This is a genomic window from Paraburkholderia sp. (assembly GCF_050742655.1).
In the GTDB taxonomy this organism is placed as follows: domain Bacteria; phylum Pseudomonadota; class Gammaproteobacteria; order Burkholderiales; family Burkholderiaceae; genus Paraburkholderia.
The window spans coordinates 1-228,503 of sequence record NZ_JBOIGG010000005.1 but is presented as its reverse complement, the minus strand read 5'-3'; the positions used below and the strand labels follow the sequence as shown (position 1 = coordinate 228,503).

200 protein-coding genes, 4 tRNA genes, 1 pseudogene and 1 riboswitch (1 of these 206 running past the window's edge) are annotated in these 228,503 nt (G+C 64.6%); of the genes and pseudogenes, 103 read left to right on the top strand and 102 right to left on the bottom strand.

What is annotated here, in order from left to right; all coding sequences use genetic code 11:
* A protein-coding gene (gene uvrA / locus ACREXZ_RS09905) for an excinuclease ABC subunit UvrA (RefSeq protein WP_431763874.1) crosses the window boundary here: on the top strand, positions 1–2,922 show its end. 2,976 nt of this gene lie to the left of the window's left edge; only the last 2,922 of its 5,898 coding nucleotides appear in the window; its start codon lies beyond the left edge, outside the window; its stop codon occupies positions 2,920–2,922.
* A gap of 95 nt (positions 2,923–3,017) precedes the next feature.
* On the opposite strand, the gene ACREXZ_RS09900 is transcribed toward uvrA, so the two are convergent.
* A complete protein-coding gene (locus ACREXZ_RS09900; RefSeq protein ID WP_431763873.1) occupies positions 3,018–3,791 on the bottom strand; it encodes an SDR family oxidoreductase in 774 nt (257 codons plus the stop codon).
* Positions 3,792–3,946: 155 nt separating this feature from the next.
* Here ACREXZ_RS09900 and ACREXZ_RS09895 point away from each other — a divergent pair, with 155 nt between their 5' ends.
* Positions 3,947–4,861, top strand: a complete 915-nt coding sequence (locus tag ACREXZ_RS09895; RefSeq protein ID WP_431763872.1) for a LysR substrate-binding domain-containing protein — start codon at positions 3,947–3,949, stop codon at positions 4,859–4,861.
* Between the two features lie 166 nt (positions 4,862–5,027).
* On the opposite strand, the gene ACREXZ_RS09890 is transcribed toward ACREXZ_RS09895, so the two are convergent.
* From ACREXZ_RS09890 to ACREXZ_RS09865, 6 genes are all read right to left on the bottom strand, one after another.
* Positions 5,028–7,154 carry a phosphocholine-specific phospholipase C gene (locus ACREXZ_RS09890; protein WP_431763871.1) on the bottom strand — a complete coding sequence of 709 codons (2,127 nt, stop codon included), beginning with the start codon at positions 7,152–7,154 and terminating at the stop codon, positions 5,028–5,030.
* 79 nt (positions 7,155–7,233) lie between these two features.
* A complete protein-coding gene (locus ACREXZ_RS09885; RefSeq protein WP_431763870.1) occupies positions 7,234–7,749 on the bottom strand; it encodes a hypothetical protein in 516 nt (171 codons plus the stop codon).
* 183 nt (positions 7,750–7,932) lie between these two features.
* Positions 7,933–8,769: an alpha/beta fold hydrolase gene (locus tag ACREXZ_RS09880; RefSeq protein ID WP_431763869.1), complete on the bottom strand. Its 837-nt coding sequence runs from the start codon at positions 8,767–8,769 to the stop codon at positions 7,933–7,935.
* 17 nt (positions 8,770–8,786) lie between these two features.
* Complete coding sequence (locus tag ACREXZ_RS09875) at positions 8,787–10,391, bottom strand: benzoate-CoA ligase family protein (protein ID WP_431763868.1); 1,605 nt, start codon at positions 10,389–10,391, stop codon at positions 8,787–8,789.
* A gap of 110 nt (positions 10,392–10,501) precedes the next feature.
* Positions 10,502–12,097 (bottom strand): 3,4-dehydroadipyl-CoA semialdehyde dehydrogenase, encoded by a 1,596-nt coding sequence (locus tag ACREXZ_RS09870; RefSeq protein ID WP_431763867.1) that lies wholly within the window; start codon positions 12,095–12,097, stop codon positions 10,502–10,504.
* Positions 12,098–12,110: 13 nt separating this feature from the next.
* Entirely contained in the window at positions 12,111–12,578 is a 468-nt protein-coding gene (locus tag ACREXZ_RS09865) for a DUF4863 family protein (RefSeq protein ID WP_431763866.1), read from the bottom strand.
* 202 nt (positions 12,579–12,780) lie between these two features.
* Between ACREXZ_RS09865 and ACREXZ_RS09860 the strand changes: the two genes are divergently transcribed.
* From ACREXZ_RS09860 to ACREXZ_RS09830, 7 genes are all read left to right on the top strand, one after another.
* The gene (locus tag ACREXZ_RS09860) at positions 12,781–13,725 is read left to right on the top strand and encodes a helix-turn-helix transcriptional regulator (RefSeq protein ID WP_431763865.1); all 945 of its coding nucleotides are present in this window, start codon (positions 12,781–12,783) and stop codon (positions 13,723–13,725) included.
* A gap of 128 nt (positions 13,726–13,853) precedes the next feature.
* A complete protein-coding gene (gene boxC, locus ACREXZ_RS09855) occupies positions 13,854–15,533 on the top strand; it encodes a 2,3-epoxybenzoyl-CoA dihydrolase (RefSeq protein WP_431763864.1) in 1,680 nt (559 codons plus the stop codon).
* Between the two features lie 52 nt (positions 15,534–15,585).
* Positions 15,586–17,013, top strand: coding sequence for a benzoyl-CoA 2,3-epoxidase subunit BoxB (boxB, locus tag ACREXZ_RS09850; RefSeq protein WP_431763863.1), 1,428 nt, complete (start codon positions 15,586–15,588; stop codon positions 17,011–17,013).
* A gap of 12 nt (positions 17,014–17,025) precedes the next feature.
* Complete coding sequence (boxA, locus tag ACREXZ_RS09845; protein ID WP_431763862.1) at positions 17,026–18,276, top strand: benzoyl-CoA 2,3-epoxidase subunit BoxA; 1,251 nt, start codon at positions 17,026–17,028, stop codon at positions 18,274–18,276.
* Positions 18,277–18,555: 279 nt separating this feature from the next.
* Positions 18,556–19,335 carry an amino acid ABC transporter substrate-binding protein gene (locus ACREXZ_RS09840; RefSeq protein WP_431763861.1) on the top strand — a complete coding sequence of 260 codons (780 nt, stop codon included), beginning with the start codon at positions 18,556–18,558 and terminating at the stop codon, positions 19,333–19,335.
* 20 nt (positions 19,336–19,355) lie between these two features.
* On the top strand, positions 19,356–20,036 hold the full coding sequence (locus ACREXZ_RS09835) for an amino acid ABC transporter permease (protein WP_431763969.1): 681 nt from the start codon (positions 19,356–19,358) through the stop codon (positions 20,034–20,036).
* Entirely contained in the window at positions 20,033–20,800 is a 768-nt protein-coding gene (locus tag ACREXZ_RS09830; RefSeq protein WP_431763860.1) for an amino acid ABC transporter ATP-binding protein, read from the top strand. Before ACREXZ_RS09835 ends, ACREXZ_RS09830 begins: the two co-directional genes overlap by 4 nt.
* 19 nt (positions 20,801–20,819) lie before the next feature.
* Here the strand turns inward: ACREXZ_RS09830 and ACREXZ_RS09825 are convergent, their stop codons facing one another.
* Positions 20,820–21,680 carry a class I SAM-dependent methyltransferase gene (locus tag ACREXZ_RS09825; protein WP_431763859.1) on the bottom strand — a complete coding sequence of 287 codons (861 nt, stop codon included), beginning with the start codon at positions 21,678–21,680 and terminating at the stop codon, positions 20,820–20,822.
* Between the two features lie 136 nt (positions 21,681–21,816).
* Positions 21,817–22,494: a cadmium resistance transporter gene (locus ACREXZ_RS09820; RefSeq protein WP_431763858.1), complete on the bottom strand. Its 678-nt coding sequence runs from the start codon at positions 22,492–22,494 to the stop codon at positions 21,817–21,819.
* Between the two features lie 152 nt (positions 22,495–22,646).
* On the opposite strand from ACREXZ_RS09820, the gene ACREXZ_RS09815 reads away from it, so the two are divergent.
* A complete protein-coding gene (locus ACREXZ_RS09815; protein WP_431763857.1) occupies positions 22,647–23,162 on the top strand; it encodes a hypothetical protein in 516 nt (171 codons plus the stop codon).
* Between the two features lie 116 nt (positions 23,163–23,278).
* The gene (gene bamC / locus ACREXZ_RS09810; RefSeq protein WP_431763856.1) at positions 23,279–24,511 is read left to right on the top strand and encodes an outer membrane protein assembly factor BamC; all 1,233 of its coding nucleotides are present in this window, start codon (positions 23,279–23,281) and stop codon (positions 24,509–24,511) included.
* Positions 24,512–25,102: 591 nt separating this feature from the next.
* Here bamC and ACREXZ_RS09805 read toward each other — a convergent pair.
* The 4 genes from ACREXZ_RS09805 to ACREXZ_RS09790 form a co-directional block, all read right to left on the bottom strand.
* Entirely contained in the window at positions 25,103–26,032 is a 930-nt protein-coding gene (locus tag ACREXZ_RS09805) for a DMT family transporter (RefSeq protein WP_431763855.1), read from the bottom strand.
* A 325-nt stretch (positions 26,033–26,357) separates the two neighbouring features.
* Complete coding sequence (locus ACREXZ_RS09800) at positions 26,358–27,956, bottom strand: L-lactate permease (RefSeq protein ID WP_431763854.1); 1,599 nt, start codon at positions 27,954–27,956, stop codon at positions 26,358–26,360.
* Between the two features lie 499 nt (positions 27,957–28,455).
* Complete coding sequence (locus ACREXZ_RS09795) at positions 28,456–28,899, bottom strand: hypothetical protein (RefSeq protein WP_431763853.1); 444 nt, start codon at positions 28,897–28,899, stop codon at positions 28,456–28,458.
* A gap of 242 nt (positions 28,900–29,141) precedes the next feature.
* Entirely contained in the window at positions 29,142–29,354 is a 213-nt protein-coding gene (locus tag ACREXZ_RS09790; RefSeq protein WP_431763852.1) for a glycine zipper 2TM domain-containing protein, read from the bottom strand.
* A 311-nt stretch (positions 29,355–29,665) separates the two neighbouring features.
* Between ACREXZ_RS09790 and ACREXZ_RS09785 the strand changes: the two genes are divergently transcribed.
* A complete protein-coding gene (locus tag ACREXZ_RS09785; RefSeq protein ID WP_431763851.1) occupies positions 29,666–31,027 on the top strand; it encodes an MFS transporter in 1,362 nt (453 codons plus the stop codon).
* Positions 31,028–31,088: 61 nt separating this feature from the next.
* Here the strand turns inward: ACREXZ_RS09785 and thiC are convergent, their stop codons facing one another.
* Positions 31,089–33,020, bottom strand: a complete 1,932-nt coding sequence (gene thiC / locus ACREXZ_RS09780) for a phosphomethylpyrimidine synthase ThiC (RefSeq protein WP_431763850.1) — start codon at positions 33,018–33,020, stop codon at positions 31,089–31,091.
* 90 nt (positions 33,021–33,110) lie between these two features.
* Positions 33,111–33,228, bottom strand: a riboswitch (TPP riboswitch).
* A gap of 235 nt (positions 33,229–33,463) precedes the next feature.
* On the opposite strand from thiC, the gene ACREXZ_RS09775 reads away from it, so the two are divergent.
* The 6 genes from ACREXZ_RS09775 to ACREXZ_RS09750 all read left to right on the top strand — a co-directional run bounded on the left by ACREXZ_RS09775 (position 33,464) and on the right by ACREXZ_RS09750 (position 37,982).
* The gene (locus ACREXZ_RS09775; RefSeq protein ID WP_431763849.1) at positions 33,464–34,333 is read left to right on the top strand and encodes a DUF1223 domain-containing protein; all 870 of its coding nucleotides are present in this window, start codon (positions 33,464–33,466) and stop codon (positions 34,331–34,333) included.
* A 43-nt stretch (positions 34,334–34,376) separates the two neighbouring features.
* Positions 34,377–35,012, top strand: coding sequence for a cytochrome b/b6 domain-containing protein (locus tag ACREXZ_RS09770; protein ID WP_431763968.1), 636 nt, complete (start codon positions 34,377–34,379; stop codon positions 35,010–35,012).
* A 24-nt stretch (positions 35,013–35,036) separates the two neighbouring features.
* Positions 35,037–35,816 (top strand): molybdopterin-dependent oxidoreductase, encoded by a 780-nt coding sequence (locus ACREXZ_RS09765; RefSeq protein WP_431763848.1) that lies wholly within the window; start codon positions 35,037–35,039, stop codon positions 35,814–35,816.
* 120 nt (positions 35,817–35,936) lie between these two features.
* Positions 35,937–36,191 (top strand): pentapeptide MXKDX repeat protein, encoded by a 255-nt coding sequence (locus ACREXZ_RS09760; protein WP_431763847.1) that lies wholly within the window; start codon positions 35,937–35,939, stop codon positions 36,189–36,191.
* 147 nt (positions 36,192–36,338) lie between these two features.
* Complete coding sequence (locus ACREXZ_RS09755; RefSeq protein WP_431763846.1) at positions 36,339–36,722, top strand: hypothetical protein; 384 nt, start codon at positions 36,339–36,341, stop codon at positions 36,720–36,722.
* 333 nt (positions 36,723–37,055) lie between these two features.
* A complete protein-coding gene (locus ACREXZ_RS09750; protein WP_431763845.1) occupies positions 37,056–37,982 on the top strand; it encodes an EamA family transporter in 927 nt (308 codons plus the stop codon).
* A gap of 16 nt (positions 37,983–37,998) precedes the next feature.
* On the opposite strand, the gene ppk1 is transcribed toward ACREXZ_RS09750, so the two are convergent.
* On the bottom strand, positions 37,999–40,062 hold the full coding sequence (ppk1, locus tag ACREXZ_RS09745) for a polyphosphate kinase 1 (RefSeq protein ID WP_431763844.1): 2,064 nt from the start codon (positions 40,060–40,062) through the stop codon (positions 37,999–38,001).
* Between the two features lie 200 nt (positions 40,063–40,262).
* Here ppk1 and ppx point away from each other — a divergent pair, with 200 nt between their 5' ends.
* The gene (gene ppx, locus ACREXZ_RS09740) at positions 40,263–41,849 is read left to right on the top strand and encodes an exopolyphosphatase (protein WP_431763843.1); all 1,587 of its coding nucleotides are present in this window, start codon (positions 40,263–40,265) and stop codon (positions 41,847–41,849) included.
* A gap of 138 nt (positions 41,850–41,987) precedes the next feature.
* Here the strand turns inward: ppx and ACREXZ_RS09735 are convergent, their stop codons facing one another.
* Both ACREXZ_RS09735 and ACREXZ_RS09730 read right to left on the bottom strand, forming a co-directional pair.
* Complete coding sequence (locus tag ACREXZ_RS09735) at positions 41,988–42,809, bottom strand: GNAT family N-acetyltransferase (RefSeq protein ID WP_431763842.1); 822 nt, start codon at positions 42,807–42,809, stop codon at positions 41,988–41,990.
* A gap of 183 nt (positions 42,810–42,992) precedes the next feature.
* Positions 42,993–43,451: a SixA phosphatase family protein gene (locus ACREXZ_RS09730; protein ID WP_431763841.1), complete on the bottom strand. Its 459-nt coding sequence runs from the start codon at positions 43,449–43,451 to the stop codon at positions 42,993–42,995.
* Between the two features lie 181 nt (positions 43,452–43,632).
* On the opposite strand from ACREXZ_RS09730, the gene ACREXZ_RS09725 reads away from it, so the two are divergent.
* The 12 genes from ACREXZ_RS09725 (at position 43,633) to ACREXZ_RS09670 (ending at position 58,217) form a co-directional block, all read left to right on the top strand.
* Positions 43,633–43,709: transfer RNA gene (locus ACREXZ_RS09725), tRNA-Pro, on the top strand.
* Between the two features lie 1,033 nt (positions 43,710–44,742).
* On the top strand, positions 44,743–45,441 hold the full coding sequence (locus ACREXZ_RS09720; protein ID WP_431763840.1) for an energy transducer TonB: 699 nt from the start codon (positions 44,743–44,745) through the stop codon (positions 45,439–45,441).
* A gap of 75 nt (positions 45,442–45,516) precedes the next feature.
* Complete coding sequence (locus tag ACREXZ_RS09715) at positions 45,517–46,425, top strand: MotA/TolQ/ExbB proton channel family protein (RefSeq protein ID WP_431763839.1); 909 nt, start codon at positions 45,517–45,519, stop codon at positions 46,423–46,425.
* 12 nt (positions 46,426–46,437) lie between these two features.
* Positions 46,438–46,863, top strand: a complete 426-nt coding sequence (locus ACREXZ_RS09710) for an ExbD/TolR family protein (RefSeq protein ID WP_431763838.1) — start codon at positions 46,438–46,440, stop codon at positions 46,861–46,863.
* 58 nt (positions 46,864–46,921) lie between these two features.
* A complete protein-coding gene (locus tag ACREXZ_RS09705) occupies positions 46,922–47,353 on the top strand; it encodes an ExbD/TolR family protein (protein ID WP_431763837.1) in 432 nt (143 codons plus the stop codon).
* A gap of 10 nt (positions 47,354–47,363) precedes the next feature.
* Positions 47,364–48,569 (top strand): tetratricopeptide repeat protein, encoded by a 1,206-nt coding sequence (locus ACREXZ_RS09700; RefSeq protein ID WP_431763836.1) that lies wholly within the window; start codon positions 47,364–47,366, stop codon positions 48,567–48,569.
* Positions 48,570–48,780: 211 nt separating this feature from the next.
* Complete coding sequence (locus tag ACREXZ_RS09695) at positions 48,781–49,356, top strand: helix-turn-helix domain-containing protein (protein ID WP_431763835.1); 576 nt, start codon at positions 48,781–48,783, stop codon at positions 49,354–49,356.
* A gap of 322 nt (positions 49,357–49,678) precedes the next feature.
* Positions 49,679–52,426, top strand: coding sequence for a TonB-dependent receptor (locus tag ACREXZ_RS09690; RefSeq protein ID WP_431763834.1), 2,748 nt, complete (start codon positions 49,679–49,681; stop codon positions 52,424–52,426).
* Between the two features lie 157 nt (positions 52,427–52,583).
* Entirely contained in the window at positions 52,584–54,443 is a 1,860-nt protein-coding gene (locus tag ACREXZ_RS09685) for an extracellular solute-binding protein (RefSeq protein ID WP_431763967.1), read from the top strand.
* 9 nt (positions 54,444–54,452) lie between these two features.
* Positions 54,453–55,505, top strand: a complete 1,053-nt coding sequence (locus ACREXZ_RS09680; protein WP_431763833.1) for a microcin C ABC transporter permease YejB — start codon at positions 54,453–54,455, stop codon at positions 55,503–55,505.
* Complete coding sequence (locus ACREXZ_RS09675; protein ID WP_431763832.1) at positions 55,459–56,574, top strand: ABC transporter permease; 1,116 nt, start codon at positions 55,459–55,461, stop codon at positions 56,572–56,574. Before ACREXZ_RS09680 ends, ACREXZ_RS09675 begins: the two co-directional genes overlap by 47 nt.
* The gene (locus tag ACREXZ_RS09670) at positions 56,571–58,217 is read left to right on the top strand and encodes an ABC transporter ATP-binding protein (RefSeq protein WP_431763831.1); all 1,647 of its coding nucleotides are present in this window, start codon (positions 56,571–56,573) and stop codon (positions 58,215–58,217) included. The genes ACREXZ_RS09675 and ACREXZ_RS09670 overlap by 4 nt, the downstream gene beginning before the upstream one ends.
* A 43-nt stretch (positions 58,218–58,260) precedes the next feature.
* Here the strand turns inward: ACREXZ_RS09670 and ACREXZ_RS09665 are convergent, their stop codons facing one another.
* The 10 genes from ACREXZ_RS09665 to ACREXZ_RS09620 all read right to left on the bottom strand — a co-directional run bounded on the left by ACREXZ_RS09665 (position 58,261) and on the right by ACREXZ_RS09620 (position 70,162).
* The gene (locus ACREXZ_RS09665; protein ID WP_431763830.1) at positions 58,261–60,432 is read right to left on the bottom strand and encodes an alpha-galactosidase; all 2,172 of its coding nucleotides are present in this window, start codon (positions 60,430–60,432) and stop codon (positions 58,261–58,263) included.
* A gap of 7 nt (positions 60,433–60,439) precedes the next feature.
* Positions 60,440–61,291 (bottom strand): carbohydrate ABC transporter permease, encoded by an 852-nt coding sequence (locus tag ACREXZ_RS09660; RefSeq protein ID WP_431763829.1) that lies wholly within the window; start codon positions 61,289–61,291, stop codon positions 60,440–60,442.
* On the bottom strand, positions 61,291–62,253 hold the full coding sequence (locus tag ACREXZ_RS09655; protein WP_431763828.1) for a carbohydrate ABC transporter permease: 963 nt from the start codon (positions 62,251–62,253) through the stop codon (positions 61,291–61,293). The genes ACREXZ_RS09660 and ACREXZ_RS09655 overlap by 1 nt, the downstream gene beginning before the upstream one ends.
* The gene (locus ACREXZ_RS09650; RefSeq protein ID WP_431763827.1) at positions 62,253–63,491 is read right to left on the bottom strand and encodes an ABC transporter substrate-binding protein; all 1,239 of its coding nucleotides are present in this window, start codon (positions 63,489–63,491) and stop codon (positions 62,253–62,255) included. The genes ACREXZ_RS09655 and ACREXZ_RS09650 overlap by 1 nt, the downstream gene beginning before the upstream one ends.
* Positions 63,488–64,669, bottom strand: coding sequence for an ABC transporter ATP-binding protein (locus ACREXZ_RS09645; RefSeq protein ID WP_431763826.1), 1,182 nt, complete (start codon positions 64,667–64,669; stop codon positions 63,488–63,490). Before ACREXZ_RS09645 ends, ACREXZ_RS09650 begins: the two co-directional genes overlap by 4 nt.
* 15 nt (positions 64,670–64,684) lie before the next feature.
* Positions 64,685–66,142, bottom strand: a complete 1,458-nt coding sequence (locus ACREXZ_RS09640) for a hypothetical protein (RefSeq protein ID WP_431763825.1) — start codon at positions 66,140–66,142, stop codon at positions 64,685–64,687.
* Positions 66,143–66,787: a hypothetical protein gene (locus ACREXZ_RS09635; protein ID WP_431763824.1), complete on the bottom strand. Its 645-nt coding sequence runs from the start codon at positions 66,785–66,787 to the stop codon at positions 66,143–66,145. It abuts the gene before it with no gap.
* Positions 66,788–66,905: 118 nt separating this feature from the next.
* The gene (locus tag ACREXZ_RS09630) at positions 66,906–67,946 is read right to left on the bottom strand and encodes a LacI family DNA-binding transcriptional regulator (protein WP_431763823.1); all 1,041 of its coding nucleotides are present in this window, start codon (positions 67,944–67,946) and stop codon (positions 66,906–66,908) included.
* Positions 67,947–68,318: 372 nt separating this feature from the next.
* Positions 68,319–69,416 carry an S-adenosylmethionine:tRNA ribosyltransferase-isomerase gene (locus tag ACREXZ_RS09625; protein WP_431763822.1) on the bottom strand — a complete coding sequence of 366 codons (1,098 nt, stop codon included), beginning with the start codon at positions 69,414–69,416 and terminating at the stop codon, positions 68,319–68,321.
* Positions 69,413–70,162 (bottom strand): SDR family oxidoreductase, encoded by a 750-nt coding sequence (locus ACREXZ_RS09620; protein ID WP_431763821.1) that lies wholly within the window; start codon positions 70,160–70,162, stop codon positions 69,413–69,415. The genes ACREXZ_RS09625 and ACREXZ_RS09620 overlap by 4 nt, the downstream gene beginning before the upstream one ends.
* A gap of 142 nt (positions 70,163–70,304) precedes the next feature.
* Between ACREXZ_RS09620 and ACREXZ_RS09615 the strand changes: the two genes are divergently transcribed.
* Positions 70,305–70,922 (top strand): helix-turn-helix domain-containing protein, encoded by a 618-nt coding sequence (locus ACREXZ_RS09615; RefSeq protein WP_431763820.1) that lies wholly within the window; start codon positions 70,305–70,307, stop codon positions 70,920–70,922.
* Positions 70,923–71,075: 153 nt separating this feature from the next.
* Here ACREXZ_RS09615 and ACREXZ_RS09610 read toward each other — a convergent pair whose 3' ends face one another.
* The 7 genes from ACREXZ_RS09610 to ACREXZ_RS09580 form a co-directional block, all read right to left on the bottom strand.
* Positions 71,076–71,249, bottom strand: a complete 174-nt coding sequence (locus ACREXZ_RS09610; protein ID WP_431763819.1) for a hypothetical protein — start codon at positions 71,247–71,249, stop codon at positions 71,076–71,078.
* Positions 71,250–71,871: 622 nt separating this feature from the next.
* Entirely contained in the window at positions 71,872–73,215 is a 1,344-nt protein-coding gene (locus ACREXZ_RS09605) for an MATE family efflux transporter (RefSeq protein ID WP_431763818.1), read from the bottom strand.
* Complete coding sequence (locus ACREXZ_RS09600; protein WP_431763817.1) at positions 73,212–73,526, bottom strand: DUF2288 domain-containing protein; 315 nt, start codon at positions 73,524–73,526, stop codon at positions 73,212–73,214. Before ACREXZ_RS09600 ends, ACREXZ_RS09605 begins: the two co-directional genes overlap by 4 nt.
* Positions 73,527–74,193: 667 nt before the next feature.
* Complete coding sequence (locus tag ACREXZ_RS09595; protein ID WP_431763816.1) at positions 74,194–74,532, bottom strand: hypothetical protein; 339 nt, start codon at positions 74,530–74,532, stop codon at positions 74,194–74,196.
* A 121-nt stretch (positions 74,533–74,653) separates the two neighbouring features.
* On the bottom strand, positions 74,654–75,391 hold the full coding sequence (locus ACREXZ_RS09590; RefSeq protein WP_431763815.1) for a peptidoglycan DD-metalloendopeptidase family protein: 738 nt from the start codon (positions 75,389–75,391) through the stop codon (positions 74,654–74,656).
* Positions 75,392–75,507: 116 nt separating this feature from the next.
* Positions 75,508–76,431, bottom strand: coding sequence for an aldose epimerase (locus ACREXZ_RS09585; RefSeq protein WP_431763814.1), 924 nt, complete (start codon positions 76,429–76,431; stop codon positions 75,508–75,510).
* A gap of 395 nt (positions 76,432–76,826) precedes the next feature.
* Positions 76,827–76,964, bottom strand: a complete 138-nt coding sequence (locus ACREXZ_RS09580) for a hypothetical protein (RefSeq protein WP_431763813.1) — start codon at positions 76,962–76,964, stop codon at positions 76,827–76,829.
* A gap of 94 nt (positions 76,965–77,058) precedes the next feature.
* Between ACREXZ_RS09580 and ACREXZ_RS09575 the strand changes: the two genes are divergently transcribed.
* From ACREXZ_RS09575 to ACREXZ_RS09565, 3 genes are all read left to right on the top strand, one after another.
* Positions 77,059–77,889 carry an undecaprenyl-diphosphate phosphatase gene (locus tag ACREXZ_RS09575; protein WP_431763812.1) on the top strand — a complete coding sequence of 277 codons (831 nt, stop codon included), beginning with the start codon at positions 77,059–77,061 and terminating at the stop codon, positions 77,887–77,889.
* Positions 77,890–78,024: 135 nt separating this feature from the next.
* Positions 78,025–78,101 (top strand) — tRNA-Arg (locus ACREXZ_RS09570).
* 169 nt (positions 78,102–78,270) lie between these two features.
* A complete protein-coding gene (locus tag ACREXZ_RS09565) occupies positions 78,271–79,068 on the top strand; it encodes a hypothetical protein (RefSeq protein ID WP_431763811.1) in 798 nt (265 codons plus the stop codon).
* Positions 79,069–79,819: 751 nt separating this feature from the next.
* Here the strand turns inward: ACREXZ_RS09565 and ACREXZ_RS09560 are convergent.
* Entirely contained in the window at positions 79,820–80,218 is a 399-nt protein-coding gene (locus tag ACREXZ_RS09560; RefSeq protein ID WP_431763810.1) for a DUF995 domain-containing protein, read from the bottom strand.
* 157 nt (positions 80,219–80,375) lie between these two features.
* Positions 80,376–81,581, bottom strand: a complete 1,206-nt coding sequence (locus ACREXZ_RS09555) for a hypothetical protein (protein ID WP_431763809.1) — start codon at positions 81,579–81,581, stop codon at positions 80,376–80,378.
* 187 nt (positions 81,582–81,768) lie between these two features.
* On the opposite strand from ACREXZ_RS09555, the gene ACREXZ_RS09550 reads away from it, so the two are divergent.
* The 3 genes from ACREXZ_RS09550 to ACREXZ_RS09540 all read left to right on the top strand — a co-directional run bounded on the left by ACREXZ_RS09550 (position 81,769) and on the right by ACREXZ_RS09540 (position 85,814).
* Entirely contained in the window at positions 81,769–82,926 is a 1,158-nt protein-coding gene (locus ACREXZ_RS09550) for a helix-turn-helix transcriptional regulator (RefSeq protein WP_431763808.1), read from the top strand.
* Between the two features lie 214 nt (positions 82,927–83,140).
* Positions 83,141–83,695 carry a dicarboxylate/amino acid:cation symporter gene (locus ACREXZ_RS09545; RefSeq protein ID WP_431763966.1) on the top strand — a complete coding sequence of 185 codons (555 nt, stop codon included), beginning with the start codon at positions 83,141–83,143 and terminating at the stop codon, positions 83,693–83,695.
* Between the two features lie 178 nt (positions 83,696–83,873).
* On the top strand, positions 83,874–85,814 hold the full coding sequence (locus ACREXZ_RS09540; RefSeq protein WP_431763807.1) for an SPFH domain-containing protein: 1,941 nt from the start codon (positions 83,874–83,876) through the stop codon (positions 85,812–85,814).
* A 111-nt stretch (positions 85,815–85,925) separates the two neighbouring features.
* On the opposite strand, the gene ACREXZ_RS09535 is transcribed toward ACREXZ_RS09540, so the two are convergent.
* The 4 genes from ACREXZ_RS09535 to ACREXZ_RS09520 all read right to left on the bottom strand — a co-directional run bounded on the left by ACREXZ_RS09535 (position 85,926) and on the right by ACREXZ_RS09520 (position 90,454).
* The gene (locus ACREXZ_RS09535) at positions 85,926–87,101 is read right to left on the bottom strand and encodes a porin (RefSeq protein WP_431763806.1); all 1,176 of its coding nucleotides are present in this window, start codon (positions 87,099–87,101) and stop codon (positions 85,926–85,928) included.
* 418 nt (positions 87,102–87,519) lie between these two features.
* Positions 87,520–88,485 carry a hypothetical protein gene (locus ACREXZ_RS09530; protein WP_431763805.1) on the bottom strand — a complete coding sequence of 322 codons (966 nt, stop codon included), beginning with the start codon at positions 88,483–88,485 and terminating at the stop codon, positions 87,520–87,522.
* 62 nt (positions 88,486–88,547) lie between these two features.
* Positions 88,548–89,888 carry a flavin monoamine oxidase family protein gene (locus ACREXZ_RS09525; RefSeq protein WP_431763804.1) on the bottom strand — a complete coding sequence of 447 codons (1,341 nt, stop codon included), beginning with the start codon at positions 89,886–89,888 and terminating at the stop codon, positions 88,548–88,550.
* Between the two features lie 41 nt (positions 89,889–89,929).
* Positions 89,930–90,454 (bottom strand): phage tail protein, encoded by a 525-nt coding sequence (locus ACREXZ_RS09520; RefSeq protein ID WP_431763803.1) that lies wholly within the window; start codon positions 90,452–90,454, stop codon positions 89,930–89,932.
* Between the two features lie 638 nt (positions 90,455–91,092).
* Between ACREXZ_RS09520 and ACREXZ_RS09515 the strand changes: the two genes are divergently transcribed.
* From ACREXZ_RS09515 to ACREXZ_RS09485, 7 genes are all read left to right on the top strand, one after another.
* The gene (locus tag ACREXZ_RS09515) at positions 91,093–92,106 is read left to right on the top strand and encodes an FHA domain-containing protein (RefSeq protein WP_431763802.1); all 1,014 of its coding nucleotides are present in this window, start codon (positions 91,093–91,095) and stop codon (positions 92,104–92,106) included.
* A gap of 44 nt (positions 92,107–92,150) precedes the next feature.
* Complete coding sequence (locus ACREXZ_RS09510) at positions 92,151–96,206, top strand: TOMM system kinase/cyclase fusion protein (protein ID WP_431763965.1); 4,056 nt, start codon at positions 92,151–92,153, stop codon at positions 96,204–96,206.
* Positions 96,199–96,552, top strand: a complete 354-nt coding sequence (locus ACREXZ_RS09505) for a BMA_0021/BMA_0022 family TOMM bacteriocin (protein WP_431763801.1) — start codon at positions 96,199–96,201, stop codon at positions 96,550–96,552. The genes ACREXZ_RS09510 and ACREXZ_RS09505 overlap by 8 nt, the downstream gene beginning before the upstream one ends.
* A 7-nt stretch (positions 96,553–96,559) precedes the next feature.
* The gene (locus ACREXZ_RS09500; protein ID WP_431763800.1) at positions 96,560–96,913 is read left to right on the top strand and encodes a BMA_0021/BMA_0022 family TOMM bacteriocin; all 354 of its coding nucleotides are present in this window, start codon (positions 96,560–96,562) and stop codon (positions 96,911–96,913) included.
* A 122-nt stretch (positions 96,914–97,035) separates the two neighbouring features.
* A complete protein-coding gene (locus ACREXZ_RS09495) occupies positions 97,036–99,249 on the top strand; it encodes a TOMM precursor leader peptide-binding protein (RefSeq protein ID WP_431763799.1) in 2,214 nt (737 codons plus the stop codon).
* 168 nt (positions 99,250–99,417) lie between these two features.
* Positions 99,418–99,783, top strand: coding sequence for a tlde1 domain-containing protein (locus tag ACREXZ_RS09490; RefSeq protein WP_431763798.1), 366 nt, complete (start codon positions 99,418–99,420; stop codon positions 99,781–99,783).
* A complete protein-coding gene (locus tag ACREXZ_RS09485) occupies positions 99,780–100,265 on the top strand; it encodes a hypothetical protein (RefSeq protein ID WP_431763797.1) in 486 nt (161 codons plus the stop codon). Before ACREXZ_RS09490 ends, ACREXZ_RS09485 begins: the two co-directional genes overlap by 4 nt.
* 182 nt (positions 100,266–100,447) lie before the next feature.
* Here the strand turns inward: ACREXZ_RS09485 and ACREXZ_RS09480 are convergent, their stop codons facing one another.
* Complete coding sequence (locus ACREXZ_RS09480) at positions 100,448–102,028, bottom strand: acid phosphatase (protein ID WP_431763796.1); 1,581 nt, start codon at positions 102,026–102,028, stop codon at positions 100,448–100,450.
* Between the two features lie 306 nt (positions 102,029–102,334).
* Between ACREXZ_RS09480 and ACREXZ_RS09475 the strand changes: the two genes are divergently transcribed.
* Complete coding sequence (locus tag ACREXZ_RS09475; protein WP_431763795.1) at positions 102,335–103,624, top strand: cytochrome-c peroxidase; 1,290 nt, start codon at positions 102,335–102,337, stop codon at positions 103,622–103,624.
* Between the two features lie 163 nt (positions 103,625–103,787).
* Positions 103,788–104,237 carry an NUDIX hydrolase gene (locus ACREXZ_RS09470; RefSeq protein ID WP_431763794.1) on the top strand — a complete coding sequence of 150 codons (450 nt, stop codon included), beginning with the start codon at positions 103,788–103,790 and terminating at the stop codon, positions 104,235–104,237.
* Between the two features lie 30 nt (positions 104,238–104,267).
* Here the strand turns inward: ACREXZ_RS09470 and ACREXZ_RS09465 are convergent, their stop codons facing one another.
* Positions 104,268–105,167: a transporter substrate-binding domain-containing protein gene (locus tag ACREXZ_RS09465; RefSeq protein WP_431763793.1), complete on the bottom strand. Its 900-nt coding sequence runs from the start codon at positions 105,165–105,167 to the stop codon at positions 104,268–104,270.
* A gap of 174 nt (positions 105,168–105,341) precedes the next feature.
* Entirely contained in the window at positions 105,342–107,069 is a 1,728-nt protein-coding gene (locus ACREXZ_RS09460) for a glutamine--tRNA ligase/YqeY domain fusion protein (protein WP_431763792.1), read from the bottom strand.
* A gap of 335 nt (positions 107,070–107,404) precedes the next feature.
* Here ACREXZ_RS09460 and ACREXZ_RS09455 point away from each other — a divergent pair, with 335 nt between their 5' ends.
* The 3 genes from ACREXZ_RS09455 (at position 107,405) to ACREXZ_RS09445 (ending at position 110,106) form a co-directional block, all read left to right on the top strand.
* Complete coding sequence (locus ACREXZ_RS09455) at positions 107,405–107,614, top strand: ornithine carbamoyltransferase (RefSeq protein WP_431763964.1); 210 nt, start codon at positions 107,405–107,407, stop codon at positions 107,612–107,614.
* Positions 107,615–107,825: 211 nt separating this feature from the next.
* Complete coding sequence (gene ggt, locus ACREXZ_RS09450) at positions 107,826–109,529, top strand: gamma-glutamyltransferase (RefSeq protein ID WP_431763963.1); 1,704 nt, start codon at positions 107,826–107,828, stop codon at positions 109,527–109,529.
* Between the two features lie 22 nt (positions 109,530–109,551).
* Positions 109,552–110,106 carry an RBBP9/YdeN family alpha/beta hydrolase gene (locus tag ACREXZ_RS09445; RefSeq protein ID WP_431763791.1) on the top strand — a complete coding sequence of 185 codons (555 nt, stop codon included), beginning with the start codon at positions 109,552–109,554 and terminating at the stop codon, positions 110,104–110,106.
* Between the two features lie 22 nt (positions 110,107–110,128).
* On the opposite strand, the gene ACREXZ_RS09440 is transcribed toward ACREXZ_RS09445, so the two are convergent.
* Complete coding sequence (locus ACREXZ_RS09440; protein WP_431763790.1) at positions 110,129–111,349, bottom strand: CaiB/BaiF CoA transferase family protein; 1,221 nt, start codon at positions 111,347–111,349, stop codon at positions 110,129–110,131.
* 346 nt (positions 111,350–111,695) lie between these two features.
* Between ACREXZ_RS09440 and alaS the strand changes: the two genes are divergently transcribed.
* Positions 111,696–114,320: an alanine--tRNA ligase gene (gene alaS, locus ACREXZ_RS09435; RefSeq protein ID WP_431763789.1), complete on the top strand. Its 2,625-nt coding sequence runs from the start codon at positions 111,696–111,698 to the stop codon at positions 114,318–114,320.
* A 90-nt stretch (positions 114,321–114,410) separates the two neighbouring features.
* Here the strand turns inward: alaS and ACREXZ_RS09430 are convergent, their stop codons facing one another.
* A complete protein-coding gene (locus tag ACREXZ_RS09430) occupies positions 114,411–115,331 on the bottom strand; it encodes a LysR family transcriptional regulator (protein WP_431763788.1) in 921 nt (306 codons plus the stop codon).
* A gap of 129 nt (positions 115,332–115,460) precedes the next feature.
* On the opposite strand from ACREXZ_RS09430, the gene ACREXZ_RS09425 reads away from it, so the two are divergent.
* From ACREXZ_RS09425 to ACREXZ_RS09390, 8 genes are all read left to right on the top strand, one after another.
* Positions 115,461–116,729: a YbfB/YjiJ family MFS transporter gene (locus ACREXZ_RS09425; protein WP_431763787.1), complete on the top strand. Its 1,269-nt coding sequence runs from the start codon at positions 115,461–115,463 to the stop codon at positions 116,727–116,729.
* Between the two features lie 287 nt (positions 116,730–117,016).
* Complete coding sequence (locus ACREXZ_RS09420) at positions 117,017–117,547, top strand: NUDIX domain-containing protein (protein ID WP_431763786.1); 531 nt, start codon at positions 117,017–117,019, stop codon at positions 117,545–117,547.
* A 71-nt stretch (positions 117,548–117,618) separates the two neighbouring features.
* Positions 117,619–118,767 carry an iron-containing alcohol dehydrogenase gene (locus tag ACREXZ_RS09415; RefSeq protein ID WP_431763785.1) on the top strand — a complete coding sequence of 383 codons (1,149 nt, stop codon included), beginning with the start codon at positions 117,619–117,621 and terminating at the stop codon, positions 118,765–118,767.
* 20 nt (positions 118,768–118,787) lie between these two features.
* A complete protein-coding gene (locus tag ACREXZ_RS09410; RefSeq protein ID WP_431763784.1) occupies positions 118,788–119,231 on the top strand; it encodes an acyl-CoA thioesterase in 444 nt (147 codons plus the stop codon).
* Between the two features lie 3 nt (positions 119,232–119,234).
* Positions 119,235–120,173 carry a branched-chain amino acid ABC transporter permease gene (locus ACREXZ_RS09405; protein WP_431763783.1) on the top strand — a complete coding sequence of 313 codons (939 nt, stop codon included), beginning with the start codon at positions 119,235–119,237 and terminating at the stop codon, positions 120,171–120,173.
* A 124-nt stretch (positions 120,174–120,297) separates the two neighbouring features.
* On the top strand, positions 120,298–121,653 hold the full coding sequence (locus tag ACREXZ_RS09400) for a branched-chain amino acid ABC transporter permease (protein ID WP_431763962.1): 1,356 nt from the start codon (positions 120,298–120,300) through the stop codon (positions 121,651–121,653).
* Positions 121,650–122,426 (top strand): ABC transporter ATP-binding protein, encoded by a 777-nt coding sequence (locus ACREXZ_RS09395; protein ID WP_431763782.1) that lies wholly within the window; start codon positions 121,650–121,652, stop codon positions 122,424–122,426. The genes ACREXZ_RS09400 and ACREXZ_RS09395 overlap by 4 nt, the downstream gene beginning before the upstream one ends.
* Positions 122,423–123,130 (top strand): ABC transporter ATP-binding protein, encoded by a 708-nt coding sequence (locus ACREXZ_RS09390; RefSeq protein ID WP_431763781.1) that lies wholly within the window; start codon positions 122,423–122,425, stop codon positions 123,128–123,130. Before ACREXZ_RS09395 ends, ACREXZ_RS09390 begins: the two co-directional genes overlap by 4 nt.
* 174 nt (positions 123,131–123,304) lie before the next feature.
* Here ACREXZ_RS09390 and ACREXZ_RS09385 read toward each other — a convergent pair whose 3' ends face one another.
* Positions 123,305–124,390, bottom strand: a complete 1,086-nt coding sequence (locus tag ACREXZ_RS09385) for a hypothetical protein (protein WP_431763780.1) — start codon at positions 124,388–124,390, stop codon at positions 123,305–123,307.
* A 173-nt stretch (positions 124,391–124,563) separates the two neighbouring features.
* Positions 124,564–125,535, bottom strand: a complete 972-nt coding sequence (locus ACREXZ_RS09380) for a LysR family transcriptional regulator (protein ID WP_431763779.1) — start codon at positions 125,533–125,535, stop codon at positions 124,564–124,566.
* Between the two features lie 85 nt (positions 125,536–125,620).
* Between ACREXZ_RS09380 and ACREXZ_RS09375 the strand changes: the two genes are divergently transcribed.
* From ACREXZ_RS09375 to ACREXZ_RS09365, 3 genes are all read left to right on the top strand, one after another.
* On the top strand, positions 125,621–126,487 hold the full coding sequence (locus ACREXZ_RS09375; RefSeq protein ID WP_431763778.1) for a class I SAM-dependent methyltransferase: 867 nt from the start codon (positions 125,621–125,623) through the stop codon (positions 126,485–126,487).
* 54 nt (positions 126,488–126,541) lie between these two features.
* Positions 126,542–127,078 carry a hypothetical protein gene (locus ACREXZ_RS09370; RefSeq protein ID WP_431763777.1) on the top strand — a complete coding sequence of 179 codons (537 nt, stop codon included), beginning with the start codon at positions 126,542–126,544 and terminating at the stop codon, positions 127,076–127,078.
* Between the two features lie 408 nt (positions 127,079–127,486).
* Positions 127,487–129,796: a hypothetical protein gene (locus ACREXZ_RS09365; protein WP_431763776.1), complete on the top strand. Its 2,310-nt coding sequence runs from the start codon at positions 127,487–127,489 to the stop codon at positions 129,794–129,796.
* A 15-nt stretch (positions 129,797–129,811) separates the two neighbouring features.
* Here the strand turns inward: ACREXZ_RS09365 and iolB are convergent, their stop codons facing one another.
* The 7 genes from iolB to ACREXZ_RS09330 form a co-directional block, all read right to left on the bottom strand.
* A complete protein-coding gene (iolB, locus tag ACREXZ_RS09360; protein ID WP_431763775.1) occupies positions 129,812–130,618 on the bottom strand; it encodes a 5-deoxy-glucuronate isomerase in 807 nt (268 codons plus the stop codon).
* Positions 130,615–131,529, bottom strand: a complete 915-nt coding sequence (gene iolE / locus ACREXZ_RS09355) for a myo-inosose-2 dehydratase (protein WP_431763774.1) — start codon at positions 131,527–131,529, stop codon at positions 130,615–130,617. The genes iolB and iolE overlap by 4 nt, the downstream gene beginning before the upstream one ends.
* Positions 131,530–131,543: 14 nt before the next feature.
* Entirely contained in the window at positions 131,544–133,484 is a 1,941-nt protein-coding gene (iolD, locus tag ACREXZ_RS09350) for a 3D-(3,5/4)-trihydroxycyclohexane-1,2-dione acylhydrolase (decyclizing) (RefSeq protein WP_431763773.1), read from the bottom strand.
* On the bottom strand, positions 133,481–135,496 hold the full coding sequence (locus ACREXZ_RS09345) for a bifunctional 5-dehydro-2-deoxygluconokinase/5-dehydro-2-deoxyphosphogluconate aldolase (RefSeq protein ID WP_431763772.1): 2,016 nt from the start codon (positions 135,494–135,496) through the stop codon (positions 133,481–133,483). The genes iolD and ACREXZ_RS09345 overlap by 4 nt, the downstream gene beginning before the upstream one ends.
* A gap of 37 nt (positions 135,497–135,533) precedes the next feature.
* Entirely contained in the window at positions 135,534–136,364 is an 831-nt protein-coding gene (locus ACREXZ_RS09340) for an ATP-binding cassette domain-containing protein (RefSeq protein WP_431763771.1), read from the bottom strand.
* 19 nt (positions 136,365–136,383) lie between these two features.
* Positions 136,384–137,565 (bottom strand): ABC transporter permease, encoded by a 1,182-nt coding sequence (locus ACREXZ_RS09335; protein WP_431763770.1) that lies wholly within the window; start codon positions 137,563–137,565, stop codon positions 136,384–136,386.
* Positions 137,566–137,726: 161 nt separating this feature from the next.
* Positions 137,727–138,773 (bottom strand): sugar ABC transporter substrate-binding protein, encoded by a 1,047-nt coding sequence (locus tag ACREXZ_RS09330; protein ID WP_431763769.1) that lies wholly within the window; start codon positions 138,771–138,773, stop codon positions 137,727–137,729.
* 261 nt (positions 138,774–139,034) lie between these two features.
* On the opposite strand from ACREXZ_RS09330, the gene ACREXZ_RS09325 reads away from it, so the two are divergent.
* The 4 genes from ACREXZ_RS09325 (at position 139,035) to ACREXZ_RS09310 (ending at position 142,303) form a co-directional block, all read left to right on the top strand.
* Positions 139,035–139,919 carry a MurR/RpiR family transcriptional regulator gene (locus ACREXZ_RS09325; RefSeq protein WP_431763768.1) on the top strand — a complete coding sequence of 295 codons (885 nt, stop codon included), beginning with the start codon at positions 139,035–139,037 and terminating at the stop codon, positions 139,917–139,919.
* The gene (iolG, locus tag ACREXZ_RS09320) at positions 139,912–140,940 is read left to right on the top strand and encodes an inositol 2-dehydrogenase (RefSeq protein WP_431763767.1); all 1,029 of its coding nucleotides are present in this window, start codon (positions 139,912–139,914) and stop codon (positions 140,938–140,940) included. The genes ACREXZ_RS09325 and iolG overlap by 8 nt, the downstream gene beginning before the upstream one ends.
* Positions 140,937–141,995: a Gfo/Idh/MocA family oxidoreductase gene (locus ACREXZ_RS09315; protein ID WP_431763766.1), complete on the top strand. Its 1,059-nt coding sequence runs from the start codon at positions 140,937–140,939 to the stop codon at positions 141,993–141,995. Before iolG ends, ACREXZ_RS09315 begins: the two co-directional genes overlap by 4 nt.
* Before the next feature lie 80 nt (positions 141,996–142,075).
* Positions 142,076–142,303 (top strand): sulfurtransferase TusA family protein, encoded by a 228-nt coding sequence (locus tag ACREXZ_RS09310; RefSeq protein ID WP_431763961.1) that lies wholly within the window; start codon positions 142,076–142,078, stop codon positions 142,301–142,303.
* Positions 142,304–142,318: 15 nt separating this feature from the next.
* Here the strand turns inward: ACREXZ_RS09310 and ACREXZ_RS09305 are convergent, their stop codons facing one another.
* The 9 genes from ACREXZ_RS09305 to ACREXZ_RS09265 form a co-directional block, all read right to left on the bottom strand.
* Positions 142,319–143,296: a glycosyltransferase family 9 protein gene (locus tag ACREXZ_RS09305; RefSeq protein WP_431763765.1), complete on the bottom strand. Its 978-nt coding sequence runs from the start codon at positions 143,294–143,296 to the stop codon at positions 142,319–142,321.
* Positions 143,293–144,180: a glycosyltransferase family 9 protein gene (locus ACREXZ_RS09300; protein WP_431763960.1), complete on the bottom strand. Its 888-nt coding sequence runs from the start codon at positions 144,178–144,180 to the stop codon at positions 143,293–143,295. The genes ACREXZ_RS09305 and ACREXZ_RS09300 overlap by 4 nt, the downstream gene beginning before the upstream one ends.
* A 326-nt stretch (positions 144,181–144,506) precedes the next feature.
* A complete protein-coding gene (locus tag ACREXZ_RS09295; protein ID WP_431763764.1) occupies positions 144,507–145,712 on the bottom strand; it encodes an MFS transporter in 1,206 nt (401 codons plus the stop codon).
* A 138-nt stretch (positions 145,713–145,850) separates the two neighbouring features.
* Positions 145,851–146,684 (bottom strand): phosphodiesterase, encoded by an 834-nt coding sequence (locus tag ACREXZ_RS09290; RefSeq protein WP_431763763.1) that lies wholly within the window; start codon positions 146,682–146,684, stop codon positions 145,851–145,853.
* Positions 146,685–146,754: 70 nt separating this feature from the next.
* Positions 146,755–147,801 carry an ABC transporter ATP-binding protein gene (locus tag ACREXZ_RS09285; protein ID WP_431763762.1) on the bottom strand — a complete coding sequence of 349 codons (1,047 nt, stop codon included), beginning with the start codon at positions 147,799–147,801 and terminating at the stop codon, positions 146,755–146,757.
* Complete coding sequence (locus ACREXZ_RS09280) at positions 147,798–148,730, bottom strand: ABC transporter permease (protein ID WP_431763761.1); 933 nt, start codon at positions 148,728–148,730, stop codon at positions 147,798–147,800. The genes ACREXZ_RS09285 and ACREXZ_RS09280 overlap by 4 nt, the downstream gene beginning before the upstream one ends.
* A gap of 25 nt (positions 148,731–148,755) precedes the next feature.
* Positions 148,756–149,580: an ABC transporter permease gene (locus ACREXZ_RS09275; protein WP_431763760.1), complete on the bottom strand. Its 825-nt coding sequence runs from the start codon at positions 149,578–149,580 to the stop codon at positions 148,756–148,758.
* The gene (locus ACREXZ_RS09270; RefSeq protein WP_431763959.1) at positions 149,577–150,635 is read right to left on the bottom strand and encodes an ABC transporter substrate-binding protein; all 1,059 of its coding nucleotides are present in this window, start codon (positions 150,633–150,635) and stop codon (positions 149,577–149,579) included. Before ACREXZ_RS09270 ends, ACREXZ_RS09275 begins: the two co-directional genes overlap by 4 nt.
* 40 nt (positions 150,636–150,675) lie before the next feature.
* The gene (locus tag ACREXZ_RS09265; RefSeq protein WP_431763759.1) at positions 150,676–151,725 is read right to left on the bottom strand and encodes a substrate-binding domain-containing protein; all 1,050 of its coding nucleotides are present in this window, start codon (positions 151,723–151,725) and stop codon (positions 150,676–150,678) included.
* A 422-nt stretch (positions 151,726–152,147) separates the two neighbouring features.
* Here ACREXZ_RS09265 and ACREXZ_RS09260 point away from each other — a divergent pair.
* Together ACREXZ_RS09260 and ACREXZ_RS09255 are read left to right on the top strand one after the other, a co-directional pair.
* Positions 152,148–152,224 (top strand) — tRNA-Gln (locus ACREXZ_RS09260).
* A gap of 160 nt (positions 152,225–152,384) precedes the next feature.
* Complete coding sequence (locus tag ACREXZ_RS09255) at positions 152,385–153,011, top strand: hypothetical protein (protein WP_431763758.1); 627 nt, start codon at positions 152,385–152,387, stop codon at positions 153,009–153,011.
* 39 nt (positions 153,012–153,050) lie between these two features.
* Here the strand turns inward: ACREXZ_RS09255 and ACREXZ_RS09250 are convergent, their stop codons facing one another.
* On the bottom strand, positions 153,051–154,085 hold the full coding sequence (locus tag ACREXZ_RS09250; protein WP_431763757.1) for a LacI family DNA-binding transcriptional regulator: 1,035 nt from the start codon (positions 154,083–154,085) through the stop codon (positions 153,051–153,053).
* Positions 154,086–154,200: 115 nt separating this feature from the next.
* On the opposite strand from ACREXZ_RS09250, the gene ACREXZ_RS09245 reads away from it, so the two are divergent.
* Complete coding sequence (locus tag ACREXZ_RS09245; RefSeq protein WP_431763756.1) at positions 154,201–155,403, top strand: phytanoyl-CoA dioxygenase family protein; 1,203 nt, start codon at positions 154,201–154,203, stop codon at positions 155,401–155,403.
* Positions 155,404–155,472: 69 nt separating this feature from the next.
* Positions 155,473–156,228 (top strand): class I SAM-dependent methyltransferase, encoded by a 756-nt coding sequence (locus ACREXZ_RS09240; protein WP_431763755.1) that lies wholly within the window; start codon positions 155,473–155,475, stop codon positions 156,226–156,228.
* Between the two features lie 109 nt (positions 156,229–156,337).
* Here ACREXZ_RS09240 and ACREXZ_RS09235 read toward each other — a convergent pair whose 3' ends face one another.
* Together ACREXZ_RS09235 and ACREXZ_RS09230 are read right to left on the bottom strand one after the other, a co-directional pair.
* Entirely contained in the window at positions 156,338–157,447 is a 1,110-nt protein-coding gene (locus ACREXZ_RS09235) for a hypothetical protein (RefSeq protein WP_431763754.1), read from the bottom strand.
* Between the two features lie 150 nt (positions 157,448–157,597).
* Positions 157,598–158,491, bottom strand: coding sequence for a LysR family transcriptional regulator (locus ACREXZ_RS09230; protein WP_431763753.1), 894 nt, complete (start codon positions 158,489–158,491; stop codon positions 157,598–157,600).
* An 89-nt stretch (positions 158,492–158,580) separates the two neighbouring features.
* Between ACREXZ_RS09230 and ACREXZ_RS09225 the strand changes: the two genes are divergently transcribed.
* Positions 158,581–159,360 (top strand): NAD(P)H-dependent oxidoreductase, encoded by a 780-nt coding sequence (locus ACREXZ_RS09225; protein WP_431763752.1) that lies wholly within the window; start codon positions 158,581–158,583, stop codon positions 159,358–159,360.
* A 25-nt stretch (positions 159,361–159,385) separates the two neighbouring features.
* On the opposite strand, the gene ACREXZ_RS09220 is transcribed toward ACREXZ_RS09225, so the two are convergent.
* Positions 159,386–159,562 carry a hypothetical protein gene (locus tag ACREXZ_RS09220; protein WP_431763751.1) on the bottom strand — a complete coding sequence of 59 codons (177 nt, stop codon included), beginning with the start codon at positions 159,560–159,562 and terminating at the stop codon, positions 159,386–159,388.
* Positions 159,563–159,726: 164 nt separating this feature from the next.
* On the opposite strand from ACREXZ_RS09220, the gene ACREXZ_RS09215 reads away from it, so the two are divergent.
* The 3 genes from ACREXZ_RS09215 (at position 159,727) to ACREXZ_RS09205 (ending at position 162,501) form a co-directional block, all read left to right on the top strand.
* The gene (locus ACREXZ_RS09215; protein ID WP_431763750.1) at positions 159,727–160,110 is read left to right on the top strand and encodes a DUF488 domain-containing protein; all 384 of its coding nucleotides are present in this window, start codon (positions 159,727–159,729) and stop codon (positions 160,108–160,110) included.
* A 99-nt stretch (positions 160,111–160,209) separates the two neighbouring features.
* The gene (locus ACREXZ_RS09210; protein WP_431763749.1) at positions 160,210–160,857 is read left to right on the top strand and encodes a TetR/AcrR family transcriptional regulator; all 648 of its coding nucleotides are present in this window, start codon (positions 160,210–160,212) and stop codon (positions 160,855–160,857) included.
* A 42-nt stretch (positions 160,858–160,899) separates the two neighbouring features.
* Positions 160,900–162,501, top strand: coding sequence for a Na+/H+ antiporter (locus ACREXZ_RS09205; protein ID WP_431763748.1), 1,602 nt, complete (start codon positions 160,900–160,902; stop codon positions 162,499–162,501).
* A gap of 15 nt (positions 162,502–162,516) precedes the next feature.
* Here the strand turns inward: ACREXZ_RS09205 and ACREXZ_RS09200 are convergent, their stop codons facing one another.
* The 8 genes from ACREXZ_RS09200 to ACREXZ_RS09165 all read right to left on the bottom strand — a co-directional run bounded on the left by ACREXZ_RS09200 (position 162,517) and on the right by ACREXZ_RS09165 (position 168,607).
* Positions 162,517–163,278, bottom strand: a complete 762-nt coding sequence (locus tag ACREXZ_RS09200) for an IclR family transcriptional regulator (protein ID WP_431763747.1) — start codon at positions 163,276–163,278, stop codon at positions 162,517–162,519.
* A gap of 97 nt (positions 163,279–163,375) precedes the next feature.
* Positions 163,376–164,128 carry an amino acid ABC transporter ATP-binding protein gene (locus ACREXZ_RS09195; protein ID WP_431763746.1) on the bottom strand — a complete coding sequence of 251 codons (753 nt, stop codon included), beginning with the start codon at positions 164,126–164,128 and terminating at the stop codon, positions 163,376–163,378.
* A complete protein-coding gene (locus ACREXZ_RS09190) occupies positions 164,125–164,775 on the bottom strand; it encodes an amino acid ABC transporter permease (RefSeq protein WP_431763745.1) in 651 nt (216 codons plus the stop codon). The genes ACREXZ_RS09195 and ACREXZ_RS09190 overlap by 4 nt, the downstream gene beginning before the upstream one ends.
* Before the next feature lie 22 nt (positions 164,776–164,797).
* Positions 164,798–165,514: an amino acid ABC transporter permease gene (locus ACREXZ_RS09185; protein ID WP_431763744.1), complete on the bottom strand. Its 717-nt coding sequence runs from the start codon at positions 165,512–165,514 to the stop codon at positions 164,798–164,800.
* Between the two features lie 37 nt (positions 165,515–165,551).
* Positions 165,552–166,385 carry a transporter substrate-binding domain-containing protein gene (locus ACREXZ_RS09180; RefSeq protein WP_431763743.1) on the bottom strand — a complete coding sequence of 278 codons (834 nt, stop codon included), beginning with the start codon at positions 166,383–166,385 and terminating at the stop codon, positions 165,552–165,554.
* A gap of 439 nt (positions 166,386–166,824) precedes the next feature.
* On the bottom strand, positions 166,825–167,517 hold the full coding sequence (locus ACREXZ_RS09175) for an aspartyl/asparaginyl beta-hydroxylase domain-containing protein (protein ID WP_431763958.1): 693 nt from the start codon (positions 167,515–167,517) through the stop codon (positions 166,825–166,827).
* A 77-nt stretch (positions 167,518–167,594) separates the two neighbouring features.
* Positions 167,595–167,774: a hypothetical protein gene (locus ACREXZ_RS09170; protein WP_431763742.1), complete on the bottom strand. Its 180-nt coding sequence runs from the start codon at positions 167,772–167,774 to the stop codon at positions 167,595–167,597.
* 206 nt (positions 167,775–167,980) lie between these two features.
* Complete coding sequence (locus ACREXZ_RS09165) at positions 167,981–168,607, bottom strand: VC0807 family protein (RefSeq protein WP_431763741.1); 627 nt, start codon at positions 168,605–168,607, stop codon at positions 167,981–167,983.
* Positions 168,608–168,765: 158 nt separating this feature from the next.
* Here ACREXZ_RS09165 and ACREXZ_RS09160 point away from each other — a divergent pair, with 158 nt between their 5' ends.
* Positions 168,766–170,670 carry an alpha/beta fold hydrolase gene (locus ACREXZ_RS09160; protein ID WP_431763740.1) on the top strand — a complete coding sequence of 635 codons (1,905 nt, stop codon included), beginning with the start codon at positions 168,766–168,768 and terminating at the stop codon, positions 170,668–170,670.
* An 84-nt stretch (positions 170,671–170,754) separates the two neighbouring features.
* On the opposite strand, the gene ACREXZ_RS09155 is transcribed toward ACREXZ_RS09160, so the two are convergent.
* The 3 genes from ACREXZ_RS09155 to ACREXZ_RS09145 are packed head-to-tail and all read right to left on the bottom strand — an operon-like array spanning position 170,755 to position 172,798.
* Positions 170,755–171,153, bottom strand: coding sequence for a VOC family protein (locus ACREXZ_RS09155; protein ID WP_431763739.1), 399 nt, complete (start codon positions 171,151–171,153; stop codon positions 170,755–170,757).
* Positions 171,154–171,187: 34 nt separating this feature from the next.
* Complete coding sequence (locus ACREXZ_RS09150) at positions 171,188–172,051, bottom strand: hypothetical protein (RefSeq protein ID WP_431763738.1); 864 nt, start codon at positions 172,049–172,051, stop codon at positions 171,188–171,190.
* A 42-nt stretch (positions 172,052–172,093) separates the two neighbouring features.
* The gene (locus ACREXZ_RS09145) at positions 172,094–172,798 is read right to left on the bottom strand and encodes a TetR family transcriptional regulator C-terminal domain-containing protein (RefSeq protein ID WP_431763737.1); all 705 of its coding nucleotides are present in this window, start codon (positions 172,796–172,798) and stop codon (positions 172,094–172,096) included.
* 430 nt (positions 172,799–173,228) lie between these two features.
* On the opposite strand from ACREXZ_RS09145, the gene ACREXZ_RS09140 reads away from it, so the two are divergent.
* The 5 genes from ACREXZ_RS09140 (at position 173,229) to hydA (ending at position 180,522) form a co-directional block, all read left to right on the top strand.
* Positions 173,229–174,497 (top strand): Zn-dependent hydrolase, encoded by a 1,269-nt coding sequence (locus ACREXZ_RS09140; RefSeq protein ID WP_431763736.1) that lies wholly within the window; start codon positions 173,229–173,231, stop codon positions 174,495–174,497.
* A gap of 134 nt (positions 174,498–174,631) precedes the next feature.
* Complete coding sequence (locus ACREXZ_RS09135) at positions 174,632–175,978, top strand: NAD(P)-dependent oxidoreductase (protein ID WP_431763735.1); 1,347 nt, start codon at positions 174,632–174,634, stop codon at positions 175,976–175,978.
* Between the two features lie 58 nt (positions 175,979–176,036).
* Positions 176,037–177,338, top strand: a complete 1,302-nt coding sequence (gene preA, locus ACREXZ_RS09130) for an NAD-dependent dihydropyrimidine dehydrogenase subunit PreA (protein ID WP_431763734.1) — start codon at positions 176,037–176,039, stop codon at positions 177,336–177,338.
* A gap of 128 nt (positions 177,339–177,466) precedes the next feature.
* A complete protein-coding gene (locus ACREXZ_RS09125) occupies positions 177,467–178,984 on the top strand; it encodes an NCS1 family nucleobase:cation symporter-1 (RefSeq protein ID WP_431763733.1) in 1,518 nt (505 codons plus the stop codon).
* A 71-nt stretch (positions 178,985–179,055) separates the two neighbouring features.
* A complete protein-coding gene (hydA, locus tag ACREXZ_RS09120) occupies positions 179,056–180,522 on the top strand; it encodes a dihydropyrimidinase (RefSeq protein WP_431763732.1) in 1,467 nt (488 codons plus the stop codon).
* Positions 180,523–180,654: 132 nt separating this feature from the next.
* Here the strand turns inward: hydA and ACREXZ_RS09115 are convergent, their stop codons facing one another.
* Positions 180,655–181,158, bottom strand: coding sequence for an N-acetyltransferase family protein (locus tag ACREXZ_RS09115; protein WP_431763731.1), 504 nt, complete (start codon positions 181,156–181,158; stop codon positions 180,655–180,657).
* Positions 181,159–181,536: 378 nt separating this feature from the next.
* Between ACREXZ_RS09115 and ACREXZ_RS09110 the strand changes: the two genes are divergently transcribed.
* Entirely contained in the window at positions 181,537–182,757 is a 1,221-nt protein-coding gene (locus ACREXZ_RS09110; RefSeq protein ID WP_431763730.1) for a Rieske 2Fe-2S domain-containing protein, read from the top strand.
* A gap of 72 nt (positions 182,758–182,829) precedes the next feature.
* Here ACREXZ_RS09110 and ACREXZ_RS09105 read toward each other — a convergent pair whose 3' ends face one another.
* From ACREXZ_RS09105 to ACREXZ_RS09075, 7 genes are all read right to left on the bottom strand, one after another.
* Positions 182,830–184,416, bottom strand: a complete 1,587-nt coding sequence (locus tag ACREXZ_RS09105) for a carboxylesterase/lipase family protein (RefSeq protein ID WP_431763729.1) — start codon at positions 184,414–184,416, stop codon at positions 182,830–182,832.
* 57 nt (positions 184,417–184,473) lie between these two features.
* On the bottom strand, positions 184,474–185,586 hold the full coding sequence (locus ACREXZ_RS09100; protein WP_431763728.1) for a porin: 1,113 nt from the start codon (positions 185,584–185,586) through the stop codon (positions 184,474–184,476).
* 148 nt (positions 185,587–185,734) lie between these two features.
* Positions 185,735–186,862 (bottom strand): hypothetical protein, encoded by a 1,128-nt coding sequence (locus ACREXZ_RS09095; RefSeq protein WP_431763727.1) that lies wholly within the window; start codon positions 186,860–186,862, stop codon positions 185,735–185,737.
* Positions 186,849–188,204 (bottom strand): MFS transporter, encoded by a 1,356-nt coding sequence (locus ACREXZ_RS09090; protein WP_431763726.1) that lies wholly within the window; start codon positions 188,202–188,204, stop codon positions 186,849–186,851. Before ACREXZ_RS09090 ends, ACREXZ_RS09095 begins: the two co-directional genes overlap by 14 nt.
* Before the next feature lie 103 nt (positions 188,205–188,307).
* Complete coding sequence (locus ACREXZ_RS09085) at positions 188,308–189,483, bottom strand: DUF5624 domain-containing protein (RefSeq protein ID WP_431763725.1); 1,176 nt, start codon at positions 189,481–189,483, stop codon at positions 188,308–188,310.
* A gap of 30 nt (positions 189,484–189,513) precedes the next feature.
* The gene (locus tag ACREXZ_RS09080) at positions 189,514–190,392 is read right to left on the bottom strand and encodes an amidohydrolase family protein (RefSeq protein ID WP_431763724.1); all 879 of its coding nucleotides are present in this window, start codon (positions 190,390–190,392) and stop codon (positions 189,514–189,516) included.
* 41 nt (positions 190,393–190,433) lie between these two features.
* Positions 190,434–191,216: an HpcH/HpaI aldolase family protein gene (locus tag ACREXZ_RS09075; RefSeq protein ID WP_431763723.1), complete on the bottom strand. Its 783-nt coding sequence runs from the start codon at positions 191,214–191,216 to the stop codon at positions 190,434–190,436.
* A gap of 97 nt (positions 191,217–191,313) precedes the next feature.
* Here ACREXZ_RS09075 and ACREXZ_RS09070 point away from each other — a divergent pair, with 97 nt between their 5' ends.
* Positions 191,314–192,207 (top strand): LysR family transcriptional regulator, encoded by an 894-nt coding sequence (locus ACREXZ_RS09070; protein ID WP_431763722.1) that lies wholly within the window; start codon positions 191,314–191,316, stop codon positions 192,205–192,207.
* A 14-nt stretch (positions 192,208–192,221) separates the two neighbouring features.
* Here ACREXZ_RS09070 and ACREXZ_RS09065 read toward each other — a convergent pair whose 3' ends face one another.
* Entirely contained in the window at positions 192,222–192,698 is a 477-nt protein-coding gene (locus tag ACREXZ_RS09065; RefSeq protein WP_431763721.1) for a MerR family transcriptional regulator, read from the bottom strand.
* A 69-nt stretch (positions 192,699–192,767) separates the two neighbouring features.
* Between ACREXZ_RS09065 and ACREXZ_RS09060 the strand changes: the two genes are divergently transcribed.
* Complete coding sequence (locus ACREXZ_RS09060; protein ID WP_431763720.1) at positions 192,768–194,021, top strand: NADH:flavin oxidoreductase/NADH oxidase family protein; 1,254 nt, start codon at positions 192,768–192,770, stop codon at positions 194,019–194,021.
* A gap of 72 nt (positions 194,022–194,093) precedes the next feature.
* On the opposite strand, the gene ACREXZ_RS09055 is transcribed toward ACREXZ_RS09060, so the two are convergent.
* Positions 194,094–194,522: a hypothetical protein gene (locus ACREXZ_RS09055; RefSeq protein WP_431763719.1), complete on the bottom strand. Its 429-nt coding sequence runs from the start codon at positions 194,520–194,522 to the stop codon at positions 194,094–194,096.
* A 531-nt stretch (positions 194,523–195,053) separates the two neighbouring features.
* Complete coding sequence (locus ACREXZ_RS09050; protein WP_431763718.1) at positions 195,054–195,635, bottom strand: hydrolase; 582 nt, start codon at positions 195,633–195,635, stop codon at positions 195,054–195,056.
* Positions 195,636–195,712: 77 nt separating this feature from the next.
* Here ACREXZ_RS09050 and ACREXZ_RS09045 point away from each other — a divergent pair, with 77 nt between their 5' ends.
* Positions 195,713–196,360, top strand: a complete 648-nt coding sequence (locus tag ACREXZ_RS09045; protein ID WP_431763717.1) for a TetR/AcrR family transcriptional regulator — start codon at positions 195,713–195,715, stop codon at positions 196,358–196,360.
* 19 nt (positions 196,361–196,379) lie between these two features.
* Here the strand turns inward: ACREXZ_RS09045 and ACREXZ_RS09040 are convergent, their stop codons facing one another.
* The 3 genes from ACREXZ_RS09040 to ACREXZ_RS09030 form a co-directional block, all read right to left on the bottom strand.
* The gene (locus ACREXZ_RS09040; protein ID WP_431763716.1) at positions 196,380–196,751 is read right to left on the bottom strand and encodes a hypothetical protein; all 372 of its coding nucleotides are present in this window, start codon (positions 196,749–196,751) and stop codon (positions 196,380–196,382) included.
* Between the two features lie 109 nt (positions 196,752–196,860).
* Positions 196,861–198,195, bottom strand: coding sequence for an APC family permease (locus ACREXZ_RS09035; RefSeq protein WP_431763715.1), 1,335 nt, complete (start codon positions 198,193–198,195; stop codon positions 196,861–196,863).
* A 165-nt stretch (positions 198,196–198,360) separates the two neighbouring features.
* Positions 198,361–199,203, bottom strand: coding sequence for a carbon-nitrogen hydrolase family protein (locus ACREXZ_RS09030; RefSeq protein ID WP_431763714.1), 843 nt, complete (start codon positions 199,201–199,203; stop codon positions 198,361–198,363).
* Positions 199,204–199,295: 92 nt separating this feature from the next.
* On the opposite strand from ACREXZ_RS09030, the gene ACREXZ_RS09025 reads away from it, so the two are divergent.
* Positions 199,296–200,177: a response regulator transcription factor gene (locus ACREXZ_RS09025; RefSeq protein WP_431763713.1), complete on the top strand. Its 882-nt coding sequence runs from the start codon at positions 199,296–199,298 to the stop codon at positions 200,175–200,177.
* Between the two features lie 36 nt (positions 200,178–200,213).
* Here the strand turns inward: ACREXZ_RS09025 and ACREXZ_RS09020 are convergent, their stop codons facing one another.
* Complete coding sequence (locus ACREXZ_RS09020; RefSeq protein ID WP_431763957.1) at positions 200,214–201,089, bottom strand: LysR family transcriptional regulator; 876 nt, start codon at positions 201,087–201,089, stop codon at positions 200,214–200,216.
* A 105-nt stretch (positions 201,090–201,194) separates the two neighbouring features.
* Here ACREXZ_RS09020 and ACREXZ_RS09015 point away from each other — a divergent pair, with 105 nt between their 5' ends.
* The 8 genes from ACREXZ_RS09015 (at position 201,195) to ACREXZ_RS08980 (ending at position 207,129) form a co-directional block, all read left to right on the top strand.
* The gene (locus tag ACREXZ_RS09015) at positions 201,195–201,827 is read left to right on the top strand and encodes a LysE family translocator (protein ID WP_431763712.1); all 633 of its coding nucleotides are present in this window, start codon (positions 201,195–201,197) and stop codon (positions 201,825–201,827) included.
* 8 nt (positions 201,828–201,835) lie between these two features.
* Positions 201,836–202,225, top strand: a complete 390-nt coding sequence (locus ACREXZ_RS09010; RefSeq protein ID WP_431763956.1) for a cupin domain-containing protein — start codon at positions 201,836–201,838, stop codon at positions 202,223–202,225.
* 310 nt (positions 202,226–202,535) lie between these two features.
* Entirely contained in the window at positions 202,536–203,150 is a 615-nt protein-coding gene (locus ACREXZ_RS09005) for a glutathione S-transferase family protein (RefSeq protein WP_431763711.1), read from the top strand.
* Between the two features lie 185 nt (positions 203,151–203,335).
* Positions 203,336–203,533 (top strand): hypothetical protein, encoded by a 198-nt coding sequence (locus ACREXZ_RS09000; RefSeq protein WP_133648306.1) that lies wholly within the window; start codon positions 203,336–203,338, stop codon positions 203,531–203,533.
* 128 nt (positions 203,534–203,661) lie between these two features.
* Entirely contained in the window at positions 203,662–205,062 is a 1,401-nt protein-coding gene (locus ACREXZ_RS08995) for an FAD-containing oxidoreductase (protein WP_431763710.1), read from the top strand.
* A 141-nt stretch (positions 205,063–205,203) separates the two neighbouring features.
* Positions 205,204–205,779 (top strand): TMEM175 family protein, encoded by a 576-nt coding sequence (locus ACREXZ_RS08990; protein ID WP_431763709.1) that lies wholly within the window; start codon positions 205,204–205,206, stop codon positions 205,777–205,779.
* 1 nt (position 205,780) lies between these two features.
* Positions 205,781–206,560, top strand: a complete 780-nt coding sequence (locus tag ACREXZ_RS08985) for a hypothetical protein (RefSeq protein WP_431763708.1) — start codon at positions 205,781–205,783, stop codon at positions 206,558–206,560.
* Between the two features lie 89 nt (positions 206,561–206,649).
* The gene (locus ACREXZ_RS08980; RefSeq protein ID WP_431763707.1) at positions 206,650–207,129 is read left to right on the top strand and encodes a metallophosphoesterase family protein; all 480 of its coding nucleotides are present in this window, start codon (positions 206,650–206,652) and stop codon (positions 207,127–207,129) included.
* Positions 207,130–207,228: 99 nt separating this feature from the next.
* Here ACREXZ_RS08980 and proP read toward each other — a convergent pair whose 3' ends face one another.
* Positions 207,229–208,704 carry a glycine betaine/L-proline transporter ProP gene (gene proP / locus ACREXZ_RS08975; RefSeq protein ID WP_431763706.1) on the bottom strand — a complete coding sequence of 492 codons (1,476 nt, stop codon included), beginning with the start codon at positions 208,702–208,704 and terminating at the stop codon, positions 207,229–207,231.
* A 219-nt stretch (positions 208,705–208,923) separates the two neighbouring features.
* Here proP and ACREXZ_RS08970 point away from each other — a divergent pair, with 219 nt between their 5' ends.
* Positions 208,924–209,121, top strand: a complete 198-nt coding sequence (locus ACREXZ_RS08970; RefSeq protein ID WP_431763705.1) for a hypothetical protein — start codon at positions 208,924–208,926, stop codon at positions 209,119–209,121.
* 272 nt (positions 209,122–209,393) lie between these two features.
* Here ACREXZ_RS08970 and ACREXZ_RS08965 read toward each other — a convergent pair whose 3' ends face one another.
* Positions 209,394–209,669 carry an oxidative damage protection protein gene (locus ACREXZ_RS08965; protein ID WP_431763704.1) on the bottom strand — a complete coding sequence of 92 codons (276 nt, stop codon included), beginning with the start codon at positions 209,667–209,669 and terminating at the stop codon, positions 209,394–209,396.
* A 50-nt stretch (positions 209,670–209,719) separates the two neighbouring features.
* Complete coding sequence (argA, locus tag ACREXZ_RS08960; protein WP_431763703.1) at positions 209,720–211,108, bottom strand: amino-acid N-acetyltransferase; 1,389 nt, start codon at positions 211,106–211,108, stop codon at positions 209,720–209,722.
* A gap of 23 nt (positions 211,109–211,131) precedes the next feature.
* Between argA and hrpA the strand changes: the two genes are divergently transcribed.
* The 5 genes from hrpA (at position 211,132) to ACREXZ_RS08935 (ending at position 219,392) form a co-directional block, all read left to right on the top strand.
* Positions 211,132–215,328: an ATP-dependent RNA helicase HrpA gene (gene hrpA / locus ACREXZ_RS08955; protein WP_431763702.1), complete on the top strand. Its 4,197-nt coding sequence runs from the start codon at positions 211,132–211,134 to the stop codon at positions 215,326–215,328.
* An 88-nt stretch (positions 215,329–215,416) separates the two neighbouring features.
* Positions 215,417–216,439 carry a beta-propeller fold lactonase family protein gene (locus ACREXZ_RS08950; RefSeq protein WP_431763701.1) on the top strand — a complete coding sequence of 341 codons (1,023 nt, stop codon included), beginning with the start codon at positions 215,417–215,419 and terminating at the stop codon, positions 216,437–216,439.
* A 70-nt stretch (positions 216,440–216,509) separates the two neighbouring features.
* Entirely contained in the window at positions 216,510–217,517 is a 1,008-nt protein-coding gene (locus ACREXZ_RS08945; RefSeq protein ID WP_431763955.1) for a sterol desaturase family protein, read from the top strand.
* A gap of 182 nt (positions 217,518–217,699) precedes the next feature.
* On the top strand, positions 217,700–218,527 hold the full coding sequence (locus ACREXZ_RS08940) for an EI24 domain-containing protein (RefSeq protein WP_431763700.1): 828 nt from the start codon (positions 217,700–217,702) through the stop codon (positions 218,525–218,527).
* A 19-nt stretch (positions 218,528–218,546) separates the two neighbouring features.
* Entirely contained in the window at positions 218,547–219,392 is an 846-nt protein-coding gene (locus tag ACREXZ_RS08935; RefSeq protein ID WP_431763699.1) for a competence/damage-inducible protein A, read from the top strand.
* A 112-nt stretch (positions 219,393–219,504) separates the two neighbouring features.
* Here ACREXZ_RS08935 and ACREXZ_RS08930 read toward each other — a convergent pair whose 3' ends face one another.
* Positions 219,505–219,969, bottom strand: coding sequence for a rhodanese-like domain-containing protein (locus ACREXZ_RS08930; RefSeq protein WP_431763698.1), 465 nt, complete (start codon positions 219,967–219,969; stop codon positions 219,505–219,507).
* Positions 219,970–220,438: 469 nt separating this feature from the next.
* Between ACREXZ_RS08930 and glnA the strand changes: the two genes are divergently transcribed.
* From glnA to ntrC, 3 genes are all read left to right on the top strand, one after another.
* Positions 220,439–221,854 (top strand): type I glutamate--ammonia ligase, encoded by a 1,416-nt coding sequence (gene glnA / locus ACREXZ_RS08925; RefSeq protein ID WP_431763697.1) that lies wholly within the window; start codon positions 220,439–220,441, stop codon positions 221,852–221,854.
* 163 nt (positions 221,855–222,017) lie between these two features.
* Positions 222,018–223,160 (top strand): nitrogen regulation protein NR(II), encoded by a 1,143-nt coding sequence (gene glnL / locus ACREXZ_RS08920; protein ID WP_431763696.1) that lies wholly within the window; start codon positions 222,018–222,020, stop codon positions 223,158–223,160.
* A gap of 33 nt (positions 223,161–223,193) precedes the next feature.
* Positions 223,194–224,726, top strand: a complete 1,533-nt coding sequence (gene ntrC, locus ACREXZ_RS08915; protein ID WP_431763695.1) for a nitrogen regulation protein NR(I) — start codon at positions 223,194–223,196, stop codon at positions 224,724–224,726.
* A 52-nt stretch (positions 224,727–224,778) separates the two neighbouring features.
* Here the strand turns inward: ntrC and xth are convergent, their stop codons facing one another.
* A complete protein-coding gene (gene xth, locus ACREXZ_RS08910; protein ID WP_431763694.1) occupies positions 224,779–225,555 on the bottom strand; it encodes an exodeoxyribonuclease III in 777 nt (258 codons plus the stop codon).
* Between the two features lie 181 nt (positions 225,556–225,736).
* Between xth and ACREXZ_RS08905 the strand changes: the two genes are divergently transcribed.
* Positions 225,737–225,813, top strand: a tRNA-Met gene (locus tag ACREXZ_RS08905).
* A gap of 61 nt (positions 225,814–225,874) precedes the next feature.
* On the opposite strand, the pseudogene ACREXZ_RS08900 reads toward ACREXZ_RS08905, so the two are convergent.
* The 4 genes and pseudogenes from ACREXZ_RS08900 to ACREXZ_RS08885 all read right to left on the bottom strand — a co-directional run.
* A pseudogene (locus ACREXZ_RS08900) lies at positions 225,875–226,063 on the bottom strand (aspartate/glutamate racemase family protein); the annotation flags it as partial.
* Positions 226,064–226,209: 146 nt separating this feature from the next.
* Complete coding sequence (locus tag ACREXZ_RS08895) at positions 226,210–227,277, bottom strand: hypothetical protein (RefSeq protein ID WP_431763693.1); 1,068 nt, start codon at positions 227,275–227,277, stop codon at positions 226,210–226,212.
* A gap of 234 nt (positions 227,278–227,511) precedes the next feature.
* A complete protein-coding gene (locus ACREXZ_RS08890; RefSeq protein WP_431763692.1) occupies positions 227,512–228,228 on the bottom strand; it encodes an aspartate/glutamate racemase family protein in 717 nt (238 codons plus the stop codon).
* 4 nt (positions 228,229–228,232) lie between these two features.
* On the bottom strand, positions 228,233–228,503 hold a 271-nt coding region (locus ACREXZ_RS08885; protein WP_431763691.1), incomplete at its 5' end, for a hypothetical protein.

The following is a 228,503-nucleotide window of genomic DNA, read 5'->3' as shown; positions in this document are numbered from 1 at the left end:
GTCGCGCAAACGGACACAGCAGCGTCGGGCCTGCCGCTGCAAACCGCACTCGCGGCGGCGCGGGCGCGTCGCGCGGTCGAAGGCGAGGGTGTCGTGCGCATCGTCAACGCGCGCGAGCACAACCTGAAGGCGCTCGACGTCGATATCCCGCACGGCAAGTTCAACGTGATCACCGGCGTGTCCGGCTCGGGCAAGTCCACGCTCGCATTCGACATCCTGTTCCACGAAGGCCAGCGCCGCTACCTCGAATCGCTGAACGCGTATGCGCGCTCGATCGTGCAGCCAGCCGGCCGGCCCGAGGTCGACGCGGTGTACGGCATTCCACCCACGGTCGCGATCGAGCAGCGGCTGTCGCGCGGCGGTCGCAAGAGTACCGTCGCGACCACGTCCGAGGTCTGGCACTTCCTGCGTCTCTTGTACGTGAAGCTCGGCATCCAGCATTGCATTCACGACGGCACGCCGGTCGCCGCGCAGAGCGTCGAGTCGATCGCGGCGCAATTGCTGCGCGATCATCGCGGCCAGCACGTCGGGCTGCTCGCGCCGCTCGTCGTGAACCGCAAGGGCGTGTACACCGATCTCGCGAAGTGGGCGAAGGCGCGCGGCAATACGCATCTGCGCGTCGATGGCGAGTTCGTGCCGGTCGATCCGTGGCCGAAGCTCGATCGCTTCCGCGAACACACGATCGAACTGCCGGTGGCCGACCTCGTCGTATCGGCCGACGACGAAGCGGAACTGCGTCGCCGGCTCGATGAAACGCTCGAGATCGGCAAGGGCGTGATGCATCTGCTCGCACCGCTCGACGGCCTGCATGACGCGCTGGGCAAAAGCCGCGGCACCGCGCGGATCGGCGAAGTCAAAGTGCTGTCGACGAAGCGCGCGTGCCCGGTGTGCGGCACCAGCTATCCGGAACTCGATCCGCGGATGTTCTCGTACAACAGCAAGCATGGCTGGTGCACGACCTGCGTCGGCACGGGCCTCGCGCTCACGCGCGAACAGCGTGCCGCATACGACGACACGGTACTCGCCGAAGACGGCCGCGGCCGCGAACAAAGCCTGCCGTCCGAAGAACAGGAACCGGAAGGCGTCGGCGACGAACCGTGTCCGGATTGCGGCGGCACGCGATTGAATCCGGTCGCGGGCGCGGTGACGTTCGAAGGCGAGGCGATCGTCGCCGTCGCGCAATGGACGGTGACCGACACGCGCCAGTGGATCGACGGGCTCGAGCTGACGGGGCGCGACGCGGACATCGCACGCGACGTCGTCAGCGAGATCGGTAGCCGGCTGCAGTTCCTCGAGGAAGTCGGGCTCGGCTACCTGAGTCTCGATCGCGCGGCGCCGAGTCTGTCCGGTGGCGAAGCGCAACGCATCCGGCTCGCGGCGCAGCTCGGCAGCAATCTGCAGGGCGTCTGTTACGTGCTCGACGAACCGACCATCGGCCTGCATCCGCGCGACAACCGGATCCTGCTCAACGCGCTGCGCAAACTCGGCGACAAGGGCAACACGCTGGTCGTCGTCGAGCATGACGAAGATACGATTCGCCGTGCCGATCACATCATCGATATCGGACCGGGCGCGGGCAAGCGCGGCGGCACGCTGATCGCGCAAGGCAGCGTCGCCGATCTGGCCGCGCAGCCCGGGTCGTTGACCGGGCAGTTTCTCGCGCGGCCGATCGCGCATCCGCTGCAGGCGCGGCGCACGGTCGAACCGCCGCGCAAGAACCGGCCAGCAGTGCCGGAGCAATGGTTGACCGTGCACGGCGCGAAGCTGCACAACCTGCGCGACGTCACCGTCGGCATTCCGCTCGGGCGGCTCGTCGCGGTAACGGGCGTGTCCGGCTCGGGCAAGTCCACCCTGGCGCGCGACGTGCTGATGACCAATCTGCTCGACGCGGTCGGCCGGTCGGTGCTGTCGTCGCCGGCGACGCGGCGTGCGCGCAAAGCCGTGCAGCAGGATGAGCCGCGCACGAACCGCCGTTCGAGCGTGCTCGCGCGTTGCGCACCGCGGCCCGCGTTCACGGTAAGCCACGCGTGGCACGGCTGCGAGTCGATCACCGGTTGGGAAGCGATCGACCGAGTCCTCGAAGTCGACCAGACGCCGATCGGCAAGACGCCGCGCTCGTGCCCGGCTACCTACATCGGCCTGTGGGACACGATCCGCAAGCTGTTCGCCGAAACGCTCGAAGCACGGGCGCGCGGCTACAGCGCGTCGCGCTTCTCGTTCAACACCGGCGATGGTCGCTGCCCCGCATGCGAAGGGCAGGGCGTGCGCACGATCGGCATGAGCTTCCTGCCGGACGTGAAGGTGCCGTGCGACGTGTGCCACGGCCAGCGCTTCAATCCGGAAACGCTCGCGGTCACGTGGCGCGGCAAAAACATCGGCGACGTGCTGACGATGGAAATCGACGAGGCCGTCGAGTTCTTCGCGTCGATGACGAACATCTCGCATCCGCTGCAGTTGATGAAGGACGTCGGGCTCGGCTATCTGACGCTCGGCCAGCCGTCGCCGACGCTGTCGGGTGGCGAGGCGCAGCGCATCAAGCTCGTCACGGAGTTGAGCAAGGTGCGCGACGACATCACGCGGCGTGGGCAGAAGGCGCCGCACACGCTGTACGTGCTCGACGAACCGACGGTCGGGCTGCACATGGCCGACGTCGCGAAGCTGATCCGCGTGCTGCACCGGCTCGCCAACGCGGGGCACAGCGTCGTCGTGATCGAGCACGATCTCGACGTGATCGCCGAGGCGGACTGGATCATCGACCTCGGTCCCGAAGGCGGCGCGAGCGGCAGCACGATCGTCGCGTCGGCGGCACCGGAGCAACTGGTGCGCGTTGCGCGCAGTCATACGGGCGAGGCGCTCGCGCCGGTGCTGGCGCGCGGCGGTGAGCGGCCGGAGGATGAAGCGGCACGGGTGAGTGTGGGGTAACGTTTGTCCCGTGTCCGATGCAATGCGACACGCGCAGCGTAGCAACAGGAAACGCCGGCGGAGAATATAGTCCGCCGGCGTTTTTTCTTATCGCTCTACTTCGTCGTATACCCGCCGTTGATCAACAACGTCTGCCCCGTAATCCACCACCCATCAGTCACGAGATGGCGGATCAGCGGCACGACGTCCTCGATATCGGTCAACCCCGTCTTGCTGAACGACGACAGCGATGCCGCGGTCTTGTGATACGCGACCGCGTCGGCGCCCTCGGCGGGATAGAAGAACGGCGTGTCCATCGGGCCAGGCCCGACCGCGGTCACCGAGATGCCGCGCGTGCCGAACTCCTTCGATGCCGCGCGCGTGAAGTGCTCGACCGGCGCCTTGCCGCCCGCATACGCCGCGTAGAACGGCGTGAACGCGCCGAGCAGCGACGTGACCAGCGTAACGACTTTACCGTTGTCTTCGAGATGTTTGCCCGCTTCCTTGATGAAGAAGAACGCACTCTTCGAATTGACCGCGAACATCTCGTCGTACTCGGCCTCGCTGATCTCGACGAACGGTTTCTTCAACACCTTGCCGACGGTGTTGATCGCGATGTCGATCCGGCCGAATGCGCTCTTCGCATCGTCGAACAGTTTCTCGCACGCGGCGGCCGTCGTCAGGTTTGCCTGGAACGCGCGCGCATCGGCGCCGCTTTGTTTGATCGCGGCGACGGTTGCTTCGGCCGCATCGGCGGTTGAAGCGCTGTTGTAGTGGACCGCGACCGCCTTCGCGCCATGCGAAGCGAGATCGCGTGCGATCAGGCCGCCCAGATTCTTTGCGCCGCCCGCGATCAGCGCGACCTTGCCGTTGAGCGAATGATCTGCCATGAAAACCTCCTCGTTCAGGTTGGGCGTTCAGTCTAGGCAAAACATTGTTAAAGATAAGCCTGCGAATGCTGGATTAATTATCCCGATTGCTGAACAATCTTTGCGGTCGCGGACCGTTATGCACAACGCGCGTGCGGAGTTTTCCAAGGGAGACGATGGACCGGCTCGATCAACTGAAGGTATTCGTGCACATCGCGGAGATGGGCAGCTTCATCAAGGCGGCGAACCTGCTCGAACTGCCGCGCGCGACGGTGTCCGCGGCGATCCAGCAACTCGAGGCCGCGATGGGCACGCGGCTGCTGCACCGGACGACGCGTCGCGTGCAGCCGACCGCCGATGGTCTGCTGCTGATGGACCGTGCGCGCGAACTGCTCGCGCAGGCCGAGGATATCGACCGGCTGTTTCGCGCACGTCTCGACGTCGCGGGTCGCCTGACCGTCGACGTGCCGAGCCGCATCGCGCGACGGCTCGTCACGCCGTCACTGCCGGGACTGCTGCGGCGTCATCCGAAGCTGCAGCTCGCGCTGCGTTCCGCGGATCGTTCGATCGATCTGATTCAGGAGGGCGTCGACTGCGTGATCCGTGTCGGCGAGCGGGTGGACAGCAGTCTCGTCGTGAGGCCGCTCGGTCGCATCGCGCTGATCAACTGCGCGAGCCCTGCGTATCTGAACGAGCACGGTGTGCCGACGCATCCGCAGCAGTTAGCGGACGGGCACTGGATGATCGGCTACGCATCGCCGACGACCGGTCGCGAGTTGCCGTGGGAATACGTCGACCCGCACGCGGACGAAGAACGCGTGCTGCATCTGCCGGTGCCGAGCCGCGTGATCGTCAACAACGCGGAGACCTACATCGCGTGCTGTATCGCGGGCATCGGGCTGATCCAGATTCCGCGCTTCGACGTGCAACACCTGATTGATGAAGGGCGGCTCGTCGAGGTGATGCCCGCACAGCGCGCGCCGTCGATGGATGTATCAGCGCTCTATCCGCACAGGAGACAGCGCTCGCGTCGGCTCAACGCGTTCGTCGACTGGTTCGAGGATCTGATCCAGCCGCATCTGGAGCGCTGAACGCAAGCGGCGCATCTCGCGTGCACGCACGGGGCATGGCTCATGAAGTGAGGCCGGCGGCACCGCATCGCACGCGGTACTTCGTGCACGATACGGCACCGCCGGCCTCCAGATAGATTGCGAACCCGGCACGAGGCCGGCCCGCAACCGGGCAACTACCCGGCTACTACGATTGACCGCCAAGCGCCGGATCGCTTCTGCTGCTGCGCCCCGTTTCGACGTGACCGCTGAAGCGTCGCACGAACGTCGGATCGGTATCGACCGTGACGGTCAGGTCGTACCAGCCGTACACGCGGCGCAGGTCGAAGTACAGCGACTCGTTATCGCCGCCGCGCACCTTCTTGTGGGTCACGTGGCTCGGATCGTACGCATTGGCGATCGTGAACGTGCATGCCGCGGTGCCGGTATTGCGCAGGCGCAGTTGCAGGTTGCCGTTCACGATGTCGTAGCCTTCGGTGACTTCCGGAATCGCTTGCGGAGCGGTGCCGCTCGGGTCCATCGCCGCGAGCGAGCCCGCGATGCGACGCAGGAAGCTGTTCGGACCGGACACCGTATAGTCGAACGCGCCTTCGTGCTGGAACGGCAGCAGGTAATCGACGAGCCGCTTGCCCGCTTCGATCGTGTAGGTGCGCGGCCCGTAAATGCTGCCCGCCGAATAGACGAGCAGCGACACGGCGGCACGGCCCGTGTTGATGAAGCGCAGCGTCAGCCGGCTGCTACCCGATTCGTGCGCGACCCGGACAAATGTTTCGTAAGGCAGCGCGCGCAGCGGACGCACACCCGGTTCCTGTTTCGGCAAGGCCTGCGCCGCGGGCGGCAGCGGCACGTAGTCGGGATGGCGCAACTGGTCGGGCGGTGCATAGCCGCTCGTGTCCGGCAACGTCGGGAACGCGTCGTTCGGGTTGATGAAGTTGAACGCCGACGTCAGGTCGCCGGACACCGCGCGACGCCACGACGTGATGTTCGCTTCGGGGATGTTGTACTGGCGGCCGAAGCGCGCCTCGATAAACTGGATCACCGACGTGTGGTCGAACACTTCCGAGCACACCCAGCCGCCCTTCGACCACGGCGACACGACGATCATCGGCACACGCGGCCCCATTCCAAAAGGACCCGCGCCGTACGAGCTGTTGCCCGCGAAGTTTTCGTTCGAGGTATCGACGGTCGACAGGCCGTTGGCGTTGTCGGTGGTCGGCGCGAACGGCGGCGGCACGTGATCGAAGAAGCCGTCGTTCTCGTCGTAGTTGATGAGCAGCACCGTCTTGCTCCACACCTCCGGGTTCGACGTCAGTACCTGCAGCACCTGATCGATGTACCACGCGCCGTAGTTGACCGGCCAGTTCGGGTGCTCGGAATACGCTTCCGGTGCGACGATCCACGATACCTGCGGCAGCGTGTTGGCCTGCACGTCCTGGCGCAGAACGTCGAAGAAGGTGCCGCTCGCCGACACGTTGGTGCCGGTGCGGGCCCTGTCGTACAGCGGGTTGCCCGGCTGCGCATTGCGATACTGGTTGAAGTACAGCAGCGAGTTGTCGCCGTAGTTGCCGATGTACGGGTTCTGCGTCCAGCCCCACGAGCCGTTCGCGTCGAGCCCCGTGCCTTGATCCTGATAGATCTTCCACGACACGCCCGCGTTCTGCAGCACTTCCGGGAACGTCGACCAGCCGTAGCCAGCCTCGGCATTGTCGACCACCGGGCCGCCGCCGCTGCCGTCGTTGCCGACCCAGCCGGTCCACATGTAGTAGCGGTTCGGATCGGTCGGGCCCATCAGCGAGCAGTGGTACGCGTCGCAGATCGTGAATGCGTCGGCGAGCGCGTAGTGGAACGGCATGTCGTCGCGCGTCAGGTACGCCATCGTGGTCGTGCCTTTCGACGGCACCCACTGGTCGTAGCGGCCGCCGTTCCACGCGGCGTGCGTCGAACCCCAGTCGTGCGCCAGATCCTGCAGGAACTGCAGGCCGAGGTTCGGCGCAGTCGGATGGAATGGCAGCACCGAGCCGATGTCTCCCGGGAGGAGCGGCTGGTTGAATACGGACTGGCCGGTCGGCAGATTGATCGCGCGGGTGTCGCCGAAGCCACGGACGCCGCGCAGCGTGCCGAAGTAATGGTCGAACGAACGGTTCTCCTGCATCAGCACGACGATGTGCTCGACATCGCGGATGCTGCGCGTCGTATTGTTGGCGGGAATTGCCAGCGCGTTACGGATGCCGAGCGGCAGCATCGATAACGCGGTGGCGGAGCCGGCAGCCTGGGCGGCTGCGCGCAGAAAGTCTCGACGGTTTTTTGAGGTCATGTTGAGCTTCGATCTTCAGGTTGGATGTGAGCCACGGTGCAAGACAACTCGGCACGGCACCGTTCCGGGTGCAGCAACTTCAGTCGACGGTATGAATGACGGGGGGAGCGAGGGGGCCGGACGCCGCCGCGTCGGCTTCAGCCGGCGTCTGCGCGGGCGTCTCGACGATCGAGGACGGTGGAATCTGGACTGCGGGAGCGGCGTTGGTGCCTTCCGTGAACTGCGAGGTGAGTGGCGTATTGAACGACGAAGCAGCCGACGACTGCGTTTGGGATGACTGAACAGTTTGCGGCGGGTCGGACGCGTCAGCGTGCGCACCGTCGTCGTTGCCGCACGCAGCGAGCGCGCCGGCGCAGAGACTCGCGATCAAAACGGGCAGCACGCACGCGGTGTTGCGCTGCAGCGCGTAAGTCAAACGTTTGTAGCGGCGCGCGCAAAAAACGGCGGCACCCCGAGCGGCGCCGAAGGTGGCGCGACAGGCAGCGCTACGAAATCTTGTGGGGAATGCGGGCGACATGGGCGTCCTCCAGCGACGACGCGACAGGCCGGGAGACGCATCGTTGCTTTGCACGTCCGCCCAGCGACGCGCCAGCATACTCTGCGGCGTATTTAAAAAATATGAATTGGGGGGTCGAAAAAAAATGGCTCGGCGAGCTAAAAAAAATAACTCGGCGCGTTAAAAAATAAGCGTGAAGCGATAAGGAAACAAATTGTAGGAACGCTTAGTACGGACACATTTTTATGCCTGCTGCGTGCGCCGGCCTGGCGACCTGACACCTCAGCGGCTGCGCACCGTCTCGACGAACGACGCGATCGCGTCGGTGAGCGCGCGCGGCGCGTCGCGATGCGGCGAGTGTCCGCAGCTTTCGAGTTTCGCGAGCCGCGCATGCTGCACCTGCGCGGCGATCGTGTCGATCTGCGCCATCGTCCCGTAATGGTCGTCGTAGCCCTGCACGGCGAGCAGCGGACAGCGGATCGACGGCAGCCTGCCGACGATATTCCACGCGCGGAAGGCCGGGTCGAGCCAGATGTCGTTCCAGCCATAGAACGCGGAATCGACGTCCGCGTGATAGCGCGCGAGCCGGTCGCGTAGCTCGCCGGTTTCGTACGCGAGTTTCGCCTCCGCGATACTGTCCACCGACACGTCCTCGACGAACACGTGCGGCGCGATCGCCACCGCACCGGCGAGCGCGTCGGGGAACGCGGCCGCGTACAGCAGCGCGATCGAGCCGCCGTCGCTGTGGCCGATCACCCACATCCGCGCGCGCGTCGCGGCGTCGATGCCGAGCACGTTGAGCAGCGCGGGCAGCACGTCGAGCGCCTGGTCGCGCATGAATTCGACCGGCCAGCGCTCGCCGGGCGGACGCGGCGTCGAGTGGCCGTAGCCCGGCCGCGAATAGACGAGCCCGCGCAGGCCGAGCCGCTCGCACAGCGCCTGCGGCCAGTCGCGCCACATGGCGATCGAGCCGAGGCCTTCGTGCAGAAATACCGCAAGCGGTGCGTCAGGTAGCCCGGCATCGAGCCAGCGATATTCGAGCCGCAGCGCACCGCGTTCGGCCGTGGCGGGCAGTGCGGCGAATGCGCTTCCGGTAGGGGCGGCAGTAAAACCATGCATCGAAATAAATCCCCGGTTCAGAGCAGTTCCCGCAGCTTGAAGCGCTGGATCTTGCCGGTTGCGGTTTTCGGCAGATCGTCGACGAAGACGATGTCGCGCGGGTATTTGTGCGGGGCGAGCCGCGCCTTCACGAACGTCTTCAGTTCGTCGGTGAGTGCATCGGACGCGTCGGCACTGTGTTTCAGCACGACGAATGCGCGGGTTTTCACCAGGCCGCCATGATCGACGCCGACCACCGCCGCCTCGAGCACCGCGTCGTGCTGCACGAGCACCATCTCGACCTCGACCGGCGATACATATTGTCCGCTGACCTTCAGCATGTCGTCGCTGCGTCCCGCGTACACGTAGCAGCCGTTTTCGAGTCGGCGGTACTTGTCGCCGCTGCGGATCCATTCGCCGAGAAACGTCGCGCGGGTTTTTTCGCGGTTGCTCCAGTACATCATCGCGGCGCTCGGCCCCTTGATGAACAGGTCGCCGACTTCGCCGTCCGCGACCGGCTGGCCCGCGTCGTCGCGCAGCTCGACGTCGTAGCCCGGTACCGGACGGCCGGTCGTGCCGTAGTGGACGTCGCCCGCGCGGTTCGACAGGAAGATGTGCAGCATCTCGGTCGAACCGATGCCGTCGAGAATCTCGCAGCCGAAATGCGCGGTGAAGCGCTCGCCGATCTCGCGCGGCAGCGCTTCGCCCGCCGACGTGCAGACGCGTAGCGCGACGTCTGTACGTGCGGGCAGGTTCGGGCACACGAGCATGTTCGCGTAGAGCGTCGGCACGCCGTAGAAGATGGTCGGGCGATGGCGGACGAGGCGTGTGAACACGGCGTCGGCGGTGGGACGCTCGGCCATCAGCACGGCGGTTGCACCGACGGACAGCGGAAACGTGAGCCCGTTGCCAAGGCCGTACGCAAAGAACAGCTTCGCCGCCGAAAACACCACGTCGTGCTCGCCGATGCCGAGCACCGGCTTTGCGTACAGCTCGGCGGTCCAGTAGAGGTTCGCGTGCGTGTGGACGGTGCCCTTCGGCTTGCCGGTCGAGCCCGACGAATACAGCCAGAATGCGATGTCGTCGGCACCGCTCGACGCCGCGCGCACGGCCGGCGGCGATCGGTCGATCAGCGGCGCGAGCACGTACGCGCAGGGCAGGTCGGTGGGGCCGGGCTGCGACGCAATCAGCAGGCAGCCGTCGTGTTCCGCGTCGCCGAGCGCTTGAGCGACGACCGGCAGCAGCGCGCCCGATGCGATCACCGCGCGCGCGTGGCTGTGCGTCAGCATGTAGACGTAGTCGGCCGACGTGAGCAGCGTGTTCGCGACGACCGGCACGACGCCCGCATACAGCGCGCCGAGAAACGCGACCGGCAACTCGACGGTGTCGAGCATCACGAGCAGGATGCGTTCTTCCGCGTGGATGCCGAGCTCGCGCAATGCAGTGGCGAAGCGGTGTGCGCGGTCCTCGAGTTCGCCGTACGTAGTGGAACCTGTGTCGTCGATGTACGCGACTTTCGCCGCACGCGACCGGTTGAGGTCGAACAGGTGCGCCGCGAAATTGAAGCGGGCGGGCGGCGGCGCGGGCTCGAGTGCGGGCGCGCGGGTAGGTGGATCGGCCGGCGTGTCCAGCAGGGCTTCCATGTTTCCTCCAACGGTGGGGCGGCGTGTGCTCGATCTGTGTCGATGGGGCGTCGATGGTGCGTAATCAGTCGAACTGCGACGTCGTTATTGATGTGGTGAAGGCCGGTGCGTCATGCGTTGGGCAGCACGGTCGTCTGCGCCAGTGCGTCGAGCGCTGCGGCTGGTGCCTGTACCGCGCTGCGCCGGTGATAGAAGCCGAGCGCGCGCAGACCGCCGAGTTCCTCGCCACCGCCTGCGCGTCCCGGTCCGCCGTGCAGCGACATCGGCATCACGTTGCCATGGCCGGTGTGACTGCGCGCGACCGCAGGCGATACCGCATGCACGCGACCGTGCGAATCGGCGAGTTCGAGCGCGACGCGTGCGAGATGTGCATCGTCGTTCGCGTACACCGATGCAACCAGCGATCCTTCGCCGCGCCTTGCGAGCGCGACCGCATGCGCTTCGGGCAATTCATCCGCCGCACTCGACACCCGATACGGCGCTAGCGTCGCGACCGGGCCGAACACTTCGACGTCATGCAATCGCGCAGCACGATCCGGATCGTGCGCGACGAACAGATGTGGCGCGACGCATGCGGCGATGGTGGGATCGGCATCGACTGGTTGTGCACCTGAACCGTCGAACACGAGTTCCGCTTCTTCGCGCAGCGTCGCGATGCCGGCGCGTACCGCGTCGTACTGCGCACGGCTCACGAGCGAGCCCATCGTCACCGCTTCGTTGCGCGGGTTGCCGGTTACGACATTTGAGAGCCGCTGCCGCAGTGCATCGGCGGCTGCATCGAGAAACGCGGACGGCACGAACGCGCGACGGATTGCCGTGCATTTCTGCCCGGACTTCACGGTCATCTCGCGAGCGACTTCCGTGACGAACAGATCGAATGCCGCGCTGCCGGGCGCGGCGTCGGCACACAGGATCGCGCTGTTCAGGCTGTCGGCCTCGACGTTCAGCCGCGCGCCGCGTCGCACGAACGCAGGATGCGCGCGCAGCGTCGCGGCCGTTTCCGCGGAGCCGGTGAACGACACGACGTCGAACGCTCGGACCGGATCGAGCAGCCCCGCCGAGCGCCCACAGATAACAGACAGCGCACCCGGCGGCAGGATGCCCGCATCGACGACATCGGCGACCATCCGCTGCGTGAGCCAGGCGGTCGCGGTGGCGGGTTTGACGATCACCGGCACGCCGGACAGCAGCGCGGGCGCGGCCTTTTCCCACAACCCCCACGACGGAAAGTTGAACGCGTTGATGAACAGCGCGACGCCATGTGTCGGCACGAGCAGATGCTGCGCGGCAAACGATCCATCCTTGCTGAGCGACACTGAAGGGCCGTCGCGCAGTGCGTGCACGTCACCAAGCGTGGCGCCCAGCTTCGCGTAGTACGACAGCGTGAAGAGGCCACCGTCGATGTCGATCGCGGAATCGCTGCGCGTCGTGCCGGAATTCGCTAGCGCGATTGCGTAGTAGTCGTCGCGCTTGCCCTGCAGCAGCTTGCCGATTTCCGCGAGCTTCGCCGCGCGGGCTGCGTAAGTGAGTGCACGCAGTGCGGCGCCGCCTTGTTCGCGTGCGAACGCGAATGCGTTGGCGAGGTCGATCCCGTCGCCCGACACGCGCACGAGTGACGCGCCGGTGACGGGATCGGTCAGCGTGATGCCGGGGCCGCCGCCGGCGACCCAGCGGCCCGCGACATGGTTGAGCAGGAGTTCGGTCATCGTGGGGTTCCGGTCATGAAGGAGTGAATTCGATTGCGCCTTGCGGCAGCAGATACAGCACGAGCGCTTCGCCGCCCGCGACGGTCGGACGATGCGCGCTGCCCGGGCCGTACACGCACCAGCCGGCCGGATGGCCGTCGAACGTCGCGCCTTCGGTGAGCGGCATGATCAGATCGATCTCGCCGTGCGGATGCACGTGATGCGGGCCGGCGATGTCCTTCATGTCGACGACGTCGACCGAAAAATCGTGCGTGTCCGGCAGCGCCTTGAAGATGCGTCCATAGCGCAGGCCGCCGGCTTCGCGGTTGCACAGCCAGCCTTGCGCGACGCCTTCACGGCACGCGTCGGCGAGTTCGCGGAATACATCGCTGTGCGCGGGCCACGTGTCGTTGAGCCAGTCCGCGAGCGCGGCGTCGATGGGACGGCCGGCCAGTTGCGACGTGACGCCTGCAACCAGGCGCTGAAAATCGGGAGGGGACATGCGAATCTCCTGGGCCGTTCGCGCGCACTGTATTGCATGCGCGACGGGGCAGCTGTCTCCGGGCACTGCCGTTACGCGGCAGCGGGCGAAACATGTTTGTTGGCGAATTTGTAATTCAGCCAGCTTTTGGCGAAAATTAACCGCTTGCCTGATGCATGTCAAGCACTATAGTACATATCGACGCGCAAACGGAATCCATCATATGAAGCAAACTTACTCTGTCGATCCGGTCGCCGACGTCGCGGAATCCGATGCGCCGAAGGGCGAGCGCGAAGAGCGCGATCCGTTTCTCACGGCGATGGGCGAGCGCGTGCGGCTGCTGCGCGCGCGTCGCGGGATGACCCGCAAGGCGCTTGCGCAGGAGACTGGTTTGTCCGAGCGGCATCTGGCGAATCTCGAGTCGGGGGTCGGCAATGCGTCGGTGCTGGTGCTGCGGCAGATCGCGACGACGCTGAACTGTCCGCTCGCGGAAGTGATCGGCGACGAGACGACGGCGTCGGCGGAATGGCTGCTGATCCGCGAGCTGTTGCAGGGTCGCGACCAGGCCGCGCTGCAGCGCGCACGGGTGGCGCTCGGGGAGTTGTTCGCGCAGGCGCCGCGCGACCCGCATCGCAAGGACCGGATCGCGCTGATCGGCCTGCGCGGTGCCGGCAAGTCGACGCTCGGGCGGATGCTCGCGCAGGAGCTGAAAGTGCCGTTCGTCGAGCTGAATCGGGTGGTCGAGCAGCTAGCCGGTTGCCCGCCGTCGGAGATTCATTCGCTGTACGGGGCGAGTGCGTATCGCCGCTACGAGCATCGCGCGCTCGAGGCGGTGATCGGCGAACACGAGCGGGCGGTGATCGCGTCGCCGGGCGGGCTCGTGTCGGAGGCCGGCACCTTCAATGCGCTGCTCACGCACTGCTACACGATATGGCTGCAGGCGACGCCCGAGGAGCACATGCGCCGCGTCGTCGCGCAGGGCGATCTGCGACCGATGTCCGGCAACGCCGAAGCGATGGACGACCTGAAGCGGATTCTCGCGGGACGCAGCGAGCTGTACGGCCGCGCCGACATGACGTTCGACACCAGCGAGAAGACGCTTGCCGATGCCTACCTGCAGCTGCGCGACCGGCTGGCCGCGCGTCTGGCGGCGGAAACCGCGGACTGACCTTCCGCGCCCTGATCACCAGGGTTTCTCCTTAAAATGCATTAAAGTGCTTTACGCGTGCAGATTAGTGCATTATTGTTCGATCAAGCTTGTATCGAACAGCGTGCATTCATTAGGAGAGACGCTCCATGTCCACAGCAGAATCCGTCGCGACCGCCGTCCGGCCGGTCGACTATCGGACCAACCCCTCGCAGTACCGGCACTGGAAGCTGTCGTTCGACGGCCCGGTCGCGACACTCGGCATCGACATCGCCGAAGACGGCGGCATTCGCGACGGCTACAAGCTGAAGCTCAATTCCTACGACCTCGGCGTCGACATCGAACTGCACGACGCGCTCCAGCGCATCCGCTTCGAGCACCCCGAAGTGCGCACCGTCGTGATGACGAGCCTGAAGGACCGCGTGTTCTGCTCGGGCGCGAACATCTTCATGCTGGGGCTGTCGTCGCATGCGTGGAAGGTCAACTTCTGCAAGTTCACTAACGAGACGCGCAACAGCATCGAGGATTCGTCGCGTCATTCAGGGCTCAAGTTTGTCGCCGCGGTGAACGGCGCGTGCGCGGGCGGCGGCTACGAACTGGCGATGGCCTGCGACGAAATCTGGCTGGTCGACGATCGCTCGTCGTCGGTTGCGCTGCCGGAAGTGCCGTTGCTCGGCGTGCTGCCGGGTACCGGCGGTCTCACGCGGCTCACTGACAAACGCAAGGTCCGGCACGACCGCGCGGATATTTTCTGCACGGTGGTCGAAGGGATTCGCGGCGAGCGCGCGAAGGAGTGGCGGCTCGTCGACGAGGTCGTGAAGCCGAACCAGTTCGATCACGCGATCAACGCACGCGCACTCGAACTCGCTGAACAGAGCGACCGTCCCGCCGGTGCGCGCGGCATCGCGCTCACCTATATCGAACGCACTGAACGCGACGACGGCCTCGGCTACGCGACCGTCGACATCGCGATCGATCGCGCGAAGCGCACGGCGACCTTCACCGCGAAAGCGCCCACCGCGCCGCAACCCACCGATATCGACAGCATCGTCGCCGCCGGTGCGCAGTGGTGGCCGCTGCGCTTCGCGCGCGAACTCGACGACGCGATCCTGTCGATGCGCACCAACGAACTCGACATCGGTACGTGGATCTTCCGCACCGAAGGCGATGCACGCGCAGTGCTCGCGGCCGACGCATCGCTGATGCAGCATCGCGATCACTGGTTCGTGCGCGAAACCATCGGCCTGCTGCGCCGGACGCTTGCGCGGATCGACGTGTCGTCGCGTTCGCTGTTCGCGCTCATCGAGCCGGGTTCGTGTTTCGCCGGTACGTTCGCGGAATTCGCCTTCGCCGCCGACCGCTCGTACATGGAGTCGCTGCCGAGCAACGAGGATGAAGAGCCGCTGCTCACGCTGTCCGAAGTCAACTTCGGTTTGTACCCGATGGTCACGCAGCAGTCGCGGCTCGCGCGGCGTTTCTACGACGACGCGCAGCAGCTCGACGCAGTGCGCGCGCAGATCGGTACCGCGTTGCGGCCGCTCGACGCCGAACGTCTCGGCCTCGTCACCGCCGCGCCCGACGATATCGACTGGGCCGACGAAATCCGCATCGCGCTCGAGGAACGTGCCGCGATGTCGCCGGATGCGTTGACGGGCCTCGAAGCGAATCTGCGCTTCAACGGTCCGGAGACGATGGAGACGCGCATCTTCGGCCGGCTCACCGCGTGGCAAAACTGGATCTTCAACCGGCCGAACGCCGTGGGCGAGAAGGGCGCGCTCAAGGTGTACGGCAAGGGCAGCAAGGCGCAATTCGACACCGCGCGGGTTTGAACGTTTCGCGCACTGCGCGACCACTGCGCCTCTCTCCGCACAAGGAACCGACATGTCCACGATCAACTACAGCGAAAAGATCCCGAACAACGTGAACCTCGCCGACGACCGCACGTTGCAGCGCGCGCTCGAGCAATGGCAGCCGAACTTCCTCGCCTGGTGGGGCGACATGGGCCCCGACGGCTCGCACGGTTACGACGTCTATCTGCGCACCGCGACCAGCGTCGACGCGGGCGGCTGGGCGCATTTCGATCACGTGAAGATGCCGGACTATCGCTGGGGCATTTTTCTCGCGCCGGGCGACGCGGATCGCAAGATCCATTTCGGCGAGCACAAGGGCGAAGCGGCATGGCAGGACGTGCCGGGCGAGCATCGCGCGAACCTGCGCCGCATCATCGTCACGCAGGGCGACACGGAGCCGGCTTCGGTCGAGCAGCAGCGTCATCTCGGACTCACCGCGCCGTCGATGTACGACCTGCGCAATCTCTTTCAGGTGAACGTCGAGGAAGGACGCCATCTGTGGGCGATGGTCTACCTGCTGCATCGCTACTTCGGTCGCGACGGTCGCGAGGAAGCGGAAGCGCTGCTCGGCCGCCGCTCGGGCGACGACGACAACCCGCGCATTCTCGGCGCGTTCAACGAGAAAACGCCGGACTGGCTCGCGTTCTACATGTTCACGTACTTCACCGACCGCGATGGCAAGTTCCAGCTGTCCGCGCTCGCGGAGTCGGGCTTCGATCCGCTCGCGCGCACGACGAAGTTCATGCTGACCGAAGAAGCGCATCACATGTTCGTCGGCGAATCGGGCGTGTCGCGCGTCGTGCAGCGCACCGCGCAGGTCATGAACGAACTGCAGACCGACGACGTCGCGCGTTTGCGTGCGGCCGGCGTGATCGATCTGCCGACGATCCAGCGCTATCTGAACTTCCATTACTCGGTGACGATCGATCTGTTCGGCGCGGATCATTCGTCGAATGCGGCGACGTTCTACAGCTCGGGGCTCAAGGGCCGCTATGAAGAAACGAAGCGCGACGACGATCATCAACTGAATGGCCAGAGCTACCGGCTGCTCGACGTGCAGGACGGCAAGCTCGTCGAGCGCGAGGTGCCGATGCTGAACGCGATGAACGAAGTGCTGCGCGACGATTACATCAAGGATTCGGTGGCGGGGGTAGGGCGCTGGAACAAGGTGCTCGAAAAGGCCGGCATCGAGTTTCGCCTGACCGTGCCGCACAAGGCGTTCAACCGGCAGATCGGCACATTCGCCGGCGTACGGCTCACGCCGGACGGTCGCGTGATCGACGCAAGCGAGTGGGCCGCGAACGAAGCGAAGTGGCTGCCGACGCCGGAAGACCGCGCGTACGTCGCGTCGCTGATGGGCCGCGTGACCGAGCCCGGCAAGTTCGCGAACTGGATCGCGCCGCCGGCGATGGGGGTGAATCGTCAGCCGGTTGATTTTGAGTATGTGCGGTTTAACTGAAGAGATAGACACATGAGCGCCCCAGTATCGATCGACATCCTGAAGCAGCATCTGATCGATCCGGAAATCTGCATTCGCTGCAACACATGCGAAGAGACGTGTCCGATCGATGCGATCACGCACGACGCGAATAACTACGTCGTGAAGGCCGACGTCTGCAACGGCTGCATGGCATGCGTGCCGCCGTGCCCGACCGGCGCGATCGATAACTGGCGCACGGTGCGACGCGAAGACGCGTACGCGATCGACGCGCAGTTCACGTGGGACGTGCTGCCTGAAGAGCGTGCGTTGCCGGTGTCCGAGGCAGGCAGCGACACGGTACCCGTAGTGGCCGGTGAAACCGATAAAGCCATACCCGTACCCGGCCCTGCAACCGACACAGTACGCGGCTCGATCGTCCCGCCATGGTCCGCGGCCAAGCCGTACGTGAATCTGTACACGCACAAGGCGCCGACACGCGCGACGGTGGTCGGCAACTATCGCCTCACCGACGCCACGACCGACAGCGCAATCCATCACATCGTGCTCGATTTCGGCGCGACGCCGTTCCCGGTACTCGAAGGGCAATCGATCGGCATCCTGCCGCCGGGCGCGACCGCCGACGGCCGTGTGCATCACGCGCGGCAGTATTCGATCGCGAGCCCGCGCGACGGCGAGCGGCCTGGCTACAACAACGTGTCGCTGACGGTGAAGCGCGTGCTGCAGGATCATGCGGGCAATCCGACGGCCGGCGTCTGCTCGAACTACCTGTGCGATCTGAAGAAGGGCGACGTGGTCAGCGTGATCGGTCCGTTCGGCGGCACATTCCTGATGCCGAACCATCCGAATTCGCATCTGCTGATGATCTGCACCGGCACCGGCTCCGCACCGATGCGCGCGATGACCGAGTATCGCCGGCGGCGTCGTCTGAAGGGGGCGACCGGCAAGCTGATGCTGTTCTTCGGCGCGCGCACGAAAGAAGAGCTGCCGTACTTCGGGCCGCTCACGAACCTGCCGAAAGATTTCATCGACACGAACCTCGCGTTTTCGCGCACGCCGAAGCAGCCGAAGCGCTATGTGCAGGACGCCATGCGCGAACGCGCGCCCGACGTCGCGCAGTTGCTGAAGGACGACAACACGCACATCTATGTGTGCGGGCTCAAGGGAATGGAAGACGGCGTGCTGCAGGCACTGAAGGAGATCGCCGAAGCTCAGGGGATGCCCTGGGATCCACTATGGGAACGACTCAGGATGGAAGGCCGGCTGCACCTCGAAACCTACTGATCCGCTTTAGATCCGATCCCCGCTTCATTTGCCACATCAGTTACCACATCGCTTACCACATCATTCCGCGCCGCCCACCCCGGCGGCGCGCGCCTCAGGATTGCCGAGCCTTGCCAACGCATCGCGATCGGTCTTATTCTCCCCTGGTATATTCTTCAAGCGCAAAATGCGTTGTGGAAATAAGGACCGTTTGCTACAGTCCGGCCACTCCGCCGGACCGGCGTTTGAGCCGGCCTGGCACCGCAAAACCGACACCCCATACCTACGGAGCTCATTCTGATGAAGTCGATTCGATCCATCCTGTTGATTGGTCTGCTGCAGGTCGCAACGGCGACCTCGGCGTTCGCGGCCGACGGCCTCGCACAGATCAAGGCGGCCGGCGAGTTCAAGATCGGCACCGAGGGTACCTACGCGCCGTTTACCTTTCACGATGCTTCGGGTCAGCTGACCGGCTTCGACGTTGAAATCGGCCGCGCGATCGCGCAGCGGCTCGGCGTGAAGGCCGTGTTCATCGAAGGCAAATGGGACGGCCTGATCGCCGGTCTCGACGTGAACCGCTATGACGCCGTGATCAACGAAGTCGCGGTGACCGACGCGCGCAAGGTCAAGTACGACTTCTCCTCGCCGTACATCGTGTCGCACGCAGCACTGATCGTGCGGTCCGACAACACCACCATCAAGACCTTCGACGACCTGAAGGGCAAGAAGTCCGCCAACACGCTGACCAGCAACTTCGGCAAGATCGCGGCCGCGCACGGCGCGGATGTGATTGCGGTGCAGGGCTTCAACGAATCGGTCGATCTGCTCACGTCGGGCCGCGTCGACGCAACGGTCAACGACTCGCTGTCGTACCTCGACTTCAAGAAGCACCGCCCCGACGCGAAGGTGAAGATCGTCGCGCTCGACGACTCCGGCGACGCCGACAAGTCCGCCGTGCTGCTCCGCAAGGGCAACCCGGAACTGGTCGCCGCGATCGACAAGGCGCTCGCCGACATGAAGGCCGACGGCACCTACGCAAAGATCTCGGACAAGTACTTCGGCAAGGACGTATCCAGGTAAGCGCACGGAGCGTCTGAATGATGCCGGCATGGTTGCAATTGATGGGGCAGTCGCTGTGGCCGCTGCTTTATGCAGGGCTGCTGTTCACGGTGCCCCTCACGCTCGTTTCGTTTGCGCTCGGGCTCGCGCTCGCGTTCGGCGCCGCGCTGATCCGCCTGTTCGGGCCCAAGTGGGCGGTGGCGATCGTCCGCTTCTATGTGTGGCTGATTCGCGGTTCGCCGCTGCTCGTGCAGCTGTTCGTGATCTTCTACGGGTTGCCTAACGTCGGCATCGTGCTCGATCCACTGACGGCGGCGATCATCGGTTTCTCGCTGAACGTCGGCGCGTACAACTCGGAAGTGATCCGCGGCGTGATCGAGTCGATTCCGAAAGGGCAGTGGGAAGCCGCGTACTCGATGGGGATGACGCGCGGCCAGGCATTGCGCCGCGCGATCCTGCCGCAGGCGGCGCGCGTCGCGTTGCCGCCGCTGTCGAACTCGTTTATCTCGCTCGTCAAGGACACGTCGCTCGCGGCGGTGCTGACCGTGCCGGAAATTTTCCAGGCCGCGCAGCGCATCGCATCGGTGACCTACGAGCCGCTGATTCTTTATACCGAGGCCGCGCTGATCTATCTAGTGTTCAGCTCGATCCTGTCGTCGGCCCAGGTGCGGCTCGAGCGCAAGTTCGGCCGGCACGCGCTTTTCCAGTCGGGGAACGGATGATCCGCCTCTCCAGTATCGACAAGTATTTTGGCGAACACCGCGTGCTTTCCGCGGTGGATCTCGCGCTCGAACCGGGTAACGTGACCGCGCTGATCGGACCGTCCGGCAGCGGCAAGAGCACGCTGCTGCGCTGCGTGAACCTGCTCGAGATTCCCGAGGCGGGCACGCTCGAACTCGGCGATCAGCGACTCGAATTCAGCCGCACGGAAAAGCCTTCACGTGATGCGGTGCTCGCTGTGCGCCGGCGCACCGGCATGGTGTTCCAGAACTTTCAGCTGTTCCCGCATCGCACGGTGATCGAGAACGTGATGGAAGGTCTGCTGACCGTGCAGAAGTGGGATCGCGAGCGGGCCCGTGTACGGGCGCACGAACTGCTGACCAAGGTCGGCATCGCGCACAAGGCGGACGCGTGGCCTGTGACGTTGTCGGGTGGACAGCAGCAGCGCGTCGCGATTGCGCGTGCGCTCGCGCCGTCGCCGGAGGTACTGCTGTGCGACGAGCCGACGTCCGCGCTCGATCCGGGCCTCGCGGCCGAAGTGGTCGAAGTGCTGAAGCAGCTCGCAAAAGAGGGGATGACGATGCTGATGGCGACGCACGACCTGCGGCTCGCCGCATCGATTGCGCGCGACGTCGTGTTCCTGAGCGACGGCGTGATCGTCGAATCGGGCAGTTCGCGCGATGTGTTCACGCGCCCGCGTCAGCCTGAAACTGCAAGCTTCGTGTCGACGCTTACGCAGACTCTGCCGGACGCGTGGGCGGAGTAAGTCTTTTTGCCGCCGCGGTTCAATGCGCGGCCGGCTTGATGAACGTCAGCGTCATCCGGTCGGATTCGCCGATCGCCGCGTAACGCGCGCGATCAGTCGCGCCACCCTGATAGGTCGGCGGCAGCGACCACACGCCGTGCGGGTAATCCTTCGTGTCGCGCGGATTCGCGTTGATCTCGCTGCGCGCGAGCAGTTCGAAACCGGCCGCGCGCGCATGCGCGATCACGTAGTCTTCGGTCACATAGCCGCTATCGATGATCTGCTGCAGCGATGTGCCCGGCGTCGCGCGATGTTCCTCCACACCGAGTTCGCCGCCCTGTTTCAGCGCCGCGTAGAACGCGCGCAGGTTCGCGTCGATCTGGCCGTCCTTGATCCAGTTATGGATGTTGCGGAAGGTCAGTACGCGGTCGATCGTGCCGTCCACCGGAAAGCTGAACCGGCCGTTCTGCAGCGTCCCGACGATCACATTCGAATACAGCGCCGGCGTGCCCGCGAGCTTGCGTGCCAACACGGCGTTCACCGTATGTTCTTCCGCTGCGGAATCGGCCGACGGGCTCGCGTATTCCGCTTCGTAGAGCGTGCCGCGATCATGCAGATAGGGTGCCAGGATTTCCGTGTACCAGCCGCCGCCAGGCGCGATTTCGAGCACGCGCTGGGTCGACGCGACCGTGAAGAACTGCAGCGTTTCCTTCGGATGGCGGTAGACGTCGCGTGCTTTCGCGGCGTCGCTGCGCTGCGGACCGGCGAGCGCGGCATCGAGCGATGCGTTGTCCGCATGCGGCGTGGCGCAGGCGGCGAGCAGCAGGGCCGACGCTGCGATGCATAGCGTGGTGCGCAGGGTGTTGAGCGGAGCGATGAGCGGGTGACGGAGCGTGCGCATGGTGGCGAGCGTGTGAAAGAGGGTGGGCAATGGCGCCATTATCGGACGTGAACGCGTGGCGCGTATCCGGCAATCGATATAACCATATCGGCAAGGCGGGGTTGCCTGCGTGTGCTTGCGTTTGCTTGCGTTTCCACTAACCCGTCAGCAGCCGCCACGTGCCGTGCTCGACGATCACCGAGCAGCCGACGACCAGCAGTACCAGCGGCAGCAGTGCCGCACCGTAGCGCCGCAACGGCGCGCCGAGCAGCGGATGGCGCACGAGCCACACGGCACCCGCGCACCACAGCGCGGTCATCGCGCCGAAGACCACCGTGATCGATGTCGTGTCGATCGCATTGCGGCCCGCGTAGAGCGCGACGTAGACGGCGAGGTTGTCCGAGCCGTTGGCGATCGCGACACCCGCGACGGTCCACGCGGATGCGCTTTGTTCGGTCAACTGGCGTTGCATCGGTTGCGCGGTTTTTTGTGAGGCGGGTGACCCGTACAAGCGCAGCGAACGCAGCCACGTCCAACCCTTGCCGAGACCGACTGCGACCGGCAGCAAGCCGAGGAGGCCGATCATGCGATCGGGCACGGATGCGAGCAGCGCGGCAATCGCGAGCGACGCGACGACCAGCGCGGCGGACCCGATGCACTGTCCGATGACGATGCGGCGCGTCTCATCTCGCGTGTCGCCGCGCTTGCCGCCGCGCACGTCGGCGAGAAACGCGAGCAGCACGAACAGGTTGTCGATGTTGGTCGCGACGTAGGCAGCGACCGCGAGCACAGCGACGGCGGTGAACGACGGCAACGAGGCGAGCGGCAGGATCATCTGAAATGGAGGAGGTGCGGGAGGTTCCGGCGAGTACGACAGCGCCTTGCGATACGTCGGCCGCCCGTATTCTGCCAGCCGACGCCGCGCGACGGGCAATCACGTGCGGTCGCTACGCTACAATTGGCGTCGCACTGAACTACGGAAGCTCGATGAAGACCCGCACCTTGATTCTCGCAGGCCTCGCGGCGGCGGCCGCACTGTCGGCCGGATGCGCCGCCGTGTATCGCAACGGGAACGCCTGCGAACAGACGATGCGCGACGCGCTCGCCGCCGAATCGTCCGATCCGCTGAAGGTCTCGCATACGGGCGTTGCGATCTACGGGTCGCGGGTGGTCGTCGAAGGCGAGATCACGCGGGTGGCGTCGGCGGTCGCGGCGGCTTCTGCTCCATCGGCTGCATCGGCGGTGGCGGTGGCTTCGGAAGATGAGGGTGGGTCGGAGGCGTCAGCCGCTTCGGCCCCGCTCGCGGCGTCGGCCGCGGGCGCATCCGTACCCGCCGCATCGAAGGGCATCGCGAAACTGCTGAAGGTGAAGGTCAAGCCGAAGCCCGTCAAAACTCCCGCGGCCGCCGAATGCACGTACGACCGTAGCGGCCTTACCGCGTTTCGCTGGCTCGCGCCGGCGGAGCTCGTAAAGACCACTGCACACACCGATTCCACCGACTGACGCACTTCGCGTCTGTCTCCCTCCACGCCGCTTTTTGCACATCCTCTCGCTGGATCGGTAAAATGTCGGGTTGATCCACGGAAACTTGCCGTGGCGTTGCAAAGGATTCCCCGAACATGACTGATCTTCGTCTTACCAAGCGGTTCGCAGCATTGCTGATGGCAGGCGGACTGGTCGCTGGTTGCGGCACCTCGTCGCCGACCAAAATCGACTACAAGAGCGACTCCAGATCGAAGCAGGTGTCGCTTGCCGTCCCGCCGAACATGATCGACGAAACGCCCGATCAGCGTTCGCTGCCGCCGCAGGGCGGCGAAACGTCGCTTTCTTCGCTGCAGCAGGTCCAGAAGGCCGCGCCGCCGACCAACGAGGTCGTGCCGCCCGTCAGCAACATGCACATCCAGCGCGATGGCACCGAGAGCTGGCTAGTCATCGACAACAAGACTCCCGATCAGGCCTGGACGCAGATTCGCCGCTTCTGGCAGGAGCAGGGCTTCCTGCTCGTCGTCGATCAGCGCGACAAGGGCGTGATGGAAACCGACTGGAACGAAACCCACCCATCGGTCAACGACGGACTGATCCGCAACACGCTGTCGAAGGCGCTGGGCAACTCCTACGTCACATCCGAGCGCAACAAGTACCGCACGCGTCTCGACTCGGCACCGAACGGCGGCACCTACGTGTTCATCAGCCAGAAGGGTATGCGCGAAGCGCTGAGCGGCGCGAACAACGACAGCAGCAAGTGGGAACCGAAGCCGAACGATCCGGCGCTCGAAACCGAATACCTGAAGCGGCTGATGGCATCGCTGGCACTCGTCGATGAGCGCAGCAGCGCCGGCGGTTCGCAGAACGCTTCGCTGTCGCCGGCAGGCTCGCAGACCGCACCGGGCGCCGCCACCGCGGGCGCGAAATCGGCGGCGGCCGCCGCTGCCGCGCAGAACGTCGCGCTGGCTGCGCAGACGCCCACGCCTGGGTCGTCCGACAACAGCAGCGACTCGTCCGCGCAGTACACGTCGACCGAACTCACGCTCGGCGAGCCGTACGACCGCGCATGGCTGCGCGTGGGCCTCGCGCTCGACCGCAGCAACTTCACGGTCGACGATCGTGACCGCGCACATGGCCTGTACTACATCCGCTACGTCGATCCGCGCGATCTGACCTCTGCGGAGCAGGGTTTCTGGAGCCAGGTGTTCCATGGCAAGAAAGAGAAGGTCGCGAAGCAGTATCTCGTCAACGTCCGCGCGGTGACGCCGGAGCAGACGCGCGTGGCCGTCGTCGACGGGAAGGGGGACATCGATGCGTCGCCGCAGGCGAAGCAGATCATGTCGCTGATGGTCGATCAGTTGCGCTGACCCATCGAGCCGGGGTTGAGCGGCCTCCGCGGCCGCGACCCCGGGGCTCGACTACCGGCTCGATTCCCGGCTTGACTCCGGATCTCAAGCCTCCAAAACCCGCCCCGGCGCCAGCCGCGGCGGGTTTTTTCATGTCTGAAGAACCTCTGCCACGTAACGTGACGTTACGCCGTAACGCCGCGGGCGCCCGCCCTCCGTTTTTTGCCGCAGCGCACCCACACCCATAACAATCAAGGAGTTGCGCTGGTCGATCCATGACATCGACTGCTGGCACGTAAGCTGCTTTTATCCCCCTGACGCGGGACGTAAGCCTTATGTAGCAAGGGTTTGAGCGTTTTCCCGCAGTGTCACCGAACTCGCGCACCGGACGACGAACCGGTGCGACCTCCGACGACGGCTCGCGTGCCTTGCACGCGAGCCCCGGTGGCCCCGTCGCCTATCCTCGTAGGGCGACGGTTTCGCCCGCGCTCCTTTGGAGTGCGGGCTATTTTTTTGGTGACGACGGAAAGCGCTGAAGAAACGGCGCGGCCCCGGAAATACCGGGGCCGCGCCGTCATGTCGGAGAGGGGTGGAGGCGTTCGGCCAAGCGTGCTAAGCGTGTTTTTCGCCGCGACGTCCGAAACCCGGGACGCGCTTGACGGCGCCGGTCGCGAGTGCGGTGCCGACCAGAATTACCGCGCAGCCTTCGACCATGCCTATCGACACGCTCTCGTGCAGAAACAGCGTGCCCCACAGGATGCCGAAGATCGGGATCACGAACGTGACGGTGATCGCGCGGGCCGGTCCGATGACCGCAATCAAGTGGAAGAACAGCATGTACGCAACGCCCGTGCACGCGAGCCCGAGCCCGAGCACCGCGCCCCATGCTCCGGGCGAGACCGGTGTGGCCGGCCACCAGATTACCGCGAGCGGCAGCAGGACGATCGTCGCGCCGGTCATCGTGCCGGCCGCGACCGTCAACGCGTCGACGCCGGTCAGGTAGCGCTTCGTGGCGTTCGCGGCGATGCCGTACAGCAGTGTCGCGCCGAGCGCCGCGCCGGCCGCGAGTGCGGTGGTCGCCGGCGTGGCCGACGCACCGTGCGGCGTCGCGATCTGATCCCACACGAGCATCAGCACGCCCGCGAAGCCGACGACGAGCCCCAGCACGCGCAGCGCGGTCAACCGGTCGCGCAGCCACAGATACGCAACCAGTGCGCCCCACAGCGGCGTGGTCGCGTTGATCACCGACGTCACGCCCGCCGACAGCGTCAGCTCCGCATACGCGAACAGACAGAACGGTGCGGCCGAATTGAGAATCCCGACGATGAGCAGCGGCCACACATGCGTGCGCAGCGTGTCGAGCGATTCGCGCAGCGGACGGCGCGCGACCATCAGGATCAGCAGGAACAGCGCGCCGATGCCGACACGCACCGCCATCAGCGGCGCCACACCGAAATCGGCGACGCCGACGCGGATGAACAGGAACGAGGCGCCCCACAGGGCGGCGAGAACGAGAAGCTGGGCGATGTTGGCTGGATTCATGAGGTCGGCGTTGCGCGCGGTTGGGACGCAATGTGCACGCATCGTAGCAGCGCGGTCGCGCGAGAAGCTTCACGCCGCAATGAAATGGCAAGAAACCGGAGACCTGCGCGGAGACCCGTGCGGAGACCGGCGCCGCCCGAGGCTGCGCATTCGATGGCTGTCATCCTAAACGCGCGCGATGCGGCGTTCAAAACGATCAATTCTCACGCGTATGTGAGAAAAATTGCGAGTGAGGGCGGGGAGGGCAATGCAGGGCAATGGGATGAGGTAAAGCGCTGCGCCGCAGAGCAATATGCGGCGCAGCGTAACCCTGATACGTCGCGCGTCAGTGCGGAATCATCCCCGTCAGCACGTTCTGCTGTAGCCACACGAGGATACCGAGCGCCACCGTCAGGATGATCGAGTGCTTGAAGGTCTTCGCGAACACGACGCCTTCCTTGCCCTTGAGGTCGGTGGTGGCGACGCCGGTCGCGATGTTCTGCGGCGAGATCATCTTGCCCATCACGCCGCCCGACGAATTGGTCGCTGCCATCAGCACGGGGTTCAGGTTCAGCTGGTTCGCCGCGACGACCTGCAGGTTGCCGAACAGCGCATTGCCCGACGTATCGCTGCCGGACAGGAACACCGCGACCCAGCCGAGGAACGCGGACACCAGCGGGAAGAACGCGCCCACCGATGCGGCGCCGAGCCCGAGCGTGTAGGTGAGTCCCGAGTAGTTCATCAGATACGCGAGGCCGACGATCGTCGCGACGGTCAGGATTGCGATGCGCGTCTGCACCCACGTATCGACGATCGCACAGCCGAACTCGCGCACACCGAGGCGGACCACCAGCGCGGTGATGATCGCGGCGACGAGGATCGCGGTGCCGGTCGCGAGTGGCTGGAAGTCCCACACTGCGCCGTAAGGCGTGTTGTACAGCGTGATGAAGACGGCCTTGTTGAGGCCGGGCCACGGGATCTTCACGTCGCCGATCAGGAACACCTTCGCGATGGTCCAGACGATCACCACGGCCGCGACGATCAGCCACGGATACCAGCCCTGCGCACCGCTCACCTTGCCGCGCACCTCGTTCACGCGATCGACGTTGACCGCGAACGCGGGGTCGGCCGCGGGTTTCCATACGCGCAGGAACGCGATCGTGAGAATCAGCGACACCAGCGACGACAGCACGTCGGTCAGGCTGTAGTTGATGTAGTTCGACGTGACGAACTGCGTGAGCGCGAAGCTCGCGCCCGACACCAGCAGTACGGGCCACACACGCAGCATGTTGCGAAAGCCCGCGTAGACGCCGATCACATAGAACGGCAGCAGCAGCGCGAAGAACGGCAACTGGCGGCCGACCATTTTCGCGAGCGAGTCAGTCGGCAGATGGGTCACTGCGCCGAGCACGGTGATCGGCACGCCGAGCGCGCCGAACGCAACCGGTGCGGTGTTGAAGATCAGCGTGAACGTGAGCGCCTCGAGCGTCGGGAAGCCGAGCAGGATCAGCAACGAACTGGTGATCGCGATCGGCGTGCCGAAACCCGAGATGCCTTCGAACAGCGCGCCGAACGAGAAGCCGATCACGACGAGCACGATACGCCGGTCGTTCGGCAGGTTGTCGATCATCCACATGCGGAACGCCGCGAAGCGCCCCGAGCGCTGCGCGATGTTGTACAGCAGGATCGCGGAGAAGACGATCCACATTACCGGCCAGCACGCGAACACCGCGCCCGCGACGACTGAATTCACTGCAAGCCCGGCCGGAAACTGCCAGCCGAAAATCGCGACGATCAATCCCACGACGAGCCCGGCCAGCGATGCCTGCCACGCGGGACGGCGGGCCCAGCCGAGCAGGATCAACACCACGACGATCGGTAGCGCGGCGACGACGAACGATGGCAACAGCGAGTTGCCGATGGGGGTTAACAATTGGTGGAACATCACGTCTCCTGTGGATTGGAATTCGCGCTGTCGACCAGAGTTGGCGCTTTAGCGCTTACTGTGGTCCCAGGCGCTTACTCCAATCCCATGCAAAGCTTCGTTGTTGTTCGAATCGACGTTTTGTTTTCGACTGCGGCGCGTCGGTCGGCGTGGGGTCGCGTATTAAGCAGATAGTGCGGTGTGGCACCTGCCAGCATAGAACCCCCGCCGGTTACGTCAAGGCGGGAAACTACGCGGACGCGGTGCGGGAAGAAACGGGTGTCGCGGATCGTTGCGTGTCGTTGCGCGCGGTCTGCGAAGGCGGGGGAGAGGACGAAGGCGCGTGTGGACGCGTCCACGGTTGCCCGATGGGACCGCGGATCGATGAAGGCAAGGAAGAAAGCGGGGAGCGCGCCGCACTCTCCGTGCAGCGCTCAGGCGGACGAGTCAGACCCGCACCGCGCGATGACCGATAAGGTAGCGCGGCGGCGGTCATGCCGGTGTACTCCGGCGCAGGATGTCAGTGACGCCATCCGCGGCCGCCCCAGCCTCGACCGCCCCATCCACGGCCGCCCCAGCCGAAGCCGAGCGAGATCGACGGACCACCCCAAACGGGGCCGCCGTACCACCCGGGATACGCCGGATAGTAGTCGGGGTAATACGCGGGATAGGCGGGTGGGACATACACCGGCGGTTGCGCGACCGCATAGGTGGGCGCGTACTGCGCGTCGGGTGTCGCGACGGGGGGCGGTGCCGCCCTCGACGATACCGAAGGCGGCGGCGGGGCCGGCGTGGCCTGCTGCGTGGCGCTGCCCGGCACCGTCGGGTAGTAGCTCGCGTAGCCGGGCGCGTAGTAGCCCCCCGGATAGTAGCCGTACGGGTAATAGCAGCCGGCGAGCGAACTGGCCAGCACCAGCAGGCCGGCTGTGCCGACGAGCCGTGATGTGGCGAAGCGGATGTTCATGACGGGTCTCCTTCAATCGGCGCGCGGCGCTTCGAGATTCTTCGAGCTTACGCCCGGTGCGCGCAGGCCGGGTTGCGAAGCGGTAACCGCATATTTCACGCCGTTGCAAAGACAGACGCGGCACATCCTTCGATGCGCCGCGCCGTTCTTTTCTTCATTCTCTCTACCGAGGTTGAGGTCGTTGCGCAGCGCTCTCCCTGATTCTGCCTGGCCCCTGTGTAGCCGTTTCCTGATCCCCGCGCTTACTTGCCGACCTGGTTACCGATGAGGCCGCCGGCCGCCGCGCCGCCAAGCGTCGACAGCGCGTTGCCGCCGAGCGCCGCGCCCGCTACGCCACCGACGCCCGCGCCGATGGCCGTATCGCGTTGACGTGTGGTCATGCCGTCGCACGCGGCCAGACCGGTGATGACCATTGCGACCGCCGCTAGCGTACTGATTCGACGAATCGTCTTCATGATGGAGCCTCCTTGAATGGTTCTGGACTGCAGGGCGCAGCACGCCCCTGTTAAGCCCATCGTAGCCGTGCCGGCGGCGTCGAGCGGTTTCCAGTTGTGTGCGCTTGTCAGGAAAATGTTGGTTTGGTAAGGGGATGTTTCCAGGCGGAACCCGGACTGCCGAAGCCGCGTAAACCCGCGGGTAACCCCGCGTTGACCCGTGGCTTACGCGTTCGCTACAGTGGCGCACTATGTTCGTTATATGAATCGTTGTTCTTATATAGAACTTTGAGCGGTGCCTTCGCACACCGTCAGAACGAAGTGGAGGAGACGTGAACCAGCGCCCAGTCGTCGACGTGCAGACGTTCATCAACGAGCATCCATTCTCGGGATTCCAGTGGCTCATCTTCGCGATGTGTTTCGCGATCGTTCTGCTCGACGGTTTCGATACCGCCGCGATCGGTTTCATCGCGCCGTCGCTGATCACCGAGTGGGGCATCGGCAAGCCCGCGCTCGCGCCGGTGCTGAGCGCCGCGCTGTTCGGCCTCGCATGCGGCGCACTGGTGTCCGGTCCGCTGTCTGACCGGCTCGGCCGGCGCGCGCTGCTGACCGGGTCGGTCGGCCTGTTCGGTGTCGCGTGCCTCGCGTCGTCCTTTGCGGGCGACCTGTCCGAACTGACCGCGCTGCGCTTCGTCACCGGCGTCGGGCTCGGCGCAGCGATGCCGAACGCGGTGACGATGATCGGCGAGTTCTGTCCGGATCGCCGCCGCGCGACGCTGATCAATCTGATGTTCTGCGGCTTTCCGCTCGGCGCCGCACTCGGCGGTTTTCTCGCCGCATGGATGATTCCGCACTGGGGCTGGCGCAGCGTGCTGCAACTGGGCGGTGCGGTGCCGCTCGCGCTGACTGTCCTGCTGCTGCTGAAGCTGCCGGAGTCGGTGCGTTATCGCGTCGCGAAGGGCCATCCGGTCGAGCGGATCCGCGCGACGCTCGCGCGCATTTCATCGGCGGCCGCGGACGCCGGATCGTTCACGATGACCGAGACGGCCGTGCACGTGGAAGGGCGCAGCGGCATGCGCGTGGTGCTGTCGCGCGAGTATGTCGTCGGTTCGGTGATGCTGTGGGTCGCGTACTTCATGGGCCTCGTGATCTTCTACGCGTCGATCAACTGGATGCCGATCCTGCTGAAAGAGGCCGGTCTGAATCCGCAGCGCGCGACGTTGATCTCCGCGCTGTTTCCGCTAGGCGGCGTCGGCGCGGTGCTGAGCGGCGTGCTGATGGATCGCTTCAACGCGAACCGGATCATCGCGGCGTGCTATGCGCTGACGGCGGTTAGCGTGTACTGCATCGGCCAGGCGCTCGGCAACGTCGGGTTGCTGGTGCTGACCGTGTTTGCGGCGGGGGTGCTGATGAACACCGCGCAGTCGTCGCTGCCGGCGCTTGCCGCGGCGTTCTATCCGACTCAAGGGCGCGGCACGGGCGTCGCGTGGATGCTGGGCATCGGCCGCTTCGGCGGGATCGCGGGATCGTTTCTCGTCGCCGAGCTGGCGCGCCGGCACGTGTCGTTCGAAGGGATCTTCGCGACGATCGCGGTCGCGGGTGTCGTGTCGTGCGTGGCGCTGCTCGTGAAGCAGGCGGTGCATCCATCAGTGGGTCGTGCGAAACCGGCCGGCGCCGAATCGCTCGGGCACTGACGGCGCCACGTGCGCAAACCCATCGGTCTGCGCACGCGGCGAAGTGGAATCTATCGGCGGCTTATTGCCGTTGATAGATATCCGCGCCTTTCTTCATGAACTCGATCGACTTCACTTCCATCCCTTTCTTCAGCGCTTCGTCGTCGGTGAGACCTTGCTGCGCCGCGAATTCGCGGACGTCCTGCGTGATCTTCATCGAGCAGAAGTGCGGTCCGCACATCGAGCAGAAGTGTGCGACCTTCGCTGAATCTTTCGGCAGCGTTTCGTCGTGGAATTCGCGCGCCTTGTCCGGATCGAGGCCGAGGTTGAACTGGTCTTCCCAGCGGAACTCGAAGCGCGCCTTGCTCAATGCGTTGTCGCGCACCTGCGCGCCCGGATGGCCCTTCGCCAGATCGGCCGCGTGCGCCGCGAGCTTGTACGTGATGATGCCGGTCTTCACGTCGTCCTTGTTCGGCAGCCCGAGGTGCTCCTTCGGCGTCACGTAGCAGAGCATCGCGGTGCCGAACCAGCCGATCATCGCGGCGCCGATGCCCGACGTGATGTGGTCGTAGCCCGGCGCGATGTCGGTGGTCAGCGGTCCCAGCGTGTAGAACGGCGCTTCGTCGCACCATTCCAGCTGCAGGTCCATGTTTTCCTTGATCAGTTGCATCGGCACGTGGCCGGGGCCTTCGATCATCGTCTGCACGTCGTGCTTCCACGCGATCTGCGTGAGCTCGCCGAGCGTCTTCAGTTCGCCGAGCTGCGCTTCGTCGTTCGCATCGTAGATCGAGCCGGGGCGCAGACCGTCGCCGAGCGAGAAGGCGACGTCATACGCCTTCATGATTTCGCAGATGTCTTCGAAGTGCTCGTACAGGAAGCTTTCCTTGTGATGCGCGAGGCACCACTTCGCCATGATCGAGCCGCCGCGCGACACGATGCCGGTCATCCGCTTCGCGGTCATCGGCACGTATTGCAGACGCACGCCCGCGTGGATCGTGAAGTAGTCGACGCCTTGTTCGGCCTGTTCGATCAGCGTGTCGCGGAAAATTTCCCACGTGAGGTCTTCGGCCTTGCCGTTGACCTTTTCCAAAGCCTGGTAAATCGGCACCGTGCCGATCGGCACCGGGCTGTTGCGGATGATCCATTCACGCGTTTCATGAATGTGCTTGCCGGTCGACAGATCCATCACCGTGTCGCCGCCCCAGCGGATCGCCCACGTCATCTTGTCGACTTCCTCGCCGATCGACGACGTCACCGCCGAGTTGCCGATGTTCGCGTTGACCTTCACGAGGAAGTTGCGGCCGATGATCATCGGTTCGCTTTCCGGGTGATTGATGTTGTTCGGAATGATCGCGCGGCCGCGGGCGACTTCTTCGCGCACGAATTCCGGCGTGATCGCGGTCAGGCCGTTCGGACCGAATGCGCTGGCGCCGAACGCCTGGCCCGGATGCTGGCGGCCCATCATCGCGGCGAGCTTTTCGCCGTTCGGGCCGCTCGTCTTGAGGCTCTCGAGATACTCGGCGCGGCGCTGGTTCTCGCGGATCGCGATGTACTCCATTTCCGGTGTGACGATGCCTTTCTTCGCGTAGTGCATCTGCGACACGTTCTTGCCGGCGATCGCGCGGCGCGGCGTGCGATGCAGGCCCTGGAAGCGCAGATCGGCGGTCGCCGTATCGGCGGCGCGCTCGCGGCTGAAATCGCTCGACAGGCCCGTCAGCGCTTCGGTGTCGCCGCGTTCCTCGATCCACGCCTGACGCAGTGCCGGCAGACCGGCGCGAATATCGATTTTCGCGTCCGGATCGGAGTAGGGGCCCGACGTGTCGTAGACGTAGACCGGCGGATTCTTTTCGCCGCCGAAGCTGTCCGGCGTATCGGCCTGCGAGATTTCGCGCATCGGTACGCGAAGGTCCGCACGCGAGCCGGTTACATAGACCTTACGCGAATTGGGCAGCGGGGCGACGGCGGCTTCGTCGACGTGAGCGTCGGCGGAAAGGAATTTCGGGTTGGCGTTCATGCATATCTCCTATGCTTGGCAATGTGGGCCGCTAAGCAGGAGACGAGGTGAAGTGAGTCGGGTTTCGCGAGAGGTGAGGCAGTGGAAAGCGGCGAAGCCCGTACGCTTCCCTGCGCTGGCATTATCCAGATCAGGTTCAAAGGGTATTTCTCACCCACGCGGCCCACCGCCCGAAGACGATGTGCGACGCAGGACCCCCGCGTTAGCAGCGCACACGATACACCGGGCGGCGGGGGCTTGGCAACCTGGGGAGGCGCGGTGGGGTGCAGTTGAGCGTCAAGGGCTCGCGACGATCTTCCGGTTCTCACGCGAGATTTCTAACGATTGGCTGACGTCGTCCCGACGATGACATATCGCACACAGACCACAAAAAATCTACGCTTCGCCTGTCATAACCGCGTTCCTGCACCGACCAACGTTCGGATTCTTTGCGGGAGTACATCATGTCCATTGTTTCGAGCCGCGGTTTCATCGCCCGGATTTTCCGTGCTGCCAACGCCGTCCGCGCGTGCGCGCTGCTTGCCGCGTTCGGCGCTGTCGTTGCGAGCGGTGCCGCGAACGCGGCGGCCGGCCAATGCATCGCGCACAGCCCGGCGCATCGCGTCGCGCTCGTCGAGCTGTACAGCAGCGAAGGTTGCGACAGCTGTCCGCCGGCGGACCATTGGTTGAGCCAGTGGAAAGAGGGCGCCGCCGCGCAGGGCATCGTGCCGCTCGCGCTGCACGTCGATTACTGGAACAGCCTCGGCTGGACAGACCGCTTCTCGCAGCACCGCTTCACCGAGCGGCAGCAGAGCCTGACCGATCTCGCGGGTGGCCACACGATCTATACGCCCGAAGTATTCGTCGCGGGTCGCGAATTGCGCAGCTGGTCGAGTACCGACAGCTTCGACGACCGGCTGCGCCGGATCGTCGGCGAGCCGGCGGCGGCCGACGTGTCGGTTGCGCTTGCGCCGCACGCCGGCGGCGCGGCGAATGCGGTCGACGTTGATGCGCAGTTTGCATCGCACATGCCGAATGCATCGGCCACGAATCCATTGAACGCGTACATCGCAGTGTATGAGAACTCGCTGGTCTCGCAGGTCCGTGCGGGCGAGAATAGCGGCGCGACGTTGCATCACGAGCGCGTCGTGCGGCAGTGGATTGGTCCGGTGCCGCTTGCCGACGGGCATGCGCAGATTCGCCGCGCACTCGCACTCGACGATCCAGGTGCCGCGGCGCCAGTGCCGGCCGGACGCTTCGGCGTCGTTGCGTTCGTCGAGAACGCCGCGACGGGCGATGTGCTGCAGGCCGCCGACCTGCCCGCGTGCCAATAGGCGTCACACGATCAGGAAGGAGCAAACCATGAACCCCTTGCCCATGCCGGCGTCGACTCAGGAATCGACACCCGCACCCGCCACACCCCGTGAGCGCCCGATCCACCCGGGCTGGGTGCGCGTCACCCATTGGCTCAACGCGCTCGCTGCGATCACGATGATGCTGTCGGGCTGGCGCATCTACGACGCGTCGCCGGTCTTCCACGGCTTCTCGTTTCCGCCTTCGATCACGCTCGGCGGCTGGCTTGGCGGTGCGCTGCAGTGGCACTTCGCCGCGATGTGGCTGCTCGTGTTCAACGGTCTTGTCTATCTGATCCTTACCCTCGCGAGCGGGCGCCTCGCGCGCAAATTCCTGCCGCTGTCGCCGCGCGCGGTGCTGCGCGATCTGGCGAGCGCGCTGCGCGGCCGGCTGTCGCACGACGATCTGAGCCACTACAACGCGGTGCAGAAGCTCGCGTATCTCGTCGTCATCGTCGATCTGATCGTGCTGGTGCTGTCGGGGCTCGCGATCTGGAAGTCGGTGCAGTTTCCGCTGCTGCGCGAACTGATGGGCGGCTACGACAACGCGCGCATCGTGCACTTCTGCGCGATGGCGTTGCTGGCAGGTTTTCTCGTCGTGCATCTCGCGCTCGTCGCTCTGGTACCGCGCTCGCTGCTGGCGATGCTGCGCGGCCGCTAACTCACAGGGATCACGGAGACCGTCATGGCAGATAAAGACCGTCCCTCTTCGAAGAAACTCGATCGCGAATCGATCCTGATCGATGCGCGTCGCGCGCTTGCGATACCGTCGCGGCGCCTCTTCGGCAAGCAACTACTGACGCTCGGCGGCCTGTCGATGCTGACCGGCTGCTCGTTGACCGACGACTCTTCGGTCGACGCATTCCTCACCGCCGTGTCGCGGCTGAACGATCGCGCGCAGGCGCTGCTGTTCGACCCGACCCAGCTCGCGCCGACCTACACCGAGGCGCAGATCAAGCGGCCGTTTCCGTTCAACGCGTACTACGGCATCAACGAGGTGCCCGAGGTCGACGGCGCGTCGTACCGGCTGCACCTGAGCGGGCTCGTCACGGGCCAGCGCCTGTGGACGCTGCCCGAGCTGTACGCGCTGCCGCACGCGGAGCAGATCACGCGACATATCTGTGTCGAGGGCTGGAGCGCGATCGGTCGCTGGGGCGGCACGCCGTTCCGCGATTTCCTGCACCGCGTCGGCGCGGACACGACCGCGAAGTACGTCGGCTTCAAATGCGCGGACGACTACTTCGAAAGCATCGACATGCCGACTGCGCTGCATCCGCAGACGCTGCTCGCGTTCGACTACGACGGCGGGCGGCTGCCCGCGAAATACGGCTACCCGATGAAGCTGCGGATGCCGACCAAGCTCGGCTACAAGAATCCGAAGCACATCGTCGAGATTTTTGTCACCAACACGTATCCCGGCGGCTATTGGGTCAATCAGGGATACAACTGGTTCGGAGGCTCCTGACGCGCGGGCCTTGCCCGTTTCACTGCTGGTCGCCGCCGGCAGCGGGCAGCCACACGCGGCAGAAGCTTCGGAAGTACCCGGCACGGCCGGTTTGATCAATCGATAAAACGGAGTTATCTCATGAAGAAGTTTGCGATCGCAGTCACCACGCTTGCCCTGGCACTCGGCGCCGGCACCGCGTTTGCCCAGGCAAGCGATGCGATGTCCAGCGACGCGATGTCGAAGGACAGTATGTCCAAGGATTCGATGTCCAAAGACTCCATGTCGAAAGACAAGATGGCGAAGCACGACAAAATGGCGAAGCACGACAAGATGAAGAAGGGCGGCGATGCGATGGGCATGAAGCACGAAGCATCCGGTGCGATGAGCAACTGAACGTCGCGGGCGCCGTTCGCGGCGCCCGCGGTACACCTCCTGATCGACCGAAACCGGAGGAACGCACCGGCGGCGCACCGGCGAATCCCGCTGGAGTGTGCGCATTCGGGCATAATGCGCCGGAATCGGTAACCGGGCGAAGCTGGCATGCTGTATGACCAATCGTGGATGGGTTACGGCATCGTCGGCGGCATGCAAGCGGGAGCGATTGCGGCAGTGATCGGATTCTTCATGCTGCTGCTGGTGCACTGGCTGACCCGCAAGCAACGCTGGAATCTTGGCCGCGAGCTCGGCGTGAGTTATCTGCTGTCCCTGCTGCCCAGTTCCAGCGGCGATTTCTGGAACCTGTTCTATTTCAACTACGCCGACCTGCAGTCGCCGGCTCTGATGCGCGCGACACTAGCCGATGTACATGATCCGGACAGTATCGGCGTACGCGTGCTATGCGAGTTCCTGGGCGCGGCGGTTGGAATACTCCTGGCCTGGCTCCTGTTGTACTGGCGTGGTCGTGCGCGTTCCGACGACGCGTGACGCCGCGTAATTTCTCGTGGGTCGTCTCGTTGATGGAGCGCAGCGGTACCCCCGCATCGAAACAACTTTTACGTTTGCCCCCGCAAGTCCCGTCCGACTCTCCTGCATAATGCTGCCGGTGTGCGCCTCGCGCCGCACAGTGTCCCGATTCTCCGCGCTTCGCGTGGCCGGGCTTATCGTCAGCCTCCCGTTTTTCCCGTTCGACCATCATGCCGTTCCGCCTTGTTCGCCCCGCTGTGTGTCGCGCGGAGTGCGTGCGTCCACGCGTTCCGAATTTTCTTCCGGGCGTTCTTCCGGGCGCGATCGCCCATGCGGCGCAGGCGGACTGAACACATGGATCTGTCGTTCTTCTCGCGCCTGCTGTCGCGTCTGCCGCTGCGCATGCCGCGCACACAGGGTGGCCGGATCGCGCTGTCGCTCGCGTTCGTTTATATCGTCTGGGGTTCGACGTATCTCGGTGTGCACGTGGCGCTGGAGTCGTTTCCGCCGCTGCTGCTGTCCGGGCTGCGCAATCTGTTCGCCGGTATCGGGCTGTTCATCTTTGCTGCGCAGCGTCGCCCGCAATGGCCGACGCTGCTCGAGATACGCAACGCGGGCCTCGTCGGCACGATGCTCGTCGCGATGTCGAGCGGGATGCTCGCGGTCGGGATGCGCACGGTCGGCACCGGCATGGCCGCGGTGATGGTCGCGACGGTACCGCTCTTCGCGACCGTGATCGCGGCGGTCGCCGGCCGGCCGATCGGGAAGGGTGAGTGGGGTGCGGTCGCGCTCGGGCTCGTCGGGATCGCGGTGCTGAATCACGGCGACACGTCCGCGGCTTCGGCGGGCGGCAGCCTCGCGATCCTCGTCGGCGCGCTGTTCTGGGCCGGCGGCGCACATCTGGCAGGCCGGCTGCGGATGCCGTCCGACCTGTTCGTGTCGACGTCGCTGCAGGTGGGACTCGGCGGTGCCGTGTCGACCATCATCGCGTGGGTGCTGGACGAGCGGATGATGGACCTGAGGTTCGGCTCGGCCGTCGCGTTCGGGTATCTCGTGCTGATCGGCACGATGGGCGCGTATGTCGCGTACGGTTATCTGATCCGGCACACGAGCCCGATCATCGCGAGCAGCTGCATGTACGTGAATCCGATCGTCGCGGTCGCGCTCGGCGCAGTGACGCTCGGCGAGCCGGTCACGCGCTGGACCGTGATCGCGACGCTGCTGATCCTGCTGAGCGTCGGCCTGTCGTTCTGGTTCGACCGGCGGCGCGCGCCGGGTTAGGCGCGCCCGATGGAGCTTACGAGCAGAACTTCGTCAGCAGACTCATCTGCGCGTTGCGCGACGATTTGCCTGGCCGGCGACGGCGGTAATGTCCGTCGCTCTGCATTAACCACGCGGACTGGTTATCGCCGAGGAATGCCGACAGACCTTCGGCGATCACGCGACGCTTGAGTCGCCGGTTGTTGATCGGGAACGCCACCTCGACACGCCGGAACAGGTTGCGGTCCATCCAGTCGGCGCTCGACAGATAAACCAGCTCCTTACCGCCGTCGTAGAAGTAATAGATCCGGTGATGCTCAAGAAACCGCCCGACGATCGAGCGCACCGTGATGTTCTCCGATAGCCCAGCCACGCCTGGCTGCAACGAGCAGACGCCGCGCACGATCAGATCGATCTTCACGCCCGCGCGCGAGGCCTCGTAGAGCTCGGCAATCACCGTCGGTTCGAGCAGCGCGTTCATCTTCGCGACGATGCGCGCCTTCTTGCCGGCGCGCGCGTTATCGGCTTCGACACGGATCGCATGGATGAGCTTCGGATGCAGCGTGAACGGCGACTGCCACAGTTCGTGCAGCGCGAGTTCGCCGCCGATACCGGTCAGCTGCTGGAACACGTGGTGCACGTCTTCGCAGATCCGCTGGTCCGACGTCATCAGACCGAAGTCCGTGTAGAGACGCGCGGTGCGCGGGTGATAGTTGCCGGTGCCGAGGTGCACGTAGCGTTTCAACGTCGACTTGCCGCCCACTGACACGCGGCGCACGATCAGCATCATCTTCGCGTGGCACTTGTGGCCGACCACGCCGTACACGACGTGCGCGCCCACCGCTTCGAGCTGCGCCGCCCAGTTGATGTTGGTTTCCTCGTCGAAGCGCGCGAGCAGTTCCACGACCACCGTCACTTCCTTGCCGTTGCGCGCGGCCTGCATCAGCGCATCCATCAGTGGCGAGTCGGTGCCGGTTCGATAGATGGTCTGCTTGATCGCGACGACGTTCGGGTCTTTCGCCGCCTGCAGCAGCAGTTCGAGCACCGGCTGGAAGCTCTCGTACGGATGATGCAGCAGCACGTCGCCCTGATCGATCACGTCGAACAGGCTCGCGCTGTTAGAGATCTGTGCGGGAATCGCGGGGATGTGCGGGACGAATTTCAGATCGGGCCGGTCGACCATCTCGGGCAGCTGCATCAATCGCACGAGATTCACCGGACCGTCGACGTAATAACAGTCCTTCTCCTGCAGCCCGCTTTCGTCGAGCAACCGGCGCGCGAGATGCGCGGGCGTTTCCGCCGACACTTCCAGCCGCACCGCGTTGCCCAGATGGCGCGCGGGCAGTTCGCCCTGCAGCGCGACGCGCAGGTTGGTGATTTCGTCTTCGTCGACGAAGAGTTCGCTGTTGCGCGTGATGCGGAACTGGTTGCAGCTACGCACGACGAGGTTCGGAAACAGCTCGCCGACGAAGCGTTGCAGCAGCGAGCTCAGCAGCACGAAGCCGTGCGGATAGCCCGACAGGTCTTGCGGCATCCGCACGAGCCGCGGCAGCGCGCGCGGCGCCTGCACGATGCCCATCAGCGCCTGCCGGCCGAATGCGTCCTTGCCTTCCAGCTCGAGAACGAAATTCAGGCTCTTGTTGAGCACACGCGGAAACGGGTGCGCTGGATCGAGGCCGATCGGTGTGAGCACTGGCAGCAGTTCGTCGATGAAATACTGACGCGCCCACAGCGTCTGCGCGTCGTTCCACGCTTCTGTGCCATGGAAGTGGATGCCCTCGTGTTCGAGCGCGGGCAGCACGGTGTCGTGCAGCATTGCGTACTGCCGGTGCACGAGCCGCTGCGCGCGCTCGACGACCAGGTCGTACACGTGCTGCAGCGACATGCCGTCGGGCGACAGTGCGCCCGGGTTGTCGCGCATCTGCTCGTGCAGGCCGGCCATACGGACTTCGAAGAATTCGTCGAGGTTGCTGCTAGTGATGCAGATGAAGCGCAGGCGTTCGAGGAGCGGCACGGCGGGGTCGGCGGCCTGGGCCAGCACCCGTTCGTTGAAACCCAGAATGCCCAGCTCGCGATTGAGAAGAGGGTAGCGGTTGGACATCGGCAGCGAGAATGGAAGGTCGGAAGAAGAGGCGAAAGGACGCTCGGAAATTCTCACAGAGGGATGAAATTTTAATGTCGTTCGGAGTGTCACAAATTTTACGCTGTATTCGTGCTTTGTCTTAAATAAGACGCAGTGCAATGTGACGATAAGGCACTCAATCCCGCGAGAATGACATCGTGAAGTCCAGTCCGCTTAGAATGGCGTCTTTAAATAGCGCCGCAACCGGTCAGATGGCGGCGCTCGCGCGTATGGAGTCCGCTCAATCGATGGTCAAATCTCCGCACCTCCTTGCCGCCGTCGATATCGGTTCGAACAGCTTCCGGCTGATTGTCGGCCGGGTCGAGGAAACCGACGCAGGCAGCCAGATCTACCAGGTGGACGCGCTGCGCGAGTCCGTGCGGCTCGCGGCCGGCCTTGGGCGGGACAAGCTGCTCGACCGCGCGTCGCAGGTGCGCGGCTGGGACGCACTGAAGCGTTTCGGCGAACGTCTGCGCGATTTTCATCCGGATCACGTGCGGGCGGTCGCCACCAATACGCTGCGGGTCGCGAAGAACGCCGGCGAATTCCTCGTCGAAGCGCAGGCGGCGCTCGGTTTCCCGATCGAAGTGATCGCCGGGCGCGAAGAGGCGCGGCTCATCTATGCGGGCGCGGCCCATTCAGTGCCGGCGAGCGCGGGCAAGCGGCTCGTGGTCGACATCGGCGGCGGCTCGACCGAATTCATCATCGGCTCGCACTACACGCCGATCAAGATGGAAAGCCTGTACATCGGCTGCGTGAGCCATAGCCGCGCATTCTTTCCGGCCGGCAACGTCGACGAATACACGATGCGCCAGGCCGAACTCGCGGCCACGCGCGAAATCCAGATCATCTCGAACGAATACCGCAAGACGGGCTGGGAGCAGGCGATCGGCTCGTCGGGCACCGCGCGCGCACTGGCCGAACTGGTCGAGGCGAACGGCTTCAACGATGCGGGCGTCACACACGGTATCTCGCGCGGCGGCCTCGAAAAGCTGCGGCGCGCGCTGATCAAGGCGGAAAACGTGAACCGGCTGAAGCTCGTCGCGCTGAAGTCGGACCGCATACCGGTGCTGGCGGGCGGCCTGTCGATCATGCTCGCGGTCTTCGACGAACTCGGCATCGACTATGTCGATACCACCGACGGCGCGCTGCGCCTCGGCGTGCTGTATGACCTGCTCGGCCGGTCGCAGCATGAGGATATGCGGACCGTGACGGTCGAAGGATTCATGCGGCGCTACGGGATCGATCGCGCGCAGGCGGCGCGGATCGGCGAGCTGGCGATCCGCTTCTACGATCAGTTCGACGAGCCCGATGCGGAGCGACGCACCGAAAACCGCATGTTTATCGGCTGGGCGGCCGCGTTGCACGAGATCGGCCTGTCGATCTCGCATAGCGCCTATCACAAGCATTCCGCGTATATCGCCAGCAATGCGGACATGCCCGGCTTCTCGCGCACCGATCAGGCGCGGCTCGCCGCGCTGGTGCTGGGCCATGCGGGCAAGCTCGGCAAACTGTCGCAGACACGCGACGTCGAATGGCCGCTGCTGTTCTGCCTGCGCCTCGCGTCGCTACTGTGCCGCCGGCGCGCGGACGTCGGGCTGCCCGGTATTCGCGTTGCGCAGGCGGCTGGCGGCTATGAAGTGCGTCTGCCCAGCGAGTGGGTCGAGAACAATCCGCTGACCGATTACAACCTGATCCAGGAGGCCGCGGAGTGGGAGAAGGTCGGTATTCCGTATCGGGTCGTGTACACGGATAAGGACGAATAGCGCTGACGTGGTTGGCGCTTAGGTTGGATTCCTGGCGTCGTATGCGGTATATGCGGTATGAAATGAATAAGCCCGGTGGGAGGTGCTCCACCGGGCTTATTTTTTGGCTTGCTGTTGTTGCGTTACGCCGTGCTTGCCCTAGCTCATCAGGGCGTCGCCGAGGAAATGGCGGGCATAGCGGGCGTTGATGTCGGACAGTCGGAACAGCGTGAGGAAGTCGGCCGTGTTGAAGTCGGGATCCCAGGCCGGCGCGCCGCAGATCTTCGCGCCGAGCCGGAGATAGCCCTTGATCAGCAGCGGCGGCGCGACATCGGCGCCGGTGCGCAGATCCTCGACGGGCAGCGGCGTGTGCGGGAACGCGCGGTATTCGGGTGCCGTCAGCGCGCTGTCGCGCAGCGAGCAGTACAGGTTGGCCGCGAAGTGGCCGCCGTCGGCCATCGCGACGCTCGCGCAGCCGAGCATCGTCTCGTAGCCGTTGTGCCGCATGTACGAACCGAGCCCTGCCCACAGCGACATGATCACCGAGCCGCTGCGGTAGTCGGGGTGCACGCACGAACGGCCGACTTCGACCATTTTCGGGCGCAGATGCGTGAGACGCGACACATCGAATTCGCTTTCCGCATACAGGCGCCCGAGGCGCGCGGCCTGATGCGGCGGCAGCACGCGGTATGTGCCGACCACTTTCAGCGTGTCGAGGTCGCGAACGAGCAGATGGTCGCAGTACGCATCGAATGCGTCGACGTCGAGGCCGGCCGGACCGCTGAGCCGGGCGCCCATTTCGTCGGCGAAAACACGGAAACGCAGGCGCTGCGCCTCCCGAAGCTCCTCGTCGCTACGCGCCCACGCCACTTGCAGACGATGCTGCGCAGTGACGGTTTCTTCGGCGCGGGGCAGACGGCGACGCGGTTCCAGTGGGAGGATCGAAGCGAGGGGCAGGGTAGGCGTCGGCAGTTCTCGCATATGGCGTTCCTTGGTGAAAAAGGGGGACTGCACTTTTTCGCCAATGTAGTAATGCCTGGTGACGCTCGCGTGGCAATGCAGTGACGATTCAATGACGTGTCGTAAGCTTGACGCGCCGCTGTCGTGTCGTTGTCGTTTCGCAGATGCGGTTTGCATGCGGATTCCGGACCGGCTCGAGGGTCGTTAGATCAGGTCCGGCGAGATCGCCACGCGCAGGACGGCCTCTTCAACGCCCAGCCGGTCGCGGCTTTCGATCCACCAGATACCCGCTTTCTTGACCGGCCAGCTCGCGCCGCTGCCGGCGAGGAGCCGTGCGGCGACGTGACCGAGCGTCGGCTGATGGCCGACCACGACGACGGTGCGCGCGATGCCGTCGGGCCAGCCGGCTGCGTCGAGCACGGCGGCGGCGCTGGCATCGGGGGCGATCTCCTGGACGACGCGGTACTGGTCGGTCAGCGATTCCGCGGTCTGCACCGTGCGCGCGGCGGGGCTCGCGAGAACCACGGCGTCGGGGTCGATGCGGGCGCGCAGCCATCGCGCGGCGGTCTGCGCCTGCTTGCGGCCGCGCGCGGTGAGCTGACGCGCGAGATCGCTGGACGCGATATCTTCGGCTTCGGCGTGACGCCAGAGGATGAGGTTCATCGGCTGTCTCCTGATTTGTGTGCGGTCGTGTGCGATTGCTTGCGCGGTTCGCCGCTTGGTGTAGGGGTGGACTGCGGACCGTTGCGCGCGTTCCGTTCATTCGCGCGCTCTGTCAGTGGATTATCGTTCGACGACTGGATTTGACGGCAGCCTGCGAAGACAGTTAGAATCGCGGATTCGTCGGAGCGTAGCGCAGCCTGGTAGCGCATCTGATTTGGGATCAGAGGGTCGTAGGTTCGAATCCTATCGCTCCGACCACGAAAGCAAGGGCTTACGGTGTTTCACCGTAAGCCCTTTTTCTTTTGGCTCTCGCCTTTCCGATCGTCGGGATTTTTGCGAACGGTCTTCGGCGAGCCGATCGCGAAAACGAAATCGGGTAACCGACGGTCATCGCGCCATGCGGCATCCCCTGTCGAGGAAGTCGGGTTTACCATGAGCCTTTCAAAATAATCCCGCTGATTTATATATTTGTAATTTAATGAAATGGTAATTGCAAGTGTATCAAAGCAACACCTAGAGTGTTCATTCGAAATGCTCCGGGTCGTCGTTGAACACTTCGAATAACTAACTATATCAAGCGGAAGTACGCTTTTCGAGGGATGACCTTTGTTGGTGCAAAGGACAATAATTACAATTTCATAACTTGGTGCATGCGCACTGTAAATAAAGTGCGAAGGTTCCCGGGCAAGCCTCTCCGTCGTTGTGCGGCGAAGCATCCGTATTTGTCGATACGCGTGCACACCGCTGCAATACGGGGCAATCCGACAACGCAGCGTCTTTACGATACGCCGACAAAATCCGTTCCATACTCGCTTTCAAATTTATAACCGGATAGAACGGGCCTGTAAAAAAGTTTATTCCGGGCAAACTTCTTTTGCTCTCATCAAAAAAAGTTTGACCTTTGATTTTTTGTCCTGCTATCGTCGCCTCCCATGACGAACACCCCACCTCTCAAGGGTGATGGATCGATCTCCGGGGGGCAGGTTGCTGGATCAGGTTATCGAAACGTGTCCGCAGCAAGTTTTATAGGTTAGTAATCCTGTCTATCAGGGTTTGTGCGTATTCAGCTGTTGTGCAGCAGTGCCTTCTATGAAGAGCGGCGATCAGCAGCGTGCAGCGCATCCGGAACAGGTGGAGCGAGACATGGCCGATATAGCACCAGGGCATAAGTTTCGCACTACAGATTATATAAAGAGTGAGAATTGTTGAGCATGTTGAGTCTGGTATGCCCGAAGAGGGCCGACGGCAGTCGACGAGACGAACGGTTCACGCTTGAGGAGCAAAGGCAGGCATGAAAGTCGAAGGGCAACTTCCTGCAGTTACGGCCCGGGTCGAACGGCCAGGGCGTCCGCGCGAGTTTGGCCGCAAGCAGCAAAGCCCCATGCGTCGCTTCGGCGGCATTGGCGCGGTTCTGCTGCTGCACATCGTGCTGATCTATGCACTTCTCAACGGCCTCGCGACCAAGGTCGTGCAGGTCATCCAGCATCCGATCGAAACGAAGATCATCGAGCCGGTCAAGCCGCCGCCTCCGCCACCGATTCCCACTGTCCAGCTGCCGCCGCCGAAGTTCGCGCCGCCGCCGCCGCCGTTCGTGCCGCCGCCCGAGGTGCCGGTGCAGGCGCCGCCGCAACAGACGATTACTCACCAGTCCGCACCGGTTGTGTCGGCACCGGCTGTACCTGCGCCAGTCGCACCGCCGACACCCGCGAAGGCGCCGAGCACGGAAGTCGGTGTGGTTTGCCCGAACTCCGATCAGGTACGCGGATCAATCCCCTACCCGAAAGAGGCGGCGGAAAACAACGCCACGGGTGATGTCCTCATTGAGTTCGTAGTCGATCCGCAGGGCCACGTGACGAATGAACACGTCGCGAAGTCCTCCGACGACTCGTCGCTGGATCGGGCTGCATTCAACGCGGTCAAGCGGTTCAATTGCGTTTCGCAGGGCCAGTCTGTCAGGGTTCAGGTTCCATTCTCGTTCACCCTGAACTGAGCGCACTGGCCATACGGTACCGGTAACGATGTATCAGTCCGGATTTACAGGTTCAACGAATGAACTGGAGCAGGTATGAAGACGCGTACTCTAGCCGCGCTGGCGGCAAGCATGTTGATCGCAGTAACCACGGTGGGCACGTTCGTCGCACCGCAGCTTGCCCATGCGCAGGCCAGCGATGCGGCGGCGACGGCCTCCGCTGTGACGGCCACGGCCACCCCGCAGGTCGCAGCACCAGCAGCCGACCAACCCGTGCCGCCGCCCGCGCCGGCTACCTCGGAGACGGTCGCTAACCCCTACGGACTGGGCGCACTGTGGAAGAACGGTGACTTCGTCGCGCGTTTCGTGCTGATCCTGCTGGTGCTCATGTCGATGGGCAGCTGGTACATCATGGTCACGAAGTTCTTCGAGCAGTTCCGTGCGAACCGTCGTGCGAAGAGCGCCGACGAACAACTGTGGACCGCCCCGTCGCTCACTGAGGGCGCGAAGCTGCTCGACGAATCGTCGCCGTTCCGCTTCATCGCCGAAACTGCGATCGAAGCCGGCGAGCATCATGACGAAGCGCTGCTCGAAGCGGTCGATCGCAACACGTGGATCGACACATCGGTCGAGCGCGCGATCACCAACGTATCGAACCGTCTGCAAGACGGGCTCGCCTTCCTCGGCACGGTCGGATCGACGGCACCGTTCGTCGGGCTGTTCGGTACCGTGTGGGGGATTTATCACGCGCTGACGGCAATCGGCATCGCCGGGCAGGCCTCGATCGACAAGGTCGCGGGGCCGGTTGGCGAGGCGCTGATCATGACCGCGATCGGTCTCGCGGTCGCGGTGCCGGCCGTGCTCGGCTACAACTTCCTGGTTCGCCGCAACAAGTCCGTGATGGAACGCGTGCGCAACTTCGGTGCGCAACTGCATACGGTTCTGCTCGCGGGCAGCAGGCGGTCGAACGGTGCCGGTGCCCGTCAGGCATCGCTGGCTCAATAAGCGGAGTCGATCATGGCGATGAGCGTGGGGCAGGACGGCGATAGCGACGAGGTCATTTCCAGCATCAACACCACGCCGCTCGTCGACGTCATGCTGGTGCTGCTGATCATCTTCCTGATCACGATTCCGGTGGTCACGCATACGGTGCCGGTGCAGTTGCCGAAGGAAACGATCCAGCCGCTGCAGACGACGCCTAAGAGCATCGTGATCGCGGTGAACCGCGACGGCGACTTCTTCTGGAACCAGAAGCTCATCGACGCGCCGACGCTGCTGACCCAGCTGAAAGCCGTCTCGGTGATGACGCCGCAACCGGAAGTGCATGTTCGCGGCGACCAGAACACGCGCTACGAGTTTATCGGCCGCGTGATCACGGCCTGCGAGCGTGCGGGTATCGAGAAGGTTTCATTTATCACGGAGCCGCCGGCACGCGGGGGCTAGCTTTGCATGGGACCCCAGTAAGCGCTAAAGCGCTAACTAGGGTCGACAGGAGATCGGTATGGGAATGAACGTATCTTCGGGCGGTGGCAGTTCCGAGCCGGAAGTGATGGTCGACATCAACACCACGCCGCTGATCGACGTGATGCTGGTGCTGCTGATCATGCTGATCATCACGATTCCGATCCAGACGCACGCGATCAAGATGAATCTGCCGATCGGCAATCCGCCGCCGCCGCTCACGCAGCCGGAAGTGGTGCAGATCGATATCGACTTCGACGGCACGACGACGTGGAACGGGGTGCTGGTGCCGGACCGCGCCGCACTCGAGGCGAAGCTCTCGCAGGTCGCGGCCGAGCCGGTGCAGGCGGAAATCCATTTGCGCCCGAACAAGCTGGTGCCGTACAAGGACGTGGCTGCGGTGATGGCATCCACGCAGCGCCTCGGTGCGACGAAGATCGGTTTGATCGGCAACGAACAGTACATGCAATAAGGAAGCAGCAATGCGAGCGATTCATCAACGGTTCAGGCAGGCGGCGATTGCAGCGGTGTTCGGCGGGCTGTCCACGCTTGCCGTGCTGTCCGCGCCGTCGTTTGCGGCGGACACGTTGCGCCCCGATGTCGCGAAGCCGCTGAACGCCGCGCAGGATCTCTATCGCGCGCACAAGTACAGGGATGCGCTGGGGAAGATCGATCAGGCGGCGGCGGTGCCAGGCAAGACGCCGTATGAAAACTACATGATCGAGGAAATGCGCGGCGCCGCGGCCGCTGCAGCGGGCGACAACGGTACCGCTGCGCAGGCCTACGAAACGCTGCTGAACTCGGGTCAGCTGAAGGGCGCGGACGAGCAGCGCACGACCGCCGCGCTCGCGGGCATCTACTTCCAGCAGAAGAATTACGCGCAGGCCGTCAAGATCGCGCAACGCTACCAGAAGGAAGGCGGCACCGATCCCGACATGCGGACACTGCTGGTGCAGTCGTATTACCTGTCGAACGATTGCGCGAACGTGGTGAGCGCGCTCAAACCGGGTATCGATGCCACGGCGCGTGCCGGTCATGCGCCGGAAGAATCGCAGCTGCAGTTGCTCGCGACCTGCGCGCAGCGCGTGAAAGACGATACGGTGTATCGCGGTTCGCTCGAAAAACTGGTCGCCTGGTACCCGAAGCAGTCGTACTGGGACGATCTGTTTCAGGCGATCCGCAGCAAGCCGCACTATTCGTCGGCGCTCGACATCGATACTTACCGGCTGCGTCGCGCGACCGGATCGCTTAACACCGCCGACGACTACATGGAGATGACCCAGCTTGCGATCGTCGCGGGGACCACCGCCGAAGGCAAGCAGGTCATCGATCAGGGTTTCTCGAGCGGCGTGCTCGGTCACGACGCGCAGGCGGATCGCGAGAAGCGTCTGCAGGCGCTGGCAACGAAACGCGCGCAGGCACCGGCCGATGCCGCGAACCCCGTGGCGCCCGTCGACGCCGGTTTCAACCAGGTATTCGCGGGACAGGGCAAACAGGGTATCGCCGCGATGGAGGCCGCGATCGCGAAGGGCGGTCTCGATCATCCGGACCAGGCGCAATTGCATCTGGGTGTCGCGTATTACATCGCGGGGCAGAAGGCGCGCGCGGTGCAGGTGTTCAAAACGGTCAAGGGCGAGGATGGATCGGCCGATCTCGCGCGCCTGTGGATCCTGGTTGCATCGAAGTAGCGGTGGAGGTGGCGGCCGGAATGCGGTAGTCCGGTTCGGTGCGTGACGCGCTCACGCTCGGGCTGGTCGAAAAAGGAGGGGTCTTATTTTTCCCGTCGGTCTTCGTGGAGGAGGGTGCAAAGCGACTCTTTCAATGTGGCGTCGGACCTGGAGTTCGATCGATGGACTTCGCGATGTCAGGAAAACCTTGAATACGGGACACCGATTTTCGATGACTTCTTCGCTCGCCGACAAGGCACAGATCGCGCCGGATTTAGGCGAAAAGATTCGTGTACTTCGCAAGAGGCTGAAGTGCACGCTGGATGAAACCGCGAGTGTGGCGGGTATTTCGAAGTCGTTTTTGTCGCAGATAGAGCGTGGGCACGCGACGCCGTCGGTTGCTTCGCTGATGGGCATTGCGAAGGCGCTAGGCGTCAGTGTGCAGTACTTCATCGATACGCCGACCGAGGCCAGGTCGGTGCATCGCGGCAAGGAACTGAAGCTGTTCGGTTTTGCGGACACCGCGAATCTGTTCGGGCGATTGACGAACCGGTCGGTGGGCAGCCAGCTGGAAGCGATGCTGGTCCGGATGCCGGTCGGAGAAGCATCGTCGGTCGTGGCGACGCGTGCGGACGAGGAATTCCTGTACGTGATGAGCGGCCGGATCTCGCTGACGCTGGAGCGCACCACGTTCGTGCTGGAAACGGGCGACACCGCCCACTTCGCCTCGACGGTGCCTCATGAATGGTCGAATACCGCTGCGGAAGAAGCGGTGCTCGTCTGGGTAGGGACGCCGGCGCTGTTCTAGTGAGCCGATGTGGTGCAAGAGATGGCGTAGTCCATGCACATATATAAGCATTCCTTACCAATTTAAGTGCAATGAAGCAGAAGTGGTGCAGCAGTAAAGCAGGTGAAAACAAGACCGTTAGTTAAATGAAATAAGTTAGTCATCCGATTTTAATAAGAAGAGAGTCCCCGTCGATCCAGTGGACGCCTTACGTGCGCGAGCAGCGGGTGTGCGGGGAGTGTGAGCGGAGCGCGGCACGCAAGTGCCGTCGATCGGGCGGAGAGGTCCACAAGACCGCTCCTCACTTACAGGCGTGACCTTACTGACAAGAGAAAGGGGAATCATGAAACAGCGAACATTGGCGTTAGCCATCAAAAGAATAATCTGGGCTGAACTGGCGTTGTCGGCCGCGGTGGCGGCGTCGGCGTTTGCGCAGAGCCAGCCGGCCGATACTACCGGCAACACCGCGACCGCTCCGGCGGCCGCTGCTGCGGCACCCGCATCCGGGGCCGTTGCAACCCCGGCACCGGCGGCGGCTGCAACCGCAGCACCGGAAACAGGCACTAGTACCGCTGCCGGCGGCAAGGTCCAGCAACTGAAGCGGTTCGAAGTCACCGGTTCGCTGATTCGTCAATCTGACAAGGTCGGCTTCAACCAGGTTCAGACGGTTACGCAGAAAGACATTCAGAACAGCGGCGCCACGACCGTTGCCGATTTTCTGCGCGATACCTCGGCCAACTCGGCCAGTAGCTGGAGCGAAGGCCAATCGGGCAACTTTGCCGCGGGCGCTGCAGGTATCGCGCTGCGCGGTCTCAGCGAAAAATACACGCTGGTGCTCGTGGATGGACAACGCGTTACACCGTTCGCATTTTTCTCGAACAGCGTCGACTCGTTCTTCGATCTGAACACGCTGCCACTGAACTCCATCGATCGCATCGAAATCGTGAAGACCGGCGCCGTGTCGCAATACGGCTCGGACGCTATTGCGGGCGTGGTCAACATCATCACGAAGCACGACTTTCAGGGGCTGCAGCTCGACGGCAGCTACGGCAGCGCGATCAACGGCGGCGGCGGTGCCGGCACCACCAAGTTCGGCGTGCTGGGTGGTTTCGGCGATCTGAACTCCGATCGTTTCAACGTGACGGCCGCGGCAAGCTACTACAAGTCCAACGGCTTCACGCTCGCGGACCGCGACTCGACGCGCAATCAGGATTTCACGAATCAGCCGGGCGGCTTCTCGTTGCTCTCGCCGTCCTACTGGAATCTGGGCGACAGCGTGCAGGCGCTGAGCAATTGCGCGTACGGCGGATCGGTGCACCCCGCCACCACCAACTCGCTGACCGCGGGAACGCCGGGCACGGTGTGTGCCCGCAACACCGCGGAAAGCACGTCGATCGCGCCGATGACCGAGCGTCTCAACGCGAAGATTCACGCTGACTTCAAGATCAACGATACGACGACGGCGTTCGGTGACTTCCTGATCAGCAGCAACAAGACCACCACGAATAACGGCATATGGGGCGACGTAATCGGCAATCCGCAGAATCCGACGCTCGTCATGAACCCGCAGACGAAGCTGCTGACGCCGTTCAACATCAACGTGCCGGCAAGCAATCCGTACAACCCGTTCGGAGTTGCCACGCCGCTTACGTATTCGTTCCCGAACGGGATAGCGGAAACGACCTATTCCACCTACTGGCGCGCGTCGACCGGCGTGAAGGGGTCGTTCAGTCTGCCGAACGGCGACTGGGATTGGGCGACGTCGGTCAGTCACTCGCAAAGCACGGTTTCGAACACCTACTCGAACCAGATCAACGCGAACGCACTGAACAATATTTACCAGAACGGTACGTTTGATTTCGCGAATCCGGCAGCGACGCCCAATGGGTTGAACGGCCTGTACCAGGACGCGAACAACCTGGCGATCTCGAAGCTCGACACCGTCGATGCGACGCTGTCCACGCCGACGCTGTTCCATCTGCCGTCCGGCGATGTCGGCTTCGGCCTGGGTGCGCAGTTCACGCACCAGAGCGAAGTGATGAACCCGGGTTACGCGTTCGAATCGGGTCAGGTTATCAACCCGAATCTGCAGACGGTGAACGGCCAGCGCAACGTAGCGGCCGTGTATTACCAGGTGGACATTCCGATCATCCACAACCTGACCTTCAGCCAGTCGGGCCGTTACGATCACTACAGCGATGTGGGCGGTGCGTTCTCGCCGCGTTTCGCGTTGCGCTATCAGCCGGTTCAGGCGTTGACGGTGTACACCTCGTACGATCGCGGCTTCCGTGCGCCGACGTTCGTCGAGAACAGCAAGTCGCAAACGCTGGGCATTCAGGTCGATCAGGCCACGGGCCAGAACTACACGTCGATTACAGAGGGTAATCCGAACCTGGCGCCGGAACGCACGCGTAACTTCAACGTTGGCTTCCAGCTGTCGCCGACCCGCACCACCGACGTCGGCTTCGACTGGTACAAGATTCGCGTCGATAACGTGATTGGCCAGGGCGCGCCGTCGCAGACGGTCCTCGATGCAAACGGCAACCTGCTCTACAAGGTCATTCCGTACGCGAACCTCGGCTACCTCGACACGAACGGCTTCGAAGGTACGTTCCGCCAGGCGCTGCCGACGAGGACGGCTGGTACGTTCACGTTGTCGGGCGACTGGGCCTACGTGAACAGCTTCAAGCTCGGTAGCCCGGGCCAGGCGCCGATCAACGGTGCGGGTAACAACTACACCCTGACGCAGCCGTTCGGCGGCAGCTTCCCGCGCTGGAAGGGCAACACCACGCTGGACTGGTCGTACCACAAGTTCGACGCGGCGCTGACGTGGCAGTTCACCGGTCCATACGCGCAGAATCTGTTGTCCCAGCCGAACAAGGTCGGGTCGTACAGCCAGTTCAACCTGATGGTGACGTACACGGGCTTCAAACACTGGACGATCTACGGCGGCATCGACAACATCTTCAATCGCACGCCGCCGTACGATCCGATCTTCGCGAACGGCACGCTCGACCAGAACGGCTATGACCAGTCGCTCTATACGTACATCGGTCGTTTTGCACAGATCGGTGCCACGTACAAGTTCTGATGTGCAGTAAAGCAGTTTAGGGTTGGTCGCTCCGGTTCGACCGGCGGGCAGCGGTCGGTTGTCCGCCGTAACGGAGCGATCTTTTTTTGCTGGACGTCCTGTTCCGGCGAGCCGTGTGCCGGTCACGAGCCGGAGCGCGTCCTCACGCATACCGATGATGAAACCCGTGAAGTTCCGAGGGCTGCGCGCAGCGGCGAGCCTGGCCATTACGCTGGGCATTGCCGTGGCATCCCTGCCCGCGCAGGCCGTCCCGGCGATCTCGCAGTACGATCAGCCACGCTATCCGGCCAGCTTCACGCACTTCGCGTACGCGGACCCCGATGCGCCATCGAACGGTTCGCTGCGTTTCCAGAACTACGACGAAGCACAGAGCTACGATTCGCTGAATCCGTTTCTCGTGCGCGGCTCGCCCGCGCCCGACATCAAGAACCTGATGTTCGACACGCTGATGCAGCGCAGCTGGGACGAACTCGCGTCCGAGTACCCGCTAATCGCCGACAACGTTGAGGTTGCCCCCGATCTCACGTCGGCAACATTCCATATCAATCCGGCCGCGCGCTTTTCGAACGGCGATCCGATCACCGCCGCCGACGTCAAGTATTCGTTCGACACGCTGGCGAGCCCGAAGGCGTCACCGCTCTTCAACGCGCAGTTCGCGGTGATCCGCAGCGCGACCGTGATCGACCGCTCGACGATCCGCTTCGACTTCCGCCATGCCGAGCGCGATGCGCCACTGATCGCCGGCGACCTGCCGGTGTTTTCGCGGAAGTGGGGCCTGCGTGCCGACGGTACGCGCATTCCGTTCGACCAGCTCGCCACGGCGCCGCCGATCTCGAGTGGCCCGTACCTGATCGAATCCCGGCGCAACGACAAGGAAATCGTCTACCGTCGCAATCCGGACTACTGGGCCGCGAACCTGCCGTCGCGGCGCGGCATGTTCCGCTTCGCGCAGATCACGTTCAGGCTGTACCTCGATCAATACACGAAGCTCGAATCGTTCAAGGCGGGCAACGACGACGTCGACGTCGAATACAGCGCGACGCAATGGGCCCGCAAGTACGTCGGCAAGAACTTCAGCAACGGTCTGCTGAAACGCGGTGTATTCGCGGACGGTCCCGCGCAGATGCAGGCTTTCCTGATGAACCTGCGCAAGCCGATGTTCCAGGATGCGCGTGTGCGCCGCGCGCTCACGCTCGCGTTCGACTACGACTGGATGAACCGGCTGATGTTCTACGGCCAGTACCGGCGCACGCAGAGCTACTTCGACGCGAGCCCGTTCGGTGCGACCGGCATGCCGGGGCCGAAGGAACTCGCGCTGCTCGAACCGCTGCGCGCGAGCGTGCCGCCCGAAGTGTTCGGGCCGATGCTGAAGCAGGCCGACACGCTTCCGCCGAATTCGCTGCGCGGCAACCTGCGCACGGCGCGCGATCTGCTTGCGCAAGCCGGCTGGCACTATCGCGACGGCGCGCTACGCGACCCGAACGGCAATCCGATGACCATCGAGGTCATCGACGACCAGCCCGGCATGGACCGCCTGATCCTGCCGTACATGCAGGCGCTCGCGAATCTCGGCATCCAGGCGCACATTCGCGAACTGGACAGCGCGCTGTACCAGAAGCGGCTCGACAACTTCGAGTACGACATGACCACGTTCATCTATCCGCCGGTGACGATTCCGGGCGCGGAATTGAAGCGCCGTTTCGGTAGCGCGGCGGCGTCAGAGGTCGGCTCGGAGAATTACCCAGGCATCCGTTCGAAGGCGGTCGACGCGCTGATCCAGGACGCGCTCTCCGCAACGACGATCGCCGACCTCGAAGCGGCGACCCGCGCGCTCGATCGCGTGCTGACGTTCTCGTACTACCTCGTGCCGCAGTACTACGCGCCGGACGCGCGGATCGCTTACAAGGCGACGTTCGGGCATCCGGCCGTCGTACCGGACTCGTACCAGTACGAGGACTGGGTGATCGACTACTGGTACGTGAAAGCGGCAGCCGCCGCGCAAGCTGCGGCACACTGAGGAGCACCCATGCTGGCCTACATACTCAGGCGTCTGCTGTTGATGATCCCGACGCTGCTCGGCGTCGTGACGCTGACCTTTGTTGTCACGCAGTTCGTGCCGGGTGGGCCGGTCGAGCACGTGATAATGCAACTCCGCCACGGCGCCGGCCGTGGCGGAGAGGCGGGGTCGGGCGGTGGCGGTTATCACGGCAGCCAGGGCGTCGATCCGCAGCAGCTCGAGCAGATCAAGAAGCAGTTCGGCTTCGACAAGCCGCCGCTCGAACGCTACGTGCTGATGCTCAAGCACTACGCGACGTTCGATCTCGGCCAGTCGTATTACCAGCACGACAGCGTCTGGGACGTGATCCGCTCGAAGGCGCCGGTGTCGATCACGCTCGGACTATGGACGGTGCTGCTGACCTACCTGATCTCGGTGCCGCTCGGCATCGCGAAAGCGGTGCGCAACGGCTCACGCTTCGATACCGTGACGAGCATCCTCGTGCTCGCCGGCTACGCGATTCCCGGCTTCGTGCTCGGCGTGCTGCTGATCATGCTGTTCGGCGGCGGCACGTTCTGGCAGGTGTTCCCGATGCGTGGCCTGACCTCCGACAACTTCGCCGACCTCTCCGTGTTCGGCAAGGTACTCGACTATCTGTGGCACATCGCGCTGCCGGTCACCGCATCGGTGGTCGGCAACTTCGCGATCGTCACGATCCTCACCAAGAACACGTTTCTCGAAGAGATCGGCCGCCAGTACGTGCTGACCGCGCGCGCAAAAGGCGCGGCCGAACGCGACGTGCTGTGGAAGCACGTGCTGCGCAACGCGGCGATTCCGCTGCTGACGGGCCTGCCGGCCGCGTTCGTCGGCGCGTTCCTGAACGGCAACCTGCTGATCGAAACGCTGTTCTCGCTCGATGGCATGGGCCAGCTTTCCTACGACTCGGTGATCCGCCGCGACTATCCGGTCGTGCTCGGCTCGCTGTTCCTGTTCACGCTGATCGGCCTCATCACCAAACTCATCGCTGACGTCTGCTATGTCCTCGTCGACCCCCGCATCCAGTTCCACCGCCTCGACCGTTGAGCCCGTGGTCGTCGCGCATGCGCCGTCGCCGTCGCCATGGCGGCGCACGTGGCTGCGCTTTCGCCGGCAGCGGCTCGGCTACTGGAGCCTCGTGATTTTCGCGACGCTGTTCGTGATCAGCCTGCTCGGCGAGGTGCTCGCGAACGACCGGCCGCTGATCGTCCGCTACGACGGGCATTACTACTTCCCGATCGTGAAGGACTATTCGGAGCTCACGTTCGGCGGCGACTTCCCCGCGCGCGCGAACTACCTCGACCCGTATATCCGTTCGCGGCTCGAGTCGAACGGCAACTTCGCGATCTATCCGCCGAATCATTTCCACTACGACACGATCGACTACTTCGCGGCGCACCCGTTCCCGGCGCCGCCGTCGTCGACCAACTGGCTCGGTACCGACCAGTTCGGCCGCGATGTGCTGTCGCGGCTGCTGTACGGCTTCCGGCTGTCTGTGCTGATGGCGTTCGCATTGACCGTCTCGGGCGTGCTGATCGGTGTGCTGACGGGGGCGGTGCAGGGCTTCTATGGCGGGCGCACCGACCTGATTGGCCAGCGCCTGATCGAGATCTGGAGTTCGATGCCGGACCTGTACCTGCTGATCATCTTCGCGTCGATCTTCGAGCCGACGCTGTGGCTGCTGTTTATCCTGCTGTCGATGTTCGGCTGGCTCGTGCTGTCTGACTACGTGCGCGCCGAATTCCTGCGCAACCGTTCGCTCGACTACGTGAAGGCCGCGCGCACGATGGGGCTCACGCACTGGCAGATCATGTGGCGGCACGTGCTGCCCAACAGCCTCACCCCGGTGATCACGTTCCTGCCGTTCCGGATGAGCGCGGCGATCCTGTCGCTGACGAGCCTCGACTTCCTCGGCCTCGGCGTCACTCCGCCGACGCCGAGCCTTGGCGAGCTGCTGGCGGAGGGCAAGAACAATCTCGATGCATGGTGGATCTCCGTGTCGGCGTTCGCTGCACTCGTCGTCACGCTGCTGCTGCTGACCTTCATGGGCGACGCGCTGCGTAACGCGCTCGATACGCGGATGCGCGGCTCGGCATTCGGCGGAGGTCCGCGATGAATGCCACGAACACAACGAACGCGACGAACACGCGTCCGCTGCTGGAAATCGACCGCTTCTCGGTGCGTTTCGGCGACACGCTCGCGGTCCGCGAACTGAGTCTGTCGATCGGCCGCGGTGAACGCGTCGCGCTGGTCGGCGAGTCGGGGTCGGGCAAGAGCGTCACCGCACTGTCGATCCTGCGGCTCGTTGCGCAGGCGGAGCTGAGCGGCCGCATGCTGCTCGACGGCGAGGACCTGCTGCAGAAGACCGAGCAGCAGATGCGCGGCATTCGCGGCGCCGACGTCGCGATGGTGTTTCAGGAGCCGATGACCGCGCTCAATCCGCTGTACACAGTCGGCCGCCAGATCGCCGAGAGCCTGCGGCTGCACGAGGGCCTGCGGCCGAACGCCGCGCGCGAACGCGGGATCGAGCTGCTGCGACGCACCGGGATTCCCGAGCCGGAGCGGCGCATCGACAGCTTTCCGCATCAGCTGTCCGGCGGCCAGCGGCAGCGCGCGATGATCGCGATGGCGCTCGCGTGCAGGCCGCGCCTGCTGCTTGCCGACGAGCCGACGACCGCGCTCGACGTCACCGTGCGCCAGCAGATCGTCGATCTGCTGATCAACCTGCAGGAACAGGAAGCGGCGGACCGCGGCATGGCGGTGCTGCTGATCACGCACGATCTGAATCTGGTGCGGCGTTTCGCGCAGCGGGTCGCCGTGATGGAGAAGGGCGTGCTGGTCGAAACCGGCACGACTGAAGAACTGTTCGCGAACCCGCAGCATCCGTACACGAAGCGCTTGCTCGCCAGCGAGCCGGAGCGCGCGATCGATCCGGTCGAGCCCGACGCGCGGCGTCTGCTCGACGTGGAGGGACTCACGGTCGACTACCGGATTCCGGTGCCGGGCTGGCGCTCGGCGTTCGGCCGCGCGACATTCCGCGCGGTGCATGAGGTCGATCTCACCTTGCGGCGCGGCGAAACGCTCGGGATCGTCGGTGAATCCGGCTCGGGCAAATCGACGCTGGCCGCGACGATACTCGGCCTGCAACAGCCGGCCGCTGGCCAGATTCATATCGACGGCATTCCGTTGCCCACGTCTGGCACGAACCGCTCGCGCCGCGAACTGTATTCGCGGATGCAGGTGGTGTTCCAGGATCCGTTCGGCTCGCTGTCGCCACGGATGACCGTCGAGCAGATCGTCGGCGAAGGGCTCGCGGTGCATCATCAGGGCGTCGGGACCAAGGAGCGGCGCACGCGCGTCGCCGCGCTGCTCGACGAAGTGGGTCTACCCGCCGAAGCGATGCTGCGCTATCCGCATGAATTCTCCGGCGGCCAGCGGCAGCGCATTGCGATCGCGCGCGCGCTCGCGGTCGAACCGGAACTGCTCGTACTCGACGAGCCGACCAGCGCGCTCGACGTATCGATCCAGAAGCAGGTGCTGAAGCTGCTGACGCGGCTGCAGAAGAAGTATCACCTCAGCTATCTGTTCATCACGCACGACCTCGCGGTGATGCGCGCGATGGCGCATCGGGTGATCGTGATGAAGGCGGGGCGTGTGGTCGAGTCCGGCGATACGCTCGACGTGCTGCGCGCGCCGTCGCATCCGTACACGCAGGCGCTGCTGGCGTCGTCGCTGATCATGTCGTCGGCGGGCGCGTAGCCGGTTGCGCGGGGCGGCGTTGGTTGCCCGCCCCCGCCGTCTCTCAGTCCAGCGCTTCGGTACACCCGATCACCACCGCCGATTCCGGCGGCAGCGGCGGTACCGGCACGCCGAGATCGCCGAGCGTCGCACCGGACAGCACAAGGCCGCGCTCCGCGAGCGTCGCGAGCAGCCCGGACGGCTTCGCATAGTGCGGCGCGGTCGGCATGTGCAGGATCTGCACACGATAGCGGCGCATCGGGTCGAGTCCCTTCACCGGCATCGGCGCAATGTAGCGGTCCGTATCTTCCCGCCGCCGGTAGATGGCGATGAGTGCCGCGCTGCGGTCGGGTGCGGCGATCTGCAGCCACGCGAGCGATGCGCCGGCCTCGCCCTGCCGCAGCGTGCCGCTGTGCGCGACGTCGCGCCAGGTCTTGAAGAGCCCGATCCAGCGAACGAGTTCCGCGCGTTCGTCCGGGTCGAGCATGCGCACGTCCATCTCGAGACCGAGGTGGCCGGGCACCGCGACGGCCGCGCGGAACGCCATGTCATGACGGCGGCCGGTGGTGTGCGATACCGCCGGGCCGATGTGCGCACCCATGACTTCCGGCGGGAAGAAGCGCAGGAAGCCGCGCTGGATGCCGATACGCGTCAGTGCGTCGTTGCTGTCGCTGGTCCACACGCGATGCATGTGCGCGAGCATCCCGTAATCCGCGCGGCCGCCGCCCGATGCGCAGCTCTCGATCTCGAGCGCGGGATGCGCGGCGCGCAACCGCGCGAGCAACCGGTAGCACGCATCGGTCTGCCGTCGATAGGCCGCGCGCCCGCGATGCCCGGCCGTGGCGAGATCGCGGTTCATGTCCCACTTCAGATAATCGATTGAGTGGCCGCGCAGCAGCGTGTCGAGCGCGTCGAACAGATAGTCTTCGACGTCGCGGTTCGCGAGATCCAGCACCAGCTGGTGCCGCCCTGTGACGAGCGGGCGGCCTTCCAGATGCATCGCCCAGTCGGGATGCGCGCGATACAGGTCGCTGTCGGGACTGACCATCTCCGGCTCGACCCACAGGCCGAACTGCATGCCGAGCGTCCGCACGTGCTCGATCAGCGGCGCGAGTCCGTGCGGGTACTTGCGCGCGTCGGGCCACCAGTCGCCGAGCGCCGCGCGGTCGCTGTCGCGCCGATGGAACCAGCCGTCATCGAGCACGAAGCGCTCGACACCCACCTCGGCGGCGCTCGTCGCGAGCGACATCAGGTCGTCGGGATCGTGTTTGCAATACACGGCTTCCCACGTGTTCAGATGCACGGGGCGGGGCGCCATGCGGCCGCCGGGCCACGCGAGTACGTGCTGCCGGACGAACTGGTGAAAGCTCGCGCTCAGCGCGTTCAGCCCGCGCGCGCTGAACGCCAGATACGCGGTCGGCGTGCGGTAGCGCTCGCCCCTGGCGAGCACGACTTCGCCGGGCGCGAGCCATTCGCCGATCTGCAATTGACGGCGGCCGTCCGCGAGCGGTTCGATCAGGATCGTGTGATTGCCGCTCCAGCCGAGATGTGCGCCGAGCGCGGTGCCGTCGTCGTCGCCGAGCGTGCTGCCCGCGATCACGCCGGGAAACGAATCGTGAGACGTGCGGCCGCGCCGGTTGTCGCGCCGCCACGTCGCGACGCCGAGCGTTTCGCGGTTCTCCTGGAATTCGAGCGTCCACTTGCCGCTGAAGCCGAGCACGCGATCCATGCCGGGCGCGAGCGGCACGCACGCGGCCGCCAGCCAGTCGAGCCGGAACGGCGTGTCCGCGCGATTGTCGAGTTCGGCCCATGCGCTCACGACGCCCGACTCCGGTTCGACCGAGTAGACGACCGTCATCCCGAGACCCGCGACGTCGTCGCTCAACTCGACGCGCAGCGTGTGTTCGTCCCATTGCACGTCGTCCGGACGAAAGTCGTGTGCCCAGTCGAGATCGCCGCCGTCGGCCGCGCGGCTGCCCGCCAGCGCCGGTTGATTGAACCATCCGAGGCCGTGCGTGGGCAGCAGCGTGAGCGGGGGATCGTTCTCGAGCATCGTCGGCGGCAGCGGCTGCGCGCCGGCCGCGGGCCATGCGTCGGCGAGCCCGCTGACGGAGAGGCTGCCATCGCTGCCGGCCGGCGCACCGAAGTAGCGCCACACAGGTGCGCCGTCGGTATTCGGTTCGAGAACGAGACTGACGGTCGCGCCGCTCAGATGGATCAGACGTGTTGCTTGCATGCAGTGGTTATCCCTTGGTCGCACCCATGGTCAAGCCGGTGATGAAGTCACGCTGCTTGATGAAGAAAATGGCGATAGGCGGCAGTGCGGCGACGATCGAGCCCGCCGCGACGAGATGCCATTGCGCGACCCATTGCCCGTTGAGTGCCCGCAGCCCCGCGGTGACCGGCATCGCATGATTGCCCTGGATCAGCACCGAGGCCCAGAAGTAGTCGTTCCAGACGAACGTGAAGACGAGGATGGAGACCGCCGCGATGGCGGGCTTGACGAGCGGCAGCACGACCCGGCGAAAAATCTGGAACTCGGTGGCGCCGTCCATGCGCGCGGCGTCGATCAGCTCGCGCGGCAGATCGAGAATGAAGTTACGCATGAAGAACGTGCAGAAGCCGCTCTGGAATGCGGTGTGGAACAGCACCAGACCGAGTACCGAGTCGTACAGGCCGAGCCGCAGGCTTAGCGTGCGCACCGGCACCATCAGGATCTGGAACGGCACGAAGTTGCCCGCGACGAACAGGAAGAACACCGGCAGATTCATCCGGAACCGGTAGACGCCGAGCGCGAAGCCGGACAGGCAGCTCAGGGCGACTGCACCGGCCACGGCCGGCAGCGTGATCAGCAGGCTGTTGACGAGATAGCGCGCGAGCGGCGTACCCTCGAAGATCGCGACGTAGTTCGACGCCACGTGCCATTGCGTCGGCATGCCCCAGTAATTGCCGGCGAGGATGTCGGCGGGGCCGCGCAGCGACGTCAGGACGATCGCGATCAGCGGCAGCAGCCACACGACGAGCGATACCGGCAGCGCAACGCGATACAGCCATTGCACCGGCTGCGAAGTCTGGGCGATGGGAGTAGGGAACATCAGCCGCGCTCCTTTTCCTGCCGGTGGATGCGCACCAGTACGAAGGCGATGTAGACCAGCATGATCGCGAACAGGACGGTCGCGATCGCCGAGCCATAGCCCATCCGGTAGCCGTATTCGCTGAGCGCCTGCTCGTACATGTAGTACGCGAGCACGCGCGACGAGCCGTATGGGCCGCCCTGGGTCATGATCGAGATCATGTCGAAGCTGCGCAGCGCGCCGATCACGGTCACCACCACCGCGACGAAGGTTGCCGGGCGCAGTTGCGGCAGCACGACGCGCGTGAGCATCGACCAGCCTTTCGCGCCTTCGAGCCGCGCCGCTTCGATCAGGTCGGCGCGCACGTTGTTCAGGCCGGTCAGGTACAGGATCATGCAATAGGCGATCTGCGGATAAAGTCCTGCCGCCACGATGCCGTACGTCGCATAGCGGCCGTCGGACAGCACGGCCGGTCCGTGCAGCCCGAACAGATGCAGCACGTGAAACAGCAGTCCGTTGGTCGGGTCGTAGAACCAGCTGAACACGAGTCCGATCACCGCCTGCGAGATCACGAACGGAAAGAAGAACAGCGACTTCACGAGGCGGATACCGAACACCTGCTGGTTCAGGAACAGTGCCATGAAGAGGCCGGCGGGGATGGCCAGCAAGAAGCCCGCGAGCCAGATCAGGTTGTTAAGCAGCGCCGCCCAGAAGTCGGGATCGTGGTACAGCTCGACGTAGTTGGCGATGCCGATGAAGCTCGCCTTGCCGAGGCCGTCCCAGTCGTACAGGCTCAAGGCGAGCGACTGGACGACCGGCACGATCACATACACGGTGAACGCGATCAGCGCCGGCGCGAGAAAGAGCCACGGCGCGAGCGCGCGCTGCCGACGCTGCCAGATCGATGCGAGTGTGGGCCGGTGCGTGACCGGCCGGGCGGAAGTCAGCGGCACATAAGCGCTGCTGCGCGAAGGCCGTTCCATTATTTGTAGACCCGCTGACGGACCTGCTCGAGACGCTTCAGCACTTCCTCGCGCGAATCGGGCTGCAGCATGTAGCGCTGAAAGCCGTCCATGCCGGCTTTCGCCATTTCGGCGGGGGCGTCGCGATCGTAGAACTGCGACAGCCCGGCCGCGTCGGCCAGCATCGCGGCGCCGGCCTTCAGATAGGGATCGGTGGGCAGTGGTGCGTTGCGGTTCACCGGCAGTTCTTCGGTCATCGCGCCGAAGCGCGCCTGCACCTCGGGGCGCGACAGGTAGACGAGGAAGCGTCGCGCATCCGCCTTGTTCTTCGCCTTCGCGGGAATGTGGACGGTTTCGATCGGCGCTTCTTCCGCGCGCGGCACGTTCGGCGAGATCGCGGGGAACGGCATGAAGCCGAGGCGGTCTTCGCCGAGTCCCGCCTGCTTCATCGGCGCGACCGCGAAGTTGCCCATCAGGTACATCGCCGCTTCACCTTTCACCATTGCAGGCACCGCTTCCTCCCACGTGTAGGACGCGTGATTGGCGAGGAAGTAGCCGGGCTTCGTCAACTCGTCCCAGCGGTCGAATACGGCTTCCACACGCTTGTCGGTATATGGAACCTTGCCGCTCGTCAGGTCCATGTGGAAAGCGTATCCATTTACGCGAAGGTCGAGATAGTCGAACCAGCTCGCTGTCGTCCAGGTCTGTTTCGTGCCGATCGCAAACGGCGTGATGCCGTTTGCCTTCAGCTTCGCGCATGCGTCGAGCAGCGCCTTCCACGTGGTGGGCGGCTGGATGCCGAGCTTCGCGAACAGATCCTTGCGGTAGTAGATGCCCCACGCATAGTACGAGTAGGGGATGCCCCATTTCTTGCCGTGCAGCGTCATCGCCGATGCGGCGCTTTTGAGCGACTGGTCGAGACCGTTCTTCGCCCACAGATCGGATACGTCTTCGAAGAGCCCGGCGTCGACGAACGGAGCCATCCTGTGCCCCGCATACCATGTCACGACGTCGGGCGGTTCCGCCGAAAGGAAGTTGCGGATCGACGTCTTGTAGCCTTCGTTGTCGAACGTGTTGAGCTTGACGTCGACGTCGGGATTTTCGGCCTTGAAGCCCGAGATGAGCGTGTCGAACGCCGCTTTGACCGCGGTGTCGGACGCATTCGAATTGATGACCAGCGTGCCGGCGTGCGCGCACGACAGCGCGGCGGCGAGCAGCAGCGAAAGCGCGCCTTGTCGCGCGTGTCTGACGATTTTCATGAGGTCTCCTCCTGGGTGGATGCGTGTCGGTGGTACCGGGCGAGAGGTTCGGGCAGATCGTCGACGAGCCGGGGGAGCGCGTCGCCTCGCGCATCGAAGACGTGCAGCGCAGCGGCCGGAATCGAGACCGTCAGCCGCTCGCCGGTACGCATGTCGGTGCTGCCGGGCAGCTTGACGATCGATGGTGCAAGCGGGTCGCCGCTGTCGAGATAGGCGTAGGTGCTTTCGCCGAGCCGCTCCTGCCACTGGACTTCACGGATCACGTGCTGCCCGCCCGCAGCCATTCCGGCGTCTTCCGGCCGGATGCCGAGCGTGACCGGTTCGCCGGGCTGCAGGCGGCGCGCGTCGACGCGCGCCGTGAGCGTTTCGCCGGTGTCGAGGCGAATCTGCGCGAGCCGTTCGGTGGCCGACACGAGCCGCGCCGGCAGAAAGTTCATCTTCGGCGAGCCGATGAAGCCGGCGACGAAGCGGTTGCGCGGCCGGTGATACAGATCGAGCGGCGGCCCGCATTGCGCGATGCTGCCTTCCCGGTCGACCGCGGCGCCGGCATTGAGCAGCACGATACGGTCGGCGAGCGTCATCGCTTCGACCTGATCGTGCGTCACGTAGATGCTCGACGCGCCTTCGATACCGCGATGGATGCGCGCGATTTCGTGGCGCGTCTGCAGCCGCAGCGACGCATCGAGATTCGACAGGGGCTCGTCGAACAGGAACACGCCCGGCTGGCGGACGAGCGCGCGCCCGATCGCGACGCGCTGCCGCTGGCCGCCCGACAGCGCCTTCGGCAGACGCTCGAGCAGCGCTTCGAGCTGCAGCGCCCGCGCGGTGGCGAGGACCTTTTCGCGAATCGTGCGCTTGTCGACTTTCGCGAGCGTCAGACCGAACGACAGGTTCTCGTAGACCGTCATGTGCGGAAACAGCGCGTAGCTCTGGAACACCATCGCCACGCCGCGCTGCGCGGCCGGCACATCGTTCATCCTGCGTCCGGCGATGAACAGGTCGCCTGCGGTCAGTTCTTCGAGCCCGGCGATCATCCGCAGCAACGTCGACTTGCCGCAGCCCGACGCGCCGACGAAGACACAGAACTCGCCGGGCGCAATCTGCAGATCGACGTCGCGCACGACCGCCGCGTGACGGCCGTACGACTTGCCGACGCCCTTGAGCATGATGCTTGCCATGAGATCGGCTCCGGATTATTGCGTGGACACGGCGGTGTCCGACGGACCGGTGCTCGCGCGACAGCTGGCCGGTGCTTCGACAACCGCGGTCTCGCCCGGCTGCACGACGATGTCCGCGTAGGTGAACGCAGGACCCTGACGGCCTTCCGGCAGCGCGATCCGGCCTTCGCTTCGATGACCGCGCACTGTCAGGCACCGGTAGCTGCCGGGGAAGCCCGCGTGCCAGAAGTACAGGCCGCTGCGTGCGCTGCTGTTGTTCGTCAGCGTGCTGCGGGTCTGGCCGTCCTGGCGCAAGGCGATCGTGCCGTTGCCGACCGGAATGCCCGTTGCCTGAAGCCAGCCGATGTCCTGCGGCAACCGCGAAACGGTGTCGATCTCGCGGCTAGCCGCGTCGGGCTGCACGCCGAGCAGCCCCTGGATCACCTGGCTCACGAGCGTGAACGACACCTCCGGATAGTCGCCGTTGACGAAGCCGCCCGAGTGCACGTCGTTGATGCGGTTGTAGACGTACTGCATCCATGCCCACGCGGTCGTACCGTCGTGGACGGTGAAGAACGCGTCCGGCAGATAGGTGACGGCTTCGAGATTCGGCGGCGTCGAGGTGAGCGCAGTGGTGTTGAGCCACGCCATGTAGGCGTCCCTGCGGCTACCGGGTTTCATGATGCCCTTCATCGGGGCGAACCAGCTCATTTCCGAACCCCATGCGGACGACCCCACGGAGTTGATGTCGTAGCTGCGAATGACGTTGAGCGCGTTCGACGGGTCGACGCTCCACGTCGCGTTGTAGTACGTGTAGAGGTCCGCCGCTTTTTGCGCGTAGCGGCCCGCCGAAACGATGTCCTTGCGCGCGGCGGACAGTGCGGACATCGCCAGATAGGCCTGGTACTGCGTCGACACGGCGTCGGCTGCTTCGACGGGCGCGCCGCCGGCGCTTTCGTTGTAGCTCGCGACGCCCTGGAAGATGTCGCCGCCGCTCGCCTGCGCGAGCGTGATCTGCCGGTTATGCACCTTGCCGTCGGCGATGAGTCCGGTATGGTCCGCGATGAATCCGTCGACGGTGTTCGCAATGAAGGTTTGCAGCGTGGGGTCGCCGTAGTAGCTGGCGTCGCCGGTCCAGCGGTAGCCGTCGTTCATGCGCTGCGCGAGATCGAACGGCGCGGGCAGTTCGCGGACGAAGTCCGTATCGCTTTTGTAGTCGGTCGTGCCGGTCGTGCCGTCGAAGTTGATCGCCCACAGCGGGTAATAGGCCCGGCTTTGCGTGGCCGATGCCGCGAACGCGGCGAGCATCGTCCTGTTCTGCAGATCGAGGCCGAGCATGTGCGCGCCGAGGAACTGGTGCGCGAAGTCGCGCGAGTAGTAGTACGAGCGGAATGGATAGCCCGCCCAGTAGCTCGGTGTGTAGACGCCCGTACCGGCGCCGCTGCGATGGTTCTCGTCCATGTTGACGACGCCGGTCGAGCCTGTCTGACGCACTCACGAATTCGCCTTCACCTTCGCCCAGTCGAACATCGCGACGACGGTCGGGTTCGACGACGAAACCTGCGGATCGTTCGGCGCGGACGGCACGACCTCGATGTCGTCGATGTTGACCCAGTTGCGTCCGCTCGACGACGTGAAGGTGACCGTCACCGTATCGTTCGCCGCGACCTGAATGCGCGGCAGCGTGTATTTGATGTACGTGTTCGTCGTCAGGTTCGCGGGCAGCGTGAGCGTTTGCATCGCGCCGCTGCTGCTTCTGACCGAGAACGTGCCGCCGGTGCCGCCGGTCGATGCCGCGATCCATGCGGAGAAGTCGAACAGGCCCGCGACTGGCGACTGGATCGACTGCGACACGGAGTAGCCGTCGCCCTGGTCCAGAAAGGCTGCGTGCGTGCCGTAATGCGGATTATTGGACGCGCAGCCCGCGCCCGAACTGACGGCCCACCATGACGAGCAGGCGAGACCGGCGCTAGCCAGCTCGAAACCCTGATCGTTGAACTCCAGGACCGGCGGTGTCGCCGCACCGGCTGTCGGCAGACCGGCGAGCGATGCACTTGCCGCGACGACGAGTGCGGTCAGCGTGCCGAAGCGAAACGGGTGTGCCCGCGATGCGGCGCGCGGGCGATGGTTCGTGCGCATTGTCTCCTCCAGATGAGGTCGTTTTGATCGAAGAGGGCGGCGGTTTCGCTGCGGATCGCATGCGCCGTCGCGTGTGCTGCTGACTGCGTATTGGCTTACTGCGTTGGTAAAGCGGATGTCAGCCGGTGCGTGCACCGCACGAGCGTCGGATGACGAGCGGCACCTCGGCCTGCGAATGTTCCTGTTCCGGCTGCTCGCCGGCGATGATCCGCAGCAGCATCGCGGCCGCGCGGCTGCCTTCGTTGAACGGCTCGGTGCGCATCGTCGTCAGCGGCGGCGACGCGTAGGCCGCGAGCGGAATATCGTCGTAGCCGACGATCGCGACGTCGTCTGGCGTCCGCAAGCCGGCGTCGCGCAGCGCGGCCATCGCGCCGAACGCGATCGTGTCGTTGCCTGCGAACAGCGCAGTGATGCCGGGCCGGCGCGCGAGGATCGCGCGCATCGCTTCTTCGCCGCTTGCCGCGCTGTAGTTGCCGTAGCCGATCCACGCGGGATCGACGTCGGTGTCGGCGGCCTGCATCGCGTCGCGAAAGCCGAGCAGACGTTCGCGCACGATCGGGTAATCGTCGGCGGCAAAGCCGATGTGCGCGATGCGGCGATGGCCGAGCGCGAGCAGATGCGCGGTCGCACGGCGCGCCGCATCGCGGTTGTCCGCATCGAGACTGTGGATGCTGTCGTAGCCGGCGATGCTCGAGCCGAACACGACGAGCGGGAAGCCGTTGGCCGCGGCGTCGTTCAGATAGGACAGATCTTCCCGGCGCGGATTGAGCGCGATCAGCCCGTCGATGCGACCGCTGTCCACGAGATGCGCGAGCGTGTCCGCCGGCGCGGCGCTGTTGAGCGGCTCGAACAGCACCTTGTAACCGCGCGACTGGCAGGTCAGCGTGACGCCTGTCAGAAAGCGCGGGATGTATGCGTCGACGTTCGCATGCACCTGGTCGTCGTGCGGCATCAGCAGGCCGATCGTTCGCGTGGCGCCGCTGACGAGCGAGCGGGCGAGCGCGTTCGGCACGTAACCGAGCTGATGGGCGGCTTCGAGCACGCGCTCGCGCGTTTCCAGACTGATGCCCATGTCCGACACGTCGTTGAGAACGAACGAGACCGTCGTGCGCGATACGTTCGCGAGTCTGGCGACCTGGTGGCTGGTGATGCGTTTCATCGTTCAGCGAGGTTCCGTCGGGGTTGTGGCGTGGCTGTTAGCTGGTTAGGCGTCAAATTCACTAACACGTGTTAGTCATCATATGAAAAAAATGCGGATTGCCCGCTCCTGTAAGCTTCACCTTGAAATCAGATTCAACTAACACGGGTTAGAAGATTAGGCGACCGGCACACTGGAAATCAAGTCCGATCGTCTAGGGGAATTCCCGACAGGGGAGCGGTCGTGCAGGCGGCGTTTATCGACCGGCTGCTGCCGGTGCGCTCGCGTCACACCATCGCACCCGGCGGATTCACGTCGACCGTCATGGATGGGCGACAACCCGTCGAAACGCACGGGCGTCGCATGAAGGTGTGCCCGGCGGAATCGGGACGCTCACACGTCGTCGATCGACGCCACCTCGGCACACGCATCGCACGCAGGCGTTGCATGCGCGTCGCGCTCGATCCACATCGAGTCGCCGAATTCGTGCGTGCGATAAGCGTTCGCTTCGAGCGTCGCGGTGACGCGCGCCAGCGTCGCCCCGCTCGCGAACGCACGCAGCAGCGCGTAGTGGCTCGAATCCGGCTCGTGCGTGCCCGACACGATCACGTCGACCGCACGCAATCGCGTATGCGGACCGATGCGCTGCGTTGCGAGCCCATCGCCGGCGCGCACGATGCCGTCGATCCGTGCGGCGTGTTCGAGCGCGCGCACGACGGTCGTACCGATCGCGACGACGCGGCCGCCGCGTGCATGCGTCGCTTCGACGAGCGCGGCCGTCGCGACGGGAATGCGATACGGCTCGTCGAGCGGCAGACGCGCATCGAGCGCGGCATCGCCGGTCGACGACAGGCCCGCCGCATGCGTGAGCGTGGCGAACGGCACGTCGCGTGCGCGCAGTGCCGCGACCGTGCGCCAGTCGAGCATGAAGCCCGCGGACGGCGGTTCGAACGCGACCGGCTGCGCGGCGATCGGCGTCCACACGTCCCACAACGCAAGCGGTTCCTGCAGATGTGCGTACTGCACCGGCTTGCCGTACTGGGCGAGTGTGCGCCACACCTGCGCGGCGTCGCCGTCGAAGCGCAGCTCGACGAAGCGCATGGGGCCCAGCACGCGCATGATCGTCGCGCGCTGTTCGCCGAAGCTCAACCGGTCGCCGGCACGCAGTGTCGGCGGCGCGGCGCGGGCTTCGGTCGGCGTATGGAAATCGCCGGCACCGAACACGATCGCGCTGAAGCGGGTCATCGCATCGGCGGCGAGCGACGCGTGGCCCGCGAGCCGCACCTCGACGATCGCGCCGCTGCGCACGTGGATGGCGGAGAGACTCGCGGGTAGCGTGGCCGCATCGTTGGCGATCACGCAGTCGCTGTGTCGCAGCAGATCGGCGAAGGCGGTGCGCGGTCGCTGGGCGATGCGGCCGTCGCGATCGACGATGAGCAGCCGCGCGTCGTTTGGACGTTGTACGGGGGAGGTGGCGGCGCGCATCGTCATGCTCCGCTCCGTGCGTGAGCGGCTACGTGTGGGGAGGACAATTCACGCAACTCGCGCAACGCTGCAGCGATCGCATCGGCCATCTCGCGTGCGGCGATGGCGGGGGCCTTCAGTCCGGCGGGGTCGCTGTCGGGCACGGCGAGCGCGTGCAGCGGTGTGTCCATGTCGCCGGGATCGAGTGACAGCAGACGCACGCGCTCGCCGGTGAGTTCGGCGTTCCAGATACGCGTCAGGTGGCGTAGCGCGGCCTTGCTCGCGCCATACGCGCCCCACAGCGGATACGGCTCGATCGCGGCGTCGCTCGACACGTTCAGCACGACCGCGCCGCCGCGTTCGCGGGCGGCCGCGGTCAGCGAGCCGAGCAGCGCTTTCGTGAGCCGGAACGGTCCGAGCAGGTTCGCGGCGAGCGCGGCTTCGAGGTCTTCGCAGTCGGTGTCGGCGAGCGGCACGAGCGGCACGGACCCAAGCGACGACGCATTGTTGACCAGCACGTCGAGGCCACCGAGCACGCCGCCGATCTGCAGCGCGAGCGGATAGATGTCGTCCTTGTTCGCGATGTCGCCGACGAGCCCGACCGCGTTCGGACGCGACGCCGCGACAGTCGCGACGCGATCCGCGTGGCGAGCGATGAACGCGACCGTCGCGCCGCGCGCGAGCAGTTCGTCCATCAAGGCGAGGCCGAGCCCCGAGGTGCCGCCGGTGATGGCGATTCGTGCGCCGGCGAGGGGTTCGATTGATCGGGTCATGGGGATGTCCTTGTTATTGGGAGCCGGGTGGGAGCCGGGTGAGAGCCGCAGATTGGCCGCGCCGACTCGATGGCCCGATAATAGGAACGCGCCGGCCTCCGCCCCAGCGCGTTGTCCAACCCCTTGTCAGATAGTCGATACGATGGACGAAACCCTTCCGCCGTCAGCGGATGAATCCGCCGACGAGCAGGCTCACGATGCGTTGCACGCCGCGCAGCACCTCGCGCGCAACCTGGTCGCGCTGCGGCATGCGCGCGCGTTGACACAGGACGGGCTTGCGAAGGCGTCGGGCTTGCCGCGCTCGACGGTCGCGAATCTCGAGTCGGGCGACGGCAATCCGTCGCTGGCAGTGTTGATGAAAGTCGCGGGCGCGCTCGGTGTGCCGCTCGACGAACTGCTCGCGTCGCCGCGAGCGAAGGTGCGCCGCTGGTCGGCGTCGGAAGTCGCCGCGCAGAACCGCGGCAACGGGCTGACGATCCGGCCGCTCGTGCCCGAGCCGATGCCGGACGGCATTCTCGAAACGATGACCTTCAGTCCCGGCGGCTACATGCGCGGCACGCCGCATCTGCCGGGGACGCGCGAATACTTCACGTGCCTCGAGGGGCGCGTCGCGGTGTTCGTCGCGGGCGAGCGGCACGGGCTCGAAGCAGGCGACGTGCTCGCTTTTCCGGGGCACGTGCCGCACTCGTATCGCAACGAGGACGCGCAGCGGAGCGCGCTCGGCGTGTCGATCGTGATTCTCGCGAAGGCGGGGGTGTAGGGCACTGGAGGGGAACCAGCAGAAAAACGGCACAGCGAGGATCACGCCCGCGTCGGCGGGCGGTTGGGTGGATCTTGCAGTCAAGCGCGCGAATGATGGGGAGCTTGCTGTCCGCAACCGGACCTCAGCTACCCGCTATCCGCGCGGCGGCGCTCAATGTCTGCGCCGCATCCAGGCAGGCGCGTGATGCGCCGAGAGCCAGTGGTGCACGAACCCTTCGCCGTCGTGTTCGCGGCGGTACATCCGCGATTCGAACACCGACAGCGCAACCAGCACCAGCAGCCCGACGCCGAGCCCGATCAGCCCGGCGATTGATTCTGCATCCATGGCAGCCTCCTTGCTCAATGCAGCCATGTCTCCATGGTAGGTCAGTTGCGGCAAAGGGGAAGGGCGGGCGCTGCCGTCGTGTTCCGGGCTTTGCAGGTAGACTGCACGGCCGGACGGCTCGCGCCGTCGCTTCCGTCGTACCTTTCCTGTCGAAGAATCTATGAATCGCGTTGCCTGGCTGGTTCCGCTGTTGTCGTCCCTCGTTCTGCTGCTTTCCGCCTGTGTCGACGGTTCGTCGGCACCCCATCGGCCCCCGCCGCAAGATCCGCCCGACTACCATGGCGTCCCCACTGACGACCGCCCGCCGACGATGATCATCGCCCCTGCCGCATCGCAGTGATGTGCAGCTGGAATAGTCGCTGCATAAAAACCGCCGCCAGAAAAGGCGAAGCCCCGGCGCGGGCACGCCAGGGCTTCTGACCCGTGCGCACTGTTCGCGCGGAGCGCGCGGGCTGAACGCATTGCAGCATGAATCGCGGCGTCGATCTGTATGCGCTTGTTTCAAGCCGTAACTAACCCGCGTCGTGCGAAGTGTGCCGTTCGGGCGATCGACGGCGATGCGCTTGCGTACGCGCACCCGTGAGTGCGTCCCGTACCGCAGTTCAGCGATGACCGGAAGTCGCTATGCATGCACACCGATATCTCGCGCGACACGCGGCAGCACACGCAGCAGCGTGATACCGCGCGCGGCCATCAGCACCAGCAGTGATGCCCACAGGCCGTGATTGCCGAACGTCGTGACGAGCGTCCATGACGCCACGAGGAACACCGCGAGCGAGACAGCCATCGCGTGCATCAGTTCGCGGGTCCGCGTCGCGCCGATGAACACGCCGTCGAGCAGGAAACCCCACACCGACACGACCGGCGACAGCGCCGCCCACGGCAGATAGGTTTCGGCCGCATGCCGGATCGACGCGTCGTTGGTGAGCCGTTCGACGATCCACGTGCCGGCGCCCGCGTACACGAGCGAAAATCCGAGCGCGCCGCAGCCGGCCCAGAGCATCGTCGACTTGACCGCCTGCGTGAACGCGTTGCGGTCGCGTGCGCCGACTGCCGCGCCGACGAGCGCTTCCGCCGCATGCGCGAAGCCGTCGAGCCCATAAGCCATGAAGGTCTGAAAGTTGAGCAGCAGCGCGTTCGCCGCGAGGATCGCATCGCCCTGTTGCGCGCCGAGATGTGCGAACCAGCCAAACGAACCGAGCAGACAGAGCGTGCGCACGAAGATGTCGCGATTGATCGTGACGAGCCGTTTCAATGCGTCGCGATCGAACAACGCGATGCGTGGCAGCGCGGGCCGGCCGCTCGCGTAGAGATGCCGCAGCAGGACGGCGCCGAGCACGAAGCCGAGCGCATCGGCGGTCGCGGTGGCGGCGCCGATGCCCGCGACGCTGCCGTCGAGTACATAGACGTAGAGCAGTACCGCGATCATGTTCGCGGCGTTGATGAACACCTGGATGACGAGCGCCGCGCGCACGCGCTGCGTGCCGAGCAGCCAGCCGAGCACGACGTAGTTTGCGAGCGCGAACGGCGCGGCCCAGATGCGTGCGTGGCAGTACGCACGCGCATGCCGCTGTACGTCGGCGCTGCCGCCGATCGCGCGCAACGGGTAGTCGATCAGCGGGGTCTGCACCAGCAATAGCGCCGCGCCGATCGCGAACGCGAGCAGCAGCGCGCGCACGACGTTCATCCGCAGCGCGGCCGGATCGTTCGCACCGAACGACTGCGCGACGAGCCCGGTCGTGCCCATCCGCAGAAAGCCGAAACCCCAGAACACGAAGTTGAAGAACAGCCCGCCGATCGCGACACCGCCGAGATACGACGCGCCGTTCAGGTGACCCGCGACGGCAGTGTCGACGGCGCCGAGAATCGGCTGCGTCAGATTGGCGATGACGATCGGGAATGCGAGCGCGAAAACCCGGCGATGCCAGCGGACCGGTGCGGTCGGCGCAGACTCGCTGTCGCTCAAGCGCGTTCCTGCACGCAGACCCACGGCGACACGACGACCGCCCACAGGTTGGGGTCGCGGGCCGCGTAATCGGCGGCGGTGTTTGCCTGTACTCGTTCGACGAGTCCCGCCGACACCCACTGCGCGACCTGTGCAGTGTCGTCGCTGGCAATCGACTCGGCGACGCTCACGAGGTCGAGATCGCCCGCGACGCGCAGCAGCATCCCGCGGGCAAAGAACCGTTCGAGCTCGGGCCAGCCGATTTTGGCGGTTTCCGCGAGCAGTTTGGCGTACAGCGGGCTGTGGCTGTGAGGTGAGTCGGACGAAGTCATCGGAGCAGGTGGGGAGACGGAAGGCGGCCGCTACTATAAACCATCGGCACGCGGCAACAGCGACGGACAAGCTCGCATGCGATGCATATTCTCACCATTTCCGCGGCGTCGATGGAATTAAACCATTCAATCGAGCGTGACATTTATTCGGACGATTGGCATCGACGGTAAGACATCCTGTGTCGCGAGCCGGTCGCGGATTTCAAAAAGTCTCACTTATTCGTGCACTGCCGCACATCTCATTATGCGGTGCGGCAATTTTGCGATATGCCATGCCGATTTAACGATTTTTACAGTGTCGAGGCATTTTGCGAACTGCGTAGAAATCGCCCGGAGGCACAACCTGTATAGGTTCCGTAGAAGTGAGTTAAATAATGAGAGAGTTAAATCGATAAATTTTGTCTGCGCAATAAGGCGAGATTAACGTCTTGTGCGAACGATTTTTCTTCACATAATGCGTACTCCGTGCGCCGCAACACATTTTCCTGGAAATTAATAGATTGCACGTATAAAGACAGGTTGTTAGATTTCCAATCGGCGCATGGTGAACCGGTCCTTTGCCGATATGCGCCGAACCCCCGTTAGCCCGGCCATGTGCCGGGCTTTTTTTCGCGGTGGATTCCATCGACGGCCCGGTCGGCCAGCCGCGCGGCACGCGTGCGCCGGATCATTGTTTGCAGCGCACCACCATCGACCGGTTCTTGACGTTCGCGCCGAACAGCCCGCCGAGCGATCCGCCTGCGGTCGCGCCGTTGTCCACGTCCTTCGAGATCACGTCATAGCCGTACGCGCCACACGCCTCGCCGGCGCGGCGGTAGCACTCGCCCCAGTTCGAACTCGCGTCGCTGCCGCTGCAGTTGATCGCAAAACCGGGCTCGCCGCTCGGCAGATAGGTGAGCGTGGTAGTGCTCGAGCAGCCCGCCACGCTCGCGAATGCCAGCGCGGCGATGCCGGTCGCCCGGGCGAAGGCCGCCGTGCGGGCGGCCACGGAAGATGCGGTTTTCATCGCAGGATTCCTGTAGACGACGCGGCGAAAAACCGCGTCTCGTGATTCATGGAGCGTCGCGAGGCGGGCGGGGTTCCCGGAGGTTCCGCCGGGTCCGCTTCGCACGCGTGCACCGCGACGCTCAGCGCGCAGGCAGCGCCCGTGACGGGTCGATCGACCGGCCCTGATAGCGCAGTTCGAAATGCAGCATCACCCGATCGGTATCGGTATCGCCCATTTCGGCGATCTTCTGGCCTTGCGTGACCGTCTGACCTTCCTTCACGAACAGTGCACGGTTGTGCGCGTACGCGGTCAGGTATTCCGAGTTGTGCTTGATGATCAGCAGATTGCCGTAGCCGCGCAAACCGTTGCCGGCGTAGACCACCGTGCCCGCTGCGGCCGCGACGACCGGCGTGCCGGCGCTGCCGCCGATGTCGATGCCCTTCGAGTTCTTGCCGTCGAACGTGCGGATCACGGTGCCGTTCGCCGGCCAGATCAGCGAGATCGACGTGGTGGGGGCGGCGGATGGCGCGGTTTCATCCTGCGTGTCGGCTGGCGCACTGCGCGGGGTCGCCGAAGCGGTGCCGCTGCTACTGCTACGCGAGCGGCCCGAGCCGGTCACCAGGCCAGCGGAGTTTGCCGATGGCGCGACGCGCAGCACCTGGCCGACCTCGATCGCATCCGGATTCGCCAGGTTGTTCCAGCGCACGATGCTCGACACCGATTGCCGGTTGCTGCGCGCGATTTTCGAAAGAGTGTCACCCCGTTCGACCCGGTAATACCCGGGCCCGACCGGCGCCGACCCGCACGCGGCGAGCAGCGCAATGAATCCAGCCGCAAGCGGCACACGGACGAGCCGTCTGATTGTTGTTCCCAGCATTGGACCTCGCAAGACGCCGCCGCGCACCGATCCTGATCACGCGGCAGAAGCAAAAACGCCCGATTCTAACGGTTTTGCGGCGGGCCTCGCGAAAACGATGCGGCGGCGCCGCATCTTCAACGGGTTGCGGCGGTGGGGGCGACGTGGATGCGCAACGCCGCCGTCTCGGTGGCACCGGGTTCGAGCCAGCGCAACCCGAGGCCGTTGTGAATCGCATCGGGCAGTCCGAGCCACGGCTCGACGCAATAGAAGTCCGAGTCCGGCGCTTCGGTCCACGTCGTGACCGCGTACCAGTCGATCGAACCCGGGCGCTGCAGATCGATCGTCACGATGCGGTTCAGGCCAGGTGCGACGAGCCGTACCTGCGCAGCGCCGCCTTCGAGGCAATGGAAGCGGTCGAGAATGCTCGGGTCGTCGAGCGTGTAGCGCGGCTTGCCGGGTTCCGGCGCGCTGATCGAACCGTCGGGCTGCTGATAGCGGCGCTGCGTCGGCGGCAGTTCGAGCGCGGTTTCGCCGCGCTGTGTGTGCGGCAGTTCGAAGTAGAAGTGATGGCCGGCGTAGTAGGGCAACGCCGCATCGCCGGTGTCGCCGGTGTTGGAGGTGGTCAGCTCGACGTCGAGCGTGTGTTCGTCGACGAGCCGGTAAACCGCTTCGAAGTGGAAGCCGAACGGGTAGCCGGGGCGGGTCGCGTCGCTGTCCGCGAGCGTCATGCGCAGCGTGCGGCCGTCGGCTTCAGTCGTCGCTGCGAACGGCAGGTCGCGGGCGAAGCCGTGCATCGGCAGTTCGCGTACGACCCCCTGCGCATCGCGCCAGAAGCCGAGCCGGCCGTCGACTCGGTGTCGTCCGAGAAACGGAAACAGCAGCGGATTGCCGCCGCGGATTTTCGACGGCTGGCTCCAGTTTGCGGCCTCAGGCCAGTGGACCACCGGCTGGCCGTCGACATGCCACGACAGCAACCGGCCGCCGGTCTGCGGCGCGAAACGGAGGAGGGACGCGCCGTGCGCGATTTCGACGACGGGTTGATGCTGGAATTCGGGCATGGGCGAAACGAGGGTGTTAAAAAAGGAAACTGCGGGAACATGCGGAAACGCGCAGGTAGCGCAACGCGCAGCCGATTGTGCGCCGCTTTGCGCTACGGGGAAACCCTCTCTCGGGAAATTGCGGGTATGACGTATGGCACTTGCTTGCCGATAATTCGTCTGACTGCACGGCCATTTGCTGCCGGAGCGGTCGATCTCCGGAGGCGATCATGGATCTCGCGATGGCAATGGGCCTTGCCCTGTTCGGCATGTTTACCTGCAGCACGGTGTATTTCTTCTACAAGATCGCGCGCTAGGTCCGTCCGATTGCCGTTGCGCGTCGCTGGGCGCGATCGGGTCGATCGTTCTTCAGCAGGCGCCGCCGGGTCAGGCTCGTTCAGACGGGCCGCCCGCTTTCATGCAAGCCCGCCATTCCGGCGGGCTTTTGCTTTCATCGGTGTAAGCAGGCGCTGCCAGCCTGCCTTGCGCATCGCCCCAACGCCGCCGCGAATTTTTTTATCTACGCGTAAACGCTTGGCGGTGCCTTTTCCCACAGTCATAATCGGTGCGCCTCTGGACGTCGGGTCGCAAGCCCGTGTGCTGTCCGATTTTTTTTATCATTCACTTTTCACCATAGAGGGCCGCCGCGTGAGCTTGTGGTTTCTGATTTTTCTGAGCGTATTGCAGGGTGTCACCGAACTCTTTCCGGTCAGCAGCCTCGGGCACACGCTGCTCGTCCCCGCACTGTTCGGCATGCACATCGACGCGCATGCGCCGCAGTTGCTGCCGTTTCTCGTCGCACTGCATCTCGGGACGGCCCTCGCACTGCTGTGGTACTTCCGCGCGCGCTGGGTCGCGCTCGTGCGCGGCTTCTTCGCGTCGCTGGCCGGACGTCATAGCGACGACGGCCACATGATGTGGGCGCTGATCATCGGCACGATTCCGGCAGGCATCGTCGGGCTGCTGCTGGAAAAGCGGCTCGAGCGCCTGTTCCACGATCTGCGGATCGTCGCGATCGCGTTGATCGTCAACGGCGTGCTGCTGTGGTTCGGCGACCGGCTGCAACGCTCGCGCACACATTTTGCGCCGGAACGGCTGACGTTCCGCCAGGCCTTTCTCGTCGGGCTCGCGCAGGTCGGCGCGTTGATCCCGGGCTTTTCGCGTAGCGGCCTCACGATGATCGCCGGCAACGCGGCGGGTCTCACCGCCGAAAAGGCCGCGGAATTCGCGTTCCTGCTCGGCACGCCGATCATCTTCGCGGCCGGTCTGCTCGAAGTGCCGAAGCTGCTGCACGCACCCGGCCAACTCGCGGATGCGGTGCTCGGCGGCGTGCTGACGGCGATCGCGGCGTACCTGAGCGTGCGGTTTCTGATGCGCTATTTCGAAGGCCGCGGACGGCTTGCCGCATTCGGCGTTTATTGCGTGATCGCGGGTGCGCTGTGTCTCGGCTGGTTCGTGCTGCATCCGCAGCCGGTGTGACGGCGGAGCGACAAAGCAGACAGGGCAGATAACCGGCAAGCTCGTCAGCGAGCGTGCGGTCGGTTAAAATCGCGGTCTCGCCTCCCAGCCCTTTGGTATTCGCGGCTGGTCGGCGCAGATCGCGTTTGTCGGTATCCGCCCTTAGCTCAGTTGGATAGAGCAACGGCCTTCTAAGCCGTAGGTCACACGTTCGAATCGTGTAGGGCGGGCCAGTCGAAGCCCCTATGCATCAAGGCATTGCGCCACTTCCAGGTGTGGCGTTTTTTCGCCTCGTCGTCGGGCAATCCGATTTCACAGCGATGCTCGCACCGATATACGCTATTCATGTCGGCGACGTCTCGTCCCATATCTCCGATGCGTTGTGGTGGGTGCTACCATGATGTGTCCATCAATCCAGATGCGTTACTCACCATGATCGGTCCAGTCCCTTTGTCGAAGGCGCAAGACGCGTTCGACAAGATCGCAGACCTATTGCACAGGCAAATAGCAGTCGACGACTTCACTCTTTCCAGAATTGAGCGTATGGCTCGAGAAGGAATGCCTGTGGACGCGGTTGTCGCTAGCCAGGCGTTGGCACTTGTTGCCGCGCATCGATGGGAGATTGCGGCGTTGAGGTCGAACTTCGAGAATGCAATCCGGCTCAACGGCGAAGCTGCGGTCTATGCCAACTATGCTCGTGCGCTGACCGACGTAAATGACATGCGCGGTGCGTTCGATCTGATGGAAATTGCTGCTCGAAAGGAACCGGAAAATCTGGCGTACCTTCGCGCTGCGGTGAACTGGTCGTTTTGTGCGGGATTCTGGGAGAAGACAACCGAGTTGTACCGAATGCTCGATCTGCGGACTGATGCCTCGGGTAGCGAGGCTGCCGGTCTTGTGGAACTGGTGGAGCTCGCCAGGGTGATCGGTCTACGAGACGAGACCGTTCAAAACACCATCGCGTGCGCTACCCAGTTCCTGGCCGACCGCAAAGTTCGCGTGGCTAGCTTCTCCCATTCCGCGGAATACAGCCCGGCAGATGAGAGCATCTACTTTCGCCTTTTGGTGCCAGTTGGGCGTGCCAGGGCGCGCGCTTTAGACGACGAGTTAACGCCCATCTTGTTTGATGCAGTAAGCGACCTCCAGCTTGACACCTTCATACTCACGATCGAATCTCATCCCGACCATGAACCCGCGTGATTTCATCGTAATCGCTGAAAAATTGGCTAACGCCGGTATGGGGGAGGCAGGCTCTCGATCGGCGATCTCTCGCGCCTACTACGGTGCATTTCACTGCTGCCGCGAAGAGATCCCGCGCGCTTTCATGCCGTCAAAGGATGCGATGAGGAAGGAGGGGAGCCATAAGGCTGTTCTTTTTGCTCTTGAGGCGTGGGGACGCAGTACTCGAAATGGTCGCACTGACGCGGCGATCGCTGCGCGAAAGCTGGGAAGGCTACGCCTCGCACGCGTGATTGCTGATTACAAACTGGCAGAGGCGCATGGAGATCCCGCAGACTGCATTGCGGTAGCTCGTGAGGTGTCCGCCAGTATTGAACGAGCTAGCGAGAGATTAGAGAGCCATTGACCGACAACATCACGCTATTGCGTGACGCGAATCCGTCCCCGGGCGAGCTCTGGTGTCGGTAGTTGCAGCGGTTACCCCTGTGAGGATCGAGAGAGTCTCGAGCTACTTCATGTAGCGACGCCGCATCGCCACTTTTCCCAATCATCCTCACGCTCCCTCATCTTCCAGTTCACGACGAGCCGTCTGAAAGGCGATCGCTACACCTTGCGCTGCCTCGACGGCATCCTGAATCGAATGATCCGCCATCACCTGCATGCGGAACCTCGCAGCACCCCTCGCAACCGCAGGATACTCAACCAGATTCGCATGAACGCCACGACTTCGGATCCAGTATTGCTCGCAACGTCAATCGGCATGCACGGCCTATCAATGACTAACCGCAACTTTCCGCCCATCGGCCAGCGTCAGCGTCGTCGCACCATCGTCGCCGACCGCAACCGGCGCGCACCAGTCCTCCGGACCACCCTGGCGAACGTCCCACTCGACGTGCAGGCAGTATTGGCCGGTGTCGTTGACCGACCAATGTCCCGAAGCAGATGTGGACGAACTCGCTTTTGATCCGAGCGCGCCGCGTCGCGTGACGACGACTGCTCCATCCGCGTCGCTCACCCAGACCTCTGTTGAGCTCCCGCTGGGACTGGTGGTGCTGAAATGTGCGCCACTGAGATGCTGTTTAGCGTCCGGATCGGGTTGAGCTGTCTGGGCAAATGCCGCCGACGCCAGCAGAGACGCCACCGAAAAAAGGAACTTGATGGATCGAGTCATGACTTTCTCCCTGGTATTCCCGAGACGTGCAGTTCGAGATACTGGCGCCGGGCTGTTTCTGGTTTCGTTGATTCCCGCCGCTGTGCGGCCTGCCGATGGCTTGAGCTGACGCCCCACGGGGCGTCGACTCTTCGCGCATTGCTACGCCTCGTGGAACCTAGAAGGTAACGGCGCCCTGCAGGCTGCTCACAGCGGCCTTGTTCAGGCGGATCTGGAAGTTCTGTGTGTAGTTGAGCGTGTAGCCTGATTTCGTGCCGGGCGCGGAAACGGGATATTCATCTCCACCGAGCACAGTGCCGTCCTTGACGAGACTACCGCTGTAGACGTTCCCGTTGAGCTCGTAAAAAGTGTGGTACGACGATGTTGTCCGGTTCGGTCGAACCACTGACGCCACGTAGGTCGTGACACCGTTGACGGTCGTCACGCTGCCGTTGTTCAGCGTATACGTGGTTGCATCCGTACTGGAGCCGATGCCACCCGCCGCCATCAGCGCAGCGATGGTCGTGCCTGTCGCAACCGGTACCGGCGTAGTGCCTGTCGTCAGACCGTTGTAGTCGAAAACCGTGTAGTTGTCGCCGATCTCCGTCTCCGTGTATTTCATGTATGCGGCGTTTGACGCCCAGGTCGCGGTGGTGCTGAGCAGTGCGGGATTGAAATAGAGGAAGTTGAACCACTGTGAGAGATCGGCAGGCGCCGATACGACAGTGCCGGTCAACGGCACGACGGAAACGTTGCTGCGCAGCGCGCTCTGAACCGGTGTGACGCCGTCTACGGCCAGCGTATCGTTCCTGATGCCCGTGCCCTGATAGCTGATGTTGGTGATGTAGGCGGGTCCGGATCCGATCACGATCTGGCCTTTCACAACATAACGCGTGGGAGCCGACGCAGCAGCAGGAATCGGTAACGTGCCGGCGATCGAAGCTAATGGCGAGTTCGTCACTTTCTGCGTGCCACTGGTTGCCGGAGAAGCCGGCAGGGACGCGAAACTGTCGGCGAGATAGTCTGTCCCGGCAACTGGCGCTCCCGAGGCGGGCAATGACCAGTCGGTTCGGTAGGTCTGGTTAGGCGCGAGCGCAAAGCCCTGATACGCAGTCTGGTCCGCGCTCAACGCGGGCGGGGTACTGGTTTTCGAGCTGTTTGTCGGGCTTGTTGTCCCGCCACCGCACGCCGTCAGCATCGCGACGATGTTTAGCGAAAGACATGTTTTCCTGTAGCAGAAGAGCTTCATCGAATTTCCCCTAAGCAGATTTTTGGTCTCGTGAAAAACGGCCTGTTCAAGAACGGTGCTGAAAGCGCTGTCTGTCCGCACGTGGTTCAGAAACGTTTGTTCGGATCCCGGAACAAGTTCGCGTGTTGCGCTCATCAGAGTGGCGCGTCGGTTTGGTCTTCAGCGAACCAGGCAGACGTCTGAAGGCTATCAGTCGTAGATCGGCGCCTCATCCCCCAATTTGGGGATGCGCGGGAAGCGCAGTCGCCTTTCATTTAAATAACGTGATGAGATATTCCCGGACCGTGGCCGGTTTCGTCTTTTGTCGCTGCTAGAATGCTTAATGAATAAGTCGTTGTTTCTGATAAACGCGTCTGCATTCAAAAAGGGAAACGGGGTGAGCGGTCAATCTGCCGATTCTGCGATTGCGGCGCTTTACACCGCGGCCGCGGCTCCCGATCAGTGGGACGCCGCGCTGGAAGCACTCCGACGCCTCGCGGACGCTCGCGCAGCAAACTGTTTCGTCCACGATGGGCTGACTGATTCGTTCCTCGAATATCGCTACACGGGATACGGCCCGAACTGGGCCGACGGCTACGCGAGCCACTATCACAACCTCGATCTCGCCCGGCAGGTTTTGTTGCGTGAGCCGGCGGGGCAGATGTATCCCATGCATCGTTATGTGACGCAGGGCATGGTGGAGCGAAGCGAGTACTACCAGGATTTCTATATTGCGGAGGGGCTGCGCTATTCCTGCGGTGGCACGTCGTTCGATGGCAATCAGCGCCTGATTCTTGCCGTGCACAGACCAGTCGGTCATTGCCCCTATGACGAGCACACGGTATCGGAGCTTCAGCGTGTGCTGAATCACCTGCCGAGCGTATTCCGGGTGCGGGAACTGACAATGCAGACCAGCCAGCAGGCCCTGATGTCGAGCGCGGCGCTCGACGCACTTCCTCGTGCGGTGCTGATCGTCGATGAGTGCATGAGCGTGCGCTATGTCAATGCTGCGGCCAACGCGCTGCTGGAGCGCTCGGTCGATGTGCTTGTCCGCGCAAACCGGCTGACCCTGGCCGATCCCCCGCTAGCGCGTCAGTTGGCTCAGCGCATCAGGCACGCCTGTGCGGCGACGCCGGTCATCGCGCCGGTTCCGCTTTACGTGGCTGGGCTGAGCAGTCGCCCCTCACTCGAACTCCAGATCATGCCGTTGAAGCCGCAACTGGCTGCGAGTGTGACTTCAGCGAAGCCTATGGCGCTGGTCGCGCTGCGCCAGCCCTTCTGTCGAGCGCAGTGGCATCTGTCATCCGATCGGCCGTTTGCGTTGACGCAAGCCGAGATGGCTGTAGTGGGCGCGCTCGTCGAAGGATTGACGCCCGCGGAATACGCCATGCACAACGGCGTCAAGATCAGCACGGTTCGTAGTCAGATCAAGGCGATCATGGCCAAGAGCGGCACCCGCCGCGTGACGGAAATAGCGACGCTGTTCGTGGGCATCGGATAGTGCAGTGCTTCTGCCGAAGTACTGCAATGCTGCTGCGATCATTGGGACGCTTGCACTTTCACTCGTTTACTTGTGCTGGCATTCTGGATGGCGCTTGCAGTGGTTACTACGGGCGCACCGCTTTTCCCCTGGCCTCCGACCGATTCACCGGCCACGGCAAACCCGTGCGATTCCCGGTTTGCGACGAGGCCAGCGCCACTCGCCGTAACGGGCAATTTCTCAAGTCAAGCTGCTGGGCGCGACGTACCTCGGCTTTTTCATTCTGGTCGTCGCGCTGTCAGCGATCCTGAAGCTGTGCGGCTATTCGCCGATCGCGGTGATCAAAGGCGTGAGCGAACCGTTGCTGCTCGGGTTCACGTGCCGGCAGTCGGAGGCGACGCTGCCGCTGCATATGGAAAAGCTCGCTGAAATGGGCTTGCCCAAAGCGATCGTGTCGACGGTGTTGCCGCTGGGAACGGTTTTCAACCGCGACGCCGGCATGTTCTTTCTGACGCTCGTCATCGGTTTTCTCGCGGACGGATATCACGTGACGATGACGTTGCCGCTGATGGTGACGGTCCTTGTCGTCGCGTTGACCGCGATCCGTCTGCCGCTCGACGCGATCGCGATCATCATCGGCGTCGATGCGTTCTTCGACATGGGGCGTACTGCCGTCAATATCTATGGCAATACGGTTGCTGCGCATGTCGTCGCGCGGCTCGGTCGAATCGGCCAGCCGACAGGCGAAACAGTCGATGCGGGCAATGAGCGGATACCCGGTACCCGCTGACATCCTCTAGACGGGTTAATCCAAAGAGGGGCTAGCTATCGCCATTGGGACTGATAGAGTACTAAGCGGCAACCGGAAAACGAGCCTACCTGCGTGCTACCCACCCGGAGCCGCATCAAGAAAGGGTTGCAGAAGAAAAATAGGAAGGCCCGACAAAGGCTGAAAGGAATTGACCATCATGAGTCATTTGCTGCAAAACGGGGAAGTGGCGTTACTCGCTATCGCCGTAGTACTCGCAATCGCAATCGTATTGCTGGTCTGGATATCGGGAATCATTCGCTACATTCCAAACGACCGCGTCGGCGTGGTCGAAAAACTCTGGAGCCTGAACGGCTCTGTCAAATCGGGACTGCTCGCACTCCATGGAGAAGCCGGTTTTCAACCGGACCTGCGACGCGGCGGTTTTCACTTTTTCGCGCCGTTTCAATACCGTGTCCATATCCATTCGATGGTGTCGGTCACGCAGGGCAAGATCGGCTATGTGTTTGCCCGCGATGGACGCGATCTCCCGCCCGCGCAGACGCTTGCCGACAATTCGAATATCGACGATTTCCGCGACGTGCGGGCGTTTCTCGAGAAAGGCGGCGAGAAGGGACCGCAGCGCAAGGTACTGCGCGAAGGCACGCATATCCTGAATCCCGCGCTCTTCGTCGTGATGACGGAAGAGGCGACGTATTCGCTGTCGCTCAAGGCGGCGGAGAAAGCCTATTACGAAAAGATGCGTGCGCTTCTCGACGAGCGCGCGGGATTCGTGCCGGTCGTTGTCAAGGGCGCAGAGGGCGAACACGATTCCGACCTGCTCGCGATCGTGACGGTGCAGGACGGCCCCGCGTTGCCGAAGGACGAGCTGCTCGCGCCCGATGTCGGCGACATCCACAATTCGTATCAGGAGCCGCAGAAATTTCTGGCCGCCGGTGGTCGCCGCGGGCGTCAGGAGCGCGTGCTGGTCGAAGGAACGTGGTACATCAACCGCCTGTTCGCAACAGTCGAGTTCATTCGCAAGACCGTGATTCCGGTCGGCTTTGCGGGCGTGGTCGTCTCCTATACGGGGCGTCGTGGCGCCGATCTTTCCGGGAGCGACTATAGCCACGGAGAACTCGTGGAAAGCGGCTGCCGCGGCGTGTGGCGCGATCCGCTGATGCCCGGCAAGTACGCGTTCAACACGTACGCCGGCAAGATCGAACTCGTGCCCACGACGAACTTCGTGCTGATGTGGAAGTCGGGCGAAAGCGGATCGAACTTCGATTCGAACCTGCGCGAAATCACGCTGATTACGAAGGATGCATTCGAGCCGCTGCTGCCGCTGTCGGTGGTCGTGCACATCGACTATCGCAAGGCACCGATGGTCGTGCAGCGCTTCGGCAACATCGCGCAGCTCGTCGAGCAGACGCTCGATCCGATGGTGTCGTCGTACTTCAAGAACGTCTCGCAGACCAAGACGTTCATCGAACTGATCCAGTCGCGCAGCGAACTGCAGACCAATGCATCGAACGACATGCGCGGGCGCTTTCAGGCGTATTCGCTGGAATTCGAGGAGGTGCTGATCGGCACGCCGAAGGCGCAGGTCGGCGACGTGCAGATCGAGAACATCATGGCGCAGTTGCGCGACCGGCAGATTGCGCGCGAGCAGGTCGAGACGTTTGCGCAGAAGCAGATTGCCGCCGACAAGCAACGCGAGTTGAACGAAGCAGAGCAGCGCGCGAGCAAGCAGAAAGAACTCACGGGGTCGCTGGTCGACATCAGCATCAAGGAAAACATGGGTTCAGCGAACGTGAAGGCAGCCGAGAAGCGCCGGCAGGAAATCGAGGCGCTGGCTCACGCGGAGAAATTCCGCCAGGAAATGGAAGGCTCGGGCCGGGCATCGGCGATTCGCTCGGTAGGCGAGGCGGAAGCGTCGGCGATCAAGGCGAAGTCGGAAGCTTTGCAGGGCGAGGGCGCCGACAAGCAGTTGATGCAGACCGTGATGTTGCGGCTGGCCGAGGCCTTCGAAACAGCGAAGGTGCCACTCGTTCCGCAGATCCAGCTTGGCGGTGGTGCCGACGGTAACGCGTTTTCGACGTTGATGTCGCTGATGAGTTCGCTCAAGGCACTGGAGTTGTCGGCAGCGAACGCGCGGTAGTGCGGAAGCGCGCCGGCCAATCAGACGCATAAAAAACAAAGGGATATCGCGCCCGCGATATCCCTTAGCCTCACACCGGTGATACCGGTCGCCGGCCCTCATCCCGCTACATCAGAACCGATGCCGGATGCCGAGATTAACCATCTCCTGTGTGCTCGTGCCCGCATACCCATACGAACCGATCGACGCCTGTGCCGCCACCGTGCCACCCGTGCCGTTGCCGGTCTGGCCGCTTGCGTGCTGGTACGCGGCGGTCATGTAGACGTCGGTGCGCTTCGACAGGGTGTAGTCGGCGCCGATCGATACCTGGTGATAGGTCGCCGACGTATCGCCGCTCGACTTCGTGTAGCTGTAGCCGAGGCCGACGAGCAGCGCGGTCGCCGCCTGGTAGTTCACGAAGCCCTGGCCCGTGTTGTACTTCTCGTTTGCCGCGAACGCCGATGCACTGTCGCGACGATACTGCGCGTTGCTGTAGGCGCCGCCGAGCGTGAATGCGCCGAGCGTGTACTGGCCCGCGATGCGCGCGATGCCGAGTGAGTGCGCGGTGTCGTAGCCAAGGTTGATCGGGCCGTCGAACGTGCCGTCCGACGTGCTGGTCCAGCCTGCGCCTGCGACCGTGCTGCGGGGACCGGCCGAAGCAGGGCTGTTGGCTGCCCAGAAGTAGCCTGCGGCCAGCGCGACGGGACCATTGTTGTACGCGACTGCCGCCGAGTACGACTGCTCGGAGCCGGTGCTACCGGCGATGCCGCCGAACGAATACATCGCTTCGAACTGCAGGCCCGACCAGACCGGCGACGCGTACTTGACGGCGTTGTTCACGCGGAAGCTGTTGTCGTAGTTGTCGACGTCGCCGGCCGTGGCGAACGCGCTGCCGAAGTAGTTGTCTTCGGTGATGCCCTGCACGAGGTCGATCAGCGGATCGTATTGACGGCCCAGCGTGACGGTGCCGTATGCGTCGCTCGCGAGGCCGACGAACGCCTGGCGGCCGAAGAGGCGGTTACCCTGGCCGAGCTGGCCGGTCGACGGATTGAAGCCGTTCTCCAGCTGGAAGATCGCCTTCAGGCCGGCGCCGAGATCCTCGGAGCCCTTGACGCCCCACCGCGAGCCGGACAGATTGCCCGCGCTGCTGTTGCCGAGCGCCCACAGGTTCTGGTTGCCGGCGGCGTTGTGAACGTAGGTGAGCGATGTGTCGATGGTGCCGTACAGCGTGACGCTGCTCTGGGCATGCGCGGCACCCGCCGAAGCGAGTGTCGCGATCGAGATGAGAGGAAGCATCCTGCGTTTCATTTTTTCTCCTGCGCGTTGTGTTTTAGCGGTAACACCGCGTCGCAGACTATCCATGCAAAAGTTCGCTGTAAAACGTGGAAAGCCCCACCGTCGGAAATATCGGACACATCGCGCGATCCGATTCCTCGTCGTTTTGCCAAAACTGTATTGCCGGAGTTGCAATATTTATCGCTTTCTTTATGGGTATCGCTACCAATCAGCGTGCCGTGTTAATGAAGTGAATTGCTTTGGCCGCAACCGATGCATGGGTCACGTCAGTCTTGTTGAAACGGGAATAATCATTTGCAGGTTGTGCAGCGAATCGTGGAGACGATCTGGGGTAGGGCTTTTGAGCTTCAACGCGGTTCGAAAGAACCGGAAAGGCAATCAGATTGCCTTCCCGGAATAAACGCTTTGGTGTCTCTGACGAAGAATGGCGTTACAGCGTGAACGTCTGCAATCCGAGTGTGAGATTCAGATCGCGCTCGACGCTCATCCACGGGCTGATCACTGCATAGGTGCCGTTTTCCGCGGGCGGCCACTGTTGCGTATTCGGTGGGGGCTGCACGTAGCCGGGAAGTGTCGCGCCGACGTTCAGTCCGATCATGTACACCAGCGTCTCGCCGGCAATATGGAATACCGGCGCGCCGCTGTCGCCGCTGGAGCTGAGGTAGTTCGCCAGCAGTTGATTCGTCAGTACGCCGTGATCGTCGAACGTCACCGTCACGTTCCTCGCGGAGATAACGCCGGAGCGCAACGCTGTCTGGTTCGACGCGCCTTGCATCGATACCGCGATGCCGGGCGCCGGCGCGTCGTAAATCGCGTCGATCGTGTAGTTGCTGTTGCTCGAACGCCAGATCGCGCGTTCCGCGATTGCCGTCGTGCCGGCGACGAACGCGCTGTCGCTGTTCGCGTTGCCCGCGTAGCCGCTGACCGCGATCACGCTTCCCGCACGCCAGTCGTTCACGGAACTCTGCCGGGGTTGATAGACGTTGACGCCGGCGCAGACCGCCACGTGTCCGCAGGTCACAAACCCCTGCTGACCCGCACGCGTCGCTGCGACGCAGAGCGTCCCCTCGCTCTGGACATTGGGACAGTTGAGATACAGGCCACCTCTTAGAGGCCGGTTGTAGTCCTGCTTGTTCGCGTGACGCACGGCGGGCGCGCACGGAAACATCCGCAGCGGCGCGTCGCCCGCGAGTGCTTCGAGGTCGCGACGCACGCGCGGTATCTCTGCCACCGTGTCGATGCCGACGGCCACGTGGCCGCGCCGATCGTCGATATAACAGAGCGTGACGGGCAGGCGCGGACCGGTGCGCGTCATCATCCTGCTGATGCGCCGGTGCGCGCGGTGCAGGGCGGCGTTGAGTTCCGGATAGTTCGCTGCGGTTATGGTGCCGGACATCGCATGGCTCCTTTTATCGATGACCGCTTCGCCGGCATTGCGCCAATGAGTCGGGTCCCGGGTCAGCGGGCGACGGTTGCCGCGCGATCGAAGGCGGCGCAGGACGCGTGCACGTCGGCCAGCACCGCTTGCGCTGCCCGTTCGCCCGAGAAGTAAGCGGCCTGCAGCGTGCCGTAGCACGCGGGGTCGGTGGCCTCGCCCGCGAAGTAAAGCCGCTTCACGGGCACGGTCAGCGCGTTGCGTGCGCGCAGCGCGTCCGGATCGTCGGGGCCGCCGCCGATGAATGCGCTGTACGAATACGCGCCGCGTGCAGCGGGTTCGTTGCTCCAGTTGGTCAGCGCGCGGCCGGTTGTGAAGAACACGCCGTCGCAGGCGGTCTGGATGCGGGTCTTGAACAGCTTGAACACTTCGCTGTCGGGAAGGCCGTCGAGCGCCGCGGCAAAATCGCCGGCCGCGTGCGCGATCAGCACATCGTCCGCATAGGGCAGCCGGTAGTACTGCCAGACGCCCGGAGGGTCGTCCTCGGCGAGGTAGTAGTGGGTGCCGGGCACGATGTCCGCGGGCGGCGTGCGCAGCCGCAGCGCCAGCTTCTTGTACGAGCCGAGGCGCAACACCTTCAGCGCATTGCGGTGCGTGTCCGGCAGCGGCGGTTCGAACACGATGCTGCCGTTACCGAGCACCGACACCGGCACGGTGACGATGCAGGCATCCACAGTCAGCCTCTGGCTGTCGTACGTGAGCGTGACCTTGTCGTCGTCGTACACGATCCTCGACACGACCGCGCCGAAGTGCTCGATGTAGCTGCTCCCGGACGTCGGCCGCAATTTCTGGCCCCACGCCGCGACGAGGCTGCCGATGCCTTTCGTCACGAGCAGATTGTTCGCTCCGTCGCCTTCCGCTTCGCGCGCGCGATCGGCTGCGATGGTCTGCCAGGTCTCCGCCGATTCGGTGAACGGTCCGTACGTCGACGTCGCATGACCAAACAGTTCGGCGGCGTCGGTCCTGCGCGGTTTGCCCGCGACGATCACGTTGGGCTTCTGGCTGTTTTCGTTGAACGAAGCCTGGATTTCATCGACGATCGCCTGGATCGCGGGCTCGGTGGTCGGCAGCGTTTTCCAGCCATCTTCGGTCTCGACGCGCAGCCGGTATCCGGCGTCTTCCTCGACAGTTTCGAAGCCGAGCTTCTTCGCGATCTCCGTTAGCGGATTGCGCGTCGGGTCCTGGATGCACTGCGCGCCCTTGTCGAATGCGAAGCCGGGAATCGACGCGGTGTCGGTGCGTGCGCGTCCGCCATAGCGGCCGGTCGCCTCGAGCAGATGCACGGCGGTGACCCTCTTGTCGGCGAGCAGGGCATACGCGGCCGCGATGCCCGCCACGCCCCCGCCGATGATTGCAACTTTCATGGAACACTCCTTTTACGATCGATGGCGGCCCGGCTGCCGGTTCAGCGGTAACGGATCAGATAATTCAGCGAGAGATTGCGGGCGCGTGGGTCGGACGCGACGTGCGGATCGTCGTGCATGCGGGGACTTCCCGGCGTCGACGTGCAGGCGTGCTCGTGGTCCTCTAGCGCGTCGGCCTGGCAGGAACCCACGTGATCGCCGGACGCGCCGCTCGACGGCTGCGCGATGCGCGCGCCCGCATCCGCGTCATGGCCCGCGCCGCCGTCGACGCCGCGCACGAAGCGGCCGCGCAGATCGGGCACGTTGAACGTCGTGGTGTCGCCACCGAAACTCTTGCCGATCACGCCGTACAGTTCCCAGTACGCCCGCATCGAATACGTGCTGCCGTCGCAATAGAGCCAGCCTTGCCCGCACAGCCCGGCACGGACCTGGTCGAGGATGCCGCTGCTCGCATCGGTTGCCGCCAGTAGACCCGCGTACGGAACCACGATGCCGATCGGCCATATGGGCCAGTGAGGCGGATCGTGCGGGTCGCGAGCATCGGGATGCGGTGGATGATGTGCCATGAGGTCTCCGCGGGTTCGAGCGGCAGTGCGCTCATTTTTGAAATCCTCAGGAAAAATCGGGCTGAACACCGGCGTCGACGGTGCATGCACCAGAACGAGGACCCGGGGAAAAAGAGTTCGCGACTATTCGCCGACGCTAAATAAATCGACGCGAAAGGCGTGGCGGAATCACGAAAAATCTCTCATCGTTCCGCGTGAAATCATGGTGAAGCGAGACAGGTGCGACATCAATTACAGGCCATTACACCTGGACGGTCTGCAATAGCAGACGCAGGGTGTGCGCGCGTCAGCATGGATTCGTTGCGCCTTGATGTCGGATGCGGAACTTCGATGTGCGTGGCTGGAAATATTTGCCGTTCGCACGCCTCGCGGCGCGACAGGGCGGAGGCGCGACGGATTCCGGCGCGGGTGCGGCGATGAGCGCTTGCGCAGGTATTTGACCTCGTGCACTATTGGCCGCCAGTCCTGAAAATACGAATGACAAAAGACTGGACGGTTCACAGCCGGCGCCCGATGGTGACCATAAGCGTGACGTAAAGGCGACGATAAAAAATCGGCGGGCGGACCACTCGTCGGATCGGCTGCTCCATTGGCATGGATGGGTACCGGTTGAAGAATGAACTTATGAAGGTGTGGCAATGGCGACACTCGAAAACAGCTTGACGGGAGAATCCTGTCTGCTGCGCGCGAATCATGTGTTCGGACGGGACAGTGCGCGGTGTGACACGGTGATCGCGGACCCCTACGTATCGAGAGTGCACGCGCATATCCGCTGGGCGGATGGGCGCTGGGAACTGCACGACCACAGCAGCAACGGCACACTGGTCTCCGGAACGCGCGTGCGCAACGGCGAGGGTGTGGTGCTGCGGCAGGGCGATCTGATTCACTTCAGCAAGGCGAGCGCGGTGTACTGGCGGGTCGGCGAATTGAGCGATCCCGCCGACATGCTGTGGCCGCTGCGCGTACCCGCCAAACCGATCCTCCTCGACACCGGGCACGTGCTGCCGGGAGACGCTATTCCGGCGGTGACGGTCATGCGATCCGCCGACGGCGACTGGCTATGCGACGACACGCCCGGGACGCGCGTGCTGCGCGACGGCGATGAAGTGGTGTCGGGTCTTTTCGCGTGGCGTCTCGTGCTGGCGCATGGACGTCATACGACGCTCGCGATGCGCGAAGCGTCCGGCCCGTCTGAGCAACTACAGCAGATCGACTTCACGGTGAGCCGCGACGAGGAACATGTCCACGCCGTGCTGAATACCCGCGGCGGGATGGCCGATCTCGGCGAGCGCGCCCATCACTATTGCATCGTGACACTCGCACGGCTGCGCTGCGCGGACGCGCAGGCTGGCTACGACACCGCGTCGCAAGGCTGGATCGATCTGGAAGTGCTCGCGCGGATGCTGGGCACCGACGTGTCGCATGTCAATGTGCAGATCCACCGGGCTCGCGCGCAATTTGCGACGCTGGCGTCGTCCGGCAGCGCGCAGCTGGTCGAGCGTCGCCGCGGCAGCGTGCGGTTCGGCTCGACCGGCTTCCGCGTGTTTCGCGGCGAACTGCTCGAATGCCAGTCCGCGCCGGCCGCACCGATCGATTACGCGCCGTACCGGCCGGTTCCGGCGGTCACGTTGTCGTCGCTGCACGCCAGTTGAGCGCGAGCGCGGTCGTGACGTTACCCACTCTCGCAGGTTCGCGCATGCACGCGCGCGCCGAACCGGCTGCGACGCCGGACGCAATCGCGGCGCTTCCGCGCACACACCGCTACCTGCCCGGCGCGCTGCTCGGCGAAGGCGCGAGCGGGTCGATCTATCGGGCCACCTGCATCGAGACCGGGCAGACCGTCGCGGTGAAGCTGCTGCGCGAAGACGCGACGCAGCCGGCCGATGCGCGCCAGCGGCTACGCACGCGTTTCGAGCGCGAAACGCGGCTCTGCGAGCGGCTGCATCATCCGCATGTTGTCGCGCTGCTCGACAAGGGCGAAGCACCCGACGGCCGTCTGTTCGCTGTCTTCGAGTTCGTGCCGGGGCAGACATTGCGCGACGTGCTGCTCGCTGACGGCGCATTGCCGGCCATCACCACCGGGCTGCTGATGACGCACGTGCTCGACGGTCTCGCGGGTGCGCATCGGGCGGGCGTCGTGCATCGCGACCTGAAGCCGCAGAACGTGATGGTCGCGACCATCGAGGGTGCGCAGCACGCGAAGATTCTCGACTTCGGCATCGGTGCGCTGCTGCCGGACGTGCGGCGCGTCGACGAGCACACGTTGACGCAGATGAACGACGTGCTCGGCACGCCGCAATACTGCGCACCCGAACAGTTGCGCAACGAAGCGCCGACGATCGCGAGCGATCTGTACGCGTGGGGGCTGATGGTTATCGAATGCCTGACCGGCCACGCGGTGATGCAGGGCGCGAGCATCGCGGAAATTCTCTATCAGCAGTTGAGTCCCGTCGACGTTGCACTGCCGCCCGCGATCGCCGCTCATCCGCTCGGCACGGTGCTGCGTCTTGCGCTGAACAAGGACCCGCGGCAACGCGCCGGATCGGCGGACGAACTGCTCGAACGGTTTCGCGAGATTCATTTTCCGGCGCTGGTCGGCGAGTTCGGCTACCGTCCGTCGCGGCGCAATGCGTCGTCCAGTGTGGAGACGCGCGATCGCTTCGTGATGCCGGATGCGTCGGCCGCTGTCGAGCAGGGCGGCGAGCGCAGACAGGTCACCGCACTGAGCTGCAGCGTGACGATCGCGGCGACGGGCGTTACCGCTGATACCACCAACCCCGACGCCCTCGATGCGTGCGAAGCGCAATGGCTGACGCGCTGCACGGACATCGCGATCCGTTACGGCGGTCAGGTCGCCGGCACGCTCGGCGACACGCTGCTGTTTTACTTCGGCTATCCGGACGGAATCGATCGCGCGGCACGTCGTGCGGCACGCGCCGCGTTCGACATCATGCGCACGGCGAACGCCGCACTCGCACTGCCGCTCGATGCGGAGAACAGTACAGAACCCGCGCATAGCTGGCGCGTCGAGATCGCCGCGGCCCTTCACGTCGGCACGCTGTTTTCGCAGACGTCGACGCGGCCGGTCGGCGCGATGTCCGGCGAGGCCGTCCGCTTGCTGCGGCACGCGCAGCCGGGGCAGATCCTGCTGAGCGACGATGCGCGCCGCTCGCTCGAGCGCTACGTGGACTACGCACCGACGCCGTTGCAGTTCGCGACCGCGGGCGCGGCGGCAAGACCGGTCCATGCGCTGCTCGGCGAGCGCCACGAACACGTGCAGTTCGATTCGCTCGATCAGGGCGCGAGCGCACCGATGATCGGCCGCGATCGCGAACGCAGCACGTTGATCCGCGAATGGCACGCTTTCGTCGAGGCGCAGTCGTCGGCTGTCGCTGCTGCGCGTGGCAGGCGTCCCGATGCGCGGCTTATCGTCGGCGAAGCGGGGATCGGCAAATCGCGTCTCGTGCACGAGCTGTGCGAGGCAGTGCGCGCGGAGCATCAGGCGTTCGCGAGTTGCGTGTGCCTGCCCGAGCAGATGAACCATGCGTTGTTTCCGGTGCTGCGCTTCGTCGAGTCGCACTGGCAGATCGATACCGAGGGTCCGCCCGCCGCTGCGCTGGCCGTGCTCGACCGCATGCTCGCCCCGCTCGATTGCGATCATGCCGCGGCGCGCGCGACGCTCGCCGCGTGGCTCGGGATCGGTGGCGGCGGTGCCGCCGCGTTGCGCTGGTCGGGTGCGCGTCAGCAGCAGATGCTGTTCGACGTGCTGCGCCAGCTGCTCGCGTCGCTCGGCGGCGGTGCACCCGTGCTGCTCGTCGTCGAGGATGTGCAGTGGATCGACCGCGCAACCGCCGATTTTCTCGACGCCCTGCGCGGCCATCCCGGTGGCACGCCGGTGTGGGTCGTGCTGACGTCGCGGCCGGAGAGTCTGGTGCGCTGGCGCGGCGCTGCGACGCGGTTGATGCTGCGCCGTCTGTCGCGCGACGATACGCGCCGGCTGATCGCCACGTTGTTCGCGCACGACGACATCGATCCCGCGTCGCTCGATTTTCTCGCCCGTCGCACGGCAGGCATTCCGCTCTTCGTCGAGGAGATCATTCGCGAACTGGTCGCGAGCGGCGCGTCGACCGAGCCGGGCCGTCCGCTGGCGAGCGTCGCGTCCTCCGAGCATTACCCGTTGCCGGGCAGTCTGCGCGACATGCTGGAACTGTCGTTCGAGCGTGTCGACGGCGCGCGCGACACCGCCCAGCTCGCCGCGACGATCGGTCTCGAGGTCGATGCGCAACTGCTGGCGGCCGCATCACCGCACGATGCGGTCGTGCTCGAAGAACATCTGCGGCGTCTGCTCGAAGCGCGTGTCGTCTATGCGCGGCATCGTCTCGGCGGGGTCTCGTATGCGTTTCGCCATGCACTGATCCGCGATGCCGCTTACGGGTCGATGCCCGCGAAACTCTGTCGCGGTAATCACGAGCGGGTCGCGCGTGCGCTGGTTGCCGAAGCCGGCGACGCAGCGCGCGTCGCTGATCATTTCGCCGCAGCCAGCCTGCACGTGGATGCCGTGCAGCATGGGCTGCAGGCGGCGCGTCGCGCGCTCGAACGCGCGTTGCACGACGATGCGATCCGTTACACGGTGGCGGTGCGTGCGTGGCTCGAGCATTGCGGTCACGCGGATCGCGAGCAGGATGCCGCGCGCGCCGATCTCACGTTGACGCATGCACGGATGGCGCGCTTCGGCTGGGCGGACCCGGAGGTGCGCGTGCATGCGGAGCGTCTGCTCGGTCGCGTGGACGGCCCCGGTGGACTCGGTGATGCACGGCTCGCCGCGAGCGCGTTGTGGACGCTCGCCACTTACCACCACGTCGCAAGCGATCGCGCGGCGGTGCGGCACATCGCGTCGCAGTTGATGAGTCTGGCCGACACCAGCGGCGACGACAGCATCGGCGTCGCCGCGCACGCGATGCGCGGCATGAGCCTGTGGATCGACGGGCACTATGCACACGCCCGGGTAGCGCTGCAGACCGCGCTGGATCGCTACGACGTGCAGCGCGACGCCGGCCATTCGCGCACGTTCGGGCTCGACATCCGCGCGTGGTCGATGACCGCGCTGGCGAGCGTGATGTGGTGCATGGAGGACGGCGAGGACGCGGCGCTCGAGAAGGCGCGCGAAGCGGTGTACTGCGCGACCTGCAGCGACCATCTGCCGACGCTCGGCGTCACGTTGATGTACCTCGCGAGAATGCAGCAATGCGCGGGCGACCGCGACAGCGCGCGCGTTACGTCGGGCACGATCCTGCGGCTGTCGCGCGTGTACGGCCTGAACGCCGTCGAGCGCTACGCGGCCATCGTCCACGCGTGGTGCGACGGCGACCGCGACGCGGCGGTCGCGCACGTCGACGCGCTACGCCGGTCGGGATGCCAGCTGGGGCTCACGTACTACGCGTCGCTGGTCGCCGAGATCGATGCCATGCGCGGCGACCGCGCGGCCGCGCTCGCGGGCATCGACGCGTGTCTCGCGCTGTGCGACTCGCTCGACGAGCGTTACTACGAAGCCGAACTGCTGCTGAAGAAAGTCCGCTACCTGCCGTATACCGGGAAGGGAGGCGATCCGGCGGAGGCGATCGCGCTGGTTCGCCGTGCGCTGGCCATCGCGGGACCGTCGGCGATGGCCCGCGTTACCCAGAAAGCGCAGGATGAACTGCGACGATTGCAGTACACCATTCAACCCCTCCCATCGGAGAGCATCGATGAATGAGCTTGCCAGTTTCCCGACCTACGACGAATTTCTCGAGTACCGCGCCGTGATCGTCCAGGCGATCGCCGCGTCGTGGCACGACCCGGCGTTTCTCGAGCAATTGATCGAGCACCCGAAGGCCGCGCTGTTCGAGCGCTTCGGCTATCGCTATCCGTTGAATCTCGCGTTGAAGGTGCACGCCGACAGCGCAATGTGGTCGCCACCGACCAACGGCGGCTGGATCACCAAAGAGAACAATTCACTCGAACTCGTCCTGCCGCCCGCGCCCGAGCAGCAGGACCAGTTCGCCATCGCGCTCGCGGCCTACAACGCGAAGCACATCGACATTCTTGGCTACGACGAGTGAGACCGACATGGCACTGAACAATACCGTTCCCACGCTGGAATCGATGCTGGAGTTTCAGGAGGTTTATCTGCGTGCGATCGCGCTGTCCTGGAAAGATGCGGAATTCAGGCAGGCGCTGTTGAGCGATCCGTTCGATGCGCTTGGTCGCTATTTCGACTATCAATGTCCGTGGCTGCTCGATCTGAAGGTCACCGATCCGGGTCCCGATTTCGGCTGGGACGCGGGCACGCAGCGCTGGGAGTTACCGGAGAACGCGATGACGTTCGGCGTGCCGACGCGGCCGCTGCCTGCTGCCGAAGAAGCGGTGGCGCTGTCGGTGTACAACGATGCGGGGCCGAGCTACCTGTTCACCTGCTGCTGATGTTTGTTGACGCGTATGAAGCTGGCCGGCGTAGTGCTGGATAAAACGCTGACTGGTGTTTGACTCGCCCGGCGCTCGGTCTGCCCGCGCCGGGCTTGCCATTTTTATCTGCCGCCTCTCTCATGCTCGACGATTTCACGCGCACGCTGCGTTTCAAGCCGCATCTGCTGGTACTCGACGCGGGACCGGACACGCTCTTCGTTGTCGACGAATTCGCGCGCACGATGCTGTCCGGCGCGGTGTACGTGCAGATCGCCGCATGCGTGCGCGAACGGATGACGATCGCGCAGATCTTCGCCGCGCTGTCGCCGACGTTTTCCGGGTGGCAGGTGCTGGCCGCGCTCGACCGGCTCGTGCAGAAGGCGTGTCTTCGCGCAGACGAACCCGACGAACGCGATTTCGCACGCGGCTTTTTCGAACGTACCGGCGGCGACGGTGACGATGCGTATGCACGCGTCGAGCGGCTTTGCGTTGCGGTCGAAGCATTCGGCACGCCAGCCGGACCGCTGATACGCGCGCTGTCGGACTGCGGCATCGCCGTCGCGGACGATGCATCGTTCACGATCGCCGTCAGCGATGCTTACGACCGAGCCGAACTGATCGAAGCTGTAACGCGGATCACGGCACGCGGCGACGCGGTACTGACGGTCGTGCAGGAAGGCGCCCAGCCGACGATCGGTCCGCTGTTCGCCGCGCCCGCCGAAGATGGTCCCTGCATTGAATGCGTGCGCTACTGGACCGCGCGCAACCGGCCGGTCGAAGCGCTGCTTAACCGATATCACTCATCCGCTGCCACGCGGTTGCCTGCCGCGCATTCGCGCGCCGGGCTCGGCGCGATGGCGGGACTCGTCGCGGCGTTCGTCGAAAGGCTGGCAGTGAGCGACGAGCGCCGGCAACGTGCGCGCTCACATCTCGTCGCGCTGCGGCTCGATACGCTCGCGACGACGTCGCATCGTGTTGTGCGGCGGCCGCAATGTCCGCGATGCGGCAATCCGCACTGGATGCGCCAACAGGCCGGACGGATGCCGCAGTTAGCGAGGGTACCGGCGACCGTGCACGGAGAGGGCGGCTATCGAAGCGCCGATCCGCAGCAGGTCTTTCAGCGCTACGAGCATCTGATTTCGCCGGTCAGCGGCGCGGTCGCGTATCTGCATCCGATGCCGGGGCGCCATGTGGGCCTGCGCAAGGTTTATGTCGCGGGCTATCTGACGTGTCCGGGCGCGGTGCCGCGCAGCAACCGCTTCGACAGGATCTGCTCGGGCAAGGGCCGCACCGACGAACAGGCGCGCGTAAGCGCGCTGTGCGAGACGCTCGAGCGCTTCAGCGGCGAGTACCAGGGCGACGAGGCGGTGACGCGCGCGAGCTTCGACGAGCTTGCCGCCGACGGCGCGATTCACGTGAACGCGTTGCAACAGTTCAGCGACACGCAGTTCGAACAGCGCGACGCGATCAACGCGCGCACCGACGATGTTCGCAAGCAGGTGCCGCCATGCTTCGAGTTGAATCGCGCGATCGACTGGACGCCTGCGTGGTCGCTTGCGTCGGGCCGGCGTCACTGGGTGCCGCTCGATTACTGCTATGCCGACGTACCCGAGCAGAATGCTTCGCCGTTCTGCATCCACAATCCGAACGGCAGCGCGGCCGGGTCGCGTATCGAGGAGGCGATCCTCCAGGGGCTGCTCGAACTGGTCGAACGCGATGCGGCCGCGATCTGGTGGTACAACCAGATCGAACGTCCGGGCGTCAGTCTCGCGAGTTTCGCCGATCCGTACTTCGACGCGCTGCAGGCCGAATACCGCTCGATGGGCTGGCGTCTGTGGGCGCTCGACATCACGCACGACCTGCGCATCCCGACGATCGTCGCGCTCGCCGAGCATCCAGGCACAAAGCGCTTTTCGATTGGCTTCGGTTGTCATCCCGACTACCGGATCGCCGTGCAGCGCGCGCTGACCGAGGTGAACCAGCTGCTCGACGTGTCGGCCGATGGACCGCCGCCATGGGATCACGCGCGTTTGTCATCGACGCGGTTTCTGTATCCGGCGGAAGGTGTCGCCGAGACCAGTGCGCCAACATGGCCGCGTGCCGGCGAAGGCTCGCTCGACGACGCGATCGCCTACACGCTCGGACAGATCGCGGCAGCGGGACTCGACACGCTCGTCGTCGACAAGACGCGGCCGGACATCGGGCTACCGGTCGTGCAGGTCATCGTGCCGGGGCTGTGTCACTTCTGGCCGCGGTTCGGTGCGCCGCGGCTGGTTTCGGTGCCGGTCGCGCAGGGTTGGATCGGTCGCGCGCGGGATGAAGCGGAGTTGAATGGCGTGTTGCTGTTTCTCTGACGTAAATGCCTTGCCACCCATTCATTTTTTTTGAGGACTATCTGGAAAATCGTATCTGATTCGGCGTGCCATGGTTCTTCGAGCATCAGTTATTATTCAAGGCTGAGTCATCGCGCTAATCTTTTGGCGATAAATGGTTTTTAACGTTGATGCAGGGAGCATGTTTCTATGCCGTGGACATATCAACAGAGCAGCGGGGATCTTTCATTTAACGGCGAATTCGTGGAACGCGGTTACTCCGGTGCGCAGGCGGGCAAAAACAATCCAGCCATGCAGGCGGTCGCGAACCTGGGCCCTATTCCGCGTGGCAATTATGAGATTGGCTCACCTCATAATTCACCCCACACAGGCGCATACACACTGAATTTGAAACCCACTCCAGAGACACTTACGTTTGGGCGCAGTCTTTTCAGGGTACATGGTGATAGCCTCCATCATCCGGGTACGGCATCCGAAGGGTGCATCATCATGGGTACTGTCACCCGGCATCGCATGTGGACAAGCGGAGATCACCAGTTGGAGGTTATTCAATGAGAGGCGCATTTCTTTTCGCGCTCGCGCTTTCGTTGGCTTGTTCGACAGCAGATGCCGCCACGCAAAAAACTCCTGCGCTGCTGGCTAAACAGATCAATGACGAAGGGGCAAAGGCAACGGTAAGCGCGATGTCGGAGTCTGAATGGGATAGCGTGCTTACCCATGTCGACTCTGGTAACGCTGCATGGGTCGCGCTTGTACCTAAACTCGCGGAAGGAACTGACGCCGGGAGTTCCGAAGATCTTGGCATAGGGCTGGCCTACGCGTTGCCGAAAAATGCCAGGGCTGTCCTGTCGGCTATTGATCCGAACGACGGGCCGGTGCTAGGCGTAAGTCGTGTTTGCTCTGCACCCTTCATCGAAGACACCGTAAAAGACATTCCCGCCTACATCAGGCACGCCAAGGCGGCTCTTGCCAAGGTGCACACCCCGGCTTTGCAGGACGTTAAAAAAGCCTGCCTGGCCGAGTTGTCCAAGCCGTGAAATTCGACGCGCAGGAACTGAACCGGCGATACGAAGCCGAACTGAACGGCGTGCTGCTCTTTCTCTGACCCGACACGTCGACCCCGTCGTGCTCACGAGCCAATAAAAAAGGGCAGCCATGGCTGCCCTGCAAAAACCCCGCGTGATGCGGGCTGTTGCTTACCGGTAGTGTGCGTCAGGCATCAGTGCGCGATGTCGAGCGCGTTGGTCAGGTCGCCCATCGTCGGATTGCCATTCGCCTTCAGCGCGCTGTCGCGGGCCGTCAGACCCGGCAGTGCAGGCAGCGCGAAGCGGGCCGTAATGAAGCGCAGGATCGACGTCGTGTCGTATTGCGTGTGATCGACGAAGCCCTTCTTCGCGTACGGCGACACGATCAGCGCCGGAATCCGCGTACCCGGACCCCAGCGATCGCCCTTCGGCGGCGCGACGTGATCCCAGAAGCCACCGTTCTCGTCGTACGTGACGATCACGACCATGTTGTTCCACTGCGGGCTCTTCTGCAGATGCGAGATCAGGTCGGCGATGTGCTGGTCGCCCGACGTGACATCGGTGTAGCCCGGGTGCTCGTTCAGGTTGCCCTGCGGCTTGTAGAACGACACCTGCGGCAGCGTGCCCGCATCGATGGCCTTGATGAACTCCGAACCCGCGAGGCCGCCGTCGAGCAGATGCTGCGAGCGGGCCGTCGAGCCCGGCGCGAGATCCGCGAAGTAATTGAACGGCTGATGGTGCGGCTGGAAGTTCGGCGCGCTCAGGTTTGCGCCGTAGATCACGCCCGCCGTGCCGTTTTGCGCGGCCTGCTGCGCCGCGCCCCACGCGCCGCTGTACCACGCCCACGACACGCCCTTGGTGTTCAGCAGATCGCCGATGTTCTGCTGCGTCTGCGGCGGCAGCGTCGTCGCGACGCCCGGGTCGGCGAGATTCGCGTCGCCGCCCGATGCCGCCTTGTTGCCACTCGGCTGATACGGCGGCTGCATCGTGTTGATCGCGAAGAAGTCGGGTGTGAGGTTGCCGGAGTTGACGAACTTCGGCGGTCCGGTGAGTGACGAAGCGGGCGAATTGCTCGCGAGCGTTAGCGATACGCCGTCCGCGTTCACTGCGGAGATCGAACCGGACGCAGGGCTCTTGTCCGCGTTCGCATAGGTCGGCGTGCACGCGCAGATGAGCCACTGGTGATTCAGGAACGAGCCGCCGAACGCGCCCATGAAGAAGTTATCGGCGAGCGTGTACTGCTGCGCGATTTTCCACAGCGGCAGCTTGTCGGCGTTCATCGTGTAGTGGCCCATCACGAGGCCGCCCGAATCGGCCCATGCGGCGAACCTGTCGTTCTTGCCGCCGTTGATCTGCATCTGGTTCTCGTAGAAACGGTGATACAGGTCGCGCGTCGTCGCGCTGGCCGGCGCGTTGAAGCCGTTCGGATCGTCGATCGCGAAGGCGGCGTTCGGCAGGTTCGCGGTCATCGCCTGGGTGATCGCCGGTGTTACGCCGGTCTGCGTCAGACCGTTCCAGATCTGCGGCAGTGTGGCGAGCACCGAGCCGTCGCGATCGAGCTGACGTGCGCTCGCCGCCGTGACGTTCTGCAGGCCGTTGGCACCGGGGAAATTGCCGTACAGGTTGTCGAAGCTGCGGTTTTCTGCATAGATGACGACGACGTTCTTGACGGCGCCCAGTTGCGGTTTGCTCGTGACGTCGTCGCCGCCACAGGCATACAGCACGAGTGCCGCGGCGATCGCGATGGGCGTCGCGCAGATCAGTTTCTTGTTCATCGGTGGTGTCTCTCTCGCGTTGGGGACAGGCATGCCGGCGGCTCACGGCCGACGGTCAACCTGCGACGGAAGTCTCGCAGCGGTTTTTGACAGAGAGATGTAATTAATTACGATACGCTTAAGTTTTTCGTTCAATCAGCTTTAGTTCATGCCGTGCGATGTGCGGAGATGGTCGGGCGATGGTAGGGCGTATGTCATTGTGTCGACACATGTGTGACATACGCTCGCGCCGTTCATCAACACAAGAATGTGCTACCTATGCGGCGTGGTCTGACGGGGATTCGAATCGGGGTGACGGCGGCATGCGTGCCACTGGTGCTGGTTGCGCTGGCCGCGTGCAATGCGCGTGAATCGGGCGCAGGGGCATCTGGCGCATCGAGCGCATCGAGCGTAAGCGCGGCGTCCGAGCCTGTGTCGATGCCGGTCGCGAAGACCGATGCGCCGGCCGGCGGCCAGACGCGCGCCGAAGTGTATACGGTGGTCCGCAAGATGACCGTGGTCGGCAAGCAGCTGTTCTTCGATGCGTCGCTGTCGGGGTCGGGCAAGCTCGCGTGCGCGTCGTGCCACAGCCCCGAGCGGGGCTTCAACGCGCCGAACGCGCTGCCGGTACAGTTCGGCGGCAGCGACATGCGTCAGCTGGGTTTTCGCGCGGTGCCGACGTTGAAATACCTGCAGTCGGTGCCCGCGTTCAGCGAGCATTATCACGAGTCGGAAGACGAGGGCGACGAGAGCGTCGATGCGGGACCGACCGGTGGTCTGACGTGGGACGGTCGCGTCGACCGCGGCTCGGACCAGGCGCGCATTCCGCTGCTGTCGGCCTTCGAGATGGGCAGCACGGCGCATAAGGTCGCGGCGGCCGTGAGGGCGGCGCCGTATGCGGCCGCGTTCCGCGATGCCTTCGGCGAGCAGATCTTCGACAGCGACGACGCGACGTTCGACGCCGTGCTGAAGGCACTCGAAACCTTCGAGCAGTCGCCGGAAATCTTCTACCCGTACACGAGCAAGTACGACGCGTATCTCGCGGGCAAGGCGCAACTAAGCGCCGCCGAACTGCGCGGCCTGCAGCTCTTCGACGACGAGAAAAAGGGCAACTGCGCGAGCTGCCACATCAGCGCGCGTGCACGCGACGGTTCGCCGCCGCAGTTCAGCGACTTCGGCCTGATCGCGATCGGCGTGCCGCGCAACCGCACGCTCGCGGTGAACCGCAACCCGCACTACTACGATCTCGGCGCGTGCGGACCGGAGCGCCGGGACCTGAAGGGTCGCGCAGAATTCTGCGGAATCTTTCGCACGCCGACGCTGCGCAACGTCGCGTTGAAAAAACGCTTCTTCCACAACGGCATCTACAGTTCGCTCGACGAAGTCGTGCGCTTCTACGCGGAGCGCGACACGAATCCGGAGAAGTTCTATCCGGTGTCGAAGGGTGTCGTGCAGAAATTCGACGATCTGCCGAAGCGCTACTGGACGAACCTGAACACCGATCCGCCGTTCGACCGCAAGCGCGGCGACGCGCCGTCGCTAGACGAAGCGGAGATCAAGGATGTCGTCGCGTTTCTCGGGACGCTGACCGACGGGTATCGACCGCCGGTGCATTGAACGCTTTGCAGGACACGCCTGCGCCCGGAAAGCTGCATGCTATTCTGACTGGCCCCGCTTTTTGCGGCCACCCGGAACAGCCGATGATCTCCTCGAACGCCCGGCGCGCGATTCCCGCGCCCACGTCCGATCCGCTGCGCGTATCTGTCGAGCGAGTGCGCCGATGAGTTCGCGCACCGTCTCGTGCGGCATCGTGCTGCTCGATCCCGACGGTCGCGTGCTGCTCGCGCACGCGACCGAAACCACGCACTGGGACATTCCAAAAGGGCAGGGCGAAGAGGGCGAGGCGCCGCACGTCGCTGCGCTGCGCGAACTGGTCGAGGAGACAGGCATCGTGCTCGCAGCCGACCGTCTGAAAGACCTCGGCCGCTTCGTCTACCGGCGCGACAAGGACCTGCATCTGTTCGCTGCCCGTGCCCGTGACGACGAACTCGATCTGTCGTCGTGCGTGTGCGAGTCGATGTTTCCGCGTCGCTCCGACGGCGTGCTGATCCCCGAGATGGACGCGTGGCGCTGGGTCACGCTCGACGAAGTCGCGCAGTACGCGAGCCGCAGTCTCACGCTTCTGTTCGAGACGACGCTGTCGCTCGCGGAACTGCATCGCACGCTTTGACACGGGCCTGCCGCACACGCTTGAACTGCTTCAATCGATCGGTGTGTCGTTCGGATGCGCGAACAACGCGCGCATCTCCGGCGAGAACGGAAGGCCGAGACGGATGCCGTTCGGCGGAATCGGCTGCATGAACCAGACGTCGTACAGATGCTCCGCCTCGCCGGACGTCTGCATCCACGTGATCACGCTGTTCACGAGCCTCCTGAACGGCTCGTCGCCTTTGCGGAACATGCAGGCATAGATCTCGTTGCCGAGCGGCGTGCCGGTCACGATGTAGTCGTCCGGATGCGGATCGCTCGCCTTGAAGCCGTACAGTAGCGGCTCGTCCATCACGAACGCGACTGCGCGCGAGCTCTGCACCATCGCAAACGCCTCGCGATGATCGCGCGCGCTGACGATGCGCATATGCAGCTGCCGCTCGCGGTTCAACTGACGCAGCCGCCGCTCGATGGTCGTGCCCGCCGTCGTCGTGACCGTTTTATCGGCGAGGTCGGCGAAATCAGCGATGCCGGCGTCGCGGCGCGCGATCAGCCGCACCGCGTAGACGAAGAAGCTGTTCGAAAAGGCTGCCTGGTTTTCGCGCTCGCGCGTGTGCGCGGTCGTGCCGCACTCGATGTCGATCTGGCTGTTGAGCAGCATCGACAGCCGGTTCGTCGACGTGACGGTGACCTCGCGTACTTTCAGCGTGGGCAGGCCGAGCGTGCGTTTGACCTCATCGGCGATCGCGAGCGCGATGGTCTGTGAATAGCCGACCGTGTGCTGGCCGTCGAAATACGAGAAGGGAATCGATCCGTCGCGCACACCGAGCACGATCGTCTGTTCGTCGTGGATTTTTTTCAGTGTGCCGGACAGGTCTTCGGCGGGCGCAGCCGATGCGACGCACGCTGTCGCGAACAGCGCGGCCAGCCGGCATCGGACCGCAGGTCTCATCGTTTTTCTCCGCGCGGTGGCCGCGCACTTTTTCTCGTAGCGTTTGTAGCGCTTGCAGCTTGTGTAGCGTATTGCGGCAACGGCGCGACGCAGGCTCGCACCGTTGCTGTTCACGGACGTCACACCGATATGACGTCCTGACTGACATACCCCGCAACCTCGCCCCGCGTTTCGTCAGGCCGGCTTGCCCCAGCTGTCGCGCAGCCCGACGATGCGGTTGAACACCGGCTTGCCGGGTTTTGAGTCGTAGCGGTCGGCGACGAAATAGCCATGCCGTTCGAACTGATAGCGTGCTTCGGGTTCGACGTCGCGCACCCCCGGTTCGATCCACGCGCTGACGATCCGCTTCGAATCCGGATTGAGCGCGTCGAGGAAGTCGCGGCCGCCCGCGTCCGGCTGCGGTTCGCGGAACAGGCGATCGTACAGGCGCACTTCTGCCGGCACCGCATCCGATGCGGAGAGCCAGTGGATGTTGCCCTTCACCTTGTAGTTGTTCGCGCCTTCGGTGCCCGACTTGCTGTCCGGGAAGTACGTGCAGTGCACCGCCGTGACGTTGCCGTCCGCGTCCTTGTCCACGCCCGTGCACTCGACGACGTAGCCGTAGCGCAGCCGCACCTTGTTGCCGGGGAACAGACGGAAAAAGCCCTTCGGCGGCGTCTCGTTGAAGTCGTCGCGTTCGATCCACAGTTCGCGCGAAATCTCGAACGACCGCGTGCCGCGCTCCGGATGATGCGGATGCACGGGTGCGCTGCACGGTTCGGTCGTGCCTTCGGGGAAGTTGTCGATGATGAGCTTCAGCGGGTCGAGCACGGCGGCGGCACGTGGCGCCTTGTCGTCGAGATCGTCGCGCAGCGCGCCTTCGAACACGCTCATGTCGATCCACGAATCGACCTTCGTCACGCCGATGCGGTCGCACAGCAGCTGGATGCTCTCCGGCGTGAAACCGCGGCGGCGCAGGCCGACGATGGTCGGCATGCGCGGATCGTCCCAGCCGTCGACGTGGTTTTCGGTGACGAGCTGCAGCAGCTTGCGCTTGCTGGTGATCGCGTACGTGAGGTTCAGGCGCGAGAATTCGATCTGCTGCGGCAGCGGCCGCGTGAAGATGCCCGCTTCGGCGAGTTCATTCAGGATCCAGTCGTACAGCGGCCGGTGATCTTCGAACTCGAGCGTGCACAGCGAGTGCGTGATGTTCTCGAGCGCGTCCGAAATGCAGTGCGTGTAGTCGTACATCGGGTACACGCACCAGGTGTCGCCGGTGCGGTAGTGATGCGCGAAGCGGATCCGGTAGATCACCGGATCGCGCATGTTGAAGTTCGGCGACGCCATGTCGATCTTCGCGCGCAGCACGTGCTCGCCTTCCTTGAACTCGCCGGCTTTCATCCGGCGGAACAGATCGAGGTTTTCTTCCGGCGTGCGGTTGCGGAACGGCGACGGCACGCCCGGCTCGGTCGCCGAGCCGCGGTTCGCGCGCATGTCTTCCGCGGACTGGCTGTCGACGTATGCCTTGCCGCGCTGGATCAGCAGTTCCGCGTATTCGTACAGCCGGTCGTAGTAGTCGCTGGCGAAGTATTGATAGTCGGCGCCATCGGCCAGCTTCCATTCGAAGCCGAGCCAGCGTACCGCGTCGACGATCGAGTCGACGTATTCGAAGCTCTCTTTTTCCGGGTTCGTGTCGTCGAAGCGCAGATGGCAGATGCCGCCGTAGTTGCGCGCGATGCCGAAATTCAGACAGATGCTCTTCGCGTGGCCGATGTGCAGATAGCCGTTCGGCTCAGGCGGGAAGCGCGTTTCGACGCGTTGGCCCCACTTTCCGGAGCGGTTGTCGTCGTCGATGATGTTGCGGATGAAATTGGACGCCGCCGGCGCGTCGCCGCGATCGGCGTCTTTGCGTTCGTTGTTCATGCGAGAAGGAGAGAGTCGATTTGGGGCGCGCACCGCGCCTGCTGATTTGTCAATTCTACCTGACGTGTCAAGGGCCGGCAGCCTTTGCCTGCGGGGCGGCAGCGCGGATCGGCCAAAGCGGCGGGCCGCGCGCCCGGTTGCAGCGGAGTTACAGCGCAGTTGCACGCTGTAACAGGGGGTAAAACGCTTTGTCCGCGTATGCGTGGCCCGCTTAGGATGCGTCCGTTGCGACGCCGTGTGCCGTCGCGATCCGCCGTCGCGCTTTTTGCTCGAGGCGGTGCTGCCGATTCTGGCGGCCTGCTGCACGCGAATTCACCAGGAAGCACCGAATCATGATGAACCGCCACACGACTACCGCTCTGAAGATCGCCACCGCCGCCTTGCTGTTGACGAGCCTGTGCGCGTGCGGCTCGATGTCGCGCTCGCAGGCCCACGCGGCGATCGGCGCGGGCGCGGGCGGCGCGCTCGGCTACGTGCTGACCGGCGGTCCGGTGGGAACGATCGTCGGTGCGGCGGCGGGCGGGCTGATCGGCGCGGGACATTGAGCGGTCTTGCCCAGCGGTCTCATCGAGCGATTGCACTGAATAGCGGCGAGCGTCCGCGAGGCGTGCCGTGTTGCGGGAAACCGTGCCGTTCGGCAAGATGACCCACTCGGTTTCTGGAGTCCCGTCGATGCCTTCTTCGATGTACGGCTTGCGTCGTGCCACGCTTTCACCGGTAGTTTCCGCGGTGCCCACGCCGCGCGCGGCAAGCACGATGCGCCGCTGGTCCGTCGCGTTCGGCTTCGTCGTCGCGCTCGGCGCGAGCTTCACGGGCATCGCCCCCGCGCTTGCGAAAACCGCGCAGCCACAGGCGGTGCTCGATGCGTCGGCGGTCGCGGTGCCCGACCGCTACAGCGCGGACACCGCGCAACAGATCTTCACCGAAGGCGGCAACGCGGTCGATGCCGCGGTCGCGATTGCGTTCACGCTTGCCGTCACGTATCCCGATGCGGGCAATCTCGGCGGCGGCGGCTTCATGACGCTGTACGTCGACGGCAAACCATACTTTCTCGATTACCGCGAACGCGCGCCGCAGCGTGCGACGCGCGACATGTATCTCGACGACAAGGGCAACGTGGTGCCGGGCCTGAGTCTCGTCGGCGGACGGGCGTCCGGCGTGCCGGGTACCGTCGATGGCCTGTGGACCGCGCAGCGCCGCTTCGGCAAGCTGAAATGGAAGCAGGTGCTCGCGCCCGCGATTCACTACGCGACCGACGGCTTCACCGTCGCCCCCTGGCTGCAGAAACGCCGTGACTACGCGGCGCCGAAATTCGCCGGCAAGACCAATTTCGATACGTATTTCGCCGATCTGAAAGCGGGCAGCACGTTTCGCCAGCCGGAGCTTGCGCAGACGCTGACGCGTATCGCGAGCGACGGCGGCCGTGAATTCTACGAAGGCCGTACCGCCGATCTGATCGACCGGCAGATGGTCGGCCACGGCCTGATCACGAAGGACGATCTGCAGCAATACCATTCTGTGTGGCGCGAGCCGGTGACGGCCGACTGGAACGGCTACCGGATCGTCACCGCGCCGCCGCCGAGTTCGGGAGGTGTCGGCCTGATCCAGCTGCTGAAGATGAAGGCGTATCTGAAGCCCGCGTTCGCCGGGCTCGATCTGAATTCCGCGCCGTACATTCATCTGGTCGCGCAGATCGAGGACCGCGTATTCGCCGACCGCCAGCAGTACATGGGCGATCCGGATTCGTACCGTGTGCCGGTCGACCGGTTGATCGACGACGCGTACCTCGCGCAGCGCGCCGACGAAGTCAGCCCCGACGAAGTGCCGGGCGCCGTGCCGGTCAAGCCCGGCCTCGGCGACACGATGCCCGAGAAGGCGCAGACCACGCATTTCTCGGTGGTCGACAAGTGGGGCAACGCGGTGTCCAACACGTACACGCTGAATGGGCCGTTTGGCTCGGGCGTTGTGATCGACGGCGCGGGCTTCCTGCTGAACGACGAGATGGACGATTTCGTCGTGAAGCCTGGTGTGCCGAACCAGTTCGGCGTGACGGGCGGCGACGTGAATACGGTTGCGCCGGGACGGCGGCCGCTGTCGTCGATGACGCTGACGATTCTGCTGAAGGACGGCAAGGTCGCGCTCGTGATAGGCACGCCGGGCGGCTCGCGGATCTTCACGTCGGTCTTCCAGGTGATGACCGATCTGTACGACTTCGACCTGTCGCCGGCCGACGCGCTCGCCGCGATGCGCTTTCATCATCAACTGCTGCCACCGAAGACGATCTACTGGGAGCCGTACCATCCGATCGACGGCGAACTTGCGGAGCAGTTGCATGGGCTCGGCTACGATCTGCAGGGCCAGCCGTTCAACGGCGACGTGCAGCTCGTGCGCGTCGAGGGCACCCATCCGCAGCCGGCTGCGGATCCGCGCGGCGCGGGTGTTGCGCGCGTGTTTCCATAACGCGTACAGAGGAAAGGCCGCAATGTTCAGTCAACAGACGGTGCTGGTACTGGCGGGCTATCAGAATTCACTGGAAGGACACTGGCAGACGCGCTGGGAAGCGGCTTATCCCCAATGCGTGCGCGTGCCGATGGCGGATTGGGACTATCCGCAGCGCGATGCATGGTGTCGCACGCTCGACGCGAGCGTCGCTGCCGCATCGAAGCCGGTGCTGTTCGCCGCGCATAGCCTCGGTTGTCTGACGGTCGCGTTCTGGGCCACACAGTACGCGACGCCCGACGCGCTCGCGAAGGTCGCGGGCGCGCTGCTCGTCGCGGTGCCCGACCCGGCCGGCCCGCAGTTTCCGCAAGATGCAGGCGGCTTCGCGCCAGTGCCGCTCGAGAAGCTGCCGTTTCGCAGCACCATCGTGGCAAGTTCCGACGATCCGTACGGTGGTCTGCCGTTTGCGCGCCGCTGTGCCGATGCATGGGGCAGCGGCTGGTTCGAGATCGGCCCGCGCGGGCATATCAATGCGGACAGCGGTCTGGGTGACTGGGAAGAGGGGGCGCGTTTGCTTGCGTCGTTCGCTCAGGTCTGACGAACGCGCCTGGCCCATCCACTCAGATCACCGACTGCCCCCGCAACGCCGCAATCTGCGCGGTGTCGTAGCCCAGCACATCGCGCAGGATCTCGTCGGTGTGTTCGCCGAGCGTCGGCGGATGCGTGCGCGCCTGCGGTGGCGTCGCGCTCATGTTCACCGGATTGCGCACGAGCTTCACCGTGCCGCCCGACGGATGCGGCAGATCGACCTGCAGACCGCGCGCGATCACCTGTTCGTTGTCGAACACCTCCTCCAGATCGTTGATCGGCCCGCACGGCACGCCGGCCGCTTCGAGCGCGGCGATCCATGCGTGCTTGTCGCGCGTGCGCACCATCGCCGCGAGGATCGGCACGAGCACGTCGCGGTTGCGCACGCGCGCCGGATTGCTCGAGAAACGGTCGTCGTCGGCGAGTTCGGCGCGGCCGCCCGCTTCGACGAATTTACGGAACTGCCCGTCGTTGCCGACCGCGACGATGATCCAGCTGTCGCTGGTCTGGAAGGTCTGGTACGGCACGATGTTCGGATGCGCGTTGCCCCAGCGCGCGGGCGCGTTGCCGCTCGCGAGGAAATTCGAGTTCATGTTCGCGAGCATCGCGACCTGCACGTCGAGCAGCGCCATGTCGATGTACTGGCCAACGCCCGTGCGGTCGCGATGCGCGAGTGCGGTGAGCACGGCGACCGTCGAGTACATGCCGGTCATCAGGTCGGCGATCGCGACGCCGGCCTTCTGCGGACCGCCACCGGGCAGCGCGTCGCGCTCGCCGGTGATGCTCATGAAGCCGCCGATGCCCTGCACGATGAAGTCGTAGCCCGCGCGCTGCGCGTACGGCCCGGTCTGGCCGAAGCCCGTCACCGAGCAGTACACGAGATCGGGTTTTACCGCCTTTAGCGATTCATAGTCGAGCCCATACTTCTTCAACTGGCCGACCTTGTAGTTCTCGAGCACGACGTCGCTCTGCGCGGCCAGTTCGCGGACGATCTTCTGGCCTTCGGACGTCGCGATGTCGACGGTCACCGAGCGCTTGTTGCGGTTCGCCGCGAGGTAGTACGCGGCCTCGTGCGTGTCTTCGCCGCCGGGCGTTTTCAGGTAGGGCGGCCCCCAGTGGCGCGTATCGTCGCCGACGCCCGGGCGTTCGATCTTGATCACGTCGGCGCCGAAATCGGCGAGCGTCTGTGCGCACCACGGACCCGCGAGCACGCGGGTGAGATCGAGCACGCGGATATGACTGAGTGCACCCATGTTTGGACCTTGTCCTGTTACCTTGTTTAAACGGGCTACGGCGTCCCTGGCGGAGCGCAGCGAAGGGCAATCTTAAGCGATTCCTGCACGGCCGGGCATCCGGCCAAACGGCAGGGTCATGTGTGCCCGGACGCATAGGGCCACGGAGCAGCGGCCTCACGACGCCGAAACCGCGCGGTCCCCGAAACCTGGCCGATCGGCCGGAACCCCGTCCGGCACAGCCTGCGCACCCGCGCGCGAGCGTTGATCCCGTATAATCGGTCGTTTCACGGCCTGTCCAGCGCCTGTCTGCGTCAGGACCGGGCCCAACACCGCCAGATCAAGCAGAGACCGTCCCCAGCACGCCATGAAAGCCGCCGAAATCCGCGAGAAATTCCTCAAGTTCTTCGAATCGAAGGGCCATACGATCGTCCGCTCGTCGAGCCTCGTGCCGGGCAACGACCCGACGCTGCTCTTTACCAACTCGGGCATGGTGCAGTTCAAGGACGTCTTTCTCGGCGCGGAATCGCGGCCCTATGCGCGCGCCACGACCTCGCAGCGCAGCGTGCGTGCGGGCGGCAAGCACAACGATCTGGAAAACGTCGGCTACACGGCGCGGCATCACACGTTCTTCGAGATGCTCGGCAACTTCTCGTTCGGCGACTACTTCAAGCGCGACGCGGTCCACTACGCGTGGGAGCTGCTGACCGGCGTCTATCAGCTGCCGAAGGACAAGCTCTGGGTCACCGTCTATCACGAGGACGACGAGGCGCACGACATCTGGGCGAAGGAAGTCGGCGTGCCGGTCGAGCGGATCATCCGCATCGGCGACAACAAGGGCGCGCGCTACGCATCGGACAATTTCTGGCAAATGGCCGACGTCGGTCCGTGCGGCCCGTGCTCGGAAATCTTCTACGACCACGGCCCGGACATATGGGGTGGCCCGCCGGGGTCTCCTGACGAAGACGGCGACCGTTACATCGAGATCTGGAATCTCGTGTTCATGCAGTTCAGCCGCGACGCACAGGGCAACATGACGCCGCTGCCCAAGCAGTGCGTCGATACCGGCATGGGGCTGGAGCGGATCGCCGCGGTGCTGCAGCACGTGCACAGCAACTACGAAATCGACCTGTTCCAGGCGCTGATCAAGGCCGCCGGCCGCGAAACCGGCGTGACAGATCTGACCAACAACTCGCTGAAGGTGATCGCCGATCACATCCGCGCGTGCTCGTTCCTGATCGTCGACGGTGTGATTCCAGGCAACGAAGGCCGTGGCTACGTGCTGCGCCGGATCGTGCGCCGCGCGATCCGCCACGGCTACAAGCTCGGCCGCAAGGGCGCGTTCTTCAACCGGCTGGTCCCGGACCTCGTCGCGCAGATGGGCGCCGCGTATCCGGAACTGAAAGAGGCCGAGGCGCGCGTGACCGACGTGCTGCGCCAGGAAGAAGAGCGCTTCTTCGAGACGATCGAGCACGGCATGTCGATCCTCGAAGGCGCGCTGGCCGATCTCGATGCGAAGGGCTTGAAGACGCTCGACGGCGAACTCGCGTTCAAGCTGCACGACACCTACGGTTTCCCGCTCGATCTGACCGCCGACGTGTGCCGCGAACGCGGCATCACTGTCGACGAACCGGCATTCGACGACGCGATGTCGCGCCAGCGCGACCAGGCGCGCGCCGCGGGCAAGTTCAAGATGGCGCAGGGGCTCGAATACTCGGGCGCGAAGACCACGTTCCACGGCTACGACGAGATCGTCTTCGACGACGCGAAGGTCGTCGCGCTGTATGTGGACGGTGCGTCGGTGAAGGCAGTCGAGAAGGGCCAGCAGGCCATCGTCGTGCTCGATCACACGCCGTTCTACGCGGAATCGGGCGGCCAGGTCGGCGACCAGGGCGTGCTCGGCAACGCGAGCGTGCGCTTCGCGGTCGTGGACACGCTGAAGGTGCAGGCCGACGTGGTCGGCCATCACGGTACGCTCGAACAGGGCACGTTGAAGGTCGGCGACGTCGTGAAGGCGGAGATCGACGCGGTCCGCCGCGCCCGCACCGTGCGCAACCACTCGGCGACCCACCTGATGCACAAGGCGCTGCGCGAAGTGCTCGGCTCGCACGTGCAGCAGAAGGGCTCGCTCGTCGATCCGGACAAGACCCGTTTCGACTTCGCGCACAACGCCCCGATGACCGACGAGCAGATCCGCCGCGTCGAGGCGATCGTCAACGCGGAAGTGATCGCGAACGCGCCGGGCATCGTGCGCGTGATGCCTTACGACGAAGCAGTGAAGGGCGGCGCGATGGCGCTGTTCGGCGAGAAGTACGGTGACGAAGTGCGTGTGCTCGACCTCGGCTTTTCGCGCGAACTGTGCGGCGGCACGCATGTTTCCCGCACCGGCGATATCGGCTTCTTCAAGATCGTGATGGAAGGCGGCGTTGCGGCAGGCATTCGCCGCGTCGAGGCAATCACCGGCGACAACGCGGTGCGCTACGTGCAGGAACTCGACGCACGCATCAGCGAAGCGGCGGCCGCGCTGAAGTCGCAGCCGTCGGAACTGACGCAGCGAATCGTGCAGGTGCAGGACCAGGTGAAGTCGCTTGAAAAGGAACTCGGCGCGCTGAAGTCGAAGCTCGCGTCGAGCCAGGGCGACGAACTCGTGGGTCAGGCCGTCGACGTCGCGGGCGTGCATGTGCTTGCGGCGATGCTCGACGGCGCGGACGTGAAGACGCTGCGCGAAACCGTCGACAAGCTGAAGGACAAACTGAAGAGCGCGGCGATCGTGCTCGCATCGGTCGACGGCGGCAAGGTCAGTCTGATCGCGGGCGTGACGCCGGAGGCCAGCAAGAAGGTGAAGGCCGGCGAACTCGTGAACTTCGTCGCGCAGCAGGTCGGTGGCAAGGGCGGCGGCCGGCCGGATATGGCGCAGGCGGGCGGTACCGATCCTGCCGGTCTGGCGGCGGCGCTGGCGGGGGTCAAGGGCTGGGTCGAGGCGTTGCTTTAAGCGGCCTCGCGTATTGCCGCTGGCGTTGATGGCCGGTACAAAAAAACCGCACGTTGTGAGACGTGCGGTTTTTTTATGGGTGGTTCTGGCTTACGCCAACTGCAACACTTCCTTACCGCGATCCGCAGCGTCTACCGCAAGATTGCTGTCTTCGAGCAGCGCCGCCCGCAGCGCGTTGAGCGCCGCCGAGAAATGTCCGCGCCGCCAGATCAGCAGCGTATCGATCTTGCCGAGTGCGCCGAGCGAATGGATCGCGATGTCGTTCATCTGCGGCTGCAGTTCGAGCACCGAGCGCGGCGCAACAGCCACGCCCGCCCCAGCCGCGACGCACGCGACGATCGCGTGATACGAACCGAGTTCGAGCACGCGCGCCGGCCGCAGACCGTTCTGCGCATACCACCGCTCGACGTAGCTGCGATACGCGCAGCCGCGCTCGAATGCGACGAGCGTCGACAGTGCGATGTCGCGCGCCTCGCGGATCGGTCGATGGCCGCGCGGCGTCAGCATCACCAGTTCCTCGCGAAACACGGGCACCACTTCGAACGGCTCGCCAGGCACACCGCCGTCGAGCGGCGTCGCGATCAGCGCCGCATCGACTTCGAATTCCCGCACGCGTTCGATCAGCCGGCCGGTCGTGCCGGTCTCGAGTTCGAGCGCGACGTCGGGCCACGTCTGGTGATACCGCGCGAGCAGGCTGGGCAGACGGCTCGCCGCGGCGCTTTCCATCGTGCCGAGCCGCAGCCGTCCGTTCGGACGATTCTCGCGGACTGCGTGGCGTGCCTCGTCGGCGAGCGCGAGAAGACGCTCGGCGTACGGCAGCAACGTTTCGCCGGCGGGCGTCAGCACCAGCCGTCGTCCGTCGCGGATGAAGAGTTCGGTGCCGAGCTGCTCTTCGAGCTGGCGGATGCGCGTCGTTACGTTCGACTGCACCCGGTTCAGCTTCGCGGCGGCCCGCGTGATGCCGTGCTCGCGCACGACGGCGCGGAAAATCGTCAAGGCGGCGAGATCCATGTTTCTCTCTGGGCGATGGGTGGCATCAGGATAATTCATTTTTTGTGATGGGGTGGTCGGGCTACGATGTGCGCCATCCGGCAATGATCCTGCCGCTCTATATTTAGTCCTTCGCCGCTCCCTCGCTTCATGACCGATCTCGCCTCCATGCCGCTCGCCGACCGTTCCGAATCGCATGCCGCCCGGCGCGCCGCGCTCGGCTGCATGATCGCGCTCGCGGTGGTGCTGGGCATCGGGCGGTTCGCGTTCACGCCGCTGCTGCCGCTGATGCTGTCGGGCGGCATGCTCGATCTTCGACACGGCGGCTGGCTCGCGTCGTCGAACTACGCGGGCTATTTCGTCGGCGCGGCGACCTGCGCGGCACTGCGTGTCGAGCACGCACGGATGGTGCGCGCCGGCCTCGTGCTGACCGTGCTGCTGACGCTCGCGATGAGCGTGACCTCCACGTTCTGGATCTGGGCCGTCGTGCGCTTTGCGGCCGGCGTGGTCAGCGCGTGGACGTTCGTGTTCGCGTCGCAGTGGGGGCTGCGGCGGCTCGCGACGCTCAATGCGAACGCGTGGGGCGGCGTGATCTACACCGGGCCTGGCTTCGGTATCGCGGGCACAGGGCTTCTCGCGGGTGCGGTGGCGGGCTACGGTGCGTCCGTGGGCTGGGCGGGTTTTGCGGCGATCGCGGCCGTGCTCACGGCGCTCGTGTGGCGCGTGTTTGTCGTGCCACCAGCTGTGCCACCGCGTGATGTTCCGCTCAATTCCACGGCACCCGCTGCTGTTCAGCGAACGAACGTGGCCCCTCCTGCGACCACGTCGGGCTCGTACACCGAAGTCGCCCCCGCATCTCATCGCACCGACGCCTTCTGGCTCGTCGTGCTTTACGGCATTCCCGGCTTCGGCTACATCATCACGGCGACTTTTCTGCCGGTGATCGCGCGCCACGCGTTGCCGCCAGGCTCCGCCTGGCCCGATCTGTTCTGGCCGATGTTAGGTGTGGCGCTGATCGTCGGTGCGCTGTGCGCCGCCCGGTTGCCCTCGCACTGGGAGAACCGCACGCTGCTCGCCGGATGCTACGTGTTGCAGGCGGCAGGGATAGCGCTCGGCATCGTGTGGCCGACGGCGGGAGGCTTCGCGCTCGGCAGCGTGCTGATCGGGCTGCCGTTCACCGCGATCACGCTGTTTGCGATGCGCGAGGCGCGTCGTCTGCACGGCGATCGCGCAGCCGGCCTGATGGGCTATGCGACCGCCGCGTATGGCCTGGGCCAGATCGTCGGGCCGCTCGTCGCCGCGCCGATCGCGGAGCGCACCGGCTCGTTCTCGCCGGCGCTGTGGCTCGCCGCCGGGGCACTGATGCTCGGCGCGGTGGGTCTCGTTGCGGTCGTGCTGGCTGCGCAGCGCCGGCGCTGACCGTTCGGCGCATCAACCCACACCCATCCCCGCGTTTTCCGTTTCCCCCACCTCTCTTCGCCGATCAGCCGGACATCTTTCCGGGCCGCGCACTAAAATGTCCGCTGTCCGGTCACGCTGCGTAGACCGTCTCGTCGCCGGGCGCTTCGCCGCCGATGTGCGCGCGCTGTGCCGCATGAGAGGTACCATGAGCCGCGCGGCCGGCGCTGCGACGTAGCGCGCCACGACGCACGCAGCTGCAACGAACAACACCCACACCCCGCATCGACCTTCGCGACCTTTCGACCATGAGCGATTACCAATACTGTCCCCGCTGTGCCACGCCACTCGTCGAGCGCACCGATCCCGCACACGAAGGCGGCCGTGTGCGCCGCGCGTGTCCCGACGACACGTGTGGCTACGTCCACTGGGACAACCCGCTGCCGGTGGTCGCGGCGATCGTCGAGTACGAGGGCAAGATCCTGCTCGCGCGCAACGCCGCGTGGCAGGAAGGGATGTTCGCGCTGATCACCGGTTTTCTCGAGAACGGCGAGACGCCGGAGCAGGGCGTGGCGCGCGAGGTGCTCGAAGAGACTTCGCTGCACGCGGAGACCGTCGAGCTGATCGGCGTGTACGAATTCATCCGCAAGAACGAACTGATCATCGCGTACCACGTGCGTGCATACGGCACGATCGCACTGTCGCCCGAACTGCTCGAATACCGGCTCGTCGAACCGGCGAAGCTGCGTCCGTGGCGCGCGGGCACCGGCCAGGCGCTCGGCGAATGGATGCGCCGGCGCGGGCTGCCGTTCGAATTCGTCGAGCGGCCTGGGCAGTAACGATGAGTAACGAGTAACGTGTAACGGACCGGCACTCGCTGCACGATCCGATAATTCCAATGGAGACTGGCATGGCGTACATCTACTACCTGACGCATATCCATCTGGGTTACGACGCGCTCGCGCAACTGCGCAAGGAGTGCTCCCGGATCGGCATCGCGCGGCCGCTCGTCGTCACGGATAAAGGCGTCGTCGCGGCAGGTCTGGTCGAGCGGACGCTCGCGGCGCTGCAGCTCGGCGACGTGCCGGTGTTCGACGACACGCCGTCGAATCCGACCGAGGCGATGGTGCTCGCCGCCGCCGCGCGCTATCGCGACGAACGCTGCGACGGGTTGATCGCGGTCGGCGGCGGCTCGTCGATCGATCTCGCGAAGGGCGTCGCGATCGCTGCAACGCATGAAGGTCCGCTAACCGGCTACGCGACGATCGAAGGCGGGAGCGGCCGCATCACCGAAGCGGCCGCGCCGTTGATCGCGGTCCCAACGACCGCCGGCACCGGCAGCGAGGTCGCGCGCGGCGCGATCGTGATCCTCGACGATGGACGCAAGCTCGGGTTTCACTCGTGGCATCTGCTGCCGAAGTCGGCGATCTGCGATCCGGGGCTGACGCTCGGCCTGCCGCCGTCGCTGACCGCCGCGACCGGGATGGACGCGATCGCGCATTGCATCGAGACGTTTCTCGCGCCCGCGTTCAATCCGCCCGCCGACGGCATCGCGCTCGACGGTCTCGAGCGCGCCTGGGCACACATCGAACGCGCAACGGCCGACGGCAGCGACCGCGATGCGCGGCTCAACATGATGAGCGCGTCGATGCAGGGCGCGATGGCGTTCCAGAAGGGACTCGGCTGCGTGCACTCGCTGTCGCATCCGCTCGGCGGCGTGCCGGTGAACGGCCGCACGTCGCTGCATCACGGCACGCTGAACGCGGTCGTGCTGCCTGCGGTGCTGCGCTTCAACGAACATGCGGAAACGGTGGTCGCGAATCGTCGCTACGCGCGGATGCGTCACGCGATGAATCTGCCGGAGCACGCCGATCTCGCGCAGGCGCTTTTCGACATGACCGCGCGTCTCGGTCTGCCGACCGGTCTGCGGCAGATGGGCGTCGAGCCAACCGTGTTCGACAAGGTGATCGCGGGCGCGCTCGCCGATCATTGCCACAAGACCAATCCGCGCGAAGCGAGCGCCGACGATTACCGCCGGATGCTGACCGAATCGCTCTGATCCATCGACAACCTCGCACGATGAACAAGCCCGCTCCCGCGCCGCGCGCCGCGTACCGCCACTTCCTGCCGATCACCACGCGCTGGATGGACAACGACGTCTACGGTCACGTGAACAACGTCGTCTACTACAGCTACTTCGATACGGTCGTGAACGAGTATCTGATCCGCGCGGGCGTGCTCGACGTCGAGCATGGCGAGACGATCGGGCTCGTCGTCGAGACCCAGTGCAATTACTTCGAGCCGCTCGTGTTCCCGGAGAAGGTCGATGCGGGGCTGCGTGTCGCGCGGCTCGGTTCGTCGAGCGTGCGCTACGAGATCGGCCTGTTTCGGGAACGGCACGCGGAGCCGGCTGCGCAGGGGCATTTCGTGCACGTCTACGTGGATCGCGTGACGCGCCGTCCGGTTGCGTTGCCCGATGCGCTGCGCGCCGCGCTGCTGCCGCTCGCTGTGGTGACGGACTGACGCATGCAGTCGCTCGCGATCAACCTGCTGAATGGCGTCAGCTACGGGCTGCTGCTGTTCATGCTGTCGGCGGGGCTGACGCTGATCTTCAGCATGCTCGGCGTGCTCAACTTCGCGCACGCGAGCTTCTACATGCTCGGCGCGTACGTGGGCGTGACGATCGCAGCAAAAACGGGCTTCTGGGGTGCGCTGGTGCTTGCGCCGCTCGCGGTCGGGCTCGCAGGCGCGGCATTCGAGCGCGTGCTGCTGCGACGTGTGCGTCCGCACGGCCATCTCGCCGAACTGCTGCTCACGTTCGGCGCCGCGTATCTGATCGGCGAAACGGTGAAGCTCGCCTGGGGATTGCAGGCGCTTGCCGCACCGGTACCGCATGCACTCGACGGCGCGCTCTTCACGTTCGACGGCGCCGCATTCCCGCGTTATCGCGCGTTCATGATGGCGGTGTCGCTGGCGATGCTCGCGGTGTTGTACGCGGTGCTGCGCGTATCGAAGACGGGGCTGATCGTGCGTGCGGCGTTGACGCATCCGGAGGCCGTCGAAGCGCTCGGCCACGACGTGCCACGCGTGTTCACCTGTGTGTTCGCGGCGGGCACCGCGCTCGCGGCGCTGGCCGGTGTGATCGGTGCGCCGCTCTTCGTGATCGAACCGGCGATGGCTGAATCGGTCGGGTCGATCGTGTTCGTGGTCGTCGTGATCGGTGGCCTTGGGTCTCTTGGCGGTGCGCTCGCCGCGTCACTGCTGATCGGCTGTGTGCAGACCTTCGCGGTCGCGAGCGACGTGTCGCTCGGTGACATCGCGGCGACGCTCGGGCAACCGATGTCGTCCGCGTGGGGCGCGCTGACGCTCGCCCAGCTCGCGCCGTTGATCCCATACGTGCTGCTCGTCGCGATGCTCGCGCTGCGGCCGCGCGGACTGTTCGGCCGGTATAACGACGATGTCTGACGCACGGGGGCCGTTCGATCGGCGTGGGGCGCGTGAATCGCACGACGCACACGACGCACACGACATGCGCGATTCACGTCAGGCAGGCGAACGACTCGACGCAGCGCCGGAACGCATCCATCGCATGTCGCGCACACCATCGCTGCGCGCGCTCGCGCCCTGGCTAGCACTCGTCGCGCTGCTCGCGGTGCCGCCCGTCGCATTGCTCCTCGGCTCATCCGCATCGCCCAACACCTGGCTGCTCGCCTATCTCGCGCAGACCGCGACGATGATCGTGTTCGCGCTGTCGTACAACATCCTGCTCGGCGAAACCGGGCTGCTGTCGCTCGGTCACGCGGTGCATGCGGGGCTCGGCGCGCTGATCGCCGCGCGTGTGTTTAACGCGTTCGGCGGGTCGTTACCGTTGTTGCCGGTATTGCCGCTTTTGCCTTTAGTCGGCGGAATCGGCGGCGCGCTGGCAGGCGTGCTGACCGGCTACGTATCGACGCGCCGCGCGGGCACCGCGTTCGCGATGATCACGCTCGGCATCGGCGAGCTGATCGCTGCCGCCGCGTGGACGCTACCCGACTGGTTCGGCGGCGAGGCCGGCGTCGCGATCGATCGCGCGAGCGGACCGGCGCTCGGCGCCTGGACCTTCGGCCCCGCGCGCGAGGCGTACGTGCTGATCGCGGTGTGGTGCGTGCTCGCGTGCGTGGCGATGTTCGCGCTGTCGCGCACACCGTTCATCCGGATCGCGAACGCGGTGCGCGACAACCCGGTGCGCGCGGCGGCGATCGGCTGCGAGCCGCGTCGCGTCCGATATGCGAGCGTGGTGTGCGCGGCGTTCTTCGCGGGCATCGCGGGGACCCTCGGGTTGATCAACGTCGAGCTTGTATCGACGGAGAGCGTCGGCATGCTGCGTTCGGGCGCGGTGCTGATCGCGACCGTGATCGGCGGGACCGGCGCGTTCTTCGGGCCGGTCGCGGGCGCAGTCGTGCTGACGTTCTTCAGCGTCGCGGTCGCGAGCGTGACGCGCGCGTGGCTGTTCTATCTCGGGCTGCTGTTCGTCGCGGTCGTGGCCGGTTCGCCCGACGGTCTCGCCGGGTTTGCCGCGCGCGCGTCCACGCGGCTCGCGCGCTACGGCTGGCGTACGTGCGTGGCGCCGTGGCTGCTCGGCGTGGGGTCGGCGTGCGCATGGGCGGTGGCGATCGTGATCGCCGTGCAGTGGGCGTACGCACGGCAGTTCGGCGCGGACGATGCAGGCAGCAATGGGGCGCTCGCGAACTGGCTTGCGATGGGTCGCACCGATGGGCAGACGCACGTCGCGGCGGTAGTGGCGCTTGTCGTGCTGCTGGCGGCGGTGGGCTTCGTTGCGGCGCGCACTGCGCGGCGTCGATGGGAGGCGGCGGAAGCGGTGCATGCGGAGCAGGGCAGTGGCGCCGATGACCTAGTCGACGTTCATCAAGCGCACGACACGACCACCAGGGACATCGCCTCATGACCGCCGCGCTCGCGCTCCATCGCATCGAAAAACGCTTCGGCGCAACCGAGGTGTTGCGCGGCGTCGACCTCGTCGTCGAACCCGGCGAGCGCCACGCGTTGATCGGCCCGAACGGCGCGGGCAAGTCGACGCTATTCAATCTGATTGCGGGAGGCAGCCGGCCGGGTGCGGGGCGCATCGAGCTGTTCGGTGTCGACATCACGCGGCTCGGACCCGCGGCGGTCAGCCGGCGCGGCCTCGCGCGCAGTTTCCAGAACACGAGCGTGTTCGCGGGGTTGTCGGTGTTCGACAACCTGCGCTGCGCGGCGCTGTTCGCGGAACGCGGGCGCGGCAGCGCATGGCGTCGCTGGACCCGCTTTCGTGCCGCCGACACGCGCGCGGAACAGGTGCTCGACGCGGTCGGCCTCGGCACGCGTGCCGACGAGCTGGCCGGCACGCTCAGCTACGCGGAGCAGCGCGCGCTCGATCTTGGCCTCGCGCTCGCGGGCGGCGCGCACACGCTGTTGCTCGACGAGCCCACTGCGGGGATGAACCGCGCTGAGGCAGCGCGTGCAATCGAACTGATCCGCAGCGCGACCGCGGGTCGCACGCTGCTGATGATCGAGCACGACATGGAAGCGGTCTTCGGTCTCGCGGACCGCATCTCGGTGCTCGTCGGCGGACGCGTGATCGCGACCGGCACGCCGGCCGCGATCCGCCAGGATGCGTCGGTGCGCGCCGCTTATCTTGGCAACACTGTGGGCGACAACTTCGACGACGGTGTTAAGCGATGACGGCGCTGCTCGACATCCGCGGTCTGCGTGCATGGCACGGTGCGAGCCAGGCGCTGCACGGCGTGAACCTGCGCATCGAAGCGGGCGAAGTGCTCGCGCTCGCGGGCCGCAATGGCTCGGGGCGCTCGACGCTCGCGCGCGCGATCATGGGGCTCGTCCGCAGCGACGGCGAGCTGCATTTCGCGGGCCGTTCGCTCGCTGGCCTCCGACCGTTCGAGATCGCGCGACTCGGCATCGGCTACGTGCCCGAGCATCGCGATGTGTTTCCCACGTTGACCGTGCACGAGAACCTGCTGCTCGGGCAGATACGTCGGGCCCGCGCGCCGCGCTTCACGTTCGACGACGCATACGCGCTATTCCCGGTGCTGCGCGAGCGGCAGCGCACGCGCGCGGGTGCATTGTCGGGCGGCGAGCAGCAGATGCTCACGCTTGCCCGCGCGTTGCTCGGCGACCCCGATCTGCTCGTGATCGACGAGCCGACCGAAGGGCTCGCGGCGCAGCGCATCGAACAGGTGAGTGCATGTCTGCGGACGCTAGTCGAACGGGGCGTCGCGATGCTGCTGATCGAACAGCGGCTCGCGATCGCGCATGCGCTCGCACAGCGCGTCGCGGTGATGGGGCATGGCGAGATCGTGTTCGACGGTACGTTCGATGCGTTTCGCGAGCGGCGGGATGTGATCGACGAATGGCTCGGCGTCGGGTGATGCAGAGAGTGAAAAACGTGCCCGGTACGGCGCGTTGTCCGGGTTCGGCCACAGGTCCCTTTCGACCGGTCACTTCAAACTGACGCCTGGATGTCCTGTAGCACGCACCCTCTAACGCAGTCGCCGCGGAAGCGCTCGCGGCGACTGCGTCATTTGGCAAGCAACGTGAGCGCGTTACTGCTGATTGTCCCCTTGCGCCACGAACGCCATGCCGTGCGGACTGCCCAGGTTGGTCACTAACGGAAGGAGTGCCCCGCTGCGCATATCCAGTTGGCCCATATATCCCGGCACTGGCGGCGTGGCAGTGGCTACGCCCCCGGACGCCGAGAAGGCCGCGTCGCGCTGCCAGACGTTCGCGCTGACTTTGTAGACCGTGTTTGCCTTCGTATCGGACACCAGCAGGAAGCCTCGTCGCGCGGTCGCGAACACTGTGTCGTCAACCTGCACCTGGCCGAGAAGCGGAAGATACTGCACCCGCGGCTCATTGCCCGAAGAGTGAAACAGGACGAGCTGACCGTCGCCCTGATCATCGAGCAGGACGTCGCCCGACGGCGTGAGCGTCATCGAATCCGGATCGGTCAGGTTGAGCGTCGTCACCGTGCCAAACGGGATGTCGCTGGCGCTCAGTGTGCCGCTCACTGTCGGCGCGACGCCGATCGTGTGAGTGTTTGCATTGATGCGCACAATGCGGACAATCGCCGGTCCCGTATTCTTGCCACTGGCGCTAAGGGTGGGATTGGACGCGCTGAGGTAGGTCACGCCGTCCTTGAACACGAGGTCATCGTAACCACCGCCGTGCAGCGTCTTGTCAAAGGAATAAGGCGCAGAGGCCTGGCCGGTCGCAGGGGTGATGATGACGAGGTTTGGACTCGCATCCTCGTTCTGCATCGCCCAGATTTCACGCGTGTACGGATTGACCTTCAGGCCATCGTTATGTCCTGCCACTTCGTAAGTCTTTACGACGGTACCGTTCAGCGAATATTCAACGATCTCGCTCTTCGCACCGTTCGAGCCATCCGGTGCGCCGGTGTTGGCATAGCCGACCCAGACGTGATCGTCGAGCACGGCGAGGGAGTCCGGTGCGCTGAACAGCCCGCCAGAACCCGTTGCAAAGACGCTCAGGCTGAAGCCCGGGGTGACTACAGGTTTTACTGAACTTTGCGCGGCGGCGTCGCCAGCGGCGAAACAGAAGACGGTGAACGCCAGCGCGGTGCGACTGACAACGCGGTTTAGTTTACAAACAGGTCGAATGCTCGGCATGTATCTCTCCTTGAACGTATCTGCGGGGGCACCGGCATGTGCTGAATATCCGGTAATGACACGTAAGACATGGAAACATGTGGGCATGACTGAATGGTGACGTCAGCATGGGGCAGCATCGACTGTCGCGCTGCCACAAAACCAGCGGCACGCCAGATTCTTCGCGCAGGCCATCACCCTTTTTTCTTCGATCCAGCACGCCTCGCGTGATCTTGTCTCTCGACCTTGCCGTCGCTTGCCGGGCGGTTCTTCACGTGATCGATGAACGCGCGCAGCTTCGGCATGATCTGCCGGCGGTCCGGATAGTAGAGAAACACGCCAGGAATCACTGGCGCATACGCCTCCAGCACCTGCACCAGTTTTTCCGTTCGCAACCCTTCGGCGGCTATCGGCTCAGGTAGCTGGGCAAGGCCCACGCCTTCGATCGCCGCGCCAAGCATGATCGAAAAATCGCTCGCGATGAGCGGGCCGGATACGGCGATCTCGATCGCCTGGCCATTGTCGTTGAACGACCATGGCGCGAGCGCGCCACCGGATTGCCGCCGTCGCAAGCACGCGTGCCCGCGCAGATCGTCCGTGTGATTGGGCCGGCTGCGCGCGGCGAAGTAGGCAGGGCTGCCGACGACGATGAGACGAAACGGTGGCGTCAACGGCACCGCGACCATGTCGGCGGCGACGAACTGACCCAGCCGGATGCCGGCGTCGAATCCTTCCGCTGCAAGATCGATCAGCTTTTCGCTTGCGGCGATCTCCACCTCGACCTCGGGGTTCGCTTTGCAGAAGGATGCGATCAGTGGCTCGAGCAGGATCGGGACGACCGCGCGCGGCACTGAGAGACGCAGCAATCCGGTCGGCCGCTGGCCGAGTCCGCGCGCAATTTCACTCGCGGCGACCAGTTCCTCGAAGGCAGGTTTTGCGCGCGAAAGAAACCGTTCACCGGCTTCGGTCAGACCGACACTGCGCGTGGTGCGTATGAAGAGCGCTGCGCCAATGCGCGCTTCGAGTACACGCACCGCCTGACTGATGGCCGACGGCGTCACGCCGAGCTCCGCGGCGGCCCTGCGAAAACTGCGATGCTGGGCAACGCTCAGGAACACCTCTACGCCATCGAGCGCGCCCTGCCTGACAGTGAAGTTCTGCTTCATAGCCCGTCAACATTGTGATGAATAGTCGCTCGCGCGAGTCGATGGTACACCTGGCACATACAACTCAGGAGTGGGGAGCCTTGCGATGAACGATGTACTTGATGGCGTCCGCGACCACTATCGCGCGACCGGCCTGACCGAGCGGCTGAAGATCGCGCTCGCGTTCCTTGGGCCCGAGGAGGAGCCGCTTACGCCGCGGCAACTGGCCGTCCTCGACCAGTTTCACACCCGCGGGCTTGCTGCCACCGCCGAGCTTGCCACGCTGGCCGGGATCACCGCCGACATGTCGGTGCTGGACGTGGGTTCGGGCATGGGTGGCCCAGCCCGTTTTCTGGCTGCAACCTGTGGCTGCCGGGTGATCGGTATCGACCTCAGCGAACCGTTCGTGGATGCCGCGCGCTATCTCACCCAGCGCACGGGGCAAGGCGAACAGGTATCGTTCCAATCTGCCAGCGCACTGGATCTTCCCTTCGACGGCAGCTGTTTCGACGCCGTGTTGCTGCAGCACGTGGCGATGAACATCTCCGACCGCCCACGGCTTTACCAGGAGCTCCGACGCGTGCTGAAGCCACGCGGCAGATTCGCAACGTTCGACGTCGTCGCGAACGGCGGTGAGGGCAGTGAGGGCAGCGAACCGTACTACCCCGTTCCCTGGGCGCGAACGCCAGCAACGAGCTTTCTGCTGACGGCCGATGCAACGCGCGACGCAATCGAACAGGCGGGCTTCCGCACGCTGGCATCGCAAAACGACACCGAGGCCGCCAAGGCCTGGTCTGCCGGGATGCGTGCGTCAGGGCCGCCGCCCTCGCTCAATCTCGGCGTGGTGATGGGGCCGGACTTTGCACAGCTTGTCGCCAACCTGGGGAGGAATCTCCTGGAAGGCCGGCTCGGCATTTTGACCGCAGTGTTCGAGGCCGTATCCACGAATTCTCGAATTCACCGGCAACCATAATGCGTGGGATCGCAGTAAGCGTCGCGGCACTCACTGCGGTCGACAGGAGGCAACATGTCACCCGAATTTATCTTCCAGCTGCAGCTCGTCCTGGGGTATGTCGCCTGGCTGCTTTGCTTCGGTGTATATATCTGGCCCAGGCTTAAGTCGATGGACCTGTTCGAAGCGCAACGCGCGATCGCTACGTTGCACAGCTTCCGTTTCTTCGGCCTGGTCTTTATCCTGCCGGGTGTCGTGAGTCCGCATCTTCCTGCCAGCTTCGCCGTGTTCGCCGCATACGGCGACTTCGCTACAGGCGTGCTGGCGATGCTGGCGCTAGTCACGGCACGAATACGCCGACTCGCCTGGTTATTCGTCGTAGCCTTCAATGGTGTGGGAGTGACCGACCTCATCGTCGACTACTACCACGCTATCCAGGCCGATGTTCCCGCGCATGTGGGAGAACTACTGCGCGACACGTACGCGATTCCGGTCATCTACGTGCCTGTGCTGATGATCACGCATGTTGCCGCTTTCTATCTGATGTTGCGCCCCTTAAGGCGGCTTCGAACCATCGATGCTTCCGTGAGCCGTGATATCTCCAAAGCGTAGTCTGCTGCGGGCAGGCTGCGACGATCGAAGGACCTTTCCGCGCACGCCTGAGCTTGTTGCGCGGTAGCGATCAATCGACCCTCGCAGCCGATTGCCGCGCCGCCGCACGACGTGCATCCCACCTGCCGCAATTTCGTCTACGTTTTCCCCGTTTGACCACACCACGCACGCCACGCGTACACGCCCGTCCCGCACGGGTCGGCGGCTTGCGCGCTGTTTCATTCGAACGTCTGAGCGTTTGGTGCCAGCCCTCCAGGAATCTTGTCGGCAACACGGCCACAAATAAAGACAATCGAGGGCGAGGGCGGCCGTCTGGCGCCGTCGGTTGCACACATGAGCGCACAAGCGCCGACCAATAGATAAATCCAGTGCGCTGCCCACGGGCGGACTGCACAGGGAGGAGACGACATGCACGACATCGAGAACAAACGGCACACGGATGCGCAGCGCAAACCCAGGCGGCTGCGCTACACGCTCGCGCTGTCGGCGACCGTGCTTGTCACGCTCAGCGCGCTTGGGATTGCCGCTTGCGCGGACGCGAATGCGGATGCAAGCGCAAGCGGGACTCCCGCGACTCCCGCGACATCACTCACCGCATCGCCCGCAACCCCGGCATCCTCCCCACGCCCCACACTCGAAACCGCCAAGGCCCAGCAACTCGCCGACGAGCAGCGCATCGCCGCCCGCGTACCTTCTGAGAGCGGCATGCGCGTCAACCGCACGCGACCGTTCACACTGCGCGATTCGGGCATCGACGGGTCGATGATGTTCGCGCGCGACGTAGACTTTCGCGTGACCGGCGACATCGGTTTCATGATTCACCGGATGGCCGCGACACTCACGCCGACGCGCGCGGGCGACCCAATCGTGTTCGACGATCCGACCAGCGTCGCGATCACCGTGCATCGCGGCGAGGTCACGCTCGACGCGGCGAAGCTGACCGCGATCTTCAACCGCTATCTGTTCCAGTACCAGGGCTCGCCGCTGCGCAACATGCGCGTCGAGCCGCAGGACGGCCGTCTGAAGATCACCGGCGAAATGCAACGCGACGGCTGGGTGCCGATCGCGCTGACGGGCACGCTCGCGATGCGCAATGCCGACGAGATGGTCTTTCATGCGGACCATACTGAAGTCGCGGGCGTCTCCGCCGACAGTCTGATGCGCGCCGCGCACGTGCGGATGGCGGACCTGCTGAAGGTCAGCACGCCGATCGCGCATCTGGAAGGCGACGACGTCGTGATGGCGGTCGCGAAGCTGACGCCACCGCCCGCGCTGCGGATGACGATCACGCGGATCGACACGTCGCCGGCCGGCGTGCGCTTCACGCTCGACGACGGCACGTTGCACGACGTCGCGTGGCCCGCGACGATGCCCGCGCGCGGCATGCTGATCCTGGGCGGCGACGTGAAGTTCATGCGCTCGATTCCGATGAACATCGACATGGCGATCACGCCGCTCGATAACAGCACTTCGAACATACCGTTCGTGCTCGATCTGTATCACTACCGCGAGCAGATGGCGGCCGGCTATTTCACGTTCGACGAAGCTGGCGCGCTCGACGTGCATCTGCCGTCATACACGTCGCTCGCAAACGCGGCGAGCGACACTGCTGCAGCCGCTGCGCAGACGGGCAGTGCGGCCGCGCGCTACAACGACAGTTTTATCCGCTCGCAGCAGGCGTCGCTTGCGCTCGCGCGCGCCGAATGGCAGCGCGTGCCGCCCGCGTTGCGCGCGCGTTCACCGGATGGCACGACTGCAGTCGCCGGTACTGCCAGCGTGATCCCCGCGAGCCTGCGCACCGCGATGACACAGCAGCCCCAGCGCGGCACGGCGGGTGTCGTTATCGACGAGCGCCATTCACCAGGCGTCGCGCCGCTGATTCACGTGCAGAACGTCGACTTCTACGTCGCGGGGAAGATCGGTTTTCATGTACGCACGCTCGATGCGCAGATGGCGCCGAAGCATCCGGGCCAGCCGGTCGATCTCGACGATCCGGATCAATACGACATCCACATCCTCGGCGGCGAAGTCGTCGAGCCGTGGCCCGCGATGGCCGCGCTCTTCAACGACTATCTGCTCGACTACTCGCCGCGCTCGCTGAACGATCTGCAACTGAAGCCCGCGAACGGCAGTCTCGATGTGACCGGGGGCATCAAGCTGTGGAATCACTTCCCCGGCGTATGGCTGCCGACGAAGATGCACGGCACGCTGGTCGTGCGCGACGAGCGGCATCTGGTGTACACGCCGGACTCGGTGTCGGTGCTCGGTGTGCCGCAGGCGGGTCTGCTGCGCGCGCTGAACATTCCGCTCGCGTCGCTGACGCCGTTCGCACGCAAAGGCGTGAAGCTCGACGGCAATCAGCTTGTGTTCGATCAGTACACGGTGTTTCCGCCGCCGGTACTGCAAGGGCGGCTCGAAAGCGCGGAGGTCACCGACGAAGGGCTCGTACTGAAGTTCCGGCGTGAGGCGGGCGCGGCGGTTGCGCATCCACCGGCGAACGCGGGGGGAGCGGGCGCCAGCTTCGTGTGGATCGAATCCGGCGACATCAAGATGTTCAATTCGCTGGTCGTCAACGGTCGCACGCTGATTCACGACAGCGCGTGCACCACCGACCCGATGCACTTCGACCTGTACGCGTATCGGCGCGACGTGTCGAAGGGCAGGGTGCGGATGGGCGAGGATGGTTCGCTGACGGTGGACGTTGCAGCTAAACAATGACCGCAACGCAGCACATCAACTACGCGCGTCGCGCTCGATAATCCACTCGTGCGCCGGATCGTTTTTAAAGTGCCACACGCGCTGGTCGCCGGCCATCACGTTCAGGTAGTACGAGTCGTAGCCATAAGGCACCACGACCGGGTGATAACCGCGCGGCACCATCACGACGTCGTGATCCTCCACCGCCATCGATTCGTCGATATCACGCGCATCGGTGTACACGCGCTGGAACGCGAAGCCCTGCGGCGGATTCAGCCGGTGGTAATAGGTTTCCTCGAGCGAGCTTTCGACCGGCACGTTATCGGTGTCATGCTTGTGCGGCGGATAGCTCGACGCATGACCACCCGGCGTACGCACCTCGACCACGAGCAGCGATTCCGCGGGCTCGGTCTGCGGCAGGATATCGCACACGTAGCGCGTGTTTTGGCCTTTGCCGCGGGTCGAGCGCTTCATCTGCGACGGATCGATCAGCCGCACCGGATAGCGGCCCGATGCCGGCGCGCTCGCGATACCGATCTCGGCAGCAGTACGTGCGCGCAACGTCGCGCGCACCTTCGGCGGCAGATACACCGCATACGGCGCCGCATCGTCGAACACGCTCGTGCGCGAGCCGAGGCTGGTCCACCGAGCCTGCGGCGTTTCGATATCGACCGTGCCCGACAGCACGACGATGCACACCTCGCGTGCTGCTTCGAGCACCTGCAATACACCGTCCGGCGCGACCCGGTGCGCGGAAAAACCGACGTGCTGCCAGCCGGCCGATTCCGGCGTCACACGCGCGATCGTCTGGCCTTCGCGCTTTGCCTTGACGAGCAGGCTCATGCAGCCTCCCTGGTGGGTTCGAGCGGCGCATCGACGAGCGCACGCAGCGTCTGATAACCCTTCTGCGCATAAGAATACGACGGCGCGACGATCGGGTCCTGCTCCGCCTCGACGACGAGCCAGCCGCGATACCCGTGGCGCTTCAGCTTCGCGATGATTGCGGGGAAATCGACTGCGCCGTCGCCCGGCACGGTGAACGCACCAGCGATCACTGCATCGAGAAAACTCCAGTTGCGGTTGCGCGCGAGTTTCATGACTGCGGGCCGCACGTCCTTGCAATGCACGTGGCAGACGCGCGCGATGTGCCGGTCGAGTACGTCGAGCGGATCGCCGCCCGCGAACGTGATGTGCCCCGCGTCGAACAGTAACCCGACCGCGTCACTGGTCTTTGCCATCAGACGATCGACGTCGGCAGGCGTCTCGACGTACGCGCCCATATGGTGGTGATACGCGAGCCGCACGCCGTGACTGAGCGTATAGCGCGCGAACGCGTCGACGCGCGCCGCGTATTCGTCCCATTGCGCTTCGCTGAAAAACCGAGGCCGCTGATACAGCGGACGCGGCGCACCCTGGATCGTATCGGCGACTTCGCCATACACCATCGCGGTCGCGCCGTTTTTTGCGAGCAGTTCGAGATGCGGGCCGACGGCGGCGATCTCTTCTTCGACGCTGCGTTTCGCGAGCCGGCCGGAGTACCAGCCGGACACGAGCGACAGGTCGTATTGCGCGAGCAACGCCTTCAGCGCCTGCGGCTCGCGCGGAAACTTGTTGCCGAGTTCGAACCCTTCGTAGCCGATCGCGCGGCCTTCGGTCAGCGCGAGTTCGAGCGGTGTTTCGCCGCCGAGCGAGGGCAGGTCGTCGTTCATCCACGACAGCGGGTTGATGCCGATGCGTACTTCGAACGGAGTCATGCGCGGTTCCTCGATCAATCGTTGACGGCATCGCCGGCGGCGTGGGTACGCGCGGCGAGCTGGGCTTCGTATTGCGCGCGCGCGTCGCGGACCGCTTCGCGCGGCGACACTTCGGGCACGGCGACTTCCCACCACCAGCCGCCGTCGTCGGTGGTGCGCGCGGGATCGGTGTCGATGCTGATCACGTACGTGCGGTCGGCGGCACGCGCGCGTTGCAGCGCGGTTTCCAGTTCCGCGACGTTCGCGACGTGTTCCGCGTGTGCGCCGAGCGCACGCGCATGCGCGGCGAAATCGATCGCCGGTGCGCCGGCCGGTCCCTGCACGCAGTCGTCGAACATGTTGTTGAACGGCGCGCCGCCGCAGGCCTGCTGCAGCCGGTTGATGCAGCCGTAACCACGGTTGTCGAGCACCACGATAATCAGCTTCGCGCCGAGCATCACTGACGTCGCGATCTCGCTGTTCATCATCAGATAGCTGCCGTCGCCGACCATCACGATCACTTCGCGATCGGGTCTGGCGAGCTTTGCGCCGAGGCCGCCCGCGATCTCGTAGCCCATGCACGAATAGCCGTACTCGACGTGATACGCGCCGGGCCGGCCTGCGCGCCACAGCTTGTGGAGTTCGGCGGGCAGCGTGCCGGCCGCGCAGACGACGATATCGTCGGTCGCGGAGCGCGGAGACGAGCGCTGCACCGCGCCGATTACGTCGGCGTCGTAGGGCAGCACGGTGTCGCGCTGCGGTGTGTTCGTGAGCGTGCCGACGGTGTCGCGCCAGCCGGTCGCGGCCTTCTGCGCGCGCGAGGTCCACGTGCGGTCCGCGTGCCAGGTGCGCAGACGCTCGGCGAGCGCATCGAGTGCGAGACGCGCATCGGCTTCGACTGCCAGCGCGCGATGCTTGAGTCCGTCGAACGCGTTCGCGTTGATGCCGATCACGTCGGCCTGCGTGAAGAGCGTGTTCGAGCCGGTGGTGAAGTCCTGCAGCCGTGTGCCGATCGCGAGCACGCAGTCCGCATCGTGCGCGAGTCCGTTCGCCGCGGGCGAACCGGTTACGCCGAGCGCACCCGCGTTCAACGGATGATCCCACGCGAGTGCACCCTTGCCGGCCTGGGTTTCCGCGACTGGCACGCCGTGCGCGGTCGCGAATGCGGCGAGTGCGTCGGCGGCGTTGCCATAGAGCACGCCGCCACCCGCGACGATCAGCGGGCGTTTCGCATGTGCGAGCCGTTCGGCGGCGGCGTCGAGGTCGTCGGCGCGCGGCGCGGGTGCATGCGGTCGCACGACGCGCGGTTCGAAGAACGAAGCAGGGAAGTCCCACGCGGCGGCTTGCACGTCCTGCGGCAGCGCGAGCGTGACGGGGCCGCACAGCGCGGCATCGGTCAGCACACGGATCGCGCGCGGCAATGCGTTCAGTAGCTGCGCCGGATGCACGATGCGGTCGAAGTAGCGCGATACGGGCTTCAGCGCATCGTTTGCGGAGATCCCGCCGTCGTGGAAATCCTCGACCTGTTGCAGCACCGGGTCGGGCGCGCGCGATACGAAGATGTCGCCGGGCAGCAGCAGCACCGGCAGCCGGTTCACGTGCGCGAGCGCGGCGGCGGTGACGAGGTTCGTCGCGCCTGGGCCGATCGATGTCGTGACGGCCATCATCCGGCGCCGGAAGTGCGCCTTCGCATACGCGATCGCGCTGTGCGCCATCGCCTGCTCGTTGTGCGCACGCAAGGTGGGCAGTTCGTCGCGGTGCTGATACAGCGCTTCGCCGAGGCCGGCGACGTTGCCGTGACCGAAGATCGCGAACACGCCGCCGAACAGCGGCTCGGTGCCGCTGCCGTCTTCGGTTGCGACGCGTTGTGCGGCGAGATAGCGGACCAGCGCCTGGGCGGCGGTGATGCGCACCGTGCCGGTTGCAGGTGCCTGTGTCCGCGCTTGAGGTTCGTGATGCACGATGCGCTGGTTCATGCCGCCTGCTCCTGATGAACGCTATGCTTCGCCGCCGTTTGCACACCCGCCGCACTGCGCGCGTCGCGCCACGCGGCGATCAGCGTTTCGAACGTTCGGCGCACGCGCGCGATCAGTTCGTCGTCGCCGATCTGTCCGGCGAGCCACGCGTGGCTCGCTTCATGGAAGATCGTACGCCCGACCGTGAAACCGCGGCAGGTCGCCGACGCAGCCGCCGCACGAAAACCGTCGCACAACTGGTCGACTGCTGCCGACAGCCCGAGCAGCACGACGCCGCGGCAGTACGGATCGCGTTCGGCGATCAGCGTGTCGATGCTTTGCCATTGCGCGGCATCCATCGGTTCGAGCTTCCACCACTCCGGATAGATGCCGATGTTGTACAGCCGTTTCAGCGCGCGATAAACGGTATCGGGCGCCTGCGGCAGATGCTTCGGCGGAATCACCTCGAGCAGCAGTTCGTGGCCGCTCGCCTGCACCGCGTCGTACAGCGCGCGCAATTGCGCCTCCTGTTCGAGCCGCTGTTCGATCGGTTCGTCCGGGTGATACTGGACGAGGCACTTCGCGATGTGTTCCTGCGGCCAACTGACGAGCGTCGTGCCGATCGAGCGGCCGTGATCGAACACGAGCGGCACCGAGCCCGGCAGTTCGACCGGGCGACCGATCCACCAGCCGCGGCCGGTCGCCGCGTTCAACGCGTCCTGGCCGTAGCGGTCGTCGATCAGCATCGCGATGCGGCCTTGCAGCCCGAGCGCCGTTTCGGTCTGCGCGACCGCTTCGACGAACAGGTTTTTCAGAGTCGAGATGCGGCTTTCGTCGGCGCCGGTCTGCTGCGCGAGGTCGAAGAACTGGTTGCGGTGATCGAACGCGAAGCCGAGCACTTCGTCGCGCGGCGTGCGCGGCGGCGTCACGCGATGCAGCCGCGCGAGCGTAGCGTCGAGGTCCGGACGGCGCATCCGCTGCGGGTCGGCCTGCGCCTCGCGCAGGAAGTACGCGAGTTCGGCGGGCGTCGGCATCGCGGGCGCGCAGCCGTGGCGCGACACGACCAGCGCGCCGCTCGCATTGGCAGCGCGTGCGCAGGCGTCGAGCGGTTCGTCGCGCAGCCAGCCGGACAGGAAGCCCGACGCGAACGCGTCGCCTGCGCCGAGCACGTTCAGCACATCGACTTCGACGCCGCCTTGCAACGGCAGATCGTCGAGCGAAGCGGGCACCGCGCCGTCGACGATCTGGCAGCCTAGCGGCCCGCGCTTCACGACGAGCGTGGCCGGCGTGACCGCGCGGACCATCGCGAGTGCGTTGATCAGATCGGTCTTGCCGCCGGCGATGCGGAATTCCTCTTCGGTGCCGATCACGAGATCGATCAGCGGCAGGATGCGTTGCAGATGCGCGGTGACGTCTTCGTTCGCGACGAAACGGGTCTCGCCGTCGGCCTTGCCAGTGAGGCCCCACAGCACCGGCCGGTAATCGATATCGAGGACGGTGCGCACCTGGTTGCGGCGCGCGTAGTCGAGCGCGCGACGGCTCGTGCGGTTCACCTGCTCGGTCGAGAAGTGCGTACCGGTGATCAGCAGCGCTTTCGACGACGCGATGAACGCTTCGTCGAAATCCTCTTCGTCGACGGCCATGTCCGCGCAGTTCTCGCGATAGAACACGAGCGGGAACGTGTCGCGATCCTTCAGACCGAGCAGCACGAGCGCGGTGAGGCGGTCAGGATCGATCTTCACGTGGCCGACGTCGCAGCCTTCGCGCGCGAGCGTGTCGGTCAGAAAGCGGCCCATGTGATCGTTGCCGACGCGCGCGAGCATCGCGGACGCGAGGCCGAGCCGCGCGCAGCCGAACGCGATGTTCGCCGACGAGCCACCGAGATATTTCGCGAAGCTCGATACGTCTTCGAGTCGCGCGCCGACCTGCTGCGCGTAGAGATCGACGGCGAGACGGCCGAGGCACACGACGTCGCGGGTGCGGCCCGTAGCGAAGCGGCTCGCAGCGGTGTTAGGGGAAGCGGATAGAGCCATGGGGATTCCTGGAGGTCTGGGCTGCGCCGGTCCGGCGTCAGATCACGGCGCCGTCGAGTTCGCCGATCATTTTCTGCATCTCGGCGCCGCCGGCCATCATGTCGAGCACTTCGTCCTTGGTGATGGTTTCTTTCGTGTAGGTGCCGAGCGATTTGCCGCGATTGAGCAGCGTGAACGAATCGCCGATCGGATACGCGTGGTGCACGTTGTGCGTGATGAAGATCACCGAGATGCCCTTCGCACGCGCGGTGTGGATCAGCTTCAGCACGTTGAAGCTCTGCTTCACGCCGAGCGCGGCGGTGGGTTCGTCGAGGATCAGCACGCGCGCGCCGAAGTGGATCGCACGCGCGATCGCGAGACATTGACGTTCGCCGCCGGACATCGTGCCGATCGGTTGATGCGGATCGCGCACGTGGATGCCCATTTCGGCGAGCTTGTCGCGGGCGGTGACGGCGCTGGTTTCGAGGTCCATCACGTTCAGAAAACCGAACATCTTTTTCTGCGGTTCGCGGCCCATGAAGAAGTTGCGCGCGACCGACAGCAGCGGCACGAGCGCGAGATCCTGATAGACGGTCGCGATACCGAGGTCGAGCGCGTCTTTCGGCGACTCGAAGCGGACAGGGTTGCCGTCCACCAGGTATTCGCCGGAAGAGGGCTGATGCACGCCGGCGAGCGTCTTGATCAACGTGGATTTGCCGGCGCCGTTGTCGCCGAGCAGGCAGTGCACTTCGCCGCGCTTTAGCCGCAGCGTGACGCCCGACAGCGCGATCACCTTGCCGAAAAACTTGCTGACGTTTTCGAGCGCGAGGATCGTGTCGCCGGTATCGGGGGCGGCGGCGGACGGGGCGTCATTGACAGGTTCGGACATGGTCGTCTCCTCGTGACGGTTACGATTGCGCGACGCGGCGGCGCACGTAGTGGTTGAACAGCACGGCGATCAGCAGCATTACGCCGAGGAACACGCGGAACCAGTCGGAGCTGACGTTCGTATAGGTAATGCCGATCTGCACGACGCCGAAGATCAGCGCGCCGAAACACGCACCGATGACGGAGCCGTAGCCGCCCGTCAGCAGCGTGCCGCCGATCACCGCGGCGATGATCGCTTCGAATTCTTTTTGCAGCCCGCGATCCGCCGCGGCCGAGCCGATGTCGCAGACCTGTAGCACCGCGAACAGGCACGAGCAGAACGCGGTCAGCACGAACAGCAAGATCTTCACGCGTCGCACCGGCACGCCGACGTTTTTCGCCGCGTTCGCGTCGCCGCCGACCGCGAGAATCCAGTTGCCGTAACGCGTCTTCGCGAGCACGAACGCGAAGACTGCTGCGAGCGCGAACCACCACAGGATGACCTTCGGAACGCCCGGCACGAGCGGCTGGCCGTTGTCGAGCATCTGGCCGACGCCGATATGGGCGAGCCACGTGAAAATGCCGTGCAGCGCGACGCCGTGGAACAGCAGGTTTGCTACCCAGTCCTGCTTCGCGAGATCGCCGACACCGGAGATGATCGTGCGGTCCGCGACCATGATCGACAGTGCGAGCGTCAAGCCACGCAGGATGAACAGGAACGCGAGCGTGACGATGAACGACGGCAGCCGTGTGCGCACCACGAGATAGCCGTTCAGCGCGCCGAGCAGCATCGAGCCGGCGAACGCGAACAGGATCGACAGCGACAGCGGCCAGTGGAAATACACCGACGGGATCGCGACCATCATCCCGGCGAAGCCGATCATCGAACCGATCGACAGATCGAACTCGCCGGCGATCATCAGCAGACATGCGCCGACCGCGAGGATGCCGAGGTACGCGGACACCTGCGACCAGTTCATCACGCCGTCGAGATTGAACATGCCAGAGCCGCCCGCGCCGAACGCGAACACGATGAATACCAGCACGGCACCGGAAATCGCCGCGAATTCGGGGCGATTCAGCAGATGACCGAACCACGACTCCTTGCGGATGCGCTCGTCGGCGGCCGCCGGCGCGGCTGCGGTTGACGCGGATGGGTCCGACGGTTTGCCGTCGGGATTCTCACCCGCATGCGAAGGGAAGTGTTTGCCGGCTACGCCCATGATGTCTCCTCGATGCCTGGCGCGGCGCCGCGTAGGCAGCGGCGTGCCAGTGAAAGCAGATTAAGCGGTTGAAACCGCGGCGGCCAGGACGGTGATGGCGGAGGGGTTCCGCCGATGTCGCCCGTGTGCAGCGCCGCGCGTGAAGCAGGGGGAAAGCAGATTTACCGGTACTGACCCGCGTACTTGATGACCTTGTCCAGATTCGCCTTCGTGATAAAGCCCGGACCCGAACGGATGTTCTTCGGTCCATACGACGGCTGCAGTCCGTACTCTTCGAGGCGGGCCTTGAACTTCGGATTCGCCTGCAGAATCTGGCGGATTTTCGCGGGGTCGGTCGTGTGGTCCTTCTTCACGATCGCAAGCACGGCGACCGGGATATAACCCTGCAGATACGGCTGCTGATCGATCGCGAACTGGATCGTGCCCGCCTGGATCGCCTTCGCGATGTCGTCGGAGAAGTCGAAGGTGCAGAAGTAGATCTTGCCCGCGAGGCCCATCTGCTGGACCGCCTTCAGCGTCGCCGCGGCAGGCACCGGGCCGAGCGTCAGGATCGCGCCGGTGTTCGGATGGTTGCGCAGATACGCGCTGACCTTCGACTGGATTTCGGTCGGATCCTGGCCCGAGTCGATCGTCGACGTCTTGTAGTCGACGCCGAGTGCTTCCGCAAAGCCGCGGCAACGATCGAACGACACGGTGTTGGTGGCGAGGTGATTCACGCACAGGAACGACTTGACGCCGGCTTCTTTCGCCTTCTCGCCGGCCGCGTGACCCGCGACGTATTCGGGCTGGCCGACGTGCATGATCGCGCCCAGTTGCGCGCTCTGTTCCTCGGTGCCGGAGTTGATCGTGACGAGCGGAATCTTCTTCTCGGTCACTTTGCCGATCGAGCTTTTCAGCACATCGAAGTCGGCGATCGTCGTGATCACGCCGTCGTAGTTGCGCGCCGCGGCCTGTTCGACGAGCCGGGCCATGTCCGCGATGTCGCCGTTCGGCGGATTGCGGTAATCGGTCTGAACGTTGAAGTCCTCGTCGGCCTGTTTGATCGCGTTCTTGATCGTGTTCCACCACGAATCGGAATCGGGTGCGTGGCTGATCAGCACGAAGTGCGCATCCGCCGCCTGCGCCACCGATGCCGCGCCGAAGCCTGTCGCCAGCGTGAGCGCCGCCGCCAGTATTCTCAGCGAAGCCTTGCCTTTGCTAAGTCTCATGTCTCCACCTTTCTCGGTCTGTCGTTTTTGAAGGGAGCGAGCGCACAGCGTTCGAACGTGCCGCATCACTGCTCACGACCAAGGTTAGGCGATCTTCCGGAGCGATGCAATGAAAATTTCATTGAAAATAAAAATGGAAAATCCATTCCATTTGACAATGGCGCTGCCTATAATCCGCAACGTTATCTGGTGTCGCGATGCGGTTCCCAAGGCTCGTGCGACAGCGGTTTTGCAGCGCAAAAAAATAGGAGAGGGGCGACCATGGCGGACGACAGCACCGAAGAGTTGCCGAGCGTCGATGAATTGATGCAGCGCATCGCGGAAAACTACGAATCGCTGCCGCGTCAGTTGAAGAGCGTCGCGACCTACATCGAGCAGCATCGCTCGAGCGTGATGGTCGATCGCACCAGCGACATTGCGGCGAGCTGCGGCGTGCATCCGTCGGCGGTCGTGCGGTTCGCGCAGCGTTTCGGCTTTTCCGGGTTCTCCGATCTGCAGACCGTGTTTCGTCAGGCGTATACCGGCCAGGGCGCATCGGGGACCAGCTACCAGCAGCGCATCCGCAAACTGATCGACGAAAAGAAGCCGGGGCGGCTGTCGGGCGGCTCGGTTGCGCGCGAATTCGTCGCGGCATGCCGCGGCGGCCTCGACGAACTCGAAGCGGGACTCGACGACACGCAGATCGATGCGGCCGTGAAAATGCTGCAGCAGGCCGACAACATCTACGTGATCGGCGTGCGGCGTTCGTTTCCGGTCGCGAGCTACATCGTCTACGCGTTGCAGCACACGCCGAAGCGCGTGCATCTCGTGTCGGGCTTCGGCGGCATGTATCGCGAGCAGATCCGCAGCGTGAAGAAGGGCGACGTCGTGATCGCGATCAGCTTCGCGCCGTACGGCAAGGAGACGCAGTACTGTCTGCGCGTCGCGCATCACCATCAGGCGAAAACGCTCGTGATCACCGATAGTCAACTGTCGCCGCTCGCGCGCTATGCGACGACCCAGCTGTACGTGAAGGAGGGGAGCGCGTTCGCGTTCCGCTCGCTGACCAGCACCATCTGCCTGTGCCAGGCGCTGTTTATCGCGCTCGCGTACAAGCTCGAACTGAACGTAGAAGAATCGAAAGACACTGGAGGCTACGATGACTGACACAACATCAGCAGGCAAAACGATCGACGTCGCGGTATTCGGCGCGGGCCGCATCGGCCGCATTCACGCAGCGAATCTCGCGCGACAGCCGGGCGTGCGGCTCAAATACGTGGTGGACGTGAACCGCGAAGCCGCTGCCGCGCTCGCCGCGCAGCACGGTGCACAGGTCGCCGATATCGACGGCGCGATGGGCGACGCGTCGATCGGCGCGACGGTGATCTGTTCGAGCACCGACACGCACGCGGCCCTGATTCTCCAATCGGCCACGCAAAAGAAGCATGTTTTCTGCGAGAAGCCTGTCGATCTCACACTCGAGCGAGCACGTGCATGCGCGGATGCGGTCGCGAAAGCCGGTGTCGTGTGCATGATCGGTTTCCAGCGACGTTTCGACCCGACGTTCTCCGCGCTGAAGGCACGCATCGACGCGGGCGAAATCGGCACGCCGGAGATGCTCGTCGTGACGAGCCGCGATCCGGGTGCCCCGCCGGTCGACTACATCAAGCACTCGGGCGGCATTTTCAAGGACATGCTGATTCACGACTTCGATATCTTCCGCTGGATTCTCGACGACGAAGCCGACACGCTGCACGCAACCGGCAGCTGCCTGACCGACCCGGAGATCGCCGCGGCAGGCGACATCGATTCGACCGCGGTGACGATCCGCACGAAACGCGGACGTCTGTGCCAGATCAACACCGCGCGCCGCGCGGCGTACGGTTACGACCAGCGCTTCGAAGTGCTCGGTAGCGAAGGGATGCTGCAGGCGGGCAACGTGCGACCGACCGAAGTAGTCGCGTATTCGAAGACGGAAGTGTCGAGCGATGTGCCCGAAGCGTTCTTCCTCGAACGCTATCGTGCCGCGTATGCGCTTGAAATCGCGCATTTCTTCGAGGCGGTGACGCAGGGCAAGCCGGTGCGCACGACCGTCGCCGACGGGATGAAGGCGCTCGAACTCGCGGAGGCAGCGACGTTGTCGTGGCGCGAAGGCCGTGCTGTGAAGCTCGACGAGGTTGTGCGATGAGCGCGATTAGTTCGGTTGAGCGTAAGGGGCCGGTGCGCGTCGGTATCGTCGGGCTTGGACGGCTTGGACGCCGGCATGCGCAGAATCTCGCGTACCGCGTGCCGGGCGCAGCGCTCGTCGCGGCATGTAGTCCGCTCGAAGAAGAACGCGAGTGGGCGCGCGATACGCTGCCTGAACCGCGCCTGTACGCCGAGTATGCCGCGCTGCTCGCCGATCCCGACGTGGACGCAGTGTGGCTCGTCACGCCGTCGGCGCTGCACGCACAGCAGATCGTCGATGCGCTGCGGGCTGGCAAACACGTGTTCTGCGAGAAACCGCTGTCACTCGATCTCGCCGAATGCGAGCGCGTGCTCGCGGAGGCGTCGCGCTATCCGCATCTACAGGCGACGATTGGCTTCATGCGACGCTTCGATCCGAGCTATCGCGACGCGTTCGACAAGATCCACACGGGCGCGATCGGCCGGCCGTTCCTCGTGCGCTCGCAGACCTGCGACCGCAACGATCCCGACGGCTTTTTCGTGCGCTTCGCGCCGACCTCCGGCGGCATCTTTCTCGACTGCACCGTGCACGACATCGACGTCGCCCGCTGGCTGCTCGGCAAGCCCCGCGCGACACGCGTGTACGCGACCGGCACGATTGCTTTGCACGAAGGGCTGCGTGAATTCGGCGACGTCGACAACGGCGTGGCGATCTGCGAATTCGAAGGTGGCGGCCTTGCGATGTTCTACGCGTCGCGGACCATGGCGCACGGCAACGACAGCGGCAGCGAAGTGATCGGCACGGCGGGCGCATTGACGATCGGCCGTATTCCGCGCGCGAATCGTGTCGAGATTCTCGATGCGGGCGGCGTACGCAACGAATGCACGCCAACGTTCTTCGAGCGGTTCGAGGACGCGTTTCTCGCGGAGGCGCAGGCGTTCGTGGCGGCGGTGTCGTCGGTTGGAACCTCGACAGGCGAGCAGGCGGGGGCAAGTCTCGCGGATGCGCTGGAGGCGACGCGTATCGGCAGTGCGCTGCGGGCATCGCTGCAAAGCGGGCAGGCCGTAACGCTGTGAGCGCGGGGAGGCTGCGGTAGAATCGGGACCACTGTGCGGCGTCGTTCGACGCCCCGTCCCGAAGGTCACCGTCGATGCAGATTCAGATTCACAAGGAAGTGGATGCACGCGGGCTGAACTGCCCGCTGCCGATCCTGCGCGCGAAAAAAGCGCTCGCCGATATGGAAAGCGGCCAGATTCTCAAGGTACTCGCCACCGATCCCGGTTCGCAGCGGGACTTCGCTGCGTTCGCAAAGCAGACGGGCAACGAGATCGTCGACGTATCGACGCAGGACAAGGTGTTTGTTTTTCTGATGAAGAGACGGTAGGTTTCCGTCTCGCTGTCACCGTGATGCGTGTGACGGTGCCGGATACCGCCGTGTCATTCTCACGAAGGCCGACAGGACCCGCGAGCACGTGAGGGTTTCTTTCCAGAAACGTTCCTTCAGCTTCGAGGTCGGAACCCACTGCCACGGCAGGATGACCTCCACCGCGCCCCACACGGGTCGCCAGCGTGCTGACACGCCCCGGCGGCGAAACAGGCTTACCGTCGGAATATCGAGGTTCGACGCGAGGTGCCCGACGCCCGAATCGTTGCCGATGAAGTAGCCGGATTCGTAGACCCACGCGGCCAGCGCGTTGAGGTCGTTGAAATGCGGCACCGGCACGTCGAACATCTCGACATCTTTCCAGCGCTCCCGTTCGTGCGGCGCGATCACGAAATGCGGTTCATACCCTCTGCGCTGCAGCAGCCGGGCCAGTTTCACGAATCGTGAAGCCGGCCAGCGCTTGTCGTCGGTGCTGGCCTCCGGATGAATGACCACACGCCTGGCGTGACGCCGGTGCAGCAGATCGGTGGGCGCGACGATACCGTTGTCGAGATCCACGCCATCGAGTTCCAGTTCCTTGCGGCAAAAATCGGCGAAGCGTTCAGCCATGCAGCCGGGATGCTCGCCGAACTCGATGTCGTGCAGCGTTCTCACGCGCGGATGCGCATCCAGCAGGTGGACGAGCGGCTGATTCCACTGCATCTGCAGCACGGTGTCGTAGGCCGCGAACGTGTCCGCGCTGTCTTCTTCGACGGGCAGGCGGTGAATGGCGACGCCTGGGAACCAGTGCCGCAGCGCGTACGCAGGATTTCCGTACACCGTGACGTTAATGCCGTTCTTCAGCAGGTTGGTCACGATGATCATCGAGATCAGCGAGTCGCCGATCGCGTTCGACATCGAAAACGCCATCCTGCCAAGATTGCTTTTATGCAGGCGCGGCTCGACGCTCGCGTGCTGCCGGGCAAGCATGCGGGTTTCGAGGCGCGCGTTCATGTCGTCTTCCGTGCGAACGCCGGCGGCGTGACCGCCGAAACGGTTTGCGACGCGCGTTGATCGGTGGCGAGCCGGAGCCGGGCGAACGCCCGCTCGACGCGCCCGACCGTCAACGCGTATTTCCAGAAACGCTCCTTGAAACGAGCACCGGGGATGAACGCGCTACCGATCAGCACATGTCCGCCGCCCCAGTCGGGTCGCCAGGTGCGGGCAATGCCGCGTCGCATGAAGAGCGAGAGTGTCGGGATATCGAGGTTCGACGCGAGATGGCCGATGCCGGAGTCGTTGCCGATGAACCAGCCGCTTTCATAGACCCAGGCCGCGAGGTGGCCGAGTGTGTCGAATGCGGGGACATTCAGCCCCTGATGCAGAACGTCCAGCCAGCCGGCGCGTTCTTCGGGAGCAACGACGAAATGCGGATCGAAGCCGCGCTGACGCAACCGCCGCGCGAGACTGACGTAGCGCGACTTGAGCCAGCACTTGTCCGCCGTGCTGGCGGTCGGATGAATGACCACCCGGGTAGCGTGTTTCCGATGTTGAAGTTCCGCCGGCGCGGTGAGGCCGTTTGCCTTCTGCGTGACCGCGAGGGCCAGCTCATCCCGGCAGAAATCGAACAGCCGGCGCGCCATGGGTTCCTTCGATCCGCTTCGGCAAAGATGATCGAGCAGCACGACCCGGGGATGGACGTCGGTCAGATTGAGAGGGGGATGGAGTGCGAGGACCAGCGAGAAATCGGCGAGGACGGTCTGCGACGTGGCGGGGTCGGAGGGTTCAAGCGGCGGTCTGACTTCGACGCGCGGGAACCACCTGTGCAATGCATGGAGGTGGCGGCCGAACACCGTGACGGTTACGCCGTTCAGTTGCAGGTTATGGGCGACCGTCATCAGCAGCAACGAGTCGCCTATTGCCCTTGATGCGATAACAGCAACACGTCCCGTTATGGGAGAGTTCTGACCCATGATTACCCCGTCGGTCCTTTCGAATTGGTGCTCAGTCAACTTGCGCGACGTCACACCATTTCGTCGTTCGGCGGCAAGTATAAAGTGCAGCCAGGATTTTGTCCCAATTCGCCCTTTCTACAGGCATTACAGGTATTTCTCCATGTCACAAAAGGCCCGGGAGGCAGCGGGAAGAATTACCTCAGCTGCGCACGCGACTGGTGCAGCCTGTGCATCGCTTATCGAAAAAAGGCCATCCGACGGGCAGACAATCAGGACGTCACGACCACCTGCTGCCTTCCCCGCGAATGGCTCAATCCCGCCAGCCCGGCAAACACGAGCCCGGCGACGGACACGCCCACCCATCCAAACGCGGGCCAGACCACCGCACCGACGCCCGACCCCACGGCGCCGCCAATGAAATAGCAAACCATATAAACCGTATTCACGCGGCTGCGCGCTTCGGGTTTCAGGGCATAGATACGAGATTGATTGGAAATCTGCGCGGCCTGGACGCCGACGTCGAGCACGATCACGCCGATCACGAGCCCCGCGATGCTTGCCCCCGAGATCCCGAACACGATGAACGACACCGCCACCAGTGCAATCGACAGCGAAATGATTGCGCGCGGCCCGCGCCGGTCCGCGAACTTGCCTGCGTAAGGCGCGGCCAGCGCGCCCGCTGCGCCGACGATGCCGAACAGCCCCGCCGCCTGCGGTCCGAGATGGAACGGCGCACCGGCGAGCAGCAGCGCCAGCACGCTCCAGAAAATGCTGAATGCCGCGAACAGCGCGGCGCCCGTCAGCGACGATTCGCGCAGGCCGCGCAGTTCGACCGTCAGATGCCACAGCGACGCGAGCAACTTGCCATAGGGCAGCGTCGAGGTCGGCTGGCTGCGCGGCAAACGCAGCAGGATCAGCACCGACAGTGCCAGCAGCGCCACCACCGAGACCCCGAACACCGCACGCCAGCCGAAGTACTCGGCGACGAAACCCGCTGCGGTCCGCGCCAGCAGGATGCCGAGCAGCAGGCCGCTCATCACGGTCCCGACCGCGTGACCGCGCTGCGAAACCGGCGCGAGTTCGGCAGCGAACGGCACGGCTTGCTGGGCGATCGTCGCGAGCACGCCGATCGCGAGGCTCGCGACGATCAGGACGTGCAGCGTCGGCGCCAGCGCCGCGACGATGAGCGCGACACAGATTGCGGCAATTTGTAGCAGGATCAGGCGACGCCGGTCGAAGCGGTCGCCGAGCGGCGCGAGCAGCAGCATGCCGGCCGCGTAGCCGAGCTGCGTGACGGCCGGCACCGCGCCGACCCACGACGCGCTGTGCGGAAACGACTGGCGGAAATCGTCGAGCAGCGGCTGGTTGTAGTAGATGTTCGCGACCGACACACCGGCGATCGTCGCGAGCAGAAACAGCAGGCCGGCGAGCGACCGTTCGGGTGCGGCAGGAGAAGTGGGGGCAGGCGTGGACATGAACGGGGCGGCAGATCGTAAGCCGGCGCACAGGCCAGCAGAGAGGCTTCGAGCGTGCCGATCATACCGGAGGCTCCGCGATCGTGCTGGCGCCGCGGCAGGCCGTCGTACGACCCCGCGGTACGTCCTTGCCCACGCTCAATCGATCAGCTCGCCCTCGGGCTCGTAGAACGGGTAGGGGCCGTCCGACGCGTCGACGTACGCGTGATGCGTGACGATGCCGGTCGCGGGGTCGTAGCGGTGCAGCGCGAACGCGGCGGGTTCCATCGAGAACGCGGACGGCCCGTCGTCGCGCAGATCGAGCGCGACCTGGTGCGCGGGCGACGCAACCGCCGACGCGATCGTGCCGCCGAAGCGCGCGAAGATCGGCCGGTGCACGTGCCCGCACAGCACGCGTTCGACGTTCGGATGTCGTGCGATGAGCGCGGCGAGCCGCTCGGCCGCGGTCGGCTCGAGGCGGATCTCGTCCATGTGTGCGATGCCGGTCGCGAACGGCGGATGATGCAGCGCGACCACGACGGGCCGGTCGCGTGACGCATTGAGCTGCGCATCGAGCCACGCGAGCCGAGCGTCGCACAGCGTGCCGCCGCTCTGGCCCGGCACGACCGAATCGAGCGCGATGATGCGCAGCGCGCCGACGTCGATCGCGTACTGGACGAACGCGTCGCCCTTGGCGAGGGCGAGTTCGGGCTGCTCGGGGAATGCTTCGCGCAGCGCCACACGGTCGTCGTGATTGCCGACCATCAGGTAGTACGGCATCTCGAGCGGGGCGAGCAGCGTTTTCAGGTACGCGTACTGTTCGGCGGTGCCCTGGTCGACGAGATCGCCAGTGATGAGCACCGCGTCGGGGCGCGGCAGCAGCGCGTTCAGTCGCTCGACGCAGCGCGTGAGGCACGCTGCGGTGTCGACGCGCCGGTAGGCGAGTGCGCCCGGGCGTTTGATGTGCAGATCGCTGATCTGGGCAAGCAGCATGGGAAATCCCTGTCGATGAATGTCGGCGCGCGGGCGGTGCTAGCGGTACGAACGGCCGGCCGCGCTGCCTTCACGATAGTGCAATCAGCGCGTCTTCGGCGATCGAAATGCCGACCGGCGTGCCGCGCGCCAGTTCGACGCGGCCCGCGACGTCGACGACGAGTGTATCGGGCGCGGCGCCGGCGATCGTCAGACGCGTGCGTTCGCCGAGGAACGCAGCGGCCTCGATCGTGCCGCGCAGATGCGCGTGCGCAGGATCGGCGAGGTACGCGTCCTCTGGACGGAAGAATAGCTCGCGCGGCGTCGTGCCGGTTGTCTGTGCAGCGGGCAACGGCACGGCGCCGCCGATGGTCGTCAGGTGTCCGGCACGCACGTCGCCGGCCAGCCGGTTGATCGTGCCGATGAACTGCGCGACCACGCGGTTCGCGGGCCGGTAGTAGATGTCGCGCGGCGTGCCGATCTGCTCGATGCGTCCCGCGCTCATCACGACGACGCGGTCGCCGAGTTCCATCGCTTCGGCCTGATCGTGGGTCACGTACACGGTCGTGATACCGAGTCCGCGCAGCAGTGCGTTCATTTCGCCGCGTAGTGTGTCGCGCAGCCGGGCGTCGAGCGCGGTCAGCGGTTCGTCGAGCAGCAGCACACGCGGCCGCGGCGCGAGCGCACGGGCGAGCGCGACGCGTTGACGCTGGCCGCCCGACAACTGATCGACCGGTTTGTCCGCGTGCGCGGTGAGTCGCATCATCGCGAGCAGTTCGTCGACGCGGCCGCGCGCGACCGCCTTGTCGACGCCGCGAATCCGTAGCCCATAGCCCACATTGCCGCGCACCGTCAGGTTCGGGAACAGCGCGTAGCTCTGGAACACCATGCCGACTTCGCGTCGCTCGATCGGCAGCGCGGTGACGTCGTCGGTACCGAACGCGACGTGGCCGCCCGCATCGGGCGTCTCGAGTCCGGCGATCATCCGCAGCGTAGTGGTCTTGCCGCAGCCGGACGGACCGAGCAGCACGAGCGTTTCGCCGGCGTCGATATGCAGGTCGAGCGGTTCGAGCACGCGGGTGCCGCGAAACGTCTTCGCGCACTGCGTGAGGGTGATCGGAACGGAGGCGGGTGTCATAGCGGATTTTCTGAATCTTCTTGCAGATCGGCTGAAAGCGCAGCGGGTTGCGTGTTACGTGCCGCGCGTACGCGACGGCGTTTCGTCGTATTGCGCTGACCGGTCGGATCGACGCCGAACCATTGCATCGCGACGAGGAGCGGCATCGTCATGATGAAAAACAGGATCGTGTACGCGCTGCCGATCTCGATGCGCAGCGACGCATAGGTATCGGCGAGACCGACGGGCAGCGTCTTCGTGTCGGGCGTGTGCAGCATCCATGTGAGGTTGAATTCGCCGATCGACAGCGTCACGACCGCGAGCGCACCCGCGACGATGCCGGGCCGCGCGTTCGGCAGCACGATCGTCACGAAGCGCTGCATGAACGTCGCGCCGAGACTCGCGGCTCCTTCTTCGAGCGTGCGCAGGTCCGAGCTCGCGCAGATCGCCGCGACCGCGCGCACCATGAACGGCAGCGTGAACACGACATGCCCGACGACGATGAACAGCACGCTCATCCGGAACGCAGTGAAACCGCCGTACACGACGAGCAGCGCGAGCGCCGACGCGAGCCCGGGCAGCGCGATCGGCAGCACGAGCAGCTCTTCGACGAAGCGTGCCGCGCGCGTCTTGCTGCGCGCGAGCGCGTAGCCGGCCGGCACACCGGCGACGAGCGTGATCGCGAGCGTCAGCGCTGCGATTTCGAGCGACAGGAAGACCGAGCCGCTGTACTGCGTCCAGACCTCGACAAGCCAGCGCAGCGTCAGCCCGCTCGACACGCCCTTGAAGTAGTTGACGGTGAGGCCCGCCACGATCGACATCACGACCGGCACGATCAGGAACGCGCACAGCAGCAGCGTGACGCTCCATTGGGCGGCGGCGAGCAGCGTGCGGGACTGGAGGCGCGATTGCGCGCGCGGCCTTGCGGCGGTATCGGTCAGCGAATTCATCGGGTTGTGCGTGTCGACGGGAGCGTCATGCGGTGGCCGCGACCGCGGAACCGGTCGCATTGCGTGCGAGCGCGAGCACCAGCCACGTGACGATGCCGAGCACGATCGACAGCCCCGCGGCCGTCACCATGTTCGCGTTCAGCGTGAACTCGGTGTAGATCGTCATCGGCAGCACGGAGATGTCGGTGGCGAGCGTGAACGCCGTGCCGAATGCACCCATCGCGGTCGCGAAGCACACGGCGCCCGCCGCGATCAGGCCCGGCGACAACGCCGGCAGCACGATGTCGCGCATGATCTGCCACGGCGACGCGCCGAGCGAACGCGCGGCTTCCTCGAGCGATGCGTCGAGCTTCGTCGCCGATGCCATCACCGTGACGATCACGCGCGGAATCGAGAAGTACAGGTAACCGATGAACAGTCCCGCCATCGAATACGCGAACACCCAGCGATCGCCGGTCAGCTTCATCGACAGCGCGCCGATCAACCCCTGGCGCCCGGCCAGCATGATCACCATGAAGCCGACGACGACACCGGGAAACGCGAGCGGAAAGGTCAGCAGCGCGAGCAGCAGACGCTTGCCCGGAAACTCGCGCCGTGCGAGCAGCAGCCCCGCGATCACCGACAGCGCGAGCGTTGCCGCTGTGACCGCCCCCGACAGCAGCACCGTCGCGCCGAGGCTCTGCATGTAGCGTTCGTTCGACAGCAGCGCACGGTACGTCGCGAACGCATGGCCGTCGGCGCTCACCTGCAGCAGCGCGACCATCGGCAGCAGCCAGAACGCTAGGAACACGACGAGCGCCGGCGCGAGCAGTGCGACGCGCCAGCGCAGCGGGAACGTAATGTCGTTCAATGCATCACCTGAAGATACTGCTCGCCGAAGCTCTGCTGCTTGCTGGCCATCTTCCCGAAGTCGACCGCATGCGCACGCGCATAGTCGCTCGCGGGCAGGAACTTCGCCGCGGCGTCGGCGCTCATCGCATTTGCGCGGACCGGACGCAGATATGCGTTCGCCCACAGCTTCTGGCCTTCGTCGGACAGCACGAAGTCGAGCACCTTCTTGCCGTTCGCTTCGTGCGGCGCACCCTTCACGAGACTCATCACGTACGGCACCGAGATCGTGCCTTCCTTCGGAATCACGAACGCGACGTTCGCGTGATCCTTGTACATCGCGCGGTACGCATCGAAGTCGTAGTCGAGCAGGATCGGAATCTCGCCGGACAGCACGCGCGCATAAGCGGTCTGCTTCGGCACGATCGGTGCGTTGGCCTTCAGCTTGCGGAACCAGTCGAGTGCCGGCTGGAAGTTGTCGAAGTTGCCGCCGAGCGCCTCGTTCACCGCGACCGCGCCCGCATAGCCGACGAACGCGCTGGACGGATCGAGGTAGCCGATCATCCCTTTGTATTCCGGCTTCAGCAGGTCGGCCCACGATTGCGGAACCGGCCGGCCTTCGAGCGCATCCTTGTTGACGAAGAAGCCCAGCGTGCCCGAGTGAATCGCGAACCAGTAGCCTTGCGGGTCCTTCAGGTTCGCCGGGATGTCGTCCCAGTGCGCCGGCTTGTACGGCTGGATCACGCCCTTGTCCTTCGCCTGGAACGCCGACGACACGCCGAGATAGACGACGTCCGCGACCGGGCTCTGCTTCTCGGCCATCATCTGTGCAATCGCCTGGCCCGAGTTCTTGTTGTCGGACGGCACGCGGATGCCGGTCTTCTGCTGGATCGCCTTGATCTGGCTCGCCCAGTCGGCCCATTCGGGCGGGCAGTTGTAGCAGATGGCGGTTTCGTCGGCGAGCGCGGACGTCGGCGCGGCGAACGTCGCGAGCAACGCGCTTGCTGCGATCGCGATCGATGCGGCGGCACGCAGCGTACGCGTGAAAAGGGTAGGGCCGGAGCGGGAACGGCGGATCACAGCAGGTCTCCTTGGAGTCGGGCGGAACGGGAACGGATCAGACGGCGCTGCGCGGCCGCAGGTTGGGTGTCGACGACGTGGACGCGATCGTCGCGATCGTGGCGCCTTCGCGCAGCGTGTGCGGCAGCGTCAACGCGAGCGGTGTGTCGTGGCCCGTGTTGTCGAGACGCGCGACGAGTCGCTGCCACGCGGCACTGCCGATCTCGCGATTCGGCGCGACGATGCTCGCGAGCGGCGGCGACAGCAGCTCGCCCATTGCGAGACCGTCGAAGCCGAGGATCGACATGTCGGTGGGAATCTGCAGACGCGCGCGGCGCAGGCCGCGCATCACGACCATCGCGAGCAGATCGTTGCTGCAGAAAAGCGCGGTCGGCCGCTGCGCGCCGGTGGTCAGATGCGCGAGCACCGACGGTGCGAGTTCGTCCGCGTTGAAGTCGATTTCGAGCGCTGGCGCGGGCACGAGTCCGGCCTGCTGCATCGCCTGCGCGTAGCCGAGATGGCGCAGCCGCGCGCGGTCCGACGCAGCGAGCGTGCCGGCGAGCATCAGGATGCGGCGATGGCCGTGCGCGATCAGCATCCGCACGCCGTCATATGCGGCGAGACGGTTGTCGACCGACACCGCGGGGCGACGCACTGTGTCGTTGTGCATCAGCACGTAGAGCAGACCGTCGCGGTCGAGTTCGTCGAGCATTGGATGCGTGTCCGCGTCGGCGACCGTGAGGATCATGCCTTCGACGCGCTGCGCGCGCAGCGTTTCGATTGCATGGCGTTCGCGGTCGGCGTCGTATTGCGTCGTCATCAGCATCAGACGATAGCCTTGTGCGGACGCGAGATCGTCGATGCCTTGCAGGCATTCGGCGAACACCGGGTTCGCGAGCGTCGGCAGCACGACGCCGATCAGCCGTGTGCGCTCGCCGCGCAGTTGCCGGCCGATCGGGCTCGGACGGAAGTGCAGCGCGTCGATCGACTGACGGACTTTTTCTAGTGTGACCGGATTGACCGTGTGCGGCGCGTTGATCGCGCGCGAGACCGTCGCGATGGAAAAACCCGCATGCGCGGCGACATCCCGGATCGTCGGAATCGTCAAGATTGGCCCCGTTGAAAACGTTTTCGTCGACGGATTATCGAGGCCGTTTATGACTGCGCTGTGACTGGGGAAGCAGACGGGGCGGGGCGTCTGGATGTCCCCCGTTTGGACCGCCCGCAGGGCGATGGTAGAATCGCGTCCGCCCTTGCCGGGGTGATGAAATTGGTAAACATAGCGGACTTAAAGTATTGAGTGCCCGGTCGGAAACGACCGGTGCAGAACCCCTCAAATTCGGCGAACCCCCTGGCGCGCAGCGCGCGCGCCGAGGCAACGCCGAGCCAAGCCCGCCACGCATGCGACGTCGTCGCGCGGGGCGCGGAAGGTGTAGAGACTAGACGGGGGGCGCCTAAGGCAACGCGACGGAAGACTCCGCCGCACGCGACGGCGAAGGCATAGTCCAGCGCACGAACGGCCTCGCCGAGGCCGGCGTCGAAAGACGTGGTGTGACGAAAATCCGCCGCCTGACGGCTTGCCGGTTCAAGTCCGGTCCCCGGCACCACCGATTCTCCCGATGTTTCCCTCTGTGATCCAATCAAGCGACCCGGTAGCGGCCTCGCTTGCCTGGGCAATTTCTGCCGGTTCCAGCACTCGCATAAAATGGTGTAGAAATCACACACAAATCGGAACGTCCCACACATTCAGACTCCCCGGAGACAGTAATGAGCAGCGAAAAATCGAAACGGGCACGGCAGGCTGCCGAGAGCCTGTTTGGCAGCGGATCGACCGGGAAGGCTACGTCTTCTGGCCGGAAGACAAATCCATTCGACGATCCATTCGAGACCGTCGACCAGTCGAAGCAGAGCCGTGACGAACTGGTTGTTTTGCCATCGCAGATTGCGGTACCCCCAGGGTACGAAGATGCAGCGCATGTGCGTGATGCGCTCGCCCGAACCTGGCGCATGGACTGGGTCAAGATCGGCAAAGACGAATGCGTCGTGAGGCTACCGGTTGGGTGGAGCGCTGACAGGTCCGTGGATGGTGTCCTGAGAATTTACAGTGACGGGGTCGTGCGAGCTGAAGGCAGGTTTGGAGAGAAGGCCACGTTGCAGATACTGCCTCGCTATTATCTGAAAGCCGAGTTCCACGATTCAGACGATCACTGCCGGATCGTAGTCCGGGATCGCGATCGCAACAACAGCGTTCTCAAGGAGTCGTTCTGGGACACGAGAAGCGGACCGAATCATCCTCAGTGGAAGATCCTGTCGGACTGGCTCGATACGGAGTACCCGGATCATCGTGACCCGCTGAAGTATTGGGAAGACTGCGAGGCAAACCTGGAACCCTGACAGATGCGCAACAGTCGACAGCTATGTCGCCGCCGCACGTCACGCGTACCCCTTCCCAAACCGCTCCCCAACATACCGCGGAATATTCACCGGCGTAACCACAACCACAGACGACGACAACCCGACAGCCGAAGCCGGTAGCATCCTGTGAAAATGCATGACGTGGTGGCAGGCGGTCCGCATGTCCTGCCGCAGGTCGTGATGCAGAACCGCGCTGAGCTTCCCGTCGCGGAGCAGATGAACGTTGTCCCTGTCGAGGTCATGTCCAATGAAGCATTCGGGCGTCTGTCCGATCGATTGCAACGCGCGGAGTATCGCTACGTTGCCGCCCCCCATCGAATAGACCGCGACGATTTTCTTCCTCGGGCCGACAACCCGTTTTACGCGTTCTTCGGTTTGCCGATCGAGACCGTGGCCGCCGCTGGCGTCGACGAGTTTCAGCTTCGGATAGCGTCGGCGTAGTTCGTTGCGAAAACCGGTTTCGCGTTCTTCTTCGCCCCTGAAGCGTTCATCGCTCATCGTGACGAGAACGTTTCCCTCAGGGTGAGCAAGCCATTGGCCGATGAGATAGGCCGCCGTCGCCCCAGCCATGCGGTTGTCGAGGCCCGCATAGGCTATCCGCTTCGACAACGGAATGTCGGTGAAGAGGGTAATAACGGGGATGCCGCGCTGCTGCAGTTCGTCGATGGCACTCGAAATCTCAGGGACATCCCGGGCCTTCAGAAATACGCCGTGACTGCCTCTGCGACCGATCGTCTTTAATGCATCGACGACCTCGACGGTCGTCATCGTGTCCCGCGTCAGGAAGCGCGGCCTGAGTACCGCGGGATGCAGGCCCGGCAACTCCGATTCGAGTGCTTCGCGGATTTCGTCGGAAAACCTCGGAGGCGCTTCGACGATCACATCGACGACAAGCTTGCGCCCGCTGGTCGCCAGCTGGAACTGCAGCTTTTCCAGCTCCTTGATCGCGTGCTGCACGCGATGACGCGTGTGCTCGCGAACATTCTCCCGACCGTTCAGCACCCGATCGACTGTCGCGAGCCCGACGCCTGCCTGCAGAGCGATTTCCTTCATGAGAAACCGGCGGGCCATGGTGAGTGGTCTCAGATTGAGGTGTTTTTGATGTGTTTATGGTACCGCAACGCATCGGCATCGAGCTATCTTTGGCAGATCAGCGGAAGGAGACGTCATGCAACACAAAGAATCGCATCACGACGCACCGATACGTCATGGGTACCGTGAGCAGGATTGTTCGCTGCGGGATTTCGTTGCCGGACTTCAGGCGGGACAGGAGGACGTCCATCCGCGATTTGCCGCTGAACTATGCGAGCACATTCCGATGTACGACTGCGACGCGCTACGCGGCGACCTCGAAGACACGATGCGCCGCGCCGACCTGCAGCACGAATGGGCCAACGTGCTGAATCGCGGGGCGGGGGTGCTGGTGCTAAGACGGGCCTATGCCGATACGGCGCCTGTCGATGATGCGACCGAGGTCTTCGAATCGATCATCCGCGACGAGCGCGAGGCCGGTAGCGCAGCGGCGGACCATTTCGCGAAAGCCGGTGCGAACGACCGGATCTGGAACGCGCAACAGAAGCTGTGTCTGCGCGCGCCGTCGGTGTTCGCCCGATACTTCGCGAACGCCCTGCTGTATGCGATCGCCGAAGCGTGGCTCGGTCCGCACTTTCAGATGACGTCACAGGTCAACGTCGTTCGCCCAGGTGGACAGGCGCAACAGGTGCATCGGGATTATCACCTTGGGTTTCAGACTGTCGCGGAGGCGGAGCGCTATCCCGCGCACGTCCACGCGATGTCTCCATTTCTCACGCTGCAAGGGGCAATCGCTCATTGCGACATGCCGGTGGAAAGCGGGCCGACCCAGCTGCTGCCATTTTCGCAGCGGTATCCCGAGGGCTATCTCGCGTGGCGCCGTCAAGATTTCCGCGACTACTTCGAGAGCCACTCTGTGCAGTTGCCGCTCGAAAAAGGCGACGCGCTGTTCTTCAATCCCGCACTGTTTCACGCGGCCGGCGCGAACCGGACCACGACCGTTCAGCGGATGGCGAACCTGCTGCAGATTTCGTCGGCGTATGGCCGCGCGATGGAGTCGTTGAACCGCTCGCGCATGTGCGAGGCGCTGTACCCGGTTCTGCTTGATCGTGTGATGGCATCGAGCGCATCGAGCATGGCATCGGCGGAAGTCGAGGCGGTCATTGCATCGTGCGCCGAAGGCTATCCGTTTCCGTCGAACCTGGACCGCGACCCACCACGAGGTGGACTCGCACCGGAGAGCCAGCAAGGTTTGTTTTGCCGGGCGTTAGCGGAATCGTGGAGCGTGGAGCGGTTTGTGGCCGCCGTTCGCGAGCAGGCTGCGCGGTGGGAAGCGTAGAACAGATTTCCGGCTTGAGTATTGCGGTTTTTTTCCTATTGTTAATTGTCAGATTATTCGGAAACCGACATGACGCACGAAGCCGCTGCCCAATTCGATGAATTAGCGCCGATGTACGAGGATATGGCTAACTGGCCATTCCGGAAGGACATCGAAATTCCGAGCGTACTGGAGACTATCGGCGAAGTGACATCGCTCGATGTCCTCGATTACGGATGTGGAACAGCGTCGTATGCGCGATGGCTGAAAGCGCGTGGTGCCCATCGCGTAGTCGGATACGATCCCACAACCGGCATGCTCAATTACGCACGCGCTCGCGCAGAGAAAGAAGGTTCCGACATTCCATTCATTCAGGAATTGACGCCAGAATTGAATGAAAAATTCGATCTTGTGCTGGCCGTCTATATCCTGCCTTTTGCCACCACCCGCGATGAACTGAATTCGATGTGCGCGGAGATGGCGCGCCTGTTACGTCCGAATGGCAGGCTCGTGACACTGCCAATACATCCGGACTACGATTCCAGGCCTTCCTACTACGAGGACTACGGATTCAAGCTGGTCGCACACGATCATGAACGCGCACCGCATGCTGATGGTGGCCGGGTTCGTCTGGAACTGTCTTACAAGGAGCATCGGGCGAGTGTCGATGCGTGGTACTGGTCCAAAGCGACGCTCGAAGATGCGCTTTCGGAAGCGGGTCTGACAGATATCAGATGGGTGGACCCTCATGCGCCTGCCTATGCCGACAGCGCGTCCGCGCCGGACTCCCTGCGCGCGTATCTCGACAGGCCACACACGGTGGTGATCGAGGCACGCAAAACCTGATCGCGGGCGTTGTTCGAGCGCTCGCCGCAACGTCAACGGGATGAAACAAAAGAACCCGCGATAGCCACCGGCCTCGCGGGTTCTTCGCTGGCGCTAGTTAGCCGGTCCGTTAGCCCCCCTGCGCCGCCCACTGGAAATCGTTCACACCGGCGATACCGTCCGAACCGGGCACGTCGTGCGTTTCGATCTGATTGAAGACGCTCGAGTTCTGCAGCATGTATTGGGCCGCGGACTGGACCGTGGAAGAATCGGTCGGCGTCGCGTTCGACGACGGGTTGTACGCAAGCTGGTACAGCTCGTTCGGGTCCAGTGACTGCACGTTGTTCGTGCTCATGTAGCTCGCAAGTGCGCCCGATGCGCTTTGCGCGTTGAGCGGCTGTGCACCGCCGCCGGCAGGCATCGTGAAAGAGGGCGTCTGGGGCAGGCCGCCCTGCGGTGACACTACGGGGCCGAGGCCCATCGGAGGCCGCATGCCGCTACCCGCAGGCATCGTGAACGAGGGCGTCGAGGACAGGCCACCGGTCTGCGGTAACACTACGGGGCCGTGGCCCATCGGAGGCATCGTGCCGCTGCCACCGCCGAACGACGGCATTGTGCCGCCGCCGCTGCCGAACGACGGCATGGTGCCTGTGCCACCCGCGCCACCGGCATTGCCCATACCGCCTTGCGCGGCCCACTGGAAGTCGTTCACACCGGCAACGCCGTCCGAACCCGACACGTCGTGCGTTTCGATCTGGTTGAATACGCTCGGGTTCTGCAGCATCCACTTGGCCGCGTCGGAGTCGGTCTGCGTCGCGCCTTCCTGCTGCGGGTTATATGCAAGCTGGTACAACTGGCTCGGATTCAGCGACGACACGCCGTTCGCGCTCATGTAGCTCGACAGCGCGCCCGACGCGCTCTGCGCGTTGAGCTGCTGACCGCCGCCACGGATCGCGCCAGGCTGCGCGCCGCCGATCATACCCGGCCGGGTGCCGCTGCCGGCGAGCGGCATGCCGCTACCCGGCTGCGCACCTGCGCCTGGTTGCGCGCCCGCGCCCGGTTGCCCGCCGACGGCAGGCTGCCCACCCTGCTGGGCCATTTGCAGCAACTGCTCGACTTCCGACAGAAGGGTTGTCAGCATTTGCAACGTGTTTGTAGCGTTGTTGTTCTGTGCCGGAAATTGCTGGCCGGGATTGTACTGGACCAGTCCGGGACCGCCGTTCATGGTTGCAGCGCTCATCGCATGATCTCCTGAGAATCAGTAAGGGGGTAACACCAACCATGCGAATGACTGTATGCCCGCGCGGCGTTTCCGATGCGCGGCAAGCGAAGTTGCGTTCGGGGAGGCGAAGAGGATGGGGCTTCCTTCCGGCGGGGTGGTCCCCGGGGCTCATACGGTCTCGACGATCCGCTCCCGCAGCCATTGATGTCCCGGATCCCGGTGCGAGCGCTCGTGCCAGAACATCGCCATTTCGTAGCCGGGAATCTCGACTGCCAGGTCGAACGTCTTCAGGCCGGGCACGCCGCGCACGAGGCGCGACGGCAGCATCGCGACGAGGTCGGTGTTTGCGACCGCCGACAGCACGAACAGGAAGTGTGGAACCGACAGCACGACACGGCGTTGCAGCCCGGCGCGTTCGAGCACGGTATCGGTGATGCCGCGAAAGCCGCCACCGTCGGGCGACGCGATCACGTGCTCGAGCTTGCAGAATTGCGCGAGCGTGGGCCGCCGCTTCAGCCGCGGATGTCCGGTGCGTCCCACCAGCACGTAATGCTCGCGAAACAGCGGCCGGTAGCGCAGACCCTCCGGTATTTCGTCGGTCGTATGAAAGCCGAGATCGATTGCGCCGGTCTGCGCCTGTTTCCCGAGGCGCGGCGGCTCCGCCTGGATCACCGCGAGCCGTGTATTCGGCGCGAGCGCGCGCAGGCGGGCGAGCAGCGGCAGCAGGATCGCCTGCTCGGCGTTGTCGGTCGCGGCGACGCGCCACGTATCCTGTGCGGTCGCAGGATCGAACGGCGCGACCGGCAGCACCGCGCGCTCCAGTTCGTCGAGCGCCTGCCGCAACGGCTCGCGCAGTTCGAGTGCGCGGGCGGTCGGCGTCATCCCGCGCGGCCCGGGCAGCAGCAGCGGATCGCTGAAGGTCTCGCGCAGCTTCGCGAGCTGCACGCTCACCGACGGCTGAGAGTAATTCAGCCGCTGCGCCGCGCGCGTCACGTTGCGCTCTTCCAGCAGCGCATCGAGTGTCACCAGCAGATTGAGATCAAGTCGACGCAAATTAGTCATTCGAATACCTGCTATCTGAACAATTCATTTCGACTATACCTCGATGGACGTTACGCTGCGACATCACTCTTTTTCTTCGAGGTCCTGTCATGAAAGTTCTTGTCGTCTATGCCCATCCCGAACCGCGCTCGCTGAACGGTACGCTTAAACGCTTTATCGTCGATCGTCTGGGCAGCGCTGGCCATTCGGTCCAGGTGTCCGACCTGTACGCGATGAACTGGAAAGCGTCGCTCGATTCAGCGGATTATCCGCAGCGCGAATCCAGCGCTCCGTTCGATCCGATCGCGGAGTCGGAGCGGGGTTACAAGCTGGGCGAGCAAAGCGAAGACATCTCGCGCGAGCAGCAGAAGCTGCTGTGGGCGGACACGGTGATCCTGCAGTTTCCGCTGTGGTGGTTCACGATGCCCGCGATCATGAAAGGATGGGTCGACCGCGTGTTCGCGCATGGATTCGCGTACGGTGTCGGCGAGCACTCGGACCGCCGCTGGGGCGATCGTTACGGCGAAGGCTCGATGGCCGGCAAGCGCGCGATGCTGCTGGTGACCACCGGCGGCTGGGAGTCCCATTACGGTCCGCGCGGCATCAACGGTCCGATCGACGATCTGCTGTTCCCGATCCATCACGGCGTGCTGTATTACCCGGGCTTCGACGTGCTGCCGCCGTTCGTCGTGTACCGGACGAGCAAGACCGATGCCGACCGGGTCGCGCAGATCCGCGAATCGCTCGGGCAGCGGCTCGACACGCTCGCGACCGCTACGCCGCTACCGTTTCGCCGCCAGAACGACGGCAGCTACGAGATTCCCGCGCTGAGTCTGAAGCCCGACGTCGCGCCGGGCATCGAGGGATTTGCCGCGCATCTGGCGCAGTGAACGTTGCGCTGCAGCTAACGCGCCTTTAGCGCACCAGTTGCCGCACACCGAGCGCGACGATCGCCGCGCCGCACGCGCGGTCGATCCACGCCTTGCCGCGCCGATAGCGTGTCGCGATACCCGCATGCGACAGCACCAGGGCGACGAAGCCGTACCACCGCCGGATAAGGCGAGAAGAAAAAGAGCTGACCGGTATTGTCACACGCACGCGTCCGGCTACGTCTATCCCCCTGTGTGCGATGTCGTTTCTGCGGGCTGATGCTGCCGTCGCGTTCGCCCCGGTTGCGAACGCGACCGAACGCGGCTACTGTCGGGCCGTTAATTACCCCAATACGCACCCTAACCGTCGTCAAGCAGGAGCATGCGATGAGCATCCGTATCGTCAGGCTGGGTTCGCCGCGCGTCAAAAACGAGGGCGTGCGCATCGGCACCGTGCGGCGGCCGCCGCGTGGCGTGCCCAAAAGCGAGTTCGCGACGCGCGACTACTACGACGTCTGGCTGCCGGTTCTCGCGCCGAGCCTGCCGTTGATGGCACAAGCGAAGGCCGCCACCGACGATGCCGAATGGAACGCGTTCGCACGCCGCTTTCGCGCGGAGATGGGCGGCGACGCAAGCAAGGTGCTGGACTTGCTGGCCGTGCTGTCCGCGTCGACGGATTTTTCGGTCGGCTGCTACTGCGAGGATGAGCATCGCTGCCATCGCGGCATTCTCAGGGAACTCCTCGCCGAGCGGGGCGCGGACATCGTGTAATCGAATCGGCCGGCGGAAACAAACGGTAGAGACGGTAGCAGCCGATAGAATATGAGCATCTACTCGTGTTCGCCCCCTTGAAGCTGTAACCCTCGACCCATGACCCGCACGCCCCGGAACGATCCACTCGCCCCACGCAAGGCATCGCTGCAACGGCGTTCCGCCGCGACCGTCGACGCGATCGTCGAAGCGGCGGCCCGCATTCTCGAAACGCGCGGCCCCGACGGCTACACGACCAACGCGGTCGCGGCGCTCGCAGGCGTCAGCATCGGTTCGCTGTATCAGTATTTCCCGAATCGCGACGCGTTGACCGCGCGGCTGATCGAGCGCGAAACCAGCGCGCTGCTCGACGACGCACGGCGCGCGGCTACCGAAACCACCTGCGCCGACGCGCTCGCGCGATTGATCGACGCCGCGGTCGCGCATCAGATGCGCCGGCCGGCACTCGCGCGTCTGATCGATTTCGAGGAGCGCCGGCTGCCGCTCGGCGATCAGAACGAGCGCGTCGCGGAGCAGTTGTATCGCGTGATCGTCGATGCGCTGACGCGTGCCGACGCGCCTGTCGTCGCGGACCGCGAAGTCGCCGCACAGGACGTGCTCGCGCTCACGCACGGCATCGTCGACATGGCCGGCGAGCGCGGAGAAACCGACGCAGCCGCGTTGCGCGAGCGCGTGTGGATCGCGGTCCGCGGCTATCTGGTCGGGATGGCCGAAGTGCATCGGGCTGCCTCCAGGTCGCATGAATAGCCGACCTCGCGCATATTTCCATTTTCTTTCAAGGCAGTGCCCATGTCTTCCGTAGACGCTTTCAAGCTGGTGCTGCTGTCGCTGATCGCGATCATCGTCCTCGAACTCGTGGCGAAACGGTTGCGTCTGCCGCCCGCGGCTGCGCTGCTGGTCGGCGGCGCGGCAATGGCGTTCGTGCCCGGTCTGCCGCCGGTGACGCTCGATCCCGATCTGGTGCTGATCGTCTTCCTGCCGCCGCTGCTGACGAACGGCGCGTACTTCTTCGTCTGGGACGACTTCAAGCGCAACCTGAGCGGCATCCTGCTGCTCGCGGTCGGCGCGGTCACGTTCACGACACTCGCGGTCGGCGTGATCACCCATCTCGTCGTGCCGGGGCTGCCGTGGGCTGCCTGCTTCGCGCTCGGTGCGATCGTGTCGCCGCCGGACGCGGTTGCCGCGAAGGCCGTACTCGAACGCGTCGCGCTGCCGCGCCGGCTGATGGCGTTGCTCGAAGGCGAGAGCCTGCTGAACGATGCGGCGGGTCTCGTGCTGTTCCGCTTCGCGATCACGGCCGCATTGACCGGCGCGTTCAGCTTCGAGCGTGCCACGCTGACGTTCGCCGCGCTGGCGGTGGGCGGCGTCGCGGTCGGCCTTGCGATCGGCTGGCTGGTCGTGCGTCTGCTGCGCGCGCTCGACGACGAGTATCTGATCATCACCGCCTCCGTGCTGGCCGGCTGGATCAGCTACGTCGCCGGCGATCTGGCGGGGGTGTCGGGTGTGATCTCGACGGTGACCTGCGGGATGGTGCTGGGCTGGCATCAGCACGAGGTGTTTTCGGCGTCGGTGCGCATGCGCGGCACCGCGTTCTGGCAGGTCATCGTGTTCCTGCTCGAAGCGCTCGTGTTCGTGCTGATCGGGCTGTCGCTGCGCGGTGTAGTGGTGCGGCTCGGCGGCTTCGGCGACGTGATCGGCGCATACGGTCCCGCGGTGGTCGCGATCGTCGCGGCGGTCGTGCTGTCGCGCTTCGTCTGGGTGTTCGGTGTCGTTGGGCTGCGTGCGGGGCTCGAGCGCATCGTGCGTCGGCGGTCTGCCGGACCGGTCGAGCCCTCGGGGGGCTGGCGCGGCGCGACGGTAGTCAGCTGGGCGGGGATGCGTGGCGTGGTCACGCTCGCGATCGCGCTGTCGCTGCCCGAAACGATACCGGGCCGCGACCTCGCGCTCGTCGCCGCGTTCGCAGTGATCCTCGTGACGGTGCTGCTGCAGGGCACGACGATCGGCCCGTTGATTGCAGCGATCCGTCTTGCGCGCGGCGAGGCGCGGGCCGCGAATCATCTGACCGAGCCGCAGGCGTGGGCGCGTATCGAAGCTGCGCAGCTTGCGGCGATCGAGCCACTGGTGCGCGCGCCGGACGGCACGCTGATTCATCCGCGGCTTTTCGAGCAGTACAGCTACCGTGCGCGAATCGCCGCGCAGATGCAGCAGGCCGAATCGTTTCCAGTCGAGGCGCGTACGGCTCACTACGACGTCGTGCTCGCGGCGATCGCCGCGGGCCGCGTGGAACTGCTGAAGCTGCACCGCGCAGGGCTACTGCACGACGAACTGCTGCATACGCTCGAACACGATCTCGACCTGCAGGAGATCGGGGCGCAGCACGCGCGCGGTTAAGAAGGTAGAAGGGGGCTAGAGGCGGCCATACGGTTGCGATAACGCTTTCGCGGACCGGATGAGGTCTTCCAGCATCGTCGTGCGCCTCTGCGGATCCGTGTCGCGGCTCGTCATGAAGCAAAGCGCGGCGACGGGAAGACCAGTGCGGTCGTGTACGGGTGCCGCCATGCACAGTCGAAACGTGTGCGACAGACCTTCGGTGCAGCAGTACCCCAGCTCGGCGGCGCGCTGGACGTCAGAGAGAAAGTCCTGAAATTCAACGCGTCTGCCGTTGTCGAGGATAAAGTCTTCGTCCGGGATCAAGCTGCGAATCTGTTCCGCCCGCAGATGGGCGAGCAACAGGCGGCCCGATGCGGTCCACGGAATCGGCACCTTCACGCCGATGTCGGAACTGATGTTGAAGGGTCGCGAACTGTTCTCCGACAGCACCACGGTGTACTTGTTGCCTTCGAGCATGCATAGCTGCGCGGTTTCGTCGTGCGTCCGGACGAGTGCGAGGATCGCCTGGTGGGCGCGGCTGATCAGATCGTTGTGGATCGCATAGTCGGAGCCGTAGTAATGCATCTCGCGGCCGAAGAACACGCTGCCGTCGGCGGTTGTCTCGAGCCATCCGGCTTCGGTCAGCATCGTGACCAGTTCGTAGATGCTCGAGCGTGGCGCGCCGGTCGCTTCGATCAGCTCGCGCATCGTCAGCGGACGCCGCGCGATGTGCAGTTGTCTGAGAATGCCGATGACGCGGTCGACCCCTCTCGCCCTCGATGATTCTGTTGCGGACATTCGTTCAACTCCGTCGGCGATCGTGATCGCAGTTTGTCTTTTATATGACGCGAGTCTGGCGCGCCAGGGGCGACGCGTGACGTCCCTCGTCAGGTGCTCAATGGTCGAGCACGCGATGCAGGAACTGCCGGGTACGTTCGTTCTGCGGGTTCACGAAGATCTGCTCCGGAACACCCTGTTCCGCAATCACACCCTTGTCCATGAAGACGACGCGGTCGGCGGTCTTGCGCGCAAAGCCCATCTCGTGCGTGACGACGACCATGGTCATGCCGTCGCGCGCGAGGCCGCGCATCACTTCGGTCACTTCGCCGACGAGTTCCGGGTCGAGCGCGGACGTGGCCTCGTCGAAGAACATGATGCCCGGCTCCACGGCCAGCGCTCTCGCGATCGCGACACGCTGCTGCTGGCCGCCGGAGAGCTGGCTGGGGTAGTGCGTGGCCCGATCGGCAAGACCGACCCGGTCGAGCGCGTCCATCGCTCGCTTGCGTGCGTCCGCAGCGTTCATCCTGCGTGCCTTGATCAGCGCGAGCGTCACGTTGCCGAGCGCGCTCTTGTGCGGAAACAGGTTGAACTGCTGAAACACCATGCCGACATGCCCGCGGATTTCCTTCGCCCGGCGCGCATCGTGCAGCGGCACTTCGTTGACCCAGACTTCGCCCGCGTCGGCCGTTTCCAGGCCGCTCATGATGCGCAGAACGGTGCTCTTGCCCGAGCCCGACGCGCCGATCAGCACGAGTACTTCGCCCGGCCGTACATCGAGATTGATTTCCTTCAGAACCTGCGTGGTGCCGAACGACTTGCTGACGCCGGTGAGGTTGATGATGGGCTTCGACGTAGTCACAGTGGTCATGACAGCAGGCTCCTTCTTCGGTCATGGTGGCGCACCCACTGCGACAGTGGAAAGCACACGATGAAATAAAGCACGGCAACGAGTCCATAGATTTCCACGGGTTTGCCGACCCGGTCGACGATGGCCTGACCGCCATGCATCAGTTCCGACATACCGATCATGCTGACGATCGACGTGTCCTTGATCAGCGACAGATACTGGCCGACGAGCGGCGGCATCACGATCTTTCCCGTCTGCGGCAGGATCACCGAAAAGAAAGCCTGGGTCTTGCTGAGCCCGAGGATCTGCGATACCTCCCACTGGCCTTTCGGCACGGCTTCGATGCCTGAGCGAAACACCTCGGCGATGTAGGCGCCTTGATAGACGCTCAAACCGACGACCCCCGCCGCGAATACATCGATCGCGTAGCCGAAATACGACACGCCGAAATAGATGAACATCAGCGTGATCAGCACCGGCGTGCCGCGAAACAGTTCGGTATAGAGCCTCGCGATGCGCGGCGTACCCCATGGTCCGAATGAACGCAGCACGGCGGCCAGCAGCCCGGTCAGCGTGCCGCCGACGATCGCGGCCGCGGAGAGCAGCAGGGTGGCCAGCAATCCCTGAAGCAGTATCGCGAGGCTGGTCGTGAGCAATTCACTCGACATGTTCGGTCTCCGGTTTGAGCGCTCAGGTGCGATCGACCTGTCGTGCGACAGCGAACGGCCAGCGCGTGCGTTTCTTCACGACGAGCGGCGGATGAAAGACCCGTACACCGATCTGTCCCGCGAGCCACGACAACAGGTTGCTCAGGACCAGGTACGCAATCAGCGTGATCGAGAAGGTCTGGATATAGAGGAGCGTGCGCGCGTTGATCACCGTCGCTGTTCCGCTCAACTCCGGCAGCGCGATCGCCGACAGCAGCGACGTGCCGAGCAGTAGCTGGATCAGGTTGTTGACGATCGCCGGATAGACGGCGCGCGCGGCCTGCGGCAACACCACCTCGATGAAGATCTGCGAGCGTTCCAGACCGAGGATGGACGCGGCTTCAAGCTGACCGCGCGGCACGGACTGGATCCCCGCGCGAAACACTTCAGCCAGATAGGCACCGACGTTCACGCCTAACGCGATGACGCCGGCCGCATAGGCGTTGAGCGTGACGCCAAGCGACGGCAACCCGAAGAACACGATGAAGATCTGCAGCAGCACCGGGGTATTGCGGATCGCTTCGATGTACACGCTTGCGATCCCCCGCAGCAGCCCGGCGCGCGAGGTGCTCGCGAGTGCGGTGAGCAAGCCGAGCAGCAGCGCGAGGACGAAGGCCAGCAGCGTGATCTGGAGCGTCAGCCACGACGCGCGAACGAAATCGTTCCAGTAACCCGCAAGGGTCAGCCATTCATAGCTCATGGTTTCTCCGTCGATCGGGCAGCACGGCGTGAGCGGTTTAGTACTGCGGGTTCAGCGGGAAGTGCGGCTCGGCGCCGAACCACTTCTTGTAGAGCTGCGCGTTTTGCTTCGATGCGTTGATCTGGAACAGGAACAGGTTCAGGTAGTCGAGCCAGACCTGATCGCCTGCCTTCACGCCGAACGCGTTGTATTCGAGCGGAACCAGAGCTTCGTCGGTCACGGTCAGATCTGGATCGAGCGACGCCTGATAGGCGAGAAAGTTGTTGTCCTCGATCATCGCGTCGGCTTGTCCCTGCTTGACCGCAAGGATCGCAGCCTGCGAGCTGTCGAATTCCTGGATCTTCACCTGCATGTTGAGCGAGCGCACTTCGTCGCCGTTCGTCGAGCCCTTGACTGTCGCGATCGTGCGATTCGACATGTCCTTGATGGACTTGATACCGCTGCTCTTCTTGACGAGAAGCGCCTCGCTTGCCACCACGTACGGATTCGTGAAAGCGATTTCCTTCGCTCGTTCGAGGTTGCGCGTGAAGTTGCAGAACACCACGTCGACCTTGCTGGTTTGCAGGTTCGGAATGCGGTTGGCGCTCGTCGTATTCACGACCTCAAGCTTGACGCCCATCTGCTTCGCGAGTTCTTTCGCGAGGTCAACGTCGTAACCGTCGGGTTGGCCGTCCTTGTTGTAGAAGCCGAACGGCGCAAAGGTCAGACAGTCGCCGACCCGTAGCGTGCCGCGTTGCAGGACCTGCTTGAGTGTCGAGTCGGCTGCGGCGCCCTGTTCCGGCGCGGCGACCTTCGTGCAGCCCGCCAGCGTCAGCAGACCGGCTACGGCGAACAAACCGATGAATCTTGCGCTTTCCCTGACAAATCTCATTTTCGATCCCGATCTGGTGTGAGAGCTTCGTGCGTGAATGGGCGATCAACATGGCCGGCGCGGCAGGCTCCCCCGATCGAGGTGATCGAGGCAATCGCGTGCTAACGGCTGGTTGTCTGATATATCGGAATCACATCCGACATGGCAGATGGAGGGGAGTGTTTCATGCGAAAAAAATAGTTGCAACGGGGTATACACCGGCCGGCGAAGGTCTTGCGTCGCGGTGGACGCGACCGTGCGCGGATCGTTGTGTAGATGGGGCGGGAGGGATGATTTCTCGTCGAGGGAGGGGGTACACCACACCGCTCGGACCGCGCAGGGCTGCAGCACGACGAGCGGTTGCCTACGCCCGAACGCGATCTCGATGCATGGGTATGCACGTGGACGTGCACGCGCCGGGGACCGGCCTTTGCCTGCTCCCCGCCTTCAGAAAATACGACTAGACCGCGATCTTCGAACCGCGCAAACGGATACCTAGCCGTACGAGCGCAATCACCGCATTCGACAGCAGCCGCAAGTCGATCGGCATGCTGCGGCGGCGGATATCGAGCAGCAGCACGATGCGCACTTCGTCGCTCGCATTGCGCACCTCATGCACGAACGTGTCGTCCCACAACATGAACTCGCCGTCGTGCAGCCGATGCGGGTGACCGTCGACAGTTAGTGTGGCGGCCGGCAAGCCGTCGGCATCGAGCGGCATCGACAGCACGAGATAGCCGCGCAGGATGCCGCGAAACGGTCCGCGATGCGGGGGGATGTGCTTGCCCGGCGCAAGAAACGAGAACGATGCCGAGAGTACATCGGGCGATTGCGCGACGATTGCGGCGAGTGTCGGGCAGCGCTCGAGATTGCGCGGGAAGCGCACACCGTAGGCCTGCATGATGTACATGCGCCAGTCGCGACCATCGTTCGCCGAGATATCGGCTTGCTCGCGCATGACTTCATGAAAACGCGGGATGCGGGCGAGGCTGGTCGCGACCTGCAGCGCCTCGGCGCGAATCGCTTGCCAGTTCGCCTCGAAACGCGCGGCATCGGGAAAGAAGTGCGCGGCGTCCAGCACGGGTGCATCGTGCAGGCGCCGATCGTAGATGCGGCGCATGAGCTGCGCGCCGCGGTCGTAGAGCCGGCCCATTGCCGCGATCGCGGCGGTGGCCAGAGTTCGTGTGGTAGAGGAACTGTGGATATCCATTCGTAATTTACGTGCCCTGACTATCTGCGCCAGCCATATCCACCACCGCCAATACCGATGCCGAGATCGATGGTCGGCGCGTAATAGGCGGGCGCCGGGTAGTAGCCGTAAGCAGGGGCTGGCGCGTAACCATACGGAGGTGCGACGATGCAGCCGGCAAGCGTACCGCCTAATGCGAGTACAACAATGAGCCTGATCACGATCTTTTCCTGCTGCGCCTGCAACGCGCAAAAAGCGACCCACCCTGGAGGGCGGGCCGGGACAAGGAGGTAGATGAAGAAGCGCTTTCGCGCCGGGTAATACGCCTTGAGTGTAGATCGATCCGTCACGCGTGAAGTTTCATGCATCTTCACATGTGTTACGCATTTTGACCGCAAGCTTACGGGGTTGCTTACGGATTCCTTCGCTAGAGCGCACTGGCTTGCTGGCGCCGCCTCTGCAAGCGGCGGCGGAACCAGAATGTCCAGAAGGACAAGCCCCCATAAATGGAGTAGCCGATGACGGGTATCACGACGAGCGTGCGTTCGACGGGCCAGTGCCATGCGATCCAGCAACGCAACAGTGTTTCTACCACGAGCCCCGTGCCCCACACGGTTGTCATCAGACGCATCGCAGCGCGAAAAGAGGCGCTCTCGCTCCATAGCATTTCGAAACGCTCGATGCCGCCGCTCCGCTGTCTCGCGATGGATGCGCGAGCGAGGTAAAAGATCAGAGGCCGCGCCAGGACAAGCGAGAAAAGAAACGCGATGCCGACTGCGCCGGTAACCAGCGACTCGCGCATCAACAGGATTCGCGGACTTCCTCCAAGCGCCATCATCGCGATCGATAGCGCAATGCCCAGCAGCACGAGCACGCTTAGCGCATCGACGCGGCGCGACCTTGCAAATTCGACGAGGCTCCACACAACCGGTGGCACGGTCGACGCATAGAGCGCGTCGGCATCGCCGAAGTGCGGCTGCACAGTGCGATACACGAGCCATGGAAGCAGCAGATTGACGCCGAGTTCGAGGATAAAGCCGGCTCTGATTTTCACGTGCGATTGATCGTTGCGCGAGATCGGGAAGGGGCGAGGGCGGGCCTAGTATAAGCTTTTCGGGGAGACGTCATCGACCGTGTCAAGACGCTCTCCTGACGCACCCATGGGGTAATGAAAGCGCATCATGTTCAAATGCAGTTTTCGGGGAGGCACGCATGATCACTGAAGATCGACAAAACGGTAACGGGTCCGGTCGCGCGGTCAAACGGTATGCGGTGCGAGACTTCTTCCGCCGACCCGACAGGCATTCATTCATCATCGCTCCCGATGGACGGCATCTGTCGTTTCTTGCGCGGCACGCCGGTCGCCAGAACGTGTTCGTGCAAGCGATCGATGCTGACGGCGCGCCCACAGGCGAGCCGCGCGCCTTGACCCATGAGACGGAACGCGACGTGCCCGGCCATGCATGGAAGGGCAACGGCCACATTCTGTTCGTCAAGGATGTGGGCGGAGATGAAAACTTCCACGTTCTGTCGGTGCCGATCGACAGTGGCGAGCCGCGCGACCTGACGCCGTTCGATGGCGTCAAGGCCAGCATCGTCGACGATCTCAGGGACGACGACCGTCACGTGTTGATCCAGATGAATCGACGCGACCCACAGGTCTTCGACGTTTTTCGCGTCGACGTCATAACAGGCGAACTGACGCCGATCGCCGAAAATCCAGGCAATGTGATCCGCTGGATGACGGATCACGAAGGGCGGTTACGTATCGCGATTGTTTCGGATGGCGTGAACAGGACACTGCTTTACCGCGACGTCGAGACAGCGCCTTTCCGGACCATTCTGACGACGAACTTTCGTGAGACTGTCTCGCCGATGTTCTTCACGTTCGACAACGAACGGCTATACGTTCTGTCGAACCGAAACCGCGACAAGGTCGCCATTTTCGAGTTCGATCCGCAAACGGGCCAGGAAGAGGCGTTGCTGTTCGAGACTTCGCATGTCGATGTGAGCGGACTCGTGTATTCGAGAAATCGACGCGTGTTGACCATTGCGACATACATCGACGACCGGGTTCATCGTCATTTCTTCGACGACTGGTTTCGGGAGGTCAGGGTCGATCTCGAACGCCAGTTGCCGGGTCAGGACGTGCGCATCGTGAGCTTTACGCGCGATGAGTCGCGGGCAATCGTGCGTACCACGAGCGACCGGTCACCCGGTTCGTTCTGGATCTACGACACCGGGCACCGTCATCTCGCGAAGCTTGCGGACGTGATGCCTGAACTCGACCCCGCCGACATGGTGCCGATGTCGCCGATCCGCGTCACCGCTCGCGACGGTCTGCAGCTCAACGGATACTTGACGTTGCCCGCCGGATTCGAGCTTGGGCAGGAATTTACCGAACCGTTGCCGCTGATCGTCAACCCGCATGGCGGTCCGTGGGCGAGAGACATGTGGGGCTTCAACGTCGAAGCGCAGCTACTCGCGAACCGCGGCTATGCGGTGTTGCAGATCAATTTCCGCGGCTCGACGGGATATGGACGCGCGTTCTGGGAAGCGAGCTTCGGGCAGTGGGGCCGCGCGATGCAGAACGATATCGACGACGCGGTCGACTGGCTCGTGTCGCAAGGGATCGCCGATCCGGCGCGCGTCGGTATCTACGGGGTAAGTTACGGGGGCTACGCGACGCTCGCGGGCGTCGCGTTTACGCCGGACCGCTACGCGGCCGCAGTCGACTATGTCGGCGTATCGAACCTCTTCACTTTACTCGAATCGATGCCGCCGTACTGGCAGCCGCTGCGCGACATGATGTACGAGATGATCGGCGATCCCCGGACCGAAGCGGGCCGGCAGACACTGCACGATGCGTCGCCGCTGTTCTTTGCGGACCGGATCGTGACGCCGCTGCTCGTTGCGCAAGGCGCCAACGATCCGAGAGTCAAGCAGGCCGAGAGCGATCAGATTGTCGACGCTTTGCGTGCGCGCGGTGTCGACGTCGAATACATGCTCAAGGAAAACGAAGGGCACGGCTTCCACAACGAGGAAAACCAGTTCGAGTTTTATGAGGCGATGGAGGAGTTTTTTGCCGTGCACCTTGGCGGCGTGGCGGGCAATTAGCTAGCGCGCAACATGCCGGCGATCGTCGCCATCTGGAATTTTTCGCAACTGCGGCGAAGCGATAAACGACCGCTCTGGAAATTGTCAATCCGAAGCGGCATGACATGCCGCTTCTACACAATTGCCTGCCGGATCGAAGAGAAACGCCCCGTAGTAGTCGGGATGGTAGTGAGGCCGCAGACCCGGATCGCCGTTGGAGCGTCCGCCTGCGGCAACGCCCGCTGCGAAAAAAGCGTCCACGTGCTGGCGGGACAACGCCTTGAAGCACCAGTGGCGTTTGTTCTCGTCGATCGTCGCGGGGTCCAGATAAACCGAAAGGCAAGTCGATACCGTATCGTCCGACGAGCAACGTTCGCCATAGCCCAGTGCGTCGGAACGCTCATAGACTTTAGTCGCGCCTAGCGCGTTCATGATCGCGTCGTAGAACGGACGCGCTGCGTGAATGTCGTTGACGCCTATCGAAACGTGATCGAGAAGCTGCATTGAATCCGCTCCATTCGAAATGGGTTGGTGACGATTACGCTGCCAGGACCTGCAGCCGATCTTCGCGCCAGACAAACAGCCTCGCGGACAGAGAGTAGGGCGAACCGGCGACAATCTCCGCGGCCATCTGACGCAAGCCGCTAATGGTGTCCGTATCCGCGCTGCCGCAGATCAATACTTCATCTCGCGCCGGCAGAGCGATGACCGGGTCGCCCTCTACCGCCACGCGATCGCGCCATTCGTCGAACAGCAGAATCATGCTCGCGTCGTAGTTGCGATCGAGCCGCGCTGCGAACCGGCCACCCCCGCCCTTGATGACGAGCTGGGGCAGCAACTTGCGCAGGTTCGATCGTGCGACGTCGAATAGCGACGCCTGATCCAGTCCGAGATCGCCCACCTGCTTCGGACTCAGGTAGCTCATTTGATCGGGGCGATCCTCAACGTAGGTCAACACGAGCTCGTCGACGAATGGTTCGACGACAAAGCGGCTTTCCGCGGTAGAAATGTCCCCTTGTTTCAGCTGGTTCACGGCGACCTGATACCAGCCAACCGGCTTGAGCACAGGCATGATCATATCGAGTACGGGTCCCGGCTGATCGAAGCTGGCGAGCGTGGTTTCGGCCTGCATCCGTTGCTCTTCAAACAGCGCGTCGAGGCTGTCCGGGTCCAGCAGATAGCGGCTATAGCAGTTGCCGATAAACTGGTTCGCGCTACCACCTTGCTCGTCTTTCCAGTGAACACTCGTCATCGCTGCCGTGTCGCCGTGCTGCACCCTGACTTCGTAGCTGGGGTGACGTGATCGGACATAGTCGGCATAGCGCTCAGCGTAGCCGGCAGGGGGCAGTACCTGTTTATCGGACGCGGGCTTGCCGCTGAAGATCTTGCTCAGAAATGACATTGCAGAACCTCGCGTTTGCAAGTTGATTGCTATACAGATCGCCTAGCGCGAGCCAGCTTTAGACTCAGAAGCACTAGATGCGCCACAGGCCCGCAACACCAGCGCAACAACCTCCTCAGTCGTCGCGTCGAACGCTTTCTTCGACAGCGCGCGCTTGCCCGCAAGCGCAGCGATTTGCGCATCGAAATCGGCGAAGTGCTGGGTCAGCGCCCAGATCGTGAACAGGAACGTGCGCGCGTCGACGCGTGCGATCAGCCCGCGCGCAATCCAGTCGTCGATCATCGTGATGCGTGTTTCCATCCACGGTTTCACGCGCTCCGCGAGGATGTCCTGCATGTGCGTCGCGCCGTGGATGATCTCGTTCGCCCACACCTTCGAGCCGAGCGGCCGGCGCCGCGACAGCGCCATTTTCGCGCGCACGTAGCCGGCGATCGCTTCGGCCGGGTCGTCGCTCGCATCGAACGTGTCGGCCGCGCGATGCCATTCCTCGAACACGTCTTCGAGCACCCGGCGGTACAGGTGGAGCTTGGTCGGGAAGTAGTAGTGCAGGTTGGCTTTCGGCAGGCCCGCGCGTTCCGCGATCATCGCGGTGCTCGCGCCTTCGAGACCGCGTTCGGCGAACACGGCCTCCGCGCACGCCAGCAGATGCGCTTCGTTCGTATGGCGGATGTGCGCCTTGCGCCGCTTCGGCGGCGTACCGTTTTCGGCGGAACCCGCATTCGTCGCAGGCGTGTCGTCGCTCTTCATCGTCGGGCCTCGTCCGGCTGGGTCGCGTCATTGTAGCCACATCGGTACGACCGGCGGCGTCACGCAACCCGCCCAGGGTTTTTGCTATCTCGCAATGGCACGCTTTTCGCTCAGAAAGAAGTCATTGAAATGTCGGCGTTAATCGTCTAAAACCTGTCCAATCGGACAGGATTGGCGCAGCGGAAGCAGAGGGACCCAAACGGCTTCGCGGCAATGCACCGGCCGCGGGCGCGGGGCCCCAAAGTCCGGCGTGGATGCACCGGCTGGGCGCGCAACATGAAGCACTGAATACAACTCACGGCTGCATTGAGCAACTCACGAAGCAACTCATGAAGACGCTTCGAAGCGTCCTTTATCCCCACCCGCCGTGCGCAACACGGCGGCCTGCAAGGACGGATCGCACGATCCGTCCGGACGAGGAGTACATACGATGAACGCAGTGACCGAAGCAGCGCTGGACCTGTCGATCCACGTGAACGGGCAGCGTCTGTGGGACAGCCTGATGACGATGGCGAAGATCGGTGCCACGCCCAAAGGCGGCGTGTGCCGCCTCGCGCTGACGGACCTCGACCGCGAGGGACGCGACCTGATCGTGAGCTGGGCGAAGGAGGCGGGCTGCACGGTCAGCGTCGACCAGATGGGCAATGTGTTCATGCGCCGTGCGGGCCGCGATGCGAACGCGACGCCGGTCGTCACCGGTTCGCACGCGGATTCGCAGCCGACGGGTGGCCGCTTCGACGGCATCTACGGCGTGCTCGGCGGCCTCGAGGTGATCCGCAGTCTGAACGATCGCGGCATCGAGACCGAGCGTCCAATCGAAGTCGTAATCTGGACCAACGAGGAAGGCTCGCGCTTCGCGCCCGCAATGGTCGCGTCGGGCGTGTTCGCGGGCGTGTTCACGCTCGACTATGGCCTGTCGCGCAAGGACGTCGACGGCAAGACGATCGGCGAAGAACTGCAGCGCATCGGTTATGCGGGCGACGTGCCGTGCGGTGGCCGGCCGATTCACGCGGCGTTCGAACTGCACATCGAGCAGGGGCCGATTCTCGAAGCGGAGCAGAAGACCATCGGTGTCGTGACCGACGCGCAGGGGCAGCGCTGGTACGAGATCGTGCTGACCGGGCAGGAGGCACACGCGGGTCCGACGCCGATGCCGCGACGCCGTGACGCGCTGCTCGGCGCGGCACGCATCGTCGATCTGGTGAACCGCATCGGGCTCGATTTCGCGCCGCTCGCCTGCGCGACGGTCGGGATGATGCAGGTGCATCCGAACTCGCGCAACGTGATTCCGGGTCGCGTGTTCTTCACCGTCGATTTCCGTCATCCGGAAGACGCCGTGCTCGCACAGATGGACGCGGCGTTGCGCGAAGGTGTCGCGCGTATCGCGGGCGGTATCGGTCTGGAAACGCAGCTCGAACAGATTTTCTACTACGCGCCGATCGCGTTCGACGCTGCCTGCGTGCAGTCGGTGCGCAGCGCGGCGCAGCGCTTCGGCTATCCGCATCGCGACATCGTGTCGGGCGCGGGCCACGATGCGTGCTACCTGTCGAAGGTCGCGCCGACGTCGATGGTGTTCGTGCCGTGCATCGACGGCATCAGCCACAACGAGATCGAAGACGCGACGCTTGAATGGATCGAGGCCGGCGCGAACGTGCTGCTGCACGCGATGCTCGAACGCGCGCGCGAACCGGCTTCCTGAGTTTCGGCTGGCGTCGGTCGTTTAACGAATACAGCAGTTTGAATGTCCGGCCTCGTTCGCACGAAGCCGGCAGGTTCGTGCCGCCTTCACTAAACCGAAGACATACGCTTTAACACCTGCTCCAAGGAGTGCGCATGGCTATCAAGGAAACGGGCGACATTGCAGCAGGTCGCCTACCTGCCGACGAACTCGCATGCCGGTTCGGCGATGTCGCCCCGCTGCTCGACGCGCAGGCCGCGGCCGTCGCCGCGAGCCGCTGCCATTACTGCTATGACGCGCCGTGCGTGCACGCGTGTCCGACGCAGATCGACATCCCCAGCTTCATTCGCAAGATCGGCAACGGCAATCTGAAGGGCGCCGCGCACGACATCCTGTCGGCGAATCCGCTCGGCGGCATGTGCGCGCGCGTGTGCCCGACCGAGATCCTGTGCGAAGGCGCGTGCGTGCGTCATCACCAGGACGGCGAACCGGTCGCGATCGGTGCGCTGCAGCGCCATGCAACCGACTGGGCGATGGCATCCGGCGTGACGCTGTTCCATCGAACGGCCGATAGCGGGCGACGCGTCGCGGTCGTCGGCGCGGGGCCAGCGGGGCTCGCGTGTGCGCATCGTCTCGCGATGGCCGGTCACGCAGTGACGCTGTTCGATGCGCATCCGAAAGCGGGCGGCCTGAACGAATACGGGATCGCCGCGTACAAGACCGTCGACGATTTCGCGCAGCGCGAGGTGGCGTGGCTGCTGTCGATCGGCGGCATCGACTGGCGCGATGGTGTCGCGCTCGGCCGCGACATGCGGCTCGCCGATCTGCGCGCGCAGTACGACGCGGTGTTTCTCGGCGTCGGGTTCGCGGGCGTGCGTGCGCTGCGGATCGAAGGCGAAGATTTCGCGGGCGTGCTCGACGCAGTGGACTTCATCGCGCGGCTGCGCCAGGCCGACGATCTGTCGACGCTGCCGGTGGGCCGTCGCGTCGTCGTGATCGGCGGCGGCAACACGGCTGTCGATGCCGCGGTGCAGAGCCGCAAGCTCGGTGCGCAGAGCGTGACGATGGTGTACCGGCGCGGCGTCGACGCGATGAGCGCGACGTGGGCCGAGCGCGAATTTGCGCAGACCGAGGGCGTCGCGCTGGTGCTCGACGCGCGTCCGGTGCGCGTGCTCGGCGACGGCAACGGCGTAACCGGTGTCGAATTCGAGCGCAGTACCGTGAACGAAGGCGCCGAACGCTTCATCGTAGCAGCGGACATGGTGCTGAAGGCGATTGGCCAGACACTCGTCGCGACCGGTGTCGACGCGGACCTGCTGACGCACGACGGCACGCGCATCGAAGTCGACGACGAGCGTCGCACGTCGCTGCCGGATGTGTGGGCGGGTGGCGACTGCGCGGCGACCGGGCTTGATCTGACGGTGCAGGCCGTGCAGGACGGCAAGCTCGCCGCGGCGTCGATCGACCGGATGTTCGCGCGCACGGCGATACGCGCGGCTTAGGTCTAGATACGCAGCCGCACGACACCGGATAAAAAACACAGTCCCCACGGAGCCGAACATGGCTGATCTTCGCTGCACGATTGCCGGCATCACGTCGCCGAATCCATTCTGGCTCGCGTCCGCGCCGCCGACCGACAAGGCCTACAACGTCAACCGCGCCTTCGAGGCGGGCTGGGGCGGTGTCGTGTGGAAGACGCTCGGACTCGATCCGCACGTCGTCAACGTCAGCTCGCGCTACGGCGCGGTCCAGTGGAACGGCCAGCGCATGGCCGGGCTGAACAACATCGAGTTGATCACCGACCGGCCGCTCGACGTGAACCTGCGCGAGATCGCGCAGGTGAAGCGCGACTGGCCCGACCGCGCGATGATCGTGTCGCTGATGGTGCCGTGCAACGAGCGCGACTGGAAGTGGATCCTGCCGCTCGTCGAGGACACCGGCGCCGATGCGGTCGAACTGAATTTCGGCTGCCCGCACGGGATGAGCGAACGCGGGATGGGTGCGGCCGTGGGCCAGGTGCCCGAATACGTCGAGATGGTCACGCGCTGGGTGAAGGAGGGCACACGGCTGCCGTGCCTCGTCAAGCTCACGCCGAACATCAGCGACATCCGGCTCGGCTCGCGCGCCGCCTACAAGGGCGGTGCCGACGGTGTGTCGCTGATCAACACGATCAACTCGATCGTCGCGGTCGATCTTGACCAGATGGCGCCGATGCCGACCGTCGACGGCAAGGGCACGCACGGCGGCTACTGCGGACCGGCGGTGAAGCCGATCGCGCTGAACATGGTCGCCGAGATCGCGCGCGACGCAGAGACACCGGGCCTGCCGATCTCCGGCATCGGCGGTATCACGACCTGGCGCGACGCGGCCGAGTTCATCGTGCTCGGCGCGGGCAATGTGCAGATCTGCACGGCCGCGATGCATTACGGCTTTCGTATCGTCTCCGATCTTGTCGACGGCCTTTCTAACTGGATGGACGAAAAAGGCTACGCGACGCTCGACGACATCCGCGGCCGCGCCGTGCCGAACGTCACCGACTGGCAATACCTGAACCTGCAATACGACATCAAGGCGCGCATCGATCAGGACCGCTGCATCCAGTGCGGGCTGTGCCACATCGCGTGCGAAGACACGGCCCACCAGGCGATCCTGCGCGAGAAGGACGGCGTGCGGCACTTCGAGGTGGTCGACGAGCACTGCGTCGGGTGCAATTTATGCATGCACGTGTGCCCGGTCGACGAGTGCATCACGATGGAGCGCGTCGATTCGGGCGCGTCGTCGAACTGGACGACGCATCCGAACAACCCCGCGCGCATCGTCGCGGCTGACGATCAGCTGGACCGCACAGCACACGCCGCATGAGTAAAACGTATTAAGCGACATACAGCACGTACCGCACGTACCGCACGTACCGCACGCAACGCGTGCTCCCGCCGGACGCGCCGCAACCACGACGGCGCGCCGGCTTTTCGACGATGGGAGATCTTTCGATGAATCAGTCCGCGGTACCCGGCGATTCGCCGTTGCAGGCCAGTGTCCACGACAGCGCGCTGTACAACGACGACCTCGCGCCGACCGGCAGCGCGCAGCGCACGTGGCGGTGGTATCACTTCGCCGCGCTGTGGGTCGGCATGGTGATGAACATCGCGTCGTACATGCTCGCAGCCGGGCTCACCGAGCAGGGCATGTCGCCGTGGCAGGCGGTGCTGACCGTGCTGCTCGGCAATGTGATCGTGCTCGTGCCGATGCTGCTGATCGGCCATGCGGGCGCGAAGCACGGCATTCCGTACGCGGTGCTCGTGCGTTCGTCGTTCGGCACGCAGGGCGCGAAACTGCCGGCGCTGCTGCGCGCGATCGTCGCGTGTGGGTGGTACGGCATCCAGACCTGGCTCGGCGGCAGCGCGATCTACACGCTGCTGAACATCCTGACCGGCAACGCGTTGCACGGCACGGCGTTGCCGCTCATCGACATTTCCATCGGCCAGGCCGCGTGTTTTCTCGCGTTCTGGGCGCTGCAGATCTACTTCATCGTGAACGGCACCAATTCGATCCGCTGGCTCGAGAGCTGGTCGGCGCCGATCAAGGTCGTGATGTGCATCGCGCTCGTCTGGTGGGCGACGTCGAAGGCGGGTGGGGTCGGCACGATGCTGTCGACGCCGTCGCAGTTCGTCGCGGGCGGAAAGAAAGCGGGGCTGTTCTGGGCGACGTTCTGGCCGGGCCTGACCGCGATGGTCGGCTTCTGGGCGACGCTCGCGCTGAACATTCCGGACTTCACGCGCTTCGCGAAGACGCAGCGCGACCAGATGATCGGCCAGGCGATCGGTTTGCCGCTGCCGATGGCGTTGCTGTCGGTGATCTCGGTCGTCGTCACGTCGGCGACTGTCGTGATCTACGGCAACGCGATCTGGGATCCGATCGACCTGACGAGCCGCATGACCGGCATCGGCGTCGGCCTCGCGCTCATCATCCTCACGCTCGACACGATGTGCTGCAACCTCGCGGCGAATCTCGTTGGCCCCGCGTACGACTTTTCGAGTCTCTGGCCGAAGGGCATCTCGTACCGCGCGGGCGGCATGATCACCGCGACGATCGCGATCGTGATGATGCCGTGGAAGATTCTCGCGACCACGCAGGGCTATATCTTCACGTGGCTGGTCGGCTATTCGGCGCTGCTCGGGCCGGTGGCCGGCATCATGATGGTCGACTACTTCCTGATTCGCGGCACGGAGCTCGATCATCGCGAGCTGTTCGACGAGCGCGGCGAGTACGCGTATGTGGGCGGCTGGAACATCGCGGCGGTGGTCGCGCTCGCGATCGGCGTGCTGCCGAATCTGCCGGGCTTCCTGAACACCGCGTTTCCTGCGGCGTTTCCGAATGTACCGGATGCGTTCAAAAGCCTTTATACGTATGCATGGTTTGTTGGACTCGCGCTGGCTGCGCTGGTCTATGGGATCTGGATGAAATTCGCGGGTAGTGCGAGCACGCGCGTTGCGCGGGGCGCGACGTAACGCATGGCAAGTAACAGGCGACGCTGTGCGAACCCGCGTAGCGTCGCCGCATCGAGCAAGGAGACGAGGACATGACAACCCTGATTCGCGGCGGCACCGTAGTAGACGCCAACCGTAGTTATCGCGTGGACGTGCTGTGCCACGACAGCGCGTCCGGCGGCACGATCGCGCAGATCGGTCTCGATCTCGACGTGCCGGCCGGTGCGACGATCGTCGATGCCGGCGGTCAGTACGTGATGCCGGGCGGTATCGATCCGCACACGCATATGGAGTTGCCGTTCATGGGCACGCGCGCGAGCGACGATTTCTTCAGCGGCACCGCGGCCGGGCTCGCGGGCGGCACGACCAGCATCATCGATTTCGTGATTCCGTCGCCACGCCAGCCATTGATGGCCGCGTTCGAAGAGTGGCGCGGCTGGGCCGAAAAGGCCGCGGCCGACTACGGCTTTCACGTCGCGGTGACGTGGTGGGACGAGTCCGTGTACCGCGACATGGGCACGCTCGTGCACGAGCACGGCGTGTCGAGCTTCAAGCATTTCATGGCCTACAAGAACGCGATCATGGCCGACGACGAAGTCCTCGTGAACAGCTTCTCGCGCGCGCTCGAACTCGGCGCGCTGCCGACCGTGCACGCGGAAAACGGCGAACTCGTGTTCCGGCTGCAGCGCGAATTGCTCGCGCGCGGTTTCACTGGACCCGAAGCGCATCCAATGTCGCGGCCGCCGGAGGTGGAGGGCGAAGCGGCCAATCGCGCGATCCAGATTGCACGGGTGCTCGGCGTGCCGGTCTACATCGTGCACGTGTCGGCGAAGGACGCGCTCGATGCAATCGTGCGCGCGCGCAGCGAAGGGCATCGCGTGTTCGGCGAAGTGCTGGCCGGGCATCTGGTGATCGACGAGTCGGTGTACCGCGATCCCGACTGGACCCGCGCGGCCGCGCATGTGATGAGCCCGCCGTTTCGCGCGAAGGAGCATCGCGATGCATTGTGGGCCGGCCTGCAGGCGGGCCACCTGCACACCACCGCCACCGATCACTGCGTGTTCTGCGCGTCGCAGAAGGCGATGGGCCGCGACGACTTCACGAAGATTCCGAACGGCTGCGGCGGCGTCGAGGACCGGATGGCGGTGCTCTGGCATCACGGCGTCAACGCGGGGCGTCTTACGCCGAATGAGTTCGTGCGCGTGACGTCGACCAATGCCGCGCAGATTTTCAATCTCTATCCGCGTAAAGGGGCGATCGAGGTCGGGTCGGACGCGGACGTCGTCGTGTGGGACCCGCAGGCTTCGCGGACGATCTCGGTGAACACGCATCATCAGAACGTCGATTTCAACGTGTTCGAGGGGATGACGGTGCAGGGGCTGGCCACGCATACGCTGACACGCGGCGAACTTGCGTGGGCTAACGGTGATCTGCGTGCGCAACGTGGTGCGGGACGGTACTTGAAGCGTCCGCCAAATCCCGCGTATTTCGATGCGGTGCGCGTGGCTAACAGGAGCAGGGAGGTCGAGCCGGTGGTGCGTGAAGCGCGTACGGGGTGAGTGGGGACATGCCTTGCGATGAAGCCGGCCTTTGGGTCGGCTTTGTTCTTTTGGCGGGGATCAAGCACCCAGTATCGCTACTGGATAGCTAGATCCACCGTTCGCTATCCAGAACGACGGTAAGCGAGATGGTTAGTCCCTCGCAACCATCACCTTGTTCTCGTGCTTTGCGCCACTTAACTCGAAATACGTTACACCGTCCTGTGTCATCCCGAGACGATGATAGAAGGAAATCGCCTTGCTATTTTGCGAGTTCACCATTAGCCAGACCGATCGATTGCCCGCTCTCGTCATCGCGATGTCTCTGGCGTGAGCCAGCAATGCTGAGCCAATTCCCTGCCCGGCAAACGAGTCCTGGACATAAAGTGTCTCGATCTCGTTTGAGACTTCGGCATGGTACGAACCTAAGCGCATCACAAGGTAGGCGGCGAGGGTGGCTTCTGCCTCCGCGATCAGCAGAACGACAGCTGGGTCCTCGACGAGGGCGCGCATCTTGTCGGGCGTAAATGATGCCAGTACGTATTGCGCGATGACATCGGATACGCCCGCCGCTGCGTAGGTGTGCACCCATACATGCGCGCCCAGCACCGCGATACGCGGCGCATCGTCCGGTCCGGCTGTGCGAATCGAATACATCGATCTCATCTCGTTCTTTTCCGAATGTTCACGGGTCGGGGTAATTCTGCCTGCTTGTCCCTGGACGTCGGTGTGCGGCGCCGACGAAAGCGCATGGTCCAACCCGACGAGGTTTTAGGGAAAACAGGCGACGTGTCTCGCGACGATGTTAACCCGACTGCCGGAGGAGGTCGCTTTGTCGAGCAGAGTGAACAGAAGCGTTCGTTTGCTTCCTTCGGTCATTTTCCCCCGGCCATATCGCCCGACCCACGCGAACCGACCGGGTACCAATCCCAGCCCCATCGCCCGGCAAGGTTCGAGTAAACTGTGCGGCGACATCGATATTTCGCCCTTGGGTTCGGTCAACCCAGCTCCCCGCTGTACAAGGAGGCTTCCCCCGTGCATGCAGTTCCCCCGCTGGAAGGCAGTGCAACCGGTTCTGCCCCCGAGACGCCTGAGCGCGATCTGCGCCGCGTCGGCATCCATCCCGATCACTGGTATCCGCTCGCATGGTCGCGTGAAGTCCGCCGCGGCAAGGCACACGGTGTGCGCTTCGCGGGCGAGCCGATCGTGCTCGTGCGTACCGAGTCAGGCGCGATCTTTGCGCTCGAAGACCGTTGCGCGCACCGCCAGGTGCCGCTGCACGGCGGCGTGGTCGATGGCGAGTCGATCCGTTGCTGCTATCACGGCTGGACCTACGACTGCACCGGCCGCTGCATCGACGTGCCGTATCTCGGACGCGAGCGTCTGCCGAACGGCGTGCGCTCGTATCCGTGCCGCGAGGTGTCGGGGCTGATATTCGTGTTCCCCGGCGACCCGGCACTCGCGGACCAGCATCCGCTGCCGAACCTCGATGCGGCCAGCGACCCTGCGTACAAGACGCGTCGCTTCGGTCGCGAGGTCGCGTGCCACTACTCGTTCATGCACGAAAACCTGATGGACATGAACCATCAGTTTCTGCATCGAAAACAGATGGGGCAGATGCGCGCGCGTTCGCTCGGCCGGCGCCGCGGCGAAGACTGGGTCGAAGTCGACTACACGTTCGCGCGGATGGAAGGGCAGCAGCCGGTCGGCGAGGCGATCATCTTCGGGCAGAGCCGTCAGGGCACGTCGGGTAACGACAAGGACGTGATGACGATCCGCACGCAGTACCCGTACCAGACGCTGCGCATCGTCAACGCGTCGAAGACGGTCGTGATGGATCTGTGGATCATCTACGTGCCGCTCGATGCGGAGCAACGCACGAATCGCACGTTCGGGCTGCTGTCGGTGCGGCGTCCGCGTGTCGGCGTGCTGCTCGACGTCGCGTGGCCACTGCTCGTGTGGTTCACCGAGCGCATCTTCAAGGAAGACCGCTGGATCGTCGAGCGCGAGCAGGAAGCGCACGACCGCCAGGGCGCCGACTGGAATCACGAAGTCTTTCCGGTGATCAACGAGCTGCGCTCGCTGCTACGCGAATGCGGTGCACCGGAGCATGCGATGCCGTACGCGGGGTCGCGTGGCGGGCCCGCGCACCGGCGTATTCCGATCGAGGTCGTGCCGCACGATGCGGCGCCTGCCGATGAGGAGCAGTCCGGGTTCGTGCCGGCTGGGGCGACTGCGCAGACCGGCAGCGACTAACTCCGTTTCGCACGACGGCCGACGAGCGCTTCACCGATGCTCCGTCGGCCGCCGCTGCCGCTGCGACTATCGCTACAACCCCGTCGTTTCCGGCTCCCCATACCAGTAGCTGCACTTGTGCGCGGTATACGCGTCGTAGGTGTTCGATATCGGGTAACCGAAATCGAGCGTCTGTCGTGTCTGCGCCGTGTAGAGGGGCCAGTTCGCGACCGTGCTGCCGGCGTTCGGATCGCCGCTGCGCGCGAACGCGGCAAGCGCCGCCGTCATCGCGTCCGACAGCGTGGCCTGGTTCGCCGTCGGCGTCGGAATCAGCTGCCACCAGTAGTCGAGATCGGACGAGTGGAACGCGCCGTAGTCGAGACCGGTCGGCGGCAACGACGAGATCAGTGAGTTGACGCTGTACGGCGCGGGATCGGAAAAGCGGTACATGTACACGGCCGGCGAATATTTCGCGAGGTTGTCGCTGTCCTTCAGCGCGCTGCAGACGAGCAGATCGTCGCCGGTCGCAGTCGCGAGCGCCGCGCTCGGCGACGCGAACTGCGCGACCGGATACTGCGCGGCGGTGTCGGGACCCGGTACGCGCAGAAAGCCCTGGATGGCCGCCTCGTAGTCGCTCGTCGTGACCGGATTGCCCTGCGCGTCGAACGCGGCCGCGACGAAGAACGTGCCTTCGTTCTGCGTGAACCCGGCGATGATCGGTACGCGGTTGTACTGGCCGTTCGCGAACGCGTCGCTGGTCGACGTCGGCAGCACCTTGCCGTCGATCGTCGCGTACCACGCGTTCGGATTGCCCTGCAGCAGCGCAGCGGCCGGCAGGTTGCGCAGACACGCTGCGCTCGTCGTGTCCGTGCAGCCCCATGTGGTCGCGTAGCCGACACCCGCAGTTTCCGCCTGCTGCAGCGTCGCCTGTTGCTGGATGAAGTCTCCGCTGTGCGCGACGGCTTTCGCGAACAGCCCCGCCGACCCGGGCGATGCAAGCTGCACGTACACCGAGTGCCCGCCCGCCGAGTCGCCGAAGATCGTCACGTTCGCCGGATTGCCGCCGAACCCGGCGATGTTCTTCTGTACCCAGCCGAGCGCCGCCGTCTGATCCATGATGCCGTAGTCGCCGGTGGCGCCGTTCGGGTCCTCGGCGGCGAGGGCGGGGTGTGCGAGAAAACCTAGCGCGTTCAGCCGGTAGTTGATCGTCACGACGATCGCGTTCGCTTTTTGCGCGAGTGCGGTGCCGTCGGTCGCGCCGCCCGAGCCGAGGATGAAGCCGCCGCCGTGAATCCAGAACAGCACGGGCAGCGCCGAACTCGCGGTCGCAGTCGCGGGGACGTACACGTTCAGGTACAGGCAATCCTCGCTGCCGGCAGGGGCGGCCGCGGTGCCCTGCACGCACTCGGATGCGAGATGCGATGCATCGTAGGGACTCGTCGAATAGGCCGCAGGCGCCGCGGGTGGTTTCCAGCGCAATGCGCCGGTCGGCGGCGCGGCATACGGAAGGCCGAGAAACTCGCGCACGCCGTTCGCCGCGACGCCCTTTGCGTGTCCCTGCTGCGTCTGCACGATCGTCGGGTCAGCGGGCGATGTGACGTCGTTGTTGCCGCAGCCGGCGATCATCAACGAGAGCAACGGCAGTGCGACCGTCATTGCCGCGTGTTTATGTCTGTTCATCAGATGTCTCCTTTGATCCTCTGCTGTCCGCATCGATCGAACCCTGCCGGGCACCCCTCAAAACCGCGTCCGCATCCCGATCCGTACCGCCGTCGACGAACTCCCGCTCCCCACATACGTCCCGTCGACGAAGACCGGTGCCGCGCCGCCGCCGAGGAACACAGGCGCCGCGCCGCCCGACACATGCAGATACGTCGCGCTCGTGTACACGTCGGTGCGCTTCGACAGTGCGTAGTCGATCAGCAGCGTGCCGTTCTGCCAGCGCTGTTCGCCGAGCTTGCTGTGCCAGTAGCCGGCGAGCACGGACGTCGCCGGCGTGAGCTGCAGCACTTCGTTGATTTCGTAGGTGGGCATCGAGCCGTTGTCGTCGCGAATGCGGAAGTGCGTGTTCGTGAAGAGCACGCGTGTGAGCGAGATGCCGTAGCGATAGCTCGCGCCCGCGCCGAACGTGCTCATGCTGCCGGCGAGCATCGGGCCCGACGGCAGATCGGGAAACAGCGTCGTGCCGGCCTGGGTCGGTGCGTTCAGACCGAGGTCGTGCGTGTCGGTGTATGCGAGGCCGATGTGCAGCGGTCCGTTGTCGTAGCGTGCGCCGAACGCGATCACGCGCCCCGTGCCCGCCGATACCGATTGCGACGGGAACGCATACAGCCCGCCGAGCGTCACGCCGTAGAACGTCGGCGACCGGTACTTCACCGCGTTGTTGATGTGCAGCGTGCCCGCGAGGTGATCGAAGTCGCCCGGATGCCACGAGTACTGGCCCGCGTACTGACCCATCGCGAACTGCGTGAGGTTGTCCCAGAAGAAGTCGTACTGCTTGCCGAAGGTCAGCGTGCCGCGGCGGTCGTCGGACAGACCGAGCCACGCCTGGCGGCTGAACAGCACGCCCGACTGCACCATCGTGCCGCTGTACAGGTTGAAGCCGTTTTCGAGCGTGAAGATCGCCTTCAGTCCGCCGCCGAGATCCTCGGTGCCGGTCAGCCCCCAGCGGTTCGACTGGATCGAGCCGTCGTTCGCAACGAACGCCGAGTGCCCGTTCAGATTGCTGAAGTACGTGATCCCCGCGTCGATGATCCCGTACAACGTCACGCTGCTCTGTGCCTGCGCGGCGGGCGCCGTACAGGCGGCGTAGGCGGCGATGAGGGCACTGCAAACAAGCGTCTTCTTCATTGCGTCGTCTCCATAGGTGCGATTTTTTTTAGGCAAAGCGGTGCCCGGCCCCTTCGATGAGGGGCTATTCGGCATACAGCGGAAAATCGGTTGAAGCCGCTACGTGTTATGCGCGGGCGCGGCCCGCTTCACGCTTCACAGCGGCGCTTCAGCCGTCGAAGCGATACAGCACGGTGTCGGCGCGGAAACGGACGTCCGCGCTCAGGCTGTTGCTGATCAGCAGATAGCGTTGGCCGTCCGCGACGAATGCGGCGGCATCGGTGCCGCCGGTGGTCGGGAATTCGTCGGCCAGTTCGAAGCGGTCGCGCTGCCAGCGATAGATCTGCGAGACGAGCGACGTGTGCGGATCGTGCGGCGTGCCGGTGATGAAGCAGACGCGCACCAGGTAGCGGCCGTGCGCGCCGTCGATCAGTTTCAGTTCGCGGCCGCCCGCATCGCCGAGCGTCTGTACCGGCTCGAAACGCGTGCCGTCGAAGCGGTACAGGCGCGTCGTGCCGCTCAGATTCGCGAAGACCATCCACAGCGTGCCGGCGTCCTCGAAAAAGCAGAACGCGCGTCCGCCGGCCTGGTCGAGCGTCTGCAGCGGTTCGAAGCGGCCGTTGTGCCACAGATAGATCAATGAACCGTCGACATGGTCGGCATACGCGAGAAAGTGCTGTTCGCCCGCACCCGTACCCACGCTCGTGAATGCCCAGTTGTAGCCCCACCTGCCGTCGAACGTCTGGAACGGCACGAAGCGTTCGCCGTCCCATTCGAACAGACACGATTCGCGCGGATGGCGCGGCACGACGCCTTCGACGGTGACGCCCTGCGCGAGCGCGAGAAAGTGCCGCTCGCCGAGCGCGAACGCGTGCCATTGTTTCGCCGCGAACACGTCGAAGCGCTGGAACGGCTGCCAGCGTTCGCCGTCGTGTTCGTACAGCACCGCTTCGGTGTCGATCGAATACGGACCGCTGCCCGAGCGCACGCCGCAGGTCGCGAGAAAGCGTCGTGTGCCGAGCGTGAAGAATTCGGCGTCCTCGCCGCCGGGCACCGGCAGCGTGTCGGATGCGACGAAGCGGCCTGCGTCCCAACGGAAGATCAGCAGATCGGTGTTGCTGTCGCCGGCGTTCATCGCAGCCGGTTGACCCGGGATGTCGAGTGCAAGCTGCGGAATCGCGACGTGCAGATGGCCGTCGAGCGTGAAGATTTCGACCGCTCGTGCGCCGCTCGTCGCGAGCGTCTGGACTGGTGTGAGAAGAACGGTCGCTGCTGCGCCCGGATCACGATTTTCCATTACCGGACTCCGCGTGAGTGATGGGGAGAGAGGACGATCGCGGACGCGGATCGCCGCCGTCGCGAGGACGCCATAGGGCGACGAGCGCGATGCCAAGCGAGCCGCACAGCGCGAGCACCGCGGCGATCGCGAACAGTTTGTCGAGCGGGAGTTTGTGCGCGAGCAGGATGCCGCCGACCATCGGCCCGATGATCGAGCCGGTGCGGCCGATTGCCATCGTCCAGCCGATCCCGGCCGCGCGAACCGGCGTCGGAAAGAGCCGGCTCGCGATCGCGGGGATCGTCAATTGCCCGCCGACGAGACACGCGCCGACCACGAACAGCATGCCGAACGCTGCGTTGCCCGTGCCGATCACGTGACCGAGTCCGAACACCAGCAACGCGCCGCAGCCGAACGAGATCGCCACCGGCACGAACGGCCCGATGCGGCCGACCACCGTCGAGATCAGCAGCGCCCCGGCGATCGCGCCGAAGTTCAGCAGGACGGCGCCGAGCGCGGCGCGGTCCGGCGCAACGCCGTTCAGGTTGAGGATCGTCGGCATGAAGCTGACGAGAAAGCCGGACAGGATCATGCTCGCGAGCACGCCGAACCACAGCGCGAGCGTCGATGCGAGCCGGCCGTCGGCGAGCAGGTCGCCGACGAACGAGCCGAGCGCGCGGCCGAAGAGACCGCGGCGCGGCGTGCCGTCGTCGGGACCAGCCGTGGCCGCAACGGCGTCGCGACGCACAGCCGGCATCGACGGAATCACGAGCAGAACCGGCACGATCGCGGCGAGCGCGCATCCGCCGCCCATCAGGAACACGAACGGCCAGCCGAAGCGCATCATCAGTGCCGCCGTGATCGCGCCGCCGACCACTGCGCCGAGCGGAAAGCCGATGAACATCAGGATCACTGCCGACGAGCGGCGCTGCGCGGTACTACTCTCCGCAGTGATCGCAGCGACCGCCGGAATCGCGCCACCGAGTCCAAGGCCGCCGACGAAGCGCAACGCAGCGAGCGACCCGGCCGAACCGGCGAACGCGCACGCAAGCGTGAAGACACCGGTCACCGAGAGCGCGAGCAGCAGCATCGGCCGTCGTCCGAAGCGGTCCGCGAGCGGGCCGACGATCAGCGAGCCGAGCACGGTGCCGATGAAGCCCGCGCCGAACACGCGGCCGAGCGCGGCGTGATCGATGTGCAGCGATTTCTCGAGCAGCGGTGCGACGAACGACAGCATCAGCGTGTCGAAACCGTCGATCATCGACACGGCGAAGCAGACCAGCGTGATCCGCACGACCGCGGCGGTCGGCAGGGCGGGTGCAACGCTGCGCGGGTCGGGTGCAACTGTGTCGAAAGAGGTCATGGCGATGCGTCTCCGTGGCGGGCTTTCGTTGTTGGCCGGCTGCGTCGCCCTTCGCGCAGGCACTGACGGAGTGCCGCTCCGTCGTCGGTAAAACGCGTGTGCTTCAGTGCGGCGATGGCGCCGGGTAATCCACATTCGTGAAGCCCGGAATGACGACTTCATCCGGCCGGTTACCGTTGTCGTTCAGCTGATCGACGATGTAGTCGGCGACGCAGTTCGACAGCAGCTGCGCAGGGTCTTCCATGATGCGGCGCAGGCGCGCGCTCATCGCGTGGCGATCGTCCGGCGACGCGATCGGCGGCATGCTTTCCGCAGCCGTTGGCTCGAAGCGATAGCCTTCGTGATCGGGGAATAGTTCGCGCGCCACGTCGATGCTCGCGCGCGTGTTCTGCCACAGCGAGCGATAGGTTTGTTCGAGTGCGGCGAGCCCGGCTGCGTCCGGCAAATCCACCACCGAGAACGACGGTGCATGCGGCGCGACGAACAGCCGCTCCGGCGGCAGCATGCGGTCCGACGCGCGCCAGATCAGATGGCACATGTTGTTCGACGCCCACGTCGCGCCCGCGGTGGGCCGGCCGGCACGACCGCTGACGAGCACCATCGCGCGGCGCCAGTCGAGCGACTGCGCGCGCAGCCAGCTGCCGATCCGGTAGACGATGTCGAGAAACGCGAGGCCGAAGGTCGCGAACATCACGTCGTTCATCGATACCGGCATCGCGTGAGCGAGCACGTCGAGCGGCGCGAAATAGCGGTCGCGCAGCGCATCGAACGACATCAGGTCGGGCTCGTGCTGCGCACGCTCCAGCATGTCGATCGATACCGCGCACGTGTAGTCGACGAGCGCGGCGATCTTCGCTTCCTGACCCGCGAGACTTTTTACCGCGACGTCGTCGCGCCACAGCGCGGTCGAATTCGCCGCGCGCACGCGTGCCGCGTGTTCCACGAGCCGGGTGGCGCCGTGGCGCCAGTTGCTGTCTATTGCGTCGCGTGCATCGGCATGATCGAGTTCACGCATCCGCGCGAGGTACGCAAGTGCGAGCGGCAGATGCGACACCGCCGTCAGTTCGATAAAGCCGCGCGTCGATTTGCGGAAGCTCTCGATCTGCGGCGCGCGGCCCGCACCCGGAAACAGCGCGATGTCCGAGCCGGTCGACACGAGCAGCGGCGCGTCGGCGTCGAGCCGCTTCATCTGCTGCGTCAACTGGTTGCCGATGCTCGCGGGGTCCGACGTGAATGCGCGGAACAGTCCGGCGAACGCCGCATTCGGTTCATGGATCATCGCTGTGTGCCTTTATCGCTCAGTAGTCGCTCAGTAGTCGAACAGCCGGGCCGGATTGTCGGCGAGAATCGCGCGGCGCACGGCCGGATCGGCGGCCCATGTGCCCAGCAGGTTCAGCAACTCGCCGGTGTCGCGCGTCGAATCCGGAATGTGCGGCCAGTCCGAACCCCAGATCACCTTGTGCGGTGCCGCGTCGACGATCGCACGCGCCATCGGCTCGACGGCATCGTACCCGCGATGCTTCGCGATCCGGTACGGCGCGCTCAGCTTCAGCCAGCAGCGGGCATTTTTCAGCAGCGTCAGCAGACGATCGAAGTCGGCGGGTGTGAGGCCGTCTTCCTCGAGCATGTAGCCCATGTGATCGATGACGAAGTCGGTCTCGACGTCGCCGAGAAACGGAATCAGGTTGCGTACGACCCAGCCCGGCGCATAGAACTGCAGATGCCAGCCGAGTGCCGCGCAGCGCTTCGCCATCCGGCCGATGTACGCGCGGATCGCGTCGGTTGGTTCGGCCGAGCGCGCGAACAGGTCGAGCCGCAGCGCGCGCACGCCGGCATCGTGAAAGCGCGTGAGCGTTGCGTCGTCGGTGTCTTCGTCGATCATCGCGACGCCGCGCGCGGTCGGTCCGGCAACGCGCAGCGCGTCGAGCAGGCAGCGGTTGTCGGTGCCGTAGAAGCTCGGCTGCACGATCACGAAGCGTTCGAGCGACAGCGTGTCCATCAGCTTCCGGTAGTACTCGAGCTTGCCGTCGGGCAGCGTGTAGTGCGGATGCGCGACGCACGGATATTGCTCGAGCGGCCCGAACACGTGCATGTGCGCGTCGCACGCGTGAGCGGGCAGGTCGAATGCGGGACGCGCGAGTGTCGTGTGGTCGCGCATCGGCGTGGAGATCAGTGGAGTTTCTGCCATGACGGATAGAGATCGGATCGGTTGAAGAAGAAGTGAGGAAATTAGCGGTCCGCGCCGCGGCTCGCTTCGATGCGCTGACGCAGCGCGCCGAGAAACAGGTCGGTGTCGATGCCAGCGAAGATGTAGCGCACCGCGCCGTCGCGGCGTAACGCTGATAGCGCATCGCCGTCCGGCATCCCGCCGACGAGCGCGACCTTGCCGTGGCGATGTGCGGCCGCGATCACGCGGCGGCATGCGTCGAGCACGTCGGGATGGGTCGATTCGCCGGGGTGGCCCAGGTCCGCGCTGAGGTCGTTGCAGCCCACGCCGACGATGTCGACGCCCGGCACCGCGGCGATCGCGTCGGCGGCGTCGACGCCCGCGCGGCTTTCGATCAGCACCTGTACGGCGGTGGCGTCGTTCAGCCGCTGGTTCAGTTCGCGGGCGGGGAGTTTTTCGAAGTTCACGGAATGCAGCGTCGCGAGCTGCGAGCGCTGGCCGAACGGCGGGAAGCGCGTGGCCGTGACCGCGTCGCGCGCCTGTTCGGCGGTTTCGACGCGCGGGATGATGATGCCGAGCGCGCCGCCGTCGAGCACGCGATTGATCGTGCCGTAGTCGCGTTCCGGCACCCGGACCCACGGCGACAGGCCGATGTCGAGCGCGCACGCGCACATCTGCGCGACGGTATCGACGGGCAGCGTGCTGTGCTCCATGTCGATCCACACCGTGTGATATCCGGCGACCTTGGCCCAGCGGACCACGTCCGCGGTGCGCGACGCGCGGATGCCGAGTGCGTACACCGGTTCGCCCGCACGCAGCCGCTCGGTCAGTTCGATACCGTTCATCGTGTCTCCGTTGTTCTATCGGTGTGAACCAGTATCGCCCCGAAAATCGATTTGATTTATTCTCCGGAACCAGTTTATTGATTTGGAGAGTAAATCAATGAATCTCCGACATCTTGCGTACTTCGCGGTCGTCGCGGAGGAGTTGCACTTCCGTCGCAGCGCGGAGCGTCTTGGCATTACCCAGGCGCCGCTGAGCCTTGCGATCCAGGCGCTCGAAACCGAGCTGGGCGCGCGGCTTTTTCATCGCACGCGGCGCACCGTCGCGCTGACGGAAGCGGGACACGCGCTGTTCGACGACGCGCGCGGCATCCTGTCGCGCGTCGAGATGGCGAAGGAAAACGTGTGGCAGACAGTGAGCGGACAGGTGGGGCGACTGCGGGTGGGGTTCACGAATTCGTCGTCGCTGTCGCCGTTCTTTCCGCGGCTGATCCACGCGTATCGTACGCAGCGGCCTGGCGTGCAGATCACGCTGCGCGAGCTGTCGTCGCTGCAGCAGATCGAGTCGCTCGACACACGCGAACTCGACGTCGGGCTGCTACGGCTGCCGCCCGAAGCACCCGCATCGGTTCACGAACTGGTGCTGACGCCGCTGTTCGAAGAGGCGCTGCTGCTCGCGGTGCATGCGGGTCACCGGCTTGCGAAGAAGCGTGCGGTCTGTATCGCTGACCTGCGTGGCGAACCGTTCATCGCGTACCCGCGCCAGGCCGGCGTCGCGCTGTTCACGCAGATGCTGGCGCTGTGCGAGAAGCGCGGCTTCACGCCCGAGGTTGTTCAGGAGGCGCAGCAGGCCTCGACGCTAATCGGACTGACGGCGACGGGGCTCGGCGTCGCGCTGGTGCCCGCATCGCTGCGGGCGATCGCCGTGCCGGGCGTGGTGTTCCGCGAACTCAGCGACGACGATACGACGACAACCCTCTACATCGCGCATCGGCGCGGCGATGCGAACTCGCGTGCGCAGCAGTTCGCGGAACTGGCGGCGACGGTGCAGTAGACGGTGTGGTGAGGCTAGCGCGGCGCGAGGCCGTTGCGCGCCGTGCGGGCGCGCAAAGGGGCGGTGGGTACGCGAGGCTTGCGTGCGGGGACGGGTGATGATGCGGGCGCGCGCGTGTCTTTCATGAGACCTGCGCAGCTGCCGGCCCGACGCGCTTCGAGCAACAGGGTGCGCAGCCGCCGCAGTTCGGTGCGCTGCGCGCGCAGCGTCGCCATCGATTCGACGATTTCGTCAAGCCGTCCGTCGACTCCGCCTAACAGATCGTCGGGCGACAGCGTTTCGCAGCGGGCGAACGCGCCGCGCAGCGTATCGAGCGAAAAACCAAGTTGCTGCGAGGTCCGGATCAGATGCAGGCGTTCGACCGCGGTTTCAGGGTAGACGCGGTAGCCGTTCGGGCCGCGCTGCGGTTCGGGCAGCAGGCCGCTTTGTTCGTAGTAGCGGATGGCTGAGGGCGCGAGGCCCGTGCGTGCCGCAAGTTCGCCGATTTTCATCGCCCTTGACCTTCAAGTTGACTTGAATCCTAGTATAGCGGCGTTACCCTTTCCGTCAGGCGTTCCGTCATGTCCTCATCCCTTTTCGCACCGCTGCGTCTGCCGAACGGCACCACGCTTTCCAACCGCATCGCCAAGGCCGCGATGGAAGAAAACATGGCCGATACCGGGCAATTGCCAGGCCCCGCGCTGTACCGGTTGTACCGCGCATGGGCCGACGGGGGCGCGGGTCTGATCATTACCGGCAACGTGATGGTCGACGGGCGCGCGCTGACCGGGCCGGGCGGCGTCGTGCTCGAAGCGGATACGCCGCTCGGGCCGTTCGTCGAATGGGCGCGCGAGACGCATCGCAACGGCGTGAAGGTGTGGATGCAGATCAACCATCCGGGGCGTCAGGTCAGCGCGGATATGGGCGGCGCCGCGTGGGCGCCGTCGGCGGTCGCGCTCGAACTCGGCAAGTACAGCAAGCGCTTCGCACAACCACAACCGATGACCGACGCGCAGATCGGCGAAATCATCGAACGCTTCGCGGCCACCGCGGCCGCGGCGGAGCGCGCGGGATTCGACGGTGTCGAGATTCATGCGGCGCATGGCTATCTGCTTTCGCAGTTTCTGTCGCCGCTAACCAACCGACGCACCGACGCATGGGGCGGCAGTCTCGAGAACCGCGCGCGATTGCTGCTCGACGTCGTGCGTGCGGTGCGTGCGCGCGTGTCGCCGGGCTTTGGCGTCGGCGTCAAACTGAATTCGGCGGATTTCCAGCGCGGCGGGTTTTCCGAAGACGACGCGAAGCAGGTGATCCTGTGGCTGAACGAACTGCCGGTCGATCTCGTCGAGCTGTCCGGCGGCAGCTACGAAAGTCCCGCGATGCAGGGACGTGCCGCCGACGGTCGGACGCTCGCGCGCGAAGCGTACTTTCTGTCGTTCGCGAAAGAACTGGCCGCGGTCGCGACGATGCCGCTGATGACGACCGGCGGCATCCGTCGACGCGCCGTCGCGGAAACCGTGCTCGACAACGGTGTGGCGATGGTCGGCATGGCGACCGCGCTCGCGCTGGCGCCCGATCTGCCGGCACGCTGGCACGCGGGCGGCGACGACACGGTCGCGGCGCAGCCGGTCGGCTGGAAGGATCAGATGATGGCGGCGCTTGCGCGCATGGCGCTCGTCAAGCGACGCCTGCGTGCGCTCGGTGCGGGAGGGGCCGGCAGAAAGGCCGCGGCGTACTCGGCGGCGTTCACGCTGGTGATCGATCAGTTGCGTACCCGCAGACTTACGCGGCGCTACCGGCGCTGGAGCGGTGCGCGGGGGAACGCGGGCCTTTGACTATGCGCGGGTCGCCGGTCGGACGTGCGGCTTCGATCACTTGAAGCCGCGCGTGCAGCGATCCGCAATCAGTTAGCGCGTTCCGGCGCTGCAGCAGTACGCGAGCAGAAAAGTCGCGGTGCCCGTGCTGCTGCCCACGATGGCGCGCATGTCGGAGTTCAGCTTCGACATGGCCGCAGTTACGTAATCGGGTGCGGGTAGCTTGTCCGTGTTGAAGTCGTGCACGGCGAGTGCCACTGCCTTGTTGTCCTTCGTCTTCGGCGTAGCCAGGCTGCGATCTTCCTGCGCGAACTTCTGTTCGCGTGTTGCTACCGCGCCGACCTGGCCGCTGCAGTATCCGTGGGTCCCGGACATGATGTGAATCGTGTGGCCGTCGCCGCTCAAGCCGGCCGCAATGGTGTTCAGTGCCGCGGCAACGTCCTTGACGTTACAGGGATCGTGAAATCCCCAGATCTGTACGGCAGTGGGTGTCGCTTGGGTGAGGTTGACGAGTGTCGCCATGGCGTTGCTCCTGGAGGTCTTTCATTGTGGAGATCAGGCTTGAAACCGGGGAGATGAATCTTTGCGTCGATAGGCGTCGGCCGACGTGACTTCGGGCATCGATTGCTTTGTTTTCGCGCGGTATCAGCCCAAAGATGCGGGTATCCGTTGAAGAGCCTCAAGCTTGAATCGATCGAGGCGCGCGGATGACTGAACAGTAGCCGCCCGATCTCACGCGCGAAATGGACCGCTCGTCATGCCCGGCGTTGTGCCGTTCGTCACGGGACCGGGAGCTAGCCTTTCTGGTTTTTCTTCGAGGCTAGTTCGATGTCAGCCAGCATGAACCTGAAACGACCACGAGCACGCCCAACGGGAAAAGAGCCATGAGCGTACGCACAAGTGCCGTGCCATCGATCGCGGCCGCGATGCGCGACGCGACCGACGCAACGGACACGACCGATGCGATGAATCGATACCCTCGGCTTCGCGCCGGCGAAGCGATGGCGACGGGATCGCACGGTGTACCACGCATGGCTTTTCCCTCGACCCGTATCAGTGCGCAAGTGCCTCGATCACATCGTCGGATTGCCGCACCAGACCCAGCCTCGGAAAGACGTAGTTAACCGATGCATGGTGATGCTCCAACGCGCCGCAGCTCATCGCATCCTCGACGAGCACGAGGGTATAGCCGAGTTCATAGCCGGCACGCGCAGTCGATTCGACGCCGATGTTCGTCGAGATGCCGGCGAGCACAATCGTCTGGATGCCACGGCGACGCAATTGCAGATCGAGCTCGGTGCCATGGAATGCGTTCCACTGCCGCTTTGTGATCTTGAGATCGCTTTCGTTTGCTTCGAGCGCGTCGGGAAAGTCCCACCACGTCGCAGGCAGTCCGCCGGCGGGAAGCGGAGCGGGTTGATCGACCGGTTGCTTCAGTGCGTCGGCGAAATCGTGGTTCCAGCCTACGCGTACCAGCACGACGGGCGCGCCGATCTCACGGAAGCGCTTCGCGAGCCTCGCCGAGGTCGCCAGCGCGGATTCGCCGGAGCGGGGCGCTTTTCCGAATCCAAGAATGCCCTGCTGGAGATCGATCAGAACGAGTGCGGTGGTTCGGGGGTCGAGTTTTTTCAGCATGGTTGCCTTCCGTTGAATTTGCCGGGTTAAAAGAGTATCGTCGCGTGTATTGTGAGGTTATCCTCACTTTTTAATATATGAGAATGCCCTCACAAAAGTCAACCGGAACATTGAGTGCCGGAAGCGTCCAGGCGAAATCTCCTCAGCGGGCGCGTGGACACGCGCGGGTCGCAGTGCTTCTGGAGGCGGCAGGTTGTGAATTCGCCGAGAAGGGATATGACGGCACGACGATGACGGCGATCGCCGCGCGCGCGGGATCGTCGATCGGTTCGCTGTATCAGTTTTTCCCCACCAAGGAACAGATTGCGGGCGCGTTGCTCGAGCGCTATGTGAACATGCTCGCCGAGACGTTCCGCAAGCTGCGCGAGGCCGCTCCGACGCTGGACATATCGGTGCTCGCGAGCCGGTTAACGAGAACGTTTCTGAAGTTCCGCACGAGCCATCCCGCGTTCGCGGTGCTGGCCGAGACGTACGGCACCGCGCTGCCGGGCACGAGCAGCATCCGGGAAGATCTGCATGGGGGGATCGCATCCGTGCTGGCCGCCATGGCGCCGCATGTGGCACCCGCCGAGATTGCTGTGCGTGCCGCGGTGGTCCAGCAGCTGATGAAGGCAGCCGTCGCGATTCATGGCGATGCGGCAATAGCCGGTCGCAAGGCCGCGGTCGACGAACTGGAAGGGTTGATGCAGCACTATCTGCGAGACACGATCAGCCTGGCTGGATAGTGCACGCGGACAAAACCTTCTAGCGGTGACCTAGCGCCAGGCGAACCCGCTCCACGAATTCGGCTCGCTCGGTCACGGCATTCACCGGGAATCGCTCGAAAAGATCTCCGCGACGCAGGTCGGCGTACAGTCCCGTCGGGTCTTCATGAAAGTGCAGGAATGCTTTGCCTGCCTGATAAAACACGCCGCGCGATTTTTCCTTCAGACCCGGCAGTTCACGCAAATCGTGCAAGGTGCGCTCGAGTTGATCGAGGGCGGTTGAGCCTGCGTGCTTCATCGTTCCTCCCGCGCTAAATTGGGCATCTGGAACCTGGGACAGGAAGGTTTGAGGTCTGCCGGGAATCGCTCGCTGCGGGTCATTTTCAACCCGAGCCTTATCAGACAGGTTCAACGGGGTTTCCTGGCGGTAGGCCGGATGCGAATTCAATCGACCCGGCGGTTCGGGATTTCATGTTACCCGACGGCATTGGAGTATGCCTACCGCCACCCCATCGCTCACATCAAATTGCCACCTCCGGCGGCTGCTGCCGGAACAGTCGCGTGATCCAGCACAGATACAGGAGCCCAAGCACGAACCAGATCGCACCGAGCACGAGCGCGGTCTTCTCGAGACTCACGAGCAGCCAGATGTCCGCGATCGCGCCGATGAGCGGGAACACCAGCCCGCCGAGAAAACCGATGCGCTTGTCCCCATGCTCGCCCGACAGGTAGATGCGCACCACGCACAGGTTCACCGCAGTGAACGCGAGGAACGCGCCGAAGTTGATGAACGACGTCGACGTCGCGACATCGAGCTTCAGCGCGATCAGCCCGACGATGCCCGCGATCGCGATGTTGATCGCCGGGGTCTTGAAGCGCGGATGGATGAAACCGAACACGCGCTTCGGCAGGATCTCGTCGCGGCCCATCGCGTAGAGCAGCCGTCCGACGCTCGCCTGCGCGGAGATGCCCGACGCAAACTGCGCGAGGATCAGCCCCGCAAGGAACACGCTGACGAACAGGTCGCCGCCGATCATTTTCGCGACTTCGAACGCGGCCGAATCGGTGTCCTTGAACTCGACGCCCGGATGCGCGAGCTGCATCGTGTACGACGCGACGACGAAGATCGCGCCGCCGATCAATGCGATCAACAGGATCGCGCGCGGCATGTTCTTCTTCGGATCGATGGTTTCCTCGGTGAGCGTCGACACGGCGTCGAAGCCGAGGTACGAATACGCGGCGATCGCCGCGCCCGCCATCGTCGATGAAAGCGGCACATGTGCCTTGAAGAACGGCTCGGCCATGGCGATACCGCCGGGACCGGCCGCCGCGGTTGCATAGTGCCAGCACAGGCCGACGAACAGCGCGACGATCGCGAGCTGCACGACCATCAGCACGATGTTGAAGCGCGCGGCGAGTTCGATGCCGACGATATTCAGCGCGCTCGTCAGCACGATAAACGCGACGATCCAGATCCACACGGGCACGTGTGGAAACGCGGCGTTCAGATACGCGGCGCCGATCAGCCAGATCACCATCGGCAGGAAGAAGTAGTCGAGCAGCGTCGCCCAGCCGATCATGAAACCGAGGTGCGCGTTGAACGTCTTGCGCGTGTACGTGTAGGCGGAGCCCGCCACCGGATAGAGCCGCGCGAGCTTGCCGTAACTCAATGCGGTGAACGCGATCGCGATCAGCGCGAGCAGGTAGGCGAGGGCGGCGGTATCGTCGCTCGCTTTCGCGAGGACGCCATAGGTGCCGTACACGATCAGCGGGGCCATGTAGGCGAGGCCGAACAGCAGCACGGACGGCAGGCCCAGCGTGCGCTTCAGATGCGGTTGATCTTCCCTGTCTTGCATGATGTCTCCTGAGCCTGCGGGCAGGCATGAAACGCTCTCTCCGGAGCGTGAGCCCGGAATGGGCGCGGTACGGCGGCGATCGGAACAAACCGCCCGAACGGGCGCGGCCGATGAAATTACGCGAACGGAACGGCGGTGAGGCAAGCGTGAAGGGTGAAGCGCGGATCAGTCGCGGCGGCGGCGCGGTTCGATCGCGAGCGAGTGCGAACCGTCGTCGTGTTCGATGCGCTTGAGCGCAAGCGGCACGCGTGCGTCGTGCAGATAGCGGTAGTGTTCGCGGCTCGCTTCGAGCAGCGCGCGATCGACCTTCACGCGCAGTACTGCTTCGTCGGCGCCGGCGACCGCGGCCATTTCGCCCGACGGCTCGACGAGCGCGGACTCGCCAGGGAACGTCAGGCCGTCGTCGCCGGAGCCGCAGCGGTTCACCATCGCGGCGAACATCTGGTTCTCCATCGCGCGCGCGGCGATCGCGCGGCGGTGCACAGGGCCGAACGGGTCCATGTTGCCGTTGGTGACGACGAGCAGGTCCGCATCGAGCGATGCGAGCGCGCGTGCGCCTTCGGGAAACTCGATGTCGTAGCAGATCTGCAGGCCGACCGTGAAGCCGTTCCACAGGCACGTGTCGTAGCGCTCGCCCGGCGTGAACACGCCGACATCCGACGCCCACAGATGTACCTTGCGATACTTCAGCGCGATCGCGCCGGTGCGATCGATCAGCACGGTCGTGTTGTAGTAGCGTTCGCCGTCGCGTTCCGCGAAACCGACGGCTGCCGCGACGCCCGCTTGCCGCGCGGCGTCGCGCACGGCGGCGAGCGCGGGGCCATCGAGCGTCTGCGCGACTTCGGCGACGTTCTCGCGCGTCGGAAAGCCCGACAGCGTTGCTTCCGGAAACACGACGAGCTGCGTGCCGCCAGCCGTGTCCGCGTGGCCGATAATTTCAACGACCTTACGCGTATTGCGTTCGAGGCCACCGTCGACGAGCGCGAGTTGCGCGAGTTCCACCTGCATCGTCTGTCTCCTTCGGGTTGTCGTCCGGTGCATTATCGGCGTGTTATTTTTGACCGGAAATCACCCACGTGGGTTACCTCAACGGAGAACGGATGGAGCTGGAATGGCGCGATCTCGCGTTTCATCGGGAGATCGGCTCGGCCATCGACGCGCTCGACAGCCCGCATTTCTGGGCCCGGCTGACGCGTGTCCTCGAGCGGCACATCGGTTTCGACAGCTGGGTGGCGCTGCGCTTCGCGCGTCACGCGCCGCCGTTCGTCTGCGCGGAGCAGGCGATGCCGGACGGCCAGATCGACCTGATGTTCCAGGACTATCTCGCGGCACTCTATCAGCTCGATCCGTTTTATCTCGCCGCATTCGAAACGCACGCATCGGGCTTCTATACGCTCGCGGACGTCGCGCCCGACAACTTCCGGATGACCGAGTACTACCAGCGCTATTTCCGCAAGAACATCGTCGGCGATGAAGTGCATTTCAACGTCGTGATCGACGCGGATCACACGATGGGTTTTTCGCTCGGCTGTACGCGCCGTTATCACGAACGCGAGATCGCGCTGCTCACGCTGTTCGCGCCGTGGGTGCTCGCGTTGATGCAGCAGCGGCTGCGTCACGAGGACTTCCGCGCGGTGCCGGAGCGCACGACGGTGGTCGGGGCCGGTGTCGATGCCGTTGATCCCGTCGATCTGCCGGCGGATTTGCCAACGCGCGTCGGCGCACTGTCCGGCAAGCATGGCCGCGGCACGCTGACTGCGCGCGAAATCGAAGTGGCGATGCTGTCGTTGAGCGGCTTCTCGTCGCGCGCGATCGCGGAGAAGCTCGCGATTTCATTCGAGACCGTGCGTGTGCACAAGAAACACATCTACGCGAAGCTCGGCATCGGTTCGCAGTCGGAGCTGTTCGCGCTGTTCTATGAGCCGGCGCAGGGCGACAGTAGTGTGCCGGTGTTTCGCGAGTCTGTGGGCAAGGCCGATTGATCGGCGCGTCCAGGTGCGCGCGATGAATTCGCCGCATCAGGCCGCAGCCGCCCGATGCTGCCTCAACAGCCCATCCCGAATGAACTGCGCAAGTTCGCGCGCGATCGGACTACCGCCGTGCTCCGGCAGATAGAGGCCGATCGCGAACGGCGGCAGCTCCGGTAATTTCGCGTCCGCACCGAGGATGTCGAGGTCGGCGGGCACCGTCGAGATCAGCCAGGCGGTGATCGCGAGGCCGGTGCGGACCGTCGCGGTCGTCGCTTCGATGTTGCCGCTTTCGAACACCGTCCGCCATTCGATGTCGTGCTCGCGCAGTGCGTCGAGCACGGTGTCGCGGAACGCGCAGGTGTCGGTGACCATCGAGATCGGCAGCGGGCGCTTCAGATGCGCGCTGCCGCCGCGCGCGCCGACCCACACGAGCCGTTCCACGCGCAGGCATTCGCCGCCCGAATCCGCCGCGGGTTCTTCGATCACCGCGACGTCGAGCGATCCGCGCGCGAGCCACTCCGCAAGCTCCGGCGACGAGCCGCAGACGATCGACATCTCGACGTTCGGCCATGCCTCGGTGAAAGCCTTGAAGATCGGGGAGAAGCTCGCGCCGACCAGGTCGTACGGCACGCCGAGCCGTACCTGTCCTTCGAGCGGACGCGCGGCCATGTCGGCCCATATCTCATCGTTCATCCCTAGCAGACGTTTCGCCTTGCCGAGAAAACGCTCGCCGACCTGCGTCAGTTCGAGCTGCCGTCCGACGCGCTCGAACAGGTTGCAGCCGAACGATTCCTCGAGCCGCTTGATCTGCTGACTCACCGCGCCCTGCGTGAGGTGCAGCGTATTCGCGGCGACCGTCATGCTGCCGCGTTCGGCGACGGCGACGAACGTCCGGACGAGGGCGATATCGAGGTTGCGGATCATCGTCGCATTATAGGAGCTAATGCATTCCATCAAGATCTTTCGATTTTCTAATGATGGCAGGCTGGCTACAGTGACGTCTCCTTTCGCTACGTCCGCGTGTCCTTCATGTCCTTGTTTTCCACTGCGTCCGCAACTGACGCCGGTTCGCTTGCGCCTCTGATCCTGTTCGTCGTCGTCGCGACCATCACGCCGGGCGGCGCGACCGCGCTCGCGACCGCATCCGGCTCGCGGTTCGGTTTTCGCCGCTCGATTCCGCTGATGGCGGGCATCGCGCTGGGTCTCGCGACGCTCGCCGCCGCCGCCGCGGCCGGTCTCGCGAGCGTGCTGCTCGCGGCGCCTGCGCTGCAGACAGCGATGAAGGCGATCGGCAGCGCCTATCTGCTGTGGCTCGCGTGGCAGGTGGCGCGCAGCGGGCCGCCGGACCTGCAGCGCGGTGCGCAGGCGTCCGCAGCGCCGACGACGCTCGTCGGCGCCGTGTGTCTGTTGTGGCTCAATCCGAAAGGCTGGGCGATGGCGCTCGGCGCGGCCGCTTCGTTCGCGATGCTCGCGAACGGGCCGCTGCACCTGGCGTTGCTGCTCGCCGGCGCATTCGGCGGCGGCGCGCTGGTGTCGATGTCGCTGTGGTGCGCGGCCGGCGTGCTGCTCGCGCGGCTGCTGCGGACGCCGCGTCAATGGCGTATGGTCAACGCGATACTGGGCGTATTGCTCGCGGTATCGATCATTCCGATGTGGAGGTAAGCATGACCATGAGCATGAGCAGGACAGGGTTTGCAGAGGCGTTCGATCTGGCATCCGCGTTCGATGCGGTGACCGACTACTGGTCGCCGAAAGTCGTCGCGCAGGTCAACGATCAGTACATGAAGATCGCGAAGGTGAAGGGCGAGCTGGCATGGCACAGCCATCGCGACGAGGACGAACTGTTCTATATCCTGCGCGGCCATCTGCGGATGGAATACGAGGGCGGCCGCGCGGTCGAGCTAACCGAAGGGATGGTGCATGTCGTGCCGAAGGGGGTACTGCACAATCCGGTCGCGTCTGAGGAGTGCTGGGTCGTGCTGATCGAAGCGGTGACGACCCGCCATACCGGTGACGTCGACACGCCGCTCACGCGGTCGATCGAGGATCAGCTGGGGTAGGAGGCGGTCCGGCGCGACGCGGTGCTTCGGCGCGCCGGTCGCGCAAAAAATTTCGCTGTGCCGTGTCGAGTCGGCTGGACGCCGTTCGTCGTGTAACGAAAGCGCGCAGATTGCGCTTCGTCCGATGGACAGGAGGCGATCATGCGGACCGGAACGGTAAGGCCGGGTAAGAGGAATGGGACGCGCACGCCGCGGAGCGATACGCCGCTTCTTGAGCGCGACGCGCGGGAATGCGACACTCGCAAAGTCGCATCATCGCGGCGCGAGCCGGCGTTCCCCGGCGATCGTCTTCCTTACCTGGAGCACGAAGATGCAGTTGATCGGCATGCTGGACTCCCCGTACGTGCGTCGCGTCGCAATTTCTATGGCCGTGCTCGGCCTGCCGTTCGAGCATCGCAACCTGTCGGTGTTTCGCCATTACGACGAATTCGCGAAGATCAATCCGGTCGTGAAGGCGCCGACGTTCGTCGAGGACGACGGGACCGTGCTGATCGAATCGTCGCTGATCCTCGATCATCTGGACCACAAGGTCGCACCGGCGCAGCGGCTGATGCCCCAAGACCCGGCCGCGCGGCTGCACGCGCTGCAGCTCGTCGGCTTCGCGCTCGCGGCCATGGAAAAGGCCATCCAGCAGGTGTACGAACGCCACTTGCGGCCCGCCGAGCGGCAGCACGAACCGTGGGTGGATCGCGTGCACGCGCAGATGCACGCGGCGTTCGCGCAGCTCGAGGCGCTGATCGCGAACCGCGAAGGCTGGTTGTGCGGCGAACGTCTGATGCAGCCGGACATCACGGTCGCGGTGGCGTGGCGCTTCACGCAGTTCATGCTGCCGGAAGCCGTAGACGCAGCGCGCTACCCGGCGCTGGCGGCTTTTTCGGAACGCGCCGAGACGCTGCCGGAGTTCATCGCGACGCCGCTCGACTAGCCTCCGGGCCCGCTCCGGCGGGCCTGTCAGACGTTCTACACGTGCCGCCGGCGATTGTTCGCATCGCACGACAAGTGACTTCGCATTCGGCCCATTTATCCGCGGGCGCCGCATCCCTACAATGGGTCCATCGAAACGTCAATTGCAGCGCAGCGCCGAAGCGGCTCCGCGCGATGGGAGCGGCCATGAAGGATCTGATCGAACGACAGCTGTATCATCCGGCACTCGTATTGCCGATGGTCTCGCTCATGCAATTGATGGTCTCGCAGGACTTCAATCTGGGGCAGGTTGGCTTCATGGTCGCGACACGTGGCGCGCAGGCGGCGCTGCAGCGCTCGCGCCGCTTGTTCCACCACGGTGACTGTGGCGATTGCGCCGCGTAAGGTTGCCTAAGGTTGCCCAGGCTTGCATTGAGCGGAATTTTTTCACGGATCACGAACGGCGAACGCGAAGGAACGATCCCCATCGAGGCGTAAGATGACGCGGAGCAAACAGCTTCGGGAGTTCGGTTATGCCTCGGCATTTCGATGCAGTGGTTATCGGCACTGGGCAAGGCGGTCCTCCGCTCGCCGTGCGCCTCGGTGAAAGTGGCAGAAAGACGGCGGTCGTCGAGCGCGCGGCGTTCGGCGGCACGTGCGTGAACGTCGGCTGCACGCCGACCAAGAGCTATGTCGCGAGTGCTCGCGCCGCACACGTCGCGCGTCATGCAGCCGAACTGGGCGTGCAGGTAAGCGGTCCGGTTCACGTCGATCTCGCGCGGGTCAAGGCGCGCAAGGACGGCGTTGTCGGACAGTCACGCGATGGCGTCGAAACATGGCTGCGCGAAGCCAGCAACGTGACGGTGTTCGCCGGACATGCGCGCTTCACCGGTCCGCACACACTGCGCGTCGAAAGCGCGGACGGCACGACCGAAGACCTCGAAGCCGACGAGATCTTCATCAACACGGGTACGCGCGCGGTCGTTCCGCCGGTCGAAGGGATCGAGCGTATTCGTTATCACACGAACTCCACACTGCTTGAACTGACCGAATTGCCCGATCATCTTGCGATCGTCGGCGGCAGTTATATCGCGCTCGAATTCGCACAGGTGTTCCGCCGCTTCGGCAGCCGCGTGACGGTACTCGTGCGCGGCGACCGCCTGCTTGCGCGCGAGGACGACGACTTCGCGCGTGGTGTGCAGGGCGTGCTCGAGCGCGAAGGCATCGTGTTCCGCTTCGGCATCGATCTGGCGCGTGTCGAACCGCTCGAGGCGGGCGGCAGCGGCGTGCGCGTGAGCTTTGCAGCGGGGGGCGGCGAGCCGGTCGATGCGAGCCATCTGCTGTTCGCGACCGGCCGCCGTCCGAACACCGACGATCTCGGCCTCGATGCCGCCGGCCTCGCGACCGACCGGCACGGCATGATCGCCGTCGACGGCCAGTTGCGCACGCGCGTGCCCGGCATCTGGGCGATCGGCGACGTCAATGGTCGCGGTGCATTCACGCATACGTCCTACGACGATTTCCAGATCGTCGCCGCGAATCTGCTCGACGGTAGAGCGCGCAGCGTCGATGACCGCATCATGGCGTACGCGGTCTACGTCGATCCGCCGCTTGCTCGCGTCGGTCTGTCGGAAAGCGAGGTGCGCGCGAGTGGCCGCCCCGCGTTGATCGCGACGATGCCGATGTCGCGCGTGGGTCGCGCCCGCGAGCGCGGCGAAACCGACGGCTTCATGAAGGCGCTGGTCGACCCGCAGACGAAGCGCATCCTCGGCGCGGCGATCTTCGGCATCGAGGGCGACGAAGCGATTCACACGTTCATCGACATCATGACCACCGACGCGCCGTACACGACGCTGCAATACGCGATGCACATCCATCCGACGATCAGCGAGCTGGTGCCCACGCTGCTCGACGGGCTGAAGCCGCTCGAATAACAAGATTCACAAGATTCACAAGATTAACGAGATGGCGCAAGGCGATGCAACACCGGGAGGTGGCATCGACAACCTGCCCGCGCATCGCCGATAATCGCCGTGACCCGCGCACGATGCGCGCACCGACAGGGAACCCGGCAGATGGGCAAAGGACGACTCGAAGCCTTCAGCGATGGCGTGATCGCCATCATCATCACGATCATGGTGCTCGAACTGAAGGTGCCCGAAGGCATCGGCCTCGATGCGCTGCGTCCGCTGATTCCGGTTTTCCTCGCTTACGTGCTGAGCTTCATTTACGTCGGTATCTACTGGAACAATCACCATCACACGTTCCATGCGGTGCAGAAGGTCAACGGCGCGGTGCTATGGGCGAATCTGCATCTGCTGTTCTGGCTGTCGCTGTTCCCGCTCGTCACGCACTGGATCGGCGAGAGCCATCTCGCACCGTGGCCGACTGCGATGTACGGTTTCGTGCTGTGCATGGCGGCCTTCGCGTACTTCGTCCTGATTCACGTGCTGATGCGCAACCATGGTCGCGATTCGACGCTCGCGAAGGCGATGGGGCGCGACTTCAAGGGCAAGGTGTCGGTCGTGATCTATCTGGCGGGCGTGGTGCTTGCGTTCGTCGCGCCGTGGATCTCGGTGCTGCTCTATACCTTCGCCGCGGTGCTGTGGTTGATTCCGGACCGGCGCATCGAGCGCGTGGTGCAGGACTGACATGCTGCTCGCACTCAAGCTTGCACTGGTGCCCGGCTTTCTCGCCGCGCTGACGGTCGCCGGCCGCGTGTGGGGGCCGGCGGTCGCGGGCTGGCTCGCGGGGCTGCCGGTGGTCGCGGGGCCGATCGTGCTGCTGCTCGCGCTCGAACGCGGGACCGGCTTCGCGGCGCAGGCGTCGCTTGCTTCGATTGCGGCGATCGCCGCGTCCGAGGCCTTCAACTTCGCGTATGCGTGGACCTGCCGTCGCTTCGCGTGGCCGCTTGCCGTGGGCGCGGGGCTCGTCGCGTGGGGCAGTGCCGTGTTGCTGCTGGCGCACCTGCCCGCGCAACTGCCGTGGGTGCTCGCCGCCGCCTGCGCAGCCGTGGCGGTTTCGCAGACGTGGCTGCCGCGTTCGACGGGCGTCGTGCCGGCCGCACGCATCAGTGCAGCCGACCTCAGCATGCGGATGCTCGCGGGCGCGCTGCTGACGCTCGCGGTGACGGCGCTGTCCGCATCGATGGGAGCGGCGTGGAGCGGGCTGCTGTCGGTGTTTCCGCTGCTCGCGATCGTGCTCGCGGTGTCTGCGCAGCGCGCGCATGGAGCCGGCTTCGTCGCGTTGCTGATGCGCGGCATGGTGATCGGACGGGGCTCGTTTGCCGCGTTCTTTGCGGTGACCGCGACGATGTTGCCGCATACCGGCGTGTTGTCTGCGTTCGCTTGCGCGGCGGTTGCGTCGGTGGCGGTGCAGGGTGCGACGAAGCGTTTCGTTGGAAGACGGCAGCGTCTTGCCGCCGTGGCGTGACTGCGAGTCGATTCCGCGCGGCTGCGTTTCTCGTTTAGTTCGATGTTCAACCACTCGCCCGATTTCTCGATGCCACTGTCGATCCAGCCATGTCCGCCCGCACGCCACCGTCCCGCATCGGTCTGATTTCCGACACGCATAACCTCGTGCGTCCCGAAGCGCTCGCGCAGCTTGCCGGCTGCGACGCGATCGTGCATGCCGGCGATATCTGCGAGCCCGCGGTGCTCGATGCGCTCGCCGCACTTGCGCCGCTCACTGTCGTTCGCGGCAACAACGACACGGGTGCATGGGCGCATGCATTGCCCACGCACACGACGCTGACTATCCAGCAGGTGACGATCCTCGTCGTGCACGACATCGCCGACGTGACCGGTGCTCTGCTTCGAGACGGCATCGGCGTCGTGGTGACCGGGCATTCGCACAAGCCGCTCGTCGATATGCGCGACGGCGTGCTGTTCGTCAATCCGGGCAGCGCGGGACCGCGGCGCTTCAAGCTGCCGGTATCGGTCGGGATACTCGAGATATCGGGCGCGCATGCGACGGCGACGTTGCATACGCTGGCGGTGTGAACGGCGGTTCGACGCGCAACGCTCGATAGAACGCAAAACGGGCCGGCATTGAGTTGCACCTCAACGCCGGCCCGCTGCATGTCCTATGCGTATATCCGCTTACGCGCGCGCAGTCGCCTCCGCTTCATACGCGTCGTCCATTTCCTCCGCCTCGCGATGACCGCGCAGCACCGCATGCGCTTCCGCATGCGTCGCGACGCTCGGGCCTGAGCCCGGCAGCGGCTTGCGGGCGGTTTCGCGCAGCGCGAACACCGATGCGATGCCAATCAGCGACGCGCCCATCAGGTAGTACGCCGGCATCATCAGATTGCCGGTCGTGTCGACGAGCCACGCGGTGACGAGCGGCGTCGTCCCGCCGAACACCGACACCGAGATGTTGAAGCCGATCGCGAGCGCGCCGTAGCGGATGCGCGTCGGGAACAGCGCGGGCAGCGCGGACGGCATCACGCCGGTGAAGCACGACAGCAGCACGCCGAGTATCAGCAAGCCGCCAAACACCGGCAGCGTGTCGCCGGTGCGGATCAGCAGCAGCGCGGGAATCGACAGCGCGAGCAGGCCGACGCAGCCCGCGAGCATCACCGGTTTGCGGCCGACGCGGTCCGACAGATGTCCCGCGTAGAGCGTCATCGGCATCATCAGTACCATCACGAGCAGCACGAGGAAGAGGCCATGCGTTTCGTCGAAGTGCAGCGTCGCCGACAGATAGCTCGGCAGATACGACAGCGCCATGTAATCGGTCACGTTGAAGATCAGCACGAGACCCACGCACAGCAGCAGCGGCTTCCACTGCTGCGCGAGCAGTTCGCGGAGCGGCTGGGGTGCATGCGCTTTCTCGTCCGCTTCGCGCGCGTCGGCCTCCTTCTTGAACGCGGGCGTTTCCTCGAGCTTCAGCCGGATGTACAGGCCGACCAGACCGAGCGGCCCCGCGATCAGGAACGGCACGCGCCAGCCCCACGACAGCAGCGCATCGTTCGACAGCGCGGCTGTCAGCAGCGCGACCGTGCCCGCGCCGAGCACGTAGCCGATCAGTGTGCCGAACTCGAGAAAGCTGCCCATGAAGCCACGCCGTTTGTCGGTCGAGAACTCGGCGATGAAGGTCGCCGCGCCGCCGTATTCGCCGCCGGTCGAGAAGCCCTGCACGAGCCGCGCGACCAGCAGCAACACCGGCGCGAGAATGCCGATCGAGTCATACGACGGAATCAGGCCGATCGCGAACGTGCCGCACGCCATCATGATCATCGTCATCGCGAGCACGCGTTGTCGGCCGATACGATCGCCGAGCGGTCCGAACACCATCCCGCCGATCGGGCGCACGAGGAACGCGGCCGCGAACGTGCCGAACGTCGCGATCAGCTGCGCGGACGGGCTGCTCGATGGGAAGAACACGTGGCCGAGCGTCACGGCGATGTAGCTGTACACGCCGAAGTCAAACCATTCCATCGCGTTGCCGAGTGCCATCGCGCCGACTGCGCGCTTCAGGAGGGATTTATCGACGACGGTGATGTCGTCGAGGGTGAGGCGGTCGTCCTGCCTGCGACGCCGCAAGATGCTGTTGCCGTTGCTGGATACGGTCAAGGTTGGAACTCCCTTTCCAATGACTGCGGCCGGACGCGAGCGCCGGGCCACGGTTGCCGGGAAAGTGCAGTTTCGCGAGCGGACGATGGCATGAAGCCAGCGAGCCACGGAATGGCGAAGAAAAACGCCGACGCCGCCGCATCGCGCAGGCCGTCGCGAAATTGCACTCGTTTGAGGTGCTGACTGGGTTGCATCTGCGTGGCCGTGGAAGGGGGGCAGATGCAGGACGACGCGGGCACTTCGGCCTGCGCCAATGAAAGGCTGGAAACGAAAAAGGCCGGTGATGAATCGCAGCTCACGCCGCGGGCAACCGACAAGCCTTCTTGTATAAAAAACTATCCGACCCGTGACGGGCGACGCTGCCTGGGAACGACCTTGAAGGACCTGCGCCAGGCGCGCAACCTCGCCGCGAATTGAACGCGAATGAAGGTGAATTGCTGTTGAAACGATGCACATGATAGCACGATGACAGAGGATCGTGCAAACGTGGGGCGTGGCGGGAGGGGGTGGGCAGGCGCTCAGCCCTTGTATGACGGGGGATTCCGGCGGATCGGCCGGTCCGGTTCAGTCAGCGCGCGGCGACGCCCTGGATAATGCAAAAAGGCGCGCAAAAAGGCGAAAAAAATCCGCGCACGCGGCGCGGATCGTCGGGACCGGACGGTCTGAAAAACCCGCCCGAATACCCTGTCTCAGCTCTGCGACGGCGGCACGTAGCCCGACGCCTGATCGGCGCCTTCGCCGAAGAAGAACTTCTCGGTCTGCTTGAGCAGGTACTGGCGCGCGCGCGGATCGGCCATGTTCAGGCGATTCTCGTTGATCAGCATGGTCTGCTGCTTGAGCCATGCCTGCCAGGCTTCCTTCGAAATACTCTCGTAGATCCGCTTGCCGAGTTCGCCCGGCAGCGGCGGGAAATCGAGACCTTCGGCTTCCTTGCCGAGCTTCGCGCATTGAACCATACGGGCCATTCTGTGCTTCTCCTGTAACGGGGTGGGGCGGCAGTCGTTATTGTGAGTGCTCAGAGCTGCTTCATCAGCACGAGCGACTTGCGCTGCCAGTTATAGAGGCGGCGGCGATCTTCCGGCAGGTCGTCGACCGTTGCCTTCACGAAGCCGCGTTTAAGGAACCAGTGTTCGGTGCGCGTCGTCAGCACGAAGATGCGCGTGAGGCCGCGCGCCCGGGCGCGCTGCTCGATGCGCTTCAGCAGGCGCTCGCCGTCGCCGGAGCCCTGCGCTTCGGGCGCGACGGTCAGGCAAGCCATTTCGCCGATACGCTCCTGCGGGTACGGATACAGCGCCGCGCAGCCGAACAGCACCGCATCGTGTTCGATCACCGAGAAGTGGTCGATGTCGCGTTCGATCTGGTGACGCCCGCGCCGCACGAGCGTGCCGTCGGTTTCGAGTGGTTCGATCAGCGTCAGGATGCCGCCGACGTCGTCCGGCGTCGCTTCGCGCAGGCTTTCGAGATTCTCGTACGAGATCATCGTACCAACGCCATCGTGCAGGAACAGTTCGAGCAGCAGGCTGCCGTCGAGCGCATAAGGAATGATGTGCGCCCGTGCGACGCCGCCGCGGCACGCGCGGATCGAGTGTTTCAGATAGAAGCCGGCGTCACCGGTGACCTCGCCGCTTTCGTGCAGCTTGTAGGCGTCGTCGAGCGACAGTTCGCGGACCAGTTCGGTGCCGCCTTCGCCATCCTGCATCAGGCCCGGCGTTTCGGTGAGGAACACGATCTTGTCGGCGCGCAGCGCGATGGCGGCGGCGGATGCGACGTCTTCCATCGACAGGTTGAATGCTTCGCCGGTGGGCGAGAAACCGAGCGGCGACAGCAGCACCAGCTTGCGGCTAGCGAGCGAGTGGCGGATCGATTCCGCGTCGATCTTGCGCACGACGCCCGTGTGCGCGAAGTCGACCCCGTCGAGAATGCCGACCGGCCGCGCCGTCACGAAGTTGCCCGACACGACGTTGATGTGCGCGTGCGCCATCGGCGTGTTCGGCAGCCCCTGGCTGATCGCGGCTTCGATGTCGAGACGCACTTCGCCGGCCGCTTCCTTCGCGGATTCGAGCGCGCGCGCGTCGGTGATGCGCATGCCGTGCGAAAACTCGGACTCGACGCCGTGCAGGCTCATCTGCTCCTCGACCTGCGGACGCGAGCCGTGCACCAGCACGATCTGGATGCCCATGGCCTGCAGCAGCGCGATGTCGGAGACGAGCGCGCTCAAGAGGCCCTGATGCACCACTTCGCCGCCGAACCCGACGACGAACGTCTTGTTGCGGAACTCGTGAATGTAGGGGGCGACCGAACGCATCCAGTCGACGAACTGCGCATGCTGCGAGTCGGATTCCGGAGCGGCGGACGTGGCCGGCGCGCTCGCGGGCGTGGGGACGAGGTCGGTTTGGGAATTCATGCCCGGGATTATAATGCGCCCCCATGTCGAATGTACCCAAAAGTCCCGCCTCGCCGAACGCAAAAAATGCGTCGGGCGCCGGGCAAGACAAACCGGCGCAGCCTCGCCGCGACACGGCGCCGGCAGCGCGCGACAAGCAGCGCATGCCAACGCCGTCCGGACCCTCCGCATCTTCCGCGCCGTCTTTACCGTCTGCACCGCCGGCGCGCCGTGATGGTGCGCGCGGCGAGAGCGGCCGTAATGACCGTGGCGAGCGCCCGAATCGCGGCGCCCCGCGCGCCGCGCGGATCGTCGTACCGAATCCCGTTCCGCCGATCACGTTTCCCGAAGCGCTGCCCGTGTCCGGCCGGCGCGAAGAGATCGCCCGCGCGATCGTCGCGCATCAGGTGGTGATCGTCTGCGGCGAGACCGGCTCGGGCAAGACGACGCAGCTGCCGAAAATCTGTCTGTCGCTTGGGCGCGGTCTCGGCGCTGGCGGCACCGGGTTGATCGGCCACACGCAGCCGCGGCGGATCGCGGCGTCGGCGACCGGCCGGCGGATCGCCGAGGAACTCGGCACGCCGTTCGGCGAAGTGGTCGGCTATAAGGTGCGCTTCACGGACAATCTCGCGCCGGGCGCGTCGGTCAAACTGATGACCGACGGCATCCTGCTCGCCGAAACGCAGACCGATCCGCTGCTGAACGCGTACGACACGCTGATCATCGACGAGGCGCACGAGCGCAGCCTGAATATCGATTTCCTGCTCGGCTATCTGAAAGAAATCCTGCCGAAGCGGCCCGACCTGAAGGTGATCGTCACGTCGGCGACGATCGACGCGGATCGCTTCGCGCGGCATTTCGGCAGCGATGAGCGGCCGGCGCCGGTGATCGAGGTGAGCGGGCGGCTGTATCCGGTCGAGATGCGCTATCGGCCGGTCGCGGAGGACAGCCCGGCGGTGAAGGCTGCCGAAGGGACGAGCGGACGCGACCGCCCGAGAAGCGGCGCCGGCCGAGATCGCGATTTGATGGAAGCGATCGTCGATGCGGTCGACGAGCTGTGCCGCGAAGGCCCGGGCGACGTGCTCGTGTTCCTGCCCGGCGAGCGCGAGATCCGCGATGCCGCCGAAGCGCTGCGCAAGCACCATCCGCCGCACACCGACATCCTGCCGCTGTTCGCGCGACTGTCGGCCGCCGAGCAGGAGCGCGTGTTCCGTCCGTCGAACGCGCGCCGCATCGTGCTCGCGACGAACGTCGCCGAAACCTCGCTGACGGTGCCGGGCATCCGCTACGTCGTCGATACGGGGCTCGCGCGTGTGAAGCGCTACTCGTACCGCAACAAGGTCGAGCAGTTGCAGGTCGAGTCGATTTCGCAGGCCGCCGCGAACCAGCGCGCGGGTCGCTGCGGGCGCGTCGCGGACGGCATCTGCATCCGCCTGTATGAAGAGACCGACTATCAGTCGCGCGTGCGCTTCACAGACCCCGAGATCCTGCGTTCGTCGCTCGCGTCGGTGATTCTGCGGATGAAGTCGCTGCATCTCACCGGCATCGAAACGTTTCCGTTCATCGAGCCGCCGCCGGGCCGCGCGATCGCCGACGGCTATCAGTTGCTGAACGAACTGGGCGCCGTCGACGACGACAACGCGCTGACGCCGCTCGGCCGCGAACTGGCAAGACTGCCGCTCGATCCGCGGGTCGGCCGGATGATTCTGGCCGCGCGCGACCAGCAGGCGTTGAGTGAAGTGCTGATCATCGCGAGCGCGCTGTCGGTGCAGGATCCGCGCGACCGCCCGATCGAAGCGCAGGAGCAGGCCGACCAGGCGCACCGGCGTTTCGCCGACGAGCGCTCCGAATTTCTGCAGTGGCTGAAAATCTGGGCGTGGTTCGCGGAAGCGGTCGAGCACAAGAAGTCGAATCGCCAGCTTGCCGACGCGTGCCGCGCGAATTTTCTGTCGCATCTGCGGTTGCGCGAATGGCGCGACGTCCATTCGCAACTGCTGACGGTGGTGCGCGAGCATGGCTGGCGGCTGAACGAAAGCGAAGCGACGTTCGAGCAGATCCATCTCGCGTTGTTGACCGGGCTGCTCGGCAACATCGGTCTGAAAGCCGACGACGAGCCGCACTATCTGGGCGCGCGCGGCATCAAGTTCTTCCTGTGGCCGGGCTCGGCGCTCGTCAAGAAGGCGGGGCGCTGGGTGATCGCCGCCGAACTGGTCGAGACGAGCCGGCTGTACGCGCGCTGTATCGCGAAGATCGAGCCGGAGTGGATCGAGCGAGTGGGCGCGCATCTGTTGAAGAAATCGCTGTCCGAGCCGCACTGGGAAAAGCGCGCGGCGCAGGTGTCGGCGTTCGAGCGGGCAGTGCTGTATGGGCTGACGGTGTACAACCGGCGACGCGTCGCGTTCGGCCGCCAGGATCCGGCGCGGGCGCGCGAACTGTTTATCCGCGGCGCGCTGGTCGAAGGCGAGTTCGACACGAAGCTCGGGTTCTTCGCGCATAACCGCAAGCTGTTTGCCGACATCGAGCAGCTCGAGCACAAGTCGCGTCGCCAGGACGTGCTGGTCGACGACGAACTGATCTTCGCGTTCTACGATCAGGCGATTCCGCAGGGCATCCATACCGGCGCGTCGTTCGAGCGCTGGTATCGCGACGAGGTGAAAAAGAGCGGCCAGCCGGACGAGCGGCTGCGGCTGCTGTATCTGTCGCGCGACGACCTGATGCGCCACGAGGCCGCCGGCGTCACGACCGATCTGTTCCCGAAGCGGATGACGATGTCCGGCGTCGAGATGGCGCTCACCTATCACTTCGAGCCGGGCACGCCGCGCGACGGCGTGACGCTCGCGGTGCCGCTGTATGCGCTGAACCAGGTCGACGCGCGGCGCTGCGAATGGCTCGTGCCGGGCATGCTCAAGGAGAAGACGCAACTGCTGCTGAAGTCGTTGCCGCAGAAGCTGCGCCGCCACTGCGTGCCGCTGCCGGAGTACGCGGCAGGGTTCGTCGAGCGCACGGCCGGTCCGCGTTTCGGTGCTGGTGGTTTGCTGGAGACGCTGATTGCGGACATCCGCGAGCAGACGCAGGTGGCCGTCCGGCAGGCGGACTTCAAGCTCGAGACGCTGGCCGCGCACCTGTTCATGAACTTCAAGGTGATCGACGAGCACGGGCGGCAGCTCGCGATGGGCCGCAATCTCGCGCAGTTGCGCGCGGAACTGGGCGGCCAGGCGCAGCAGCAATTCCAGAAGATCGCGGCGGGGGTCGCGCTTGATGATGCGTCGGGCGACACGAGTGCGGCTCCGCAGACCTCTACACAAAGTAGCGATGCGGTACGCGGCAAAGCGACACCGGCGCCACACACCCAGCGCGAAGCGGGCGCCGCATCCACACCCACGACCGCGCTGTACGAAAACCTCACGACGTGGAATTTCGGCAAGCTGCCCGATCTGCTCGAAATCCGTCGCGGCGGGCAGACGCTGTTCGGCTATCCGGCGCTCGTCGATCGCGGCACGCACTGCGACGTCGAAGTATTCGATTCGCCGGACGAAGCCGCGCGGATTCATCGCGCGGGGCTGCGGCGGCTGTTCGCGCTGCAGTTGCGCGAGCCGATCCGCTATCTGGAGAAGAACCTGCCGGGGGTGCGCGAAATGGCGATGCAGTTCATGCCGCGCGGCACGCAGGAAGAATTGCGCGATCAGCTGATCGACGTCGCGCTCGATCGCGCGTGCCTGCAGGAGCCGCTGCCCGACGACGACGCGAGCTTTCACGCACGCCGCGACGAAGGCAAGGGGCGGCTCACGCTGCTCGCGCAGGAGATCGCGCGGCTCGTCGGACAGATTCTCGGCGACTACGCAGCGGCGACGAAAAAGCTGCTGCAGGCGAAGCCGTTCGCGGCCGCACATGCGGATCTGCAGAACCAGCTCGATGCGCTGGTCGGTAAGCGTTTTGTCGTCGATACGCCGTATGCGCAGCTCGCGCATTTTCCGCGCTATCTGAAGGGCATCGCGCTGCGCATCGACAAGCTGAAAGCGGATTCGGCACGCGACGCCCGGCAGTCGGCGGAATTCCAGCCGCTCGCGCAGCACTATCAGCGCGCGCTCGCGCAGCGCGGTGGCGTCGCCGATCCGCGTCTGACCGAATTCCGCTGGCTGCTCGAGGAACTGCGCATTTCGCTATTTGCGCAGGAGTTACGCACGCCGATGCCGGTGTCGGTCAAGCGGCTCGCGAAGGTCTGGGAATCGATGCAGCGTTGAACGGATTCGGCGCGCGCGGTCGATCTGCGTCAACCGCGCGCGCCGGCAAACGTTCTACAATGACGCCTGTTCTTCGATGTGACACTTCATGCGCAAATTTTTCCTTCGCCGCTTTAACCATTTGACTAGCACGTTCGCAGCAGGCGCGGCATTGGTCGCCGCAGCAGGTTTCTTCTCCCCGGCAGTCCACGCGAACAACGTGATCGTGCTCAATTCCGGCGAAGCCACGCTGAGTCTGATCGACGAGACCACGCGACAGGTCGTCGAGACTGTGCCGACCGGCAAGGAACCGCACCACTTGATGGCGACGCCCGACAACTCGTCGTTGATCGTCGCGAATTCGGTGTCGAACAATCTGCTGTTCGTCGATCCGAAAACCGGCAAGCCGCAACGCTGGATCGAAAACATCGAGGATCCGTATCAACTCGGTTTCTCCCCCGACCGTAAATGGCTCGTCACGACCGGGCTGCGGCTCGACCGGATCGACATCTATCACTACGACGGTCACGATCTGACGCTAGTGAAGCGTCTGCCGCTCGCGGTGATGCCGAGCCACATGGCGTTCACGAACGACAGCAAGACGGTATTCGTCACGCTGCAGGTATCGGGCGAACTCGCGGCTATCGATCTGCCTACACAGACAGTCAAATGGAAGATGAAGGTCGGCAAGGTGCCGGCCGGGCTGTGGATGACGCCGGGCGAGAAGTACCTGCTCGTCGGCATGACAGGCGCGGATTACGTCGCGGTGGTCGACTGGAAGAACCAGAAGATCGTGAAGACGATCCCGACCGGCAAGGGCGCACACAACTTCCGCTCGCTCGCGGATGGGCGACACGTCGCCGTGTCGAACCGGGTGGCGAGCACGATCAGCATCATCGATGAAGAGACGCTGACCAACGTCGGCGACATCACTGGATTGATGCCGGGGCCCGACGACATGGAACTGTCAGCGGACAAACGGTATCTATGGGTAACGTTCCGCTTCGCGAAGCACGTCGGCATCATCGACCTGACGACGCGCAAGCTGATCCAGACGATCGCCGTCGGCCGTTCGCCGCACGGCATCTATTTCTTCGACCGCGCACCGGTCACCGCGCCGAACGGCGCGTAACGGCGACGGTTGTGACAGCAACGCCGGTCCGCATGCGGACCGGCACGACGTGTGAAGCGTGACCGGCACCATGTTCCATCTGATCTTCTCCGCTCTCGACAGCCTCGTTTCCACGGTGCAGACCGCGCTGTACGTGGATATCGTGCAGCCGCTGCTGTACCGCTTCGATCTGATGGACTACGACGAGGACACGTACGACAGCCTGTACTGGGTGATCGTCGGCGTGCTCGAAGTACTGGCGATGTATGCGGTGCTGCGGCCGCTCGAGGCGCTGCGCCCGGTCGAGCACTGGGACAACCGCAAGGCCGTGCGGGTCGACGTGATCTACACGTGGATCGCGAAGCTCGGCATCCTGAACCTCTTTTTCTTCTTCGCGCTGCAGCCGTTCTTCGATAACGTGCAGGGCTGGCTGCGGCTGCGCAATATCGCGAACATCGAGATCGACAATCTGTGGCCCGGCGTGACCACGCAGCCGCTCGTCACGTTCGCGATCTATCTGCTGATACTCGATTTCGCCGGCTACTGGTATCACCGCTGGCAGCATCGCGTGGGCATCTGGTGGGAACTGCACGCGGTGCATCACAGCCAGCGGCAGATGTCGCTGTGGGCCGACGACCGCAACCATCTGCTCGACGATATGCTGCAGGCGAGCTTCTTCGCGCTGATCGCGCTGTTCATCGGCGTGCCGCCGGCGCAGTTCGTCGTGCTGGTCGCGATCACGAATCTCGCACAGAGCGTGCAGCATGCCAACATCCGGATGTACTTCGGCTGGCTCGGCGAACGGTTGCTCGTCAGCCCGACGTTCCATCGTCGGCATCATGCGATCGGCTATGGCCACGAAGGGCTGAAGTACGGCTGCAACTTCGGCGTGCTGTTCCCTTGGTGGGACATGTTGTTCCGCAGCGTGTCATGGAGCCGCGAAATGGAGCCAACCGGCATTCGCGACCAGCTCGACGGGCGCTCGTACGGTGACGGTTTCTGGGCGCAGCACTGGCTCGCGTTCGGTCGCATCGCGAAGCGGCTCGCGCCGAAGCGCAGAACACCAGGCGCGCCCGGCGAGGATGCCGCGGCGGTTTGAGCGGTGCTCTTGCCTTGCCTGTCTGCGGGCAGGGTTGCTTTCCTTTCCAGCGCACTCACGGGGCTTGCCCCTATCTTGGCCAACCGGCCCGCTACCGACGTCATCGCGACTGGTTTATCCTGTCCCGATGACCGTTCCGATTCCTTTTCTCCTGACCGCTTCACTCACCGGCACTGGCTCGCATGAATGACCTGTTGCGCTCGTTCGGGCGCGCGCTGACGAGTGCGCTTCATCCGCGCATGCTCTGGCTGACCTTCATGCCGTTCGCCGCAGCTACGATCGGGTGGGGCCTGATCCTGTGGTTCTTCTGGCAGACGCTGACCGGCGCGACGCGCACGTGGCTCGAAGGCTGGGCGTTCACGACGACGCTGTATAACCTGTTCGGCTGGCTGGGGTTTTCGTCGCTGCATGCAGTGATCGCACCGTTCATCGTGATCGCGGTCGCGATCCCGTTGATCGTCGTGACGGTGCTGCTGCTGATCGCGACGTTGTCGATGCCCGCCGTGGTCCGCCATCTGTCAGCGCGGCAGTTCGCGAGCCTCGAGATGCGGCGCGGTGGAACGTGGTACGGTAGCCTCGTGCATTCGCTGTGGACGACGGCGATCTGTCTCGTCCTGCTGGTGATCACGCTGCCGTTATGGCTGGTGCCGCCGTTCTTCGCGTTGATCCCGCCGCTGCTGTGGGGTTGGCTCACATATCGCGTGATGACTTACGACGCGCTTGCGCTGCATGCGAGCGTCGACGAACGGCGCGCGCTGGTGCGGCGGTATCGCCTGCCGCTGCTGCTGATCGGCGTCGCGAGCGGGCTGCTCGGTTCGCTGCCGACGCTGCTGTGGGCGTCGTCGGTCTGGCTGATCGTGCTGTTTCCGGTCATCACCGCCGTGACCATCTGGATCTACGCGTTCATCCTCGTGTTCTCGGCGCTCTGGTTCGGCTACTACTGCCTGCGCGCGCTGCAACGCATGCGCGCGGACGAGCAGGGCGCGCGCACGGCGGTGACTCCCTACTGACTTTTATCGAGAGGCCGCAATGGCATTTGGCGTCATCATCATCGGCGACGAAATCCTGTCGGGCAGGCGTACCGACAAGCATCTGGCGAAGGTCATCGAACTGCTCGGCGCGCGCGGCCTCGAACTCGCGTGGGCCGAGTACGTCGGCGACGATCCTGAACGCATCGTCGCGACGCTGCGCCGGACGTTCGCGTCGGGAGACATTGTGTTTTCGACGGGCGGTATCGGTGCGACGCCGGACGATCACACGCGCCAGTGCGCGGCCACCGCGCTCGGCGTGCCGCTCGAACTGCATCCGGATGCAGCGGTACTGATCCAGCAGCGGATCCGCGAGATGCATCCGGCGAATTCGCCGACCCCCGTCGATCTCGACACGCCGGACAATCGTCATCGTTTGAACATGGGCACGTTTCCGCGCGGCGCATCGATCATTCCGAACGGCTACAACAAGATTCCCGGCTTCTCGGTCGGTGACCATCATTTCGTGCCGGGCTTTCCGGTGATGGCGTGGCCGATGATCGAGTGGGTGCTGGATTCCCGCTACGCGGATCTGCATCACGCGACGCCGCACGCGGAGAAATCGCTGCTCGTGTTCGAGTTGCCCGAATCCACGCTGACGCCGCTGATGGAAAAGATCGAAACCGATTTTCCGGGCGTAAGAGTGTTCAGCTTGCCGAGCGTCGGCGATGCGGAGCGCGGCGGCATCTACGCGCGCCGGCACATCGATCTCGGCGTGAAGGGCGAGCCCGAAGCTGTTGCTGCAGCCTTTGTGAAGCTGCGCGAAGGGGTGCATCTGCTCGGCGGGGATATCGTCGAGCTTGCCGCGGATGTGTCCACTGCGGGAACCGATAAATCGCGCAACTGAAGCTGAGTTCGACCTCCGTCGGCGCGGAGGCATTTTGTCATCGCTGTATGGCGCGCATCATCGACGTGTCATGTCCGGTGCCGACGATAGTCCCAGATATACGTAAGCGAACTCAGGCGCCGATCCACGGCAGTCCGCGGAAGCACCATCCGGAAACCATCTTGCGGTGCCCCTGGCCGTCCTTGTCGCCCTCGAACCCTTCCAGCAGATCGAACGCGTGGGTGAAGCCGGCCTGCGTGGCCGCGATCGCGGCGAGCTTCGAGCGCGCGGCGCTGCGGCACAGCAGCAGCACGGGTGCATCGGCGGACACGACCTGGCGAAGCTGTTCGATGAATTCCTGATTCGGCACGCCGCCCGGATAGCGCGTCCACTCGACATGCGCATACTGGCCGTCGCCGATCACCGGCCGGCCGACCCAGTCGAGTTCGGCGCGCGTGCGGACGTCGACGAGCCGGGTCTGCGGGTCGAGCTGAAGCAGCTCGAAGGCTTCGGCAGGCGACACGGCGCCTGCATACGGCAACTGGTTTTCGACGCGGCGCTTATCCGCCTGGGCGTACAACTGTTCGAGCGTGCTCATGACGGCGATTCTCCTTGGGCCAAAAAATCATTCTAGCGTGCGGCGCCTGCGCGTAGCGATTACGGAACGTGCCGGACGGAGAGTGTTGCGCGGGCCGCATCGCGCGGCAGCAGGGCGCGATTGAAACAGCGAGTCGAATGCGCCGCATCGGTGCAAAATGGGCGGAATGCACCAATTCTGCGTCCGAAGTTGGCGCATGACTTACGAATGCACCGCTATAGTGCCGGAGTGCGCCGGGCGCCTGGGCAAAGCCGCCGCGAGGGTCCGCTCGATTCCCTGCGGACGCGCGCCGGCAAAAGGATTGCGCCGCTTTGGCGCATGTGTGGCATGGAAGCTGCTTTATTGGTGCCGATCGATTCGATCGCCGGTTTTTCGTTCTGCCTGCAGGATCGGGTGGACGGGCCCGGACGGGTCAGCTAGATTTGGGCGGCGGCTCGATCCGCCGAATTCGTTAATCAGGAGATAGGTTATGAGTAAATCCGTGGCCGACGTCATCCAACTCGTCAAAGACGAGGACGTCAAGTTTGTCGACTTCCGTTTCACCGACACGCGCGGCAAGGAGCAACACGTTTCGGTGCCGGTGTCGGCATTCGGCGAAGACAAGTTTGAAAGCGGCCATGCTTTCGATGGTTCGTCGATTGCAGGCTGGAAGGGCATCGAAGCTTCGGACATGCTGCTCGTGCCGGACGCGGACACCGCGTTCATCGACCCGTTCTACGAAGAATCGACGCTCGTGCTGACCTGCGACGTCGTCGAACCGGCAGACGGCAAGGGCTACGAGCGCGATCCGCGCTCGCTCGCGAAGCGCGCTGAAGCGTATCTGAAGAGCTCGGGTCTCGGTGACACCGCGTACTTCGGTCCGGAACCGGAATTCTTCATTTTCGACTCGGTCCAGTGGAACACGGACATGTCGGGCTGCTTCGTGAAGATCGGCTCGGAAGAAGCACCGTGGTCGTCGGGCAAGGAATTCGAAGGCGGCAACACGGGTCACCGTCCGGGTACGAAGGGCGGCTACTTCCCGGTCGCGCCGGTCGATTCGTTCCAGGACATTCGCTCGGAAATGTGCCTGCTGCTCGAACAGATCGGCATCCCGGTCGAAGTGCACCACCACGAAGTCGGTGGCATGGGCCAGAACGAAATCGGCACCAAGTTCTCGACGCTGGTGCAGCGCGCCGACTGGACGCAGCAATTGAAGTACATCGTCCACAACGTCGCGCACACGTACGGCAAGACGGCGACGTTCATGCCGAAGCCGGTGGTCGGCGACAACGGTTCGGGCATGCACGTTCACCAGTCGATCTGGAAGGATGGCCAGAACCTGTTCGCAGGCAACGGCTATGCGGGCCTGTCGGAATTCGCGCTGTTCTACATCGGCGGCATCATCAAGCATGCTCGCGCGCTGAACGGCATCACGAACCCGACGACGAACTCGTACAAGCGTCTCGTGCCGCACTTCGAAGCACCGGTGAAGCTCGCTTACTCGGCGCGCAACCGTTCGGCATCGATCCGGATTCCGCACGTGTCGAGTCCGAAGGGCCGCCGCATCGAAACGCGCTTCCCGGATCCGATGGCGAATCCGTACCTGTGCTTCTCGGCGCTGATGATGGCGGGTCTCGACGGCGTGCAGAACAAGATTCACCCGGGCGAAGCCGCTGACAAGAACCTGTACGACCTGCCGCCGGAAGAGGATGCAAAGATCCCGACCGTGTGTGCCGGCCTCGATCAGGCGCTCGACGCGCTCGACAAGGATCGCGAGTTCCTGACGCGCGGCGGTGTGTTCACCGACGCGATGATCGACGCGTACCTGGAGTTGAAGGAAGCCGAACTGCAACGCGTGCGGATGACCACGCACCCGGTCGAGTTCGAACTGTACTACTCGCTGTAAGCGGCGATGGCGCTTCGTCTGCGACCTGCAGCGAAGCGCGCGCCTGACGCTCGCGATCGGTAACGAAGGGGACGGCGGCGCCGTCCCCTTTTTTGTTACGGCCTCGCGAGCCGCAGTCAGTTTGTTGATTCACCTCACTGTCTCATACCGGCCAGACTGAACGATGGTTCTGAAGAATCTGATCAAGGCGAGAAAGGGACATGCGGACGCGCTGTCCGATGATCCGCAACTGGTCGACTCGGGCCTGCTGCCCGGGTTCGAAGCATTGCCGACGGTCGTTCTCGTCCTCGAAAAGCGCACGCTGCGGGTCGCGTTTGCGAATCCGTCGGCGGAAGCGATGCTCGAACTGTCGAGGCGGCAACTCAGACAGATGGCATGGACCGATATTTTTACGAGCTCCGATGATTTGATGGAAACGATTGCGTCGATTGCCGCTCATCGTTTCCATGCGACGCATCTCGACACGGTGCTTGAACGCCCTGGGCACGAGCCGCTGCACGCGCATGCGATCGTCGGTTTTCTCGATAGCGCACCCGACTACGTGCTGCTCGAACTCTTCGAGAACGAGCGTCACATGCGCACGGATCGCGAAGAGCGCATTCAGGATCTGACCGCGGTCAACAAGCAGTTGATCCGCAATCTCGCGCACGAGATCAAGAATCCGCTCGGTGGCATTCGCGGCGCGGCGCAACTGCTCGAATTCGAACTCGGCGCGCGTGAGCGCGACGAACTGCGCGAATACACACAGGTTGTCATCAAGGAGTCGGACCGGCTGCAGACGCTGGTGGACCGTCTGCTGGAGCCGCACCGTCATCCGCACATCGTCGGCGACGTGAACATTCACGAAGTGTGCGAACGCGTGCGCGCCGTGATCATGGCGGAATTTCCGCGCGGTCTCACGATCGAGCGTGACTACGACGTGAGCGTGCCCGACCTGCGCGGCGACAAGGAACAACTGATCCAGGCGCTGCTGAACATCGTCCGCAACGCGGCCGAGGCATTGCGCGAACGCATCTCGCAGGGCGACGCGCGCATCGAGTTGCGCACGCGCGTTGCGCGCAAGGTGACGATTGCGAAGCGCATCTGCAAGCTGGCACTGGACTTGCATATCATCGACAACGGCCCGGGTATCCCGAGCGACATTCGCGACCGCATTTTCTATCCGCTCGTGTCCGGGCGCGATGACGGCAGCGGTCTCGGCCTCACGCTCGCGCAGACTTTCGTGCAGCAGCACGACGGACTGATCGAAGTGGAAAGCCGACCGGGACACACCGAGTTTCAGATCCTGCTGCCGCTCGACTGCTAGGACCACGCCTCTTAAGCCTTCTGAACGACCTATATGAAGCCGATCTGGATAGTAGACGACGATCAATCGATCCGCTGGGTGCTCGAAAAGGCCCTTGCACGCGAAAATTTCGCGACGCGCAGCTTCGCGAACGTTCGCGAGGCGGCCGGCGCGCTCGACCACGACAGCCCGCAGGTGCTGGTATCCGACATCCGGATGCCGGGTGGTTCCGGGCTCGAACTGTTGCAGACGGTACGCGAGAAGGTGCCGGGTTTGCCGGTCATCATCATGACGGCGTTCTCCGATCTCGACAGCGCAGTTGCCGCGTTTCAGGGCGGGGCATTCGAATATCTCGCGAAGCCGTTCGACGTCGATAAAGCCGTCGAACTGATCCGCCGCGCCGTCGACGAGAGCGTGCGCGGCGAACACACATGGGACGACCGCGTCGCCGATGCGCCGGAGATGCTCGGCCAGGCCCCTGCGATGCAGGACATGTTCCGCGCGATCGGCCGGCTGTCGCATTCGGCGGCGACCGTGCTCATCACTGGCGAATCGGGTAGCGGCAAGGAACTGGTTGCACGTGCGCTGCACCGACATAGCCCACGCGCGAACGGACCGTTCATCGCGCTGAACACCGCGGCGATTCCGAAGGATCTGCTGGAATCCGAACTGTTCGGCCACGAGCGCGGCGCGTTCACCGGCGCGCAGGCGATGCGTCAGGGCCGCTTCGAACAGGCGGAGAACGGCACGCTGTTTCTCGATGAAATCGGCGACATGCCGTTCGATCTGCAGACGCGTCTGTTGCGTGTGCTGTCCGATGGGCAGTTCTATCGCGTCGGCGGACACAACCCGCTGCGCGCCAACGTACGGGTGATCGCGGCCACGCACCAGAATCTCGAATCGCGCGTGCGTCAGGGGCTGTTCCGCGAGGATCTGTATCACCGGCTCAACGTGATTCGTCTGCGGCTGCCCGCACTGCGCGAGCGCAGCGAGGACATTCCGCTGCTCACGCGGCACTTTCTGCAGAAGAGCGCACGCGATCTCGGCGTTGAGCCGAAGCGTGTGTCGGATGACGCGCTCGCCTATCTGACGTCGCTGACGTTTCCGGGCAACGTGCGCCAGCTAGAGAATCTCGCGAACTGGCTGACTGTGATGGCGCCCGCGCAGACGATCGAGATCAAGGATCTGCCGCCCGATCTCGTGCCGGGCAGCGCGGGCGTCGCCGACAGCGGCGGTCTCGGTGCAGGCGAGGGGGCGAGCGGTGTGTCCGCGGGGATCGTGGGCATCGCTGCGCCGGGTGTGGCTGTGCCGAACGGCCTGATCGGCACGCCGCTGATGGGCGGCACCGGCATCCCCGCGCCGACGCCGGCCAGCATATGGGAGAACGGTTTGCGTACCGAGGTAGCGCGGCTGCTGCGCGAGAACTCGGCTGACGTGATGGATGAACTGTCGCGCCGATTTGAAGCGGCGGTGATTCGCGAAGCGCTCGACTTCACGCGCGGCCGCAAGGTCGAGGCCGCTGAGCGACTGGGCATCGGCCGCAATACGATCACACGCAAGATCCAGGAGCTGCATCTGGAGTCGTGATGATCAAGGGCCCGCGCGCATGCGGTATGCGCACAGGCCTACGTGATGTACATCAATCGAGCTGCGCGACGACCGGCGCGTGATCGGACGGCTGGTCCCATTTGCGCGGCGTCTTGTCGATGTCGCAGAACGTGCAGCTCGCGACGAGCGGTTTCGACAGCAGGATGTGATCGATGCGTACCCCCGCGTTGCGGCGGAACGCGAGCATCCGGTAGTCCCACCACGAGAAGGTTTTCTCGGGCTGCTCGAACAGACGGAACGCGTCGACGAGCCCCAGCGCGATGAGCCCCGTGAACGCGGCGCGCTCTTCCGGCGAAACCAGATTCTGTCCTTCCCAGGCTTGCGGATCGTGCACGTCGCGATCGTCGGGCGCGATGTTGTAGTCGCCGAGCAGCGCGAGCTTTGGATATTCGGCGAGTTCTTTTTCGATCCATACGTGCAGCGCTTCGAGCCAGCGCAGCTTGTAGGCGAATTTCTCGGTGCCCGGCGCCTGGCCATTCGGGAAATACGCGGAGATTACGCGCACGCCTTCGATTGTCGCGGCGATCACGCGCTGCTGCGGATCTTCGAAGCCCGGTATGTTGCGCACGACGGTGACGTCGTCCACGTTGAGTGCGTCGCGCACGAGAATGGCGACGCCGTTGTAGGTCTTCTGTCCCGCGAACCAGCTGCGGTAACCCTTCGCTTCGAACTCGGTGCGCGGAAATTTCTCGTCGGGCATCTTGAGTTCCTGCAGACACAGCACGTCGGTCTGACTGGTTTCGAGCCAGTCGATCACGTGTTGCTGACGGACCTTGAGCGAATTCACGTTCCACGTGGCTAACTTCATCGGCGTTTCCCGGTTTGAATCTGGCTGCACGAATCTTACCGCGAACCTTGCGTGTCGCTAATACATCGCTCGCGCGTTGCTCGTACGTGGCGCGCCGTGCGCGATCGTTTGTCGCACGAAAAATAATCGGCGGATTCGTTTGACGCATGCTGCATGCGTCAGTATAATTCGCTTCCTCTGACGCGGGGTGGAGCAGTCTGGCAGCTCGTCGGGCTCATAACCCGAAGGTCACAGGTTCAAATCCTGTCCCCGCAACCAAGAATGAAAAGAAGCCCGTATGGTGCAAGCCATGCGGGCTTTTTCATTTGCTGTGCTCACATTATGCGATCGCCCAATCGACCGCCGCCTGCGCATGCAGCGCCGTCGTGTCGAACACCGGCAGCGTCGAATCTTCCGGTTTGATCAGCAGCGTGATTTCCGTGCAGCCCAGTATCACTGCCTGCGCGCCGCGTTCGGCGAGCCGGTCGATCACACGTCGATAGATGTCGCGCGATTCGTGTCTTGTATCGGCGCAGCGAGTAGCGGTTCTATTGTGCATACTCCACCAGTCAACCTGAATATTTCAGCCACGACAACCGTCTGTCTGGTTTCGACGCAGAACTTCACGACCAGTACATGCACGGCGAGTGGTGCGATTTACGCCATCCGCTGGCATTAGGCCGTGCGGCGTACAAAGATGCCGACCGACGTCGTCGTATGCCCCAGCAATCTTAGTTTCAGATGCGGATTGTTGGTGTAGGGCGGCGCGTCGACGTGGAAATCAAGGGCGTGCGCATGGGGAGCGATGATGAACGGCTGGACTTCATGCCCGCGTGCAAGTAGACGAGAAACCAGATCTTCCATATCGCGGCGGCGATAGATCACCGTGGGACCATCCGTGACCGTCTCGTCGTTCGACGAGAGATTGTATTCCGTGGTATGTACCGCGATGCCGCCGGGTTTGAGCGTCTTCTCGACACTGTTAATCACGAACTGCAAACCTGCCTCCAGACTTCCGAGGTGCTCGAAGCAGCACGACGACCATGTGAAGTCAAAGCCCGTCAGGCTGCTGTCGATCAAGTTCATGTCGCAAAAACGATGTGATACCTTTGCGTCGAACACCGCATCGTCCACGACGGCCGGGAACTTCAGCTCCGACAGCGCTGCGCTGTGCTGACCGGTTGTCGACCATCCGCTCGACACCCCGATCTCCGGCGGCGCATCGGTCGCCACGATTTCGCATCCAAGCTTCGCAAACAGCGCCGGTAGCCGTTCCTGTCCGACGCCGAAGCCAAGGCCGCGCTTTCCTTCCGCGAGCGCCCCAGCGCTGTGCAGATGATGGATGATGTACGCCCACTCCCAAAACTTGCGTTGATACATTGGCGGCAGCGCGATCATGCGGCATATCTCAGCGTAACGCGGATGCATCATGTCTGCGGCACTGCACGTCGAATACTGCATGAACGGCGCGTCATTGCCTGTGACCGGCGCATTAGGGATAAAAATATGCTCCTGGATCAGGTTGGCAACGCCCTGCTTCGTCAGAAGGGCTTCCGCATTCTCCAGAACCTGGGTACGCAGTGCGAGGGCGCGCAGTTGGGCTTCGAGCGCTGCTATGCGCTTCTCCGCGGGAGCAAGTCGCGCAACTGCTCCATTTACGCGTTGGTCGACTTCCGAGCCGATTCTCGTGCGTAGTCGGTTCCAAATCGGCCGGCCGAATGATTTGAGTGAACTCTTCAGCATCAAATGTCCCTCGGGTTCTCTTTTTTGTCCCAGCAGTCGCTGGAAGTCGCTGGAAGTCGTCGTGCGCAGTCTATCTTAAAATCGTCCGGTCTTTTGCTGCGGCGCCTCTTCGGTACCGAGCTATGCGGTAGCATCCTGCACCTACAAATAACAAATCCTGTCCCCGCAACCAAACATGAAAAGAAACCAGCATGGTACAAGCCATGTGGGCTTTTTCATTTGCGCGTGCGTTACTCAGGTACGCGGCGTGACGGTGTCCTCCTTGATCGCCCAGTCGACCGCCTCCTGCGCATGCAGCGCCGTCGTGTCGAACACCGGCAGCGTCGAATCTTCCGGTTTGATCAGCAGCGTGATTTCAGTGCAGCCCAGTATCACTGCCTGCGCGCCGCGTTCGGCGAGCCGGCCGATCACACGTCGATAGATGTCGCGCGATTGCGCGTCGATCCTGCCGTGGCACAGCTCGTCGTAGATGATCCGGTGCACGTCCGCGCGTTCGTCTTCATCGGGGATGACGGTGTCGAGCCCGTGACGTTCGCGCAGGCGACCGACATAGAATTGCTGCTCCATCGTGTAGCGCGTGCCGAGCAGACCAACGCGCTCGATGCCCGCGCTCCGCAATGCCGCGCCGGTCGGATCGGCGATGTGCAGGAACGGCACCTTGATCGCCTGTTCGATCGATTCGTGGACGCGGTGCATCGTGTTGGTCGCGAGCATCACGAGATCGGCGCCGCCGCGTTCGAGTTGCCGTGCCGCATCCGCCATCTGACGGCCGAGCGATACCCAGTCGCCGGCGCGCTGGTCGGCCTCGACCACGGCGAAATCCACCGTCACCATCACGCTGCGCGCGTTGTGGTGGCCGCCGAGGCGCGCTTTCGCGTAGCGGTTCAGCAGCCGGTAATACTCGGCGGACGACTCCCAGCTCATCCCGCCGATCACCCCAATCGTTTTCATCCATTCACCTTGCGATGTCGTTGCCGGCCAGTATAGAACCCGTGCAACGCCGCACGGCGGTACGGATCGCGCGCGTGCCACCGATACGGATATCCCGAAAGAGAACACAAACAGGCATCCGATTCTTGTCAAAATAACTGTGTTTTTGTAAGGGCTGTCCATTTAGCTCCACCTGAGCCATGATAGCGGCGTGAGCGAGAACCAGCATACGCCGATTGCCGGGCAGGACTATCCGCAGACGTGGAGCCAGTTTGAAGAATGGTTTGCCTGCGAGC

Excerpts from the sequence above, each read along its gene's own strand:
- ACREXZ_RS09900 (WP_431763873.1), bottom strand. The coding sequence starts at position 3,791 with ATGGCAGATCATTCGCTCAACGGCAAGGTCGCGCTGATCGCGGGCGGC.
- ACREXZ_RS09895 (WP_431763872.1), top strand. The coding sequence starts at position 3,947 with ATGGACCGGCTCGATCAACTGAAGGTATTCGTGCACATCGCGGAGATG.
- ACREXZ_RS09890 (WP_431763871.1), bottom strand. The coding sequence starts at position 7,154 with ATGACCTCAAAAAACCGTCGAGACTTTCTGCGCGCAGCCGCCCAGGCT.
- ACREXZ_RS09885 (WP_431763870.1), bottom strand. The coding sequence starts at position 7,749 with ATGCTGGCGCGTCGCTGGGCGGACGTGCAAAGCAACGATGCGTCTCCC.
- ACREXZ_RS09880 (WP_431763869.1), bottom strand. The coding sequence starts at position 8,769 with ATGCATGGTTTTACTGCCGCCCCTACCGGAAGCGCATTCGCCGCACTG.
- ACREXZ_RS09875 (WP_431763868.1), bottom strand. The coding sequence starts at position 10,391 with ATGGAAGCCCTGCTGGACACGCCGGCCGATCCACCTACCCGCGCGCCC.
- ACREXZ_RS09870 (WP_431763867.1), bottom strand. The coding sequence starts at position 12,097 with ATGACCGAACTCCTGCTCAACCATGTCGCGGGCCGCTGGGTCGCCGGC.
- ACREXZ_RS09865 (WP_431763866.1), bottom strand. The coding sequence starts at position 12,578 with ATGTCCCCTCCCGATTTTCAGCGCCTGGTTGCAGGCGTCACGTCGCAA.
- ACREXZ_RS09860 (WP_431763865.1), top strand. The coding sequence starts at position 12,781 with ATGAAGCAAACTTACTCTGTCGATCCGGTCGCCGACGTCGCGGAATCC.
- boxC (WP_431763864.1), top strand. The coding sequence starts at position 13,854 with ATGTCCACAGCAGAATCCGTCGCGACCGCCGTCCGGCCGGTCGACTAT.
- boxB (WP_431763863.1), top strand. The coding sequence starts at position 15,586 with ATGTCCACGATCAACTACAGCGAAAAGATCCCGAACAACGTGAACCTC.
- boxA (WP_431763862.1), top strand. The coding sequence starts at position 17,026 with ATGAGCGCCCCAGTATCGATCGACATCCTGAAGCAGCATCTGATCGAT.
- ACREXZ_RS09840 (WP_431763861.1), top strand. The coding sequence starts at position 18,556 with ATGAAGTCGATTCGATCCATCCTGTTGATTGGTCTGCTGCAGGTCGCA.
- ACREXZ_RS09835 (WP_431763969.1), top strand. The coding sequence starts at position 19,356 with ATGCCGGCATGGTTGCAATTGATGGGGCAGTCGCTGTGGCCGCTGCTT.
- ACREXZ_RS09830 (WP_431763860.1), top strand. The coding sequence starts at position 20,033 with ATGATCCGCCTCTCCAGTATCGACAAGTATTTTGGCGAACACCGCGTG.
- ACREXZ_RS09825 (WP_431763859.1), bottom strand. The coding sequence starts at position 21,680 with ATGCGCACGCTCCGTCACCCGCTCATCGCTCCGCTCAACACCCTGCGC.
- ACREXZ_RS09820 (WP_431763858.1), bottom strand. The coding sequence starts at position 22,494 with ATGATCCTGCCGCTCGCCTCGTTGCCGTCGTTCACCGCCGTCGCTGTG.
- ACREXZ_RS09815 (WP_431763857.1), top strand. The coding sequence starts at position 22,647 with ATGAAGACCCGCACCTTGATTCTCGCAGGCCTCGCGGCGGCGGCCGCA.
- bamC (WP_431763856.1), top strand. The coding sequence starts at position 23,279 with ATGACTGATCTTCGTCTTACCAAGCGGTTCGCAGCATTGCTGATGGCA.
- ACREXZ_RS09805 (WP_431763855.1), bottom strand. The coding sequence starts at position 26,032 with ATGAATCCAGCCAACATCGCCCAGCTTCTCGTTCTCGCCGCCCTGTGG.
- ACREXZ_RS09800 (WP_431763854.1), bottom strand. The coding sequence starts at position 27,956 with ATGTTCCACCAATTGTTAACCCCCATCGGCAACTCGCTGTTGCCATCG.
- ACREXZ_RS09795 (WP_431763853.1), bottom strand. The coding sequence starts at position 28,899 with ATGAACATCCGCTTCGCCACATCACGGCTCGTCGGCACAGCCGGCCTG.
- ACREXZ_RS09790 (WP_431763852.1), bottom strand. The coding sequence starts at position 29,354 with ATGAAGACGATTCGTCGAATCAGTACGCTAGCGGCGGTCGCAATGGTC.
- thiC (WP_431763850.1), bottom strand. The coding sequence starts at position 33,020 with ATGAACGCCAACCCGAAATTCCTTTCCGCCGACGCTCACGTCGACGAA.
- ACREXZ_RS09775 (WP_431763849.1), top strand. The coding sequence starts at position 33,464 with ATGTCCATTGTTTCGAGCCGCGGTTTCATCGCCCGGATTTTCCGTGCT.
- ACREXZ_RS09770 (WP_431763968.1), top strand. The coding sequence starts at position 34,377 with ATGCCGGCGTCGACTCAGGAATCGACACCCGCACCCGCCACACCCCGT.
- ACREXZ_RS09765 (WP_431763848.1), top strand. The coding sequence starts at position 35,037 with ATGGCAGATAAAGACCGTCCCTCTTCGAAGAAACTCGATCGCGAATCG.
- ACREXZ_RS09760 (WP_431763847.1), top strand. The coding sequence starts at position 35,937 with ATGAAGAAGTTTGCGATCGCAGTCACCACGCTTGCCCTGGCACTCGGC.
- ACREXZ_RS09755 (WP_431763846.1), top strand. The coding sequence starts at position 36,339 with ATGCTGTATGACCAATCGTGGATGGGTTACGGCATCGTCGGCGGCATG.
- ACREXZ_RS09750 (WP_431763845.1), top strand. The coding sequence starts at position 37,056 with ATGGATCTGTCGTTCTTCTCGCGCCTGCTGTCGCGTCTGCCGCTGCGC.
- ppk1 (WP_431763844.1), bottom strand. The coding sequence starts at position 40,062 with ATGTCCAACCGCTACCCTCTTCTCAATCGCGAGCTGGGCATTCTGGGT.
- ppx (WP_431763843.1), top strand. The coding sequence starts at position 40,263 with ATGGCGTCTTTAAATAGCGCCGCAACCGGTCAGATGGCGGCGCTCGCG.
- ACREXZ_RS09735 (WP_431763842.1), bottom strand. The coding sequence starts at position 42,809 with ATGCGAGAACTGCCGACGCCTACCCTGCCCCTCGCTTCGATCCTCCCA.
- ACREXZ_RS09730 (WP_431763841.1), bottom strand. The coding sequence starts at position 43,451 with ATGAACCTCATCCTCTGGCGTCACGCCGAAGCCGAAGATATCGCGTCC.
- ACREXZ_RS09720 (WP_431763840.1), top strand. The coding sequence starts at position 44,743 with ATGAAAGTCGAAGGGCAACTTCCTGCAGTTACGGCCCGGGTCGAACGG.
- ACREXZ_RS09715 (WP_431763839.1), top strand. The coding sequence starts at position 45,517 with ATGAAGACGCGTACTCTAGCCGCGCTGGCGGCAAGCATGTTGATCGCA.
- ACREXZ_RS09710 (WP_431763838.1), top strand. The coding sequence starts at position 46,438 with ATGGCGATGAGCGTGGGGCAGGACGGCGATAGCGACGAGGTCATTTCC.
- ACREXZ_RS09705 (WP_431763837.1), top strand. The coding sequence starts at position 46,922 with ATGGGAATGAACGTATCTTCGGGCGGTGGCAGTTCCGAGCCGGAAGTG.
- ACREXZ_RS09700 (WP_431763836.1), top strand. The coding sequence starts at position 47,364 with ATGCGAGCGATTCATCAACGGTTCAGGCAGGCGGCGATTGCAGCGGTG.
- ACREXZ_RS09695 (WP_431763835.1), top strand. The coding sequence starts at position 48,781 with ATGACTTCTTCGCTCGCCGACAAGGCACAGATCGCGCCGGATTTAGGC.
- ACREXZ_RS09690 (WP_431763834.1), top strand. The coding sequence starts at position 49,679 with ATGAAACAGCGAACATTGGCGTTAGCCATCAAAAGAATAATCTGGGCT.
- ACREXZ_RS09685 (WP_431763967.1), top strand. The coding sequence starts at position 52,584 with ATGAAACCCGTGAAGTTCCGAGGGCTGCGCGCAGCGGCGAGCCTGGCC.
- ACREXZ_RS09680 (WP_431763833.1), top strand. The coding sequence starts at position 54,453 with ATGCTGGCCTACATACTCAGGCGTCTGCTGTTGATGATCCCGACGCTG.
- ACREXZ_RS09675 (WP_431763832.1), top strand. The coding sequence starts at position 55,459 with ATGTCCTCGTCGACCCCCGCATCCAGTTCCACCGCCTCGACCGTTGAG.
- ACREXZ_RS09670 (WP_431763831.1), top strand. The coding sequence starts at position 56,571 with ATGAATGCCACGAACACAACGAACGCGACGAACACGCGTCCGCTGCTG.
- ACREXZ_RS09665 (WP_431763830.1), bottom strand. The coding sequence starts at position 60,432 with ATGCAAGCAACACGTCTGATCCATCTGAGCGGCGCGACCGTCAGTCTC.
- ACREXZ_RS09660 (WP_431763829.1), bottom strand. The coding sequence starts at position 61,291 with ATGTTCCCTACTCCCATCGCCCAGACTTCGCAGCCGGTGCAATGGCTG.
- ACREXZ_RS09655 (WP_431763828.1), bottom strand. The coding sequence starts at position 62,253 with ATGGAACGGCCTTCGCGCAGCAGCGCTTATGTGCCGCTGACTTCCGCC.
- ACREXZ_RS09650 (WP_431763827.1), bottom strand. The coding sequence starts at position 63,491 with ATGAAAATCGTCAGACACGCGCGACAAGGCGCGCTTTCGCTGCTGCTC.
- ACREXZ_RS09645 (WP_431763826.1), bottom strand. The coding sequence starts at position 64,669 with ATGGCAAGCATCATGCTCAAGGGCGTCGGCAAGTCGTACGGCCGTCAC.
- ACREXZ_RS09635 (WP_431763824.1), bottom strand. The coding sequence starts at position 66,787 with ATGCGCACGAACCATCGCCCGCGCGCCGCATCGCGGGCACACCCGTTT.
- ACREXZ_RS09630 (WP_431763823.1), bottom strand. The coding sequence starts at position 67,946 with ATGAAACGCATCACCAGCCACCAGGTCGCCAGACTCGCGAACGTATCG.
- ACREXZ_RS09625 (WP_431763822.1), bottom strand. The coding sequence starts at position 69,416 with ATGACGATGCGCGCCGCCACCTCCCCCGTACAACGTCCAAACGACGCG.
- ACREXZ_RS09620 (WP_431763821.1), bottom strand. The coding sequence starts at position 70,162 with ATGACCCGATCAATCGAACCCCTCGCCGGCGCACGAATCGCCATCACC.
- ACREXZ_RS09615 (WP_431763820.1), top strand. The coding sequence starts at position 70,305 with ATGGACGAAACCCTTCCGCCGTCAGCGGATGAATCCGCCGACGAGCAG.
- ACREXZ_RS09610 (WP_431763819.1), bottom strand. The coding sequence starts at position 71,249 with ATGGATGCAGAATCAATCGCCGGGCTGATCGGGCTCGGCGTCGGGCTG.
- ACREXZ_RS09600 (WP_431763817.1), bottom strand. The coding sequence starts at position 73,526 with ATGACTTCGTCCGACTCACCTCACAGCCACAGCCCGCTGTACGCCAAA.
- ACREXZ_RS09595 (WP_431763816.1), bottom strand. The coding sequence starts at position 74,532 with ATGAAAACCGCATCTTCCGTGGCCGCCCGCACGGCGGCCTTCGCCCGG.
- ACREXZ_RS09590 (WP_431763815.1), bottom strand. The coding sequence starts at position 75,391 with ATGCTGGGAACAACAATCAGACGGCTCGTCCGTGTGCCGCTTGCGGCT.
- ACREXZ_RS09585 (WP_431763814.1), bottom strand. The coding sequence starts at position 76,431 with ATGCCCGAATTCCAGCATCAACCCGTCGTCGAAATCGCGCACGGCGCG.
- ACREXZ_RS09560 (WP_431763810.1), bottom strand. The coding sequence starts at position 80,218 with ATGACTCGATCCATCAAGTTCCTTTTTTCGGTGGCGTCTCTGCTGGCG.
- ACREXZ_RS09555 (WP_431763809.1), bottom strand. The coding sequence starts at position 81,581 with ATGAGCGCAACACGCGAACTTGTTCCGGGATCCGAACAAACGTTTCTG.
- ACREXZ_RS09550 (WP_431763808.1), top strand. The coding sequence starts at position 81,769 with ATGAATAAGTCGTTGTTTCTGATAAACGCGTCTGCATTCAAAAAGGGA.
- ACREXZ_RS09540 (WP_431763807.1), top strand. The coding sequence starts at position 83,874 with ATGAGTCATTTGCTGCAAAACGGGGAAGTGGCGTTACTCGCTATCGCC.
- ACREXZ_RS09535 (WP_431763806.1), bottom strand. The coding sequence starts at position 87,101 with ATGAAACGCAGGATGCTTCCTCTCATCTCGATCGCGACACTCGCTTCG.
- ACREXZ_RS09530 (WP_431763805.1), bottom strand. The coding sequence starts at position 88,485 with ATGTCCGGCACCATAACCGCAGCGAACTATCCGGAACTCAACGCCGCC.
- ACREXZ_RS09525 (WP_431763804.1), bottom strand. The coding sequence starts at position 89,888 with ATGAAAGTTGCAATCATCGGCGGGGGCGTGGCGGGCATCGCGGCCGCG.
- ACREXZ_RS09520 (WP_431763803.1), bottom strand. The coding sequence starts at position 90,454 with ATGGCACATCATCCACCGCATCCCGATGCTCGCGACCCGCACGATCCG.
- ACREXZ_RS09515 (WP_431763802.1), top strand. The coding sequence starts at position 91,093 with ATGGCGACACTCGAAAACAGCTTGACGGGAGAATCCTGTCTGCTGCGC.
- ACREXZ_RS09510 (WP_431763965.1), top strand. The coding sequence starts at position 92,151 with ATGCACGCGCGCGCCGAACCGGCTGCGACGCCGGACGCAATCGCGGCG.
- ACREXZ_RS09505 (WP_431763801.1), top strand. The coding sequence starts at position 96,199 with ATGAATGAGCTTGCCAGTTTCCCGACCTACGACGAATTTCTCGAGTAC.
- ACREXZ_RS09500 (WP_431763800.1), top strand. The coding sequence starts at position 96,560 with ATGGCACTGAACAATACCGTTCCCACGCTGGAATCGATGCTGGAGTTT.
- ACREXZ_RS09495 (WP_431763799.1), top strand. The coding sequence starts at position 97,036 with ATGCTCGACGATTTCACGCGCACGCTGCGTTTCAAGCCGCATCTGCTG.
- ACREXZ_RS09490 (WP_431763798.1), top strand. The coding sequence starts at position 99,418 with ATGCCGTGGACATATCAACAGAGCAGCGGGGATCTTTCATTTAACGGC.
- ACREXZ_RS09485 (WP_431763797.1), top strand. The coding sequence starts at position 99,780 with ATGAGAGGCGCATTTCTTTTCGCGCTCGCGCTTTCGTTGGCTTGTTCG.
- ACREXZ_RS09480 (WP_431763796.1), bottom strand. The coding sequence starts at position 102,028 with ATGAACAAGAAACTGATCTGCGCGACGCCCATCGCGATCGCCGCGGCA.
- ACREXZ_RS09470 (WP_431763794.1), top strand. The coding sequence starts at position 103,788 with ATGAGTTCGCGCACCGTCTCGTGCGGCATCGTGCTGCTCGATCCCGAC.
- ACREXZ_RS09465 (WP_431763793.1), bottom strand. The coding sequence starts at position 105,167 with ATGAGACCTGCGGTCCGATGCCGGCTGGCCGCGCTGTTCGCGACAGCG.
- ACREXZ_RS09460 (WP_431763792.1), bottom strand. The coding sequence starts at position 107,069 with ATGAACAACGAACGCAAAGACGCCGATCGCGGCGACGCGCCGGCGGCG.
- ACREXZ_RS09455 (WP_431763964.1), top strand. The coding sequence starts at position 107,405 with ATGAACCGCCACACGACTACCGCTCTGAAGATCGCCACCGCCGCCTTG.
- ggt (WP_431763963.1), top strand. The coding sequence starts at position 107,826 with ATGCGCCGCTGGTCCGTCGCGTTCGGCTTCGTCGTCGCGCTCGGCGCG.
- ACREXZ_RS09445 (WP_431763791.1), top strand. The coding sequence starts at position 109,552 with ATGTTCAGTCAACAGACGGTGCTGGTACTGGCGGGCTATCAGAATTCA.
- ACREXZ_RS09440 (WP_431763790.1), bottom strand. The coding sequence starts at position 111,349 with ATGGGTGCACTCAGTCATATCCGCGTGCTCGATCTCACCCGCGTGCTC.
- alaS (WP_431763789.1), top strand. The coding sequence starts at position 111,696 with ATGAAAGCCGCCGAAATCCGCGAGAAATTCCTCAAGTTCTTCGAATCG.
- ACREXZ_RS09430 (WP_431763788.1), bottom strand. The coding sequence starts at position 115,331 with ATGGATCTCGCCGCCTTGACGATTTTCCGCGCCGTCGTGCGCGAGCAC.
- ACREXZ_RS09425 (WP_431763787.1), top strand. The coding sequence starts at position 115,461 with ATGACCGATCTCGCCTCCATGCCGCTCGCCGACCGTTCCGAATCGCAT.
- ACREXZ_RS09420 (WP_431763786.1), top strand. The coding sequence starts at position 117,017 with ATGAGCGATTACCAATACTGTCCCCGCTGTGCCACGCCACTCGTCGAG.
- ACREXZ_RS09415 (WP_431763785.1), top strand. The coding sequence starts at position 117,619 with ATGGCGTACATCTACTACCTGACGCATATCCATCTGGGTTACGACGCG.
- ACREXZ_RS09410 (WP_431763784.1), top strand. The coding sequence starts at position 118,788 with ATGAACAAGCCCGCTCCCGCGCCGCGCGCCGCGTACCGCCACTTCCTG.
- ACREXZ_RS09405 (WP_431763783.1), top strand. The coding sequence starts at position 119,235 with ATGCAGTCGCTCGCGATCAACCTGCTGAATGGCGTCAGCTACGGGCTG.
- ACREXZ_RS09400 (WP_431763962.1), top strand. The coding sequence starts at position 120,298 with ATGTCGCGCACACCATCGCTGCGCGCGCTCGCGCCCTGGCTAGCACTC.
- ACREXZ_RS09395 (WP_431763782.1), top strand. The coding sequence starts at position 121,650 with ATGACCGCCGCGCTCGCGCTCCATCGCATCGAAAAACGCTTCGGCGCA.
- ACREXZ_RS09390 (WP_431763781.1), top strand. The coding sequence starts at position 122,423 with ATGACGGCGCTGCTCGACATCCGCGGTCTGCGTGCATGGCACGGTGCG.
- ACREXZ_RS09385 (WP_431763780.1), bottom strand. The coding sequence starts at position 124,390 with ATGCCGAGCATTCGACCTGTTTGTAAACTAAACCGCGTTGTCAGTCGC.
- ACREXZ_RS09380 (WP_431763779.1), bottom strand. The coding sequence starts at position 125,535 with ATGAAGCAGAACTTCACTGTCAGGCAGGGCGCGCTCGATGGCGTAGAG.
- ACREXZ_RS09375 (WP_431763778.1), top strand. The coding sequence starts at position 125,621 with ATGAACGATGTACTTGATGGCGTCCGCGACCACTATCGCGCGACCGGC.
- ACREXZ_RS09370 (WP_431763777.1), top strand. The coding sequence starts at position 126,542 with ATGTCACCCGAATTTATCTTCCAGCTGCAGCTCGTCCTGGGGTATGTC.
- ACREXZ_RS09365 (WP_431763776.1), top strand. The coding sequence starts at position 127,487 with ATGCACGACATCGAGAACAAACGGCACACGGATGCGCAGCGCAAACCC.
- iolB (WP_431763775.1), bottom strand. The coding sequence starts at position 130,618 with ATGAGCCTGCTCGTCAAGGCAAAGCGCGAAGGCCAGACGATCGCGCGT.
- iolE (WP_431763774.1), bottom strand. The coding sequence starts at position 131,529 with ATGACTCCGTTCGAAGTACGCATCGGCATCAACCCGCTGTCGTGGATG.
- iolD (WP_431763773.1), bottom strand. The coding sequence starts at position 133,484 with ATGAACCAGCGCATCGTGCATCACGAACCTCAAGCGCGGACACAGGCA.
- ACREXZ_RS09345 (WP_431763772.1), bottom strand. The coding sequence starts at position 135,496 with ATGGCTCTATCCGCTTCCCCTAACACCGCTGCGAGCCGCTTCGCTACG.
- ACREXZ_RS09340 (WP_431763771.1), bottom strand. The coding sequence starts at position 136,364 with ATGTCCGAACCTGTCAATGACGCCCCGTCCGCCGCCGCCCCCGATACC.
- ACREXZ_RS09335 (WP_431763770.1), bottom strand. The coding sequence starts at position 137,565 with ATGGGCGTAGCCGGCAAACACTTCCCTTCGCATGCGGGTGAGAATCCC.
- ACREXZ_RS09330 (WP_431763769.1), bottom strand. The coding sequence starts at position 138,773 with ATGAGACTTAGCAAAGGCAAGGCTTCGCTGAGAATACTGGCGGCGGCG.
- ACREXZ_RS09325 (WP_431763768.1), top strand. The coding sequence starts at position 139,035 with ATGGCGGACGACAGCACCGAAGAGTTGCCGAGCGTCGATGAATTGATG.
- iolG (WP_431763767.1), top strand. The coding sequence starts at position 139,912 with ATGACTGACACAACATCAGCAGGCAAAACGATCGACGTCGCGGTATTC.
- ACREXZ_RS09315 (WP_431763766.1), top strand. The coding sequence starts at position 140,937 with ATGAGCGCGATTAGTTCGGTTGAGCGTAAGGGGCCGGTGCGCGTCGGT.
- ACREXZ_RS09305 (WP_431763765.1), bottom strand. The coding sequence starts at position 143,296 with ATGAACGCGCGCCTCGAAACCCGCATGCTTGCCCGGCAGCACGCGAGC.
- ACREXZ_RS09300 (WP_431763960.1), bottom strand. The coding sequence starts at position 144,180 with ATGACGGTCGCCCATAACCTGCAACTGAACGGCGTAACCGTCACGGTG.
- ACREXZ_RS09295 (WP_431763764.1), bottom strand. The coding sequence starts at position 145,712 with ATGTCCACGCCTGCCCCCACTTCTCCTGCCGCACCCGAACGGTCGCTC.
- ACREXZ_RS09290 (WP_431763763.1), bottom strand. The coding sequence starts at position 146,684 with ATGCTGCTTGCCCAGATCAGCGATCTGCACATCAAACGCCCGGGCGCA.
- ACREXZ_RS09285 (WP_431763762.1), bottom strand. The coding sequence starts at position 147,801 with ATGACACCCGCCTCCGTTCCGATCACCCTCACGCAGTGCGCGAAGACG.
- ACREXZ_RS09280 (WP_431763761.1), bottom strand. The coding sequence starts at position 148,730 with ATGAATTCGCTGACCGATACCGCCGCAAGGCCGCGCGCGCAATCGCGC.
- ACREXZ_RS09255 (WP_431763758.1), top strand. The coding sequence starts at position 152,385 with ATGAGCAGCGAAAAATCGAAACGGGCACGGCAGGCTGCCGAGAGCCTG.
- ACREXZ_RS09250 (WP_431763757.1), bottom strand. The coding sequence starts at position 154,085 with ATGAAGGAAATCGCTCTGCAGGCAGGCGTCGGGCTCGCGACAGTCGAT.
- ACREXZ_RS09245 (WP_431763756.1), top strand. The coding sequence starts at position 154,201 with ATGCAACACAAAGAATCGCATCACGACGCACCGATACGTCATGGGTAC.
- ACREXZ_RS09240 (WP_431763755.1), top strand. The coding sequence starts at position 155,473 with ATGACGCACGAAGCCGCTGCCCAATTCGATGAATTAGCGCCGATGTAC.
- ACREXZ_RS09235 (WP_431763754.1), bottom strand. The coding sequence starts at position 157,447 with ATGAGCGCTGCAACCATGAACGGCGGTCCCGGACTGGTCCAGTACAAT.
- ACREXZ_RS09230 (WP_431763753.1), bottom strand. The coding sequence starts at position 158,491 with ATGACTAATTTGCGTCGACTTGATCTCAATCTGCTGGTGACACTCGAT.
- ACREXZ_RS09225 (WP_431763752.1), top strand. The coding sequence starts at position 158,581 with ATGAAAGTTCTTGTCGTCTATGCCCATCCCGAACCGCGCTCGCTGAAC.
- ACREXZ_RS09215 (WP_431763750.1), top strand. The coding sequence starts at position 159,727 with ATGAGCATCCGTATCGTCAGGCTGGGTTCGCCGCGCGTCAAAAACGAG.
- ACREXZ_RS09210 (WP_431763749.1), top strand. The coding sequence starts at position 160,210 with ATGACCCGCACGCCCCGGAACGATCCACTCGCCCCACGCAAGGCATCG.
- ACREXZ_RS09205 (WP_431763748.1), top strand. The coding sequence starts at position 160,900 with ATGTCTTCCGTAGACGCTTTCAAGCTGGTGCTGCTGTCGCTGATCGCG.
- ACREXZ_RS09200 (WP_431763747.1), bottom strand. The coding sequence starts at position 163,278 with ATGTCCGCAACAGAATCATCGAGGGCGAGAGGGGTCGACCGCGTCATC.
- ACREXZ_RS09195 (WP_431763746.1), bottom strand. The coding sequence starts at position 164,128 with ATGACCACTGTGACTACGTCGAAGCCCATCATCAACCTCACCGGCGTC.
- ACREXZ_RS09190 (WP_431763745.1), bottom strand. The coding sequence starts at position 164,775 with ATGTCGAGTGAATTGCTCACGACCAGCCTCGCGATACTGCTTCAGGGA.
- ACREXZ_RS09185 (WP_431763744.1), bottom strand. The coding sequence starts at position 165,514 with ATGAGCTATGAATGGCTGACCCTTGCGGGTTACTGGAACGATTTCGTT.
- ACREXZ_RS09180 (WP_431763743.1), bottom strand. The coding sequence starts at position 166,385 with ATGAGATTTGTCAGGGAAAGCGCAAGATTCATCGGTTTGTTCGCCGTA.
- ACREXZ_RS09175 (WP_431763958.1), bottom strand. The coding sequence starts at position 167,517 with ATGGGCCGGCTCTACGACCGCGGCGCGCAGCTCATGCGCCGCATCTAC.
- ACREXZ_RS09160 (WP_431763740.1), top strand. The coding sequence starts at position 168,766 with ATGATCACTGAAGATCGACAAAACGGTAACGGGTCCGGTCGCGCGGTC.
- ACREXZ_RS09155 (WP_431763739.1), bottom strand. The coding sequence starts at position 171,153 with ATGCAGCTTCTCGATCACGTTTCGATAGGCGTCAACGACATTCACGCA.
- ACREXZ_RS09150 (WP_431763738.1), bottom strand. The coding sequence starts at position 172,051 with ATGTCATTTCTGAGCAAGATCTTCAGCGGCAAGCCCGCGTCCGATAAA.
- ACREXZ_RS09145 (WP_431763737.1), bottom strand. The coding sequence starts at position 172,798 with ATGAAGAGCGACGACACGCCTGCGACGAATGCGGGTTCCGCCGAAAAC.
- ACREXZ_RS09140 (WP_431763736.1), top strand. The coding sequence starts at position 173,229 with ATGAACGCAGTGACCGAAGCAGCGCTGGACCTGTCGATCCACGTGAAC.
- ACREXZ_RS09135 (WP_431763735.1), top strand. The coding sequence starts at position 174,632 with ATGGCTATCAAGGAAACGGGCGACATTGCAGCAGGTCGCCTACCTGCC.
- preA (WP_431763734.1), top strand. The coding sequence starts at position 176,037 with ATGGCTGATCTTCGCTGCACGATTGCCGGCATCACGTCGCCGAATCCA.
- ACREXZ_RS09125 (WP_431763733.1), top strand. The coding sequence starts at position 177,467 with ATGAATCAGTCCGCGGTACCCGGCGATTCGCCGTTGCAGGCCAGTGTC.
- hydA (WP_431763732.1), top strand. The coding sequence starts at position 179,056 with ATGACAACCCTGATTCGCGGCGGCACCGTAGTAGACGCCAACCGTAGT.
- ACREXZ_RS09115 (WP_431763731.1), bottom strand. The coding sequence starts at position 181,158 with ATGTATTCGATTCGCACAGCCGGACCGGACGATGCGCCGCGTATCGCG.
- ACREXZ_RS09105 (WP_431763729.1), bottom strand. The coding sequence starts at position 184,416 with ATGAACAGACATAAACACGCGGCAATGACGGTCGCACTGCCGTTGCTC.
- ACREXZ_RS09100 (WP_431763728.1), bottom strand. The coding sequence starts at position 185,586 with ATGAAGAAGACGCTTGTTTGCAGTGCCCTCATCGCCGCCTACGCCGCC.
- ACREXZ_RS09095 (WP_431763727.1), bottom strand. The coding sequence starts at position 186,862 with ATGGAAAATCGTGATCCGGGCGCAGCAGCGACCGTTCTTCTCACACCA.
- ACREXZ_RS09090 (WP_431763726.1), bottom strand. The coding sequence starts at position 188,204 with ATGACCTCTTTCGACACAGTTGCACCCGACCCGCGCAGCGTTGCACCC.
- ACREXZ_RS09085 (WP_431763725.1), bottom strand. The coding sequence starts at position 189,483 with ATGATCCATGAACCGAATGCGGCGTTCGCCGGACTGTTCCGCGCATTC.
- ACREXZ_RS09080 (WP_431763724.1), bottom strand. The coding sequence starts at position 190,392 with ATGGCAGAAACTCCACTGATCTCCACGCCGATGCGCGACCACACGACA.
- ACREXZ_RS09075 (WP_431763723.1), bottom strand. The coding sequence starts at position 191,216 with ATGAACGGTATCGAACTGACCGAGCGGCTGCGTGCGGGCGAACCGGTG.
- ACREXZ_RS09070 (WP_431763722.1), top strand. The coding sequence starts at position 191,314 with ATGAATCTCCGACATCTTGCGTACTTCGCGGTCGTCGCGGAGGAGTTG.
- ACREXZ_RS09065 (WP_431763721.1), bottom strand. The coding sequence starts at position 192,698 with ATGAAAATCGGCGAACTTGCGGCACGCACGGGCCTCGCGCCCTCAGCC.
- ACREXZ_RS09060 (WP_431763720.1), top strand. The coding sequence starts at position 192,768 with ATGTCCTCATCCCTTTTCGCACCGCTGCGTCTGCCGAACGGCACCACG.
- ACREXZ_RS09055 (WP_431763719.1), bottom strand. The coding sequence starts at position 194,522 with ATGGCGACACTCGTCAACCTCACCCAAGCGACACCCACTGCCGTACAG.
- ACREXZ_RS09050 (WP_431763718.1), bottom strand. The coding sequence starts at position 195,635 with ATGCTGAAAAAACTCGACCCCCGAACCACCGCACTCGTTCTGATCGAT.
- ACREXZ_RS09045 (WP_431763717.1), top strand. The coding sequence starts at position 195,713 with ATGAGAATGCCCTCACAAAAGTCAACCGGAACATTGAGTGCCGGAAGC.
- ACREXZ_RS09035 (WP_431763715.1), bottom strand. The coding sequence starts at position 198,195 with ATGCAAGACAGGGAAGATCAACCGCATCTGAAGCGCACGCTGGGCCTG.
- ACREXZ_RS09030 (WP_431763714.1), bottom strand. The coding sequence starts at position 199,203 with ATGCAGGTGGAACTCGCGCAACTCGCGCTCGTCGACGGTGGCCTCGAA.
- ACREXZ_RS09025 (WP_431763713.1), top strand. The coding sequence starts at position 199,296 with ATGGAGCTGGAATGGCGCGATCTCGCGTTTCATCGGGAGATCGGCTCG.
- ACREXZ_RS09020 (WP_431763957.1), bottom strand. The coding sequence starts at position 201,089 with ATGATCCGCAACCTCGATATCGCCCTCGTCCGGACGTTCGTCGCCGTC.
- ACREXZ_RS09015 (WP_431763712.1), top strand. The coding sequence starts at position 201,195 with ATGTCCTTGTTTTCCACTGCGTCCGCAACTGACGCCGGTTCGCTTGCG.
- ACREXZ_RS09010 (WP_431763956.1), top strand. The coding sequence starts at position 201,836 with ATGAGCATGAGCAGGACAGGGTTTGCAGAGGCGTTCGATCTGGCATCC.
- ACREXZ_RS09005 (WP_431763711.1), top strand. The coding sequence starts at position 202,536 with ATGCAGTTGATCGGCATGCTGGACTCCCCGTACGTGCGTCGCGTCGCA.
- ACREXZ_RS09000 (WP_133648306.1), top strand. The coding sequence starts at position 203,336 with ATGAAGGATCTGATCGAACGACAGCTGTATCATCCGGCACTCGTATTG.
- ACREXZ_RS08995 (WP_431763710.1), top strand. The coding sequence starts at position 203,662 with ATGCCTCGGCATTTCGATGCAGTGGTTATCGGCACTGGGCAAGGCGGT.
- ACREXZ_RS08990 (WP_431763709.1), top strand. The coding sequence starts at position 205,204 with ATGGGCAAAGGACGACTCGAAGCCTTCAGCGATGGCGTGATCGCCATC.
- ACREXZ_RS08985 (WP_431763708.1), top strand. The coding sequence starts at position 205,781 with ATGCTGCTCGCACTCAAGCTTGCACTGGTGCCCGGCTTTCTCGCCGCG.
- ACREXZ_RS08980 (WP_431763707.1), top strand. The coding sequence starts at position 206,650 with ATGTCCGCCCGCACGCCACCGTCCCGCATCGGTCTGATTTCCGACACG.
- ACREXZ_RS08970 (WP_431763705.1), top strand. The coding sequence starts at position 208,924 with ATGCAGGACGACGCGGGCACTTCGGCCTGCGCCAATGAAAGGCTGGAA.
- ACREXZ_RS08965 (WP_431763704.1), bottom strand. The coding sequence starts at position 209,669 with ATGGCCCGTATGGTTCAATGCGCGAAGCTCGGCAAGGAAGCCGAAGGT.
- argA (WP_431763703.1), bottom strand. The coding sequence starts at position 211,108 with ATGAATTCCCAAACCGACCTCGTCCCCACGCCCGCGAGCGCGCCGGCC.
- hrpA (WP_431763702.1), top strand. The coding sequence starts at position 211,132 with ATGTCGAATGTACCCAAAAGTCCCGCCTCGCCGAACGCAAAAAATGCG.
- ACREXZ_RS08950 (WP_431763701.1), top strand. The coding sequence starts at position 215,417 with ATGCGCAAATTTTTCCTTCGCCGCTTTAACCATTTGACTAGCACGTTC.
- ACREXZ_RS08945 (WP_431763955.1), top strand. The coding sequence starts at position 216,510 with ATGTTCCATCTGATCTTCTCCGCTCTCGACAGCCTCGTTTCCACGGTG.
- ACREXZ_RS08940 (WP_431763700.1), top strand. The coding sequence starts at position 217,700 with ATGAATGACCTGTTGCGCTCGTTCGGGCGCGCGCTGACGAGTGCGCTT.
- ACREXZ_RS08935 (WP_431763699.1), top strand. The coding sequence starts at position 218,547 with ATGGCATTTGGCGTCATCATCATCGGCGACGAAATCCTGTCGGGCAGG.
- ACREXZ_RS08930 (WP_431763698.1), bottom strand. The coding sequence starts at position 219,969 with ATGAGCACGCTCGAACAGTTGTACGCCCAGGCGGATAAGCGCCGCGTC.
- glnA (WP_431763697.1), top strand. The coding sequence starts at position 220,439 with ATGAGTAAATCCGTGGCCGACGTCATCCAACTCGTCAAAGACGAGGAC.
- glnL (WP_431763696.1), top strand. The coding sequence starts at position 222,018 with ATGGTTCTGAAGAATCTGATCAAGGCGAGAAAGGGACATGCGGACGCG.
- ntrC (WP_431763695.1), top strand. The coding sequence starts at position 223,194 with ATGAAGCCGATCTGGATAGTAGACGACGATCAATCGATCCGCTGGGTG.
- xth (WP_431763694.1), bottom strand. The coding sequence starts at position 225,555 with ATGAAGTTAGCCACGTGGAACGTGAATTCGCTCAAGGTCCGTCAGCAA.
- ACREXZ_RS08895 (WP_431763693.1), bottom strand. The coding sequence starts at position 227,277 with ATGCTGAAGAGTTCACTCAAATCATTCGGCCGGCCGATTTGGAACCGA.
- ACREXZ_RS08890 (WP_431763692.1), bottom strand. The coding sequence starts at position 228,228 with ATGAAAACGATTGGGGTGATCGGCGGGATGAGCTGGGAGTCGTCCGCC.